196 protein-coding genes, 5 pseudogenes and 3 riboswitches (2 of these 204 running past the window's edge) are annotated in these 228,181 nt (G+C 65.2%); of the genes and pseudogenes, 107 read left to right on the top strand and 94 right to left on the bottom strand.

Annotated features, from left to right (window positions below; genetic code table 11):
• Window positions 1–3,243 carry the end of a non-ribosomal peptide synthetase gene (locus LOY42_RS10690; protein ID WP_309475688.1) on the top strand. The gene continues 6,429 nt to the left of window position 1, outside the view, so only the last 3,243 of its 9,672 coding nucleotides appear in the window; the start codon falls outside the window, past its left edge; its stop codon occupies window positions 3,241–3,243.
• 1 nt (window position 3,244) lies between these two features.
• Complete coding sequence (locus tag LOY42_RS10700; protein ID WP_258600558.1) at window positions 3,245–11,890, top strand: non-ribosomal peptide synthetase; 8,646 nt, start codon at window positions 3,245–3,247, stop codon at window positions 11,888–11,890.
• A gap of 54 nt (window positions 11,891–11,944) precedes the next feature.
• On the opposite strand, the gene LOY42_RS10705 is transcribed toward LOY42_RS10700, so the two are convergent.
• Window positions 11,945–12,178, bottom strand: coding sequence for a hypothetical protein (locus LOY42_RS10705; RefSeq protein WP_028689390.1), 234 nt, complete (start codon window positions 12,176–12,178; stop codon window positions 11,945–11,947).
• Between the two features lie 399 nt (window positions 12,179–12,577).
• The gene (locus LOY42_RS10710; protein ID WP_258600562.1) at window positions 12,578–13,357 is read right to left on the bottom strand and encodes an RHS repeat-associated core domain-containing protein; all 780 of its coding nucleotides are present in this window, start codon (window positions 13,355–13,357) and stop codon (window positions 12,578–12,580) included.
• Between the two features lie 105 nt (window positions 13,358–13,462).
• Here LOY42_RS10710 and LOY42_RS10715 point away from each other — a divergent pair, with 105 nt between their 5' ends.
• Both LOY42_RS10715 and LOY42_RS10720 read left to right on the top strand, forming a co-directional pair.
• The gene (locus tag LOY42_RS10715) at window positions 13,463–14,095 is read left to right on the top strand and encodes a LysE family translocator (RefSeq protein ID WP_046855231.1); all 633 of its coding nucleotides are present in this window, start codon (window positions 13,463–13,465) and stop codon (window positions 14,093–14,095) included.
• Window positions 14,096–14,182: 87 nt separating this feature from the next.
• Window positions 14,183–16,363: an ATP-binding protein gene (locus LOY42_RS10720; RefSeq protein ID WP_258600563.1), complete on the top strand. Its 2,181-nt coding sequence runs from the start codon at window positions 14,183–14,185 to the stop codon at window positions 16,361–16,363.
• Between the two features lie 46 nt (window positions 16,364–16,409).
• Here the strand turns inward: LOY42_RS10720 and LOY42_RS10725 are convergent, their stop codons facing one another.
• From LOY42_RS10725 to LOY42_RS10770, 10 genes are all read right to left on the bottom strand, one after another.
• Window positions 16,410–18,590 carry an ATP-binding protein gene (locus LOY42_RS10725; RefSeq protein ID WP_139671425.1) on the bottom strand — a complete coding sequence of 727 codons (2,181 nt, stop codon included), beginning with the start codon at window positions 18,588–18,590 and terminating at the stop codon, window positions 16,410–16,412.
• Window positions 18,591–18,671: 81 nt separating this feature from the next.
• Entirely contained in the window at window positions 18,672–19,235 is a 564-nt protein-coding gene (locus tag LOY42_RS10730; protein ID WP_198754273.1) for an NUDIX hydrolase, read from the bottom strand.
• A gap of 2 nt (window positions 19,236–19,237) precedes the next feature.
• On the bottom strand, window positions 19,238–19,990 hold the full coding sequence (locus LOY42_RS10735) for a GntR family transcriptional regulator (protein WP_139671419.1): 753 nt from the start codon (window positions 19,988–19,990) through the stop codon (window positions 19,238–19,240).
• Window positions 19,991–20,078: 88 nt separating this feature from the next.
• The gene (locus tag LOY42_RS10740) at window positions 20,079–20,468 is read right to left on the bottom strand and encodes a carboxymuconolactone decarboxylase family protein (RefSeq protein WP_111532457.1); all 390 of its coding nucleotides are present in this window, start codon (window positions 20,466–20,468) and stop codon (window positions 20,079–20,081) included.
• Between the two features lie 65 nt (window positions 20,469–20,533).
• Window positions 20,534–21,019, bottom strand: a complete 486-nt coding sequence (locus tag LOY42_RS10745) for a flavin reductase family protein (RefSeq protein ID WP_102682370.1) — start codon at window positions 21,017–21,019, stop codon at window positions 20,534–20,536.
• Between the two features lie 12 nt (window positions 21,020–21,031).
• Entirely contained in the window at window positions 21,032–22,513 is a 1,482-nt protein-coding gene (locus tag LOY42_RS10750) for an aldehyde dehydrogenase (protein WP_046855237.1), read from the bottom strand.
• Window positions 22,510–23,343: an alpha/beta fold hydrolase gene (locus tag LOY42_RS10755; protein WP_139671415.1), complete on the bottom strand. Its 834-nt coding sequence runs from the start codon at window positions 23,341–23,343 to the stop codon at window positions 22,510–22,512. The genes LOY42_RS10750 and LOY42_RS10755 overlap by 4 nt, the downstream gene beginning before the upstream one ends.
• A 68-nt stretch (window positions 23,344–23,411) precedes the next feature.
• Window positions 23,412–24,008 (bottom strand): amino acid synthesis family protein, encoded by a 597-nt coding sequence (locus LOY42_RS10760; RefSeq protein WP_023632164.1) that lies wholly within the window; start codon window positions 24,006–24,008, stop codon window positions 23,412–23,414.
• Window positions 24,009–24,293: 285 nt separating this feature from the next.
• Window positions 24,294–25,337, bottom strand: a complete 1,044-nt coding sequence (locus LOY42_RS10765; protein ID WP_139671412.1) for an LLM class flavin-dependent oxidoreductase — start codon at window positions 25,335–25,337, stop codon at window positions 24,294–24,296.
• A 74-nt stretch (window positions 25,338–25,411) separates the two neighbouring features.
• Window positions 25,412–25,897, bottom strand: a complete 486-nt coding sequence (locus LOY42_RS10770) for a flavin reductase family protein (RefSeq protein WP_023630914.1) — start codon at window positions 25,895–25,897, stop codon at window positions 25,412–25,414.
• A 317-nt stretch (window positions 25,898–26,214) separates the two neighbouring features.
• Here LOY42_RS10770 and LOY42_RS10775 point away from each other — a divergent pair, with 317 nt between their 5' ends.
• A complete protein-coding gene (locus LOY42_RS10775; protein WP_258600566.1) occupies window positions 26,215–27,618 on the top strand; it encodes a cytosine permease in 1,404 nt (467 codons plus the stop codon).
• Between the two features lie 11 nt (window positions 27,619–27,629).
• Here the strand turns inward: LOY42_RS10775 and LOY42_RS10780 are convergent, their stop codons facing one another.
• The 3 genes from LOY42_RS10780 to LOY42_RS10790 form a co-directional block, all read right to left on the bottom strand.
• Window positions 27,630–29,252 carry a methyl-accepting chemotaxis protein gene (locus tag LOY42_RS10780; RefSeq protein ID WP_258600568.1) on the bottom strand — a complete coding sequence of 541 codons (1,623 nt, stop codon included), beginning with the start codon at window positions 29,250–29,252 and terminating at the stop codon, window positions 27,630–27,632.
• 189 nt (window positions 29,253–29,441) lie between these two features.
• Complete coding sequence (locus LOY42_RS10785; RefSeq protein WP_139671400.1) at window positions 29,442–31,067, bottom strand: methyl-accepting chemotaxis protein; 1,626 nt, start codon at window positions 31,065–31,067, stop codon at window positions 29,442–29,444.
• Window positions 31,068–31,316: 249 nt separating this feature from the next.
• Window positions 31,317–32,519: an NAD(P)/FAD-dependent oxidoreductase gene (locus tag LOY42_RS10790; RefSeq protein ID WP_139670434.1), complete on the bottom strand. Its 1,203-nt coding sequence runs from the start codon at window positions 32,517–32,519 to the stop codon at window positions 31,317–31,319.
• 268 nt (window positions 32,520–32,787) lie between these two features.
• Here LOY42_RS10790 and LOY42_RS10795 point away from each other — a divergent pair, with 268 nt between their 5' ends.
• The 3 genes from LOY42_RS10795 to LOY42_RS10805 all read left to right on the top strand — a co-directional run bounded on the left by LOY42_RS10795 (window position 32,788) and on the right by LOY42_RS10805 (window position 34,919).
• The gene (locus LOY42_RS10795; protein ID WP_139670436.1) at window positions 32,788–33,330 is read left to right on the top strand and encodes an Rrf2 family transcriptional regulator; all 543 of its coding nucleotides are present in this window, start codon (window positions 32,788–32,790) and stop codon (window positions 33,328–33,330) included.
• Between the two features lie 215 nt (window positions 33,331–33,545).
• Window positions 33,546–34,451, top strand: a complete 906-nt coding sequence (locus LOY42_RS10800; protein ID WP_046855246.1) for a LysR family transcriptional regulator — start codon at window positions 33,546–33,548, stop codon at window positions 34,449–34,451.
• 207 nt (window positions 34,452–34,658) lie between these two features.
• Window positions 34,659–34,919, top strand: coding sequence for a DUF1652 domain-containing protein (locus tag LOY42_RS10805; protein WP_258600571.1), 261 nt, complete (start codon window positions 34,659–34,661; stop codon window positions 34,917–34,919).
• 2 nt (window positions 34,920–34,921) lie between these two features.
• Here the strand turns inward: LOY42_RS10805 and LOY42_RS10810 are convergent, their stop codons facing one another.
• Both LOY42_RS10810 and LOY42_RS10815 read right to left on the bottom strand, forming a co-directional pair.
• Window positions 34,922–35,209: a hypothetical protein gene (locus LOY42_RS10810; protein WP_102682381.1), complete on the bottom strand. Its 288-nt coding sequence runs from the start codon at window positions 35,207–35,209 to the stop codon at window positions 34,922–34,924.
• A gap of 191 nt (window positions 35,210–35,400) precedes the next feature.
• Window positions 35,401–35,760: a response regulator gene (locus LOY42_RS10815; RefSeq protein ID WP_139670439.1), complete on the bottom strand. Its 360-nt coding sequence runs from the start codon at window positions 35,758–35,760 to the stop codon at window positions 35,401–35,403.
• Between the two features lie 254 nt (window positions 35,761–36,014).
• Here LOY42_RS10815 and LOY42_RS10820 point away from each other — a divergent pair, with 254 nt between their 5' ends.
• Genes LOY42_RS10820 through LOY42_RS10840 form a run of 5 tightly spaced genes read left to right on the top strand, consistent with a single transcriptional unit; the run spans window position 36,015 to window position 42,525 of the window.
• The gene (locus LOY42_RS10820) at window positions 36,015–39,485 is read left to right on the top strand and encodes a response regulator (protein ID WP_258600574.1); all 3,471 of its coding nucleotides are present in this window, start codon (window positions 36,015–36,017) and stop codon (window positions 39,483–39,485) included.
• A 4-nt stretch (window positions 39,486–39,489) separates the two neighbouring features.
• Window positions 39,490–40,311 carry a protein-glutamate O-methyltransferase CheR gene (locus LOY42_RS10825; protein ID WP_111532454.1) on the top strand — a complete coding sequence of 274 codons (822 nt, stop codon included), beginning with the start codon at window positions 39,490–39,492 and terminating at the stop codon, window positions 40,309–40,311.
• Window positions 40,308–40,883 carry a chemotaxis protein CheB gene (locus LOY42_RS10830; RefSeq protein WP_139670441.1) on the top strand — a complete coding sequence of 192 codons (576 nt, stop codon included), beginning with the start codon at window positions 40,308–40,310 and terminating at the stop codon, window positions 40,881–40,883. Before LOY42_RS10825 ends, LOY42_RS10830 begins: the two co-directional genes overlap by 4 nt.
• Entirely contained in the window at window positions 40,877–42,103 is a 1,227-nt protein-coding gene (locus LOY42_RS10835; protein WP_258600577.1) for a hybrid sensor histidine kinase/response regulator, read from the top strand. Before LOY42_RS10830 ends, LOY42_RS10835 begins: the two co-directional genes overlap by 7 nt.
• Before the next feature lie 44 nt (window positions 42,104–42,147).
• The gene (locus LOY42_RS10840; protein ID WP_258600578.1) at window positions 42,148–42,525 is read left to right on the top strand and encodes a response regulator; all 378 of its coding nucleotides are present in this window, start codon (window positions 42,148–42,150) and stop codon (window positions 42,523–42,525) included.
• A gap of 133 nt (window positions 42,526–42,658) precedes the next feature.
• Here LOY42_RS10840 and LOY42_RS10845 read toward each other — a convergent pair whose 3' ends face one another.
• On the bottom strand, window positions 42,659–43,939 hold the full coding sequence (locus LOY42_RS10845; RefSeq protein WP_258600579.1) for an aminotransferase class V-fold PLP-dependent enzyme: 1,281 nt from the start codon (window positions 43,937–43,939) through the stop codon (window positions 42,659–42,661).
• Window positions 43,932–45,305, bottom strand: coding sequence for a pyoverdine-tailoring dipeptidase-like protein PvdM (pvdM, locus tag LOY42_RS10850; protein ID WP_046855255.1), 1,374 nt, complete (start codon window positions 45,303–45,305; stop codon window positions 43,932–43,934). The genes LOY42_RS10845 and pvdM overlap by 8 nt, the downstream gene beginning before the upstream one ends.
• Before the next feature lie 182 nt (window positions 45,306–45,487).
• Between pvdM and LOY42_RS10855 the strand changes: the two genes are divergently transcribed.
• Complete coding sequence (locus LOY42_RS10855) at window positions 45,488–45,910, top strand: hypothetical protein (RefSeq protein ID WP_258600588.1); 423 nt, start codon at window positions 45,488–45,490, stop codon at window positions 45,908–45,910.
• A gap of 51 nt (window positions 45,911–45,961) precedes the next feature.
• On the opposite strand, the gene pbpG is transcribed toward LOY42_RS10855, so the two are convergent.
• Window positions 45,962–46,885, bottom strand: coding sequence for a D-alanyl-D-alanine endopeptidase (pbpG, locus tag LOY42_RS10860; protein WP_046857753.1), 924 nt, complete (start codon window positions 46,883–46,885; stop codon window positions 45,962–45,964).
• A 287-nt stretch (window positions 46,886–47,172) separates the two neighbouring features.
• Here pbpG and LOY42_RS10865 point away from each other — a divergent pair, with 287 nt between their 5' ends.
• Complete coding sequence (locus LOY42_RS10865; protein ID WP_198754278.1) at window positions 47,173–47,469, top strand: hypothetical protein; 297 nt, start codon at window positions 47,173–47,175, stop codon at window positions 47,467–47,469.
• A 168-nt stretch (window positions 47,470–47,637) separates the two neighbouring features.
• On the opposite strand, the gene LOY42_RS26450 is transcribed toward LOY42_RS10865, so the two are convergent.
• Window positions 47,638–48,003, bottom strand: a complete 366-nt coding sequence (locus LOY42_RS26450; protein WP_305955888.1) for a DUF2388 domain-containing protein — start codon at window positions 48,001–48,003, stop codon at window positions 47,638–47,640.
• Window positions 48,004–48,120: 117 nt separating this feature from the next.
• Between LOY42_RS26450 and LOY42_RS10875 the strand changes: the two genes are divergently transcribed.
• Complete coding sequence (locus tag LOY42_RS10875) at window positions 48,121–48,561, top strand: N-acetyltransferase (RefSeq protein ID WP_110699658.1); 441 nt, start codon at window positions 48,121–48,123, stop codon at window positions 48,559–48,561.
• Here the strand turns inward: LOY42_RS10875 and LOY42_RS10880 are convergent.
• From LOY42_RS10880 to LOY42_RS10890, 3 genes are all read right to left on the bottom strand, one after another.
• Entirely contained in the window at window positions 48,558–49,373 is an 816-nt protein-coding gene (locus LOY42_RS10880; RefSeq protein ID WP_102682391.1) for a protein phosphatase 2C domain-containing protein, read from the bottom strand. The genes LOY42_RS10875 and LOY42_RS10880 overlap by 4 nt on opposite strands.
• A gap of 61 nt (window positions 49,374–49,434) precedes the next feature.
• Window positions 49,435–50,040 (bottom strand): hypothetical protein, encoded by a 606-nt coding sequence (locus LOY42_RS10885; protein WP_258600592.1) that lies wholly within the window; start codon window positions 50,038–50,040, stop codon window positions 49,435–49,437.
• A gap of 79 nt (window positions 50,041–50,119) precedes the next feature.
• Window positions 50,120–50,611, bottom strand: a complete 492-nt coding sequence (locus tag LOY42_RS10890; RefSeq protein ID WP_139670444.1) for a GNAT family N-acetyltransferase — start codon at window positions 50,609–50,611, stop codon at window positions 50,120–50,122.
• A gap of 196 nt (window positions 50,612–50,807) precedes the next feature.
• Between LOY42_RS10890 and LOY42_RS10895 the strand changes: the two genes are divergently transcribed.
• Together LOY42_RS10895 and LOY42_RS10900 are read left to right on the top strand one after the other, a co-directional pair.
• Entirely contained in the window at window positions 50,808–51,071 is a 264-nt protein-coding gene (locus tag LOY42_RS10895) for a glyoxalase/bleomycin resistance/extradiol dioxygenase family protein (RefSeq protein ID WP_258600594.1), read from the top strand.
• Between the two features lie 101 nt (window positions 51,072–51,172).
• Complete coding sequence (locus LOY42_RS10900) at window positions 51,173–51,652, top strand: VOC family protein (protein WP_139670445.1); 480 nt, start codon at window positions 51,173–51,175, stop codon at window positions 51,650–51,652.
• A gap of 13 nt (window positions 51,653–51,665) precedes the next feature.
• Here the strand turns inward: LOY42_RS10900 and LOY42_RS10905 are convergent, their stop codons facing one another.
• Both LOY42_RS10905 and argC read right to left on the bottom strand, forming a co-directional pair.
• A complete protein-coding gene (locus tag LOY42_RS10905; RefSeq protein WP_102682395.1) occupies window positions 51,666–52,352 on the bottom strand; it encodes a GNAT family N-acetyltransferase in 687 nt (228 codons plus the stop codon).
• A gap of 72 nt (window positions 52,353–52,424) precedes the next feature.
• Window positions 52,425–53,354: an N-acetyl-gamma-glutamyl-phosphate reductase gene (argC, locus tag LOY42_RS10910; protein ID WP_139670449.1), complete on the bottom strand. Its 930-nt coding sequence runs from the start codon at window positions 53,352–53,354 to the stop codon at window positions 52,425–52,427.
• 122 nt (window positions 53,355–53,476) lie between these two features.
• Here argC and LOY42_RS10915 point away from each other — a divergent pair, with 122 nt between their 5' ends.
• A complete protein-coding gene (locus tag LOY42_RS10915) occupies window positions 53,477–54,358 on the top strand; it encodes a LysR family transcriptional regulator (RefSeq protein WP_102682397.1) in 882 nt (293 codons plus the stop codon).
• Window positions 54,359–54,363: 5 nt separating this feature from the next.
• On the opposite strand, the gene LOY42_RS10920 is transcribed toward LOY42_RS10915, so the two are convergent.
• Entirely contained in the window at window positions 54,364–55,161 is a 798-nt protein-coding gene (locus LOY42_RS10920; RefSeq protein ID WP_139670451.1) for a helix-turn-helix transcriptional regulator, read from the bottom strand.
• Between the two features lie 313 nt (window positions 55,162–55,474).
• Here LOY42_RS10920 and LOY42_RS10925 point away from each other — a divergent pair, with 313 nt between their 5' ends.
• Window positions 55,475–56,839, top strand: a complete 1,365-nt coding sequence (locus LOY42_RS10925; protein WP_139670453.1) for an APC family permease — start codon at window positions 55,475–55,477, stop codon at window positions 56,837–56,839.
• Between the two features lie 17 nt (window positions 56,840–56,856).
• Window positions 56,857–57,966 (top strand): P1 family peptidase, encoded by a 1,110-nt coding sequence (locus tag LOY42_RS10930; protein ID WP_258600598.1) that lies wholly within the window; start codon window positions 56,857–56,859, stop codon window positions 57,964–57,966.
• An 84-nt stretch (window positions 57,967–58,050) separates the two neighbouring features.
• Here the strand turns inward: LOY42_RS10930 and LOY42_RS10935 are convergent, their stop codons facing one another.
• Window positions 58,051–59,379 carry an MFS transporter gene (locus LOY42_RS10935; protein ID WP_258600600.1) on the bottom strand — a complete coding sequence of 443 codons (1,329 nt, stop codon included), beginning with the start codon at window positions 59,377–59,379 and terminating at the stop codon, window positions 58,051–58,053.
• Between the two features lie 297 nt (window positions 59,380–59,676).
• On the opposite strand from LOY42_RS10935, the gene LOY42_RS10940 reads away from it, so the two are divergent.
• The 6 genes from LOY42_RS10940 (at window position 59,677) to LOY42_RS10965 (ending at window position 66,422) form a co-directional block, all read left to right on the top strand.
• Entirely contained in the window at window positions 59,677–60,774 is a 1,098-nt protein-coding gene (locus LOY42_RS10940; protein WP_139670461.1) for a sugar diacid recognition domain-containing protein, read from the top strand.
• Between the two features lie 111 nt (window positions 60,775–60,885).
• The gene (locus tag LOY42_RS10945) at window positions 60,886–62,025 is read left to right on the top strand and encodes a glycerate kinase (RefSeq protein WP_139670463.1); all 1,140 of its coding nucleotides are present in this window, start codon (window positions 60,886–60,888) and stop codon (window positions 62,023–62,025) included.
• A gap of 306 nt (window positions 62,026–62,331) precedes the next feature.
• Window positions 62,332–62,805 (top strand): MarR family winged helix-turn-helix transcriptional regulator, encoded by a 474-nt coding sequence (locus tag LOY42_RS10950; protein WP_038706300.1) that lies wholly within the window; start codon window positions 62,332–62,334, stop codon window positions 62,803–62,805.
• Window positions 62,806–62,835: 30 nt separating this feature from the next.
• Window positions 62,836–64,029 (top strand): HlyD family efflux transporter periplasmic adaptor subunit, encoded by a 1,194-nt coding sequence (locus LOY42_RS10955; protein WP_102682404.1) that lies wholly within the window; start codon window positions 62,836–62,838, stop codon window positions 64,027–64,029.
• Window positions 64,026–65,561 carry a DHA2 family efflux MFS transporter permease subunit gene (locus tag LOY42_RS10960; protein ID WP_102682405.1) on the top strand — a complete coding sequence of 512 codons (1,536 nt, stop codon included), beginning with the start codon at window positions 64,026–64,028 and terminating at the stop codon, window positions 65,559–65,561. Before LOY42_RS10955 ends, LOY42_RS10960 begins: the two co-directional genes overlap by 4 nt.
• 114 nt (window positions 65,562–65,675) lie before the next feature.
• Complete coding sequence (locus tag LOY42_RS10965) at window positions 65,676–66,422, top strand: SDR family oxidoreductase (protein ID WP_102682406.1); 747 nt, start codon at window positions 65,676–65,678, stop codon at window positions 66,420–66,422.
• Between the two features lie 6 nt (window positions 66,423–66,428).
• Here LOY42_RS10965 and LOY42_RS10970 read toward each other — a convergent pair whose 3' ends face one another.
• The 5 genes from LOY42_RS10970 to LOY42_RS10990 all read right to left on the bottom strand — a co-directional run bounded on the left by LOY42_RS10970 (window position 66,429) and on the right by LOY42_RS10990 (window position 73,050).
• Complete coding sequence (locus LOY42_RS10970; protein ID WP_139670465.1) at window positions 66,429–68,471, bottom strand: PAS domain-containing protein; 2,043 nt, start codon at window positions 68,469–68,471, stop codon at window positions 66,429–66,431.
• Window positions 68,472–68,532: 61 nt separating this feature from the next.
• Window positions 68,533–69,942, bottom strand: coding sequence for a GntR family transcriptional regulator MpaR (gene mapR / locus LOY42_RS10975; RefSeq protein ID WP_110699617.1), 1,410 nt, complete (start codon window positions 69,940–69,942; stop codon window positions 68,533–68,535).
• Between the two features lie 39 nt (window positions 69,943–69,981).
• Window positions 69,982–71,388 carry a cytochrome c oxidase accessory protein CcoG gene (gene ccoG / locus LOY42_RS10980; protein ID WP_139670467.1) on the bottom strand — a complete coding sequence of 469 codons (1,407 nt, stop codon included), beginning with the start codon at window positions 71,386–71,388 and terminating at the stop codon, window positions 69,982–69,984.
• 320 nt (window positions 71,389–71,708) lie between these two features.
• The gene (locus LOY42_RS10985) at window positions 71,709–72,464 is read right to left on the bottom strand and encodes a DUF4239 domain-containing protein (protein ID WP_139670469.1); all 756 of its coding nucleotides are present in this window, start codon (window positions 72,462–72,464) and stop codon (window positions 71,709–71,711) included.
• A gap of 181 nt (window positions 72,465–72,645) precedes the next feature.
• A complete protein-coding gene (locus LOY42_RS10990; protein ID WP_139670471.1) occupies window positions 72,646–73,050 on the bottom strand; it encodes a MerR family transcriptional regulator in 405 nt (134 codons plus the stop codon).
• Window positions 73,051–73,123: 73 nt separating this feature from the next.
• On the opposite strand from LOY42_RS10990, the gene LOY42_RS10995 reads away from it, so the two are divergent.
• Together LOY42_RS10995 and LOY42_RS11000 are read left to right on the top strand one after the other, a co-directional pair.
• Window positions 73,124–74,188, top strand: a complete 1,065-nt coding sequence (locus LOY42_RS10995; RefSeq protein WP_258600603.1) for an SDR family oxidoreductase — start codon at window positions 73,124–73,126, stop codon at window positions 74,186–74,188.
• Between the two features lie 248 nt (window positions 74,189–74,436).
• Window positions 74,437–74,979, top strand: a complete 543-nt coding sequence (locus LOY42_RS11000; RefSeq protein ID WP_139670474.1) for an AAA family ATPase — start codon at window positions 74,437–74,439, stop codon at window positions 74,977–74,979.
• A 189-nt stretch (window positions 74,980–75,168) separates the two neighbouring features.
• Here the strand turns inward: LOY42_RS11000 and LOY42_RS11005 are convergent.
• A pseudogene (locus LOY42_RS11005) lies at window positions 75,169–76,087 on the bottom strand (LysR family transcriptional regulator).
• Window positions 76,088–76,212: 125 nt separating this feature from the next.
• Between LOY42_RS11005 and LOY42_RS11010 the strand changes: the two are divergent.
• The 5 genes from LOY42_RS11010 (at window position 76,213) to LOY42_RS11030 (ending at window position 80,535) form a co-directional block, all read left to right on the top strand.
• Window positions 76,213–76,971, top strand: coding sequence for a 5-oxoprolinase subunit PxpA (locus LOY42_RS11010; protein WP_139670476.1), 759 nt, complete (start codon window positions 76,213–76,215; stop codon window positions 76,969–76,971).
• Between the two features lie 94 nt (window positions 76,972–77,065).
• Window positions 77,066–77,311, top strand: coding sequence for an acetyl-CoA carboxylase (locus tag LOY42_RS11015; protein ID WP_046855294.1), 246 nt, complete (start codon window positions 77,066–77,068; stop codon window positions 77,309–77,311).
• Window positions 77,312–77,321: 10 nt separating this feature from the next.
• Window positions 77,322–78,695 (top strand): acetyl-CoA carboxylase biotin carboxylase subunit, encoded by a 1,374-nt coding sequence (locus LOY42_RS11020; RefSeq protein ID WP_139670478.1) that lies wholly within the window; start codon window positions 77,322–77,324, stop codon window positions 78,693–78,695.
• Entirely contained in the window at window positions 78,692–79,564 is an 873-nt protein-coding gene (locus LOY42_RS11025; protein WP_139670480.1) for an allophanate hydrolase subunit 1, read from the top strand. The genes LOY42_RS11020 and LOY42_RS11025 overlap by 4 nt, the downstream gene beginning before the upstream one ends.
• Window positions 79,561–80,535: a biotin-dependent carboxyltransferase family protein gene (locus LOY42_RS11030; protein ID WP_139670482.1), complete on the top strand. Its 975-nt coding sequence runs from the start codon at window positions 79,561–79,563 to the stop codon at window positions 80,533–80,535. The genes LOY42_RS11025 and LOY42_RS11030 overlap by 4 nt, the downstream gene beginning before the upstream one ends.
• A gap of 98 nt (window positions 80,536–80,633) precedes the next feature.
• Here the strand turns inward: LOY42_RS11030 and LOY42_RS11035 are convergent, their stop codons facing one another.
• Together LOY42_RS11035 and LOY42_RS11040 are read right to left on the bottom strand one after the other, a co-directional pair.
• Window positions 80,634–81,191, bottom strand: coding sequence for a GNAT family N-acetyltransferase (locus tag LOY42_RS11035; protein WP_258600607.1), 558 nt, complete (start codon window positions 81,189–81,191; stop codon window positions 80,634–80,636).
• Window positions 81,192–81,383: 192 nt separating this feature from the next.
• Complete coding sequence (locus tag LOY42_RS11040; protein WP_012051932.1) at window positions 81,384–81,815, bottom strand: GFA family protein; 432 nt, start codon at window positions 81,813–81,815, stop codon at window positions 81,384–81,386.
• Window positions 81,816–81,856: 41 nt separating this feature from the next.
• On the opposite strand from LOY42_RS11040, the gene LOY42_RS11045 reads away from it, so the two are divergent.
• Complete coding sequence (locus LOY42_RS11045) at window positions 81,857–82,813, top strand: LysR family transcriptional regulator (protein WP_139670486.1); 957 nt, start codon at window positions 81,857–81,859, stop codon at window positions 82,811–82,813.
• 464 nt (window positions 82,814–83,277) lie between these two features.
• Here the strand turns inward: LOY42_RS11045 and LOY42_RS11050 are convergent, their stop codons facing one another.
• Window positions 83,278–84,192 carry a LysR family transcriptional regulator gene (locus tag LOY42_RS11050; protein ID WP_139670489.1) on the bottom strand — a complete coding sequence of 305 codons (915 nt, stop codon included), beginning with the start codon at window positions 84,190–84,192 and terminating at the stop codon, window positions 83,278–83,280.
• A gap of 141 nt (window positions 84,193–84,333) precedes the next feature.
• Here LOY42_RS11050 and LOY42_RS11055 point away from each other — a divergent pair, with 141 nt between their 5' ends.
• The 4 genes from LOY42_RS11055 (at window position 84,334) to LOY42_RS11070 (ending at window position 87,005) form a co-directional block, all read left to right on the top strand.
• Window positions 84,334–84,729: a RidA family protein gene (locus LOY42_RS11055; RefSeq protein ID WP_258600610.1), complete on the top strand. Its 396-nt coding sequence runs from the start codon at window positions 84,334–84,336 to the stop codon at window positions 84,727–84,729.
• Between the two features lie 472 nt (window positions 84,730–85,201).
• Window positions 85,202–85,459 carry a hypothetical protein gene (locus tag LOY42_RS11060; protein WP_139670490.1) on the top strand — a complete coding sequence of 86 codons (258 nt, stop codon included), beginning with the start codon at window positions 85,202–85,204 and terminating at the stop codon, window positions 85,457–85,459.
• A gap of 301 nt (window positions 85,460–85,760) precedes the next feature.
• Window positions 85,761–85,919: a DUF3077 domain-containing protein gene (locus LOY42_RS26455; protein ID WP_243431341.1), complete on the top strand. Its 159-nt coding sequence runs from the start codon at window positions 85,761–85,763 to the stop codon at window positions 85,917–85,919.
• A gap of 156 nt (window positions 85,920–86,075) precedes the next feature.
• The gene (locus tag LOY42_RS11070; protein WP_110702236.1) at window positions 86,076–87,005 is read left to right on the top strand and encodes an alpha/beta fold hydrolase; all 930 of its coding nucleotides are present in this window, start codon (window positions 86,076–86,078) and stop codon (window positions 87,003–87,005) included.
• Between the two features lie 402 nt (window positions 87,006–87,407).
• Here the strand turns inward: LOY42_RS11070 and LOY42_RS11075 are convergent, their stop codons facing one another.
• The 4 genes from LOY42_RS11075 to LOY42_RS11090 all read right to left on the bottom strand — a co-directional run bounded on the left by LOY42_RS11075 (window position 87,408) and on the right by LOY42_RS11090 (window position 92,112).
• Window positions 87,408–89,891 carry a TonB-dependent siderophore receptor gene (locus tag LOY42_RS11075; RefSeq protein ID WP_258600612.1) on the bottom strand — a complete coding sequence of 828 codons (2,484 nt, stop codon included), beginning with the start codon at window positions 89,889–89,891 and terminating at the stop codon, window positions 87,408–87,410.
• Window positions 89,892–90,001: 110 nt separating this feature from the next.
• On the bottom strand, window positions 90,002–90,937 hold the full coding sequence (locus tag LOY42_RS11080) for a FecR domain-containing protein (protein ID WP_139670494.1): 936 nt from the start codon (window positions 90,935–90,937) through the stop codon (window positions 90,002–90,004).
• Window positions 90,938–90,947: 10 nt separating this feature from the next.
• Window positions 90,948–91,448 carry a sigma-70 family RNA polymerase sigma factor gene (locus LOY42_RS11085; RefSeq protein ID WP_139670496.1) on the bottom strand — a complete coding sequence of 167 codons (501 nt, stop codon included), beginning with the start codon at window positions 91,446–91,448 and terminating at the stop codon, window positions 90,948–90,950.
• A 91-nt stretch (window positions 91,449–91,539) separates the two neighbouring features.
• Window positions 91,540–92,112 carry a LuxR C-terminal-related transcriptional regulator gene (locus tag LOY42_RS11090; RefSeq protein WP_046855313.1) on the bottom strand — a complete coding sequence of 191 codons (573 nt, stop codon included), beginning with the start codon at window positions 92,110–92,112 and terminating at the stop codon, window positions 91,540–91,542.
• A gap of 140 nt (window positions 92,113–92,252) precedes the next feature.
• On the opposite strand from LOY42_RS11090, the gene LOY42_RS11095 reads away from it, so the two are divergent.
• The 5 genes from LOY42_RS11095 (at window position 92,253) to LOY42_RS11115 (ending at window position 97,417) form a co-directional block, all read left to right on the top strand.
• The gene (locus LOY42_RS11095) at window positions 92,253–93,431 is read left to right on the top strand and encodes an acetyl-CoA acetyltransferase (protein ID WP_139670498.1); all 1,179 of its coding nucleotides are present in this window, start codon (window positions 92,253–92,255) and stop codon (window positions 93,429–93,431) included.
• 3 nt (window positions 93,432–93,434) lie between these two features.
• Window positions 93,435–94,976 (top strand): class I adenylate-forming enzyme family protein, encoded by a 1,542-nt coding sequence (locus tag LOY42_RS11100; protein ID WP_258600614.1) that lies wholly within the window; start codon window positions 93,435–93,437, stop codon window positions 94,974–94,976.
• 43 nt (window positions 94,977–95,019) lie between these two features.
• Window positions 95,020–96,357 carry an MFS transporter gene (locus LOY42_RS11105; protein WP_094012003.1) on the top strand — a complete coding sequence of 446 codons (1,338 nt, stop codon included), beginning with the start codon at window positions 95,020–95,022 and terminating at the stop codon, window positions 96,355–96,357.
• Between the two features lie 98 nt (window positions 96,358–96,455).
• On the top strand, window positions 96,456–97,091 hold the full coding sequence (locus tag LOY42_RS11110) for a LysE family translocator (protein ID WP_139670502.1): 636 nt from the start codon (window positions 96,456–96,458) through the stop codon (window positions 97,089–97,091).
• A 29-nt stretch (window positions 97,092–97,120) separates the two neighbouring features.
• On the top strand, window positions 97,121–97,417 hold the full coding sequence (locus LOY42_RS11115; protein WP_102682437.1) for a DUF3144 domain-containing protein: 297 nt from the start codon (window positions 97,121–97,123) through the stop codon (window positions 97,415–97,417).
• Between the two features lie 57 nt (window positions 97,418–97,474).
• Here LOY42_RS11115 and LOY42_RS11120 read toward each other — a convergent pair whose 3' ends face one another.
• A complete protein-coding gene (locus tag LOY42_RS11120) occupies window positions 97,475–98,263 on the bottom strand; it encodes a formate/nitrite transporter family protein (protein WP_139670504.1) in 789 nt (262 codons plus the stop codon).
• 311 nt (window positions 98,264–98,574) lie between these two features.
• Here LOY42_RS11120 and LOY42_RS11125 point away from each other — a divergent pair, with 311 nt between their 5' ends.
• The 3 genes from LOY42_RS11125 to LOY42_RS11135 all read left to right on the top strand — a co-directional run bounded on the left by LOY42_RS11125 (window position 98,575) and on the right by LOY42_RS11135 (window position 101,357).
• The gene (locus LOY42_RS11125) at window positions 98,575–99,456 is read left to right on the top strand and encodes a Dyp-type peroxidase (protein WP_408981077.1); all 882 of its coding nucleotides are present in this window, start codon (window positions 98,575–98,577) and stop codon (window positions 99,454–99,456) included.
• Between the two features lie 95 nt (window positions 99,457–99,551).
• Window positions 99,552–100,373, top strand: a complete 822-nt coding sequence (locus LOY42_RS11130) for a DNA-binding protein (protein WP_258600620.1) — start codon at window positions 99,552–99,554, stop codon at window positions 100,371–100,373.
• Between the two features lie 90 nt (window positions 100,374–100,463).
• Complete coding sequence (locus LOY42_RS11135) at window positions 100,464–101,357, top strand: sterol desaturase family protein (RefSeq protein ID WP_258600627.1); 894 nt, start codon at window positions 100,464–100,466, stop codon at window positions 101,355–101,357.
• On the opposite strand, the gene LOY42_RS11140 is transcribed toward LOY42_RS11135, so the two are convergent.
• Window positions 101,340–102,026, bottom strand: coding sequence for an AraC family transcriptional regulator (locus LOY42_RS11140; RefSeq protein WP_139670512.1), 687 nt, complete (start codon window positions 102,024–102,026; stop codon window positions 101,340–101,342). The genes LOY42_RS11135 and LOY42_RS11140 overlap by 18 nt on opposite strands.
• Window positions 102,027–102,231: 205 nt before the next feature.
• On the opposite strand from LOY42_RS11140, the gene LOY42_RS11145 reads away from it, so the two are divergent.
• Entirely contained in the window at window positions 102,232–103,911 is a 1,680-nt protein-coding gene (locus tag LOY42_RS11145) for an MFS transporter (protein WP_102682442.1), read from the top strand.
• 64 nt (window positions 103,912–103,975) lie between these two features.
• Here LOY42_RS11145 and LOY42_RS11150 read toward each other — a convergent pair whose 3' ends face one another.
• Window positions 103,976–104,545, bottom strand: coding sequence for a hypothetical protein (locus LOY42_RS11150; protein ID WP_139670514.1), 570 nt, complete (start codon window positions 104,543–104,545; stop codon window positions 103,976–103,978).
• Between the two features lie 147 nt (window positions 104,546–104,692).
• On the opposite strand from LOY42_RS11150, the gene LOY42_RS11155 reads away from it, so the two are divergent.
• The 7 genes from LOY42_RS11155 to LOY42_RS11185 are packed head-to-tail and all read left to right on the top strand — an operon-like array spanning window position 104,693 to window position 110,981.
• Window positions 104,693–105,370, top strand: a complete 678-nt coding sequence (locus LOY42_RS11155) for a thermostable hemolysin (protein WP_110702203.1) — start codon at window positions 104,693–104,695, stop codon at window positions 105,368–105,370.
• Window positions 105,360–106,826 carry an AMP-binding protein gene (locus LOY42_RS11160; RefSeq protein ID WP_139670516.1) on the top strand — a complete coding sequence of 489 codons (1,467 nt, stop codon included), beginning with the start codon at window positions 105,360–105,362 and terminating at the stop codon, window positions 106,824–106,826. Before LOY42_RS11155 ends, LOY42_RS11160 begins: the two co-directional genes overlap by 11 nt.
• 8 nt (window positions 106,827–106,834) lie before the next feature.
• Entirely contained in the window at window positions 106,835–107,515 is a 681-nt protein-coding gene (locus LOY42_RS11165; RefSeq protein ID WP_139670518.1) for a TenA family transcriptional regulator, read from the top strand.
• Window positions 107,502–108,308, top strand: a complete 807-nt coding sequence (locus tag LOY42_RS11170) for an SDR family oxidoreductase (protein ID WP_110702196.1) — start codon at window positions 107,502–107,504, stop codon at window positions 108,306–108,308. The genes LOY42_RS11165 and LOY42_RS11170 overlap by 14 nt, the downstream gene beginning before the upstream one ends.
• Window positions 108,305–108,946 carry a tetratricopeptide repeat protein gene (locus LOY42_RS11175; RefSeq protein ID WP_110702194.1) on the top strand — a complete coding sequence of 214 codons (642 nt, stop codon included), beginning with the start codon at window positions 108,305–108,307 and terminating at the stop codon, window positions 108,944–108,946. The genes LOY42_RS11170 and LOY42_RS11175 overlap by 4 nt, the downstream gene beginning before the upstream one ends.
• A gap of 2 nt (window positions 108,947–108,948) precedes the next feature.
• Window positions 108,949–109,611, top strand: a complete 663-nt coding sequence (locus tag LOY42_RS11180) for a response regulator (protein ID WP_110702192.1) — start codon at window positions 108,949–108,951, stop codon at window positions 109,609–109,611.
• Complete coding sequence (locus tag LOY42_RS11185) at window positions 109,608–110,981, top strand: sensor histidine kinase (RefSeq protein WP_258600631.1); 1,374 nt, start codon at window positions 109,608–109,610, stop codon at window positions 110,979–110,981. Before LOY42_RS11180 ends, LOY42_RS11185 begins: the two co-directional genes overlap by 4 nt.
• Here the strand turns inward: LOY42_RS11185 and LOY42_RS11190 are convergent, their stop codons facing one another.
• Window positions 110,982–111,368 (bottom strand): VOC family protein, encoded by a 387-nt coding sequence (locus tag LOY42_RS11190; RefSeq protein WP_110702188.1) that lies wholly within the window; start codon window positions 111,366–111,368, stop codon window positions 110,982–110,984.
• Between the two features lie 397 nt (window positions 111,369–111,765).
• Between LOY42_RS11190 and LOY42_RS26580 the strand changes: the two are divergent.
• Together LOY42_RS26580 and LOY42_RS26585 are read left to right on the top strand one after the other, a co-directional pair.
• Window positions 111,766–112,395, top strand: a pseudogene (locus LOY42_RS26580) (PAS domain-containing protein); the annotation flags it as partial.
• 165 nt (window positions 112,396–112,560) lie between these two features.
• Window positions 112,561–112,980 (top strand): annotated as a pseudogene (locus LOY42_RS26585) (methyl-accepting chemotaxis protein); the annotation flags it as partial.
• On the opposite strand, the gene LOY42_RS11205 reads toward LOY42_RS26585, so the two are convergent.
• The 7 genes from LOY42_RS11205 to LOY42_RS11235 form a co-directional block, all read right to left on the bottom strand.
• Window positions 112,955–116,212, bottom strand: coding sequence for a transporter substrate-binding domain-containing protein (locus LOY42_RS11205; protein ID WP_258600634.1), 3,258 nt, complete (start codon window positions 116,210–116,212; stop codon window positions 112,955–112,957). The pseudogene LOY42_RS26585 and the gene LOY42_RS11205 sit on opposite strands and share 26 nt — an antisense overlap.
• A gap of 3 nt (window positions 116,213–116,215) precedes the next feature.
• The gene (locus tag LOY42_RS11210; protein ID WP_102682447.1) at window positions 116,216–116,830 is read right to left on the bottom strand and encodes a response regulator transcription factor; all 615 of its coding nucleotides are present in this window, start codon (window positions 116,828–116,830) and stop codon (window positions 116,216–116,218) included.
• A 186-nt stretch (window positions 116,831–117,016) separates the two neighbouring features.
• A complete protein-coding gene (locus LOY42_RS11215) occupies window positions 117,017–117,259 on the bottom strand; it encodes a DUF1272 domain-containing protein (RefSeq protein ID WP_102682448.1) in 243 nt (80 codons plus the stop codon).
• A 64-nt stretch (window positions 117,260–117,323) separates the two neighbouring features.
• Window positions 117,324–118,076, bottom strand: coding sequence for a precorrin-4 C(11)-methyltransferase (cobM, locus tag LOY42_RS11220; protein ID WP_110702179.1), 753 nt, complete (start codon window positions 118,074–118,076; stop codon window positions 117,324–117,326).
• Window positions 118,077–118,104: 28 nt separating this feature from the next.
• Complete coding sequence (locus LOY42_RS11225; protein WP_139670528.1) at window positions 118,105–118,515, bottom strand: cobalamin biosynthesis protein; 411 nt, start codon at window positions 118,513–118,515, stop codon at window positions 118,105–118,107.
• Window positions 118,515–119,204, bottom strand: a complete 690-nt coding sequence (locus tag LOY42_RS11230; RefSeq protein WP_258600637.1) for a CbtA family protein — start codon at window positions 119,202–119,204, stop codon at window positions 118,515–118,517. The genes LOY42_RS11225 and LOY42_RS11230 overlap by 1 nt, the downstream gene beginning before the upstream one ends.
• 10 nt (window positions 119,205–119,214) lie before the next feature.
• Window positions 119,215–119,400 carry a CbtB-domain containing protein gene (locus tag LOY42_RS11235; protein ID WP_046855330.1) on the bottom strand — a complete coding sequence of 62 codons (186 nt, stop codon included), beginning with the start codon at window positions 119,398–119,400 and terminating at the stop codon, window positions 119,215–119,217.
• Between the two features lie 99 nt (window positions 119,401–119,499).
• Window positions 119,500–119,724: riboswitch (cobalamin riboswitch) on the bottom strand.
• 60 nt (window positions 119,725–119,784) lie between these two features.
• Window positions 119,785–119,984, top strand: a riboswitch (cobalamin riboswitch).
• A gap of 100 nt (window positions 119,985–120,084) precedes the next feature.
• Here LOY42_RS11235 and cobW point away from each other — a divergent pair.
• Genes cobW through LOY42_RS11255 form a run of 4 tightly spaced genes read left to right on the top strand, consistent with a single transcriptional unit; the run spans window position 120,085 to window position 126,586 of the window.
• A complete protein-coding gene (gene cobW, locus LOY42_RS11240) occupies window positions 120,085–121,152 on the top strand; it encodes a cobalamin biosynthesis protein CobW (protein ID WP_046855331.1) in 1,068 nt (355 codons plus the stop codon).
• 3 nt (window positions 121,153–121,155) lie between these two features.
• Window positions 121,156–124,917: a cobaltochelatase subunit CobN gene (cobN, locus tag LOY42_RS11245; protein WP_258600642.1), complete on the top strand. Its 3,762-nt coding sequence runs from the start codon at window positions 121,156–121,158 to the stop codon at window positions 124,915–124,917.
• 2 nt (window positions 124,918–124,919) lie between these two features.
• Window positions 124,920–125,918 carry an ATP-binding protein gene (locus LOY42_RS11250; protein ID WP_258600644.1) on the top strand — a complete coding sequence of 333 codons (999 nt, stop codon included), beginning with the start codon at window positions 124,920–124,922 and terminating at the stop codon, window positions 125,916–125,918.
• Window positions 125,919–125,971: 53 nt separating this feature from the next.
• Complete coding sequence (locus tag LOY42_RS11255) at window positions 125,972–126,586, top strand: VWA domain-containing protein (protein ID WP_256582571.1); 615 nt, start codon at window positions 125,972–125,974, stop codon at window positions 126,584–126,586.
• Window positions 126,587–126,690: 104 nt separating this feature from the next.
• Here LOY42_RS11255 and LOY42_RS11260 read toward each other — a convergent pair whose 3' ends face one another.
• The gene (locus LOY42_RS11260; RefSeq protein WP_028690802.1) at window positions 126,691–126,957 is read right to left on the bottom strand and encodes a hypothetical protein; all 267 of its coding nucleotides are present in this window, start codon (window positions 126,955–126,957) and stop codon (window positions 126,691–126,693) included.
• A gap of 333 nt (window positions 126,958–127,290) precedes the next feature.
• Here LOY42_RS11260 and LOY42_RS11265 point away from each other — a divergent pair, with 333 nt between their 5' ends.
• The gene (locus LOY42_RS11265) at window positions 127,291–128,616 is read left to right on the top strand and encodes a sigma-54 dependent transcriptional regulator (protein WP_198754223.1); all 1,326 of its coding nucleotides are present in this window, start codon (window positions 127,291–127,293) and stop codon (window positions 128,614–128,616) included.
• Between the two features lie 26 nt (window positions 128,617–128,642).
• Here LOY42_RS11265 and LOY42_RS11270 read toward each other — a convergent pair whose 3' ends face one another.
• From LOY42_RS11270 to LOY42_RS26595, 11 genes and pseudogenes are all read right to left on the bottom strand, one after another.
• Window positions 128,643–130,838 (bottom strand): LTA synthase family protein, encoded by a 2,196-nt coding sequence (locus LOY42_RS11270; RefSeq protein ID WP_258600646.1) that lies wholly within the window; start codon window positions 130,836–130,838, stop codon window positions 128,643–128,645.
• Window positions 130,839–130,964: 126 nt separating this feature from the next.
• Entirely contained in the window at window positions 130,965–132,245 is a 1,281-nt protein-coding gene (locus LOY42_RS11275) for a hypothetical protein (protein WP_110702165.1), read from the bottom strand.
• Window positions 132,246–132,291: 46 nt separating this feature from the next.
• Window positions 132,292–133,029, bottom strand: coding sequence for a hypothetical protein (locus LOY42_RS11280; protein WP_110702163.1), 738 nt, complete (start codon window positions 133,027–133,029; stop codon window positions 132,292–132,294).
• A gap of 33 nt (window positions 133,030–133,062) precedes the next feature.
• Window positions 133,063–133,743 (bottom strand): C39 family peptidase, encoded by a 681-nt coding sequence (locus LOY42_RS11285; RefSeq protein WP_094012022.1) that lies wholly within the window; start codon window positions 133,741–133,743, stop codon window positions 133,063–133,065.
• Window positions 133,744–133,805: 62 nt separating this feature from the next.
• Window positions 133,806–135,122, bottom strand: coding sequence for a heme utilization protein (locus LOY42_RS11290; RefSeq protein WP_110702161.1), 1,317 nt, complete (start codon window positions 135,120–135,122; stop codon window positions 133,806–133,808).
• 52 nt (window positions 135,123–135,174) lie between these two features.
• Window positions 135,175–135,747, bottom strand: a complete 573-nt coding sequence (locus tag LOY42_RS11295) for an adhesin (RefSeq protein ID WP_110702159.1) — start codon at window positions 135,745–135,747, stop codon at window positions 135,175–135,177.
• A 1-nt stretch (window position 135,748) separates the two neighbouring features.
• Window positions 135,749–136,189, bottom strand: coding sequence for a hypothetical protein (locus tag LOY42_RS11300; RefSeq protein WP_110702157.1), 441 nt, complete (start codon window positions 136,187–136,189; stop codon window positions 135,749–135,751).
• 298 nt (window positions 136,190–136,487) lie between these two features.
• A complete protein-coding gene (locus LOY42_RS11305) occupies window positions 136,488–137,039 on the bottom strand; it encodes an AAA family ATPase (protein WP_258600648.1) in 552 nt (183 codons plus the stop codon).
• A complete protein-coding gene (gene pnuC / locus LOY42_RS11310) occupies window positions 137,036–137,602 on the bottom strand; it encodes a nicotinamide riboside transporter PnuC (protein WP_102682457.1) in 567 nt (188 codons plus the stop codon). The genes LOY42_RS11305 and pnuC overlap by 4 nt, the downstream gene beginning before the upstream one ends.
• Window positions 137,603–137,700: 98 nt before the next feature.
• On the bottom strand, window positions 137,701–138,435 hold the full coding sequence (locus LOY42_RS26590; protein ID WP_371918114.1) for a methyl-accepting chemotaxis protein: 735 nt from the start codon (window positions 138,433–138,435) through the stop codon (window positions 137,701–137,703).
• 186 nt (window positions 138,436–138,621) lie between these two features.
• Window positions 138,622–139,335, bottom strand: a pseudogene (locus tag LOY42_RS26595) (cache domain-containing protein); the annotation flags it as partial.
• A 299-nt stretch (window positions 139,336–139,634) separates the two neighbouring features.
• On the opposite strand from LOY42_RS26595, the gene LOY42_RS11320 reads away from it, so the two are divergent.
• Window positions 139,635–140,465, top strand: a complete 831-nt coding sequence (locus LOY42_RS11320) for an undecaprenyl-diphosphate phosphatase (RefSeq protein ID WP_139670543.1) — start codon at window positions 139,635–139,637, stop codon at window positions 140,463–140,465.
• Entirely contained in the window at window positions 140,458–140,883 is a 426-nt protein-coding gene (locus LOY42_RS11325) for a DUF1294 domain-containing protein (protein WP_110702152.1), read from the top strand. The genes LOY42_RS11320 and LOY42_RS11325 overlap by 8 nt, the downstream gene beginning before the upstream one ends.
• A gap of 952 nt (window positions 140,884–141,835) precedes the next feature.
• On the opposite strand, the gene LOY42_RS11330 is transcribed toward LOY42_RS11325, so the two are convergent.
• Genes LOY42_RS11330 through LOY42_RS11345 form a run of 4 tightly spaced genes read right to left on the bottom strand, consistent with a single transcriptional unit; the run spans window position 141,836 to window position 147,406 of the window.
• On the bottom strand, window positions 141,836–143,281 hold the full coding sequence (locus tag LOY42_RS11330; RefSeq protein WP_139670693.1) for a curlin: 1,446 nt from the start codon (window positions 143,279–143,281) through the stop codon (window positions 141,836–141,838).
• 30 nt (window positions 143,282–143,311) lie between these two features.
• Window positions 143,312–143,782, bottom strand: coding sequence for a curlin (locus tag LOY42_RS11335; protein ID WP_139670691.1), 471 nt, complete (start codon window positions 143,780–143,782; stop codon window positions 143,312–143,314).
• 16 nt (window positions 143,783–143,798) lie between these two features.
• A complete protein-coding gene (locus tag LOY42_RS11340; RefSeq protein WP_258600649.1) occupies window positions 143,799–146,033 on the bottom strand; it encodes an Ig-like domain-containing protein in 2,235 nt (744 codons plus the stop codon).
• A 26-nt stretch (window positions 146,034–146,059) separates the two neighbouring features.
• On the bottom strand, window positions 146,060–147,406 hold the full coding sequence (locus tag LOY42_RS11345; RefSeq protein WP_139670687.1) for a hypothetical protein: 1,347 nt from the start codon (window positions 147,404–147,406) through the stop codon (window positions 146,060–146,062).
• A 290-nt stretch (window positions 147,407–147,696) separates the two neighbouring features.
• On the opposite strand from LOY42_RS11345, the gene LOY42_RS11350 reads away from it, so the two are divergent.
• From LOY42_RS11350 to LOY42_RS11365, 4 genes are read left to right on the top strand one after another with little or no spacing between them, the layout of a single operon-like run.
• Window positions 147,697–149,607, top strand: a complete 1,911-nt coding sequence (locus LOY42_RS11350) for a sigma-54-dependent Fis family transcriptional regulator (RefSeq protein WP_258600650.1) — start codon at window positions 147,697–147,699, stop codon at window positions 149,605–149,607.
• 3 nt (window positions 149,608–149,610) lie between these two features.
• On the top strand, window positions 149,611–151,338 hold the full coding sequence (locus tag LOY42_RS11355) for an ABC transporter ATP-binding protein (RefSeq protein WP_258600656.1): 1,728 nt from the start codon (window positions 149,611–149,613) through the stop codon (window positions 151,336–151,338).
• Window positions 151,328–152,005 (top strand): S8 family serine peptidase, encoded by a 678-nt coding sequence (locus tag LOY42_RS11360; protein WP_102684857.1) that lies wholly within the window; start codon window positions 151,328–151,330, stop codon window positions 152,003–152,005. Before LOY42_RS11355 ends, LOY42_RS11360 begins: the two co-directional genes overlap by 11 nt.
• Window positions 151,998–153,287 carry an NAD(P)/FAD-dependent oxidoreductase gene (locus LOY42_RS11365; protein ID WP_139670678.1) on the top strand — a complete coding sequence of 430 codons (1,290 nt, stop codon included), beginning with the start codon at window positions 151,998–152,000 and terminating at the stop codon, window positions 153,285–153,287. The genes LOY42_RS11360 and LOY42_RS11365 overlap by 8 nt, the downstream gene beginning before the upstream one ends.
• A 73-nt stretch (window positions 153,288–153,360) precedes the next feature.
• Here the strand turns inward: LOY42_RS11365 and LOY42_RS11370 are convergent, their stop codons facing one another.
• Both LOY42_RS11370 and LOY42_RS11375 read right to left on the bottom strand, forming a co-directional pair.
• The gene (locus LOY42_RS11370) at window positions 153,361–154,674 is read right to left on the bottom strand and encodes an alginate export family protein (protein WP_258600659.1); all 1,314 of its coding nucleotides are present in this window, start codon (window positions 154,672–154,674) and stop codon (window positions 153,361–153,363) included.
• 94 nt (window positions 154,675–154,768) lie between these two features.
• Window positions 154,769–156,262, bottom strand: coding sequence for an aldehyde dehydrogenase (locus tag LOY42_RS11375; protein WP_258600661.1), 1,494 nt, complete (start codon window positions 156,260–156,262; stop codon window positions 154,769–154,771).
• A 470-nt stretch (window positions 156,263–156,732) separates the two neighbouring features.
• Between LOY42_RS11375 and peaA the strand changes: the two genes are divergently transcribed.
• From peaA to LOY42_RS11400, 5 genes are all read left to right on the top strand, one after another.
• Window positions 156,733–158,298, top strand: coding sequence for a quinohemoprotein amine dehydrogenase subunit alpha (peaA, locus tag LOY42_RS11380; protein WP_139670672.1), 1,566 nt, complete (start codon window positions 156,733–156,735; stop codon window positions 158,296–158,298).
• A 36-nt stretch (window positions 158,299–158,334) separates the two neighbouring features.
• On the top strand, window positions 158,335–159,765 hold the full coding sequence (peaB, locus tag LOY42_RS11385; protein WP_139670670.1) for a quinohemoprotein amine dehydrogenase maturation protein: 1,431 nt from the start codon (window positions 158,335–158,337) through the stop codon (window positions 159,763–159,765).
• Between the two features lies 1 nt (window position 159,766).
• Complete coding sequence (gene qhpC, locus LOY42_RS11390; RefSeq protein WP_094012540.1) at window positions 159,767–160,090, top strand: quinohemoprotein amine dehydrogenase subunit gamma; 324 nt, start codon at window positions 159,767–159,769, stop codon at window positions 160,088–160,090.
• Window positions 160,091–160,109: 19 nt separating this feature from the next.
• Complete coding sequence (gene peaD, locus LOY42_RS11395; RefSeq protein ID WP_139670668.1) at window positions 160,110–161,231, top strand: quinohemoprotein amine dehydrogenase subunit beta; 1,122 nt, start codon at window positions 160,110–160,112, stop codon at window positions 161,229–161,231.
• A gap of 138 nt (window positions 161,232–161,369) precedes the next feature.
• Complete coding sequence (locus LOY42_RS11400; protein ID WP_258600671.1) at window positions 161,370–163,052, top strand: AMP-binding protein; 1,683 nt, start codon at window positions 161,370–161,372, stop codon at window positions 163,050–163,052.
• Between the two features lie 12 nt (window positions 163,053–163,064).
• Here the strand turns inward: LOY42_RS11400 and LOY42_RS11405 are convergent, their stop codons facing one another.
• The 3 genes from LOY42_RS11405 to LOY42_RS11415 all read right to left on the bottom strand — a co-directional run bounded on the left by LOY42_RS11405 (window position 163,065) and on the right by LOY42_RS11415 (window position 166,017).
• On the bottom strand, window positions 163,065–163,622 hold the full coding sequence (locus LOY42_RS11405) for a TetR/AcrR family transcriptional regulator (protein ID WP_110703995.1): 558 nt from the start codon (window positions 163,620–163,622) through the stop codon (window positions 163,065–163,067).
• A gap of 156 nt (window positions 163,623–163,778) precedes the next feature.
• Window positions 163,779–164,930 (bottom strand): acyl-CoA dehydrogenase family protein, encoded by a 1,152-nt coding sequence (locus tag LOY42_RS11410; protein ID WP_038706259.1) that lies wholly within the window; start codon window positions 164,928–164,930, stop codon window positions 163,779–163,781.
• A 16-nt stretch (window positions 164,931–164,946) separates the two neighbouring features.
• On the bottom strand, window positions 164,947–166,017 hold the full coding sequence (locus tag LOY42_RS11415) for an enoyl-CoA hydratase/isomerase family protein (RefSeq protein ID WP_258600673.1): 1,071 nt from the start codon (window positions 166,015–166,017) through the stop codon (window positions 164,947–164,949).
• Between the two features lie 313 nt (window positions 166,018–166,330).
• Here LOY42_RS11415 and LOY42_RS11420 point away from each other — a divergent pair, with 313 nt between their 5' ends.
• From LOY42_RS11420 to LOY42_RS11430, 3 genes are all read left to right on the top strand, one after another.
• Window positions 166,331–167,179: a helix-turn-helix transcriptional regulator gene (locus tag LOY42_RS11420; RefSeq protein ID WP_139670661.1), complete on the top strand. Its 849-nt coding sequence runs from the start codon at window positions 166,331–166,333 to the stop codon at window positions 167,177–167,179.
• Between the two features lie 67 nt (window positions 167,180–167,246).
• A complete protein-coding gene (locus LOY42_RS11425) occupies window positions 167,247–168,737 on the top strand; it encodes an aldehyde dehydrogenase (protein ID WP_139670659.1) in 1,491 nt (496 codons plus the stop codon).
• A gap of 22 nt (window positions 168,738–168,759) precedes the next feature.
• Window positions 168,760–170,151 carry an aspartate aminotransferase family protein gene (locus LOY42_RS11430; protein ID WP_258600676.1) on the top strand — a complete coding sequence of 464 codons (1,392 nt, stop codon included), beginning with the start codon at window positions 168,760–168,762 and terminating at the stop codon, window positions 170,149–170,151.
• A 167-nt stretch (window positions 170,152–170,318) separates the two neighbouring features.
• Here LOY42_RS11430 and LOY42_RS11435 read toward each other — a convergent pair whose 3' ends face one another.
• Window positions 170,319–170,525 (bottom strand): 4-oxalocrotonate tautomerase family protein, encoded by a 207-nt coding sequence (locus tag LOY42_RS11435; protein ID WP_258600678.1) that lies wholly within the window; start codon window positions 170,523–170,525, stop codon window positions 170,319–170,321.
• A 16-nt stretch (window positions 170,526–170,541) separates the two neighbouring features.
• The gene (locus LOY42_RS11440; RefSeq protein WP_139670656.1) at window positions 170,542–171,276 is read right to left on the bottom strand and encodes an SDR family NAD(P)-dependent oxidoreductase; all 735 of its coding nucleotides are present in this window, start codon (window positions 171,274–171,276) and stop codon (window positions 170,542–170,544) included.
• A 125-nt stretch (window positions 171,277–171,401) separates the two neighbouring features.
• Here LOY42_RS11440 and LOY42_RS11445 point away from each other — a divergent pair, with 125 nt between their 5' ends.
• From LOY42_RS11445 to LOY42_RS11455, 3 genes are all read left to right on the top strand, one after another.
• Entirely contained in the window at window positions 171,402–172,322 is a 921-nt protein-coding gene (locus tag LOY42_RS11445) for a LysR family transcriptional regulator (protein WP_258600680.1), read from the top strand.
• A 116-nt stretch (window positions 172,323–172,438) separates the two neighbouring features.
• Window positions 172,439–173,137, top strand: coding sequence for an MOSC domain-containing protein (locus LOY42_RS11450; protein WP_258600682.1), 699 nt, complete (start codon window positions 172,439–172,441; stop codon window positions 173,135–173,137).
• Window positions 173,138–173,178: 41 nt separating this feature from the next.
• Window positions 173,179–174,114 carry a 5'-nucleotidase gene (locus LOY42_RS11455; RefSeq protein WP_102684840.1) on the top strand — a complete coding sequence of 312 codons (936 nt, stop codon included), beginning with the start codon at window positions 173,179–173,181 and terminating at the stop codon, window positions 174,112–174,114.
• Between the two features lie 38 nt (window positions 174,115–174,152).
• Here the strand turns inward: LOY42_RS11455 and LOY42_RS11460 are convergent, their stop codons facing one another.
• Together LOY42_RS11460 and LOY42_RS11465 are read right to left on the bottom strand one after the other, a co-directional pair.
• Window positions 174,153–174,470 (bottom strand): DUF2388 domain-containing protein, encoded by a 318-nt coding sequence (locus tag LOY42_RS11460; RefSeq protein ID WP_102684839.1) that lies wholly within the window; start codon window positions 174,468–174,470, stop codon window positions 174,153–174,155.
• 66 nt (window positions 174,471–174,536) lie between these two features.
• On the bottom strand, window positions 174,537–175,304 hold the full coding sequence (locus LOY42_RS11465) for an RHS repeat-associated core domain-containing protein (RefSeq protein ID WP_258600685.1): 768 nt from the start codon (window positions 175,302–175,304) through the stop codon (window positions 174,537–174,539).
• Between the two features lie 291 nt (window positions 175,305–175,595).
• On the opposite strand from LOY42_RS11465, the gene LOY42_RS11470 reads away from it, so the two are divergent.
• Together LOY42_RS11470 and LOY42_RS11475 are read left to right on the top strand one after the other, a co-directional pair.
• The gene (locus tag LOY42_RS11470; protein WP_258600687.1) at window positions 175,596–176,222 is read left to right on the top strand and encodes a glutathione S-transferase family protein; all 627 of its coding nucleotides are present in this window, start codon (window positions 175,596–175,598) and stop codon (window positions 176,220–176,222) included.
• Window positions 176,223–176,367: 145 nt separating this feature from the next.
• On the top strand, window positions 176,368–177,174 hold the full coding sequence (locus tag LOY42_RS11475) for an RHS repeat-associated core domain-containing protein (RefSeq protein WP_258600689.1): 807 nt from the start codon (window positions 176,368–176,370) through the stop codon (window positions 177,172–177,174).
• 122 nt (window positions 177,175–177,296) lie between these two features.
• Here LOY42_RS11475 and mrdA read toward each other — a convergent pair whose 3' ends face one another.
• Window positions 177,297–179,186, bottom strand: a complete 1,890-nt coding sequence (gene mrdA, locus LOY42_RS11480; protein WP_258600691.1) for a penicillin-binding protein 2 — start codon at window positions 179,184–179,186, stop codon at window positions 177,297–177,299.
• A gap of 172 nt (window positions 179,187–179,358) precedes the next feature.
• Window positions 179,359–179,541 carry a hypothetical protein gene (locus LOY42_RS11485; protein WP_139670641.1) on the bottom strand — a complete coding sequence of 61 codons (183 nt, stop codon included), beginning with the start codon at window positions 179,539–179,541 and terminating at the stop codon, window positions 179,359–179,361.
• 203 nt (window positions 179,542–179,744) lie between these two features.
• Between LOY42_RS11485 and LOY42_RS11490 the strand changes: the two genes are divergently transcribed.
• The 8 genes from LOY42_RS11490 to LOY42_RS11525 all read left to right on the top strand — a co-directional run bounded on the left by LOY42_RS11490 (window position 179,745) and on the right by LOY42_RS11525 (window position 188,998).
• Complete coding sequence (locus tag LOY42_RS11490; protein ID WP_139670639.1) at window positions 179,745–180,767, top strand: LacI family DNA-binding transcriptional regulator; 1,023 nt, start codon at window positions 179,745–179,747, stop codon at window positions 180,765–180,767.
• Window positions 180,768–180,839: 72 nt separating this feature from the next.
• Entirely contained in the window at window positions 180,840–181,610 is a 771-nt protein-coding gene (locus tag LOY42_RS11495) for a sugar phosphate isomerase/epimerase (RefSeq protein ID WP_139670637.1), read from the top strand.
• Window positions 181,603–182,562, top strand: coding sequence for a sugar kinase (locus LOY42_RS11500; protein ID WP_258600694.1), 960 nt, complete (start codon window positions 181,603–181,605; stop codon window positions 182,560–182,562). Before LOY42_RS11495 ends, LOY42_RS11500 begins: the two co-directional genes overlap by 8 nt.
• A 57-nt stretch (window positions 182,563–182,619) precedes the next feature.
• Window positions 182,620–183,897 (top strand): MFS transporter, encoded by a 1,278-nt coding sequence (locus LOY42_RS11505; protein ID WP_139670633.1) that lies wholly within the window; start codon window positions 182,620–182,622, stop codon window positions 183,895–183,897.
• A gap of 10 nt (window positions 183,898–183,907) precedes the next feature.
• The gene (locus LOY42_RS11510) at window positions 183,908–184,894 is read left to right on the top strand and encodes a D-glycerate dehydrogenase (protein ID WP_139670631.1); all 987 of its coding nucleotides are present in this window, start codon (window positions 183,908–183,910) and stop codon (window positions 184,892–184,894) included.
• Window positions 184,895–185,132: 238 nt separating this feature from the next.
• A complete protein-coding gene (locus LOY42_RS11515) occupies window positions 185,133–185,879 on the top strand; it encodes a gluconate 2-dehydrogenase subunit 3 family protein (protein ID WP_139670629.1) in 747 nt (248 codons plus the stop codon).
• A gap of 12 nt (window positions 185,880–185,891) precedes the next feature.
• Window positions 185,892–187,667 (top strand): GMC family oxidoreductase, encoded by a 1,776-nt coding sequence (locus LOY42_RS11520; RefSeq protein WP_408981078.1) that lies wholly within the window; start codon window positions 185,892–185,894, stop codon window positions 187,665–187,667.
• Between the two features lie 11 nt (window positions 187,668–187,678).
• Window positions 187,679–188,998, top strand: a complete 1,320-nt coding sequence (locus LOY42_RS11525; protein ID WP_408981070.1) for a c-type cytochrome — start codon at window positions 187,679–187,681, stop codon at window positions 188,996–188,998.
• 186 nt (window positions 188,999–189,184) lie between these two features.
• Here LOY42_RS11525 and LOY42_RS11530 read toward each other — a convergent pair whose 3' ends face one another.
• The 3 genes from LOY42_RS11530 to LOY42_RS11540 all read right to left on the bottom strand — a co-directional run bounded on the left by LOY42_RS11530 (window position 189,185) and on the right by LOY42_RS11540 (window position 191,119).
• Window positions 189,185–189,514 (bottom strand): hypothetical protein, encoded by a 330-nt coding sequence (locus tag LOY42_RS11530; protein ID WP_102685238.1) that lies wholly within the window; start codon window positions 189,512–189,514, stop codon window positions 189,185–189,187.
• 74 nt (window positions 189,515–189,588) lie between these two features.
• Window positions 189,589–190,239 (bottom strand): DUF998 domain-containing protein, encoded by a 651-nt coding sequence (locus LOY42_RS11535; RefSeq protein WP_139670626.1) that lies wholly within the window; start codon window positions 190,237–190,239, stop codon window positions 189,589–189,591.
• Between the two features lie 64 nt (window positions 190,240–190,303).
• Complete coding sequence (locus LOY42_RS11540) at window positions 190,304–191,119, bottom strand: sulfite exporter TauE/SafE family protein (protein WP_111533254.1); 816 nt, start codon at window positions 191,117–191,119, stop codon at window positions 190,304–190,306.
• A 109-nt stretch (window positions 191,120–191,228) separates the two neighbouring features.
• Here LOY42_RS11540 and LOY42_RS11545 point away from each other — a divergent pair, with 109 nt between their 5' ends.
• The gene (locus LOY42_RS11545) at window positions 191,229–191,996 is read left to right on the top strand and encodes a helix-turn-helix domain-containing protein (protein WP_258600696.1); all 768 of its coding nucleotides are present in this window, start codon (window positions 191,229–191,231) and stop codon (window positions 191,994–191,996) included.
• A 79-nt stretch (window positions 191,997–192,075) separates the two neighbouring features.
• Window positions 192,076–192,825 carry a FadR/GntR family transcriptional regulator gene (locus LOY42_RS11550; RefSeq protein WP_102685234.1) on the top strand — a complete coding sequence of 250 codons (750 nt, stop codon included), beginning with the start codon at window positions 192,076–192,078 and terminating at the stop codon, window positions 192,823–192,825.
• 94 nt (window positions 192,826–192,919) lie between these two features.
• Here LOY42_RS11550 and LOY42_RS11555 read toward each other — a convergent pair whose 3' ends face one another.
• The 6 genes from LOY42_RS11555 to LOY42_RS11580 form a co-directional block, all read right to left on the bottom strand.
• Window positions 192,920–194,500 carry an aldehyde dehydrogenase (NADP(+)) gene (locus tag LOY42_RS11555; RefSeq protein WP_139670622.1) on the bottom strand — a complete coding sequence of 527 codons (1,581 nt, stop codon included), beginning with the start codon at window positions 194,498–194,500 and terminating at the stop codon, window positions 192,920–192,922.
• A 121-nt stretch (window positions 194,501–194,621) separates the two neighbouring features.
• Window positions 194,622–196,175, bottom strand: a complete 1,554-nt coding sequence (garD, locus tag LOY42_RS11560; protein WP_139670620.1) for a galactarate dehydratase — start codon at window positions 196,173–196,175, stop codon at window positions 194,622–194,624.
• Window positions 196,176–196,248: 73 nt separating this feature from the next.
• Window positions 196,249–197,598, bottom strand: a complete 1,350-nt coding sequence (locus LOY42_RS11565) for an MFS transporter (protein WP_102685231.1) — start codon at window positions 197,596–197,598, stop codon at window positions 196,249–196,251.
• 102 nt (window positions 197,599–197,700) lie between these two features.
• Window positions 197,701–198,612, bottom strand: a complete 912-nt coding sequence (gene kdgD, locus LOY42_RS11570) for a 5-dehydro-4-deoxyglucarate dehydratase (RefSeq protein ID WP_258600703.1) — start codon at window positions 198,610–198,612, stop codon at window positions 197,701–197,703.
• A 400-nt stretch (window positions 198,613–199,012) separates the two neighbouring features.
• Window positions 199,013–199,822 (bottom strand): gamma-glutamyl-gamma-aminobutyrate hydrolase family protein, encoded by an 810-nt coding sequence (locus LOY42_RS11575; RefSeq protein ID WP_046855389.1) that lies wholly within the window; start codon window positions 199,820–199,822, stop codon window positions 199,013–199,015.
• A gap of 417 nt (window positions 199,823–200,239) precedes the next feature.
• On the bottom strand, window positions 200,240–200,713 hold the full coding sequence (locus LOY42_RS11580) for a hypothetical protein (protein WP_258600704.1): 474 nt from the start codon (window positions 200,711–200,713) through the stop codon (window positions 200,240–200,242).
• Between the two features lie 1,327 nt (window positions 200,714–202,040).
• On the opposite strand from LOY42_RS11580, the pseudogene LOY42_RS26600 reads away from it, so the two are divergent.
• The 10 genes and pseudogenes from LOY42_RS26600 to LOY42_RS11630 all read left to right on the top strand — a co-directional run.
• Window positions 202,041–202,140 (top strand): annotated as a pseudogene (locus LOY42_RS26600) (transposase); the annotation flags it as partial.
• A gap of 280 nt (window positions 202,141–202,420) precedes the next feature.
• Window positions 202,421–203,971, top strand: a complete 1,551-nt coding sequence (locus LOY42_RS11590; protein WP_256659280.1) for a ShlB/FhaC/HecB family hemolysin secretion/activation protein — start codon at window positions 202,421–202,423, stop codon at window positions 203,969–203,971.
• Window positions 203,972–204,011: 40 nt separating this feature from the next.
• On the top strand, window positions 204,012–205,817 hold the full coding sequence (locus LOY42_RS11595; RefSeq protein WP_139670608.1) for a DUF2341 domain-containing protein: 1,806 nt from the start codon (window positions 204,012–204,014) through the stop codon (window positions 205,815–205,817).
• 10 nt (window positions 205,818–205,827) lie between these two features.
• Window positions 205,828–206,253, top strand: a complete 426-nt coding sequence (locus LOY42_RS11600; protein WP_046855393.1) for a biopolymer transporter ExbD — start codon at window positions 205,828–205,830, stop codon at window positions 206,251–206,253.
• Between the two features lie 8 nt (window positions 206,254–206,261).
• A complete protein-coding gene (locus tag LOY42_RS11605) occupies window positions 206,262–206,936 on the top strand; it encodes an energy transducer TonB (protein WP_046855394.1) in 675 nt (224 codons plus the stop codon).
• 38 nt (window positions 206,937–206,974) lie between these two features.
• Window positions 206,975–208,672 carry a putative porin gene (locus LOY42_RS11610; protein ID WP_139670606.1) on the top strand — a complete coding sequence of 566 codons (1,698 nt, stop codon included), beginning with the start codon at window positions 206,975–206,977 and terminating at the stop codon, window positions 208,670–208,672.
• A 15-nt stretch (window positions 208,673–208,687) separates the two neighbouring features.
• Complete coding sequence (locus tag LOY42_RS11615; RefSeq protein ID WP_139670605.1) at window positions 208,688–209,335, top strand: DNA repair protein; 648 nt, start codon at window positions 208,688–208,690, stop codon at window positions 209,333–209,335.
• A gap of 28 nt (window positions 209,336–209,363) precedes the next feature.
• Window positions 209,364–209,840 (top strand): YbjN domain-containing protein, encoded by a 477-nt coding sequence (locus LOY42_RS11620; protein WP_038706233.1) that lies wholly within the window; start codon window positions 209,364–209,366, stop codon window positions 209,838–209,840.
• A complete protein-coding gene (locus LOY42_RS11625; protein ID WP_139670601.1) occupies window positions 209,837–210,793 on the top strand; it encodes a peptidylprolyl isomerase in 957 nt (318 codons plus the stop codon). Before LOY42_RS11620 ends, LOY42_RS11625 begins: the two co-directional genes overlap by 4 nt.
• A 57-nt stretch (window positions 210,794–210,850) precedes the next feature.
• Window positions 210,851–211,813 carry a LysR family transcriptional regulator gene (locus LOY42_RS11630; protein ID WP_258600706.1) on the top strand — a complete coding sequence of 321 codons (963 nt, stop codon included), beginning with the start codon at window positions 210,851–210,853 and terminating at the stop codon, window positions 211,811–211,813.
• A 2-nt stretch (window positions 211,814–211,815) separates the two neighbouring features.
• Here the strand turns inward: LOY42_RS11630 and alkB are convergent, their stop codons facing one another.
• On the bottom strand, window positions 211,816–212,460 hold the full coding sequence (gene alkB, locus LOY42_RS11635; RefSeq protein ID WP_046855398.1) for a DNA oxidative demethylase AlkB: 645 nt from the start codon (window positions 212,458–212,460) through the stop codon (window positions 211,816–211,818).
• Between the two features lie 80 nt (window positions 212,461–212,540).
• Window positions 212,541–214,631 (bottom strand): TonB-dependent siderophore receptor, encoded by a 2,091-nt coding sequence (locus tag LOY42_RS11640; RefSeq protein ID WP_258600707.1) that lies wholly within the window; start codon window positions 214,629–214,631, stop codon window positions 212,541–212,543.
• A gap of 133 nt (window positions 214,632–214,764) precedes the next feature.
• On the opposite strand from LOY42_RS11640, the gene ykgO reads away from it, so the two are divergent.
• Window positions 214,765–214,911, top strand: a complete 147-nt coding sequence (gene ykgO / locus LOY42_RS11645; RefSeq protein WP_023632134.1) for a type B 50S ribosomal protein L36 — start codon at window positions 214,765–214,767, stop codon at window positions 214,909–214,911.
• A gap of 50 nt (window positions 214,912–214,961) precedes the next feature.
• On the opposite strand, the gene LOY42_RS11650 is transcribed toward ykgO, so the two are convergent.
• The 3 genes from LOY42_RS11650 to LOY42_RS11660 all read right to left on the bottom strand — a co-directional run bounded on the left by LOY42_RS11650 (window position 214,962) and on the right by LOY42_RS11660 (window position 219,033).
• Window positions 214,962–216,416, bottom strand: coding sequence for a PepSY domain-containing protein (locus LOY42_RS11650; protein WP_258601163.1), 1,455 nt, complete (start codon window positions 216,414–216,416; stop codon window positions 214,962–214,964).
• Between the two features lie 5 nt (window positions 216,417–216,421).
• Window positions 216,422–218,572, bottom strand: a complete 2,151-nt coding sequence (locus LOY42_RS11655; protein WP_258600708.1) for a TonB-dependent siderophore receptor — start codon at window positions 218,570–218,572, stop codon at window positions 216,422–216,424.
• A 71-nt stretch (window positions 218,573–218,643) separates the two neighbouring features.
• On the bottom strand, window positions 218,644–219,033 hold the full coding sequence (locus LOY42_RS11660) for a DUF2946 family protein (protein ID WP_102685002.1): 390 nt from the start codon (window positions 219,031–219,033) through the stop codon (window positions 218,644–218,646).
• Between the two features lie 142 nt (window positions 219,034–219,175).
• Window positions 219,176–219,554: riboswitch (cobalamin riboswitch) on the top strand.
• A gap of 89 nt (window positions 219,555–219,643) precedes the next feature.
• Here LOY42_RS11660 and LOY42_RS11665 point away from each other — a divergent pair.
• The 3 genes from LOY42_RS11665 to LOY42_RS11675 are packed head-to-tail and all read left to right on the top strand — an operon-like array spanning window position 219,644 to window position 223,255.
• On the top strand, window positions 219,644–221,599 hold the full coding sequence (locus LOY42_RS11665; protein WP_258600709.1) for a TonB-dependent siderophore receptor: 1,956 nt from the start codon (window positions 219,644–219,646) through the stop codon (window positions 221,597–221,599).
• 11 nt (window positions 221,600–221,610) lie between these two features.
• Window positions 221,611–222,339 carry a (2Fe-2S) ferredoxin domain-containing protein gene (locus LOY42_RS11670; protein ID WP_232968174.1) on the top strand — a complete coding sequence of 243 codons (729 nt, stop codon included), beginning with the start codon at window positions 221,611–221,613 and terminating at the stop codon, window positions 222,337–222,339.
• Window positions 222,332–223,255: an ABC transporter substrate-binding protein gene (locus LOY42_RS11675; RefSeq protein WP_258600710.1), complete on the top strand. Its 924-nt coding sequence runs from the start codon at window positions 222,332–222,334 to the stop codon at window positions 223,253–223,255. Before LOY42_RS11670 ends, LOY42_RS11675 begins: the two co-directional genes overlap by 8 nt.
• 82 nt (window positions 223,256–223,337) lie before the next feature.
• Here the strand turns inward: LOY42_RS11675 and LOY42_RS11680 are convergent, their stop codons facing one another.
• Entirely contained in the window at window positions 223,338–224,696 is a 1,359-nt protein-coding gene (locus tag LOY42_RS11680) for an 8-oxoguanine deaminase (protein WP_258600712.1), read from the bottom strand.
• Window positions 224,697–225,265: 569 nt separating this feature from the next.
• Between LOY42_RS11680 and LOY42_RS11685 the strand changes: the two genes are divergently transcribed.
• Together LOY42_RS11685 and LOY42_RS11690 are read left to right on the top strand one after the other, a co-directional pair.
• The gene (locus LOY42_RS11685) at window positions 225,266–228,142 is read left to right on the top strand and encodes an HD domain-containing phosphohydrolase (RefSeq protein ID WP_258600714.1); all 2,877 of its coding nucleotides are present in this window, start codon (window positions 225,266–225,268) and stop codon (window positions 228,140–228,142) included.
• Between the two features lie 32 nt (window positions 228,143–228,174).
• On the top strand, window positions 228,175–228,181 hold the beginning of the coding sequence (locus LOY42_RS11690; protein WP_258600716.1) for an MgtC/SapB family protein. 524 nt of this gene lie beyond the right edge of the window; the window shows 7 of its 531 coding nt (coding positions 1–7); it begins with the start codon at window positions 228,175–228,177; its stop codon lies beyond the right edge, outside the window.

Raw genomic sequence — 228,181 nt, forward strand, 5'->3', positions numbered from 1 at the left:
GCCATTACCGTGGCGGACCGCAACCAGCCGCTGGTGCTGTCGTACGCCCAGCAGCGCCAGTGGTTCCTCTGGCAACTGGAGCCAGATAGCGCCGCCTACCACATCCCTGCAGCCTTGCAACTGAAGGGGCGTCTGAACCCCGAAGCGTTGCGTCAGGCCTTCGAGAGCCTGATCGCTCGCCATGAGAGCCTGCGCACCACCTTCGACCAGCAAGGTGGCGAGGCGCAGCAGCGTATCCACGCGCCCGCGACATTCACCCTGGTCATGGAATCGCTGCAGGATACCTCGACCGAGGCGGTCCGCGAGCGCGTGGCTCGTGAGATCCAGCGCCCGTTCGACCTGACCCAGGGGCCGCTGCTGCGGGTGCGCCTGCTGCGCCTGGCCGAGGACGATCACGTGCTGGTGCTGACCCTGCATCACATCGTCGCCGATGGCTGGTCGATGCCGATCATGGTCGATGAAGTGGTCGACGCCTACCTGGCCTTGAGCCAGGGCCGGCAACCCGAACAGCCGGCCTTGCCGGTGCAGTACGCCGACTATGCCGTCTGGCAGCGCCAGTGGATGGAAGCCGGCGAGCAGGCCCGCCAGCTCGACTACTGGATGGCACAGCTGGGCGGCGAGCACTATGTGCTGCAACTGCCCACCGATCATCCACGGCCCACTGTGCAAAACCACGCCGGTCGCAGCCTCGCCATCGAGGTGCCGGCGCCGCTGGTTCAGGCTTTGAAGGCACAGGCGCGCCAGCAAGGGGTGACGCTGTTCATGCTGCTGCTGGCTTCGTTCCAGAGCTTGCTGCACCGCCAGACCGGGCAGGCCGACATCCGTGTCGGCGTGCCGATCGCCAACCGCACCCGGACCGAGACCGAGGGCTTGATCGGCTTCTTCGTCAACACCCAGGTGCTCAAGGCGCAGTTCGAGCTCCACACGACCTTCAGCGCGTTGCTGCAACAGGTCAAGCACGCCGCCTTGCAGGCCCAGGCGCACCAGGACCTGCCCTTCGAGCAACTGGTCGAAGCGCTGCAGCCGGAGCGCAGCCTGAGCCACAATCCGCTGTTCCAGGTGATGTTCAACCACCAGGCCCAGCGCCCGGACCAGGGGCGCGAACTGCCTGGGCTGAGCATCGAAGGCCTGAGCTGGGGCAACCCAACGGCGCACCTCGACCTGGCCCTGGATACTTTCGAAAGCGAACACGGCCTCGGTGCGACCCTGACCTACGTCAGCGACCTGTTCGAGCACGCCACCATCGAGCGCATGGCCGCGCACTGGCTCAACCTGTTGCAGGCAGTCAGCACCCAGCCTGCCCAGCGGATCGTCGAGCTGCCGCTGCTCGATCAGGCACAGCGTCAGGTCATCCTCGGGCAGTGGAGCCGACACGAGGTGGTCTACCCCGACTCGCGCACGGTGCAGCAACTGTTCGCCGACCAGGCCGCGCGTACCCCGCACGCCACGGCGCTGATCTGCGAAGGGCAGCAGCTCACCTACCAGGCCTTGGACCTGCGCGCCAACCAGCTGGCCCATCGCCTGCGCGAGGCGGGCATCGGCCCGGACGTGCGCGTGGGCATCGCCCTGCCGCGCAGCCTGGACATGGTGGTCGGCCTGCTGGGCGTGCTCAAGGCCGGCGGCGCCTACGTGCCGTTGGACCCCGACTACCCGCACGAGCGCCTGGCCTACATGATGGAGGACAGCGGCATCGCCCTGTTGCTCTGCCACAGCGCCCAGCTGCAAGACCTGGCCGTGGCACCGCAGGTACGCAGCCTATGTCTGGACAGCGAGCCGCTCGATGCCTGGCCGAGCCATGCGCTGCCGGCGCTGGGCGACCCCGACAACCTGGCGTACATCATGTACACCTCCGGTTCCACCGGGCGTCCCAAGGGCGTCGGCATCAGCGCCGCGGCGCTGAGCCGACATGCCCATGTCGCCCAGGGTTTCTGCGGCCTGTCGGCGGCCGACCGGGTGCTGCAGTTTTCCACCTTCAACTTCGACGCCTTCGTCGAGCAGCTGTACCCGGCGCTGATCTGCGGCGCCAGCGTGGTGCTGCGCGGCCCGACGCTGTGGGACAGCGAGACCTTCTACCGTGAAGTGGTGACCCAGGGCATCACCTTCGCCGACCTGCCGACCGCCTACTGGTACCTGCTGGCCAAGGACTTCGCGGCCAAGGGCCCGCGCGACTATGGTTCGCTGCGGCGCATCCACATGGGAGGCGAGGCCATGGCCGCCGATGGCGTGCTGGCCTGGCAACAGGCCGGGCTCGGCCATGTGCGCCTGCTCAACACCTACGGGCCGACCGAGGCCACCGTCAGCGTCATGAGCCACGACTGCAGCGCCTATGTCACCGGCGCGCAACCCCTGCCGGTGCAGATCCCGATCGGCAAGGCCCTGGGCGGGCGCTCGATCCACCTGGTGGACGCCGATGCCGACCTGGCCCTGCCGGGCGCCATCGGCGAGCTGCTGGTCGGTGGCGAGCTGCTCGCCCGCGGCTATCACAATCGTCCGGGGCTGACCGCCGAACGCTTCATCCCCGACCCGTTCGCGACAACGCCGGGCGGGCGCTTGTACCGCACCGGCGATCTGGCCCGTTATCGTGAGCACGGCGTGGTGGAGTACGCCGGGCGCATCGACCACCAGGTGAAGATCCGCGGCTTCCGCATCGAGCTGGGCGAGATCGAGGCGCGCCTGCGCGAGCACCCGGCGGTGCGCGAGGTGCTGGTGGTCGATATCGATGGCCCGGGCGGCAAGCAACTGGCCGCCTACCTGGTGCCCAACGCCATGCCCGAGGCCGAGGACGGCCTGCGCGCCGAGCTGAAGGCGCACCTGGGCGCCAGCCTGCCGGACTACATGGTGCCGATGTACCTGGTGTTGCTCGAGCGCATGCCGCTGCTGCCCAACGGCAAGCTCGACCGCAAGGCACTGCCGGCCCCCGATACCCGCCAGTCGCAGCCGGCCTACGTGGCCCCGGTCAGTGAGCTGGAACAACAGCTGGCGGCGCTGTGGGCCGAAGTGCTGCAGGTCGAGCGGGTGGGCCTGGGCGATGACTTCTTCGAGCTGGGCGGGCACTCGCTGCTGGCGGCCCAGCTGATTTCCAAGATCAACTCGGGCCTGGGCATCGACATCCCCCTGCGCCTGCTATTCGAGAAACCGCAATTGAATGATTTTGCCCAGGCCTGTGCCAGCACCGGCTTGTCGTTGAGCGAGGACGGCTTGTCCGATATCGAAAGAATGATGAATGAAATGGCGGGCGTCTGAGATGGACAAGAGCACAGCAGAACGTATCGCCAAGCGCTTTGTCGGCCTGGCCCTGGAGCAGCGTCGGCAGATCCTCGACAAGATGCGCGAGACCGGGCAGAGCTTCCGCTTGCTGCCCATCGCCGTGACCCGTCACGACAGCCCGCGCATCCCGCTGTCCTATGCCCAGCAGCGCATGCTGTTCCTCTGGCAGCTGGAGCCGCACAGCAGCTTCTACAACGTGCCGATGGCGGTGCGCCTGAGCGGTTCGCTGAACCAGCAGGCCTTGGCCCAGGCCCTGGAGGCGCTGGTGCGGCGCCATGAGAGCCTGCGCACGCGGTTCGTCTCCGAGCAGGGCGAGTTCCACCAGCAGGTCCTCGAACAACCGGGCGTTGGCCTGGAGGTGCGCGAGGTGCAGGCCGGGCCGGGCGAGGATATCGAGCAGTGCCTGCGTACTGCGGTGCGTGAGGCACTGGATGAACCCTTCGACCTGCTCGAAGGCCCGTTGCTGCGGGTCCGCCTGTTGCGCCTGGCACCGACCGAGCACGTGCTGACGGTGTGCATGCACCATATCGTCTCCGACGGCTGGTCGGGCGAGCTGATGGTGCAGGAGTTCGTGCACCTGTACGAAGCGCTGTCGCAAGGGCGTGACGCCAATCTGCCGCCCCTGGAGGTGCAATACGCCGACTATGCGATCTGGCAACGCGCGTGGCTTGAGGCCGGCGAGGGCGAGCGCCAGTTGCAGTACTGGAAGCAGCAGCTGGGCGATGAACACCCGGTGCTGGACCTGCCGCTGGACCACGAGCGCCCGGCGCACCCCAGCTACCGTGGCGCGACCCTGCGCAGCGATGTGCCGGCGGCGTTGTCGGCCAAGCTCAAAGCCCAGGCGCGCAGCCAGGGCCATACCGTGTTCATGCTGACCCTCGCGGCCTTGGCCGTGACCCTGTCGCGCTACAGCGGCCAGGCCGACATCCGCATCGGCGCGCCCAATGCCGGGCGCAACCGCAAGGAAGTCGAAGGCCTGATCGGCTTCTTCATCAACACCCAGGTGCTGCGGGTGCAGGTGGACGAGCGCCAGAGCGGCGCGGCGCTGCTGGAGCAGGTGAAACAGGTGGTCAGTGGCGCACAGTCGCACCAGGAACTGCCGTTCGAACACCTGGTCGACGCCCTGGCGCCGGAGCGCAACCTGGGCCATAACCCGCTGTTCCAGGTGAAGATCAACCAGAACATGGCCGACACCGAGGCCGGCGCCCAGGCCCGGCAGACGCTGGGTGAGCTGAGTGTCAGCGGTTTTTCGGTCGAGGGCAGCGATGCGCGCTTCGACCTGGCCTACGACTTCACCGAGACCCCCGACGGCCTGCAAGGCTACTTCACCTACAGCACCGACCTGTTCGAAGCCGCGACCATCGAGCGCATGGCCGCTTCGTTCCAGGCCGTGTTGCGTACGCTTGTCGAGCACCCCGACGCGGTGTTGCTCGATCACCCGGACGCCCAGGCTGAGCACGTCGAAACCGCTGCCCAAGGCTGGCCGCAGCAGGACTTCCTCGCCCTGTGGCGTCAGGGCCTGCAAGCCGGTGCCGGGCAGCCGGCATTGCGCGCGGGGGATCGTACGGTCACCTATGCCGAGCTGGAGCAGCAGGCCAACCGTTTCGCTCATTACCTCAAGGCGCAGGGTATCGCCCCGGGCATGACCGTGGCGCTGTGCCAGGAGCGCTCCATCGAGTGGGTGACCAGCCTGCTGGCGGTGCTCAAGCTGGGCGCGGTGTACCTGCCCCTGGACAGCCGCCAGCCGGCCGAGCGCCTGCAGCAGTTGCTGCAGGCCAGCGCCGCGCAGCTTTTGGTGCATGCCCAGGGCGACGTCCAGGCGGCGGGGCTGGGCGTGTGCCGCGCCGTGGCCTATGACGCTTTACTGTATGGCGACTGCGACGACCAGCCACCGGCGGTGCGTATCTTGCCGCAGCAGGCGGCCTACATCATCTACACCTCGGGTTCCACCGGGCAACCCAAGGGCGTGGTGGTCAGCCACGGGGCGCTGGCCAACTATCTGCAGGGCGTGTTGCAACGCCTGGACGTGCAGCCCGGTGCCAGCCTGGCGATGGTATCCACCGTGGCCGCCGACCTTGGCCATACCGTGCTGTTCGGCGCGCTGGCCTCGGGCCGGCTACTGCACCTGCTGGGCCACGACCAGGGCTTCGATCCGGATGCCTTCGCCAGCTACATGGCCGAGCACCGCGTCGATGTGCTGAAGATCGTGCCCAGCCACCTGCAAGGCCTGTTGCAGGCCGCGCAGCCGGAGCGGGTGTTGCCCGAGCAATTGCTGATCCTGGGTGGCGAGGCCAGTTCCTGGGCCTTGATCGAGCAGATCCGCCGCCTGAAGCCCGGCTGCCGGATCATCAACCACTACGGCCCGACCGAGACCACCGTGGGCATCCTTACCCACGAAGTCGGCGCGCGCCTGCCTGGCTGGCGCAGCGTGCCGGTGGGCCGGCCGCTGGACAACGGCCAGGCGCGGGTGCTGGACGCCTACCTCAATCCGCTGCCCGAGCGCGTGGCCGGCGAGCTGTACCTGGGCGGCCAGGGCCTGGCCCAGGGTTATGTCGACCAGCCGGGCCTTACCGCCGAGCGCTTTGTCCCCGATCCGTTCGGTAACAACGGCGAGCGGCTGTACCGTGCCGGTGACCGCGCGCGCCTGGACCAGGGCGTGCTGGAATACCTGGGCCGTGGCGACGACCAGGTGAAGATCCGCGGTTACCGGGTCGAGCCGGGCGAGGTCGGCCAGGTGCTGCAAGGCCTGCCCGGCGTGGCCGAAGCCGTGGTGCTGGCGCTACCCCTCGACAGCGACCCCGCGCGTCTGCAACTGGTGGCCTGGGCCGTGCCGGCGGCGGGTGTCGAGCTGCAGGCCGAGGCCCTGCGCCAGGCTTTGCTGGCGCGCCTGCCGGAGTATCTGGTGCCGGCGCAGGTGCTGCTGCTCGAGCGCCTGCCGCTGACCGCCAACGGCAAGCTGGACAAGCGTGCCCTGCCCAGACCGGGGGTGGTGGCCAAGCAGCGCTTTGTCGCGCCGGTGGGGGAAATCGAAGAGAAACTCGCCGCGATCTGGTGCGAGGTGCTCAAGCGTGAGCAAGTGGGCAGCACCGACAACTTCTTCGAACTGGGTGGCGACTCGATCCTCAGCCTGCAGATCATTGCCCGCGCCAAGCGCCAGGGCATCAAGCTCAGCCCCAAGCAGCTGTTCGAGAAGCAGACCATCGGCCAGTTGGCGGCGGTGGCCAAGCTGATCGAGAAGAAAGCGGCGGCCGAGGTGGTCGAGCAGGTCAGCGGCAGCCTGCTGCTGTCGCCGATCCAGGCGCGTTTCTTCGACACCGTGATTCCCCAGCGCCACCACTGGAACCAGGCGGTGCTGCTGACCCCGCGCCAGCCGTTGACGGCAGCCTTGCTGCAACCTGCGCTCAAACTGCTGCTGGAACAGCACGACGCCCTGCGCCTGCGTTTCAGCGAGGACCAGGGGCAGTGGCAAGGCCAGTTCTCGCCGGTCGACGCGCAGCAGTTGCTGTGGGTACATCAGCTGGACGATGCCGCACGCCTGCCGGAGCTGGCCGATGAGGCCCAGCGCAGCCTGGACCTGAAGAATGGCCCGCTGCTGCGCGTGGTACTGATTGACCTGCCCGAGGGGCAACAGCGCCTGCTGCTGGTGATCCACCATCTGGTGGTCGATGGCGTGTCCTGGCGTGTCCTGCTCGAAGACCTGCAGCTGGCCTGCCAGGCACTGCTGGCCGGCAAGGCGCCGGTGCTGCCGGCCAAGAGCAGCTCGCTCAAGGCCTGGGCCGAGCATCTGCGCGAGCATGCCCGCAGCCCCGCGCTGGTGGCCGAGCTGGCCTACTGGCAGGCGCAGTTGCAGGGTGTCAGCGACGTCCTGCCTGGGGCGAACCTGCAGGGTGGCCAGCAGCGCAAGCATGAAATATCGGTGCGCACCCACTTGAACGCCGAACTGACCCGGCAACTGTTGCAGGAGGCGCCGGCTGCCTACCGCACCCAGGTCAATGATTTGCTGCTGACGGCGCTGGCACGGGTTATCCGCCGCTGGACCGGTGAGGCGCATGCGCTGATCCGCCTGGAAGGTCACGGTCGCGAAGACCTGTTCGACGACCTCGACATCACCCGCACGGTCGGCTGGTTCAGCAGCCTGTACCCGGTGAAGCTGACCCCCGCCGATGACCTGGGCGCGTCGCTCATGGCGGTCAAGGAGCAACTGCGCGCCGTGCCGGCCAAGGGCATCGGCTACGGTGTACTACGTTACCTGGGTGACGCGCAGGCCCGCGAAACCCTCGGCGCCCTGGCCCAGGGCAGCATCGTGTTCAACTACCTGGGGCAGTTCGACGGCAGCTTCGACAGCGAGCAAGGGTTGTTCACCCCTGCGCCGGAAGGTGCGGGGCAGGGGCAAAGCCCGGAGGCGCCGCTGGGCAGCCTGCTCAGCATCGATGGCCAGGTCTACGCCGGTGAACTGGCGCTGGACTGGAGCTTCAGCAGCGCCGTGTTCGAACGTGGGCAGATCCAGCGCCTTGCCGACGAGTACGCCGAGGAACTGCGCCTGTTGATCGGGCACTGCACCACCCCAGGGGTGGCGGGGGTGACGCCTTCGGACTTCCCGCTGGCCAGCCTCGACCAGCGCCAGCTGGCGGCGCTGCCGGTGGCGGCGGGCAACATCGAAGACATCTACCCGCTGTCGCCGATGCAGCAGGGCATGTTGTTCCACAGCCTGTACCAGCAGGAGACGGGCAACTACATCAACCAGACTTGCGTCGAAGTGCAAGGTCTGGACGTACCGCGCTTCATCGCGGCCTTGCAGGCTACCGTGGACAACCACGAAGTGCTGCGCAGCAGTTTCTTCAGTGGCTACGACCAGTCCCTGCAAGTGGTGCAGCGCCAGGTGCGGCTGCCGCTGGTCGAGCTCGACTGGCGTGACCAGGCCGATCTGCCGAGGGCGTTGCAGGAATGGGCCGAGGCCGACCTGCGTGCCGGTTTCGACCTGGCCAGCGGTCCGCTGCTGCGCCTGGCGGTGATCCGCAGCGCCGAACAGCAGTACCAGCTGGTGCTGACCAACCACCATATCCTGCTCGATGGCTGGAGCAGCTCGCGCCTGTTCGGTGAGGTGCTGCAGCGTTACGCCGGTTTCACCCCGGCAGGCAAGAACAGCCGTTACCGCGACTATATCCAGTGGCTGCAACGCCAGGACCAGGCCGCCAGCGAGCGTTTCTGGCGCGAGCGCACGGCGGAACTGGACGAGCCCACGCGGCTGGCCCAGGCCTTCAGGTCCGAAGCCCAGGGCCACGGGCAGGCCGAGCATCAGATCAGCCTGGATGCACAGCGTACCCAGCGCCTGGGCGAGTTTGCCCGGGACCAGCGGATCACCCTCAACACCCTGGTCCAGGCCGCGTGGTTGTTGCTGTTGCAGCGCTACACCGGGCAGGCCTGCGTGACCTTCGGCGCCACCGTGGCCGGCCGCCCGGCCGAACTGCCGGGCGTCGAGGAGCAGTTGGGGCTGTTCATCAACACCTTGCCGGTGGTCGCCAGCCCGCGCCCGGAGCAGACCGTGGGCGACTGGGTACAGCACGTGCAAGGGTTGAACCTGGCCCTGCGCGAGCACGAGCACACGCCGCTCTACGAAATCCAGCGCTGGGCCGGCTGGAGCGGCGAGGCGCTGTTCGACAATATCCTGGTGTTCGAGAACTACCCGGTGTCGGAGGCGCTGCAGCAAGGCGCTCCCCAGGGATTGGTGTTCGGCGAGGTAGCCAGCCAGGAGCAGACCAACTATCCGCTGACGCTGGTGGCTCAGGTGGGCGAAAAACTGTCGGCCAGCTTCAAGTTCGACCGCGCCAGCTACGCCGAATCGGCTGTCGGGCAGATTGCGGTACACTTCGTCGAATTGTTAGAAGGGTTGGCGGACTCGTCGCAACGGGCTTTGGGTGAGCTGGTGCTGAGCACAGCGCCGCTACAAGTGATCGACAGCTATCCGAGCTCGGCCTGCGCCCATGCGTTGATTGAGCAGCAGGCGGTGCGTACGCCTGAAGCGATCGCCGTGACCTTCGCTGGGCAGACGCTGAGCTACGACCAGCTCAACCGCCGCGCCAACCGCCTGGCGCACAAGCTGCGCGCGCAGGGCGTGGGGCCGGATGTGCTGGTGGGCATCGCGGTGGAGCGCGGTTTCGAGATGATCGTCGGCCTGCTGGCGATCCTCAAGGCCGGTGGCGCCTATGTGCCGCTGGACCCGGAGTATCCGCAGGATCGCCTGAGCTACATGATGGAAGACAGCGGCATTCAGTTGCTGCTGACTCAAGGCCATTTGCTGGCCGATCTGCCCGTGCCGGCGCACGTGCGCAGCCTGAAGCTGGAAGATGATCTCACCGGCTACAGCGACGAAAACCCCGAGCACCTGACTCAGCCGGACAACCTGGCCTATGTGATCTACACCTCGGGCTCGACCGGCAAGCCGAAAGGCACCTTGCTGCCGCACCACAATCTGCTGCGCCTGTTCAAGGCCACCGATGCCTGGTTCGGCTTCGGCCCGCAGGATGTGTGGACGCTGTTCCACTCGTACGCCTTCGATTTCTCGGTGTGGGAGATCTTCGGTGCGCTGCTGCACGGTGGTCGTCTGGTGATCGTGCCGCGTGAGGTGACCCGTTCGCCGGAGGACTTCCACCAGTTGCTGGTGGAGCAGCGCGTGACGGTGCTGAACCAGACCCCGTCGGCATTCAAACCGCTGATGCGCGTGGCCTGTGACAGTGCATCCGACCTTGCGCTGCGCTATGTGATCTTCGGCGGCGAAGCGCTGGACGTAGCTGCACTGCAGCCATGGTTCGAGCGCTTCGGCGAGGACTGCGACAACCTGATCAACATGTACGGCATCACCGAGACCACGGTGCACGTGACCTACCGGCCGATCCGCTTCGCCGACACGCAACAGGCGGGCAGCCCGATCGGTGCAGCGATTCCGGACCTGTCGATGTACGTGCTGGACGCCGACTTCAACCCGGTGGCCAAGGGTTGCACGGGCGAGCTGCATGTCGGCCACGCCGGCCTGGCACGCGGTTACCACAACCGCGCCTCGCTGACCGCCGAACGTTTCGTGCCGGACCCGTTCTCCAGCGAAGGCGGGCGCCTGTACCGCACTGGTGACCTGGCGCGTTACCGCGAACAGGGCGTGATCGAGTACGTGGGCCGGATCGACCACCAGGTGAAGATCCGCGGCTTCCGTATCGAACTGGGCGAGATCGAAGCGCGTCTGCAAGAGCACGCCGCCGTGCGCGAAGTGCTGGTGCTGGATATCGACGGGGCAGGGGGCAAGCAACTGGCCGCCTACCTGATTGCTCAGGACGCGAATGCAGACCAGGCAACCCTGCGTGACACGCTGAGACAGCACCTGAAAGCCAACCTGCCGGACTACATGGTGCCGACGCACTTCCTGATCTTGGACCAGTGGCCATTGACCGCCAACGGCAAGCTGGACCGCAAGGCCCTGCCCAAGCCGGATGCCAGCCAGCTGCAACAGGGCTACGTGGCCCCGCGCACGGCGCTGGAACAGCAACTGGCGGCGATCTGGAGCGAAGTGCTGAAGGTCGAGCAGGTGGGCCTGCACGACAACTTCTTCGAACTCGGCGGCCACTCGTTGCTGGTGATCACCCTGGTGAACAAGGTGCGCGAAGCCTTCGCCATCAACATCAGCCTGCATGAGTTCATGCTGATGGCCAGCTTCGAGGAACTCGCCAACTTCATCGGTGGCGGCAAGGATCGCCTGAAATCGCCGGTGATCAACCTCAACGGCTGCCAGCGCCAGCGCCCGGCGCTGTTCTGCCTGCCGCCAGGTGGCGGCGGTGCCTACGCCTACTACCCGCTGGCCAGCCGCCTGGCCGATGAGCGCCCGGTGTATGGCCTGGTCAACCGCTGCTATGCCGAGCCGGGCTGGGTGGACGAATCCTGGGCGGCGATGGTCGGCTATTACGTCGAGCAGATCCGCCGTACCCAGGCCAGCGGCCCGTACCATCTGCTGGGTTGGTCCATGGGTGGCGCGCTGGCGCTGGAGGTGGCTCACGCCCTTGAGCAGGCCGGCCAGCAGGTCGGTTTCGTCGGCCTGGTCGACACCCTGCTGCCGCAGGAGGTATCCGGTCTCGACGCCGAGCCCGTCGAAGTGGTGCAGGTGGCGCGGGCGGACGAGAGCCTGCTGCGTGGCTTGCTGGCCTTTGCGCCGGGCGTCGGCGAGGCGCGGATCGCTGGCTTCATCGACGAGGCCGAGCGTCTGCCGGCCGAGGTCGACAGGACCGAGTGGGTCATCGAGCAGGTGGCCGCCGCGGGGAATGTCAGCGCCGAACGCCTGCGCAGCATCCACGAGGATGTGCACTTGCAGCGGGAGATCGTCGATGGTTTCGCCGTGCTCGACCGCAACGCCGAACTGAGCCAGGCATTCCGCCTGCGCCCGCTGGCGGTCCAGGTGGACTGCTGGTGGGCCAGTGAAAGCCGCAGCGCCGAGCGGGTACGCCTGGGCGAGGCGGGGCTGCTGGCCCAGGCTTCGGTCAATGGCCTGGCCAGTTCGACGGTGATCGCCGATGGGCATGAGGGTGTGATCAACGCCGTCGCGTTCATCGACGGGCTGTTGCAGCGGCTTGTCGACAAGGCGTAAGGGTTGCTGTTGCAGCAAGCCGGGACCGCGCTGTGGTCCCGGCACTGCTGCCCATCAAACCGTGCGCAAGCGCGCTTTCTCCACCTGTTGCATCTCCACCCCATCGAGCAATGCCTCGACCACCGCCTTGGCCGCATCCAGCCCATGATCATTGCCCAGCAACAGGTCATGGCAGGTGCCGGTCGCCAGTTCCATCGCCTTGAGATTGGTGGCGAACGCGCCCTTTAGCAGGGTGGACAGGTGCACCAGCGCATCTTCGAAGTCCACGCCTTCGCGCACGGCGAACAAGGAAGGGTGGCTGCATTCGCAGTTGCCGAAGCTGGAATGCGCCGTGGTGGCGCGGGACGGGGGATCAGGTAAGCCTTTTGTCATTGTGTCGCTCCTTGATTCAATGGAGCCGCCACAGATCGCTACCAAACGAAGTGGTGACGGCTGTACGCAGGTTGGTAGACCGGGAATCAAGGAAACCGGCGCGCACGAGTGCGCCCTACGCACAGCCGCCATAAAACGAAACAGCGGGCACAAAAAAGCGCCGACTCTATCGCAATGGGGGCGCTTGTGCGCCTTGATTGATCGCGGGCTACCAAACCCGGCTGCTGGACTTACAGCAGCGCGCAAAGGTTACCGGGGCAGGTCGGGGGTTTCAAGGATGGAAATGTAAGCAAGTGATAGATTTACTGACGTCGTTTAATCTGGCCAACTGGTATCTCGAAGTTGATCCATCTTTTGTGCAAGATAGTTTACGAGTGCTTCCTTGCCTTTGGAGTAGTCGTCGACATGTTCTCGCATAGCCGCTGCGTTTGCCGCAACAGGAGCGGCGCCATAGCTAAGGCTCGCATCGACTGCTCTTTGGCCCTGACGGATGACGTCTTCCAAGAGATCACGATCATCAAAAGTGATACCAAAATCAGGCAGAGTGAAACTGGCGCTGTTACCTGCGATGCGATCAGGATTGGGTAGGGTAAGGGCGGCGAACAGTGCGTTCTGCGTGGTGACCTCGCTGATGAGGTCCGAATGGCCTGGGTAGCGTAATTTAAGTGTGTCTATATCAGTGTGATGAACGGATCCGACACGCTCGACTTGAATTGCCTTGGGCAGGTCACTGAGCTGACCTAAGTCAACAGCGCGACGTTGGTGAACCTGTTTAAAGGTTCCTCGAGGATCGGCATGATTTATTGGGTCTGCGGAACAATATCCGTAGCTATTGATGCCCCCGTCAGCAAAAGGACTCAGTCTGTCCGGTGAGCAAAACCTCATCAGTACCGGGCTATAGGTGCGATATCCGTTGCCCAGCGGGTAGCAGCCTGTCCACGGGTCTCGAATCACGCCATTGAATCCCAGTTGTGAACCAGTTGCGTCGCGAGTTGGATCGTATCCATAGGCCGAATAGGCAAACTCACGGCTTGATCCTCGTAACACCGAGCGTGCCAGGTCGCTCGCCAACAAAGCGGTCGAGGATTTGCTCATGGGTGCGCGTACTGTTCAGACATGATCGTTCCACGTTAACGTGCGCCCCTGGCCAGTGAAACTGGCAAAAATGCCAGGTATGGCGCTACCCAAATAGGACTTGATATGCCCGAACCCTCCAACCTGTTGGCCTTCGCCCTGATCAGCCTGGGCATGGTGCTGACCCCCGGCCCCAACATGATCTACCTGATCTCCCGCTCCATCTGCCAGGGGCGCGGCGCCGGGCTGATCTCGCTGGCCGGAGTGGCCATGGGCTTTGTCTTCTACATGCTCTGCGCAGCGCTAGGGATCACCGCGCTGGTCATGGCCGTGCCGTTCGCCTACGACGCTCTGCGCATCGGCGGCGCGCTGTACCTGCTGTACCTGGCCTGGCAGGCGCTGCGCCCGGGCGGGCGCTCGCCGTTCCAGGTGCGCGAGCTGCCGGCGGACAGCCCCAGGCGGCTGTTCATGATGGGCTTTGTGACCAACCTGCTGAACCCCAAGATCGCGGTCATGTACCTGTCGCTGATGCCGCAGTTCATCGAGCCGGGCCATGGCAGCGTGTTGCTGCAGTCGCTGGTACTGGGCGGCACACAGATCGCCATCAGCGTCACGGTCAACGCGCTGATCGCGGTCATGGCGGGGTCGATCGCCGTGTTCCTGGCCGGTCGGCCGGTGTGGCAGCAAGTGCAACGCTGGCTGATGGGCACGGTGCTGGCCGCCCTGGCCGTGCGCATGCTGGCCGAAGGGCGCCGTTGATCACGTCCGGCGATCCGATGGAACGTTTTGCCACCGGGCGGTTTCCTACCCTCATAGGAAAGATCACGTGCCCGGGACTACCGAGACATGAAAGCTCGCCAGGAGAGCAAGAAGGCCAACCTGCAACCATTGCCGGCATTCATGGGCGGCGGTGGCGATGTCAGCTGCCTGTTGCAGGCGATGGACTGGCGGCACTCGCCGCTGGGTGCGCCGGACCAATGGTCGCCGGCATTGCAGGCGATGGTGGCCATGCTCCTGCCTGCCCAGGCGCAGATCGTGTTGTTCTGGGGCCCGCTATACATCGCGCTGTACAATGATGCGTATTGGCCGACCATCGGTGACAAGCATCCCGGCGCGCTGGGGCAACCCGCCAAGGCGCACTGGAGCGAGCTCTGGGACGACCTCGAGCCTTTGCTGCGCGGGGTGCGTGAAACCGGCGTGACATTCTCTGCCAGGGATCGGCCGTTCTACATCGTGCGCCACGGGCCGGGCGAAACGGCGTACTTCGATGTCTCCTATTCCGCGGTGCGTGAAGTTGACGGTTCCGTGGGGGGCGTGCTGTGCATTGTCACCGAAACCTCGGAGCGGGTGCATTTCCAGCAGCGCCAGGCATTTCTCCAGGAACTGCGCCAGGCCTTGCCCGGCCTGGGTCAGGCCGAGCGCATCGAAGCCCACGCGGTACGCCGCCTGGCCAAGGAATTGGGCGCGGCGCGGGTCTGCTTTGGTGAAGACTTGGGCGATGGACACCGTTATCGGGTCGCCCAGGAGTGCGCCGCGCAGGTGCCGCCGATCACCGGCCTCAACCAGTACGCGGCCTTGGACCCGGCACTGCGCGAGGCGCTGCTCGCCGGCCAGGTGGTGCAGCGCAATTATGAAGCCAACCATCTGGCCCCGGCGGGCTTCAAGGGCCTGTGCGCCACGCTGCATGCCCCGGTGCTGCGCGCCGAGCGCCTGGAGGCGATGCTCGCGGTGCATTTCCACACGCCCCATGCGTGGACCAGCAGCGAATGCCTGCTGGTCGAGGAGGCCGCCGGCCAGGTGTGGGCGGCGATCACCCATGCCCGTTCCGAGCGCGCCTTGCATGTGCTCAATGAACACCTCGAGGAGCGGGTGGCGAACATGCTGACCCATCGCGAAGCCTCGCTGGTGCAGCTGCACGAGGCACGCAAGATGGAGATGATCGGCCAGCTGACCGGTGGCATCGCCCATGACCTCAACAATATGCTCACGCCGATCATCGCCTCGCTGGAATTGCTGCGCCGCCACCCCCAGCCGGAACGGGCCGAACGCCTGATCGACGGCGGCCTGCAGGCGGCGGAGCGGGCGCGCAACCTGGTCGGGCGCCTGCTCAGCTTCGCCCGGCGCCAGACCCTAAAGCCGGTTACGGTGTCACTGGCAGTGCTGGTGGAGGACATGCACGAACTGATGGCGCGCTCCCTGGGGCCGACCATCGCGCTACAGGTCAATATCGACAAGGCTTTGCCAGGGGTTCTGGTGGACCCGCACCAGTTGGAGCTGGCCCTGCTGAACCTGGTGGTCAATGCCCGTGACGCAATGAGCGAAGGCGGCCAGCTGACCATCCGCGCTGGCGCCGAGGAAGCCGGAATGCCCAGGCCGCCTGGGTTGCAGGGCGGGCAGCAGCTATGGCTGCAGGTCAGCGACACTGGTTGTGGCATGAGTGAAGAGGTATTGGCGCATTGCGTCGAGCCATTCTACTCGACCAAAGGGGTGGGCCGGGGCACTGGCCTGGGCCTGCCGATGGTGCAGGGGCTGGCATTGCAGTCCGGTGGTGGCTTCGGTATTCATTCCCGGCCGGGCCAGGGGACCGAGGCGACCTTGTGGCTGCCGGCCAGTGAGAGCAGCGTGGCGGCGCGCATGACCGAGCCTGTCGAGGCGGTCAGTGCGCAACGGCCGACCCGGGTGTTGCTGGTGGATGACGAACCCCTGGTGCGCCAGGCAACGCTGATGCAGCTACAGGCGCTGGGGTATGAAGTAACGGAGGCTAGCGGGCCTGTCCAGGCCCTGGCGCTGCTGGAAAAGGGCCTGGTGCCCGACGTGTTGCTGACCGACCATGTGATGGCCGAGATGACCGGCGTGCGCTTCGCCCAGCAGGTGCGCGAGCAACTGGCCCAGCTGCCGGTGCTGATCATCACCGGCTACACCAACCTCACACCGCGTGAACTGCATGGGTTCGGCGTGTTGCGCAAGCCGTTCCGCCAGGATGAGCTGGGGCGCAGCCTGACACGCTTGCTGGCGGCGCGGGGGTGATTCGACTGGTCAGGGCGTTTTGCCAATCGCCTGCCCAACGCGCCGCTCACTGCCTTCCCAGCACGTCCCCCAGCATCCGGCACACCTGCTCGGCCGAATAGGGCTTGGCCAGGAAGGCGAAGCCCTGGTGGCCACCTTCGGCAATCGCCTCGCTGTAGCCGGAGGTCAGGATCACCGGCAGATGGGGTTGGCTGCGCCGCAGCTCCCTGGCCAGGGCCAGGCCGCCCATGCCAGGCATCACCACGTCGGAAAACACCGCGTCGAATCCGCCTTGTGTCGAAGCGATCTGCTTCAGCGCATCCTCTGCCGAGATCGCCCAACTGATTCGGTAGCCATGATCGCGCAGGATCTGCGCGGTAAAACTGCCGACATCGGGGTTGTCCTCGACCACCAGGATATGTCGGCGCTCGCCATTGGGCGCCAGCGTCGGCAAAGCGGTGCTGACTTCGGCATCGGCCTGGGCCACCTGGGGCAGGTACAGGGTGAAGGTGGTGCCCAGGCCTTCGCGGCTGCTGACCTGGACATCGCCCCCCGACTGTTTGACGAAGCCGAACACCTGCGACAAGCCGAGCCCGGTGCCCTGGCCGGCGGCCTTCGTGGTGAAGAACGGGTCGAAGATGCGCTCCAGCAGGTGCGGGGCAATGCCCACGCCGCTGTCGACCACCGAGATGGCAGCGAATGGCCCGGCCTGGGGGGCCTGGCCACGCAGCGCCGGCAGCTGCTGGTTGGCTTCCAGGCGCAGGCGCAAGGTGCCCGCGCCGGCCATGGCGTCGCGGCCGTTGATCATCAGGTTGATCACCGCGGTTTCCAGTTGGCCGAGGTCTGCGTGCACGTGGCAGGGCGTGTCGGGCAGTTCCAGGCTCACCTGGATGCGCGCGCCGGTGGCGGTATCGAGCATTTCGGCCATCGCCTCGAGCCTGGGGCCGGCGTCGAATACCTGTGGGCTGAGCGCCTGGCGGCGGGCGAAGGCGAGCAGTTGCCCGGTCAGCTTGGCGCCGCGGTCGACGGTGTCGGACACGGTCTTGAGATAGCGGCTGCGCCGGTTCTCGTCGAGGTCCGGGCGCTGCAGGAAGTGGATGGAGGAGCGGATGATGGTCAGCAGGTTGTTGAAGTCATGGGCCACGCCCCCCGTGAGCTGGCCGATGGCCTCGAGCTTCTGGGTCTGGCGCAGGACAGCCTCGGTATGCAGCAACTGGCTGGTGCGCTCTTCCACGCGTTGTTCGAGGGTGGTATTGAGGGCCTCCAGGGCGGTCAGTGCCTCGCGCACCTCGGCGTTGGCCTGGACCCGCTGGATATGCGCCCAGCAGCGTTCGGTCACTTCGCCGATCAAGGTCTGTTCGTAATCGGTCCAGGCCCTGGGCTGCTTGTCGTGGATGGCCATCAGCGCGGTCAGGCGGCCCTCCTTGATCAACGGCATGCAGATGGTCGCGGTGATGCCGATGGCCTGGAAGGTCGCCGACTCAGGTGCCGGCAACTGGCTGAGATTGTCATCGATCACCAGCGCCAGGCCTGCGCGCAGGCGGCTGACGGCCAGCGCGCCGAAGTCGGCCAGGCGGTACTGGCCGATCAGCCGTGGCGAGCCCGGTGCTACCCAGTCGCCGCAAATGGTGAAGCCGTCCTCGTCGGGCGCCATCACCGCATAGGCGCAGCTGGACAACTGCAGGTGCTCGCCAAGCAGGCGAGTGGTGGTGGCCATGATCCGTTCCGGATCGGTGGCATTGGCGGCAGCCCGGCCGAGGCTGTCGAGGAAGTTCAGACGGCGGTTGGCGACCACGCTCGCGGTGGTTTCGGTGACCGTGTCGAGCATGCCCACTACCTTGCCGTCGTGGTCGCGCACCGGGCTGTAACAGAAGGTGAAATAGGCGCGCTCCGGGCTGCCATGACGCTCGATCATCAGCGGGAAGTCCTCGATGTATACCGCCTCGCCGGCGAGCGCGCGCTGGGCCAGGTGGCGAATATTGCTCCAGGCTTCCTGCCAGACATCGCTGAAGGGCCGGCCCAGGGCGGTTGGCTTGCCGCCCAGGATCTCGCTGAAGGCGTCGTTGTGCAGGGTGATCAACGCATCGCCCCAGAGCACGGCCTGGGGAAAGCGCGAGGCCAGGCACAGGGAGACGCTGGTCTTGAGTACGTCGGGCCAGCTATCCAGCGGGCCGAGGGGCGTGGATGCCCAGTCGTGGTTGCGGATGCGCGCGGCCATCAGCCCGCCGCCGTCTAGCCATTTCGCCATGAACGTTGCTGGTCCTTTTGCGTGAGACCATCAGGGTGCACCGAGACGCGACGCTTGGCGAGGAATTTGTGTGCGCCATCGTCAGCGGATGAAGTGCACCTTGCCGGTATCGTCATTGCCCATGTAGATGCCGTACACGCCGGCCTGGCGCTCGAGGATGTAGCGCTCGAGGATCTGCCGGATCGCCGGGTAGTAGATTTCGTCCCAGGGGATCTGGTCCGGTTCGAAGAAACGATAGTCCAGGGTCTCGGGCCCGTATTCGCCGGTTTCCTCGGTGACCACGGCGCGGAAGATGATGTACACCTCGCTGATCCGCGGCACGCTGAAGATCGAGTAGGGCGAGACGATGTCGGCGCGCACGCCGCTCTCTTCCCATACCTCGCGCAGCGCCGCCTGTTCGGTGGTCTCGCCAGCTTCCATGAACCCGGCCGGCAGGGTCCAGGTGCCGGGGCGCGGCGGGATGGCGCGCTGGCACAGCAGGTACTTGCCGTCGCGCTCGATGATGCAGCCGGCGATGATCTTCGGGTTGATGTAGTGGATGTAGCCGCAACCGGCGCAGTGAAGACGTTCGTGGGTGTCGCCGTTGGGGACGCCCCGGGCCAGTTCCGTGGTGCAGTGCGGGCAGTAGCGCGGGGCGGTGGGCATGGTCAGCGGCCTATGCGAGGGTCCTTGAGGGGCAGGGGGGCGACGATATCGCGGACCTTGGCGTTGTCGTCCTGCTTCTGGCGCAGGTAGTCGAGGGCGACCTTGGCAGCGGCGCGTACATGGTCGACCGAGGCCTGGTGGGCGGCCTGGGGATCGCCGCCCTTGATCGCATCGACGATCTTTTCCATCTCGAGGTTGCTGGCGCCCCGGCGGTTTTCCTGGGACACCGAGGTGGCGCGCAGGTAGCTGATGCGCGCCTGCAGCTGGCGCAGCTGCTGGGCGGCGACCTGGTTGCCCGAGCCTTCGAGCAGCACGTCGTAGAAGCCTTGCACCGAGTCGAGCACCTGTTGCAGCTCACCGTCCTCCAGGGCCTCGCGGTTGACCTCCAGGGCGCGCTCCAGGGCACGGATGTCCTTGGCCTTGGCGTTGAGGGTGAACAGTTGCACGATAAGGCCTTCGAGCACGCAGCGCAGCTCATAGATGTCGCGGGCGTCCTCCAGTGTGATGATGGCCACCCGTGGCCCCTTGGCGTCGGCGAACTCCACCAGGCCTTCGGACTCCAGGTGACGCAAGGCCTCGCGCACCGAGGTGCGGCTGACGCCAAGGCGCTCGCAAAGGTCGCGTTCGACCAGGCGGTCGCCCGGCAGCAGGTGGAAGTTCATGATCGCGCCGCGCAGTTTGTCGAGCACGATTTCACGCAGGGTGACGGGGTTGCGGTTGACCTTGAAGCTGTCGTCGAGGGGCTGGCGTTTCATCAGGGGCGCTCTTAATGCGGCTGTTGCGCCAACATCGCGGAATGCCTCGAACCCGGGCATTCCTTGCGGTGGTTCACACAGCCCGCTGTTAACGGGTTGCCTGCGCGTCGGCTTCGGCGAACGCCTCGCGGGCCAGGCGGAAACTGTCCACCGCCGCAGGTACGCCGCAGTAAATGCCGACTTGAAGCAGGATCTCGCGAATCTGTTCGCGGCTCAGGCCATTACGCAAGGCGCCGCGGATGTGCAGCTTGAGTTCGTGGGGCCGGTTGAGCGCGGAAATCATTGCCAAGTTTATCATGCTGCGCTCTTTGAGCGACAAGCCTTCGCGGCCCCACACGTGGCCCCAGCAGTATTCGGTGACCAGCTCCTGGAGTGGCTGGGTGAAGGCGTCGGCGTTCTCGAGCGAGCGCTGGACGTATTCCTCGCCGAGCACCTGGGTGCGGATCTGCAGGCCTTTTTCGTACTTTTCGTTGTTCATGGCCAGGGTCCTGTGTGACTGAATGGAAAATGGGGGCTGGGGCCGCAAAGCGGCCCCAGCGGATCTCAGCCCAGCGGCGGCAGTGCGCCGAGCTTGCCCTTGTGGTACACCATGGGCGTTACCGGCTGCTCGGGCAGCACCAGGTTCTTCACCTGGCCAACGATGATCGCGTGGTCGCCGCCATCGTATTCGCGCCACAGTTCGCACTCGATGATCGCCGTGGCCTTGGTCAGCAGCGGGTTGCCCAGTTCGCTCAACTGCCAGTCGATGCCCTTGGCCTTGTCCTTGCCTTTGCCGGCGAAGGCATAGGCCTCGGCGGTCTGGTCGGCGGACAGCAGGTGGATGGCGAACCGCTTGCTGTCGCGCAGGATCGGGTAGGTGTCGGAGGCGTAGTTGGGGCAGAAAAGCACCAGTGCCGGCTCGATCGACAGCGCGCTGAACGCGCTGGCGGTGATGCCGACGATGCCGCCGTCGGCGTCCAGGGTGGTGACCACGGTGACGCCGGACGGGAACGAGCCCATCACGTCTTTGTAGATGCCGGGTTCGATCATGGTGGCGTTCTCCTAGCGCATCACGAAGGGGTCGGGCATGGGCGCGGTGGACAGGTTGATCCACACCGTCTTCAGCTCGGTATAGGCCAGCACCGAGTCGATGCCGCTCTCGCGGCCATAACCGCTGTTCTTGAAGCCGCCAATGGGGGCCATTGCCGAGACGGCGCGGTAGGTGTTGACCCAGATGATCCCCGAGCGCACGTCACGGGCCAGGCGATGGGCGCGGCCCAGGTCGCGGGTCCAGATACCGGCGGCCAGGCCGAACTGCGAGTCGTTGGCCATCGCCAGGGCCTGCTCCTCGGTCTTGAAGCGGATCACCGCGGCGACCGGGCCGAACACTTCTTCCTGCATGATGGTCATCGAGTTGCTGTCGCATTCGAACAGGGTCGGCTCGTAGAACCAGCCGTCACCTTCGACCTCTGCACGTTTGCCGCCCATGCGCAGGGTGGCGCCCTCGGCCTTGGCCGCGGCCACCAGGCCTTCGATCACCGCCAGTTGCTGGGCGGTGGCGATCGGGCCCATCTCGCTGCTGTCGTCTTGCGGGTTGCCGATGCGGATGCTTTTGGCGCGGGCGATCAGGCGTTCGACGAACTCGTCGAAGATCTCGTCCTGCACCAGCAGCCGCGAACCGGCCACGCAGCTTTGCCCGGAGGCGGCATAGATGCCGGCTACGGCGCCGTTGATGGCGCTGTCCAGGTCGGCGTCGGCGAAGATGATGTTCGGCGACTTGCCGCCCAGCTCAAGCGACAGCTTGGCGAAGTTCTCGGCGCTGCTGCGCACCACGTGGCGGGCAGTGGCGGCGCCGCCGGTGAAGGCGATCTTGCGCACCAGCGGGTGGCGGGTCAGCGCCGCGCCGGTGCTTGGGCCGTAACCTGTGACCACGTTGACCACGCCAGCCGGGAAGCCGGCTTCCAGGGCCAGGCGGGCCAGTTCGAGCAGGGTCGCCGAGGCGTGCTCCGAGGGCTTGAGCACGATGGTGTTGCCGGCGGCCAGGGCCGGGGCCAGCTTGATCGCGGTGAGGTACAGCGGGCTGTTCCACGGGATGATCCCGGCCACCACGCCGATCGGCTCGTGCACGGTGTAGGCAAACAGGTCCGGCTTGTCCAGCGGCAGGGTGCCGCCTTCGAGCTTGTCGGCCAGGCCTGCGGTGTAGTGGAAGAACTCCGGCAGGTAGCCGACCTGGCCGCGGGTTTCGCGGATCAGCTTGCCGTTGTCGCGGCTTTCCAGCTGGGCCAGGTGTTCCTTGTTCTCGGCAATCAGGTCGCCGAGGCGGCGCAGCAGCTTGCCTCGGGCGGTGGCGGTGAGGCCGCGCCAGGCCTTGCCTTCGAAGGCGCGCTGGGCGGCCTGCACGGCAAGCTCGACATCGGCTTCGCCGGCATCGGGCAGTTGCGCCCAGGCCTTGGCGGTGGCCGGGTCGAGGCTGTCGAAGGTCTTGCCGCTCTGGGCATCGCGCCATTGGCCGTCGATGCACATCTGGAAACGAACGAGGGTCATGCGACTATCCCCTTGGCGGATTCGGAGAGGGTGCGGGCCTGCCTGAGGAAGTCCAGCAGCATCTTGTTGACTTCGCGCGGTGCTTCCACCGGCATCATATGCCTTTGCTCGGCGAGGACCACGCTCTGCGCGCCGGGAATCCGTGCGGCGAGTTGGCGGGTCATGGCCGGAGTGGAACCGCTGTCGAGCTCGCCCGTGGCGATCAGCGTCGGCACCTGGATGTTGCCCAGGTCGGCTTCGCGGTACATGTCCTGGGTGGCGAACAGCGAATAGGTGGTGTGGTAGCCCTGCGGGTCGTTGCTCGCCAGGATCTGGCGGATGGCGGCGACCTGGGCCGGGTTGGCGGCCTTGTACTCGCGGCTGAACCAGCGCTCGAGCGCGGCGTCGACGTTGGCGTCGGGGCCCTGTTCAAAGGCTTGCGCGGCGCGTGCGATCACCCCGGCGCTCTGCTCGGGGGTGCGATTGAACACGCTGTTGAGTATCACCAGCGCGGCCAGGCGTTGCGGGTAGCTGAGCGCGAAGGCGCGGGCCACCAGGCCGCCCATGGAAAAGCCGATCACGCAGGCCTGGGTGACCTGCAGGTGGTCGAGCAGTTCGGCGAGCTGCTCGGCATAGCCCTCCAGCGGCGTATCGGCGCTGGGCACGCGGCTCTGGCCATGGCCGAGCATGTCGTAGGCGATGACGCGGTAGTCGTTGGCCAGGCCGACGATCTGCCCGCCCCACATTTCCTTGTTCAGGCCCACGCCGTGGATCAGTACCACGGGCTGGCCCTGGCCCAGGTCCAGGTAACTGGTCCCGGCCGGTGTACGTTCAGCGACAGGCTGAATCATGGAGGGCGCTCCTTGAAGGTCGGGCGCGGCGGGTATGCACGCCACGCCCAGGCCCGTCTTGGTTGTTGTTATTGAGCGTTGGCCTTTTCGGCAGCCAGTTCTTCCAGGTCGATGTAGCGGTTGCCGATGCGTGGGTGCAGGCGGCCACCGTCGGCGGCACCCAGCACCACGACGATCTCGTCGGCACGTGGAGCATCTTCGATCTGCATTTCCAGGGTGATGTAGTGCGAGCGCAGGCCTTCGTCGTCCTTCTGCATCATCGGGATCTGGATCGAGGTGCCGGGGCCGCCGCGTTTGTTGGTGAAGCTCAGGTAGCTCTTGGCCTGCACGGCTTCGCGGTAGTGGTTGCCGAAACGCAGGGTGTGGATTACGGCCGAGGCGTGCTCGATCTCGCCGTCGGCGCCGACCACGGCAGCTTTGCCGTAGGCCTCGATCTTGTCGGCTCCGCCGATGGCGGCGGTCAGGCGCTCGACCATCAGCGCGCCCAGCGCGGAGCAGTTGGCGCGGATTTCCGGCTTGAGGTCTTCGACGAAGCCGCGACCGGCCCATGGGTTCTTGATCACCACGGCCAGGCCGACCATGGTCACCGGCTTGTCGGTGGCCTTGCCGCCTTCGATGCGGGTTTCTTCGGAGTAGGTGACGATCTTGCGGATTTCGAAACTCATGGGGGCTCCTGGTTAGGGTTATCAGCTCTTGTTGTCTGATGGTATACCATAATATTTGATGTGCAAGAGTCGGCCGAAAATTTGTTTTCGTCAGGGGACGAAAGGACCGTTGCTACCTTGATTGCTGTACGTACTGGACTCATCGCGGGGCAAGCCCGCTCCCACGATGCATTCATGTCTGGGGTGGGCGGGCTTGCCCCGCGATGAGTAAAAAAGCCCGCCCACGCCGGCCACTGGGGCCAACGCGAGCGGGCTGGTTCCCGCAATCGATCAGGCAAAGGGAATTCAGGCGAAGGCCGGCACCACTTCCTTGATGAACAGCTCCAGCGACTTGCGTTTCTCGGCATGGGGCAGGCTGTTGTCGCACCAGAAGCTGAACTCGTCGACGCCGAGCGCCTGGTAGTACTTGATGCGCGCAATGATTTCTTCCGGTGTGCCGATCATGGTGTTCTTGCGAATGTTCTCCAGCGCGAACGCTGGCACCTCGGCGAACTTCGATTCCGGGCTTGGTTCGAGGAAGCCGTTGACCGGCACGGTCTTGTTGCCAAACCAGGCATCGAAGGTGCGGTAGAAGCGTGAGATGGCCTGGGCACCGACCTTCCAGCCGTCCGGCTCGGCCGGGCTGTGCACGTGGGTGTGGCGCAGCACCATCAGTTGTGGGCGCGGCACGTCCGGGTTGTTGTCCAGCGCGGCCTGGAACTTGTTCTTCAGGTCCAGCACTTCCTCGTCGCCCTTCATCAGCGGGGTGACCATGACGTTGCAGCCGTTGGCCACGGCGAAGTTGTGCGAGTCAGGGTCGCGGGCGGCGATCCACATCGGCGGCATGCCCGGCTGTACCGGCTTGGGCACGCTGGTGGAGGTGGGGAAGTTGTAGATCTCGCCTTCATGGGCATAGTCGCCTTGCCACAGCTGGCGCACCGCCGGGACCATCTCGCGCAGGGCCTTGCCGCCATCGGTGGCCGGCATGCCGCCGGCCATGCGGTCGAACTCGAACTGGTACGCGCCACGGGCCAGGCCCACTTCCATGCGACCATTGCTGATCACGTCGAGCAGGGCGCATTCGCCGGCGACGCGGATCGGGGTCCAGAAGGGCGCGATGATGGTGCCGGCGCCCAGGCGGATCTTCTCGGTGCGTGCGGCCAGGTAGGCCAGCAGCGGCATCGGGCTCGGCGAGATGGTGTACTCCATGGCGTGGTGTTCGCCGATCCACACGGTGCTGAAACCGCCGTCTTCGGCCATCAGGGTCAGTTCGGTGAGGTCTTCGAACAGCTGGCGGTGGCTGACCTGCTCATCCCAACGTTCCATGTGTACGAACAGCGAAAATTTCATGGGGCTTTTCCTCGGAGCTTTGTTGTTTTCGCCCGCCGTGGCAGGCGCTCTAAGTGGAATCAGTCGTCAGAGTCTCAGGCGAAGGCCGGCAGGCTGGCCATCTTGCCGCGGCAATAGACCATCGGGCGGGGCGCCTCCTGCGGGACGATCAGGTTGTGTACCTTGCCGACCATGATGGCGTGGTCGCCGCCCTCGTATTCACGCCACAGTTCGCATTCGATCACGGCGGTGGCGCCAGCCAGGATCGGGTTGCCCAGTTCGCTCAGGGTCCACTCGATGCCGACGGCCTTGTCCTTGCCTTTTTTCGCGAACGCATACGCCTCGGCCTGCTGTTCACCGGAGAGCAGGTGAATGGCGAAGCGCTTGTTCTTCATCAGTACAGGGTAGGAGTCGGAGCTGTAGTTGGGGCAGAACAGCACCAGTGGCGGGTCCATTGACAGTGAGGAGAAGGCGCTGGCGGTGAGGCCGACGATCGAGCCGTCGTCGTCCAGGGTGGTGATGACGGTCACGCCGGAGGGGAAGGAGCCCAGGACGTGCTTGTAGACGGTTGCGTCGATCATCTCGTGTACCTCTGAAAAGGCTGCGGTGGTCCGCGGTTTTTATCGTTGATGTGTCTGATGGTATACCGTAATACCTATATTGCAAGAGGAATTTTCCGTGCGCTGGAGTTCGCGATAAACGGCGCAAGCCCCCGTAATCAAGGGTCTTGGTGTAAACCTTCGGGCTGCAAGTCAGTGTATGGAGCGGATCAGTTGTGGTGAAAATGAGCGGCGCAGTGTTGTCAAACTCTTGGAATACCATAATATGGTCTTCAGCTGAGAGGCCGCCCCGAGCGGTTTCCATACAACGATAAAAACGACCTTTCGAGCTGAATCCTATGTCCCAACCGTCGTCGCAACACCATCTCGTCGAGCAACACACGGTCGATTACGTGCCACCGTCCGAGCGCCATGGGAAGGCGCGCGACCTTTTCACCCTGTGGTTCAGCACCAACATCGCGCCGCTGCCGATCGTCACCGGGGCCATGGTGGTCCAGGTGTTCCACCTGAACTTGCTGTGGGGGCTGCTGGCCATCGTGCTGGGGCATCTGCTGGGCGGGGTGGTGATCGCCCTGGCCTCGGCGCAGGGGCCGCAGTTGGGCATTCCGCAGATGGTGCAGAGCCGCGGCCAGTTCGGGCGCTATGGTGCGCTGCTGATCGTGTTCTTCACCGCATTGATCTACGTCGGTTTCTTCATTTCCAACATCGTCCTGGCCGGCAAGTCGATCCACGGCATCGCCCCTGGCGTGCCGATGCCCGGCGCCATCGTCATCGGCGCCCTGAGCGCCACCGCCATCGGGGTGATCGGCTACCGCTTCATCCATACGCTGAACCGCGTCGGCACCTGGGTGATGGGCTCGGCGTTGCTGGCGGGTTTCATCATGATGTTCGCCCAGGAGCTGCCGGGCGACTTCTTCAGCCGTGGCGCGTTCAACCTGTCCGGCTTCGTCGCCACGGTGTCGCTGGGCATCATCTGGCAAATCAGCTTCTCGCCCTATACCTCGGACTACTCGCGCTACCTGCCCCGTGAAGTCGGCATCGCCAAACCGTTCTGGGCCACCTACCTCGGGGCCACGCTGGGTACCATCCTGTGCTTCAGCTTCGGTGCGGTGGCGGTGCTGTGCGTGCCGGAAGGCACCGATGCCATGGTGGCGGTCAAGCAGGCCACCGGTTGGCTGGGACCGGTGCTGATGGTGCTGTTCCTGCTCAACATCATCAGCCACAACGCCCTCAACCTCTACGGTGCGGTGTTGTCGATCGTCACTGCGATCCAGACCTTCGCCGCCCACTGGACGCCGAGCATCAAGCTGCGGGTGCTGCTGGCGGGGGTGATCCTGGTGGGCTGCGGTCTGGTGGCGTTGAACGCCTCGGCGGACTTCATCGGCCAGTTCATCGGGCTGATCCTGGCGCTGTTGCTGGTGCTGGTGCCGTGGGCGTCGATCAACCTGGTGGATTTCTACCTGATCAAGCGCGGCGCATACGACATCGCCTCGATCTTCCGCGCCGACGGCGGCATTTACGGGCGTTTCAATCACCACGCGATCATCGCCTATGCCTGCGGCATCCTGGTGCAGCTGCCGTTCGCCAATACGTCGCTGTATGTCGGGCCGTACTCGAACATCGTCGAGGGGGCCGACCTGTCGTGGCTGTTCGGGCTGTTGGTGACAGTGCCGCTGTATTACTGCCTGGCGACGCGTGGCCAACTGCCCAAGGCTGCACGGGTGGTCGACGCCAGGCCGTAATAGCCAGTGGTTCAGACCTTGAACTGCGCCACCAGCCCGTTCAACGCCTGTGCCAATTGCGCCAGGTCCTGGGCCGACGCACGGGTCTGGTTGGCCCCGGCGGTTGTCTGCAGCGCGAGGTCACGGATGTTCAACAGGTTGTGATCGACTTCACGGGCTACCTGCACCTGTTGCTCGCAGGCGCTGGCGATCACCAGGTTGCGCTGGTTGATCGCGGCGATCGCCGTGGCAATCAGCGACAGGGCCTGGTCGGCCGACTGCGCTACCTTCAACGTGCCGCCGGCTCGATCCTGGCTGCTGCGCATGGCACCGACTGCACGTTCGGTGCCGGTCTGGATGCCCTCGATCATCTGCTCGATCTCCGCCGTGGACTGCTGGGTGCGATGGGCCAGTGCCCGCACTTCGTCGGCGACCACGGCAAAACCACGGCCGGCCTCACCGGCACGGGCGGCTTCGATGGCGGCGTTGAGGGCCAGCAGGTTGGTCTGGTCGGCAATCGCGCCAATCACCTCAAGCACATGGGTAATCTCGTTCGCGCGGCTGGCCAACTGCTCCATATCCCCGGAGGTGCCGGTGACATCGTCAACCAGGTGGCGGATCGAGGTGAGTGCCAGGTCGACCTGCGCGCGACCGTCGCGGGTGGTGTGGTCTGCCCCTTGCGAGGCATCGGCGGTACTTGCGGCATTGTTGGCCACCTCCTCGACGGCGGCGGTCATCTGGTTGACCGCGGTGGCGGCCTGGTCGATCTCGGTGTTCTGCTGGTGCAGGCTGCGGCTGGTGTCCTCGGTGACACTGTGCAGTTGCTCCGAGGCCAAGGCCAGTTGCTCGGAGGACGCGGCGATCCTGCGCAGGGTATCGCGCAGGTTGTGCTGCATGTCCGCCATGGCATGCAGCAGCAGAGCAGGCTCGTCGTGGCCTTTGATGATGATCGTGCGGGTCAGGTCGCCGCTGGCGATACGTTTGGCCACTTTTACCGCACCGGACAACGGGGCGACGATGCTGTGGGTGAAAAGGCTGGCGATCACGGCCAGCGCCAGGAGGATCAGCGTTACGGCTGTGCCGATCAAAGTGATGGCCTGGTCACCGACTTCGCTGCTGCGTAGCGAGGCCGCCTGTGCGGCCTTGTAGTTGTAGGTGACCAATGCCCCCATGGCTTCCACCATGCGTTCGGCGCGCTGCAGCAGTGGGCCGTTGATCTGGCGCCTGGCATCGCTGATGCGCCCGCTGCCGATGGCGGCGAACACCTGCCGTTGCTGCTCGGTGTACTGTTGGCGTGCGGCCAGCAAGGCATCGAACAGCCGACGGTCGTGTGCATCGTGGATGGTCTTCTCGTAGTCTTTGAGATCCTCCTGCACTGCTTGATCGATACGATCGAGCAAGGCAAGGCCGGTACGTTCGTCGCTGTCATGCTCCAAGGCGACGCGCAACGTCGCGGCGCGCTCCTGGGCGAGGGTGTCGGTGATTTCGTTGAGGGCGATCAGGGCGGGTAACCAGTTGGTACGGATCTCGTCCGTCGCCTCGTCCATGTGCTTTGCGACATACAGCGAGACGAACCCCAGTGTCAGTACCAGTGCCGCCAAAAGCGTGAACAGGCAAGTCGCCCGTTTGCCGATTTTAATGTTTCTCAACAGCATGGGTGTTCCTTGACGTATGAATGCTAACGTCAGGAGCATGGTCCGACGGTCGGGCACGAGGTAGTGGCAAGGTCCCGCGCGCTACAGCGGTTTTTCCTATTCGTCAGTACCGCAATGCAAGCCCGCTCCTACAGTAACGTTGCAGTAGCTCTGCAAAAGGGGCTTGCCCCTGAGGGTGCTGCCGGTACCTCAGACCTTGAACTGCGCCACCATCCCATTGAGCTCCACCGCCAGGCGTGACAGGTCCTGGGCCGCCGCGCTGGTCTGGTTGGCGCCCGCCGAGGTCTGCATCGCCAGGTCGCGGATGTTCACCAGGTTGCGGTCCACTTCCCGCGCGACCTGGGCTTGCTGCTCCGAGGCCGTGGCGATCACCAGGTTGCGCTGGTTGATGGTGGCGATTGCCTCGGCGATCAGCTCCAGGGCCTGGCCGGCCGATTGCGCCACTTCCAGGGTGCCGCCGGCGCGGCCCTGGCTGCTGTGCATGGCGTTGACCGCCCGTTCTGTGCCGGTCTGGATGCCGTCGATCATCTGCTCGATTTCCGCCGTGGACTGCTGCGTGCGGTGGGCCAGGGCGCGCACTTCGTCGGCGACCACGGCGAAACCGCGGCCCGCCTCGCCGGCACGGGCGGCCTCGATGGCGGCGTTGAGGGCCAGCAGGTTGGTCTGCCCGGCGATCGAGCCGATCACGTCGAGCACCTGGCTGATCTGGTTGGCGTGGCTGGCCAACTGCTCGATTTCTTCGGCGGTGCCGGTCACGTCATCGACCAGGTGCTGGATCGACACGAGCGCCTGGTTGACCTGGTCGCGACCATCGCGGGTGGTGCGGTCGGCGCCCTGGGAGGCATCGGCGGTGCTCACGGCGTTGCTGGCCACTTCTTCGACGGCGGCGGTCATCTGGTTGACCGCGGTGGCGGCCTGGTCGATCTCGGCACTTTGCTGGTGCAGGCCGCGGCTGGTGTCCTCGGTGACCGTGTGCAGTTCCTCGGAGGCCGAGGCCAACTGGTCGGAGGAGGCGGCGATCCGCCGCAAGGTGTCGCGCAGGCTGTGCTGCATGCGGCTCAGTGCGCGCAGCAGCAAGGCCGGCTCGTCGCGGCCGAGCACGGTTATCTCGCGGGTCAGGTCGCCGGTGGCGACGCGCTCGGCCACGGCGACGGCGTCGGCCAGCGGGACGATGATGCTGCGGGTGAGCAGGGTGGCGATGCCGACCAGCGCGAGCAGGATCACGGCGATGGCGGTGATGATCAGGGTAAAGGCTTCGTCGGACGCCGCGCTGCTGCGCTGCGAGGCCTGCTCGGCGCCCTGGGTGTTGTAGGCGATCAGCTCGGCGAGGGCCTTCATCATGCTATCGGCGTATTCGGCCAGCGGGCCGTTGACCAGGCGGCGGGCCTCATCCAGCTGGTCGTTGCCGGCGGCGTTGCGAATGGCTTTCTGCAGGCCGTGGTAACGCTCGCTCAGGCCAATGAAGGTATCGAACAGGGCGCGATCGTCGGCTTCGATGATGGTGTGCTCGTAGGCCTTGAGATCGCTTTCGAGTTGCTGGTTGACCTGGACGATCTTGTCCAGGGTGGCGTGGCGGGCGCTGCTGCTGTCCTCCAGGACACTGCGCAAGGTGAGGGCGCGGGCCCGGCCCAGGTTGCTGCTGACCTCGCCCAGGGCGAGTACCGCAGGCATCCAGGTGATGCGAATTTCGTCGGTGGCGCTGTCCATCCTGCGGGTTTCGTAGAGGGCGACCAGGCCCATGGCCAGGACCAGGATCCCGAGCAGGGTGAACATTCCTGCTGCCCGAATGCCGATCTTAACGTTCCGTAACTGCATGCGACGCTCCTTGACGGTGGCTGCAGGCGTCAAGAGCGCGGACGGACCGGGCTCGGCTGGTAGGGCTCTCGATGCACTGCGAAAGGGTTATATCCTCACGGTTCATGTTGTTTTTTCAGGATGATGACACAGTGCCACTATTTTTGACCAGTCGTTCAATCAAAGCTCGACTCCCCCGGTATGTCGTCACTTGCTGACCATTAGTATTCATTCCGTCGCAAAAAGGGCCGCAGAGCGGCCCTTTTATGATCATGCAACGATCGGGATTGATGGGTCGGCAGCCGCCAGTGCCTGGGCGCGATCCGCTGCCGGGGGATAGATCCACACCGTGTTGATCTGGCGCTTGAGATGCTTGCCGTCCTGGCCCTGCAGGTGCAGTTCGCGTTCCCAGCCTTCGCTGTAGGCCGCGCCCCATTCTCCCAGGTCCAGGCAGGTGACGTACTTGGGCTGGCGATAGATCACCGGCTCTACACCGAGCAGGTCGGCCATGGCGTTGTTGCCAGAATGGCGGCCCATGGGAATGGCGTGCTGGCAGGTCATCAGCGCGTGGTTGCCCTTGTCATCGACGGCGGCGCAGGCGACATCGCCGGTGGCGTAGATGTAGTCCTGGCCAACGACTTTCAGGTGACCGTCGACTTTCAGGCGGCCCAGGCTGTCACGCTCGCCTGCGATCTGGACGGTCAGCGGGCTGGCCTTGACCCCCACGGTCCAGATCACGGTCTTGCTGGCGATGTATTCGCCGTTGTCCAGGGTCACGCCTCCCGCATCCACCGCCACCACCGAGGTGCCCGTCAGCCATTGCACCCCGGCCTGCTCGCTGGCGCTGACGATGGCCGGGGTGATCCCGGCGCCGAGTGCGGCGCCGATGCTGGGACCACGGTCGATCAGCACCACACGGGCCTGGCCTGCGCCGAGGATGGCGCGCAGCCGGGATGGCAGCTCGGTGGCCGTTTCGATACCGGTGAAGCCACCGCCGCACACCACCACGGTGTTGCGCGCCGGGGAGGCGGGCAGGGTGGCCAAACTGTGCAGGTGCTGCTCCAGGCGAGTGGCCGACTCGATCTGGTCGACATCGAAGGTGTGCTCGGCCAGGCCTGGGACGGCAGGGCGGGCCACTTGGCTGCCGGCGGCGAGGATCAGGCGATCGTAGGCGAGCTGGTGCTGGCGGCCGTCGGTGTCGCGATAGCTGACCTGGCGGGCGTCGCTGTCGATGGTATCGGCGATGCCGTGGATGAACTCCACGCCCACCACGTCGAACAGCGCCTCCAATGGCGCCTGCAAGCTGTGCACGTCGGCTTCGTAGAAGCGTGGGCGAATCCGCAATTGCGGCTGCGGGGCCAGCACACTGATGCGCACGTCGCCGCGCTGGGCCTGGTCGAGCAGGCGGGCGGCGCTCAGGGCGCTCCAGACACCGGCAAAGCCGGCACCGATGATCAGGATACGAGAGGTCATGAAGGTGCTCCGCAAGGTAGGAAAGGGCTTCGACGAAGCATGTGCTGCTTGCCGAATAACTACGACTGTATTGGTCGTAGTTTAATCCGGCAAGTGTTTTTTACGCATCGGGTTGTTCGCCAACCGCCATGAAACGCGCAGATACCTTGTGTTTGCTGGCGTAAAGCGGGGTCTTGATCGGCCAGTCCGACGACGGGCGGCTACGCCCGGCTTTGCTTGCCAGCGCTGAAGGGCGTACTATTTGCGACAAAGTCAGTCGGAGATTCATATGTCCCTCTACAGTGCAGGCGTCGAGTACGGCATCCACTGCCTGCTGTTCCTGGTGGACGAGCGTGGCGACAGCCGCGAGTCCAGCGTGCGCGACCTGGCCGAGCTGCAGGGGGTGCCCCAGGAGTACCTGGCCAAGGTCTTTACCAAGCTCGCCCGGGCCGGGCTGGTGGCCGCGACCGAAGGCGTGCGCGGCGGGTTTCACCTGGCGCGGCCTTCCGACGAAATCACCGTGCTGGATATCGTCACGGCCATCGATGGGCCGAAGAAGCTCTTCGATTGCCGGGAGATCCGCGAGCGCTGCGCGGTGTTCGAGGGTTCGGCGCCGGGCTGGGCGACCGAGGGCACCTGTGCGATCCACGCGGTGATGCTGGGGGCGCAGAAACGCATGGAGGAGGCGCTGGCCCAGCAGACCATCCTCGACCTGGCGCGGCGGTTCGGGCGCAAGGCGCCGGCCGAGTTCGGGCAGAAGGTCAATGACTGGATGAGCGAGCGACGCGACGGGAAAGGCAGTGGTGGCGATATTCCGCTACAGGCGGTTTGACCCTGCATGGTTAGTGTGGTGTTTCACAAATAACGACCATAACTCGCGGCGCTTTTTATTGGTCGTATTTGCAAAACACCACACTAGGGCCGCCACGGAAAATGCTGCTCAACCCCCAGGTAAATCCTTGCCTGGGTGATCCGCCCGCGCGCCTCAAGGCGAGGTAAGCTGACAGGAAAATCCCGCGCGCCGCCCACGGCGCCAGAGAGGTCAGCGTGGCTTCCTACACCTTGCGCCAACTGAAGTACTTCGTCACCACCGTGGAGGCCGGCAGCGTCGCCGAGGCCTCGCGCCAGTTGTACATCGCCCAGCCTTCGATCTCCACGGCGATCAAGAGCCTGGAAGAGAGCTTCGGCGTGCAGCTGTTCATACGCCATCACGCCCAGGGCGTGTCACTGACGCCCAGCGGCAAGCGTTTCTACGCCAAGACCCGGTCCCTGTTGCAGATGGCCCACGAGTTCGAGCAGAACGCCCTGGCCGATAACGACACGGTGGCCGGGCAGATCGACATCGGCTGCTTCGAGACCGTGGCGCCGCTGTATTTGCCGCGGCTGATCGCAGGCTTTCGCGAGCGCTACCCAGGGGTGGACATCCGCCTGCGTGACGGCGAGCAACAGGACCTGATCCAGGGGCTGACGGCCGGTACCTTCGACCTGGCGTTTCTCTATGACCATGACCTGGACGGCACCATCGAGACCGAGCCGCTGATGCCGCCACAGAAACCCTATGTGCTGCTGCCGGAAAAGCACCGCTTCGCCGGCCAGGCCCAGGTGTCGTTGCGTGACCTGTGTCCCGAGCCGATGATCCTGCTCGACGTGGCGCCCAGTCGCACCTACTTCGTCAGCCTGTTCAACGAACTGGGGCTGACGCCGAACATCGTCTTCAGTTCGCCGTCGATCGAGATGGTCCGGGGCATGGTGGGGCAGGGCTTCGGTTTCTCGCTGCTGGTCACCCGGCCGCACTCGGAATTCACCTACGACGGGCAGCGCCTGGTGACGCTGGCGATTGCCGAGCCAGTGACGCTGTCGGGGTTGGCGGCGGCGCACCTCAAGCGTGTGCAACTGACCAAACCGGCGCAGTTGTTCGTGGAATTCTGCCGTGAGGAACTGGCAAGGATGTAGTGCTGACCGCCCGTCGCCTGCAGTGTGAAGACGACCGAACGTTGCCCGGCCAGCGGTTTCTTCCACTAAGGTGCTAGAGGCATTGAGGCGTTGTCATCACTGGGGCGAATGGACCTGCGCCTCTTCATGGGCAATCTCAATTGGCATCCTGCCCGTCGAGGGCGTACCACACCCAACAGGCCATCCAGTACAAGAGAGGGTCGTACCATGTCGTTGATTGGCGTTTCGATGCTTGAGATGCGGCAGATGATCGAACAGGCCTGCCTGCCCGACCGCTGCGAGGTGAGCTGTGCGGACGGCGAGCACCTCACCATTCGTCTGGGCCAGGGCTCGAGCCTGGACGATTGCCTTACCGTGACGGACGTGCCGATTGCCAGCCTCAATACCTGCCACGACCTGCTGGGCCTTGTGAGTCGGGTCAAGGCACAACGTGATGCCCCGCCGGGGGGCCGCAAGGCGATTGCCTGAGGTCATTGCAGCTCGAGCAGCAGATTGATGCCGCCGTCGCCGCATTTGACGTGTTCACGGACCACGCCCCGATAATTGCGCCCCTCCCAGGCGAAGGCGACGCTGTGCGCCTTCTCCACCTTGCCGGGTAGCGGTGGCTCGATATGCAGGCGCAGCGCGGGGCGGCCCTGCAGGCTGAGGGCGGCCAACTGGACCTGACACATGGCGCGCTGGGCCACTGGGCCGAACAGGGTATCGCGGACGAAATCCAGCTCCAGGCAAGCGCAAGGGGCACGACAGGGCATCTTCATGGTGGCTTTCCGACGAAAGAGGCATACCTCGAAGATTTGAAGCCTAAAGGCGCGAGACGTTCAAATTATTTCAGTTGGCCTTGGCATTGCACGGTTCCCGTGGGTGCCGGCTTGCCGGCGATGGGCCGCAAAGCGGCCACTCTATCCCTGACACAATGGCGTCGGTGCCTGGCGGGGCTAGCCTGGCCCCTTCAGCGGGTTAACGGTGCGCCGAGAATCTCCAGCACTTTGTCGCGCAACTGGTCGATGCTGAACGGCTTGCCGATCAGGTGCATGCCCGGGGGCACGTTGAAGCTCTCGGCGTAGCCACTGGCAAACAGCACCGGTAATGCCGGTCGGCTTTCCCGGGCCTTGGCCGCCAGTTCCTCGCCGCGCAGGTCGGGCAACCCCACGTCGGTCATCAACAGCGCCAGCGGTTGCCTGGGGTCCTCGATGATCTTCAGGGCCGCGGCAGCGCTGTCGGCCTCGATGGCGGCATAGCCCAGTTCGTCGAGCACTTCGACTATCAGCATGCGAACGATGTCGTCGTCTTCGACTACCAGAAGGTGCATTGTGTGGATCCTGTTTCGATGGATTGTCTCTACTCTGTGCGCAGGGCCATGGCAGAAGTTCCCAAGCTTAACGGCATGGACAAATAGATGGAACGATTGCCACAGACAGGCTTCAAATACTGGCTAAATGCCCTGCCAGTTCCGCGAAAGCTGGTTAGACTCGCTGTATTCGCGGTCGGTCTGGCGCAGGGCAACCCTTACACGATGTAGACGCCGGTCTGTTCAATGGATTTATTTCGCTCGGGCACTTTCACATGATTCAAGCAGCCTCGATGGACCAACGCAGTTTTCGCAAACTGCTGAGCCGCAACGTCGGCCTGCCCCTGGGAGTGGGGCTACTGGGCGCCGTTGCCTTTGTCGCGGTGATCTACTACCTGCTTTCGGCCATGCAGTGGGTCGAGCACACCGATCGGGTGATCGGCAATGCCAACGAGACGATCAAGCTGTCGATCGACATGGAAACCGGCATGCGCGGCTATCTGCTGACAGGCGAAGAGCGTTTCCTTGACCCCTATGAAGTGGCAAAGCCACGCATCTTCGGCAGCCTGGACAGCCTGCGGGGAATGGTGGCCGACAACCCTCAGCAAGTCGACCGCATCGACCGCATTGCGGCGCTGCAGCGCGAGTGGAACACCTTCGGCAACGAAGTCATCAGCCAGCGGCGCAGCCAGCAGGGTGATGTGGTGTCGTCGATTGGCCGTGGCCGCGGCAAGCGCCTGACCGACGAGATCCGCAAGGAGTTCGAGACCTTCATCAACACCGAGCAGCAACTGCGCACGACGCGCAACGAGACGGTCAGCACGGTCACCATGACCGCGATCTCGGCGTTCGTGCTGTTCATCGTAGCCCTGAGCGCGTTGCTCGCCTACCTGGGGCGGCGTGACCTGCTGGCCTTGTCATCGAGCTATGTCGAGAACCTGGAAGCCCAGCAACGCGCCGCCGAGCGCCTGGAACAACAGGCCTGGCTGCGCGCCGGGCAGACCCAGCTGGCCGAGCAGGTGCTGGGTCAACTGACGCTGCCAATGCTCGGCGACAATATCCTGCGCTTTTTCGCCGGCTACCTGGGCAGTGTGGTCGGTGCGCTGTATGTGCGCGATGAACATGGCCAGCTGGTGCGGGTCGCCACCTATGGTCTGGATGCCGAACAGCAGGGCAGCGAACCGCGCGTGGGCGATCATGCCGGCCTGCTGGGCGAGGCGGTGGCCCAGGCGCGGCTGTTGCGCCTGGACGAACTGCCGGAGGACTACTATCGCCTGAGCTCGGGCCTGGGCCGTGGCTTGCCGCGCAGCGGCGTGGTGGTGCCGTCGCAGGACGATGGGCGGGTCAACGGCGTGCTGGAGCTGGGATTCCTGCGTCCACTGCAAGAGCGCGACGTGGAATTGCTGCAGCGAGTCGCCGAAAACCTGGGCATCTCCATCGAAAGCGCCCGCTATCGCCAGCGCCTGCAGGAAGTGCTGGCCGAGACCCAGCAGCTCAACGAAGAACTGCAGGTGCAGCAGGAGGAGCTCAAGACCGCCAACGAGGAGCTCGAGGAGCAGTCGCGGGTGCTCAAGGAATCCCAGGCCCACCTGGAGACCCAGCAGGCCGAACTTGAGCAGACCAATGAGCAACTGGCCGAGCGCACCGAGGCCCTGGACCGCAAGAACAGCGAGCTGAACCAGGCCCAGGTCGAATTGCAGGCCCGCGCCGACGACCTGCAGCGCTCGAGCAAGTACAAGTCCGAGTTCCTTGCCAACATGTCCCATGAACTGCGCACGCCGCTCAACAGCTCGTTGATCCTGGCCAAGCTGCTGGCCGAGAACGCCGAAGGCAATCTCAGCGAGGAGCAGGTGAAATTCGCCGAGTCGATCTATTCGGCTGGCAACGACTTGCTCAACCTGATCAACGATATTCTCGACATCGCCAAGGTCGAGGCCGGCAAGCTGGAAGTGCGCGCCGAAAGCACCCCGCTGGAGCGCCTGGTCGAAGGCCTGCAGGGCATGTTCCGGCCGTTGGCGCAGGACAAGGGCCTGTCCTTCGCCGTGCAGCTGGAGCAGCCGTTGCCGGCGTCCCTGTTCACCGACCGTCAGCGCCTGGAACAGATTCTCAAGAACCTGCTGTCCAACGCCATCAAGTTCACCGAGCGCGGCCAGGTCAGCCTGCGCATCAGCCACCAGACGGGCCTGGGCATCGTCTTCGCGGTGCGCGACACCGGCATCGGCATTGCCGCCGACCAGCAGCAGGCGATCTTCGGCGCCTTCCACCAGGTCGATGGCACCAGCAACCGGCGCTATGGCGGCACGGGCCTGGGCTTGTCCATCTCCCGTGACCTGGCCCACCTGCTTGGCGGACAGATCAATGTCGACAGCAGCCCGGGGCAGGGCAGCGTGTTCAGCCTGATCCTGCCCGAGCACTTCGAGCCCTCCGCGCAGCAGGTCGAGGTGCACAGCCTTCGCCCGGCGGTCGACGAACTGCCGCCGCCACCGCCAGTGCCGACACCCGTGCGCAGCGAGCGTCCGACCCCGGCCTTTGCCGATGACCGCGAGAGGGCGCCGTTCGGCAACCGCTGCATCCTGGTGATCGAGGACGAGCCGAATTTCGCCCGCATTCTCTTCGACCTGGCCCACGAGCTGGGTTACAGCTGCCTGGTTGCCCATGCCGCCGACGAGGGCTTCGAGCTGGCCGCCCAGTACTTGCCCGACGCTATCCTGCTGGACATGCGCCTGCCTGACCATTCCGGGCTCACCGTGCTGCAGCGCCTGAAGGAGCAGGCTAGTACCCGGCACATTCCGGTGCATATCATTTCGGTCGAGGACCGGGTCGAGGCTGCCATGCACATGGGTGCGGTGGGCTACGCGGTCAAGCCCACCAGCCGCGAGGAACTCAAGGCAGTGTTCGGTCGTCTGGAGGCCAAGCTCACGCAGAAGCTCAAGCATATCCTGCTGGTGGAGGACGACGACCTGCAGCGCGAGAGCATCGCCCGCCTGATCGGCGACGACGATATCCAGATCACTGCCGTAGCCATGGCCCAGGACGCCCTGGCGCTGCTGCGCGAGAACATCTACGACTGCATGATCATCGACCTCAAGCTGCCCGACATGCTCGGCAATGAGCTGCTCAAGCGCATGACTGCCGAAGACATTCGCAGCTTCCCGCCGGTGATCGTCTACACCGGGCGCAACCTCACCCGCGAGGAGGAGGCCGACCTGCTCAAGTATTCGCGTTCGATCATCATCAAGGGCGCGCGTTCGCCCGAGCGCTTGCTCGACGAGGTGACGCTGTTCCTGCACAAGGTCGAGTCGCAGCTGTCCAACGAACGCCAGCGCATGCTCAAGACCGCCCGCAGCCGCGACAAGGTGTTCGAGGGGCGCAAGATCCTGCTGGTGGACGATGACGTGCGCAATATCTTCGCCCTGACCAGCGCCCTGGAACACAAGGGCGCCATCGTCGAGATCGGGCGCAACGGGCGTGAGGCCATAGAATGCCTGGAAGCCAACGACGACATCGACCTGGTGCTGATGGACGTGATGATGCCGGAAATGGACGGCTACGAGGCGACCCGGCTGATCCGCCAGCAACCGCGCTGGCGCAAGCTGCCGATCATCGCCGTGACCGCCAAGGCGATGAAGGACGACCAGCAGCGTTGCCTGCAGGCTGGGGCCAACGACTACCTGGCCAAACCGATCGAGCTGGACCGCCTGTTCTCGCTGATCCGGGTCTGGCTGCCGCAATTGGAGCGAATCTGAAATCTTGACCAGTGAACGCAATACAGATATCGAGATCCGGCTGCTGATCGAGGCGATCTACCTCAAGTACAGCTACGATTTTCGCGATTACTCCGGCGCCTCGATCAAGCGCCGGATCCTCCATGCCGTGCGCCAGTTCGACTGCCGCACGGTATCGTCGTTGCAGGAGCGGGTGCTGCACGACCCGGGCATGTTCCTCGAGCTGCTGCAGTACCTGACGATCCCGGTCAGCGAGATGTTCCGCGACCCCGGGCACTTCCTGGCACTGCGCAACGAAGTGGTGCCGCTGCTGCGCACCTGGCCGTCGCTGAAGATCTGGATCGCCGGTTGCAGCACCGGCGAGGAGGTGTACTCCATGGCCATCCTGCTGCGCGAGGAAGGCCTGCTCGAGCGCACCATCCTCTATGCCACCGACATCAATCCACACTCGTTGGAGCGGGCCAAGCAGGGCATCTACTCGATGCAGAGCATGCGTGAGTACGAAGAGAACTACCGCAAGGCCGGAGGCCGGCGCGACTTTTCCGAGTACTACACCAGCGCCTATGGCAACGCCATCATGGACGCCAGCCTGCGTGACAACGTGACCTTCGCCGATCACAGCCTGGCCACTGACAGCGTGTTCTCCGAGACGCAACTGGTGTCGTGCCGCAATGTGTTGATCTACTTCAACAAGGGCCTGCAGGACCGTGCCCTGGGGCTGTTCCACGAGTCGCTGTGCCACCGCGGTTTCCTGGTGCTGGGCAGCAAGGAGTCGGTGGACTTCTCGGCCTACGGCGAGCGTTTCGAGCCGTTGGTGCGGCCCGAGCGGATCTACCGCAAGACATGAACAGCGTGCGTGCGATTGTCATTGGCGCCTCGGCGGGTGGCGTGTCGGCACTGTTCAGCGTGCTCGGCGCGCTGCCCGACGATTTTGCCATCCCGGTGTTGTGCGTGCTGCACCTGCCCGATGATCGCCACAGCCAGCTGGCCGAGGTGCTGCAACGCCGCCTGCGCCGCCCGGTTCGCGAGGCCTTCGACAAGGCGCGGATAGAGCCGGGGCTGATCTATGTGGCGGGGCCGGGCTATCACCTGTCGGTGGAGCGTGATTGCACCTTGTCGTTGAGCCAGGAGGAACCGGTGCATTTCTCGCGACCGGCCATTGATTTTCTTTTCGAGTCGGCCGCCGACGCCTATGGCCCGGAGCTGCTCGGCGTATTGCTCACCGGGGCCAATGAAGACGGTGCCCGAGGGCTTTTGCACATCAGACAAAGCGGTGGCCGGACGGTCGTCCAGGACCCCCGCGAAGCACAGGTCGCGTTGATGCCGGAGGCCGCCCTGGCCCTGCACGACCCGGACCATATTCTTTCCCTGAGCGGTATCGGGCAGTTGCTCGCTACCCTGGAACCCAGCGCATGCTAAGCCACATCACCGCGAAACTGCTGATCGTCGACGACCTGCCGGAAAACCTGCTGGCTCTGGACGCCCTGCTCCACGGCGATGACCGCGAGGTGTACCAGGCCCAGTCCGCCGACGAGGCGTTGTCGCTCCTGCTCGAGCACGAGTTCGCCCTGGCCATTCTCGATGTGCAGATGCCGGGCATGAACGGTTTCGAGCTGGCCGAGCTGATGCGCGGCATGGAGAAGACCCGCAACATCCCCATCGTCTTCGTCAGCGCCGCCGGGCGCGAGATGAACTATGCCTTCAAGGGTTACGAGAGCGGGGCGGTGGATTTCTTGCACAAACCACTGGAAACCCTGGCGGTGAAGAGCAAGGTGTCGGTGTTTGTCGACCTGTTCCGTCAGCGCAAGGCGCTGGACCGTCAGTTGCAGGCCTTGGAGCAGGGCCGCCAGGAGCAGGAACTGTTGCTCAACCAGTTGCAGCTGGCCCGTGGCGAGCTGGAGCGGGCGGTGCGCATGCGCGACGACTTCATGTCGATCGTCTCCCATGAGGTGCGTACGCCACTCAACGGGCTGATCCTGGAAACCCAGTTGCGCCGCATGCACCTGTCCCGCGGCAACCTCGCGGCGTTCAGCGAGGACAAGCTCAAGGCCATGGTCGAGCGCGACGAGCGTCAGATCAACAGCCTGATCCGCCTGGTCGAGGACATGCTCGATGTCTCGCGGATTCGCACCGGCAAGCTGTCGATCCGGCCGCGCGCCTTCGACCTTGGCCAGCTGGTACGCGGGCTGGTGGAGAACTTCGCCGCCCAGGCCAGCGCGGTGGATACCGTCATCGAGCTGCAGCGTTGCGATGCCTTGCAGGGCGAGTGGGACGAATTCCGGATTGAACAGGTGGTGGCCAACCTGTTGTCCAACGCCTTGCGCTACGGCAATCGCAAGCCTGTGCAGGTGCGGGTGTTCGAAGAGGATGCCATGGCCTGCGTGCAGGTGCAGGACCAGGGTATCGGCATCGATGCGCAGAACCAGCAGCGGATCTTCCAGCAGTTCGAGCGTGTCGCCGCGCAGCAGGCCAGTGGCGGCCTGGGCCTGGGGCTGTACATTTCCGAGCAGATCATCCTCGCCCATGGCGGGCGGATCCAGGTCCACAGCCAGGTTGGAGCAGGGTCGACGTTCACCGTCCAGCTGCCGCTATCGGTGTTGCCGCACGCCTGTGACCAGACCCGGGCAACCTCTGCGTAAAGCTGCGGTCTGATAGCCAACCTATTGAATTCGAAGGCGTTGTCATGAGTGAAGATGCACAAGACGTGGTACTGGTGGTCGAGGACGAGTCGGCGATCCGCATGATCCTGCGCGATTACCTGGCAGGCGAGGGCTACCACGTGCTGGTGGCCGAGGATGGCGAGCAGGCGTTCGCGATCCTGGCCAGCAAGCCGCACCTGGACCTGATGGTCACCGATTTCCGCCTGCCGGGCGGGATTTCCGGGGTGGAGATCGCCGAGCCTGCCGTGAAACTGCGGCCTGACCTGAAGGTGATCTTCATCAGCGGCTACCCGGCGGAGATTCTCGAGTCCGGCAGCCCGATCGCGCGCAAGGCGCCGATCCTGGCCAAGCCGTTCGACCTGGATACCCTGCACGAGCAGATCCAGGCGTTGCTGCGCTAGCTGCGAGCACGTGGCCGGTTAAAGTGGGAGCGGGCTTGCCCCGCGATGGCGCGCATGCAGGATGGCACCGGCGGGGCCGGTGATCGCGGGGCAAGCCCGCTCCCACGCAGCCCTGTGGAGCCTGCGACGAGGCTTACCCGATCTGCGTACGCAGCAAAGCCATGGCCCGGTCAACCTGCTGTTCGTCGTTGAGCAGGCTCGGTGCGAAGCGGATCACCGGTCCTGCGTCGCGATCCACGGCATCGACCATGACCTTGTTGGCGTTCAGGTAGGCGGCGACGGCATCGGGATCGCGATCCTTGATGCGGAAGAAGGTGAAGCCTGCGGAGAACTCGCGGCTGGCCGGAGTTACCAGCTCCACGGCGCGGTGTTCGGCGAGCCGCGCTTTGAGGTAGTCGTTGAGCTGGTGGATACGCGCCTGGACATCGGCCTTGCCCAGCTCCAGGTGCAGCTTGAAGGCCTCGCCCAGCGCCCAGCGGTGCTCAAAGGCGTGGTACCCGCCCGGGGTCATGATGGTGCCAAAGTCCTCGTTGCGCGAAAAGGTGGCGAAGGTCGGTGTCAGGTGCTGCATCTTCTCGGACGCCGCGCAGATGATCCCGGTCCCGCGTGGGCCGAACATCCACTTGTGGGTGCCGGCGATGAAGTAGTCGCAGTTGAAGTCGGCGAAGCGGGCGTTTTCCACGCCGAAGCCATGCACGCCATCGACCACGTAGACAATGCGCTCGGCCTCGTCGCGGTTGCGGTTGTGCTGGCGCACCAGCTCGCCGATAGCGCCCACCGGCAGCTTGACGCCGCTGCCCGAATGCACCCAGGTCATGCCCAGCACCCGGGTTTCAGGGCGAATGCTGCGGTCGATCACGCTCAGCACCCGGTCGGTGGACACGTCGCCCGGTTTGTCGAACAGGCGCAGCTTGCGCACCTGGGTGCCATGCTGGCGCTGACGGAAGGCCAGGCAGTTGTGGGTCGAGTAGTGCTCGTGCTCGGTGGTCAGGATCTCCTGGTGCGACGCCACGTGCAGGCCGCCATAGATCATGCCCAGGCCCTCGGTGGTGCTGCCGGTAAGGGCGACCTGTCGGGGACGCACGTCCAGATAGCGGCCTGCCCACTCGCGGACCTCATCCTCGCGCTGCCATTCGTACTGGCTCTCCCAGTCCATGCACACCGCAGGGTTGTGGTCGAGGGTGGCGCGGTGGCGGTTGATCGCATCCTGTACCGGCCGCGGGTGGGCGGTGATCAGGAAGTTGGCGAAGTGCGCGACATCCGGCGCCAGGGGGAACAGTTGGCGCAACTGACGCCATTTGTCCGGGCCCTGCAATGACGCCGGGGTGGCGGTGGCGGCCAGGGCGCTTGGCAGCAACGGCAGGCTGGCCGCCAGGGCGGCGGCCTGCTTGAGGAAGGCGCGCCGATCAGTCATGGCGGGTTTCCTGGGCGGTATTGGCGAGCTGGGCCACGGGGTTGGCGGCTTTCTGCACCTGCCCCCAGACGCGCAGGAAGTTGCCTGCCCAGAGCTTGGCAATATCGGTTTCGGAATAGCCACGGGTCAGCAGTTCGGCGGTCACGTTGCGGATCTCGCCGACGTTCATGAAGCCAGTAACGCCGCCGCCATCGTTGAAGTCGGAGCTGATACCGACGTGGTCGATGCCCATCTTCTTCACGGCGTAGTCGATGGCGTCGACATACTCCTTGAGGCCGGCGCGAGGCTCCTCGTCGACGATGGCGTACAGGCTGCTGGCGTATTCGCCGAAGCGCGCCTCCGGCCAGATGGCGATGATCGGGTCGCCCGGCATCAGTGCGTTGGTCAGGCCTTGCAATGGCTGCAGGTCGAAGCGTGCGCGCAGGGCTTCGAGTTTTTCCAGGGTCGGCTTGCTCAGGGGCTTGAGGTAAGTGGTGAAGGCCACCACCTGAAGCACGCCGCCGCTGTCCTTGATCAGTTGCATTTCTTTGTCGGACAGGTTGCGCGGAATGTCCACCAGCGCCCGTGGTGCCGAATGCGAGGCCACGAACGGCGCGCGGCTCAGGCGGGCGACATCTTCCAGGGCCAGGGTGGACATCTGCGACACATCGATGATCACGCCCAGGTCGTTGAGCCGCTTGACCGCCTGCTCGCCCAGTGGCGAGAGGCCGCCGAAGGCGTCGGGGGTGTCGTTGAAGAATGGCAGTGGCCGTGAGGAATCGGCCCAGGCGTTGTTGCCGGTGTAGCTGAAGCCGAACATGCGCATGCCGCGCTTGGTCCACAGGTCGAGCTGTGACAGGTCGCTGCCCAGTGGGTAGGCGTTGAGCATGCTGATGAAGATGGCGAATTTGCCTTCGCCGTTCAGGCGTCGGAAGTCGTCCGGTGTGTAAGCGATGCCGACCTGGTTGGGGAAGTCGCGCACAATGCCGCTGATGATCTTGTAGCGCACTTCCTGCTGGTTGCGGGCCTCGTCGATGAAGCCAGGGGTGGGGCGGTGTGGCGCGTTCGGGCCGTTCCACAGCTCCGGCCAGCCGAAGACGGTCAGCGCCGCGCCGGACAGCCGGCCCTTGGCCGCCTTGGCCAGGTCGAACTGGCCACGGCCGTCCTTGTCTGCTTCGTAACCGGTGCTACCGTAGCCCAACGGCACGGTGACATGGCTGTCGAAGGAGAGCATGTGCTCATGCAGGTCGTTGGCCTGCTGCACGATTGCACGGGGGTAGCCGCCGTCCTGTTTCCAGAAGTAATAGCCGGCGGCTCCACCCAGGGCGGCCACCAGGGCCAGGGGCAGGCCGATGTACAAGGCTTTGCGGGAGCGGGTCTTGGTCATTGCCATCTCGTTGCAGGGCTGATCGGTTCCGGCCTGGCGGCGCGGTGGGCGCTAGGGCAGGGCTCGGGTATCAGGTGGACGAATGGCGGGCGGGTAAATTTATCGGTGGGCGAGCATCAAGTTTGCGCGCGTGGCGCCGATACTCCAGTCATTGAAAGGACCCACCGTGGAGGATTAAAGGAATGGTAGGTATCAACAACGTCAGCAGCGGCATCGCCACGCAACTGGTCAAAGGGCAGGCCAAAGAAGACGAGAAGTCGCCGGCTACTGTCGCGGTAGACCTCAAAGGCACCGGCGAATCAGGCAAGCCTGCCGGCGCAAAGAAGGCCGAGGATGACGAGGGTAGCGGCGAGCCGTCGTACATTCAGCAAATGCGCGAGATGATCAGGCAATTGCAGAAGCAGATGGCCGAAGAGCAGCGTCAGCTGGCGAAGATCGCCGCGCAGGAAATGGACGACACCACGAAAGCGACGATGATTCTCGCCAAGCAGTCGAGCATTGCCACCTTGAGCGGGCAAATACAGGCAGCGACCGCGAAGTTGCTTGATGCACTGACCAAGACCGGCGGCAACAGTGCCGGTGGCATGGTATCCACCCAGGCCTGAAAACCCCCGGTTTCATCCCACAACGCCCCGCTTGCGCGGGGCGTTGTCGTTTCAGTCCTGCGCCAGGCGCGCACGCTGTCTTTCGCTCTTGTATTGCATGGCCACCGCCGGCGCTGGCTTGGCACTGCCGGTTTCCAGCCACTGGCGCATGCGGCTGGCGTCGGCGAAGTGGGTGTACTTGCCGAAGGCGTCGAGGATCACCATGGCCACCGGCCGGTTGTCCATCTTCGTCAGCAGCACCAGGCAGTGCCCCGCCTCGTTGGTGAAGCCGGTCTTGGTCAGCTTGATGTCCCAGTTGCTCTTGTTCACCAGGTGATCGGTGTTACGGAAACCCAGGGTGTAATTGGGCTTGCGGAACGCCACGGTCTTTTCGCGGGTGACCGACAGCTCGCTGAGCATCGGGTACTTGCGCGAGGCCATCAACAGCTTGGCCAGGTCCTGGGCGGTGGAGACGTTCAAGGTCGACAGGCCGGTCGGCTCGACGTAGCGGGTGTGGCTCATGCCCAGGCTGCGGGCCTTGGCGTTCATCGCCTTGATAAACGCGCCGTAGCCACCGGGGTAGTGGTTGGCCAGTGAGTTGGCCGCACGGTTTTCCGACGACATCAGGGTGATCAGCAACGTCTCGCGACGGTTCAGCTCGCTGCCCAGCCGTACCCGGGAATACACGCCTTTCATCTCCGGGTTGTTGGCGATGGTCATGGTGAGCATCTCGTCCATGGGCAGCTTGGCGTCGAGCACGACCATCGCGGTCATCAACTTGGTGACCGAGGCGATGGGGCGCACGCGATCGGCGTGGCTGGAATACAGCTCCTTGTTGGTGTTGAGGTCGATCAACAGGGCGCTGCCGGACGCCAGGTGCAGTTTGCTCGGGTCACGCTGGACCTGGGCCGGGGGTTGTGCAGCAGCGGTCGACGGTAGGGTCGCGGTTCCTGTGAGCAACAGCAGCAGGCTGAGGATGGACAGGGAAGTTTTCACGTTGAGGCTCACTAAATGTTGGTATGTCGTTGGCTGTGCAAGGGTTTCCCCCAAAAAACCGTTGCATTCTGGAGTATGGCCGAACGGCTGTCGAATGCCTTATATCCAAAGGGCGTAACGTGAACGAAATTTAATCCGGTACCAATTCTGCACCAATGACTGCCGATTCCCCCTTGGCAAGCTCGGACAAGTCACTCGCTGAATTCATTGAAGTGGGGAAGACGCTGGCGGGCAGCGCCGATTTGAGCTATTGCTTCGATCTTGATCAACCACTCAAGGCGCGTGAGATGAAGCGATTACTGCTGTTGGCTTTGCTGGTAGCGTCAGGCGCGGCTCAGGCTGGTATTCCACTGCTGAACGCAACATGCCCTGGGAAAATTGAAGTCCACGCGGACGAGGGCGGCCCGATCTACATCAATGGCAAAGAGGGCAAACTGAAGAAGTTCAACGAGAACTACTTCGAAGCCAAAGCCAGCGGAGTGACCATTTCGCTATCGATCAACCCGGACGGCTCCCCGAGCGTCTCATACACCGGAAGGAACCGGGCCAACGGCATTTGCCAGGTGAAGGCGCAGGGCTCTTAGGCTCTGTATGAAAAGCCTTGATACTCGGTGATGCTGCGTTGAAAACAGCCTGGTGCGCCAGCCCGGTCGGAATGCTCATTTACAACCCGTAAAGTCGGCGCGACTCCGACCGTTCCTCGGCTGTTTTCGCCTTGCCTGACCTTCGTCTCAAGGCTTTTCATACAGAGCCTAGATCGAAGTTACGATCGCAAGAGCCAGCTGCTCATCAGACATATAAGGTTGGCTGTAGGCTGAATGGTAGTACCGGACAGCTTGCTCAAATTGAGCTCCCCGTATCTCGCCACCTGAACCGATAAACGCCAGTGCGTCGGCTTTTGCCGATTTCATATTGGTATTCCAGACCGTCAGCGCCGTGGTCCCCCCAACAATTATAAAGGGGAGTAGTGTCGTACCATACGTCGCACTTTCGAATGGATCACTCGTTTCGTGCGCCATTGTAGGAGCGCAAGCACAGGCCAATAAAATCATGCCTAGAGTTCTCAAGAGGTCCATCCCCAACTTGCTTCCTGCTGCCCGGTAGAAGGGCGCTACCATAGCAGGGAAACAGGTTTCTGGCGTTACGCTCTGTACGTAAAGCCTTGATGTAACGTCAAGCAAATTTAACCCGGCGCGCTTGGCGCCGCCCCTCCATGGTCAACCGGACGACCTGCCATGACACTCGGTATCGATTTCACCGACCAGGCGACCAGCCTGCATCACGATGCAATTCTAAAACCCTTGCGCGCATTCAACGATGGCGTGATCGGCTCGCCCGGCGCGGCCACTGTCGCCTGGACGCTACGCGATCCTGCCAACGATGAAATCGTCGGTGGCCTTTATGCCAGGCTCGGCGGGGGTTGGATGTTCGTCGAACTGCTGGTGGTGCCCGAGCGGATGCGCGGGCAGGGCTGTGGGCGTGAACTGATGGCCAGGGCCGAGGCTCTGGCAAGGGAGAAGGGCTGTGGCGGGATCTGGCTCGACACCTTCAGCTTCCAGGCGCCGGACTTTTACCGCAAGCTGGGGTTCGAAGTCTTTGGCGAGATTGCCGATTTCCCGCCTGGACATACCCGCTATTTTCTGCACAAGCGCCTGGCCTGGCTCGCGGGGACTTAACCAACCCGCAACCAGATCGCCGAGGCGTCGTCGCTCATCTTGAAGCGCGGATAGCGCAGGCAGGCCGCATCGTCGTGCTCGATGCCGCGCAACGTGCGCGCCAGGTCATCGAGGCCATGAGCCAGCAGGCGCTCGATGAAACCGGCCGGGTCGTAGGCCCGGTAGGTGTCGAACAGCGCCGCGAAACCGTCGCTCATCAACAGGATATCGTCGCCTCGGGCCACTGGAGCGCGACTGTAGAGCGTCCCTTCCCGGGACAACTGGGCATCGATGCCTAGCACGGCCCGGGGGCGTTCACGGGCTACCCGTCGGTCAGCCAGCACAGCTGGGGTGCGCACGCCATGGGCGCCGGTGCCGGGGCCAAGTGCCGTAGCCTCGGCACGCTCGGCCTCGCGGTCGGGCTCCGGGGTGAGGAAGTGAATTCCGCGCGCGCTGCGGTGCAGCACCACGCAGTCGGCCAGGTGCGCGCAGACCAGCTCTTCGCCTTCCAGCGCCACGGCGGCAAAGGCGGCACGTGGCAACTCCCAGGTGGCCACGGGCTCACGCTGGCGGTCTTGCAGATAGGCCTGGGCGATCGAGTCGAAGACTGACGCGCAGACCTGCCGCAGCGGCCCCGACGCCATGGCGAAGGCACGCTGGGCCGTGGCCGAGAGCCAGGCCGCGCCGCCGCGCTCACCCAGCAGGCCTGGGGCGCCGAGGTCGGTGGCGCCGTCGATCACCCAGGCATGACGGTCGGCACTGCCGAGGCGGTCGTCATTGGGCACATCGGTCTTGCCGGCCAGGCTCAGGGACTGGATCAGGTCGAAATGCATGGAGAACTCCGGATCGATGGGGTGCGACAACCTTGAACGCTGGGCCACCGAGCGTCAAATATCAGGGCGTGGGTGGGCGGTCCCAGCAGTCGCTGTCCAGGGCGCAGACGCCGTACTGCCGGTCCATCTGCGCCATGCGCTGCAGGTGGGCGTCGATGATGTCGCGGTTTACTTCGCTGTCGATGATGTAGCGGCTGTAACGATCGATCAGGCGGAGCTTCCAGTCCTCGCGAGTGGCTGCGTCCAATGTGTTGGGCGCGTTGGCCAGGCGTTGCAGAGTGAGGTCGTCGACGCGCTTGAGCTGATCGGTGAAGGTGGCGATGTAAAGGGCACGCTGCGCTTCCTTGTGGCGCAGGGTGTCGGCATCGAAAGCATCGAGGTTACGTTGCCATTGCGTCCAGTAGGCGTCCGGCAGCTGAAGGTCGCGCTTCTGGCGCAGCTTGGCGACGACCTGCGCATTGCTCTGGCGCGGTGCTGGTTGGCGGTTCTGGCTGGCCAGCGGATCCCGGGCGAGCGCCTGGGCGATCCAGGCATTGCGCGCCTCGCTGTCCGGCAGAACCGGGCCCAGTGGCGGGGCGTTGTCGGTGGTGGCGCGAGGCAGGCCATTGCAGCCTGTGAGTGACAGGAACAGCGACAGGATCAGCAGGGCCGGGAGGTTGTAACGCAACTTGAATCTTCCTTGAGTAACCGCACAATCAGGGCGGATGCACGAGAGGTATCGGCGCTTGCGCGGCTGACTTGAGCGCTCAACCGAGGTGCTTGGCCATTTCCGTGGTAGGCGCCCAGCCCATGCCGGCGTAGACCGGGCGGCCCACCTCGGTGGCATGCAGGACGGCAAAGCCCAGGCCGCGCCGGGTGAACTCTGCCTCGGCCAGACGCATCAGTTTCGACGCCAGCCCCCGGCGGCGATGGGAAGGTTCCACGTAGACATTGAGCACATAGCCGCGCTGGTCGTGACAGGGATGCGCCGGGTGCGGCGGCCAGTCGATCGACATCAGGCCGATGGCCGCCACCGGCTGCTCGTCATCCAGCAGCACGAACCCGTAGTAACGACCATCGGCCAGGCGTGGTTGCAGCCAGGGCCGGAAGTGTTCGGTCATGGTTTGCAGGTTTAGAGGGTCGCCACCGGCCTCCAGGAACATGGCCTCGCGTTGGGCGCAGACCATGGCCTGGTCGCCCGGCAGCAAGCGGCGCAGGACCAGCCCGGGAAAATCGCTGGTGGTGGGCAGTTCGTTCATGGCAGCTCCCTTGGTTACAGCCTTCGATCCTAGGCGTGGCGGACAATTGCCGTTAGACACAGATGGCGAGCAAACCCGGCATACAGCACCCTTGTTGCTGTCTGCGTTTATTTCAAAGTGTTCGCCACGAAGGCTTCTGCGCCTATGAAATCGAGCGCCGCCCGCGCGGCGCTCGATTTCATAGGCGCTGTAAGGGTTGCGGCGGGCACCTGGAGGCCTGCTCTTCACCGAGCAGGACCTGTGGCGGCAAGCGCCAGGTTGCGCCGGCACCTTCTACCTGGTGATCGAGGACGTCGAGGGTTACTACGCCAAAGTCCGTGAGCAGGCGGACATCGCCTGGCCATTGCAGGACACGGCCTATGGCTCGCGTGAATTCGGTGTGCGCGATTGCAACGGCTACTACCTGGCGTTCAGCCAGCGCCACGCTGACGCCGTGCAAGCCGCACGGGTCGCCTCCTGAGCCAGGGGAGCTGACTGGTCAGCCGTTGATCGCGCTTGCCCAGGGCAGGTGGATCCGGGGACTAGACTCGTGGGCAGTGAGACCCGCCCGGGAGAGCGCCCATGACCGCCAAGAACACCGTTTGCCTGTGGTACGACAACGACGCCGAGGACGCGGCGAACTTCTACGCCAGCACCTTTCCCGACAGCCGCGTGACCGCGGTGCACAAGGCGCCCGCCGACTACCCTTCGGGCAAGGCGGGCGACGTGATCACCGTCGAGTTCACCGTGATGGGCGTGCCCTGCATCGGCCTGAACGGCGGCAAGGCGTTCAGCCACAGCGAGGCGTTCTCGTTCCAGGTGGCGACCGACAGCCAGGAAGAGACCGACCGCTACTGGAACGCCATCGTCGGCAATGGTGGCAGTGAAAGTGTCTGTGGCTGGTGCAAGGACAAATGGGGCCTGTCCTGGCAGATCAGTCCACGGATACTCACCGAGGCCGTTGCCAGCGCCGATCGCGGCGTGGCGAAGCGGGCGTTCGAGGCGATGCTGCAGATGGGCAGGATCGATATCGCCGCCATCGAGAAAGCCATCAAGGGCTGAACCGAGGGGCGCCTCAGTGCACGCGCTTGCGTTCGCTGACGCATGCCCTCGCTTGCTCGGCCAGCGTATCCAACCGTGCGTCGCGCAGCCGTTCGGCCTCGACCATCGTCGCCTCGCCCTGCTGCTTGAGCAGGTAGGCATGGATCTGCCGCACCTCGACGGTCTGGTAGATCGGCGCGATGTCCAGTCGCCCGATCAGTGCGTCGCTGGCCTTGCCGGTACTGCTCATCAATACCTGCGGCCCGGCGCTGGCGACTACCTGCAGGCCCATGTTCTCGAACCACGGCACTTGCTGGGCAAAGGCGCTCAGCTCGACACAGGGATAGCGGCCACGCACGGCATCCAGCAGGCCACGGGCGATGCCTTGGCGGCGGTGGCTGGCGTCCACGGCGAGGTAGGCGAGGGCGCAGGCTTGCGGGTTGTCCTGGGCCGGCAGTACCAGGGCAAAGCCGAGCAACCGGTCCGGCGCGTCGGCATCCAGGGCGAGGGTCAGTTCGACCCGCAGGCCGCGGTTGCCGTCCAGGGCCATCAGGTACTGGTGCACCTCCAGGCCGACACCATATTGGTACAGCGGGTACAGCGGGTTGTCCGGGCTGATGGCGACGCTGCTGAGCTGACCGACATGGTCGATCACCAGTTGGCGGATCTGGTTCTGGAAGGATTCGGGCGGCACGCCGTCAAGGCGGCGGAGGATGAACATCGCGGGTGGAACTCCGGCAAGGTGTGAAACACCCGCCCCGGACGAGGCGGGTGTCCATTCTACCCGCAGATGCTAGCGCAGCCCAGCCAGCATCAGGTCGAGGTTCTGCACGGCGGCGCCCGACGCGCCCTTGCCCAGGTTGTCGAACACCGCGGTCAGCAGCACCTGGCCGTGCTCGGGGTTGGCGTACAGGGCCAGGCGCAGGTCATTGCTGTCGTTCAGCGCCTGCGGATCGAGCGCCGCGGCCGCGCCATGCTGGTGCAGGGACATGACCTGCACGTGCCGGGCACCCTGGTAGTGTTGTTCCAGGCAGGCTTGCAACTGCTCGGCGCTGACGCCGGGCAGCAGGCGCAACTGCAGGGGGATGCTCAGCACGATGCCCTGGCGGTAGTCGCCGTAGCCAGGGACGAACACCGGCCTTGCGCTGAGCCCGGCGTGTCGCTGGATCTCCGGCACATGCTTGTGGGCCAGTTCCAGGCCGTACAGCTGCAGCGTCGGCAGGTAATCATCGCTGCGCCGTTCATGGCGCTCGACGGCGGCACGGCCACCGCCGGAGTAGCCGGATATGGCATGGATGCTCAGCGGGTAGTCGGCGGGCAGCAGGCCGGCCTGGACCAGCGGATGCAGCAGGGCGATGGCGCCGGTGGGGTAGCAGCCGGGGTTGCTGACCCGGGTGGCCGTGGCGATGCGCTCGGACTGCTCGGCGTTCAGCTCCGGCAGGCCGTAGACCCAGCCTGGAGCTGTACGGTGCGCCGAGCTTGCGTCGATCACCCGCACCGCCGGGTTGCGCAGGGTGGCCACGGCCTCGCGGGCGGCTTCGTCGGGCAGGCAGAGCAGGGCGATGTCGGCGCTGTTGATAGCCTCGCTGCGACGGGCCGGGTCCTTGCGCTCGGCCTCGGGCAGGGTTAGCAGGCGCAAGTCATCGCGGCCTTGCAGGCGGGCATGGATCTGCAGGCCGGTGGTGCCTTGGTCGCCATCGATGAAGACGAGGGGTTGGTGCATGTCGATTATCCGGTGACGAGGGTGATGGCTAATCCTCGCCGCTCACTGGACGAAAGAAAATTTGAATATCATGATGGCCACGTTCAGTAATCCTGAATTGATAGCCGCTCCTGCGAGATCCCATGCGAGAAATCAGCCTCGACCGCCTGCGCACCCTGGTGGTGATCGCCGACTGCGCGTCCTTCGCGCAGGCTGCCCGCCAGCTCAACCTGGCGCCCCCGACCATCAGCCTGCATGTGGCCGAACTGGAGGCGCGCATCGGTGCCCCATTGCTCACCCGCACGCGCGGCCAGGTTCGCCCCACGACCGTCGGCGCGACGCTGCTGGCCCGCGCCCGGCGCCTGCTGGCCGATGCCGACCAGGCGCTGGACGAGGTGCGCCGCCAGGTCGAGGGCCTGACCGGCCGGGTGCGCCTCGGCGCCTCGACCGGCGCCATCGCCCACCTGTTGCCCCAGGCCCTGGAAACCCTGCGGGTGGACCACCCCGGGATCGACGTGCAGGTCCAGGTGCTGACCTCGCAGGCCTCCCTGGCGCGTCTGCGCGAAGGCACCCTGGACATCGGCCTGGTGGCGCTGCCGCAGGTGGCGGGCAAGGGCTTGAGGATCACGCCGTGGCGGCGCGATCCGATCATGGCCTACGTGCCCGCCGACTGGCAGCCGCCGGCGCGGGTCACCCCGGCTTGGCTGGCCGGTAGGGCGCTGATTCTCAACGACAGCACCACCCAGCTGTCGCGGGTCACCTCGGAGTGGTTCGCCACGGCGGGGCTGTACCCCGAGCCGCGAATCGAGCTGAACTACAACGATGCGATCAAGAGCCTGGTGGCCGCCGGGTACGGCGCCACCTTGCTGCCGCAGGAAGGTGAGGTGCGTCAGCCGCAGGCGCGCATTGCCCAACGGCCGCTGCGGCCAGGTTTGTGGCGCCAGCTGGGCATCGCCTGCCGCGAAGGTGAGGTGGAGCGGGCGACCGGGCATGTACTGGAGGCACTTGGGCGGTTGCGCCAGTGACATTTTCAAGGGTCCTGCGGATCGTGCCCCAACGATTGCAGAAACAATGAGAACAGCTCCGGTTGCGACGAGATGTCCAGCTTGGCGTAGAGGTGCCGGCGGTGCACCTTGATGGTCTCCGGTGAAATGGCCAGCCGCTCGGCCATGGCTTTCGATGAATAACCGCGCAGGATAAGCCGGGCGATCTCCAGCTCGCGCTCCGACAGCACCTTGGCACCGAACAGGCTCATGGCGTCGCGCACCTGGTGGGCCATGCCCGCCGCTGGCGCCGGGCGCAGGCTGTGCTGCTGCCAGTGCTGGGTCATCAGCGCGACCACCCACGGACATACCAGCGCCAGCAGGCCGTGGCTGGCGCTGTCGAACCGTTCGCGCCGGCCCAGCGACAGGGACAGGGCGCCGCTGTCGCCGAGCTGGACGATGAACTGCACCTCGTCCTCCAGGACATGGTCGTGGAAGTACTTGAGGTAGTACTCGCTCTGGCGGAACTGGTCCGGCGCCACTTCTTCCAGGCGATGCAGGCCATCGCCGATGCGCTCCTGGCAGGCCTGGTAGAACGGGTCGAGCTGATACAGGCCACTCAGGTACAGGGCCATGGCCTCGGGGTTGCCTTCACCCCGCGCGTCGAAAATTTCCAGTGCCCGGGGCAGCCCGGTACGGGGGTAGAACATCGCCAGGGCATTGTCGAATGCCAGCCATTGCTGCAGCAGCAGGATCAACTGGCGCCAGAAGCGCGGCTGGCCGATCTGCTCGACGGTGCGGGCAAGGCCCGCGTGGGCGCTGGCTTCGGTGAACAGGTGGTGCATGGGCCCCCGTGGCTTACGCCAGTTGCAGGTCAGGTATATCGCAGATTTCCCGATCGCAATGGGTGCGTGGGAGCGGGCTTGCCCCGCGATGGCGTCGGATCAGGCAACCCTGAGTCATCGCGGGGCAAGCCCGCTCCCACAAGTTTCGACCTGCGATTGCGCAGTCTCGGGAGGTTTCCCGCTCCCCGTCAAGGGGCGTACCCCCTAAGGGTAATTGGCCAAAGGCTTGTCCAGGCCTACAGTCCGGCTCAGGTCCAGCGGCCGCGCGACCGGTTTTCCCCTCACAACCAATAACAATCAGAGGAAAAACGCCATGAGCTCCAGCGAAGAGCCCGCAAGCGCGCTCAAGCAGCGCCTGGGTGTGTTCGACGTGGTCGCCATCACTGTTTCCGCGGTGACCCCGGCCAGTTCCGTGTTCGTCATTGCCCCGTTCGCCATCCAACAGGCCGGCAGTGGTGCGTTTCTGTCCTTCATCATGGCGGGTGCGCTGGCGTTGATGTTCGCCTGGTGCTACGCCGAACTGGGGCGCGCGCACAGCTCTGCCGGCGGCGAGTATGTGTACGCCAAGCGCGTGTTCGGCGGGCTGGCGGGCTATGCCACCTTTCTCACCGTGCTGGCCTCGATGCTGTTCATTCCGCCAGTGCTTGCAGGTGGCGCCGCCACCTACCTGAACAATGCCCTGGGCACGCGTTTCGACACCCAGACCGTGGCGCTGGTGATCGTCGTCTCCAGCTATGCGCTGGGTATTCTCAACATCCGCCTGAATGCCTGGATCACCGGGGTGTTCCTGTTCTGCGAGGTCGCCGCGCTGCTGGTGATCGTGATTCTGGGGTTCGGCAATGCCAGCCAACCGGCGGCGAGCCTGTTGCAGCCGCAGATGCTCGAGCAAGGGGTGCTGACGGCGGCACCCTGGGCACTGGTGCTGGGCGCGGTGGGCATGGCGCTGTTCGCCTTCAATGGCTATGGTGGCGCTGTGCTGCTGGCCGAAGACATGAAGGACCGTGGCCGCACTGTGCACCGGGCGGTGCTGTGGTCACTGGCGGTGGTGGTGGCGATCGAGGTGATCCCGCTGGCCGCGCTGCTGGTCGGCGCGCCGTCGCTGCAGGCGATGCTGGCCAGCGGCGATCCGATCGGCTACCTGCTGACCGCCCATGGCAACGAGACCCTGGCGCGGCTGGTCAGCGCGGGGATCTTCCTCTCGGTGTTCAACGCCATCGTGGCCATTGTCATCCAGGTCGGCCGGGTGGTGTACAGCAGCGGGCGCGACGCGATCTGGACGCCCACGCTCAACCGTGCCTTCACCCTGATCCATCCGCGCTGGGAGTCGCCGTGGCTGGCCACGCTGTTCCTCGCCGTGCCGTCGGCCTTGCTGAGCCTGTCCGGCAGCCTGGAGGAACTGACCTCGTTCACCGTGCTGCTGTTGCTGCTGATCTACCTGGTGGTGGCCGCATGCGCCCTGTGCAGTCGGGTACTGCGCCGCGACCGAGAGCATCCGTACCGTATGCCGCTGTGGCCGTTGCCGGCGCTGCTGGCGGTCAGCGGCGCCGGCTGGCTGCTGGTGACCCTGCTGCGCGAGGCGTCCCTGCGCGACCTGTTGATCATCCTCGGGCTGCTGGCCGTGTCGGTCACGCTGTACAGCACCCACGGCCGGCTCAGCCCGACCTTCCAGAAATTGTGAGCATCCAAGGAGTACACATGCGTGCGCGTCAACTGGGCATCACCCTCGGCCACGGCACCCCGGGCCCGTTCAATGCCATCACCGACGTACCAGGGGTGCGGGTCGGCCACAGCACCCTGATCGACGAACAACGCCCGGCGCCGATCCGCACCGGGGTGACGCTGATCGAGCCCCGCGCAGGCGCGGCCCGTCAGCAACCCTGTTTCGCCGGCTGCCACGTGCTCAACGGCAACGGCGACGCCACGGGCCTGGAGTGGATCCGCGAGGCCGGTTTGCTGACCACGCCGATCGCCATCACCAATACCCACAGCGTCGGCGTGGTGCGCGATGCGCTGATCGCCGCCGAACGCGAACGTCTGCCGGATGCCTCAGTGTACTGGTGCATGCCGGTGGTGATGGAAACCTACGATGGCCTGCTCAATGACATCTGGGGCCAGCACGTGACCCCGGCGCAGGTACGCCAGGCACAGGAAGCGGCCATCTCGGGGCCGGTGCAGGAAGGGCCGGTGGGCGGTGGCACGGGGATGATCTGCCACGAGTTCAAGGGCGGCATCGGCACCGCCTCGCGGCGCCTGGAGGACGGGCAGGGCGCCTGGACCGTAGGCGCCCTGGTCCAGGCCAACCATGGCCAGCGGCGCGAGTTGCGGGTGGATGGCTACCCGGTGGGGCGTCAGCTGGGGCATTTGCCGTCGCCTTTCGCCGAACCTGTGACCGGCACCCCGGGGATGGGCTCGATCGTGGTGGTGATTGCCACCGACGCGCCGCTGCTGCCACATCAGTGCCAGCGTCTGGCCCAGCGCGCGTCGATCGGCATCGCCCGTACTGGTGGCGGCACCGAGGACTCCAGCGGCGATATCTTCCTGGCGTTCTCCACCGGTAACCAAAATCTGCCGCCGGCGGACTATGCACGCAAGGGGCTGGAACAATGCACCGAGTTGCGCATGCTCAACAACGACCATATTTCGGCGTTGTTCATGGCGGCGGCGGAAGCGGTGGAGGAGGCGATCGTCAATGCCTTGCTGGCGGGACGCACGATGCAGGGCAAGGGAGGCGTGGTGGTGCCGGCGCTGGACGGGGATACCTTGCTGACGGCATTGCATGAAGCCGGTTGGAAACCTCGCGACTAGCGTGGTGGCCATCGCGGGGCAAGCCCGCTCCCACAAAGTGGACTGGCTTTGGGGGAGCGGGCTTGCCCCGCGATACGGTCAACTCTAGCGGGCGTCTGCCAACGCAGCGCTACCACCTCGCGAAACGCGCAAGGCCACCAGGCTACCGACCACGATCAACCCGGCCAGCGCATACAGCGCCGCATCGGTCGAGCCGGTCTGGTCCTTGATGAAGCCCACCAGGTAGGGGCTGAGGAAGCCGGCCATCTGTCCCACCGAGTTGATGATCGCCAGGCCCGCCACGGCGGTGCCGGCGGTGAGCAGCGCGGTCGGCATCGGCCAGAACATCGGCAGGCCGGTCAGCGCGCCCATGGTGGCGATGGACAGGCCGAGGATGGCGATGGTCGGGTGGGCGGCGAAGTTCACCGCGATCAACAGACCCAGCGCCCCCATCAGCATCGGTACCACGAGGTGCCAGCGGCGTTCGTTGCGCAGGTCCGCCGAGCGGCCGACGACAATCATGAACACACCGGCCAGCAGGTATGGGATGGCGCTGAGCCAGCCGATCAGCAGGGGGCTGTCGAAGCCCATGTTCTTGATGATCGACGGTAGCCAGAAGTTGATGGCATAGACACCGCTCTGGATGCAGAAGTAGACGAAACCGAAGGTCCAGATCAGCGGGTTGCCCAGCACCGACATCACGCTGTCGCCGCGGGTGGCCGGCTTGCCGGCGGCGTCGGCTTTCAGGTCCGCCTCGATCAGCTGGCGTTCGGCCGGGCTCAGCCAGCGGGCGCTCTGGTAGCCGTCGCTGAGCAGCACGATGGCCAGCGCGCCCAGCACGACGGTGGGCAAGCCCTGGATCAGGAACATCCACTGCCAGCCGGCCAGGCCGTGCTGGCCCGCGGCGAAGTGGTCGAGGATCCAGCCGGAGAACGGACCGCCCAGCAGCCCGGACACCGGGATCGCCGACATGAACAGGGCCATGATGCGGCCGCGCCGGTCCGCCGGGAACCAGCGCGAGAGGTACAGCACCACGCCCGGGAAGAAGCCCGCCTCGGCGGCGCCGGTCAACAGGCGCAGGGTGTAGAACTCGGTGGGGGTGGTGACGAACAGCAGGCAGGTGGACAGGCTGCCCCAGGCGATCATCATCAGCGCGATCCAGCGCCGCGGCCCGAAGCGGTTGAGCGCCAGGTTGCTGGGCAGGCCGCAGAGCACGTAGCCGATGAAGAAGATGCCGGCGCCGAGGCCGTACACGGTTTCGCTGAATTTCAGTGCGTCGAGCATCTGCAGCTTGGCGAAGCCGACGTTGACGCGGTCGAGGTAGTTGAACAGGTAGCAGATGAAAATGAACGGGATCAGCCGCAGGGTGATGCGCCGGTAGAGCGCGTTGCGGGTGATCTCGTTGCCTTGGTCAGGGGCGGGGCTGTGTGCCATGATCGGGTTCTCTGTTGTTATGGTTGTCACCGCGTCGCCTGTGCCGGCGCTCGCCTGGAAAAGTCTCGGGCAGTGTAGCGCGGCTGTCTTTGTGCTTTTGCACAGCTTCAGGCATGGGCTGCTGTGCCCCCGACCAAAGCCCAGGCCCCGCACGAAAGGTATCTGCACTCGCCCATACTGCGTTGAAACGGGGCTCGGAATGCTCATGTACTCCAGTACACTGCGCTTCCTCCCCCCCGTTTCGCCTTGTCTGGCCTTCGCGCAGACACATTTCGTACAGAGCCTGAGGATTCTTAAATGTTCGAGCTGGACCACGACCTGGCCCAGGACATCGTCGACCGGGCGATGGCCATCCTGCCGTGCAACGTCAACGTGATGGACAGCCAGGGGCTGATCCTGGGCAGTGGCGAGGCCGAGCGCATCAACACCCGCCACGAAGGCGCGCAGCTGGTGCTGGCCAATGGGCGCATCGTCGAGCTGGACGTGGAGGCGGCCAAGTGCCTCAAGGGCGTGCAGCCTGGCGTCAACCTGCCATTGATGCTCGATGGCCGGCTGATCGGCGTGCTCGGCCTCACCGGCGATCCTCAGCAACTTCGCACCTACGGCGAGCTGGTGCGCATGACCGCCGAGATGCTCCTGGCCCAGCGTCACCTACAGGTGGAGCAACAGTGGCGTCGCCAGCGCTGCGACGACCTGCTGGCGCTGTTGCTGGGCGGCAGCGGCGACTCGCCGCGGCTGGTCGATGAAGCCCGGCAACTGGGGCTCAAACCGAACCTGCCACGCATTGCCTGCCTGTTCGAGTTGCGTGGCGGCCCGCCTGCCGAGGCGCTCTCGGCCTGGCTGATGAGCCGCTACCCGGACAGCTGGTGTGTCAGCCCTGCGCGCCAGTCGCTGCTGTGGTGCCGGCCGGCCGGTGTGCCGCTGGACGAGCCGCGTCTGCTCGAACGCTTGCAGCGCCACGGCTGGGACGTCGAGCGCCTGGCCCTGGGCAGCCCGGCGCAGAGCCTGGAGCAACTGCGCCGCAGTTACCGGCGGGTGCGCGACTTGTTGGCCTACGGTCGTGAGGTGCTGCCCGACGAGCGCCTGCTGAGCCTGGCCCGCTATCGCCTGCCAGCGCTGCTGTGGCGGCATCGCAACGACGATGCGCTGGACGAGCTGCTCGAACCCTTGCAGCGCATTCGCGCCAAGGATGCCAGCGGGCAATTGCTGCTCACCTTGCGCGCCTGGTGCGCCCATGAGGGGCAGAGCCAGGCCTGCGCCGAGGCGCTGGGTATCCACCGCAACAGTTTGCGCTACCGGCTGGAGCGCATTGCCGAGGTGGGGGAGGTGGATCCGTTGCGCATGGAGGGGATGCTGAGCTTGTACCTGGGGTTGCAGCTGTTGCCGGCGGACTGACGGCTGGCAAAGGCATTCGCCCAAACAACCGCCCCTGGGTTTTGTGCATCCGACCGAGGCCAGTGCACCGCGCACCTGTCAGCATGCGCGGAACAGGACAGGAGAATCCCCATGAAAATCGTCATCGCCCCCGATTCGTTCAAGGACAGCCTCGACGCCGCCGGTGTCGCCCGCGCCATCGCCAGCGGGCTGGCCGAAGTGTGGCCGGCTTGCGAGCGCATCGAATGCCCGATGGCCGATGGCGGTGAAGGCACCATGGAGGCGATCGTCGCCGCCAGTCAGGGCGAGCTGCTCCGCCAGGTGGTGCGCGGCCCGCTGGGCGAGCCTGTCGAGGCCGCCTGGGGCTGGCTGGCCGAGAGCCGCACGGCGGTGATCGAGATGGCCCAGGCCAGTGGCATCCAGCTGGTGCCCAACGGACAGCGCGACGCTTGCCGCAGCAGCACCTGGGGCACCGGCGAGCTGATCGCCGCGGCGCTGGCGGCTGGCGCCTCGCGGATTGTCCTGGCCATCGGCGGCAGCGCCACCAATGACGGCGGCAGCGGCATGCTGCGTGCGTTGGGCCTGCGCCTGCTGGATGCCCGGGGCGAGCCGTTGGCCGAGGGTGGCCTTGCCCTGGCGCAGCTGGCGCGCATCGACGCCAGCGGCCTGGACCCACGTTTGGCGCGGGTGCAGGTGGATGTTGCCGCCGATGTCGACAATCCGCTGTGCGGCGCCAATGGCGCCTCGGCGATCTTCGGCCCGCAGAAGGGTGCCAACCCCGAGCAGGTGCAGGCCCTGGACCAGGCCCTGGCGCGGTTCGCCGATCATTGCGCGGACGTGCTCGGCAAGGATGTGCGTGATGAGCCAGGCAGTGGCGCGGCCGGAGGCATGGGCTTTGCGGCCAAGGCATTCATGGGCGCGCAGTTCCGCCCAGGGGTCGAGGTGGTCGCCGAGCTGGCCGGGCTCGATGCCCTGGTGCAGGGCGCGGATCTGGTGATTACCGGCGAAGGGCGTTTCGATGCCCAGACCCTGCGCGGCAAGACGCCCCTCGGGGTGGCGCGGGTGGCCAAGCGCCACGGCGTGCCGGTGGTGGTGCTGGCGGGCACGCTCGGTGCGGGCTACGAGCAACTGTATGGGCAGGGCATCGATGCGGCCTTCGCCCTGGCCAGCGGGCCGATGAGCCTGGAGCAGGCTTGTGCCGAGGCGGGGGCGTTGCTCAAGGCGCGGGCCGCGGATGTGGCGCGGTTGTGGCAGGTGGCGCGCCAGCACTGACGACGTCACAAGACAACCAGGCTCCATGAGGGTGATCCGGTCCCTGTAGGCGCAGCTGTCTTGGGTTGCTTGCAAGGGCCTCATCGCTGGCAAGCCAGCTCCCACAGGGACGGTGCTTGCCCGCCAAGCAGGTGCCACCCATCTCGATGCGCCGCCTCAGGCGGCGCTCCTTGCCTGTCCTCACGCAGCAAAGCGCTGACGCTTTCAGCCCCTCCCGATAAATATTTATTTAGCCTCCTAATCAAAGCTTTGACATTCACTGCCTAAGCAGTAATATTTTCACACAATTGCCCGAGCAGACCGCCGATGTCCCATTTCACCCCGGAAAACTTCCAGACCTGCGCCATCGGCATGCTGCTCGGCCGCGCCGCGCTGCTCAAGGACCGCATCCTCGACTGGCACCTCGAAGCCGACGGCGTCACGGCCGCCCAGTTCAAGGTGCTGATCATCGTCACCCAGTACCAGGTCGATACCCCGGCCGAACTGTGCCGCTACCTCGGTTTGGACAGCGGTTCGATGACCCGCATGCTCGACCGCCTCGAGCAGAAGGGCTTGATCCTGCGCAACCGCTGCCCCGACGACCGCCGCCAGGTGCGCCTGGCCCTCACCGCCGACGGTCAGCGCCTGGCCGACCGCCTGCCCCAGGTCGGCGCGGCGGCAATGAACGAACTGGTCGGCGTGCTGCAGCCCGAGGAGCTCAAGACCCTTGAGCAACTGCTCGCCAAAGTCCTGCTCAGCGCCGGCGACCCCCTGACGATCCGCCGTTTCGGCGACCGTTGATCCCAGTCACGCATTTTCCAAGGTATTGTCATGGCCACTCCCGCTGACACCTCCACCCCGGCACCCGCGCCTGACAACTCGGGCAAGCGCAAGGCCTGGCTGCTCGCCCTGTTGCTGATCCTGATCCTCGCCGGGGCCGGCACCTGGGCCTGGTACAGCCTGGTCGGGCGCTGGCACGAAAGCACCGACGATGCCTACGTCAATGGCAACGTCGTGGAAATCACCCCGCTGGTGACCGGCACCGTCACCAGCATCGGCGCCGACGATGGCGACCTGGTGCATGCCGGCCAGGTATTGCTGCGCTTCGACCCGGCCGACAGCGAGGTTGCCCTGCAGGCTGCCGAGGCCAAGCTGGCGCGTACCGTGCGCCAGGTGCGCGGGCTGTACAGCAATGTCGACTCGCTCAAGGCGCAGTTGCAGACCCGCCAGGCCGAGCTGCAGAAGGCCCAGCAGGACTACAACCGGCGCAAGGTGCTGGCCGACAGCGGTGCCATCGCCGCCGAGGAAGTCGCCCACTCCCGTGATGACCTGACCGTGGCCCAGGCCGCCGTCAACAGTGCCCGCCAGCAACTCAACACCAGCACCGCGCTGGTCGACGACACGGTGGTCTCGTCGCACCCGGAAGTGATGGCCGCCGCCGCCGACCTGCGCCAGGCCTACCTGGACCATGCCCGCACCACGCTGGTGGCGCCGGTCACCGGCTATGTCGCCAAGCGCACCGTACAACTGGGCCAGCGCCTGCAGCCGGGCACCGCGACCATGGCGGTGATCCCGCTGGACGAGGTGTGGGTCGACGCCAACTTCAAGGAAACCCAACTGCGCGACATGCGCATCGGCCAGCCGGTGGAAATCACCGCCGACCTGTACGGCAGCGAAGTGACCTACTCCGGCACCGTCGACAGCCTCGGCGCCGGTACCGGCAGCGCCTTTGCACTGTTGCCGGCGCAAAATGCCACCGGTAACTGGATCAAGATCGTCCAGCGGGTACCGGTACGCATCCATCTGGACCCTGAACAGCTGAAGACCCATCCGCTGCGCATCGGCCTGTCCACCGTCGCCGAAGTCGACCTGCACGACCAGAGTGGCCCGGCACTGGCCCAGCAACCGCCGCAGCAGGCCAGCTACACCACCGAGGTGTACGACCGCCAGCTGGTCGAGGCCGATGACCTGATCGCCCGGCTGATCCACGAAAACAGCGCCACCGGCAAGACGGCCCAGCGATGAGCCAGGCGGCCCCCGCGCAGTTCACCCCGCCGAGCCTGCTGTTGACCACGATCGGGCTGTCCCTGGCGACGTTCATGCAGGTGCTCGACACTACCATCGCCAACGTGGCGTTGCCGACCATTTCCGGCAACCTCGGGGTGAGCTCGGAGCAGGGCACCTGGGTGATCACCTCGTTCGCGGTGAGCAACGCCATCGCGCTGCCGCTGACCGGCTGGCTGAGCCGGCGTTTCGGCGAAGTGAAGCTGTTCATCTGGGCCACGCTGCTGTTCGTGCTGGCGTCGTTCCTGTGCGGTATCGCCCAGTCGATGCCCGAGCTGGTGTTCTTCCGGGTGCTGCAGGGGGTGGTGGCCGGCCCGCTGTACCCGATGACCCAGACTCTGCTGATTGCCGTGTATCCGCCGGCGAAACGGGGGATGGCCCTGGCGTTGCTAGCGATGGTCACGGTGGTCGCGCCGATTGCCGGGCCGATCCTTGGCGGCTGGATCACCGACAGCTATAGCTGGCCGTGGATCTTCTTCATCAACGTGCCGATCGGCCTGTTCGCCGCCGCCGTGGTGCGCCAGCAGATGCGCACGCGCCCGGTGGTCACCAGCCGCCAGCCGATGGACTACATCGGCCTGCTGACCCTGATCGTCGGTGTCGGCGCCTTGCAGGTGGTGCTGGACAAGGGCAACGACCTGGACTGGTTCGAGTCGTCGTTCATCGTCATCGGCACGCTGATCTCGGTGGTGTTCCTGGCGGTGTTCGTCATCTGGGAGCTGACCGACCGCCACCCGGTGGTCAACCTGCGCCTGTTCGTGCACCGCAACTTCCGTATTGGCACCCTGGTGCTGGTGGGCGGCTACGCGGGGTTCTTCGGCATCAATTTGATCCTGCCGCAATGGCTGCAGACCCAGATGGGCTACACCGCCACCTGGGCGGGCCTGGCGGTGGCGCCGATTGGCCTGTTGCCGGTGCTGATGTCTCCGTTCGTGGGCAAGTACGCGCACCGTTTCGACCTGCGCCTGCTGGCCGGCATCGCCTTCCTGGCGATCGGCGCCAGCTGCTACATGCGCGCCGGCTTCACCAACGAGGTGGACTTCCTGCACATCGCCCTGGTGCAGCTGTTCATGGGCATCGGCGTGGCGTTGTTCTTCATGCCGACCCTGAGCATCCTGCTGTCGGACCTGCCACCGCACCAGATCGCCGACGGTTCGGGGCTGGCGACGTTCCTGCGCACCCTGGGCGGCAGCTTCGCCGCGTCGCTGACCACCTGGATCTGGATACGCCGGGCCGACCAGCATCATGCCTACCTCAGCGAGCACATCAGCACCTTCGAGCCGGCCACCCGCCAGACCCTGGAACAACTGGGCGGTGCCAGCCCGCAGAACTACGCGAAGCTGGAGCAGATCCTCAACAGCCAGGCGTACATGATGTCGACGGTGGACTACTTCACCTTGCTGACCTGGGTATTCGCCGGGTTGATCCTGCTGGTGTGGCTGGCCAAGCCACCGTTCACGGCCAAGGCCGCGCCGGCGTCGGCGGGGCATTGAGAGCAACCTGCGGGGGCGGCCCGACAAGCCCCCTTTTGCGGTGGGGCCGCAGGTTTTCAAATGATGGCATTTCCCCTAATCTTGTAGGTCTTTTCCGGACTACTTGGCAGGCTCATGGACAAGGTCATCGTCATCACCGGCGCCAGCCGGGGCATCGGCGCCGCTACCGCGTTGCTGGCGGCGCAACAGGGTTACCGCATCTGCATCAACTACCACGCCGATGACCAGGCCGCCGAGGCGATGCTGGCGCAGGTCCGCGCGCTGGGCGCGGACGCCATCGCGGTGCGCGCCGACGCCAGCGTCGAGGATGAAGTGGTACGGCTGTTCCACTTCGTCGACCAGGAGCTCGGGCCGGTCACCGCGCTGGTCAACAACGCCGGGACCATCGGCCAGCAGAGCCGGGTCGAGGAAATGTCGGAGTTTCGCCTGCTCAAGGTGATGAAGACCAATGTGGTCGGGCCGATGCTGTGCGCCAAGCATGCCTTGCTGCGCATGGCCCGACGGCATGGCGGGCAGGGCGGGGCGATCGTCAATGTGTCGTCGGTGGCCGCGCGCCTGGGCTCGCCCAACGAATATGTCGACTACGCCGCGTCCAAGGGCGCGCTGGATACCTTCACTCTCGGCCTGGCCAAGGAGGTGGCGGGCGAGGGGGTACGGGTCAACGGCGTGCGCCCGGGGTACATTCACACCGGCTTCCATGCCCTGAGTGGCGATCCGGACCGGGTCGGCAAGCTCGAGCCCGGCCTGCCGATGGGGCGTGGCGGCAAGCCTGAGGAAGTGGCCGAGGCAATCATGTGGCTGCTGTCGGACAAGGCCTCCTATTCGACCGGCAGTTTCATTGACCTGGGCGGCGGGCGCTGACCGGGGTCATCCGGCGCTCAACAAATGGGCCACCGCGTCGGTAATGGCCGTCAGTTCGAACGGTTTGCGCAGTACCTGCGTACGTGGGGGCAGTTGCCCATCGGCGAGCGCCGCGCTTTCGTCATAACCGGTGATGAACAGCACCGGCAACGTCGGATGCAAGGCACGGCTCGCCTCAGCGACCTGGCGACCATTGAGGCTGCCAGGCAAGCCGATATCGCTGATCAACAATTGTGGAACCAGCCCCCCTTCGAGCATAGTCAGCGCCGCGGCACCGTCGCCTGCGCCATGCACTTCATGCCCGAGTTCCTCCAGCAGCTCACCGATCACCAGGCGCAGGGCAGCCTGGTCCTCGACCAGCAGGATGCGTGCCTGCCCGAGGTGCGCAAGCGGTGTGGCCTGCGGCAGCGCCTGCGGTGGCGCAGGCGCCTCATGGTGGTGTGGCAGGTAGAGTTCGACCCGCGTACCTTCGCCCACGGTCGAGCGGATCCGCAACTGGCCGCCGGACTGGCGTACGAAGCCGAAAGCCATCGATAGCCCCAGCCCGGTCCCTTGGCCGAGCGGCTTGGTGGTGAAGAACGGGTCGATTGCCCGTTCGATCACCTCCGGCGTCATGCCGCGACCATTGTCCTCGACATTGAGTTGCAGGTAGTCGCCTGCCGGGAGGTCGAGCGCTGCGGCGCTCGTTTCGTCCAGATGCCGGTTCTCGCAGCTGATCTCGATTCGTCCTCCATTGGGCAAGGCGTCGCGGGCATTGATGCACAGATTGAGCAGGGCGCTTTCCAGTTGCGGGGGATCGATGAAGGTCGGCCAGAGCTGCGGTGCGCAAGCGACACTGAGATCAATGGCCGGTCCCACGCTACGGCGGATCAGATCCTCCATGTCGAGGACCAGCGCGCCAACTGCGGTAGCCCGTGGCAACAAGGTCTGGCGTCGCGAGAACGCCAGCAGGCGATGCACCAGTGCCGCAGCCCGTCGTGCCGAATCGCTGGCGGTATCGAGCAAGGCAGGGATCTCTTCGTGGCGTGCCTGGCCCAGGCGTTGGCGCATCAGCTCCTGGGCGCCGAGTATGCCACCGAGCAAGTTGTTGAAGTCATGGGCGATCCCGCCGGTAAGCTGGCCGACGGCTTCCATCTTCTGCGCCTGACGCAAGGCCTCCTCGGCCTCGAGCAGGCGCTTCTGCTCGTTGGCCTGACGGCTGATGTCGTAGACGAACAGGTAGGCGCCGACAACACCGCCGTCGGCGTTGCGCAGGGGGTTGAAGCGCAGTTCGAAATGTCGCCGGTAGTTGCCGCGCCCATATTCGATCACTTCGATGAAGCTTTCGCCCGCCAGCGCCCGGTGCCAGAGCGCCACCGAGCGCTGGTACTCATCGGGGAAACCGTCCAGGCAATCGGCCAGGCGATCACCTGCCTTCAGCGTGCGCCCGAAAAGAAACTGGAAATCCTTGACCGCACGGGTATTCACAGCAAGAAAACGTAGCGAGGTGTCCACCACCTGGACGCGCGCCACGCTGTGCTCGACCAGTTCGGCGAACAGGCTGCGTTCGGCCAGGGCGTCAGCCACGCGTTGTTCGAGATGGTCGTTGAGCTGTTGCAGTGCGGTTTCCGCCCGACGTCGCTCGGTAACGTCCTGGAACAGCACCGCCACCTGATTGCGCTCGGCGGGCTCGATACGGAAGGTGGTTACCGCCAGGATCCTGCCGGTGGCCACCAGTTCCTGTTCGAACTGCAATGGTTGGCCAGTGCGCAATACCTGGCCGTAGCGGGCCACCCAGTCGTCGGCCTCGTCGGGCACCATCTCCCGCAGCTTCTGTCCGACTACATTGGGTATGCCGGCATGGCGGGCGTAGGCGGCGTTGGCGACGACATGGATGTAGTCGCTGAGCGGCCCATGGGGACCGTCGAAGAACTCGATGACGCAGAAGCCCTCGTCCATGGTGTCGAACAAGAAGCGATAAAGGCTGTTGTCGATGTCCTTGCGTTGGGCGAGCTGGCTTTCGAGTTCGGCATTGCGCTGGCGCAATGCCTGGATTTCACGTTCGGGCATGCAGGTGTCCGGAGTCCGGCGTTGGGCGTGAACCAACTGTATCCTGCATGCCCATCGGCGGCTAGAACGAACGCACGATCCGCCCGAGGGTCTCCATGGCCTGCTCCGCGCCATCGCCCCAAGGGCTGCCATAGTTCAGGCGGATGCAGTTGCCGAAGCGCCGGGTCGGCGAGAAGATCGGCCCAGGGGCGATGCTGATGCCCTGGGCCAACGCCATGTGGAACAGCTTCAGCGCGTCCATCTGTTCGGGCAGTTCCAGCCACAGGAAGTAGCCGCCGGAAGGCTGGCTGACCCGGGTCTGCGCCGGGAAGTGGCGGGCGATGGCGGCGAGCATGTTGGCCTGCTGGCCCTCCAGCGCGTAGCGCAGCTTGCGCAGGTGGCGATCGTAGCCGCCGTGCTGCAGGTAATCGGCGATCGCCGCCTGGGCCGGCATCGAGGCGCACAGCGAGGTCATCAGCTTGAGCCGCTCGATCTTCTGCGCGAAGCGCCCAGCGGCGACCCAGCCAATGCGATAGCCTGGGGCCAGGCTCTTGGCGAACGAGCCGCAATGCATCACCAGCCCTTCGGTGTCGAAGGCCTTGGCCGGCTTCGGCGCCTGCTGCGAGTAGTACAGCTCGGCGTAGACGTCATCCTCGATCAGCGGCACCTGGTGGCGGCGCAGCAGCTCGACCAGTTCCTGCTTCTTGGCCTCCGGCATGCTCGCGCCCACCGGGTTCTGGAAGTTGGTCATGCACCACACGGCCTTGACCGGGTGCTTGTCCAGGGTCTGGGCCAGCACGCCGAGGTCCATGCCCTCGCGCGGGTGCACCGGGATTTCCACCGCCTTGAGCTTGAGGCGCTCGAGCACCTGCAGGCAGGCATAGAAGGCCGGTGCCTCGATGGCCACCAGGTCACCGGGCTGGGTCACGGCCTGCAGGCACAGGTTCAAGGCTTCCAGCGCGCCGTTGGTGATCAGCAGCTCTTCCATCGGCAGCATCAGCCCGCCGACCATGTAGCGCAGGGCGATCTGCCGACGCAGTTGCGGGTTGCCCGGCGACAGGTCGGTGACCACCATGCGTGGGTCCATGGCCCGGCTGGCGCTGGCCAGCGAACGGGACAGGCGCTGCAGCGGGAACAGGCTCGGGCTGGGGAAGGCCGAGCCGAACGGCACGGTGTGCGGGTCCTTGATCGAGTCGAGGATCGAGAACACCAGGCCGCTCACATCCACATCGGTGGACTCGCTGGCCGGCGCCTGGGGTTGCGGCTCGCAGAACGGCCGCGGCGCGTGGGCGTTGACGAAGTAGCCAGAGCGCGGCCGCGCGCGGATCAGGCCGCGGCGCTCCAGCAGGTAGTAGGCCTGGAACACGGTGGACGGGCTGACCCCGTGGGTCTGGCTGGCGTAGCGCACCGAGGGCACCCGCTGGCCGGGGCCGAGCACCCCGGAGCGGATCAGTTCGGCAATGTCGTCGGCGAATCGTTCGTAGCGTTTCATTGTGTTTTTGGCAGGCAAGGTGAGTGTCAGTGTAAGGGGTCAGCGATTCATCGGCGCGACGAAACGGCTGTGCGCAGTGCTGCGGATCCCCGGCTGGTCGCTGTCCTGGATCTCGAAGGTCAGTTCCTGGGAACTGCTGGTCGGGCGATCGGCAAGCATCGCCACCGACACCGGCAGTTCGCTCATCTCGCCGGAGGCCAGGGTGAATTCGGTGCGGCCGTGCAGCTCGAAGCCGTCGGCGTCAACCAGGCGCAGACGATAGTGCTGGGGTTCCTGGGTCTTGTTGATGATCTTGAGCAGGTAGATGTTCTCGATCTGGCCCAAGGCGTTCTCGCGGAACAGGCCACGGTCCTTGATCACGTCCATCGATACCATCGGGCGCATCTGCAGGGCGACCACCAGGGCGCCGATCATCACCGTCAGCGCGGCGGCGTAGCCGAGCAGGCGAGGGCGCAGCCAGTGGGTCTTGCCGCCTTGCAGGTTGTGTTCGGACTTGTAGCCGATCAGGCCGCGCGCATAGCCCATCTTGTCCATCACCCCATCGCAGGCGTCGATGCAGGCGGCGCAGCCGATGCAGGCCATTTGCAGGCCTTCGCGGATATCGATGCCGGTGGGGCACACCTGCACACACAGGGTGCAGTCGATGCAGTCGCCCAGGCCCTGGCTGCGCGCGTCGCTGCCTTTCTTGCGCGGGCCACGGGCTTCACCGCGGCTGGGGTCGTAGGCCACTGCCAGGGTGTCCTTGTCGAACATCACGCTCTGGAACCGTGCATAGGGGCACATGTGCATGCACACCGCTTCGCGCAGCCAGCCGGCATTGAGATAGGTGGCGGCGGTGAAGAACAGCACCCAGAACAAGGCTACCCCACCCAGCTCGAAGGTGAACAGTTCGGCAGCCAGCGGGCGGATCGGCGTGAAGTAGCCGACGAAGGTCAGCCCGGTGAGCACGCCGATGGCCAGCCACAGGCCATGCTTGAGGCCGCGACGGGCGATCTTCTCCGCGCCCCACGGCGCGGCGGCCAGCTTGATGCGCTGGTTGCGGTCGCCCTCGGCGATCTTCTCGCACCACATGAACAGCCAGGTCCAGGTGCTTTGCGGGCAGCTGTAGCCGCACCACACGCGCCCGGCGAACACGGTGATGGCGAACAGGCCGAAGGCGCAGATGATCAGCAGCGCCGACAGCAGGATGAAGTCCTGCGGCCAGAAGGTCGCGCCGAAGATATGGAACTTGCTGTCGGCCAGGTCCCAGAGCACGGCCTGGCGGTCGCCCCATTGCAACCAGGCGGTGCCGAAGAACAGCACGAACAGCAACCCGGCGAAGGCGATCCGTAGGTTGCGGTAGAAGCCGGTGAAACTGCGTGTATGAATGCCACCGGCCACCTGGCTTTTGCTCTTGTGGGTGGTGGGGGCAATCTCGATGACTCGGAAGGGGATTCTGTCGCTCATGGTTCGTCGCTCATCAGGCCTCGATCAGGCCAGGGCACTATGGCCCTCGATCTGTTTTCAGCACAGGCCCAGGTATTGAGATAAAAACCATATCAGATGAGAGGTGAGTTTGTTGAGGCCTTGTATTTCGGTGCTTGGCGTACTGGATTGCAGATGCCTGCGGCTATCCACCGCACCTTTGTTTAGTGGTATTGGCCGCTTTGCGTCCCATCGCCGGGCTGGCTGAAAGAGAATCGCCGGATCGTATCGCGCTTCGACAGGCTCGCGAAAAGCTATGCCGCCACGAGGTCACCACCCAGAACGCAAGCGCCCCCGCTCCGTTAAAGCTGCATTACGGCGAGCGCCCTGCGCAGAGGCTCGTCGGATATCTGGATAGGGCCGTGAAATGGCACGTCCATGTCCAATACGAGGTACACGGAAGCCGAAATAAGCAATGAAGAAATGATGAACATCGCTATTACCATCGAATTATGGGGCGCGCGGTATCCAAAACTGGCGAAAATGAGCGTCAACCAAGCAGCAAGCATCCCGATAAGCGGGCCGGGAATTGCCCCCTCTGACTGCTCGACGATCCTCCAGCGTTGCTCGATGAGCGAATGATATTGCTGACGAATATCCTGCAGCATCGTTTCATGGTAACGGTCCGGCGGCTTAATAACGGCCAAAGATTTTCCTATGTCATCCAAGTATTTAGCTGCTTCGCTGTTACGATGTTGCAGCGCCTCGTCCCCCCGGTATGGCGTCGCGATAGCGTGCTCAAGATAGATGATCAGTCGGTTGCGAGTCTCCTGGGCCGAATCGCCATAGCCCCGCAGTGTCCGATCAAAAATGATCATGCTGGTTGCATACCCATGGAAGTTTGCATCAATGGACTCGAAGGTATTTTTGGCAGAATTGATCATCAAGCCAAAGACCAGTGATGTCATAACCACAAAAATGTTAGCTACCAGGCGAATTACTGTATTTGTGTCTTCATCCCTGTGGCGGGATGCCAGCTTTGGGTACCACAGCATCATGAGCAGCGAGGCGGCAACCAAGCACCCAAAAATGGCCAGTGCGATCCAGAGAGCGTTCATGCATCAGGGACCTGATCAATCTGAGTCAAGCCTTAAAAGATAGACCGTGACCGACCGCTATGATTGGAAAGCTGCTGGCCGTGGATGGCCGCTTCCGACCCAGGCAGCCATTCTGCATCGGCAGTAATCGGCCAGCAGGCCCACCAGGGTGCTGGGCCACGCTGAACGGTTGAGCCGGGAACTATTGCGTTGCGGCACGCCCAAGTACAGGAAGGTGAGGAATGGTCTGTCCGAGGGCAATGGCACTGGCTTCAAGCTTCACACGCTCTGCTTCCAGAAAAACATACGTGGCTTGCAAGGTGGTGATTTTCGTCTGAATTTCGGCCATCTTGCTGGCGACCAAGGCCGCGCCTTGCGCGCAATTGATCGTATTACCCCGCCTGGCAGCAAGAATGTCGCCAATCTCGGCGAGTGAAAAGCCCACGCCCTGGGCACTCTGAATGAAGGCCAGATCAACAACGGTCTGATCGCTGTAGCTGCGATAGTTGTTGGCCTGTCGATGGGCCACGATAAGCCCGAGTTGTTCGTAATAGCGCAATGCATGGCGGCCAATGCCACTGCGGCGCTCCAACTCTCCAATGTTCACAGTAAAAATTCCTTGACTGTAGAGCAGGCTCTACACCTTAGCCTGGGCCCATCATCCAAACAAGGATTCAGGCATGAGCGTGGAATGTTTCGTCACAGGCGGCAGTGGGTTTGTAGGTCAACATTTACTGGCCCATCTTACCGCGACAGGGCACAAGACCTGGGTGCTTATGCGCACCCCTGCAAACATCGAGCGCCTCAGGGAGCAGGTAGGCCGACTGGGCGGTAACCCTGCCTGTATCCATGCCGTTGAGGGCGATATCAGCAGAGAGGGGCTTGGGCTCAGCGAGGCAGACGAGCAGCGCGTGTCTTCGGCCTCTGTGGTCTTCCACCTCGCGGCGCAATTTTCCTGGGGGCTGACAATGGAGCGCGCCCGCGAAGTCAATGTGCAAGGGGCGCTGAGAGTCGCCAGGCTTGCGGCGAGCCAGCGCATCCGCTTGCTGATGGTGGGTGGCTTCATGCTGCAAAACCTTAGCCACCTTGCCAGTATCGGGGTTGACAATGAGTGCCCTGAAAACACGAACTGGCCCGCGGTCTACGGCCGTGCAGGTGGCTACGAAGGCAGCAAGCTCGAGTCCCATTTTGCGGTCATCCGTTACATGCAGGAAGCGGGCGCGGATTACACAATCGTTCATCCTGCTACGGTGTGTGGCCACAGCGAGAGTGGGCACATTCTGGAAGGACAACCTTTGGCCGAACTCATTCGAAACCTGGCACAAGGCCGGTTCAAAGCTGTTCCCGGTTCCACCAGGCACTGGTTGCCATTAGTCAGCGTCGATTACCTGGTGACAATGATGACTTGCGCGGCGTTCGACCCCTCGATGGCCAACCAGCAGGTCCTGGCACTCTATGAGCACACACCGAACTTGCAGGGGCTGCTAGGGCAGATAGCGAGAACGCTGAAGATCAAGGCACCCCGCCGCCATGTAGCGATAGGGTTGCTGAGATGGCTTTTGACAATTCCCGGACTGGCGGCCCGATTCGCGATCAGCGCCGAGTCATTGAATTTTATTCAGACGCAACGCTTTGATATGAGCCATAGCAGGCAATTGGAACTGAAGTATCGGTTGACACATCCCGACATGGCGCGAGCTTTGGAAAAGACAGTGCGCTACGTCAAAGATTACTTGCCCCATTGAAGCAACCACCTCAGACAAGGTGTGGCATGTATAAGATGGGAGGCTGGACCGTTGGACTTTGACGAGAAAATGTTCAGGCGCGCTTCGTGACGCTCCATGATCTGAATGCCCTGTTCAGTCATACCCCAGCAGCTTTCGCTAATCTTTGCGGCCGCTGAAAGCACGAGTGCGCTTGCAGTTGACCGAACCAGCCATTGCCGTACAATCGCGCCCCCAAAAATCAGCAGGCATGGCGAGAGGGAACTTCAATGCAACGGGTGATGATCGTTGGCCAGCCTGGGTCTGGGAAAAGTACCTTGGCGCGCAAGCTTGGCGAGCAGACAGGCTTGCCGGTCGTGCATATCGACACGATTCACTGGCAGCCAGGGTGGGTTGAGCGAAGCCCTGACGAGAAGACGCGTCTTTGCCGTGAGGTCGAGGCCCGTGAGCGCTGGATCTTCGAAGGCGGGCATTCGACCACCTGGAGCAACCGCCTGGCCCGCGCAGATATGTTGATATGGATCGATCGGTCGGCGGCGCTTCGCTTCTGGCGCGTGTTCTGCAGAACGACGCTCAACCGCGGTCGTTCACGGCCTGACTTGCCGGACGACTGCCCGGAACTGCTGGCCAACCTGCCGGAGTTCTTCAGGTTCATGTGGCGGACGAAAAACTCGGCCAGGGAGAAGATGAAGCAACTCGTGACAAGGGCACCGTCGGGTTGTCGCGTGGTCTGCCTGCGGTCCAATCGAGATACCGAAGTTTTTCTCGCGAGCCTGGGAACATTGCCTGATCAGGTGGCGCGAGGTCATTAGAGGCCCGTTCTCGTTTGCTTGGCGGCAGATGCCTTTGAGGCGTATTACAACGTTTTAACCTGCCCAAGGATGGCCCATGCATGGCGCTGACCAGCAAAATCACGATCTACAACCCTGAATGGCCGCAGCGGTACGAGGTGGGCAAAGTGGTTTTGCGGCCATTGATTCTGGATTGAAACCGATTTGCTTTCAGCGCCGCGCGGACAGTTGTTGCGGCGCCAGGAATGCGTCGTGGAAGTAATTGTGGAACGCGTGCATCGCCGGGCTGAATTCCCGCTCGCGATGCCAGGCCAGGCCGACGCTCATGGGGGTGACCTTGTCGGTGATGGTCACGGTTTCGATGCGTTTACCCTCCAGCGACCACGGACGGTGTACCAGGTCGGAGAGGATCGCCACGCCGCTGCCGTTGGCCACCATGCTGCGCACCGCTTCCACAGAGCTGGTGCGGATTCGCACGTTGGGCTGCTGTCGGGCATGTTCCCAGTAGCGCATGGCGCTTTGTTCGGCTTCGTCGACGGTAAGCAGGATGAAGGGCTCCTGTGTGACGTCGGCAAGGCTCACGGCCGAGTGTTCGCACAGCGGGTGATGGCTGGGCAGCCACAGCCGGCGCTCGGAATTGAACAAAGTTTTCGAGACGATGTCCGGGTGGGTCAGGTTCGAGGTCAGCACCACCGCCATGTCGAATTCGCCTTCCAGCAGGCCTTGCTCGATGGCCTGGCGCTCCCGTTCGTGCACTTCGATGGCCACGTCCGGGTGCCAGTGTTCCAGGCGTTGCAGATGGTGCGGCAGGAAGTAGCCGATCACCAGTGTAACTGGCCGCTACCCGCAACAGGCCGGTGGCGCGAACGTCCGGCAGCGGGCTGTTAAGGGCGTCGTCGACGCTGCGCAAGATCACGTAGGCCCGATTGAGAAAGTGCCGTCCGGCATCGGTCAGGCTCATGCCCTGGGCCGAGCGCTGGAACAGCAGCGTGCCGAGCATGCCCTCCAGCTCCTTGATCGCTGTGGTCACCGCCGACTGGGAAATATTCAAATGAATCGCAGCTTGGGAGATTTGCCCGATCTCGGCCGTGGCGACGAAATAGCGAACCTGGCGCAGGGTCAGTGACATGAACACTCCGCTTGATGAGGCATCTGATTTTCAGAAGATATCCCCTCTGATAATAGATCTTCCCAAGGGGGTGGCTGGAATTTAACGTGCTCTGCATGAAGTCACAAGGGTCAGGAGCAAGTGTCATGCAGGCAGTAGATTTCAATTCGGACATGGGCGAAGGCTTCGGTCCGTGGACTATCGGCGATGGAGTCGACAACGAACTGATGGGCTTCATCAGCTCGGCCAACATCGCCACCGGTTTCCATGCCGGCGATCCCGGCACCATGCGTCGCACCGTCGAGCAGGCCAAGCGCCTGGGCGTGGCCGTCGGTGCCCATCCGGGCTTTCGCGACCTGGTCGGTTTCGGCCGCCGTCACATCAATGCACCGGCCCAGGAGCTGGTGGACGACATGCTCTATCAGCTGGGCGCCCTGCGTGAACTCGCCCGGGTTCAAGGCGTGGCCCTGCAACACATCAAACCCCATGGCGCGCTGTACATGCACTTGGCCCGGGACGAAGAAACGGCGCGTTTGCTGGTGGAAAACCTGCAGCGCCTGGAGCCCGAGCTGCTGCTGTATTGCATGCCCGACTCGGCGATCTGGCGTATCGCCACGGAGCTGGGCCAACCGGTGATCCGCGAGTTCTACGCCGACCGCGAATACGACCTCAGCGGCTCAATTGTCTTCACCCGCAGTGTGCGTGCCTACGACCCTGCGCAAGTAGCTGCGCGGGTACTGCGTGCCTGCCAGGAAGGCGTGGTGCGCACGGTGGAGGGTGAAGACCTGGCGATCGAATTCGACTCCATTTGCTTGCACAGCGATACACCCGGTGCCCTGGCGCTGGTCGAGGCTACCCGTAATGCGCTCGATGGCGCGGGGATCCAGGTGCGCGCACCGCGATAACGCACCCGAAGACACCTGGCACGCAGACGCCAGGGCTTACTCGACACACAGATTTTTTGCCTGCCTTTCTACAACTATTCCAAGAGGAACAGACATGGCGCAGCACACAGTCATCACCCCGTTGCCGGGGACTTTCTACCGCAAAGCTACCCCGGACTCGCCGAACTACGTCGAGGCGGGTGCCCAGGTCAGCGCCGACACGGTGATCGGCCTGATCGAGGTCATGAAGCAGTTTTCCGAACTGACCGCGGGTACGGCAGGGCGTCTGGACGCGTTTCTGGTCGAAGACGGTGATCCGGTGGAGCCGGGTCAGGTCATCGCCACACTCGAAGATGCGTGAGGGCAAAACCATGACCCAAGGCATTCGTAAATTGCTGATCGCCAACCGCGGCGAGATTGCCGTGCGGATCATCCGCGCCGCGCAAGCGCTGGGTATTCCCACTGTGGCGGCGTGCAGCGAAGCAGACGTCGATTCCCAGGCCGCACGCATGGCCGACGAAGTGCACATCCTCGGCCCGGCCCGCGCCGACAAAAGCTACCTCAATGTCGAAGCGCTGCTCGGTGCCCTGAAGGCCACCGGCGCCAACGCGGTGCACCCAGGCTACGGCTTTCTCTCGGAGAACGCCGAATTTGCCGAAGCGGTGCAAGCCGCCGGGGCGATTTTCGTCGGCCCAAGCCCCGAGACCATCCGGCGCATGGGCGACAAGGCCGAAGCCCGGCGCACTGCGCAAGCGGCGGGTGTGCCGGTGGTGCCCGGCTCCCCGGATGAACTGTTCGATGTGGAGTCGGCGCTCAAAGCCGCCGAATCCGTCGGCTTCCCGCTGCTGATCAAGGCCTCGGCCGGTGGCGGCGGGCGTGGGATTCGCCTTGCGGAAAACCCGCAGCAACTGAGCGAAGAATTCCCCCGTTCCCAGCGCGAAGCCCAGGCCGCCTTCGGCAACGGCGCGGTGTATCTGGAGCGCTTCATCGGCAAGGCCCGGCATATCGAAGTGCAGGTGCTGGGCGATGGCAAGCATGCGGTGCACCTGTTCGAACGCGAGTGTTCGCTGCAACGCCGTCGCCAGAAGATCTTCGAAGAAGCGCCGTCGCCGGTCCTCGATGCGCAGCAGCGCGAGACCCTTTGCGCGAGTGCCGTGCGCCTGACCGAGGCCCTGGGCTATCAGGGCGCGGGCACCCTTGAGTATCTGTACGACGACGCCACCGGAGAGTTTTTCTTCATCGAGATGAACACGCGGATCCAGGTGGAACACCCGGTCAGCGAGCTGATCACCGGCATCGACCTGGTTCAGGCCATGTTGCGCATCGCCGGCGGCGAACCGCTGGGCCTCAAGCAAAGCGATATCCGGCTCAACGGCGCGGCCCTGCAAATGCGCCTGAACGCCGAAGACCCGGCGCGGGATTTCTTCCCAAGCCCGGGTCTTGTGCAAGCGCTGAACTGGCCGGAAGGCGAGGGCGTGCGCGTCGACAGCCATCTGTATGAAGGCTACCGGGTACCGCCATACTATGACTCGCTGCTGGCCAAGCTGATCGTCCATGGCAGCGATCGCGCCGAGGCCCTGGCCCGCGCGCGACTGGCCGTGGAGCAGACCACGCTCACGGGCATGGCCAGCACCTTGTCTCTGCACGGCGAGTTGCTGGAGCAACCCTGGCTGCACACCGCCGATTTCCACACCGGCACTTTGGAAACCTGGCTGGCCGAGCGCCGCAGCGGAGGTGCAGCATGAGCAGTCCGATTCGCTACAGCTTTGGCGCCGACGAGCATCTGTTTGCCGAAGTCAGCGACAGCATGTCCCTTGAAGCCTTCTTCAAGGGCATGGCCGTCACCCGTGCGGTGGAGCGCTTGGCCCTCGATGGCGTGCTCGACGTGTGCCTGGCCAACGCCTCGTTCCAGATCCGTTTCGACCCGGACCGCATCGCCCCGGCCGATCTGCTCGAAGCGGTGAAGGGCGCCGAAGCCGAGGCCGTGGCCGAGCGCACCCTGCACACCCGGATCATCGAAATCCCGGTGCTCTACAACGATCCGTGGACCCACGAAACCCTGATGCGCTTTCGCGACCGCCACCAGGACCCGAACGCCACGGACCTGGAGTACGCCGCGCGCATCAACGGCTTGGCCGACGTCGAGGCGTTCATCGCCGCCCACAGTGGCGCGCCGTGGTTCGTTTCGATGGTGGGCTTCGTGGCGGGCCTGCCGTTCATGTTCCAGATGGTCGAGCGCGAACGCCAGTTGCAGGTGCCCAAGTACCTGCGACCGCGTACCGACACGCCGAAATTGACCCTGGGCCATGGCGGCTGCTTCGGTTGCATCTACTCGGTGCGTGGCGCCGGTGGCTACCAGATGTTTGGCGTCACTCCGGCACCGATCTATGACCCGCAGCAGAACCTGGGGTACCTGAAGGAACACATGGTGTTCTTCCGTCCCGGCGACATCGTGCAGTTCAAGTCGATGGATCGCGATGCCTATGACCACGCCGTGGCCGAGGTCGAAGCCGGGCGCTTCGACCTGCGCATCCGTCCAGTGGCGTTCTCGCTCGATGCGTTCCTCGCCGACCCGATCGGCTATCCCAAGTCGCTGCAGGAGGTGCTGGCATGATCAAGGTACTCAAACCCGGTCTGGCCACCTCAGTGCAGGACCTCGGCCGCGAGGGCTACTACCATCTGGGTATCCCGCCTTCCGGGGCACTGGACCAGTACGCCCTGAGCGCGGCCAACCAGTTGGTGGGCAACCCGGCCAATTCGGCGGCGCTGGAGTGCACGTTACTGGGGCCGGAGCTGGAGTTTCAGCAGGATGCCCTGGTGGCGGTCTGTGGTGCGCAGATGACGCCGAAAGTCGATGGCGTGGACATGCACTTGGACACCGCCTTCGAAGTGAAGGCCGGACAAGTGCTGCGTTTCGATTTTCCCAAGGCTGGCGCGCGGGCTTATCTGGCGGTGGCCGGCGGTATCGATGTACCGGTGGTGCTCGGCAGTCGTTCCACCTACGCGCTGGGGGCGCTGGGTGGTTTTCAGGGGCGCAGGCTGGTGATTGGCGATGAACTGCCGATAGGCGCCGCCAGCGGCAAGGGGCGTGTCGGGGCGAGTCTGCCCATGGCGTTGCGACAGTCGCTGGGAGGGGAGGTCACCCTGCGGGTGGTGCCGGGGCTGTACTACGATCGCTTGACCCTGGCGGCGGCGGACAGCTTTTTCGCCGAAGCCTGGACCGTCGGCTCGGAGGCAGATCGCATCGGCTATCGCTTCAAGGGTGGCAGCCCGCTGAGCTTCCAGCCTCGCGAGCAGCCGTTCGGCGCCGGCTCCGATCCTTCGAACATCGTCGACAGCTGCTACCCGATCGGCTCTATTCAGGTGCCGGCAGGGCTCGAGCCCATCATTCTGCACCGCGATGCAGTGTCCGGTGGCGGCTACGCGATGATCGGCACGGTGATCAGCGCCGACCTCGATCTGGTCGGCCAGATGCAACCCAACCAGAAGGCCCGCTTCGTCGCGGTGACGCTGGAAGAGGCGCTGCAAGCCCGACGTTCCTACAAGAAAAAACTCAGCTGTTTGAGCAAGCTGTTCCCTTGCTGATCTGCCCGCCGCACTGCGCGGGTAAAGCCAAAAAGGCAAGCCAACGCCGCCCCTCGGGCGGGGGCGGCTGCCTGCGCTTCAACCGCTGACGAAAAGAACTAGCGACTGGCAGTCGACCTTTCTAACCAGTCAGCACGAGTCATCTCCCATACTTCGACATCCATCCGTCCAGATACAAAATCTCCTGCCCGCACGTCTACCAAGCGCATACCCTCATGTTCCGAGACCCTGCGAGATGCGTCGTTGGCAACAGCTTTGGGGACCTGCATGACCGGACGCGACAGTGTCTCGAACCAATAGGCATTGATGATCCGGCATGCCTCGCGCATGTAGCCCTTTCCCCACCACTGTGGGGCGAGCCAGAAGCCTCTGTTGTTTCCAGGCTGATCATACAAACTGATGCTACCCAGGGTGCAGCTGGCATCGTCGCGCATGCGGATCATCCAGTGCCATTCCCGACCTGCTGCCATGGCGGGCAGGGCGATATCTTGGACATAGACCAGCGCCCCGTCTTCTGGATACGGCCATGGGACACGACTGTCCAGGTAGCGAACCACCTCCCAGCAGGGGAACAGCTCCTGGATGATGGGCGAATCCTCTAACTGGAGGGGGGTGAGAACCAGCCGATCAGTGATAAGCGTCGGAAGACAGTCCATGACATTCGTTCCTGGGCATCCATGTGAGATTTTGATTATCTGTACCGGGCTGGTTTGTGTCGACCGCTTCTGGCCGTGATCTGCTCTCCGCCAGGGGCAGCTATAGGGCGAGAGCAGTTATCCGCGTCTGGCTGCTTTCGACCCATAGCTGCCCTCTTCGAGCGACATCTTCACTTATGGAAGAGCAAGCTCTTACCCTAATGCGGCGGCAAATGCTTCTGGCGTGGGGCTCTCCTGCCATTGTGCGATTGCTCCCGGCAGCACCAGCCATGGCTGCTTGCGCCGAGTCCAGATATGCGCAACCGGCTCGAAGCGCTCAGCCCCTTCCAGGATGCCGGCCCGTACCACTCGCATGCCGGGTGCTGCCGTCGTCTCGTTGAACAGCCGGGTATGACATGTACCGCAGGCATGTTGGGTAGACGTTTGACCTTGGTGTTCATGCTCAAAGATCGCCGTTTCGCCAGACACCTGAACAGCCGAAGCCGCGCTCAGCATGTGCAGACCAAACGCACTGCCGCTCCAGCGCTGGCAGTTCAAACAGTGGCAGGCATACAGCGGCGGCAATTGCCGCGCCACGATCTCAAGGGTGACTTGCCCACATCGGCACTGACCGGTGATTCTCATGCGTTAGTTCCTTACAATGACGCCCGGAAAAATGTGGGCGAATGATCGCTTTTCACGGGCTCGGGCAGAAGATCAAATTAGGAGCAACTGTTGGCCAAGAATGTATGAGCGGTATTGAATGGGAAAGCCAGCGTGTATTTCTCGCCGTGTTGCGCTCTGGTAGCCTGAGCGGCGCGGCGAAGCTGCTGGGTATCGCCCAGGCCACTGCGCGCCGGCGCCTCGACTGTCTTGAACACGCTCTCGGTGTGAGTCTGTTCACCCGCACACCTCAAGGACTGACGCCTACTGCCGGAGCGCAGCGCCTGATCGAACATGTGGAGGCCATGGATCTGGCCGCGCAAACCTTCAACCGCATGGCCAGCTCTGAAGCGTCGATGGATCACGGTACAGTCCGGCTGACCTGTGGCGAGTTGCTTGGCGTCGAAGTATTGCCCGACCTGCTGCGCCCTTTCCATTACGAACACGTCGGACTCAAACTTGAGCTGAGCATAAGCGATGCCCTTGAAGACATCGCCAGGCTGCAATCGGATATTGCGGTGCGGCTGATGCGGCCCAATGAAGCGGATATCACGGTGCGGCGTGTCGGCAGTTTGCAGATTGGCATCCATGCCAGTGCCGGGTGCCTGGAGCGCTACGGTAATCCAACCTCCCTGCTGTCGCTGCGCCAGCGACCGCTGATCGGGCCAGACAGACGCTCAGCGGATTTGCGTCGGTTTATCGACTCTGGTCTGTGCGATGCCGACCAGCATTTCGCCATTGCCTCTGATTCTCACCTTGCTCAGCTGGCCGCTCTGAGAGCGGGCTTAGGCTTCGGGCTCTGCCCGACGCAAATCGCAAAATCGCTCGGACTGGTACATGTGCTACCACACGATTTTGGCTTTGAGGTTGAGGTGTGGATCGCAATGCACAATGACCTGCGCAAAATTAACAGGATCGCTCAGGCGTTCGAGGTTCTTGGAGAGCAGTTACATCAGTATCTATGCTTAGCCGATCAGTGAGCAGCGTAGGTCGTGGCATCCACTGCTTTGTCTAAACGGCTGCAATGGGGCGATAGCTGCCCCTCGGGGCAGGCAGTGAGCCGCCTAAACGGAGCGTATTGTGAAGAACAGCAAAAAAACCGAATACTGCACGATCTGCGGATGCCTACTCGACAATCCGGAAGATCCACTATCCGGCAATACCGGCGGAGATTGCTGGGGATGCATAGGTGCTATCGAGGCGGAAATGGGGTGCGCAGAGTCGCTCGCCTACGTACGTATAGAATTCGAGGCAGGACTTCGGCCCGGCTGGATTGATCCATTCAAGCCCTAATTCGGAAGCTGCATTACGACCGCTTTGGGTCGGAAGCGGCCAGTCACGAAATGCCGCTAACGACTCATAGTTGGCCTCCAGCGCACTGTCAGAAAACGGGCAAAAGCGGGAATTCGGAGTGCCTGGTTCTGGAGCGGCCTTGCTCCTGTTTTCAGCCTCTCACCGGCGCATGCTCGACCATCAATTCGGTTATCCACTCGATAAACACCCGCACCTTGGCGCTGACATGGCGATTCGGCGGGAAGGCCAGGTACATCGGCATCGGCGACATGTGCCAGTCTTCGAACAGTGGCAGCAGTTCGCCGCTGATCAGGTGGGGTTTGGCCATGTACTGCGGCAGCCAGAGCATTCCGAGGCCAGCCAGGCCGGCGGCAAGGTACGCATTGCCGTCATCGACCGTCAGTTGCGGGCGCGCCTGGACCTCCAAGCGTTCATCACCACGGTGCATCGCGTAGGGCAAAGTTTTGCCTGTACGAAACCAGAGAAAGCCAACGGTTTTGTGCTGGCCTTCCTCCAGCTCAAGGGGGTGAACCGGCGTCCCGAAGCGCTGCAGATAACCGGGCGTGGCATAGATGCCGAGTTTCAGATCGCCCACATGCCTTGCCACCAAGGACTGGTCGGTGATGTCGCCGCCACGCACCACGCAGTCAACGTTTTCACCAATGATGTCGACGATGCGATCGCTCACGCCCACCGTCAGCTGGATTTCCGGATAACGTGCAAAGAACCCCGGCAAGGCGGGTATGAGCAGCATTCGCGCCAGCGGGCTGGGTACATCCACCCGCAGCCGACCGCGCGGCGCCATCGACGCGCTGGACAAGCTGGTCTCGGCGTCGTCCATGTCTGCCAGTAACCGGACGACGCGTTCGTAGTAGGCCGCGCCGTCGGCGGTGACATTGACCTTGCGTGTGGTGCGGTTGAGCAGGCGCACGCGCAGCCTTGCTTCCAGCTGCTGAATGAGCTGCGTCACGGTGGTCTTGCTCATGTGCAGGGTGGCGGCCGCCTTGGTGAAACTGCCGGTTTCCACCACCCGGGCAAACGCCTGCATTGCAACGAATCGGTCCATTCCACGCCTCGTTCGCACCTGGATTGTTTGGAGTATACAAACAGTCCTGGCCAGCGCTGCCCGTTTATCCAGGCAGGTGGCGTTTTTTATAGTGGCCTCACCGTAAACAGCGGGCCGCGATGGCCCAGAACGAGGTAGGCCATGTCCAGCAAACGTGATGTCGTTTTCCCGCCAGATCGCCATGCTTTGTACGAGTTGCACCGCTACTCGCCGGCGATTCGCTCCAATGGTTTTCTGTTCGTATCCGGTCAGGTCGGCAGCCGCAAGGATGGTTCGGCCGAGCCTGACCTCGCGGCGCAGGTTCGCCTGGCCTTTGCCAATCTAAACGCGATCCTGGCCGAGGCCGGTGGTAGTTTCGAGGATGTGGTTGATACGACCATCTTCATGGTCGACTCCGACTCGACATTCGAAACCATCTGGGAGGTGGCAGCCGAGTATTGGGGCGAGGCGCCTTATCCCACGGTGACCGCTATCGGCGTGACCTGGCTGTCCGGCTTCGATTTCGAGATCAAGGTGATCGCGAAACTGCCGCAATAGAGGCGGTGCAACTGCTGCTTCTGGATCATCTTGAAAAACTTCTGTACTGCGTGGGTCTCTCGAGTTGGGGTAGATGCAGGCTTTCTTCCGCAGACCTGGCTAACGGGGTAGGGGAGCACGTTCATAGTGCGTCCTACAGGCATGAATAAGATTTTCCCTATTTCGAGTAGTCCGTTTCCGAAGCATGCTTTACCCGCTTTTACGCCATCCAACCGAGGTCTAGTCTCGCTGGGTCGCTACAAAAAAGTAGCGACCGGGTCTGCAAGCCTGAGCGGGACAACTAGATCAGCACCACTCATTGCCATTGGTCTCAAGCCATTGGCCGTGCGTCATGGTGGCTGCGTACGGGTGGCCTTCGGGTCAGCCGGGCTTACTCTAGTTGCCCCGGTCTTGCAGGCCCGTACGTAGCCGCCACCCCTTCGCCTGCAAGCGATGGGGTGCGGTCCGATCAGCGCAACTAGAGATTTTCATCATGCTCAAGATCGTCCCGGATCCACCACCGTCCACCGAATCCCCCCACCTCCTTGAAGACACCCTGGTCCAGGCCACCGAGTACGTCATGTGCGCGCTGGCCATCGCCCATCAATCGTTCAATCACCAGCCGAAATCACCGGCCACCCTCGTGATGCTGACGATGATGCACGAGCTTGACGCCACCCGCACATTGCTGGAGTCGGCACTTGCCCAGCTCCACATGAGTACGCGACCGCCGTCATACACTTTGCACTGAAAGAGGCGCCACGGACTGGTGAGAGTGGGCGCCCGGATCGGTGAAACTGCTGATGCGATTCCCGTCATCACCTGGATTTGCCTCATCGCGGGACAAGCCCGCTCCCACGCATTTGATGCATAACCGGTCGGCACGCGACCGGGTCTTCGAGCCCGCTACATCAAAGACACCCGAGGATTTCGCAAATGGACAACGAAACCCCTGCAGACCACGGCCAGCTCGGCTGGACCGTCGGCACCTGCACCTGCCTGGAAGGCGCCACCAAAGGTACGCGGCTGTTCCGAACTGTGCGAACCACGCCATGGAGCAGGCCTCTGTGCTGCTCGACAGCGCCCGTCGGGCGTCTTTCATCGGCGTGATGGACAACGAACCGGTGCTGGTCTGGGCCTCGCATTACCTGAGCGATATGGCCAAGGCATTGATGGATGATGCGCATATGGGGATTTTGAAGAAGGTGTGAAACAGAGCCCGATGGGCTGGGGCGGGCAGCGCATCCCCCAGGCCGTGCTCGAATGTCCTCAACACCTCCTATCGTGGCGACAAGCCCGTATAGTGCCTCATCAGTCAAAGGAGTGGCCATGAAACAAACAGCACATCGCATAGGGAGGGGAATCCGATGCGTATTGCAATGATCCTCGCGACAATCGGGACCACCTTGTCGTTGATGTCGCCGTCGCTATCGGCGTCACCCAGCCAACCTCCGTCTCCGTCAACAGGGCGCGCTGACCAGCAGCGTATCTCGGTCCAGGTCGAAGGCGCGGGCAGGGATGTGATCCTGATTCCGGGGCTGGCATCGTCCCGCGAGGTATGGGCTGACCTTGCTACTCGGTTACGCGAGAACCACCGCCTTCACCTCGTGCAGCTTGCAGGCTTCGCCGGTTTGCCTGCGGTGTCCGATAGCGAAGGGAAAGTGGTCGCTCCAGTGGCCGAGGCCATTGCTGATTACATCCGCACCCAGCATATCGAGGCACCCGTGATCATCGGTCACTCGCTGGGGGGAGAGGTTGCACTCATGCTGGGGGCTCGCCATCCCGATCAGGTCGGTCGCTTGATGATCGTCGATGCGTTGCCGTTCTATACGTTGCTGATCGATCCTTCCGCCACCAGCGAAACCGCTACCGTGCAGGCTGCAGCGATGCGCAGTTCGCTGTTGGCAGCATCGCCGGAGCAGAACGAAGCGATGCAGAGTGCATCCATCGCCCGACTCGCCAAAACCGAGGCGGTAAGACCAGGGCTGATTTCTGCGGGGATCAGTTCTGATCGCAAGACTGTGGCCGACGCGGTGTATGAGTTAATGGTCACTGACTTGCGTCCTGAACTTGGTCGTATCAGTGCTCCGGTTGAGGTCGTGTATGCATACGATGCTTTTTACGGCGTACCTGCATCCAGCGTCGATGCAACGTTCCGTCGGGCCTATGCTTCGACACCTGATATCCATTTCACCCGGATCGATGACAGTTTTCATTTCGTCATGCTCGATCAACGGGAGCGGTTTGCCAGCGCCGTGGTGACCTTTCTCAAGCCGGGAGCAGAGCGCGGGCAATGAGTCGTTGGCGTGCTTGTGGGCAGCCTTCTCAAGGTGATCGAGTGAGGGCCTCCAGGTGTACGCCGCAACCCTTGCAGCGCCTATGAGATCGAGCGCCGCCCGCGCGGCGCATCGCTGGCAAGCCAGCTCCCACATTTATTTCTGGCCAGTTATGCCTGCGCCGCCGCGGCTGTACGCCTTGTGGGTACGACGCGGTTTCTGTGTGTGCACCACTGGCGTCCCACCTGTCTCAAGACATGCACCAAGGCGAACAGCGACAACTTCACAGGACAGACTGGCCCGAAACAGATGTGGGAGCTGGCTTGCCAGCGATGCGCCGCGCGGGCGGCGCTCGATCTCATAGGCGCAGAAGCCTTTGCGGCGAACACCTGGAAAGGCCCGGAGCTTACATCCCAGCACCCATCAGAAACTCCCCTTGAGCGTCAACATGAAGTTGCGCGGCTCGCCGTAGTGGTTGCCCCAGCCTGTCGCACCCACGGTGGCGTAATAGCGCTTGTCCAGCAGGTTGTTGCCGTTCAGCGCCAGGCTCCAGTGTTCGTCCAGGCGGTACTGCACGCGGCCGCTCCACAGCGTGTAGCCCGCTTGCTCGATGCTCAGGTTGCCCTGGCGGCGGAAGTTCTCGCTCTGGCTGGATACCCCGGCCCCCACGGTCCAGCGGTCAAGCGCGCCGGCGAGCTGGTAGTCGCCCCAGACCTTGAGCATGTGTCGCGGGATGAAGCTGGACGTGAAGTTGAGCTCGGTCGGGTCGGTCGGGTTGATGGTGTTCAGGTACTTGGTCTGGGTGTAGGTGTAGCCCGCCAGCAGTTGCAGGCGCTCGATGGGCGAGCCGCTGACCTCGGCCTCGAAGCCTTGGGCGCGCACTTTGCCGCTGTCGGTGTAGCAGTACTGGTCGCCCGAACCCTTGCAGGTGTCGACGAAGTCGGTTTCGGCGCGGTGCTCTTCAATGGTGCGGAACAGGTTGAAGGCGGTGTTGAGCGCACCGCCGAACAGTTCACCCTTGATGCCCAGCTCGTAGTTGGCGCCGGTCTTCGGTTGCAGGGCCTGGCCCTGGGCGTTCACCAGGTTGCTCTGCGGCTGGAAAATGTCCGCGTAGCTGGCGTAGGCAGACCACTCATCATTGAGGTCATAGAGCACTGCGGCGAAAGGTGTGACCTGGCCGTTTTCCTGGCTGCGGTTGTGCACCCAGTAGTCCCAGGCCTGGGTGTAGGAGTCGCTTTCGTTGCGGTACCAGCTAACCCGCGTGCCGAGCACCAGGGTCAGCGGCTCGGCCAGCTTCAGGCGCAGGGTGGCATAGGTGCCGTACTGGGTGGTGGTTGAGTCGGTGGGTTCGCTGCCGCCACGGCTGGGGTTGGCCAGAAACTCGTCCTTGGAGGGGTGTGGAAAGGCCGGTGACGGGTCGAAGGGGTTCTGGGTACCGTTGAGCGGCATCAGCGCGAAGTAATCGTGGGTCTTCTGGCGGCTGGCGTTGGCGCCGACGATCAACTCGTGCTCGAGACCGAATGCCTCGAACTTGCCGTCGACGTAGCTATCGAAGCCGTAGTCGTCCTGGTCGTAGTCGAAACGCCCGACATGGCGGCGGATACCGGCACTGCTGGCGCCGACCGGTACCGCGCCTTCGGAGTAGCCGTACTCGAGGTTCTGGTTGTTGTGGGTGTAGACCGAGGCGAAGTTGAGCGTCCAGTCGTCATTGAAGCGATGCTTGAGATCGGCGAAACCGGTGATGCGCTGGCTTTGCAGGTCGTTCCAGCTGGCACCCAGGCAGGTGGAGCGCGACAGCTTCAGGTCGCTGCCATTGGCATAGCGGGGCAGGCCGGTGTAGCAGGGCGAGGCATCGATGTCTTCATAGGCCAGGCCGACGCCCAGGGTGGTGTCAGGCGTCACGTCCCAGTCCAGGGCACCGTACAGCACCTGGTCCTGGCGCTTGGCATTGTCGTAGAAGTACTGGCGATCCTGCAGGGTGGCCACGGCGCGGCCGCGCACGGTACCCGATTCGTTCAGCGGGCCGCCAACGTCCACCTGGCCGCGATAGTTGTCCCAGGTGCCGGCGGACAGGGTCAGTGTGGTCTGGGCCTTGTCCTGTCCACGTTTGCGCACGAAGTTGACGCCGCCTGCCGATGAGCCGGAACCTTTCATCATGCCGGCCGCGCCCTTGAGGATCTCGACCCGGTCGTAGAAGGCCATGTCGCTGGAGAAGCTGTTGGCCTGGACATAGTTGCCGCCCACGTCCAGCGGCACACCGTCGTACTGGTACTGGCCGTCGAGGTTGAAACCGCGCGAGTAGAAGTACTTGCCGCCCATGGGCGAGTCGTAGACGGTGATGCCGGGGGTCTTGTCGAGCACCTGTTCCAGGGTGTTGAGGTTCTGGTCGTCGAGCATCTTGCGGGTCATGACCGTGACCGACTGCGGTGTCTCCTTGAGCGTATGCACGCCTTTGCCGATGGTCACCGCCCGCGCTGCATAGGACTGGGTGCCCTCGCTGGTGGCGTCGAGGCGGTTGGCGTCGATGGTCAACGGTCCCAGCTCGATCGCGGGGCCATTGTCAGCCGGGACCAGCACATAGCCGCCATTGCCCTGCCGCTGGGCTTGCAGCCCGCTGCTGCCGAGCAGGCGCAGCAGACCTTCCTCGACGCTGTAGCTGCCGTCGAGCCCGGGGGTGGAGAGATGGCGGGTCTGCTCGGTGTCGAACGAAATGGTCACCCCCGCCTGCACGCCGAACTGGCTGATGGCGTTGCCCAGGGGGCCGGCTGCGATGTGGTAGGCGGTCTGGCTGACGGCCAGGGCGTCGACCGGCGCGAACATCAGGCCAGGCGCGGTGGCGAGGGACAGGCCGAGGGTGAACCGGTGGATGGCGTGGCGCAGGCGGGTGCTGGGCTGGAGCAGGGGCATTGGGTGATCCTTGCGTGTCATGGCGGAAAGTCGCTGTCGTCGCGGCTTGTGTCATGGACGGACGAGAATCGAAATCAGCAAGATTGCGGAAAATTTTTTTTGCACCGGGCTCAGGCAGGTTCGACGTTGACCCAGTAACGGCTCAGGTAGCGCACCCTCACGGGCAGGGATTTCGGCAGGTTCGCCAAGGCGATATCGGTGTCATCGATGGCGAACGAGCCAGAAATGCGCATGCCTTGGACGGACGGCGCGCAACGCAGCACGCCGGGACGGTAGCGGCCCAGTTCGGCGATGAAATCGCCCAGGCGCCAGTCGTTCACGCTGAGCATGCCCTGCACCCAGGCCGCGGAATCGGCGGGCAGGGCTTGTGCGCGGCCGATCGCGTCGCGGTCAAAGCCGGCCTGTTGGCCGGCGTCCAGGCGCAACACCTGGTCGAGGTGGCGTTGCGGGCGTATCTCGACGGCGGACTGCAATACGCCGACCTGTGTCTGCTGCGCTGTTTGGCGCACGCTGAACTGCGTGCCCAGCGCACGCACGCTGCCGTTGTCGGTGTGCACGATGAACGGGCGGCGGGCGGCGTCGCTGGCGGTGCTGATCAGGATCTCGCCGCGGTACAACTGGATCGCCCGCACCTGGGCGTCGAAGCGCACGTCGAGGGCGGTGTCGACGTTCAGCTCCAGCTGCGAACCGTCGTCCAGGCGCAGCGAGCGCCGTTCACTGCTGCCGGTGCGCTGCTGGGCGAGCAGGGCGCGATAGGGCACCTGCTCGCTGGCCAACCAGGTACCGCCACCGACGGCCAGTAGCAGGCCCAGTACCTTGAGCACCTCGCGGCGCTGCGCCTGGGCCGCGCCCAGGCCTGACAGCGCAGCCTGGCGCGGCACCGTTGACCACTGGTGTTGGAGTTTCTCCACCCGCGACCAGGCTTCCGCATGCGCGGGGCTTGCGGCCAGCCAATCCCGCCAGGCCTGGGTCCGTGCTATGTCGGCATCACCGTCATTGAGTTGCACGTACCAGGTCGCGGCCGCCTCGAGGGTTTTCAGGTCCACTGGCCGGCCCTCAATTGTCGACCACCAGCAGGCAGCGGGTCATGGCCCGGATCAGGTGGTTCTTGACTGTGGTGATCGATACATCGAAGCGTTCGGCGACCGCCGCGTAGGTCAGCCCTTCCAGTTGCACCGCGAGGAAGATGTCACGGGTCCTGGGGCCCAGTTCATCGAGCAGTACATCGACCGCTACCAGCATTTCGATGATCGACAGGCGCGTCTCCGGCGACACTTCGACCGGCTCCGGGCGCAGGGCCAGGGCCTGCAGGTAGGCCTGCTCGATGGCGCGGCGCCTGACTTTGTCGATCAGCAGCGCGCGGGCAATGGCGCTGAGGTAGCTGCGCGCCTCGCGAATGGGGCCTTGGTTGCGGGCAGTCATCACCCGCAGGAAGGTGTCGTGGGCCAGGTCGGACGCATCGGCGGCATTGCCCAGGCGTGCGCGCAGCCAGCTTTTCAGCCAGCCGTTGTTTTCGCAGTACAACTGGTGAAGCGCCGAGCGGTCGAGCGTCGACATAGAGCGGGATCCAAGGTGTAAATGGTAATTGCTCGCATTGTCTCGGGGTGGCGGGGGGATTGCAAGGTCCGGCCGGCCTGTCGCATCCAGCTCAACTGATGAAAATTATCCTCGATACCAACTCCGCACTGTTCTTCGCCTGCAACTTCTTCATCAGCCGCGCCCGATGCACTTCCACCGTCCGATGCGATATCCCCAGCTGCCGCGCCACTTCCTTGCAGGTCAGCCCGTTCACGATATGCGATGAAATCTGCCGTTCACGCGGCGTCAGTTGCACCGCGGGTGCCGGCTGCCGGTCGAGCCGTTCGAAATGCCAGATCATCAGCTTGAACGGATCCTCTGCCGTTAGCGTAAAGCCCTGGGCCCGGGCCCAGAACACCTCGCCGTTGCGGTGCTGCATGAAACGCTCGTCCGAATAGAAGGCGCCCAGACCGTTGCGCAGCCAGTGCTCGCTGCGCTCGCCAATGCTCTGGTAGTCGGCCTGGGAAGGGTAGAGCAGCAGGGTCAGGTGCCCGCGCAGCTCCTCGCGGGTGTAGCCGAACAGCCGGGCAAAGGCCTCGTTGCAGTCGAGCATGCGCCGGTGGCCGGTGATCAGTTGCGGCGCGGGTGACACCTGGAACGCCAGGCGCTCGAGGTCCGGGGAGGCGTGGGTGGGTACGGTCATCAGGCTTCCTGCCTCGGTGCTTGGGGTCATGTCCCGTAAGCATCACTACTTACTCGTGTACGTAGTTGCCCCAACTAGCGTGGGATTCGGGTGCTGCCACATTGTATGCAATACCCGCTTCAAGGACAGAAGAAAACACCATGTTCCAAGATTCCATCGCCATCGTCGCCGCCGCGCACAGCCCTTTCGGTCGCCTGGATGGCCTGAACCTCGAGGACCTGATCGTCCAGGTCACCCGCGATGCCTTGCAGGATGCAGGTATCGACGCCGCCGAGATCGACGCGCTGTTTCTCGGCCACTTCAACTCGGGCCTGGTGGCCGACGGCTTCCCCGCCTCGCTGATGCTACAGGCCGACCCGCAACTGCGCTTCAAGCCCGCCACCCGCTGTGAGAACGCCTGCGCCTCGGGCTCGGCGGCGATCCAGGCCGGGATCAACGCGATCCGCAGCGGCGCCGCCGAGCTGGTGCTGGTGGTCGGTGCAGAGAAAATGACTGGCAACAGCACGGTCGAGGTCACCCGGGCGTTGGCCGGCGCCGGTTACCAGAACGCCTTGCAGGAGGCCGGCCTGAGTTTTGCCCAGCTGTTCGGCCAGGTTGCCCAGCAATACACCGAGCGTTACCACAGCCCACTGGCATCGATGGCGGCGATCGCGGTGAAGAACCACGCCAATGCCATGGCCAACCCGCTGGCGCAGATGCACCGGGTGATGGACTTCGAGCACTGCAACCAGGTGTCGCCGAGCAACCCGCTGATCGCGGCGCCCCTGCGCCTGACCGACTGCTCGCTGATCAGTGACGGTGCTGCGGCGATCATCCTGGCTTCGCCCGCCCGCGCCCGCTCGATGCGGCGCCAGGTGGCGATCCGCTCGATGGTCCAGGTCAATGACTTCCTGCCGTTGTCGCGCCGCGACATGCTGGCCTTCGAGGGGCCGCAGCGGGCCATCCACGGGGCGCTGCGCGAGGCGGGGGTGACCCTCAATGACCTGAGTTTCGCCGAGGTGCACGACTGCTTCACCATCGCCGAACTGCTGATCTACGAAGCCATGGGCCTGGCGCCGCGTGGCGAGGGGCACCGCGCCCTGGACGACGGCATCGTGCGCCAGGGTGGGCGCTTGCCGGTGAACCTGTCCGGCGGGCTCAAGGCCAAGGGTCATCCGGTGGGGGCCACCGGGGTGTCGATGCATGCCCTGGGCTTCGCCCAGCTGACCGGCAAGCCCATCGGCCTGGGCGTGCCCAATGCCGAGTTCGGCCTGCTGTTCAACATGGGCGGGATGGCGGTGGCCAACTACGCCAGCGTGCTGCAAGCCGTCAGGGTCTGAGCCATGAACATCGCCCATTGGTTGCAGGATGCGGCCCAGCGCTGGCCTGAGCGGCCGGCGTTGTTCGAGGGGACGCGGCAGATCGCCGACTACCGGATGTTTGCCACCCAGGTGCGGACACGGGCACTGGAGCTGCGTCACGTGCACGGCATCGAACCGGGCGAGCGGGTGGCGCTGTTGATGAAGAACAGCTGCGACTACCTGCAACTGCTCTACGCGATCTGGTGGTGCGGTGCGGTGGCGGTGCCGATCAACCACAAGCTGCACGCCCTGGAAGCCGCGTGGATCGCCGGCAATGCCGGGGCGCGGCTTATCTTCACCGACGAGGGCCAGCTGTTCGCCGACCTGGCATTGCCGAACGGCTGCCGCGAGCTGGCCGCGCCTGTCCAGCGCATGCCGGGGCTGTCGGCCGGCGATGAGCTGCAGGCGCCGTACCCACGCCAGGACTGTGACTTGGCCTGGCTGTTCTACACCTCCGGCACCACCGGGCGTTCCAAGGGCGTGATGCTGTCCCATGGCAACCTGGTGGCCATGTCGCTGTGCTACCCGCTGGACGTCGACCCGGTAGCCGCCGAAGACGCCGTGGTCTATGCCGCGCCGATGTCCCACGGCGCGGGGCTGTACAACTTAATCCACGTGCGTTGCGGCGCCCGGCACGTGGTGCCCCTGTCCCGGGGCTTCCAGGCGACGGAGCTGTTCACCCTGGCGCGATCGCTCGGGCAGGTCAGCCTGTTCGCCGCGCCGACCATGGTCAAGCGCATGGTCGAGCAGGCGCGCCAGCAAGGCTATGCCGGCGAAGGCATCAAGACCATCGTCTACGGCGGCGGCCCGATGTACCTGGCGGACCTGGTGGATGCCCTGGATACCTTCGGCCCGCGCCTGGTGCAGATCTACGGCCAGGGCGAATGCCCGATGACCATCAGCGCGTTGTCCCGCGAGGCCATCGCCGACCGTGACAACCCGGGCTGGCCAGCCATCGCCGCTTCCGTTGGCCGGGCCCAGGCCTGCGTGGAGGTGCGCGTGCTCGATGACGCGGGCCAAGCGACGGCGGCTGGCGAGGCAGGGGAGATCGTCGTGCGCGGCCCGGTGGTGATGCAGGGTTACTGGGAAAATCCCCAGGCCACCGCGGCGGCCCTGGTGGACGGCTGGCTGCACACCGGCGATATCGGCTTTCTCGACGGCCAGGGCTACCTGTCGCTGACCGACCGCAGCAAGGACGTGATCATTTCCGGGGGCAGCAACATCTATCCTCGCGAGGTCGAGGAAGTGCTGATCCAGCACCCCGAAGTGTTCGAGGCCTGCGTGGTGGGCGAAGTCGACGCCGAGTGGGGCGAGTCGGTGGTGGCCTTCGTTGTGCCGCGCACGGCAGGCAGCCTCGATGCGCGGACCCTCAATGAGTGGTTCCTGGCGCGTATGGCCTCGTTCAAGAAACCGAAGAAGTACCTGTTCTGCGCCGAGCTGCCGAAAAACAGCTATGGCAAGATTCTCAAGACCCAGTTGCGCCAATGGCTGCAGGACCCGGACGGGTCGTTCGGCAGCGCTTGAACCGCGACATTTCATGGAAAGCGACACGACAGGAGTTACCCGCATGGGCATGTCACCCGCCAACACCCAGCGCCAGCGGCGCCGGGCTTTCATCGGCGCCACCACCGGCCATCTGATCGAGTGGTACGACTACGGCGTCTACGGCTTCCTGGCCTTGTATATCGGCAAGGCCTTCTTTGTTTCCGACGACCCTACCAGCAGCTTGCTGGCGAGCTTCGCGGCCTTTGCCCTGAGCTTTTTCATCCGGCCCTTGGGCGGGCTGTTCTTCGGCCCGCTGGCGGACAAGATCGGCCGCCGCCGCACGCTGATCACGGTGCTGGTGATGATGGCCGGCTCCACCTTCCTGCTCGGCCTGCTGCCGACCTACGCCAGCATCGGCATCGCCGCGCCGGTGCTGCTGGTGCTGATCCGCTGTGTACAGGGCTTCTCCGCCGGGGGCGAGATTGGCACCATCACCAGCTTCATCTCCGAATACGCCGGGCCCGGCCGCCGAGGCTTCGCCACCTGCTGGCTGATGGTCACGGCGGTGCTCGGGTTGCTGTTGGGCGGCGCGGTGGCCAATGGCATGACCTGGGCCTTGGGCGCCGAGCTGATGCAGGACTGGGGCTGGCGGATCCCGTTCCTGATCGCCGGGCCCCTGGGTTTCATCTCGTTGTATATCCGCCTGAAGCTCGAAGACAGCCCGGAGTTCCTCGCCCTGGTGGAAGCCGGGCAGACCTCCAAGGCGCCGCTGCGCGAGGTGTGGCAGTGGAAGCGCTCGATTGCCCTGGTGTTTTTCATCATCACCTTGCACAGCTCGATCTTCTACCTGGTGCTGACCTTCGCCTCGACCTACATGTCCAACACGCTGAAGTTCGACAGCGGCACCACCTTGCTCTATGTGTTTGTCGCCAGCCTGTCGGCGGCGCTGGTGATGCCTTTCGGCGGCGCCTTCACCGACCGCTACGGGCGCAAGCCGTTCCTGATGGTGATTGGTACGTTGGCGACCCTGGCCATGTACTGGTTCTTCAAGACCGCGCCGGGCGCCACACCGGCCACTCTGTTCTGGCCGCTGATGGCGGTGGCGATCCTGTTCGGGCTGTATGCGTCGTCGACCTACGCGCTGATGAGCGAGCTGCTGCCGACGCGCATCCGCTCCACCGGCATCGCCATGGCCTACAACATCCCGGTGGCGGTGTTCGGCGGCAGCGCGCCGCTGATCTCCACCTGGCTGATCAAGGTGACCGGGGATATCACCGCGCCGTGGTACTTCTACGTGGGCACCGGCGTGGCGTCGCTGCTGGCGCTGGTGGTGCTGCGCCAGGAGGACTTCGTGGCCTGCAACCGTGCACCGACGCAAGAACGTCCGGTGGGGACGGTGCTGGCGGATTCTCAGGCTTGATGTAGCAGGGGGGCTATCAGGCGCAGCGCCAATTCCGGAGCGGGGCGGCATTCTGTTACAGTCGCCGCCTCATGTAATCGGCCCGAGGATGTACAAGGATGTCGCTGCACGATTGGTTCGGATTTGTCGTTGTCTCGATGGTGGTGACCTTGTCGCCAGGCCCGGGTGTCATCATGGCGTTGTCCAACTCGCTGTCGCACGGGCCGAGGCGGGCGATGCTCGGTTCGCTGGGCAATGCGCTCGGGCTGCTGGTGGTGTCCACCGCCACCAGTGCGGGCCTCGGGGTACTGCTGCAGACCTCGGCCAGTGCCTTCCTGCTGCTCAAGGTGGTGGGCGCGAGCTACCTGATCTACCTCGGCGTCAAGCAGTGGAAAAGCCGCAGCAGTGCCTTCGACCAGCTCGAGCAACCGGTCAAGGCCCTGGTCAGCAACCGCCGGCTGATGCTCAACGGCGTGACGGTGGCGTTGACCAACCCGAAAGCCATCCTGTTCTTTGCCGCCTTCCTGCCGCAGTTCATGGGCACGGGCAACGGCGCCGATAGTCAGCTCGGGCTGCTGGTCGGCACCTTCGCCCTGTGCTCGATCCTGGCCCATGCTTTCTATGTCCTCCTGGCCCAGGCCTTGAAGCGCAAGCTGGCGGCACCGAACCGCGCCCGCCTGATGAATCGCCTGTTCGGCGTGTCGTTCATGACGCTGGGGGCCAGCCTGTTCACCGTTCAGGCCAAGACCGCCTGAGCCCAACGTTTTCCGATAGGTAGATTTCCATGGCACAAGCCACCGACCAGGCCTTCTACGACCGCGCCGATGCGCATGTGGAACTGGCCAACCAGCAGATCGAAAAGCTCGAGGACCTCGGCAAGGTCAGCGCTTCGATGACCTTCGCCGCCAGCCGCTTCAATGCCTGGATGGCGGCCCGCAGTTTCAAGTCCGCGGCGGAGATGGCTGCGGCGCGCGAGGAGTTGCTGAAGTACTTCAGCGAGCAGTACCGGATGATGCTCGAAGACAACCTTGACGAGCATATCCAGCACTTCGACCGCTATGTGCTGGGCAAGGACAGCTGAGCTCGCACGCAACCAGGACATCGACGAAAAACACCCCACCGCTTCGGTGGGGTGGCATCAATGCAATGCGCCTTGTTCCTGCGCAGGCACGCCGAACGACACATAGTAGGCCAGGCCGACAAAGATCGCCCCACCCACGGCGTTGCCCAGGAACACCGCCGCCAGGTTCTCCGCCAACTGCCCCCAGCTCAGGTAGCCGGCGAAGATCGCCGCCGGGATCAGGAACATGTTGGCCACCACATGCTGGAAGCCGATGGCGACGAAGGCCATGATCGGGAACCAGATGCCGAGGATCTTGCCGCTCATCTCGCGGCTGGCGTAGGACAGCCACACCGCCAGGCATACCAGCCAGTTGCAGCCGATACCGGAGACGAACGCGTGCAGGAAGTCGGCGCTGACCTTGCTGGTGGCGCTGGCCAGGGTCTTGCCCAGATACGCGCCCTCGGTCAGCCCCAGCAGATGGCCGAAGCAGTAGGCGACGAACAGCGCGCCCAGCAGGTTGGCCAGGGTCACCAGGGTCCAGTTGCGCGCCACCGCCCGCAGGCGGATACGCCCGGCGAACATCGCCAGGGGCAGGCTCATCATGTTGCCGGTGAGCAGTTCGCCACCGGCCAGGATCACCAGGATCAGGCCGATGGGAAACACCGCGGCGCCGAGCAGTGTGCCGAACGAGGCCCACTGCGGGGGAATCATGGTGCTGACGTGGATCGCCAGCAGAAAGCCCAGGGAAATGAATGCGCCGGCCAGGAAGCCGAGAATCAAGGTGGCGCGGGTGGGCAGGTGGGCTTTGCGGGTGCCGGCTTCGATGACCAGCTCGGTGATCCGGGAGGGGGTATTCACAGACATTTCAACAACTCGAACGCAAGGATAACGGCGGTACCATTGGGCGGATCTGGTAACGATGGGACGAGGCCAGCGCGGTTCGGCTCGTGGTGGAGGGAACAGGCAACTTCGAAGCGGGCGGCACGTTATCTGAGGCAATTTGACGCGGTCAAATCGATAGGCTGGATGAGTTGATAGAGCGCATCTATGAGGTGCGGTTGTTCAGCCGCGCTGTGCTATACCACAAGCGATCAAACCCAGCGTGAGAGGAAGCCTTGGTGAATACAGTCGAGATCGAGCCGCAGGCTGTCGACAGCCCGATCACCCGTAGTGCGATGTTTCTGGTGGCCACGCTCAATCCGGGAGAGCAACCTGTGGCCGCTGTGCGGGCGCTGTGCGCCGACCTTGGCGGCCTGGTGCGTTCCGTGGGCAAGCGGGTGCCGGCCGGTAACTTGTCTTGCGTCATCGGCTTCGGCGCGGTGGCCTGGGCGGGTTTGTTCGGTGCGCCGCAACCGGCCGGCCTGCATGTCTTTCGGGAATGCGGCAGTGGTTCGCGCAAGGCGCTTGCCACACCGGGCGACATTCTTCTGCATATCCGCGCCGAGCACATGGACCTGTGTTTCGAGCTGGCGGCATTGCTGGTCAAGCGCCTGGCGGGGGCGGTGACGGTGGTCGATGAAGTGCAGGGGTTCCGCTATTTCGACATGCGCAGCATCATCGGCTTCGTCGATGGCACCGAGAACCCCGGTCCGCGGGATGTGGCGCGCTTCACCCTGGTAGGCGACGAGGACCCGGCGTTTGCCGGCGGCAGCTATGTGCTGGTGCAGAAGTACCTGCATGACATGGCCGGCTGGGAGGCGCTGTCGACCCAGGAGCAGGAGCGCATCATCGGACGCACCAAGCTGGCCGACATTGAGCTGGATGCCGCGAGCAAGCCCAGTTGCTCGCACAGTTCGCTGACCACCCTGGAAGAGGGTGGGCAAGAGATCAAGATCCTGCGCGACAACATGCCCTTCGGCCGCCCCGGGGCCGGGGAGTTCGGTACCTATTTCATCGGTTACGCACGGTCGCCCGCGCCGATCGAGCAGATGCTCGAGAACATGTTCGTCGGCAAGCCGCCGGGCAACTACGATCGTCTGCTGGACTACAGCCGCGCCGTTACCGGTGGGTTGTTCTTCGTGCCTCCGGTGGATTTCCTCGAGCAGGCCGCTGAATGACATTTCACCCGCACGCTTGAAACGAGGGGCAGGGCCGTGCAGTATTGCGCCGCATTACATGGTACATGCCATGGTACGCATAGGTGGAATGAGCAATGGCCCGCAATGGCATAGACAAGGCTTCCGTGCAGCAGGCACGGCAGGCGCTGATGGCCCGGGGTGAACACCCCAGTATCGATGCGGTACGTATCGAGCTGGGCAACACCGGCTCGAAGACCACTATCCACCGCTACCTCAAGGAACTCGACCGGCAGCCGCTGGAGTTGCTGGGTAGCCAGGGGGCCTTGAGCGAACCGTTGGCGCGATTGGTCGAGCAACTGGCCGCCCAGTTGCAGGAGGAAGGGCAGGGCCGGATCGCGGCCGCCGAGCAGGCGGCGCAGGCACGTTGTGCGGCAATGCAGGCCGAGCTGCAACTGACCCAGCGCGACCTGGCCGGCGCGCTGCGTCAGGTCGAGGCCCTGACCGCTGCGCTGCACGCCGAGACCCAACGGCTCACGGTTGCCCAGGCCAGCCTGCAGGCCGAGCAGTTGCGCAGTGCCAGCCTCAGTCAGTCGCAGGGTGAGTTGCAGACGCGCCTGGCCGACAAGGACGGGCAACTGCGCGCCAGTCTCGAGCAGCGCCAGCAAGATCAACGCCGCAACGAGACCCAGGTGCGCCAGCTGCAAGGCCAGTTGCAGACCTTGCAGCAGGGCGCCTTGGCGCGTCAGGACGAGCTGACGCGCCTGCACCGCGACAATGAGCGCCTGCTCGCCGAACATCGCCAGGCCACGGCCCATGGCACGCTGCTGGATGAGCAACTGCAGCAGCGTGACGCGCAGGTGCAGGGCTTGCGCGCCATCCTGGCCCAGGCTCAGGGCGCCAACGACGAGATGCGTCGACAGCTGGCAGCCCGAGCAGTGGACACATCGACCCTGTAGAACATCGCCGCGACAGATGCGCCGTTTGTTCAAGTGTCTCGCTCAGGCACCAGGCAACACTGGCGGCTCCAACCATGACTGGAGCCCTCCATGCGCATCTTCTATGCCCCGTGTTTCTTCTTCGGTTTCATCGCCACCGCCGTGTGGCTGATCAATCTTGGCGCCGACATTCTCTGGCTGCTGCCCTTGCTCGGCGTGGCGATCCTGCTGTCGTTCACCTGCGAAGCGCTGTGCCCCTACAAATCTGCCTGGAGCGAGGCGGCAGGCGAAGGCGGGCGTGATGGACTGCACGCACTGGTCAACGAAACACTCAATATCGCCAGCATCGCAGCCATCCCGCTGTTCGCCGGCTGGCTGCCCGCCACAAGCCTGTGGCCCAGCCACTGGCCCGTGCTGGGGCAACTGTTGCTGGCGCTGCCCCTGGCCGACCTGGGGATCACCCTGGTGCACTACGCCAGTCATCGCAGCGCATTGCTCTGGCGCCTGCACGCGGTGCATCACAGTGTGACTCGGCTGTACGGTTTCAATGGCTTGATGAAGCACCCGCTGCACCAGATGGCCGAGGGGTTGGGCGGCGTACTTCCGTTGCTGCTGCTGGGTTTGCCGCAGGACGTGGCGGCGTTGCTGGCGTTCTGCATAGCGGTCCAGCTGCTGTTGCAACACAGCAATGTCGACATGCGCATCGGCGTTCTGCGCCACCTTTTCGCCTGGGCCCCCGTGCACCGGCTGCACCACCTGAAGTACGGCACCCTGGGCGACGTCAACTTCGCGCTGTTCTTCCCCGTATGGGATCGCTTGCTCGGCACTGCCCTTCACCTGCCGGAGTATGGGTTGGCCGATGACGACATGGGCATCGGCGACCGTCCGGACTACCCGCAAACGTACCTTGCGCAACTGCGTGAGCCGTTCCGCCCAGTGGCCACGGCGCAACCACCGGCACCCTTGCCGAAAAGGCTGAGCCAGGCGCTACGCCAGCACGTCTGAGCGCAGATGGCGCAGGGCTTCGCTGGCGCGGATGCCGAATTGCTGGCGCAGGCTGCGGCTCAGGTGCGCCGAGTCGGCGAAGCCGGCGGCCATGGCCGCCTCGGTCAAGCTGGCGCCGGCCAGCGCCGCGCCCAGGGCCACGCGCAGGCGTTGCCACAGCACCATGCGCCGTATCGACAGCCCCAGGCGGCCACTGAACAGCCGCTCAAGCTGGCTGACCGACAGCGCCGCTGCCTGTGCCAGCTCGGTGGCCGGCAGGCGCTGCTCGTCTACCGCGCGAATTCGTGCCAGGGCCCGCGCCAGGCGCGGATCCAACGGACGGCGCGGTGCCTGGCGCAACGCCTGGGCCAGGCTGGTGATATCGCGGGGGGCTTGCCGGCAGACGTCGAGCAAGGTCTCCAGGGAAAACGCCAGGGGCTCGGCGAACAAGGTGATGCAGGCGGTGCCGGGCGCGAGAATGGCGTGGGGCTGCAACGAGGCGATGGCCAGCATGTCGCCGCGATGCTGTTCGCCATTGACCTGCAGGCACGCTTCGCCCTCAAGGGCAAGCAGTACCTGGTGGGCATAGTGGGCATGGACACCGGTGTGGCCCGCCGTGCCGAGCAGCAGGCCGTGGTCATCGGCCAGCCAGAGCCGACCTCGCCAGGCGCTGTGCTGTGGTTCGTTCATTGCGGGTTCCCTATCCGTTTCGGCGCTCGTTCACTCATGCGAGTGGATATCGTTCAAAGGCCGATTATGCTTGAAGTGACTTGCCGCGATTCGGGGCCGATGCCTCGTCGTGCTTCGCGCAGCCTGCAATGCCTTTTGGCCTGGATGCGTGCTTTGGCTACCTGATGGAGCACTCCGGTCTACCACAACCAGACGGAGGCGACCCATGGCGGTCCTTGACAGCGCATCCACGGGCAGTAGCGCGCCCCAACGTGGCATCACCCGGGAGGAGCGCAAGGTCATCTTCGCCTCTTCGCTGGGCACCGTGTTCGAATGGTACGACTTCTACCTGTACGGCTCGCTGGCGGCAATCATCGCCAAGCACTTTTTCGCCGGGGTCAACGAAACCACTTCGTTCATCTTTGCCTTGCTGGCTTTCGCCGCCGGCTTTGCCGTGCGGCCGTTCGGCGCCATCGTGTTCGGTCGCCTGGGCGACATGATCGGGCGCAAGCACACCTTCCTCATCACCATCGTGATCATGGGCGTGTCCACCGCGGTGGTCGGGTTGCTGCCCAGTTATGCAACAATCGGCGTGGCTGCACCGGTGATTCTGATCACCCTGCGGCTGTTGCAGGGGCTGGCGCTGGGGGGGGAATACGGCGGGGCCGCCACCTATGTGGCCGAGCACGCGCCCAAGGGCAAGCGCGGGTTCTTCACCGCGTGGATCCAGACCACCGCCACCCTCGGGCTGTTCCTGTCGCTGCTGGTGATCCTGGCCTGTCGTACGGCCATGGGCACCGAGGCGTTCGAGGACTGGGGCTGGCGGATACCATTCCTGCTGTCGATCCTGCTGCTGGCAATCTCGGTGTACATCCGCCTGCAACTCAACGAGTCGCCGGTGTTCATGAAGATGAAGGCCGAGGGCAAGGCGTCGAAGGCGCCGCTGACCGAATCGTTCGCCCGTTGGGACAACCTCAAGGTGGTGATCATGGCGCTACTCGGTGGCACCGCCGGCCAGGCGGTGGTGTGGTACACCGGGCAGTTCTACGCGCTGTTCTTCCTGCTGCAGACACTGAAGATCGACCCGCAGACCGCCAACCTGCTGATCGCAGGTTCCCTGCTGATCGGCACGCCGTTCTTCATCGTCTTCGGCAGCCTGTCCGACCGCATCGGGCGCAAGAAGATCATCATGGCCGGCTGCATCATTGCCGCGTTGACCTATTTCCCGATCTTCAAGGCGCTGACCGAGTACGGCAACCCGGATGTGTTCGTCGCCCAGGAGCAGAACCCGGTCGTGGTGGTGGCCGACCCCGGGCAGTGCGCCTTCCAGTTCGACCCGGTGGGCAAGGCCCGGTTCACCAGTTCCTGCGACATCGCCAAGAGCCTGCTGGCCAAGCGGGCGATCCCGTACGAGAACGAAAAGGCCGAGCCTGGCAGCGTGGCGCAGATCCGTATCGGCGAGCGGGTGATCCCGAGTTTCGAGGGGACCGGTCTGGCCGCGGCTGAACTGAAGACTCAGGCCGACGCTTTCACCGCCACGCTGACCGGCGCCCTGAAAGAGGCCGGTTATCCCGAGAAGGCGGACCCTGCGAAGATCCATTACCCGATGGTGTTGCTGCTGCTGACCATCCTGGTGATATACGTGACCATGGTCTATGGGCCGATCGCCGCCTGGCTGGTGGAGCTGTTCCCGGCGCGGATCCGCTACACCTCGATGTCGCTGCCGTATCACATCGGCAACGGCTGGTTCGGTGGTTTTCTGCCAACGGTGGCCTTCGCCATGGTGGCGGCGACCGGGGACATCTACTACGGGCTGTGGTATCCGATCGTCATTGCGGTGATGACCGCGGTGTTGGGCATCTTCTTCCTGCCTGAGACCAAGGACCGGGATATCCATCACACCTGAAGGATGAAGGTCCGCTCCTGCAGAAGTCGCCCGATTCACGCCCTCGCTGCAGGAGCGGCCCTGGTCAGTCGAAGTAACCGCGCAAGCTATACCGGTAGCCGACATCCACCTCCGAGGCCTGTGGGCGCGCATAGGCCTTTTTCATGACGAATTCGAACGCCGGTTCGTACAATCCGTCGCGCACCACGGCGCCCGCGAGCACTTCCACCGAGTACCAGCCGTTGTCCAGTTCGATGATCGGCCGCCCCGGCTCCTGGTAGCGCGCCAGCAGATCACCCAGGGTCTTGTTGGTGAAGTGCTGCAGGATGCGCCAGGTGAAGAGCATCACCGCGCCGTGTTCGACCCTTAGCACATGGCCCTGGCGACGATGCTTGAGGCGGCTGCCAGGCTCGAGCAGTGCCGGGGTGCGTTCGTCGAGGGTGAACAGGATGCGGTAGGGCAGGTTGTCGACGCCGGCCAGCGGCAGGATCACGCCTTGCTGCACCGCAAGGTCGCCACTGTCGCCGCGGGTGAAGGCGCGCGCCAGGTCGTCGGGCAGGTCTTGGTCTTCCTTGAACTGTTCGAGCAACTGGATATCGCCCAGCAGGAAATAGTCGACCAGGTCGTTGAGCACTTCGCTGAATTCGTAGCGCATGGGGTGTCCTTGGTTCTTGCTGCGCCGGGGGAAGTCAGCAATGTAGCAGCCCCAGCGAGGGGCGCCATCACTCGCGATAGCGACACTTCAGACTGGCTTCAGATTCGCCCTCGATACTGCCTCCACTGAAATGAGCGGGGGCCCGTCATGACCGAGCTGAATTGGAACACCCTGTTTCCCGTGGCCATTGGCTGCCATGCGCAACACCAGGCCCGACTTCTGCTGCATGGGCCGGGTACGCCAGGTCGACTCGAACTGGAGCGGTTCATTCACGCGCGCTTCGCCTGTGTGCATCACGCTGACGTGCATCATTACCTGCCCGAACTGCTGGGGCTGCATGATCGCCATGACCGGCTGATCGCCGCCGCCGGCTTACGCCTGGCCGGCAGTGCGCCGTTGTTCCTGGAGCGCTACCTCGATGTGCCGCTGGAAAGCGCCGTGGCGAACGTGGCGGCGGGGCCGGTCACCCGAGAGCAGCTGGTGGAAGTGGGCAACCTGGCGGCGCTCAGTGCCGGCAGCGCGCGGATCATGATCGTCGCGGTGACCTGGCTGCTGGCGGCACGCGGCCTGCAGTGGGTGGCATTCACTGGCGCGGCGACCTTGCTCAACAGTTTTCGCCGACTGGGGCTGGAGCCCACTGTCGTGGCGCAGGCGGCTGCCCACCGTCTGGGCGAGGAGTCCGGCAGTTGGGGCAGTTACTACGCACAGCAACCCCAGGTATTCGTCGGCAATATCGGGCTAGGCCACGCGGCACTGGCCCGTGCGGGCGTGTTCGAACGGCTGGGCCTGCCGGTGGCGAAGCAGGAGAGCGGTCATGCCGCATGACATCGAGGCGTTCTTCGAAACGCTGCAGGTCCATGCCCGCCACCGTGGCGAGCAACCGGCGCTGCTGGGCAGTGATGAACGTTTCAGCTATGCGCAGTTGCTGGGTGAGGTTCGCCAGCGGGTGCACTGGCTGCGCGAACAACCTGCCGGCACCTTCGCCCTGGCAGTGGATAACGGCCCGCAAGCCCTGCTGTGGGACCTTGCCGCGTTACTGGCCGAGCGCCCGATCCTGCTGCTGCCGGGCTTTTTCAGCGCGGCCCAGCGGCGCCACTGCCTGACGCAGGGTGGCGTGTCACTGGTGCTGGCCGACAGCGCGCTGGCCGATGAGCTGCAAGCCTGTGGTTTCACTCGCGGCACGCGGTTCTGGCACCGTGACCCGCTTGCGTCACCGCGACTGCCGCACGGCACCGCCAAGATCACCTACACCTCCGGTAGTACCGGTGCGCCCAAGGGCGTTTGCCTGGCAGCCGCGTCGATGCTGCAGGTCGCCCGCGAGCTGGAAACGGCCAGCCGTGAGGCGGCGCCGGGCAAGTACCTGGCCGTGCTGCCGCTGGCGGTGTTGCTGGAAAACCTGGGGGTGTACGCGGCGCTTCTGGCCGGCGCCGTGGTCATGCTCTATCCGCAGGCGCAACTGGGCATCCGCGGCGCCAGCCAGGTGGACTTCGCGCGTCTGCTCGGGGCGATCGCCCTGAGCGGCGCAGAGAGCCTGATCCTGGTCCCGCAGCTTTTGCTGGGGCTGGTCACGGCCATCGAGCGCGGGGTCATGCGTGTCGGTCCGTTGCGTTTTGTCGCCGTGGGCGGTGCCCGGGTGGCCGCCAGCCTGCTGGCGCGTGCTGCTGCGGTGGGCCTGCCGGTGTACGAAGGCTACGGCTTGTCCGAGTGCGCATCGGTAGTGTGCCTGAACCGCCCCGGGGCGCTGCGCCCGGGCAGTGCCGGCCGGCCGTTGCCCCATGTGCAGGTGCGCATTGCCGAGGACGGCGAGGTGCTGGTGGCCGGCTCGACCTTGCTCGGTTACCTCGGCGAGCCTGTGTTCGACGGCCAGTGGTGGCCGACCGGCGACCTCGGCCAGCTTGATCGCGACGGCTACCTGCACCTGGCCGGGCGCAAGAAGCACCAGTTCATCACCAGCTTCGGGCGTAACGTCAACCCTGAATGGGTCGAGGCCGAGCTGACCCAGGGAGGGGTCATCGCCCAGGCCTTCGTGCACGGCGAGGGCCTGCCGGGCAACCTGGCGTTGCTCTGGCCGCTGGACTCGCAGGCCAGCGACGAACAGATCGAGCGGGCGGTTCGCCAGTGCAACGATGGCCTGCCGGACTATGCCCGGGTACATGCCTGGCGACGCTTGTCTGAGCCGTTGAATGCCGAGGCGGGGACCCTCACGCCCAATGGCCGCCCACGCCGCGAGGCGATCCTGCTGCATTACCAGTCCCTGTTGTCCGTTCTTCAACAAGCATGAGGTTCGCCATGTCCTTTTTCGAAAACCTGCAAGCACAGACCGCCCGCGAGCGCGAAGCGCTGTTCGGTGTCCCGGTGATCCGCGATGCCCTGGGTGGGGTGGTGAGCGTGGAGGGTTATGTGGCCTTCCTGGCCCAGGCCTACCACCATGTGCGCCATACCGTTCCGTTGATGATGGCCTGTGGCGCCCGTCTGCCGTCGCGTCTGGAGTGGCTGCGTGGCGCCGTGTGTGAATACATTGACGAGGAGTACGGTCACGAACGCTGGATCCTCAACGACATCGCCGCCTGTGGCGGTGACCCGGACAAGGTCCGCGACGGTCGTCCTGCGTTGTCGATCGAGCTGATGGTCGCGTTCCTCTACGACCTGATCGCCCGGGGCAACCCGGTGGGGCTGTTCGGCATGGTCAATGTGCTCGAGGGTACCAGTATCGCCCTGGCCACCCAGGCCGCCGGCAGGATACAGGGTAGCCTGGGGCTCCCGGACGAAGCGTTCAGCTACCTCAATTCCCATGGCGCTCTCGACCAGGACCATATGGTGACCTACCGCAGCCTGATGGATCGCCTGGACGACAGTGGCGATCAGCAGGCGGTGATCCATGCCGCCAAGGTGGTGTACCGCCTGTACAGTGAAATGTTCCAGCACCTGCCACGGGCAGGCCAGAGCGAGGTGCGGCATGCGCTTGCCTGATTGCGTGGTGGTGCTGACCGGGGCCAGTGGCGGGATCGGCCTGGAACTGGCCGAGCAGCTATGTGTCGCCGGCGCACGGGTGCTGGCCGTGAGCCGGCACCTGGGCCAGCTGGCGCAGTTGATGAACCGTTTTCCGCAACAATTGCGTTGGCAAGCGGCCGACCTGCGCTGTGCCCAGAGTCGCCAGGACGTGCTGGCAGCCGCGCGGTCCATGGGGGGCGTCAACGTGCTGATCAATGCCGCCGGGATCAATCGCTTCGCCTTGCTCGACCAGCTTGACGAGGCGGCGCTCGACGAGCTGCTGGATATCAACCTCAAGGCCGCGCTGCAACTGACCCGTGCCTGCCTGCCACTGCTACGCGATCAGCCTAGGGCTCTGGTGGTCAATGTTGGCTCCACCTATGGCTCGATCGGCTACCCCGGCTATGCCGCCTACTGCGCCAGCAAGTTCGCCCTGCGCGGCTTTTCCGAAGCGCTGCGCCGCGAACTGGCCGACACCCCGGTGAATGTGCTGTACGCCGCGCCACGGGCAACGCGCACGGCGATGAACAGCAATGCCGCCACGGCGCTCAACCAGGCGCTGAAGGTGGGCGTGGACCAGCCGCGGGATGTGGCCCGCGCGGTGCTCGACGCGGTCCAGGCCGAGCGCAGCGAGCTGTACCTGGGCTGGCCGGAAAAACTCTTCGTGCGCTTGAACGGCATGCTGCCCGGGCTGGTTGATCGTGCCCTGCGCAAGCAACTGCCGCTGATTCGCCGCTTTAGCGCCCATCCGGGCAAGGAGTCAGGCAAATGAAACGTCTGCTATTGGCCAGTGTGCTGGCCTTTTCGCCCTTTGTCTGGGCCCTCGACCAGGCCGGCAACCAACGCCTGAGCGAGGTGCAACAGCGCTGGGCGCAGATTCAGTACCAACTGCCCGAAGGGCAGCGCGCCAAAGCCTTCGAGGCGCTGGCCGTGGACGCGGCGGGGTTTGTCCGTCAGTACCCGGGCTCGGCGGAGCCGTTGATCTGGGAGGGTATCGTCAACAGCAGCTGGGCCGGTGCCACCGGCGGGCTCGGCGCGCTGGGCAAAGTCAAGGCCGCCCGTGCCAGCCTGGAGAAGGCGCTGGCGCTGGACCCCAAGGCCCTGCAAGGGTCGGCCTACACCAGCCTGGGGGCGTTGTACGACCGGGTACCGGGCTGGCCCCTGGGGTTCGGCGACCAGGACAAGGCCGAAGCGATGCTGCGCCAGGCCCTGGCGATCAACCCCGATGGTATCGACAGCAACTACTTCTGGGCCGACCACCTGTACCGGCAGAACCGTTATGGTGAAGCCCGCACTGCCTTGGACAAGGCCCTGCGCGCCGCGCCGCGGCCAGGCCGCGCGCTGGCAGACCAGGGCCGGCGCGGGGAAATCGATGCTTTACTCAAGGCCATCGAAGACAAACAGGACTGAGCATGCGCCTGCTACTGGTTGAGGATGACGCCGCGTTGGGCGAGGGGATCTGCGATGGCCTGCGCCTGGAGGGCTACACCCTGGACTGGCTGCAGGATGGCCAGAGTGCGTTGCACGCGCTGAGCGTCGAGACCTTCGACGTGCTGGTGCTGGACCTGGGGTTGCCGCGCCTGGATGGCCTGGCGCTGTTGCGGTGCCTGCGCGCAGCGGAAAACGCCATGCCGGTGCTGATCCTCACCGCGCGCGATGGGCTGGAGGATCGTATCGCCGGGCTCGATGCCGGTGCCGACGATTACCTGGTAAAACCCTTCGACCTCAACGAACTCAAGGCCCGCCTGCGCGCTCTGCTACGGCGCAGCGCAGGGCGCGCCCGGGTGCTGATCGAGCATGCCGGCGTGAGCCTCGATCCGGCGACCCAGCAGGTGCGCTACAACGGTCAGCCGGTAGTACTCACGCCCAAGGAGTACCTGTTGCTGCACGAGCTGCTTGCCCAGCCGGGCAAGGTCTTTACCCGCGAGCGCCTGACCCAGTTGCTCTACGGCTGGGACGAGGAGCCTGAGAGCAACACCCTTGAAGTCAACATCTACCAGTTGCGCAAGAAGCTGTTCAACGGCTTGATCCGCACGGTCCGCGGTATCGGCTACCTGGTGGAGGGGCGCGCATGAGTTCGTTGCGCCAGCGCACGCTGTGGCGGGTCATGCTGTTGCTGCTGCTCGGCAGCGGTCTGTTGGCGCTGTACAACTACCACGACAGCCGGCATGAAATCACCGAAGTATACGATGCCCATCTGGCGCAGAACGCTCGCCTGCTGCAGGGGGTGATGAGCCTGCCGGTGCAGGAACAGAACCGTCAGGCGCTGTACCAGGCATTCGACGAGGCGCTGAGCAAGGCGGGGCGGCACCGGGTCGGCCACCCTTACGAAAGCAAACTGGCCTTCCAGGTGTGGGACGACCGCGCTACCTTGCTGGTGCGTACCCCCAGCGCGCCCGCATTCGCGGTGCCACCGAGCACGCCGGGGTTTTCCGACATGCTGGTGCAGGGCCAGCGATGGCGTGGTTTTGTGCTGCCGGTGGCGGAGAAGCACTGGCTGATCTGGGTGGGGGAACGCAACGATGTGCGCTACGACCTGATTGACAGGATCGTGCGTCACACCTTGATGCCGTTTCTGCTCGGCAGCCTGGCATTGGCGCTGCTGGTCTGGGTGGCCATCGGCTGGGGGCTGCAGCCGTTGCAGAACATGGCCCAGGTGATCCGTGGCCGTCACGCCGAGTCCCTGGACCCCCTGCAGCTGGTGCCGTTGCCCAAAGAGCTCGAACCAATGCAGGCGGCGATCAATCGGCTGCTGGCGCAGATCGAGCAATTGCTGCGCCGAGAACACCGTTTCATTGCCGATGCCGCCCACGAGATGCGCACGCCGCTGGCGATCCTGCGCCTGCACGCGCAGAACGCCCAGGCCGCCACCGGCGAGGCGGAGCGCAACAAGGCCCTGGGTTATCTGATCGGCGGTGTCGACCGCCTGACCCGGGTGGTCAACCAGCTGCTGACCCTGGCCCGCCTGGAACCCCGCCTGGCGCAGCGCAACTGGACTGAAGTCGACCTCGCTGTGTTGGTCACCGAGACCCTGGCGGAGCTGACCCCGTGGATCCTCGAACGTGGTCAGGAACCCTCCCTGGAGATCGCCGAAGGGGTTGACTACCGGTTGTACAGCGATGCCGGCGCACTGGGCATTGCCCTGCAGAACCTGGTGACCAACGCGGTGGATCATTCGCCCTCTGGGGGGCGGGTGCGGGTGGGCCTACACCGCGAGCAACAGGCATTGGTGCTGGAAGTGCAGGACGAAGGCCCTGGTATCGAGCCGGCCGACCTGGAGCGGGTATTCGAGCGTTTCTACAGCAAGGACGCGCCCAATGGCGCCGGTCTGGGATTGTCGATCGTGAGCACCGTCATCAAGCGCCTGGACGGTAGCGTGCAATTGCACAATGCCTCGCCGCGGGGATTGTGCGCCACCCTGCGGTTGCCGGCGGCGCAGGCCTGATCAGTGACGCTGGGCGATCTGGATCAGGTTGCCGCAGGTGTCATCGAAGACCGCCACGGTGACCGGGCCCATGTCGGTGGGTGGCTGGGTGAATTGCACGTTCGCCTTGCACAGGCGCTCGTATTCGGCATGGATATCGCGCACCCCGAACGAGGTGGCAGGGATGCCGTCCTGCTTGAGCGCCGCCTTGTAGGCCTTCGCCGCAGGATGGGCATCGGGCTCGAGCAGCAACTCGACGCCATTGGGATCATTGGGGGAGGTGAGGGTGAGCCAGCGGTACTTGCCCATGGGGATGTCGTGCCTGGGCTCGAAGCCCAGGACATGATGGTAGAAGGCATGGGCCTTGGCCTGGTCGTCGACGAGGATGCTGGTGACTACGATCTTCATCAGACTAGCTCCGTTGATTCCTCTCTCTAGCAAAGCACATCCCTGGCCATCTGTTGTTCAGGATGTATTCAAACAGTGCGTTTGAAGATGGGGCGGTGAAATCGAGAGTTCCTGTTCGTTCTAGACGCAGTGCAATTGTCATTGGGTGTTTGTATCGATGCATCTCCGCAAAACCGAATGACCAGCGGACAGACGGCGCAAATGCCTAATGCGAAAGTGATATCAGATCGCTTGCATGGCTTCAGCGCCGATCTATGCTCAGGACATTCCGTGAGCACAGGAGGCCCGGTCCATGTTCGAGTACCATCGCAAGTCCGACTTGATCGAGATTCAGCGCAGCCGGCAGGCCTTGGCGGGCATGGAGGCGAAGCTGGCAGCGATCAGCCGTTCCATGGCGATGATCGAGTTCGCGCCGGATGGCACGATCCTCGAGGCGAACGAGAACTTCTGCAAGACCATGGGCTACAGCGCCGACGAGATCCGCGGCAAGCACCATCGGCTGTTCTGCGACCCGGCCTACGCCAAGAGCGCCGAGTACCAGCAGCTCTGGCGCGAACTTGGCGAGGGCAAGGCCATCAGCGGTACGTTCGAGCGCCTGGACAAGGCGGGCCGCGAGGTGTGGCTGGAGGCCAGCTACATGCCGGTGATCGATGAACGCCAGCAGGTGACCAGCGTGATCAAGGTGGCCTCCGACATCACCCGCCACGTGATCGAGGAGCACGAGAGCGAAAGCCTGCTCAAGGCAATCGGCCGTTCCATGGCAGTGATCGAGTTCACCCCGGCCGGCCGCGTGATCAAGGCCAACCAGAATTTCCTCGATACCATGGGCTATCGCCTTGAGGAGGTGGTGGGGCGCCATCACGGGCTGTTCTGCCTGCCGCACGAGCGCGAGTCGGCCCAGTACCGCGACTTCTGGGCCTCGCTCAACCGCGGCGAGTACCACTCCCATCGCTTTGAACGGGTCAACAAGCAAGGCCAGACCGTGTACCTCGAGGCGTCCTACAACCCCATCTTCGACAACAAGGGCCGCCTGTACAAAGTGGTGAAGTTCGCCAGCGACATCACCCGCCAGGTCAGCACCCAGCAGACTGCCGCCGGCGCTGCCCATGCCAGCTCGGTGCAGACCGACGCCTGCGCGCGCAAGGGGACACAGGTGGTGCAGCAGGCGGTCGAGGTGATCGAGCAGATCTCTTGCGAACTCAACGACGCCGCCCGCACCATCGACGCGGTGAGCAAACAGTCCGAGGTGATCGGGCAGATCGTCCTGACCATCCGCGGCATCGCCGACCAGACCAACCTGCTGGCGCTCAATGCCGCCATCGAGGCGGCCCGGGCCGGCGAGCATGGCCGTGGCTTCGCCGTGGTCGCCGATGAGGTGCGCAACCTGGCGGCGCGCACCAGCAAGGCGACCCTGGAGATCGTCGAAGTGGTGCGGCAGAACCATGACCTGTCGTTGACCGCCGTGGCCAGCATGCAGTCAAGTCTGACCCGTACTGGCCTGGGTGTGGAACTGGCCAACGAGGCCGGTACGGTGATCATGGAGATCCAGCAGGGTTCGCGGCACGTGGTGGACGCCATCAGCCAGATCAATTCGACCCTTCAATTGCACTGAGGCTCTGGCGCAGTTCGAGCTCCAGGGTGTGCAGGCTCGACCGTAACTGGGCGAGCCGTTGCTCAACCGGCTGCCCCAGGGCTATGGCCTGCTCCAGCGCTTCGCAATCCTGCCTCACGCCCCTGACCTTGAGCATCCGCGCACCGCCCTTGACTCGATGGACTACCGGGGCGAGGGCTTCGGCTGGCGGGTTGGCGCCCAGTGCATGCAATGCCTGGAGGTCTTCGGCACTGCTTTGTGCCAGTTGCTCCAGCAGGCGCTTGACCAGCCGATCGTCGTCCTGGGTGAGGTGACGCAGTTGCGCCAGGTCGAAGCCGCTGGCGCGGGGCGCCTCTGCGGCCCGCGGCAGGCAGGCCTTGAGTGCCTGCAGGCCGATCGGTTTGAACAGGCATTCATCCATGCCGTTGTCCAGGCAGCGCTGGCGTTCCTCGGCCTGGGCATTGGCCGTCACGCCGATGATTCGAACCGCGGGCAGGTTTTCTTCGCGCTCCCGTGCACGAATCTGGCGGGCCAACTCATGGCCGTCCATCACCGGCATGCTGCAGTCGGTGATGACCACATCGAAATGGCCGTCCAGCCAGAGCGACAGCGCGGCCATGCCCTGGTCGGCGAGGGTCACCTGGTGACCCAGCGAGCGCAGTTGCTTGTCGAGCAGCAACAGGTTGGCGGGGTAGTCATCCACGACCAGGACTTGCAGCGGGCCAGCACCGGCTTCGATCAAGGCCTTGCCGGCAGGCTCGGTGGCAGGAGGCTCGGCGCCTGGCAGGCGCAGATGCACTTCGACCTGGGTGCCCAGGCCCTCGATGCTGTTCAGGTGCAGCTCGCCCCCCATCAGCTCGCACAGCTCGCGGCTGATCACCAGGCCCAGGCCCGCCCCCTGGCGTGCCTGCCGGCCATCGACCTGGGAAAAACTGGTGAACAGACGTGCCTGATCGCTACTGCTGATCCCCACGCCGCTGTCCTTGATTTGCAGCCTGACCTCAAGCAGGCCGGTATCAATCGGGGCGACAGCCAGCGACACGTCGATCCGGCCGTGGTCAGTGAACTTGATCGCGTTGCTCAGCAGGTTTGACAGCACCTGCTTGAAACGCAGCGGATCGACCAGCAGCCAAGTGGGCGAGGCGGGCAGCAGCGCACCCAGCGCAAGCCCTTTGAGGCGTGCGTTGCCTTCGAAAACCCGCAGGGTCGCACTGATCAGCTCGACCAGATCGCAAGCTACCGGTTGCAGCGTCATGTGGCCGGACTCGATGCGAGAGATGTCGAGCACATCGCCAATCAGGTCGAGCAGGCCAATCGCCGAGCCGTGGGCCGCCTCCAGCGCCTGGCTGTCGCTATGGCCGTGCTGGCTGTCCTCCAGTGCCATCTCGAGCAGGCCGATGACTGCGTTCATCGGTGTGCGGATTTCGTGGCTCATGACTGCCAGGAAGGTGCTTTTCGCCCGGCTGGCCTGCTCGGCATCGTCCTTGGCCTGGCGCAACTGTTCGAGCAATCCGCGGCTGAGTGCCAGTTGTTCCTGCAGGGCGCGTTGGGCCTCGCTACGCTGGTGGATCAGCTTGCGCAGGTAGGTGTTCCAGAACGCCACGCCGGCCAGCAGCAGGGCGGCCAGCACCAGTACTTGCAGCGCCAGGGTGCGGTAGTTGCGCCAGGGGCTGTCGCTGACTGCGGTGTTGGTTCGCCATCGATTGACCCGTTGCTCCAGCTCGTCGGGTGGGATGCTCAGCAAGGCCTTGTCGAGGATCGCCTGCAATTGCGGCTGCGCGGGGCCTGCGGCGAAGGTCGCCAGGGCCGGCTCGTCACCGTGCAGGCCGGCAATGCGCAGGCGGTGCTTGAACACCTGGTTGATGAAATAGCTGGCATTGATGTGCGAGCCAAGGGCGACATCGGCATCGCCGTTGGCCACGGCCTCCATCAGCTGCAGGGGGTTCTCCACCTCGACGGTCCGCAGGTCGCCGTACTGCCGTTCGAGGCCTTCGCGCAAGGGCGATCCCCTCAGCAAGGCCACCCGTAGTCCTCGCAGCGGTTGCTGCGGATCGAGGGGCGCTGCATCCTGGCGGACCACCAGAACCCGCGGGCTGATCATGTAGGGGCGGGTGTAGCGCAGGCGTTGGGCGCGGTGCTCGCCGTAACCGATGGCGCCGATCATGTCCGCCTTGCCCTGGGCGACCTGCTCGATCATGTCCTCGAACGACTCCGACTCGACCACCTTGAAACGCAGGCCGGTGCTCAGGCCGATACGCTCCAGCAGGTTCAGGGCGATACCCCGTGGTTGCTGCTGGGCGTCGGTGAAGCTCAGGGGCGCCAGGGTGGTGTTGATCATCACCGTGATCTGCCGGTGTTGCGCGATCCAGTCGCGCTCCTCCTGGGTCAGGGCATCGAGGCGACGGTCAAGCAGCAGGCTGGTGCCGCCGCCAGCCCAGCGGCGCAGGATGTTCAGCCGTTCGCTGTCGGCGATGCGCCCCAGGGCCAGGTCGACCAGTTGCAGCAGGCGCTGGTTGTCCTGGGTCAGGGCAAAGGCGAAGCTGCTGGCCGGGGCCTTGACGAAATGATCGACCTTGACCGTTTCCTGGAAACCTTTGGCAATTGCATAGTCGGTACTGATGGCGTCACCCAGGTAGGCGTCGGCCTCACCTAGGGCCACGGCGGCGACCCCTGCGAGGGTCGAGCGATAGAGGTTCAGCTGGACGCCGGGATAGAGGCGTCGCACCGCCTGCATGGGCAGGTAATGATCCACCATGGCCAGGCGCAGGCCGGCCAGGTCGTCACCGTCGCGCAGGGGCTGGTCCTTGCGCGATACGATGACTGGCAGGTCATCGGCATAGGGCAGGCTGAGAGCCAGTTGTGCATCGTTGGCCTCGAAAGCGTTGGAACTGCCCAGCAGATCGATTTCGCCAGCGCGCAGCGCATCCAGGGCCTGCTCGCGGCTTGGATAGCGACGCACTTTGACCGGCACGCCCAACTGCTCGCTGATCAGGCCGGCGTAGTCCGCGCTCAGGCCCTCGTAGTCGGACTGGCTGTTGTTGATGTCGAAGGGGGGATAGTCGGGGCGCGAGCTGCCCAGCACCAGGCCTCCGCGCTCAGCAAGCCACTGTCGGTCGGTTGCCGCCAGCGTCAAGGGAGGCGCCGCGCTCAGGGCGCGGGCCAGCAGGTGGCGAGTTTCGCTGTGCGGCTCACCCTGTACGGGCAAAGACGTCAGCGTGGCCAGCAGCAGGCACAGCAGGGCGCCCTTGATCATGATTCAGGCCACGTTGTTGCGTTTGGCCAGGTCGACCATTTCCACCAGTGACTCGACCTTGAGCTTTTCCATGATCCGGCCGCGGTAGGTGCTGATGGTCTTGGCGCTGAGGTTCATCTGCTCGCCGATCAGTTTGTTGCTCTGGCCGGCGCTGAGCCGGCGCAGCACTTCCATTTCACGGTTGGAAAGCAGTGCCAGGCGCTCGGTCTCGCTTTCCAGGGTATTGCTGTTGACCGCCATCTGCGGAAAGGTCGAGTAACCCTTGACCAGGGCTTTGAGGGCGAAGACCAGGGCATCGAGGTCCTCGTCCTTGTTGACGAAGGCTGAGATGCCGGCGTCCATGCAGCGGCGCACGTAGAGGTCGGCGGGCTGGCCGGTCAGGGCCATGATCCGTGGGGGCGGGTCGATCAGCTTGAGGCGCTTGATCACTTCCATGCCGTCGAGGTCCGGCAGGCCGATGTCGAGGATAACCACATCGGCCCTGGTCTGCTCGGCCAGGCGGGCAGCCTCTTTGCCTTTGCCGGTTTCACCCACGACGGTAAAGCGTTCGCGTTCAAGCAGCATGCGTACGGCGAGTCGCACAATGTGGTGGTCATCGACCAACAGCACGGATGTCATTCAGGTCACTCCTGTCAAAGTGCAGCCCGCTTCCTGCGTTGCATTTCAGGCGCGGGCCGCGGACTTGCTGGGCAGCGCGCACCTTACGGACATTCAGGACCCTTGGTAATAGGCGAGTATAGGTGTGTTGAAAATCCCGCACCAAGCTGTAGAAAATTCCTACAAACAAGGTTTGGGTACAAGCGCTCAGCCGCAGGGGGCGTGCGGCTTGAGCACTCGCTGGGTGGAGGCGGGGTTGTTGCCCAGTACCTTGCCCACACGAGTGGGGCGCATCACCAGTTGGCCGCCGCAGTTCGGGCAGCGGTCATGGAAATGCCGCTCGTTACAGGCACGACAGAAGGTGCACTCGAACGAACAGATCAGCGCATCCGGACTTTCGGGAGGGAGGTCGGTGTCACAGCATTCGCAGTTGGGGCGCAGGTCGAGCATGGGCAGGGTTTCCATCCAGTTGGAAGGCCCAGTGTGCGCCGCCCACGCTCACTCGGCAATCGCTTCACGGGCCGGGGCGGTAGAGATGGGCGTGACCGGCGCGGTACAGGGCCGAGTCGGCGAACGGGGCATCGCCCAGGACATGACCGACGAGGATCAGCGCGGTACGCCGGAAGCCCTTGGCTGCCAGGCGCTCGACGATGTCCGCCAGGGTGCCCTTGACCCAATCCTGGTCTGGCCAGGTGGCACGATGGACCACGGCAATGGGGCAGTCGGCGCCATAGTGGGGCAGCAGTTGCTCGACGATACGCGGCAGGTGGCGTACACCCAGGTGGATGGCCAGGGTGCTGCCATGGCGGGCCAGATCGGCCAGCTGTTCACCGGCCGGCATCGGCGAGTTGTCGCCGTAGCGGGTGAGGATCACCGTCTGCGCCACGTCCGGCAGTGTCAGCTCGCAACCCAGCAGCGCGGCGCTGGCGGCAGTGGCGGTGACTCCGGGGATGATCTGGTAATCGATGCCCGACTCACGCAGGTGGCGGATCTGTTCGCCGATGGCGCCGTACAGGCTAGGGTCGCCGCTGTGCACGCGAGCCACGTCCTGGCCGTTGGCATGGGCCTGGCGCATGGCCTCGATGATCTGCTCCAGGTGCAGCTCGGCGCTGTTGATGACGGTGTGCGCCTGATGCCCCTCGAGCACTGCAGCTGGAACCAGCGAGCCTGCGTAGATGATTACCGGGCACTGACGGACAAGGCGCTGGCCCTTGACCGTGATCAGCTCGGGATCGCCGGGGCCGGCACCGATGAAATAGACCGTCATGGAGGTTCCTTGCAGGTAAAGAGGCGGATTATCCGCCGATGGCCAGGGCCAGGGTAGCGCCGCCGAGCCCTTGCCTTGGCACATGCAGGCGCGGCGCAACGCCGGTGCGGCCGGCCAGGGCCAGGGCTGCGCTTTCGGCGACGCCCCAGCAGCCAGTCTGGGCGTACACCGTTGTCGAGCGCTGACTGAGCAGCGCTTCGAAGGTCGACAAGTGGCTGCTGTCGAAGCAGATGAACGGCAGCCCGAGCCGCTCGGCCAGTGCCAGCAGGCCGGGCTCGCGCGCCTTGGGTTCGATGCTGGCGATTGCCTTCAGCGCCGACAGGGGCAGGGCGTGGTTGGTCAGGGTCTGGCGCAGCAGCACCGCGAGCGTTTCGACCGGACAGCCACGGCGGCAACCAAAGCCGGCATACAACGCCGGCTGGGGAACAAGGTCGCGCATCAGTGCTGGCTGGAGCGGCGGAACAACCAGGCGCTGAGCAGGCCCAGGGCCAACCAGAACGCGGCGTTGGTCAGCCACGAAGCGATCTTGAACTGGGTCTCCAGCGCCTCGGGGGCCAGGCTTTCATGAACCGCTGGCTGTGGCGCGCCGATCAGGTGCGGGATCACCAGCAGGGCGACGCCGAGCACCTTGAACAGCCAGTGCTGGGCGAACACCAGCAACGCCAGGCCGGCGGCGGTGGCGGCGGCGGTGCCGATCCACCAGGTCTGGCGCTGGCCGAGGTCGGCGGCGGCGGTGCCAGGCAGTTCCGGTGGCAGGCCCAGGGTCGGCGCCAGGCAGAACACGGCGAAGCCCGCCAGGCCCCACAGTGCGCCGGTGGCCACGCGGCCCGGGGCGCGCAGGCTGTACAGCGCGGCGAGGATCAGGGCGAAGCCGACGGCGACCACGAGGTTGCCGCCCGTGGTGGACAGGATACGTTGCCAGCCATCTTCGGGTGCCCAGGCCTCGGCGCTGTGCTCATGGGGCGCGGCGGCCTCGCCATGTTCATGATGTTCGGCGGCGGGGGGGGCGGTTTCATAGGTTTCCGCCTGGAGAATCAGCGGGGCGACCCAGAAGCTTTGCAGCAGGGTCAGCAGCAGGGCGGCGAGCAGGCCGCTGAAACCCGCGGTACGGGCGATGCGCGTGATCATGCGGGTGTACTCAGTGGCAAGGGAAGGCGGCGCTGTGGCGGGTGTCGTGGGCGGCGTTGTGCACCGCCTCGATGTGCGAGAAACCGGCGAAGTACACCAGGCACAGGCCCAGCAGGCTGGCGCCGACCGCGACGATCAGGCGCTGGCTGAGACTGACGGGGGTGGCGATACTGGGTTTGGCGTGGGTGATGGGCATGACGCGTTCCTCTGCTGCTTTTGTTGTGGCAACGGGCAGGCGCGACGCCCCCGGGCACGGCTGGCCCAGGTGATACGACAGCGCCCGCCCACCGCGGGGTGTTCTGCAAGCATGTCAGGCCGGTCTCCGGGCTGGCGAGGTGGAGCGGGGCTCCATCGATCAAGCGCCACCTTCCCATGCCGCACGATGGGCACAGTGGTCTGGACGCTTCTCTCGCTTACCGTTGCGGGGGCAGCACCGGCCTTGTCGCCCTCTTCAAGGAGGCGCGACGCACCGGTTTCCCGTTTCACCCCCGTTGGGGGCACCTGAACGCAATGCGCTAGCAAATCACGGGGCCGGGCCTGCGTCAATCGCCGCGGCGGTTGACCGCCAGGCAGGCACTGCGTAGCCTTGCCGGTTCGAGGTTCCCGGGCGCTGGCCCGGGCTAAGACGGGAACGCGGTACAAGCCGCGGCTGCCCCCGCAACTGTAGGCACTGATGACGGATCGGCACAGCCACTGCGCACGCGCGGGAAGGCGCCATCCCACTGGCTTTGACGGCCGGCGGTGCAAGCCAGGAGACCTGCCTCGCAACGTTTTCGACTTTCAACCGGGCGGGGTGATCCGGTGGCGAACCCGCCAGGCCGACACGGGCCGTGGCTGTCGTCCTGCATGCCCGCGCCATTGCTGCCAAGGGCATCGCGACATGAAAACACTGGCCAAGCTTCCCGTCACCATCGTTACCGGCTTCCTCGGCTCGGGCAAGACCACCTTGCTGCGCCATATGCTCGACAACGCCCAGGGCCGCCGCATCGCGGTGATCGTCAACGAGTTCGGCGAGCTTGGCATCGATGGCGAGATCCTCAAGCAGTGCAGCATCGGCTGCTCCGAGGAAGAGGCCAACGGCCGCGTCTACGAGCTGGCCAATGGCTGCCTGTGCTGCACCGTGCAGGAGGAGTTCTTCCCGGTGATGCGCGAGCTGGTGGCGCGCCGCGGCGACCTCGACCATATCCTTATCGAAACCAGCGGCCTGGCCTTGCCCAAGCCGCTGGTACAGGCCTTCCAGTGGCCGGAAATCCGCAACGCCTGCACGGTCGACGCGGTGATCACCGTGGTCGACAGCCCGGCCGTGGCCGCCGGCACCTTTGCCGCCTACCCGGACCAGGTCGACGCCCAGCGCAAGCTCGACCCTAATCTCGACCATGAGTCGCCGCTGCACGAACTGTTCGCCGACCAACTGGCCAGCGCCGACCTGGTGGTACTGAACAAGGCCGACCTGATCGATGCCGAGGGCCTGGCCAAGGTCCGTGCCGAAGTGGCCGAGGAACTGCCGCCGGCGGTCAAGGTGATCGAGGCAAGCAGTGGTCGTCTGCCGCTGGAGGTGCTGCTGGGCGTGGGCGCCGAGTCCGAGGCGCATATCGACGGCCGCCGCACCCACCACGACAGCCATCACGACGGCGATGACCATGACGACCATGACCACGACGCCTTCGACTCGATCTCCATCGACCTGCCCGAGGCTGACGAAAGCCTGTTGCTCGATGCCTTGACGCAACTGGTCACCGAGTTCGGCATCCTGCGCGCCAAGGGTTTCGCCGCCATTCCCGGCAAGCCGATGCGCCTGCTGATCCAGGGCGTGGGCACCCGTTTCGACAAGCATTTCGACCGTGCATGGCGCAGCGAGGAGCCACGGATCACCCGCCTGGTGCTGATCGGCCAGGACCTGGACGCGACCCAGCTGGAAGCGCGCCTGCGCCAGGCCCTGGGCGCCTGACCCATGCACCTGCTGCGGACCCAGCCCGGCGGCTTTGTGCCGGACGACAGCATCGCCGACCTCGGCCAGACCCCCGCCGAACTGGTGATCCTCTGCAGCGGTGATTCACACCTGGCGCTGCTTGCCGAAACCGCCGAGCAGTTGCCGGCGGATTTCCCCAGCGTGCGCCTGGCCAACCCGATGCAGGTGCAGAACCATGCCTCGGTCGACCTGTATGTCGACGAGGTGCTGCGCCATGCCAAGGTGATCCTGGTGTCGCTGCATGGCGGTGTCGGTTACTGGCGCTATGGTGTCGAACAACTGGTCGAGTTGGCGGCCCGTGGCGTACAGCTGATCCTGGTACCCGGCGACGACCGTCCCGACCCGGAGCTGACCGGACTGGGCACGGTGGGCGGTGAACAGGCCGAGCGCCTCTGGCATTTCCTGCGCCAGGGTGGCAAGGCCAATGCACTGAACCTGTTCAACTGCCTGGCCAGCCAGTGGCTGGGGCGCGCCTACCCCTGGGCCGAGCCGCAGCCCTTGCCGCGCACGGTGGTCTATCACCCGGCCAAGGCCACCGCACGGCTCGAGGACTGGTACACCGAATGGCATCCGGAGTACCCGGTGGCACCGCTGCTGTTCTACCGCTCCCACCTGCAGGCAGCCAACACCGCGTTCATCGATGTGTTCTGCCAGCGCCTGCAGGCTTGCGGCTTGAATCCGTTACCGATCGCGGTGGCCAGCCTCAAGGAACGCGGCTGCCTGGACCTGGTCGAGGCCTGGCTCGACGAAGTGCAGGCCGAGGTGGTGATCAACACCACCGGCTTTGCCCTGTCCAGCCCCGAACAGCCCAATCTGCGCCCATTGCGCCGCGATGTGCCGGTGTTGCAGGCGATCTGCGCCCAGGACAACCAGCCCGGCTGGGAGCAGAGCGAGCAGGGCCTCGGCGCCCGCGACCTGGCAATGCACATCGCCTTGCCCGAGCTGGACGGGCGCATCATCACCCGGCCGGTGAGCTTCAAGGACCTGGCTTGGCGCAGTGAGCGCAGCCAGTCCGACGTGGTCTGCTACCGCGCCCACCCCGAACGCATGGATTTCGTCGCCGAGCTGGCGCGACGCTGGGTGACACTGGCGCGCCTGGACAACCAGGAGAAGCGTGTGGCCCTGGTGCTGGCCAACTACCCGACCCGCGACGGGCGCATCGGCAATGGTGTCGGCCTCGACACCCCAGGCGCCGCGTTGAATATCCTCAAGGCCCTGCAGGCGCAGGGTTATCCGGTAGCCGGCCTGCCCGACAGCGGCACCGAGTTGATCCACCAGTTGCTCGGCGGTGTCACCAACGACCTCGATCACCTTGACCAGCGCCCCTGTGCCCAGAGCCTGGCCCTGGCCGACTACCACAGCGCCTTCGCCGCGTTGCCCGAGGCCAACCAGCGCGCCGTGCTGGAGCGCTGGGGGCCGCCCGAGCAGGACCCGATGTTCCGCAGCGGGCGCATGATGGTCGCCGGCTTGCGCTACGGCCTGACCTTCGTCGGCATCCAGCCGGCGCGGGGCTACCAGGTGGACCACAGCGCCGTGTACCACGACCCGGACCTGGTGCCGCCGCACGGCTACCTGGCGTTCCACTTCTGGTTGCGCAACGGCTACGCCGCCGATGCGCTGATCCATGTCGGCAAGCACGGCAATCTGGAATGGCTGCCAGGCAAGGGCGTGGGGCTGTCCGCCGAATGCTGGCCGGACGCGTTGCTCGGGCCGCTGCCCAACATCTATCCGTTCATTGTCAATGACCCAGGCGAGGGCGCCCAGGCCAAGCGCCGTACCCAGGCGGTAATCATCGACCACCTGATGCCGCCATTGACCCGCGCCGAGACCTACGGCCCGCTGCGCCACCTTGAGCAGCTGGCCGACGAGTACTACGAAGCGCAGCTGCTCGATCCACGTCGCGCCAATGAGTTGCAGCGCGACATCCTCGCACTGGTCAAGGCCAACCACATCGACCGTGAACTGCAGCTTGAAGGGCAGCTGGAGGATGCTGCGGTGTGGTTGCCGCGCCTGGATACCTACCTGTGCGACCTCAAGGAGTCGCAGATCCGCGATGGCCTGCATGTGTTCGGTCAGTCGCCCCAGGGGCGCCTGCGCAGCGACACGCTGCTGGCCCTGGCGCGGGTGGCGCGGGGAGATGGCAAGGGCGGTAACGCCAGCCTGATTCGCGTGCTGGCCAAGGCCTTGGCGTTGGGCTTCGATCCGTTGGACTGCGACCTGGGACAGCCCTGGGATGGGCCGCGCCCGGGCCTGCTGCTGCAAGTCGACAGCAGCGCATGGCGTACCTGTGGTGATACCCGTGAGCGCCTGGAGTGGCTGGCGCTGACATTGATCGAGCAGGCATTGCAAGGGGCTGCGGCGTTGCCGGATGAAGACGGCTGGGCACCGGTACGCGAGGTGTTGCAGGCGCTGGTCGAACAGATCGCACCGGACCTGGACGCCTGTGGCGCCGCCGAGATCGACGGCCTGCTGGCCGCGCTGGCCGGGCGTTTCGTCCCGGCCGGGCCCAGTGGCGCGCCCAGCCGTGGCCGCCTGGACGTGTTGCCCACCGGGCGCAACTTCTACACCGTCGATGTGCGCAACCTGCCGACCACCACGGCCTGGCGCCTGGGGTTCGCCTCGGCCAACCTGATCCTCGAGCGCCACCTGCAGGACCACGGCGACCACTTGCGTCAGCTGGGTCTGTCGGTGTGGGGCACGGCGACCATGCGCACCGGTGGCGACGACATCGCCCAGGCCCTGGCGCTGATGGGCGTGCGTCCGGTGTGGGCCACCGGCAGCCAGCGGGTTGACGACTTCGAGATCCTGCCATTGAGCCTGCTAGACCGGCCGCGGGTGGATGTGACGCTGCGGGTGTCGGGTTTCTTCCGTGACGCCTTCGGCAACCTGATCCGCCTGTTCGACGCCGCGGTGCAGGCAGTGGCCGCGCTGGACGAGCCGGACGACCTGAACCCCCTGGCCGCCCGGGTGCGCGCCGAGCGTGAAGCGTTGCTCGGCGCCGGCATGGCGCTGGAGCAGGCGGCGCGGCAGGCCGGCTGGCGGGTGTTCGGAGCCAAGCCGGGGGCTTACGGAGCGGGCGTGCAGAACGCCATCGACGGGCGCCTGTGGCACAGCCGCGACGACCTGGCCGAGGTCTACCTCAACCATGGTGGCTACGCCTACGGCGCCAGCGACGAGGGCACGCCGGCCCGCGCCGCATTCGCCCAGCGCCTGGCGCAGGTACAGGCGGTGCTGCAGAACCAGGACAACCACGAGCACGACCTGCTCGACTCCAACGACTACTACCAGTTCCAGGGCGGCATGCTGGCGGCCGCCGAAACCCTGGCCGGCACCTCGCGGGCCAGTTACCACGGCGATCACAGCCAGGCCGACCGGCCGCGGGTGCGGACCCTGAAGGAAGAACTCAACCGAGTGATCCGTGCCCGCGCGCTCAATCCGAAATGGATCGACGGCGCCAAGCGTCATGGCTATAAAGGTGCATTCGAGCTGGCGGCGACGGTCGACAACCTGTTTGCCTTCGACGCCACCACCCACCTGATCGACGACCATCATTACCAGGGCCTGGCCGACGCCTATGTGCTCGACCCGGCCACCCGTGATTTCATGCGCGAGCACAACCCCGAAGCCCTGCGCGACCTTACCGAGCGCTTGCTGGAAGCCCAGCAGCGCGGATTGTGGCAGGAGCCGGGCGACTATCGCGAGAGCCTCGAGCAGCAGTTGCTCGCCGGCGAGGAAGACAGCTGAACATGAGCGAACCCGTACAATTTCCCCTGGCCGCCGTGGTCGGCGCCGACGACCTCAAGCTGGCCCTGTGCCTGACCGCGATCGACCCGAAAATCGGTGGCGTACTGATCGAAGGCCCTCGGGGCATGGCCAAGAGCACCCTGGCACGGGGCCTGGCCGACCTGCTGGGCGGCGGGCCGTTCGTGACCCTGCCACTGGGGGCGACCGAAGAGCGTCTGGTCGGCACCCTCGACCTCGATGCCGCTTTGAGCCAGGGCCAGGCGCGGTTCTCGCCGGGTGTGCTGGCCCATGCCGACGGTGGCGTACTGTACGTCGATGAAGTGAATCTGCTACCCGATCCCTTGGTGGACCTGCTGCTGGATGTAGCTGCCAGCGGGACCAATCGCATCGAGCGCGATGGCATCTCCCATCGGCACGCCGCCCGGTTCGTGCTGATCGGTACCATGAACCCGGAGGAGGGCGAGCTGCGGCCGCAACTGCTCGACCGGTTTGGCCTGAACGTGGCCTTGGAGGGCCTGCCCGCGCCCGAAGCACGGCAGCAGATCATTCGCCGTCGGCTGGCCTTCGACAACGACCCACAGGCGTTCTGTGCCCAGTGGGCGCCCCAGCAGACCGCGCTGCGCCAGCGTTGCCAGGCCGCGCGCGAGCAATTGGCATCGATCCCCTTGGACGACCAGGCCTTGGCCTGGATCACCGAGCGCTGCTTTGCCGCCGGGGTGGACGGCATGCGCGCCGACCTGGTCTGGCTGCGGGCGGCACGGGCCCACGCCGCCTGGCGTGGCAGTACGGTGATAGAGGAAGCGGATGTGGAGGCGGTTGCCGAGTTTGCCTTGCGCCATCGCCGTCGCGCCCACGCACCGCAAGCGCAGGCTGCCACGGCGGGCGAGCCTCCTCGGCCGCCGCAAACGCAAGGCGGGCAGGGCGCCTGGGGCGCGTTGCCGCCCCAGGCGGTGGCGACGGGCGTACGCCGCGAGGTACCGAACTGGGCAAAAAAGCCCTGAGCATCCGCTTGCGCCATGCCCAGGCGGCGGATGCCAGACCCCGTGCCGGCAATTTGACAGGTAGCACCCGGGGCCGCCCGCGTGCGGCCGAGACTGGCCGCATCGCCTGGCTGGCGACCTTGCTCAAGGGGCGGCCGCGCCTGCGCCGTGAGCTGTGCTGGCAACAACGTCAGGCCCAGGCGCCGGAGCTCTGGCTGGTGATCGTGGATGCATCGGCTTCCACCCGCCGCAACCAGGCACTGTCCCAGGCCAAGGGCCTGCTGGCCGGATTGTTCGATGAGGCCTATCGGCAACGGGCCCGCCTGGCCTTGCTCACGGCCAGTGGCGACAAGCCGCAATGGCAACGGCATGGCCTGAAGGCCTCGGCGGCGTTGCAGCCCTGGTTGCAGGCGCTGGGGGCTGGCGGCGGTACGCCGTTGCCGGCGGCGCTGGAGGAGGCGCGCCACTGGCTGCTGGCGCGGAGCAAGCGCCTGCCCCTGGAGACCCAGCGTTGCCTGGTGCTGACCGATGGTCGCCTGCAGCAGGAAGCACAGTTGCAGCCGTTACCGTGCAACACGTTGCTGGTGGATATGGAAATGGCGGCGGTGCGTGTGGGTCGTGCACGACAAATTGCCGAACAACTACATGCCGAATATCGGCATATCGAGCAGTTCAGCGTGGTCAGTTAAGCAGGTAGCTGCGACAGGATGTCGCAATTGAAAAAGTTATCCCCGTATTCGGGGAAAGTTACCAAAGTGCGTGGCGGCCACGCACTTTGTAACAGGCAGTCTTGTTACTTTGGCATCGACCAAGGTTGCAGGTCGTAACCTTTGCCGGACAGTTCGGCGCGCACTTCCTCGATCAAACTGGCCCATTGCGCAGGGTCGGAATAGACGCGCGAGGACACTTGCTTGCTGCCGATACGGGTGCTGGTCCGGTCGATCACTGCCAGGCTCAGCTCACCGGTACCGTTGGGTGCATCCCAGGCTACGCACTGGAAGGGTTCGAAGGCGTGGTCGGCGATCAGCAGTGCTTCGTTGACACGGAGCGGGGCATTCATGGTTCGGTCTCTCTCATGGTCCCAAACAGCGAAATATTGTTCCGCGGTGTTATTCCTGAACACTCTACAGCGCGGGGTTATTTGTACTGATGCTCCAGATCAGGGTTCAAGTCACAAGGTTTTGAAATTTTTTATTGACGATTCATTCGTCCGTGCTTGTCGCTCCCGCCTCAGACGCGCAAGGGTTGAGATAATTCCCGAGTGTGCCGTGCACACGGCTGGCGGGCTGACCAACGGTAGTGGGGAGCGTCAAGTTCATTGCTACTGTTAATTCGGGCGTCGCAACTGTCTGTTTATAGGTAAAAAACCAATAACTGGCGCCAAGGAAAGGTCATGCTTGAACCTGCATCCCACCGCCGCCTGCTGATCGTCGACCCCTGCGACGATTGCCACCGCCTGTTGCCGGGCTTGCGCAGTGTCGGCTGGGATGTCCGAAGTTGCACGCTCGAGGCGGCGCTGGAGCAACCCTGCGATGTTGGCCTGGTGCGCTTGCAAGCCTCGCACCTGCTGCACCCCGAAGCGCTCAAGGACCTGATCAAGCGCAGCAATACCGAGTGGATCGCCGTGCTCAGCGCCGAGGAACTGCGCCTGCAGAATGTCGGAGATTTCGTCTGCGAGTGGTTTTTTGACTTCCATACGTTGCCGTTCGATGTCTCCCGGGTGCAGGTCACCCTGGGCCGTGCCTTTGGCATGGCACGCCTGCGCGGCAAGGGCGCGGTGCGGGTCGATGAGCCCGAACACGAACTGCTGGGCGAAAGCCGGCCGATCCGCGAGTTGCGCAAGTTGCTCGGCAAGCTGGCGCCGACCGAGTCGCCAGTGCTGATCCGTGGCGAAAGCGGAACCGGCAAGGAACTGGTGGCGCGCACCCTGCACCGGCAATCACAACGCTGGGACAAACCGTTCATTGCCATCAATTGCGGGGCCATACCGGAACACCTGATCCAGTCCGAGCTGTTTGGCCATGAAAAGGGTGCCTTCACCGGGGCCCACCAGCGCAAGGTGGGGCGCATCGAAGCGGCCAATGGTGGCACCCTGTTTCTCGACGAGATCGGTGACCTGCCTTTGGAGCTACAGGCCAACCTGCTGCGCTTTCTTCAGGAAAAACACATCGAACGGGTGGGCGGCAATCAACCCATCGCCGTCGACGTCAGGGTTCTGGCGGCGACCCATGTGGACCTGGAAAAGGCCATCGCCTTGGCGCGGTTTCGCGAAGACCTGTACTACCGCCTGAATGTGCTGCAAGTGGTGACCGCGCCACTGCGTGACCGGCATGGCGACCTGTCGATGCTGGCCAGCCATTTCTCGCAGTTCTACAGCGCCGAGACGGGCAGGCGGCCACGTTCGTTCAGCGACGGTGCCTTGGCGGCCATGGGCCGGCACGAGTGGCCGGGCAATGTGCGCGAGTTGGCCAACCGGGTTCGGCGTGGCCTGGTGCTGGCCGAAGGCCGGCAGATCGAGGCCCAGGACCTGGGGCTGCAGGACCTGCAGGAACAGGACCAGCCGCTGGGCACGCTGGAGGACTACAAGCACCGCGCCGAGCGGCAGGCGTTGTGCGATGTGCTGAACCGGCACAGCGACAACCTGAGTATCGCGGCCAAGGTGCTGGGTGTGTCGCGGCCGACGTTTTACCGGTTGTTGCACAAGCACCAGATTCGTTGAGCAACCACGCTCCCGATTGCGGGGCCTCAGCTCGACTGGGCAAGATGCCCGTCCGCCAGTTCCTCCATCGTCTCCGGCTCGTCGGGCAGCTCGGTGATCACGCTGAAGTCGCTGACCTCCACCTCGCCGCCCCCATACCCCAACAGGTGGAAGGAAAATGCCTTGCGCACGGTGGGGTTGTCGAAGTCGAACTGCATTTCCAGCGGCTCGTCGGCCGTTACCCGCATTTCCTCGGGCAAGCCAAGCTGTACGTCCTGCTCAAGCTCCTTGGCCTTGAGCCGGATGTAGGCGGCATGGCGTGGGTCCAGCGCCCGCACCTTGAGACGTACCCGGGTGCGGGTGCCTTCGGGCATCTCCAGGTATTGCGCGCCGATCAGGTTGTCGGCCCAGTCATCCTTGATGCGCTCAGCCAGGGCAATGGGTGAGGGACCGCCGAACTGGTAGCGCAGGTTGAGCGGAGTCTGCAGCAACGACTGGTCGAGGCTGGCGGCCAGCAGGCCTATCTGCCGCCCGAGGCTGTCGTCCCCACGGCCGACGAATTTGGCCTGGTCGGCAATGAAACCGGGGCTTGCATAGCGTCGGCAGCGTTGCTGGAAATCGCACTCGCTGAGGGTGCCCTGGCCGTCGTGGTAGCGCAGCATGCCATTGGTGTAGGAAATCATCTCGCGGCCACTGTCGTAGTCGCGGTACAGCGAGCGGCCGGCCAAGGCCGCAGGGATTGGCAGGGCAAAGTAGTCGAGCAGCGAGGTGCTCAGGTCGACGTGGCCGTAGGTGCCCTGCTTGAGCCTGGGCAGTTGGGCCTGCTCCGGTGCGAGCGTGAGGTTGAAGCCCCAGGCCGAGGCCAGGCGCACGCCATCGATGCCGTGGGATTCGTCGGAGGTGACGATCACCAGGGTGTCTTCCAGTACGCCCTGGCGCTCGAGACCGTCGAGGAAGCTGCCAAGGGCATCGTCGAGGTAGGCCACCGCAGCCTGCTTGGGCGTATCGAAGCGTTGCAGATAGGCCTCCGGCGCCGAATAGGGCTGGTGGGTGCCGACCGTGAGCAGGGTGAGCATCCAGGGTTTTGGTTGCTTGCGCAGCTCGCCGACGTAGTCGAGCGCACCTTCGAAGAACGCGCGATCATCCTTGCCCCAGGGGAATTCCAGGTAGTTGTCGTTGGCGAACCACTCCAGCCCATGCACCGTGTCGAAGCCGATGTGGGGCATGATCCGGTCCTTGGCCATGAAACGCAGCCCGGCGCCTTGCAGGTAATGGGTGGCGAAGCCGGCCTCGCGCAGCTGGGCCGGCAGACAGGCCTGGTTGCGTTGCTGCTGGGTCAGCAGCTCGACCCCCTTGGGCGTGCCGTTGGCCAGCTTGTCGTAGTCACCGCAGAGCATCGCGTACAGGCCGCGAATGGTCTGGTGTGTGTGCAATACATAGTCGGGGGTGTTCATGCCGCGCTCGGCCCACTGGCTGAGACGGGGCATCAGGTCCTGCTGGTAGTGGCTGCCCAGTGCCTCGCGGTTGGGGCGCAGGTAAGCGCCGGGGATGCCCTCGACGGTGATGATCAGCAGGTTGCGTGCCTTGCCCGCTGCGTCGAGCAGCTTGACGCCATTGAGGTCGGACTGGGTAAGGCCGGCGCTGGACAGCGCCGTGACTGCCGGCACCCGGCCCATACGGCTCAAGGCCTGATGCTGCACCTTGCCCACTGCCGTCGACAGCGCCTGGTGGGTGAGGCCGTACTGGCGCCATTGGTCGGCGTCCGAGGGGGACAGTTGCTGGCCGCCCCAGTGCAGGCCGAACAGCGCCAGGGGCACGGCCCAGAGTCGTCGTGGCAATGACGCGCTGGCGGGCGATCGCCATACGCTCGCCAGCCAGGCGCCAAGGCCGGCGACCAGCAGGGCGGGGAGCCAGGCATGGGCCAGTCCGCCGCCGGTGGAGTTCTCCATGAACTGCGGGTCGATCAGGTAGCTCAGGTCGTCGACCGTGGGCAGCCTGCCGACGGCGCTGACCAGCTCGGCGGATGCCACCCACAGGCCGACCCAGGCCAACAGCAGCGGCAGGGCCAGCCACCAGGGACGTCGCAGCAGGAGCAGGACCAACAGGCTGCCGATGGCGAGGTCGGACAGATAGCCAAAGGGGTTGGACCAGCCCAGCAGGGCGCGCGCGGTCAGGGGTATCACCAGCACCAGGATTGCCAGGGCGGCAAGGCGGGCGCGAGGGTGACCGAGCAGGTTGTTCACGAAACTTTCCTTAATGCCATTAAACCGTCACAAAATTGTGCAGGATGATAACAGGCTGGTGCCGGGAAAGTCGGATGCTACAAAACCGGTAACCAAATGCCGGGCCCGTGCGCGGGCCCGGTGCGGTCAGAAGTAGTAGGGGAATTTCAGGCTGAACGAGAAGTCCGGCGAGTCTTCGGTCAAACCGATGGAGAGGTTGGGGACGATGGTCAGGTTGTCGGTGGCGGCGAACGTCAGGCCGACGTTGAAGTTTGCCGCGTTGTAGTCGCTGTTGGTGATCGACTGCCAGTCGCCGCCATCGCGTTTGATCTTGCTTTTGCTGGCGAACTGGTCGGTGACCGAGAACGACATGCTCATCCGCTCGTTCAGGGCGAAGGCGATACCCCCGCCGATCTGCCAGGAATCTCCGAGTTTCACGTCGCCTGGTACCTTGCTGTTGACTTCCGGGCTGATGTCGCTGAACGAGTCCTGCATGTTGTAGGTGTAGGACAGGCTGGCGAAGAGAACGGCCGGGTCGAACGTCTTGACCAGCGAAATCCCCGGTGTGATCGACCAGACACCATTGCCGGTGGGCAGGCTTTCAGGCACCGCCAGGTTGTCGTTGGCCGTATCCCTGATGAGCTTGATACCGTAAGGGTCCTTGCCGGTGGGGGCCTTGACCCGCAGAGTCGCGACCGCGTCGGGCCAGTTTTCCGACTCGTCGAGGAACTTGTAGGCGACCCCCACGTTGATGTCGCCGATGGCGGGGTCTCGGGTTACCGTGGCATCGGAGGCGGTGGAGCCCACACCGCTTACGCCGCCGGAAGAATAGGTCGACTCCCGGTAGACGATCGGCACGTTGATGTCGAACTGCCAGCGCTGGTCCAGGTTGTAGCGGGCTGTCAGGTCCAGTGTCCAGTTATCGGCCTTGATGCGGTCGAGGTTGATGTTGCCAAGGAAGATCGAGTCCAGGGCGAGGAAACCGTTGAGGGTCAGGGCGCGGGTGTCGTAGTGGGTATAGGTCACGCCGGTCTCGACGCTGAACTTGCCGCCGCCGAAGAAGCCGCTGGCTTCGTCATACAGGTTGGAAACACTTTGCGCAGGCTCGGAGTCGTCCTTTAGCGATTGACCATAGGAGCTGCCTGCATTGCCAGGGGTGCCTGACGCAACCGTCTGGGCGCCTTTGGCCGGTTCCGAGGGGGACCTTGTCAGGCGCCTGGGCGGCGGCGCCGCCGGGGTCTCTTCTACTTGCCGCACGCGCTGTTCGAGCACCATCAGCGCGTTCTGTTGGGCTTCGTAGCGTTGCTTGAGCTCCCGCAGCTCCTGCTTCAGTGCCTCGACCTGAGGGTCCGGAGCTGCGTAGAGCAATGTCGCGGGTGCCAAGGTACTCAGACAGACTACAGCTCTGAACGTCAACGATCGGTGCATGGGTTAGCCGTCCCTTCAGACTACATACGATGAGAGTCAGCGTAGATCAGTATCCGAGAGCGCGAAGGCCTTTGAGCTGGTCAAGATTGCCGTTCAGCGCGGCGTCAGGCACGTTGTCGCGCAGCACGACGTTGAGGGCCGTCAGGTTGCTGACCTGGTTGCCATTGCCGAGCAATGTCGCGTTCTGCATCAACCCGCCCTGGGCGATGCGTTGCAGGGCACTGCCCTGGTTGTTGTTGGCCACCACGTCGAGCTGCACGCCGGTGCCGCTGGCCGATACGCTCAGCGAGCCGGCGCCGTTGCTGCCAACCAGTGTGGAGCCTGCTGCCAGTACCTGGCCCTGCTGTGGCGTATCGGGTGCCTGGTTGGCCTTGGTGACGTTGATATCGACGTTGTTGTAAGCGGTATTGTTGTCGCCGGCGGCGCGCACTACCTGGGTGACACCGTCGGTCGTGTTCAGGCCCGCGCCGCCCGTGACGCTGCCGGCGCCTTGCGCGTTGGCAGCGCCGGAGCCTTTCTTGTCGATCATCGACACGTAGAATTGCGGTTTGATGGTCGATTGCTGGACCTGCATCGAGGTCTTGGCGCCGATGACATCGCCACTGGCGTTTTGCCAGGTGCTGGTCATGACCACGCCGAAACTGATGATCCGCCCCGGCATTACATAGCGCCCGCGCAGGTTCGCCAGCTCCTGGTCTTTCAGTTCAATGGGCTTGAACGTTTCTGCCTGGAGGGGCAGGGCGGCTGCCAGACAGATCAGGGTGAGCCATGCTGGAGTCTTCATGAGATGCTCCCGGAGCGTCGTGCTTGATTGTCATTAGAAGAAGTCGCTGCGGATGAAGCCGAAGTCCATCAGGTCAGCGTCCTTGACCGGGGTAAAGTTGTTGATCCGGCCCTTGGCGCTCAGCGGCAGAGGAGGGTCGAGCAAGGCATTGGTCTTGTCGTAACCCTGGCCGATCACGGCGAAGATGATGCCGTTCCAGCCCTTGAGGAAGTCCTCGACCTTGTAGCGCTTGTGGCCCAGGACCGGATCGCCGATATAGACCCAGCCCTTGTCGACCCGTTGCATGACCACGAAGTGCTTGTAGCCACGGATGTCCATCAGCACCACCACGGGTATACGCACGCTGTTCAGGGTTTCGGCAGCGACCCGGTAGCCGCGGGCACGCATGCCCAGGCTTTCCACGTAGCGTTTCATGTCGAGCATGGAGAAGCCCTGCACCCGTACCAGGTCCTGGTCGGCGTGAGCCAGCATGCCTTCGATGATGTGTTGTTCGTCCACGTCCAGCCAGTAGGCCTGGCGCAGGATGGTTGCCAGCGCCGCGGCGCCGCAACTGAAATCGGTCTTCTGTTGCACCAGGTCGGCGAACTTGCGCTCACGGATGCTCTGGATGGGCTTGTAGATCACCGCGCCCCCCGGCAAAACCGAAAGCGGCATCTGCGCCGCTTCGCTGTAGCTTGCCATGCACAGCAAAAACGCCAAGGCGATCATCCGCATGGTCTTGCCCCCTGGTCCTGTTGAAGAAAGGCCCCCCGAAGGGGGCCTTACGGTTACAGCGCTCAGAACGAGGTGTTGGAGATGGCCAGCGAGTTGCTCTGCTGGTTGCCCACACCGGCTGCGACGTTGACGCCGAGGTTGCCGCTGCCACCGTTCACCGAACCACTGAGGGTTGCGGTGTTGGTCACAGGGTTAGCCCAACCGGTAGGGGTCAGCACCTGGAACGACACGGTGTTGCTCAGGTCGTACGAGCTGGACTCGCTGAAGCTCTTCGAGCCGGACTTGGCAAATTCGGAAGCTTTGCTGCCCGATTTTTCGTACGAAGAGTCGTAGGCCTTTTCGAACGAAGAGTCGTAAGCCTTCTCGAACGAGGAGCTGGAGGACTTCTCGTGCGATTTGTCATACGAAGCGTCGATCGAAGCGTTCAGCGATGCATCGAACGAGTCGGTGCGGCTGCGCTCGTGGCGGCCGAAGTCCTGTGTCTGGGTCACACTGCCGCTTGCCGAGGCATCCAGCGAAGCGTTCAGAGAACCGCTAGCCGAAGCACTCGATTCGTGGCTGCGCGAACCGCTGGCGTCGGAGCTCTTCGAGCCACTGGCGTTCCAGCTGTTGGCTCCGGCCGCCTCCCAGCTCGAAGACGAGCTGCCTTCCTTGCTGTAGCTGGAGTCCTTGTCGTACGAGGCACTACCACTTTTCGTGGTGGTGAAGGTCAGCGTATCGACCCGGTAGGTGCGGTCGGCGCTGTTGTTCACTACCAGGCCTGGGCCATTCTGGTCGGCAGAGGCGGTGGCGGTGGCATTACCCAGTGGCGCATTGGAGTTGGCAATGGCCATGGTGTTTTTCTGCTGGTTCAGGTCGCCACCGGCAATGTTGATGCCCATGTTGCCGCTGCCGTTGTTGCCCGAGCCGCTCATGATGCCGGAGTTGGTGGTGCCGTAATTGTTGACCTTGTTGTTGTTGCTGTACTGGCGTACGTCGGCGGTGGCCGAGGCGGAGCCGAACACGAAGCTGTTGTCCAGGCTCGAGTCGGCGCCGGCGTTGGCGATGGCGGCGGCGTTGTCCTGCTGGTTGCCGGCGCCGGCCGCGACGTTGACACCCACGTTGCCGCTGGTGCCGGAGGCCGAGCTGCTCATTTCGGCTTCGTTCACGGTGCCTTCATTGTTGATGCGGTTGTTGGTGCTGCTTTGCTTGTCCCAGGCATTGGCGGTTGCATATACCGGGATCTTGGTAGGAGGAGGGGTGTGATGACCGTTGTTGTGGCCATTGTTATGGCCATTGTTGTGGCCGCCACGTGGATCGTTCTGCCCAGCTTGTACAGCCACAGCCATGATCGCAGCAATTGCGAAAACCAGAGGCTTGAGTGCCATCGAGGGTTTCATGGTGGTTCTCCGTACTTTGTTTTAGGTTAAGTGTTGTTGTTACCTGTTTGGGTCAATCTGCGACCCGGATGCTCAGGGTGTTGGCCGTTCGGTTTCCCACCCCTGCACTCTGATTCAACTGCACCACGCCACGGCTACCGGTGAATGCCTGGTCGCTGGTGCTGACCTGGCGATGGCCGGGTGTCTGGGCAGTTGAGTCCGAGCTGTTGATCAGCGCCACGTTCTGTTGCAGAAGGACGCTGTCGTCGATGCTTTGCGGTTGGGCACTGACGCTGATGCGCAGTGCGTTGGCTTGCTGGTTGCTGGCGCCGGCGCTCTGGTTCACGCCCAGTACGCCGTTGCCGTGGCTGAAGGCGTCGCCCTGGATGCTGGACCGAGCATCTATCGAGGGGTCGACAGGCGTGCGCAAGCGTTGGCGGATCTGGGTGCTGGCGTTGGCGTCATGGCCGATGGCGATAGCCCGGGCGTTGACCTGCTGTTGTTGGTCCCCGGCCGCCTGGTTGACGCCCAGGTTGCCTTGGTACTGTGCGCCTGAACTGTCGATGGTGGCGTTGTTGATCACGGGGGATTGGGCAAAGGCCGGTGCACTGCATAACGTGGCCAGGATCAGCAGCGTATGCTTCATGTCACTGACCCCCGCTGAGGATCTTCAGGGCGCCCAGACCTTGCTGGACGTTCGAATTGACCATGTTGGCAATGCCATTGCCAGAGCCTGAGGCTCGCCCACCGGCAATGTTCGGCAGTTGCGTCTGGGTGCCGATGTTGGCCCCGATGTTGTTGGTCTGTTGGGTGATCAGCGTATTGATGCCTGCGCCGCTGCTGATACTGGCGAAGTCGCCGTCGCTCAGTTCGTTGGTCTGCTTGAGTATGTGCGCGGACGGGTTGGTGTTGACGGTGACAGGGTTGGGGTCGGGCACAAGCGGGGCACGGGTGGCGATGCGCGGTTGCACATCACGGGTAATGATGACGAGCCCGTTATCGGCCTGGGCTGGCAGACTGAAGCTGGAACCCAGTGCGCATCCGATCAGCAGGAGACGACAGACGTTGCCTTTATCAAGTTTCCCCACGATGGCAATTCCTTCTTCGGCGTGTTGGGCCTGGGCCGCGTTGCCAGAAGGAGAGCAGAAGCTGTGCCGGTTTTTGTTATTGCTTTCGAATCAGTCAGTTGTGGGGCTGGAGCTGGTGCGTCAATGGATTGGTGTATCAGTGCTGAGACAGAGAGTCGTCCCATGAGCCGTCGGGCCCATTGAAGTCGGGCGCTGACGGGTTTTCGTCGAGGGTGTTTCACGGGCGTGACACTACCCCCGGATCTGGCGCAATGCGCGCAAATCCGGGGGGCATGGCCCCACAGGGTGTATCAGCGGCTTAACATTCGGTGGGGCAGGTGGGGGACTTGCCGTCCAGCAGGCGCTGTACAACGCTCAACACCGTGGCGCTGCGTTGCGACCAGTCGCCGTCAATCACCTGCACGTTCTGCCGGTGGCGTTGCAACCAGGCCAGGCTGTCGTTGAAGAACACCTGGCGCTCTTCCAGCCGTGGCTGACAGCGCAGCCCGTCCCCGACCCATTCGACGCCCTCGGGGCGCAGCAGCAGGTGCAGGTCGTAATGGCGCGCCTGAATGGCCTGTTCCAGCCACTCAGGGCAATCACCGAACAGTGCCCGGCTCCACAGGATATTGCTCAGCAGGTGGGTGTCGAGGATCAGCAATTCCGGTGCCTGCGCCCGGCCCTGGTCTTCCCAGGCGAGTTGGCCACGGGCGATGGTGGGGATATCGGCGTAGCAGGTATCGCGCTGCTCGCGCTCCATGAAATGGCGGACATACTCTCCGACCAGCACGCCACCGAAATGCGCCTGGATCTCGCCGCTCAGCCAGCTCTTGCCACTGGACTCCGGGCCGCACAGCACCAGGACCTTCATGCGCTGGCCAGCGCCGGGTCGCGGCGCCACTCCAGCCAGCCGCGCACGGCGATCAGGGTGAACAGGGCATACAGCGCGGCGGTGAGGTAGAGGCCCTTGTAGAGGAACAGGCCGACGAAGACCACATCCACCACCACCCATAGCGCCCAGCACTGCAGGCGCTTCTGTGCCATCCACAGCTGGGCCACCAGGCTGAAACCGGTGAGTGCTGCGTCCAGCCAGGGCTGGGCAGCGTCCGTCCAGTGGGCCATGGCGGCGCCCAGCAGCAGGCTGGCCAGCAGGCCGATCGCCAGGCCCTTGAACATCGTCATCGGTGCCAGGCTGGTTACCTGGCGGGCGTCCTCGACCCGGTCCGGCCGGGTCCATTGCCACCAGCCGTACAGTTGCAGCACGGCGTAGACCAGTTGCAGGAGCATGTCCGAGTACAGCTTGACCTCGTAGAAGATCCAGCTGTACAGCACCACCATCACCAGCCCGATCGGCCAGCACCAGGGGTTCTGCTTGACGGTGAGCCAGACGGCGATGACGCCGAGCGCGGCGGCGAAGAGTTCGAGGCCGGACATCGGCGATCCTTGGGCGGAGAGAGGCCGCGATGCTAACCGCTTCGTGCGCCACGCTTCAAGCGGTGGGCAGCATCCGGGCTGCCCGTTGCCAGGCCCTGCTAGACCTTGAACTGACGCAGCAACTGCTCCAGCTCCTCGCTCAAGCGGCCAAGCGCCGCGCCAGCGTCGCTGGACTGGCGGGCGGCCTCGGCGGTCTGTTGCGACAAGTCGGCGGTTTCGGTGACGTTGCGGTTGATTTCCTCGACCACATGCGACTGCTGCAGGGTGGCGCTGGCGATCGAGGCATTCAGCGCCCCCAGGTTGCCCAGCGCATGGTTGATGGCGTCCAGGCTGCTGCCAGCCTCGCGGGCCTGCTCGACGGTCTGGCGCGAGGCTTCGCTGCTGGTATCGATGGCCCGCACCGCGGCTTCGGACTGCCCCTGCAGGTGCTCGATCATGGTCTGGATCTCGGCGGTCGACTGGGCGGAGCGCTGGGCCAGCAGGCGCACCTCGTCGGCGACCACGGCGAAGCCGCGCCCCTGCTCACCGGCGCGGGCGGCCTCGATGGCGGCGTTGAGGGCAAGCAGGTTGGTCTGCTCGGCGATCGAGCGGATGACCTCGAGCACGCCGCCGATCTTCGTGCTGTGGCTGGCCAGTTCGCGGATCACCTGTACCGCCTGGTCGATGGTCGCCGAAAGCCGGTCGATCTGCTGCAGGCTACCGTGGATCGCCTGCTGGCCGTGGCCGACCTGGGCCTGGGCATTGCGCATTTCGCTGGAGGCCTGCTCGGCGTGCTTGGCCACGTCGTGCACCGCGTAGGTGACTTCGTTGACGGCGGTGGCGACCTGGTCCATCTGCAATGATTGCTGGGCGCTACGGGCCTGGGCGGAGCCTGCGTTGTCACCCACATGGCCGGCCGACTCGGCCAGGGCATGGGCCGCCCCCTGCAATTGACCGATCACGCCCTGCAACTTGCCATTGAAGCGGTTGAAGTGCTCACCCAGCTGGGTGATCTCGTCGTGGCCATGGGTGTCCAGGCGCCGGGTCAGGTCGCTTTCGCCGCTGGCGATGTTGCCCATGGCCTGCACGGCCTCCTGCAGTGGCCGGGCGATGCTGCGGGCGATCAGCATCACCAGCAGGGCCATCAGCAGGGCGATGCCCAGGCCCAGCAGCGAGGCGTCGCGCAACTGCCTGGCGAACTCGGCCTGCACGTCGTCGATGTAGACCCCCGAACCGATGATCCAGCCCCAGGGCTTGAACAGCTGTATATACGAGGTTTTCGCCACCGGCTCACTGGCGCCGGGCTTGGGCCAGCGATAGTCGACTGGCCCCGCGCCCTGGCTGCGGGCCAGGGCGACCATCTCGTTGAAGACGGCGAAACCGTCGGGGTCACGGATGGCGGAGAGGTCCTGGCCATCGAGCTTTGGGTTGGCCGGGTGCATGACCATCTTCGGTTGCAGGTCGTTGATCCAGAAATAGTCGTTCTGGTCATAGCGCAGCCCGCGCACCACTTGCAGGGCCTGCTGCTGTGCGGCCTCGCGGGTCAGTGTGCCGGCAGCCTCCAGGCCTTGGTAATGGGCCAGCACGCCGGCGGCGGTCTGTACCACGTGGCGGGTCTTCTCGGCCTTGGCCTGGTACAGGTCGCCATGGAGCTGGCGCAGCATCAGCAGGCCCAGCACCAGCAGCATGGCCACGGCCACCAGCAGGATCAGCCACAGGCGGCGGCTGATCGACATCGACCTCAGGGTCTTCATGATGCGTTACTCCAGTCTTTTTCTTTTTATCCAGGGCATCCAAGCATGCTTTGTCGCGGGCCCCCACTCGACCAACGGCTAATGCGTCGTTCTTGACATCCTCAGTTGCAGGTAACGCAAGCCTTGAAACATAGGCTCTGCTAGGATTTCGGCCGCGCCAGATGAAACCTTTAGGCGGCTGGGCATTTCAGCTGGCTTTGGTAGCGCTTGCGCTGTAAAAAGCACGCGCCGCGTGCGGTCTCAATTGTGTCAATCAAAACAAGCGGCCTGCCACGTGCAGCGTCGCATTTGGGGGAAAGATGGATTTGTGGAGTGCCTTGCAGGCGATCATCCTGGGCGTGGTCGAGGGGCTGACGGAGTTCCTGCCCATTTCGAGCACCGGGCACCAGATCATCGTCGCCGACCTGATCAACTTCGGTGGCGAACGCGCCATGGCGTTCAACATCATCATCCAGCTGGGTGCCATCCTGGCGGTGGTGTGGGAGTTCCGGCGCAAGATCTTCGACGTGGTACTGGGCTTGCCCACGCAGGTGCCGGCGCGACGCTTCACCGCCAACCTGCTGATCGCCTTCATTCCCGCGGTGATCCTGGGCGTGTTGTTCGCCGACCTGATCCATGAGTACCTGTTCAACCCTATTACCGTTGCCGCCGCGCTGGTGGTAGGTGGGGTGATCATGCTGTGGGCCGAGCGTCGCCAGCACCGGGTGGAGGTCGACCATGTCGACGACATGCGCTGGACTCACGCGCTGAAGATCGGCCTGGTGCAGTGCCTGGCGATGATTCCGGGCACCTCGCGCTCGGGATCGACCATTATCGGTGGCTTGCTGTTCGGCCTCTCGCGCAAGGCGGCGACCGAGTTTTCGTTCTTCCTGGCCATGCCCACCATGGTCGGCGCGGCGGTGTATTCGGGGTACAAGTACCGTGATCTGTTCCAGCCGGGCGATTTGCCGGTGTTCGCCATCGGTTTCGTGGTGTCGTTCATCTTTGCCATGATTGCCGTACGCGGGCTGCTCAAATTTATCGCCAATCACAGCTATGCGGTGTTTGCCTGGTATCGCATCGCCTTTGGCCTGCTGATCCTGGCGACCTGGGAGTTTGGCTGGGTCGATTGGTCGACGGCGCATGGTTGAGAGGGCTCGTACGCAGCGTGCGCCCCGACGCGAGGAAGGCGTGCGCAATGCGCGCCTGAAGGGGCTGGTACTTGCGGTGCTGTGCCTGTTGCCGGTGCTCGGCGGCCTGCGGATGGGGCTGAGTGGCGGGAGTTGGTTGCCGTTGGCGATGTATCCGGTGGTGAGTCTGGTCAGCCTGTTGTTGTACTGGCAGGACAAGCAGCAGGCGCGGACTCAGGCCTGGCGTACGCCGGAAAAGGTGCTGCATGCCAGCGAGCTGCTGGGGGGCTGGCCGGGGGCTTTGCTGGCGCAACAGGTGTTTCGGCACAAGACTCGGAAGGTTTCCTATCAGGTTGTGTGCTGGGGGATTGTTCTGGTGCATCAGGTGTTCTGGGTTGATTATTTGTTTTTGGCGGGGCGGTGGGGTGCTTTGATCTGAGGGTTGTAGTTGTAGTTGTAGTTGTAGTTGTAGTTGTGGTTATGGTTTTGAAAGTTGTATGCGCATTCATTTGCGATGTCGACGCTTACTCACCTTTCCGCCCTTACGGCGGGTCCCTTTTTGAAGGATCAAAAAGGAACCAAAAAATCCTCGCTCCATTCATCCGGCCCTCCGCTTCGCTCCGGGTTCCCTCACTCCGGCCTTGCTCCCGGGAGGACCGCGCTGAACGCCCCATCCTGGGGCGCAGCGCTTGACGGGCATCCATGCCCGTCACCTCCCTCCGCAAGACCTGCGTTCGGCCTCCTGAAGTCGCGAAGTTACGGGCGGCGCCTGCACTAACGCAGCTAGTCGCTAGTTGCCATCGAGGGAACTCTAGATCAACATCGCGGGGCAAGCCCGCTCCCACCATAGTTTGACTACGTGATTCAATGTGGGAGCGGGCCTGTCCCGCGATGGCGTAATGAAGAACAACATAACAGCCACTAACAAAACCAACATATCTGCTCTTGATCTGCTCTTGATCTGCTCTTGATCTGCTCTTGATCTGCTCTTGATCTTGCTTCTAAGCGCGCGGTAGTTCAGGCGACACAAATTGCGACTTCAGGAGGCCGAGTGGAGTTCTTGCGTAGTGGGGCGACGGCCATGGATGGCCGTCGAGCGCTGCGCCCCAGGATGGGGCGTACAGCGCGGTACCCACGGGAGCAAGAACGGAGCGAGGGAACCCCGTAGCGAAGCGTAGGGGCCGTATGAACGGAGCCGAACGGTTTTGCCTACTTTTGTCAAGACAAAAGTAGGTCGCCGTAAAGGCGAAAGGGTGACTAAATGTCGACATCTTCTACGAATGCGCCCACAAAAAACAAAACAATCGCCCCGAACCCGAACCCAACCCAAGGAAAAAAAGGAACCGCAGCGCCAGGGGAGAACCAACGCCACGGTCCAAGGGGAAACCCCGTCACTGCTGGGTAACAGTCGCCATATTGGCATTCCCGAACTGCGTAACAGTGGCCGTCTGACTAGCCCCACTCTGGTCGACAAACGCCTGGTTCCCATTACCCCCCTGGGTCACGTAGGCGAGGTTGACCCCATCGGTCTGCTTGATGGTCGCCTCGTTGCCATTGCCATACAGCTGATAGGTGTAGCTCTGGTTGCCACTGCCCGACTGCTCGAGGGTGATGCTGCCGCCATTGCCCGCGGCCAGGCCCTCGGCGTAGTTGGCGGTGCCGCGCTGGTCGGCGATTAGCAGGTTGTCGCTGCCGTTCTGCTCGAAGTACAGCTCGTTGTTGCTGTCGGCCTGGCGGGTCTCCATCTGGTTGCGGTTGCCATCCTGATTCAGCCGGGCGATCTGGCTGTTGCCTTCCTGGGTGAGGTTGACCCCGTTGCCATTGCCCGCCTGGTTGATCTGCGCCTGCTGACCGACACCGAATTGCCCGCCAGACTTCTCGCCCTTCCAGTTGCTGGCCATGATCTTGTTGGCGTTGCCCACCGTGCTGATGGTCAGGCTGTGGTTGTCGCCGGTCTGGTAGGTGAAGTGCAGGTTGTTGTTGCCCGTCTGGGAAATGCTGGTCACCGCCTGGTTGGTCTCGAACTGGTCCGACCAGCTGGCGTTGCCACGGCCGGTCTGGCTGAGACCTGCGCTGTTGGCCTGGCCGAAACTCTGATCGATGTAGCCTTCGTTGCTCTGGCCGTTCTGGTAGACATTGGCTTGGCTGGCGGCCTGGTTGTCCTGCCACACCTCCACCGAGTTGCCCGTGCCGTACTGGTTGATGCCGATGGTGCCGCCCAGGCCGTCGCGCTGGTCACCGTAGGCCCAGTTCTGCCGGCCTTCCTGGTAGATGGCGATATCGCCGTCCTGGTGGGTCATGTGCTCGGCGGCGGCCTGGTTGTCGCTGCCACCCTGCATGATCACGCTTTTGTTGTTGCTGCCGCCGAACAGCTGCTCCACCGTGGCGTCGTTGCCATGGCCGGACTGCAAGGTGGTGGCCTGGCTGCCGTACTGGGTGTCCTGCCAGATGACCGAACGGTTGCCGCTGCCTTGCTGGACCTGCAGGGCCTCGTTGTTCTCGCCCACCGACTGGCTGGCGAAGGCGTCGTTGAGGCTGCCGCCGGACTGCTGGGTGATCTGGCTGCCGTTCTCGAACAATTGCTCGGCGTAGCCGGCGTTGAACGAGCCGGTGGCGTTTTGCTGGATATGGCTGGTGCTGCTGTCCTGCAGCGCCATGTGATTGTGGTCGTGGCCAGCCTGGTTCTGCGTGGCCGAGGCGAACGGCGCCTGGGTCTGCTTGACCTCGGCGATGTTCTGGTTGCCCTGTTGGGACTGGGTCGAAGTGCTGTCGTCGGCCATGGCCTGGCCGGCAAGGGCCAGGACGATGGCAGCGCTCAGAGGGGCGAGCTTGTGCATGGTATTGCCTCCAGATCTGTCGATGAGGGCCTAGCGGTACTGGGTGATGTGGACCTGCTGGCCGTTGCCGGCCTGGGTCACGGCGCTGTTGAGCCCCGTGCCGCGCTGGTCGATGGTGGCGCTGTTGTGGTTGCCGATCTGCTCGATGGCGGCGCTGTTGCCGCTGCCACTCTGGCGGATCGTCGCGTCGTTACCCTGGCCCTGCTGGCTGATCGCGGCCGTCAGGTCGCTGCCTTCCTGCAGGATGTAAGCCTCCTGCGCGCCCCCGGCCTGGACGATCCGGCCGAGCAGGGCCTGGCCGTTCTGGTCGAGGGCGGCACGGTTGCCCGTGCCCAGTTGCTCGATCACCGCGACCTGGCCGGCGCCGGTTGGCAGCAGGCGCAGCACCAGTGGCTCGCCCAGGTCGCTGCCGGCGGCGAGGTCGGCGTTGTCCATCAGGTCGTCGGCTAGAGCCTGGCCGGTAAGGGCCAGGCACAGCAGCAGCGGGTACAGGGCGTTCATGGCATCCTCCCGGGGGTTACTGCACCACCACGTTGACCGTGCGCGTGCTGCCCTGGCTGCTGGTCACCGTGGCGGTCGGCGCGGCGGTGGGCACCAGCGTCGTGCTGTTGCTCACCGACAGGCGCCAGCGGCCGGTGACCGGCACGGTGGTGGTGCCCAGGGTCTGCACGCCGCTGGTGGTGGTCACCCGCACCGTGATGGTGTTACCGGTGGTCACCGAGGACGTTCCGCTGATGTCCCAGTTGAAGCGGTTGTTGGAGCGCGCCGTGACTGTCGCCGCGGTGACCGCGAAGGTCTCCTGGGCCGGTCGTGGCGATACTTGTACCGTGACCGTGCCGGGCGTCGAGGTGGCGCCGATCGCGTCACGGGCGACGTAGGTGAAGCTGGTGGTGAACGCCGCGGTGACCGTGGCCGGTGGCGTGTAGGTGATCACGTTGCCGTCGGTGCTCACCGTGCCGCGCCCGGCCGGGGTCGGCTGGGTGACGCTGGCGATGGTCAGTGGCAGGTTGCCTTCCGGGTCGGTGTCGTTGGCCAGGGCGTTGATGGTCAGTGGCACGCCGAGGGTGGCGGCGCTATCGGCCACTGCGGTTGGTGGACGGTTCGGCGCGACGTTGACGGTCACGGTGGTGACCGGCGACTTCAGGCCCTTGGCGTCTTGCGCGCGGTAGCTGAAGGTCGCCACCAGCGGCGAGGTGGCCCCGGCCGGTGGGGTGTAGGTCACTGCCGTGGTGCCGTTCATCACCACGCCGCCCAGGCCGGTGCCCGGCTGGGTGAGGTCGGTGATGCTCAGCGGCACGTTGCCGTCCGGGTCGCTGTCGTTGGCCAGCAGGGTGAGGGTGATCGGTATGCCGACACTGGTGCTACCGCTGTCGGCCTGGGCCACGGGGGCTTGGTTCTCGGCCTGCACCGGGGCGCTGCCGACCACCACCACCGGTTCCACGTCGACACCGCCATGTGCCGACTTGACCGTGATGCTGGCAGGCGGCTGGGCCAGGTCGTTGACCGTGAGGCTTTGCTGGACACCGGACTTGGACATCCGTCCGAAGCCCTGGACCAGCAAATCCGGCACCACGACTTCGTCGCTGGACCGGGCCTCGATAAGCAACCGCTTGGCACTCCAGTCATAGCGTGCCGTACCCACCTTGACCACATCGCTGAGCTTGCTCGACAGCGATGTCGGGCGCGTGGTGCCGGCCGGGCTGCTGGCGGTGACCACCACCACCGACGGTGGCACTGCCTGGCTCAGTTGCTGGTTGAAGAACAACCCGTTGTTGTCGGCGAGCATGCTGAACTGGCAGGGCGAAGGCGGCGAGCCGACCAGCGCCAGGCCGTTGCGCAGGCAAAGGCTGGCGCTGTTCGGCGCCTTGGCGAAGACTTCGACGCGGGTGCCCGCGGCGTTGCGCTGGTAGGTGGCGCGTTCCAGCGTCGCCGGGGTCTGCTGGCGCTGGTCGAGGACTTTGCCGGAGACGGTGAAGACGTTGGTCTGGATGGTGCCCGCCGGGCCCTGGATGCGCACGAAGTTGGTGTTGTTCGGGCTGCCGGTCACTGCCTCGGTAATGTTCGGGTCGCCGACGAAGGTCTCGGTGGCGCCGGTGTCCGGGTTGACCTCGGTGTAGGGGCCGCCGACACCGCGCAGGAACGGGCCGAGGTTGCCGTTCAGGGCACCGCTGAAGTTGCCGGGAGCACCGATGCCGATGTCGCGGGTGATGTTGATCGCCCGGCGGCCCGCCGTGGTCACGTTGACCGTTTCGACCCCATAGGGGTGGGTGATGGTGTAGGTGCCGGTGCTCGGCACCGAGGCGCGGATGCGGATGCGGGCGAAGCTCTGCTGGTCGCCATTGACCGGATTCTCGGCGGCGAAGGCTGCCTCAAGGCCGGCAACGTAGACCTCCAGCTCGTAGCCACTGTTGCCTACCTGGGGGATCTCGGTCTCGGCCAGGAACCAGAACATCTCCGGTGGCCAGTTGTCCGGGAACACCAGCGGCAGGGCATCGTCATAGACCCCGGGCTCGGGCAGCAGGGTGCACATGTAGGCCGGAGCGCCAGGGCCGCCCGGTGACCGGGTGCTGGTGGCGCGCGACTGGCACAGCTCCAGGGCGAGGTTGTTGGCGTCCTTGTACCACATGGGGTAACCCCCGGTGGCGAAGGTGTAGGGGCCGGGATCGACCTCCGACAGCGCGGCCCAGGCCGCGCTGCTGAGGGTGAGGGTGAAACCGGCGGCGCAGAGTGCGCGACGCGACCAAGTATTCATGCTGCCTCCTTGAAGGCGTGTCCTGTTCATGGCACCAGCACCACGTCTTCGCTGTCGCTGCCGCCATGGGCGCTGGTGACCTGCACCGTCGCTGGCGGGATCGGCGAGAGCCCGGTGGTCAGGGTCTTGACCGCGCCGTTGCCGCTCAGGCTGCCGATCAACGCACCGTTGCCGGTGCGGGCGGTGAGGGCCGGCGGGCTGGTCTCGTCGCTGCTGCTGGCCACCAGGGTCAGCTGGCCACTGCCCAGGCTGTATTCGGCGCGGCTGATGGTCACCAGGTCGGTCAGCGGCATCGGTGCGCTGGTCGGGGTGCTGGTGGCGATGGCCAGGCTGTTGTCGGCGGTCACCTGCAAGGTCAGCGGCAGGGTCGGATTGAGCGGCGATTGGGCGTACCAGGCACCGGTGCCATTGGCCTCGCCGAGGGCCAGGGTGGGGGTCTGGCTGGTCAGGGTGACCGTGGCGGGCGCCGGCGGGGCCATGACGAATACATCCTGCTGGGCGCGCAGGTCGCCATTCACGGTGTGCCGCGAATAGGTGCTGCGCAGCGGGATCAGCGGCGTTGGGCGGTTGACCGTGGACAGCTTGCCGGAGATGGCGAACAGCTCGGTACGCAGGTCGATACCGTTGGGCCCTTCGATGCGCACGAAGTTGGTGTTGAACGGGCTGCCGGTGACCGGCTCCTCCAGGTTCGGGTCGCCGATGAAGCGTTCGCTGGCACCGGTGCCTGGGTTGGTTTCGGTATAGGGGCCGTTGACGCTGCGCAGGAACGGCCCGATGTCGCCCCTGAGCGCGCCGCTGTAGTCGCCTGGCGAGCCGATGCCGATGTCGCGGGTCATGTTGATCGCCCGGCGCCCGCCGGCCGCCACCTCGAACACATCGACACCGTAAGGGTGAGTGATGGTGTAGGTACCGGCCACCGGCACATCGACGCGGATGCGTACCCGGGCGAAGCTGACCTGGTCGCCATCCACCGGCTCCTCGGCGCTGAAGGCGGCCTCGATCGCCGATACATAGGTCAGATCGATGCCGCGGGCGGCATCGACGATGGCGGCGTCGGCGGTGAACCAGAACGCTTCGTCGGGGAAGTTGCTGGGGAAGACGATCGGCTGGGTGTCGTCGAACACGCCGGGTGTGGGCAGCAGCGTACACATGTACGAGGGCGCGCCGGGAGCACCGGCGACCCTGGAGCTCACCGCCTTGGTCAGGCACAGGTCGAGCACCCGGCCATGGCTGTCCTGGTACCAGGCGGGGAACTTACCGGTGGGCAGGGTATACGGGCCGGTATCGACCGCATACAGCGCAGCCTGGGCCGGAAGCTGGAGCAGGCCGGCGAAGATCGCCACGGCCAGCGGGTGGGGTGTCGGTCGGTGCATGAGTTGCTTCCTCCTGCAAACGGGCCCATGGGTTGGGGCGTCTGGGGAGGGATCGGCAACTGTTGTGCCAGGTTTTGCAGAGGGGCGTCCAGGGCCTTTGCGACGAGGGTTTCAGCGTCCCGACAACGGTCTGGCGAGGTATCCATGGTGGGCGGGTGGCCCCAGCATTGGGGAATGGGGTGAGGCTCGGTCTCTGTCGTAGCTGATGACTGCCAACCAATTCTGACGCACACTGCCGAAAAATCCGATGCCCGTTGCCCCGCCTCAGCGGGGCACACCAGGAGCACGCAATGGCGCGACAACTTCCAACAACAACCGCCAACGACCCCCTGCAGCAATCCCGTCTGGTCCGTCTGAAGCTTGCCAGCGAAGGCGAACTGCCCTGTGGCATGCTGCGCGATGAGATCGACGCCTCCTGGCGGCGCAGCCTCGGCCATGGCCTGGACTGTCTGCAGGGCGAGCAGGTCGGCCTGGGTATTCGCCACGGCCTGGACCTGGACACGCTGCTGGAACACAACCGCCTGCTGATCGACGCGGCCACCCCTGAGCTGGACTACCTGATCAAACGCCAGGGCAAGAGCGGCATCGTCATCCTCGGTGATTCCCAGGCCAACGTGCTGACGATTGACGGCCAGAAGCATGTGCTCGAGCGCGAGGGCCTGCGCGACCTGCACCCTGGCAGTTGCTGGAGCGAGGCCCTGCGCGGCACCAATGCCATCGGCACGGCGGTGGTCGAGGGCCAGCCGACCCTGATCAACTGCGGCGAGCATTACCTGGATCGGCTCAGCCCGTTCTCCTGCACCTCGGTGCCGCTGCGTGATCCGCGTGGCGACGTGATAGGCGTGCTCGACGTGACCCGTGAAGGCGTCATGGCCCAGCCCCAGGACAGCCTTTCCACGTTGCTGCTCGCCGCCGGCAATATCGAGAGCCGGCTGTTCGGGCTCTACCATCCCGAGCATCTGGTTCTGGCCTTCCATAGCCGCCCGCAATACCTGGCCAGCGCCTGGCAGGGCCTGCTGGCGCTGAGCCTGGAAGGCGAGGTGATGGCGGCCAACGACAATGCCTGCCAGTTGTTGCAGATGCCACGCCAGGCGCTGCTCGGGCGACGCTGCGGTGGCCTGCTCGGCGAGCGTTCGCCGGCGTTTATCGCGCGCCTGTGGCAGGGCGGCGTCAGCAGCGTGCAGACGGCAGCGGGCGAGTTCTTTTTCCGGGCGCTGCAACTGCCGCGGCATGGTCGCGTCAGTGGCCCGTCCGCGATCGCCAAACCAGCACCGCCGAAGACCCAGGCACTGGAAGCGCTGGCCGGTGGCGATGCCCGTCTGGCGCGTGCCTTGCGCATGGCCCGCCAGGGCTTGGCAAACGGGTTGCCGGTCCTGCTGCTGGGTGAAACCGGCACTGGCAAGGAGGTGGTTGCCCGTGCCCTGCACCAGGCCGGTCCGCGTGCCGACAAGCCATTCGTGGCGGTCAACTGCGCGGCGATTCCCGAGGGGCTGATCGAGTCCGAGCTGTTCGGCTACCGCGACGGCGCCTTCACCGGCTCGCGCCGGGGCGGCATGGTCGGGCGGCTGATGCAGGCCCATGGCGGCACGCTGTTCCTCGACGAGATCGGTGACATGCCGCTGGCCCTGCAGGCGCGCCTGCTGCGTGTGCTGCAGGAGCGCCGCGTGGCGCCCCTTGGCGCCGGCGACGAGCAGGACATCGACGTGGCGCTGATCTGCGCCACCCATCGCGACCTCAAGCGCCGGGTTGCCGACCAGCACTTCCGCGAAGACCTCTACTACCGGGTCAACGGCGTGTCCCTGCGTCTGCCGGCACTGCGCGAGCGCGACGACCTGGCAACGATCATCCAAGGTTTGCTGGACAAGTCCGGAGCCGGCAGTGTGAGCCTCGACCCAGCGCTGGCGGCGCTGCTGGAGAACTTCGACTGGCCGGGCAACATCCGCCAGCTGGAAATGGTGGTGCGCACCGCCCTGGCAATGCGCGAGGAGGGCGAGCAGGTGCTGACCCTCGACCACCTCACCGACTGCCTGCTCGATGAACTGGCCAGCGGCGCGGCGCCGTCCGGCAGCCTGCGCGACAACGAACTGGAACTGATCCGCGCTGCCCTGGCCCGGCACCAGGGCAATGTCTCGGCCGCGGCCGAGGCCCTGGGTATCAGCCGGGCGACGCTGTATCGCAAGCTCAAGCAGTTGCGTGGTTGAGCCATGGGCGGACTGTTTTCCCGATTGATCGAATCCAGCGACCCGCAGTTGATGCGCCAGGCCCTGGCCTGGCTCTACGGCTTCGTGCGCCCGCAGCGTGGCGCCATCGGCGTGCTCCTGGGGCTGTCCCTGGGCGCCTCGCTGCTGGCCCTGGCGCAACCCTGGCTGGTCAAGACCTTGATCGACGAAGGCCTGCTGGCCAAGGATTACCAGACCCTCTGGCACATGGCGGCGATCATGATCGTCGCCGGCCTGCTCGGCACGCTGCTGGCCGGGGTCAACCGCTACCTGCACACGCGCCTGTCCGGGCGCATCCTGTTCGCCCTGCGCGACGACTTGTACCGACACCTGCAACAACTTTCGCCGACCTTCTACGGGCGCCGGCGCACCGGTGACATCCTGTCGCGGCTCGATGGCGATGTCGCCGAGATCCAGCGCTTTGCCGTGGACTCGTTGTTCTCGGCGGTATCGGCGCTGATCGGCCTGGTCGGTGCGGTGGCCTTGATGCTGATGCTGTCCTGGCAGCTGTCGCTGCTGCTGGTGTTGCTGATCCCGCTCGAAGTGCTGTGGCTGCGCTGGATGCGACGCAAGGTCGAGCGCGAAGTGCGCAGCCTGCGCGAACGCTCGGCGGACGTGTCGTCGTTCCTGGTCGAGACACTGCCGGCGATGAAGTTCATCCAGGCCGCCGGCCAGCAGCGGCGTGAGGCCGAGCGCCTCGATCAGTTGGGGCAGGGCTACATGGGGCAGCTGCTCAGGGTGCAGGTCACCGAGTTCTTTACCCAGGCGGTGCCCGGCACGCTGACTTCCTGGTGCCGGGCCTGCGCATTCCTGGTCGGCGGCTGGTGGGTGATCCAGGGCACCTGGCAACTGGGTGCGCTGATCGCCTTTTCCACCTACATGGGCATGGCCGTCGGTCCGGTGCAGAGCCTGCTGGGCCTGTACGTGGCGGTGCAGCGGATGGCCGTGAGCCTGGGGCGGGTGATGGAGCTCAAGCGGGAGGCGCTCGCGGTGCGCGAGGCGGACGATCCCCGGCCCATGCCACAAGGGGCCGGGGAGCTGCGACTGGACGGGGTATCTTTCGCCCACGACGGGCGCCAGGGTGGGGTGCTGGACCAGGTGCAGGCCTGTCTGCCCGGCGGCGCCAAGATCGCCATCAGCGGCGCTTCCGGCGTCGGCAAGTCGACCCTGATCGACCTGCTGCAGCGCTTCTACGACCCGGATGACGGGCGCGTCCTGCTCGACGGCGTCGACCTGCGCGAGCTCGACCTGCAGGCCCTGCGGCGGCGCATCGCCGTGGTCAGCCAGGACATCGTGCTGTTTCGCGGTACCCTGGCGCAGAACCTGGCCTACAGCACGCCCCAGGCCAGCCGTGAGGAGATCGAGCAGGTGGTGCGGCTGACCCGCCTGGACAGCCTGGTGCAGAGCCTGCCGCTGGGGCTCGATGGTCTGCTGGGCGAACGCGGCCAGCAGTTGTCCGGTGGCCAGAAACAACGTATCGCCATCGCCCGGGCGCTGCTCCAGCAACCGGCGATCCTGGTGCTGGACGAGGCCACCTCGGCGGTGGACGAAGCCACCGAGCGTGAAGTGATTGCCGCCATCGACCAGCTGTTCGCCGGGCGTACGCGGATCCTGATCAGCCATCGTGCCTCGACCCTCGCCGATGCCGACCTGCACCTGGAACTGCGTGACGGGCAATTGCGCAGCAAGGAGCCCGCCGACCATGGCCGCTGACCTGTGCATTGGCGTGATCGACAGTGGCTGCTCGGCGCAGCAGGCGGATAGCGTGCTCGGCGCGCGGCGCTTCTGGCTTGAGGATGGCGTGCTGTGCGAGGGCGAGCCGCTGCCGGATGCCCTGGGCCACGGCAGCGCGGTGCTGGCGCGGCTGCGGGCCGAGTCCGGCGGCCAACCGGTGCTGCTGGCCCAGGTGTTCGCCGGGCAGGGCAGCACCAGCGCCTTGCAGGTGGCCGCTGGCCTGTTGTGGCTGGTGGAGGCGGGCGCGACTGTGGTCAACCTGAGCCTGGGCCTGCGCCAGGATCGCCCGGTGCTGCGCCTGGCCTGCGCCGAGGCCGTGGCCGCTGGCGTGCTGCTGTGCGCCTCCAGTCCGGCGCGGGGCGAGCCGGTGTATCCGGCCAGTTATCCCGGGGTCATTCGCGTAACTGGCGATGCTCGCTGCGCCGCTGGGCAATGGTCGTGGCTGGGCACTCCCCAGGCCGACTTCGGCGCGGCGGTTGGCGCCGCTGGGTTGGCCGGGGCCAGTCTGGCCTGTGCCGCGTTCACTGGGCGGGTGGCGGCCCTGCTGGGCGAGGAGCCCGGCATGACGCGGCAGGCACTGTTGCACTGGCTGGAGCGGCACGCGGCGTTCGTCGGCCCTGAGCGCAAGGAGTCGACCGATGCCTGAACCGAGCATCCTGGTACTCGGTGCCGGACCTGCGGGGGCGACTACTGCCCTGGGGCTGCGGCGGATGGGCTACCCCGTCACCGTGGTGTCCGACTGGCGCCGTTTCGCCGCGGTGGAAGGTGTTTCGCAACGTGTGCTGGAGGGCTTGCGCCATGCGGGCCTGGGCGCTGCCCTGGCCGAGGCGACCACGCCGGCCACGCGGCAGGTGCACTGGAACGGTGAGCGGCTGCAACCGAACCAGGAGTGGCTGCTGGATCGCCAGCGCTTCGACCAGGCACTGCGTGATGACTTGAATCGTGCCGGTGTCGAGCTCGTCGAAGGGCGTGTGCGCGAAGTGGAGCAGGGGCAGGGGTATCGTGTCCAGTTGGACGACGGGCGTACCTTGCACGGTGTTTTCCTGGTCGAGGCCCGTGGTCGTCAGGCCCCGTTGAGCGAAGGTCGCCTGCGCGGGCCGGAGACGGTCAGCCTGCTCAACCTCTGGCAGGCCGAGCCCGGCACTCCGGCCTCGGCAGTAGAGAGCCTGGACGACGGCTGGGCCTGGATGGCGCGGCTGGCCGATGGCCGCTGCTACTGGCAGGTGACGCTGGACGTGACGGCGGCGCGGCTGCCGGGCAAGACGGCGTTGCCCGAATACTGTGCCGGGCGCCGCCGTGGCTCGGCGCTGGTGGCGCAACTGTTCGGCGAGCAGGCCTTCGCCCCTGCCCAGGTGCATGCACGCAGCAGCACAGCGATTCTTGTCGGCAACTGCGCGGGCCGTGATTGGCTACGGGTTGGCGATGCGGCGATGGCGGTTGATCCGTTGTCGGGCAATGGCATCTTCCAGTCCTTGTCCTCGGCGCTGCAGGCGCCCGTGGTGATCAATACCCTGCTGCAACGGCCCGGGCAGGCAGCCGTGGCGCAGCGCTTCCATCAAACGCGGATCGAACAGCTGTTCCTGCGTTTCGCCCGGATCGGGCGCGACTTCTACGCCCAGGAAGCGCAGCGTGGCGAACAGCCGTTCTGGGCCCGGCGCCGGTGCTGGCCAGATGCGCAGCCGCTGCACGCGGCGGCAAACTGGCAGGCGGTGCGGGTGGAGCGCCGCCCGGTGCTGCGCGAGGGTTGGGTGGAGGAGGCCGAAGTAGTGGTGACGGCTGATCAGCCGCTGGGGGTGTGGCACCTGCAAGGTATCGAGCTGGCGCCGGTGGTACGCGGGGTGCAGGCCGGCATCGGCCTGGAGCGCCTGGTGACACAGACGCACCAGCCGATGATTGCGCGTTGGTTGCGCGAACAGGGTTTTTGCTGAGGACTCATCGCGGGGCAAGCCCGCTCCCACCGGTGCTGCATCAGCCAGCAAACCCCGCGATAGGGCCGCTGGCTTAGAAGAATGTCCCCACCACCAGTTGCAGGTAGGCCCCGCTATCCCGGCCACCCAACTGCACGCCGCCATCCTGCGCGCTGCGCTGCGGGGTGTAGAACCCCACCAGCGGGCTGATCAGCCAATGCTCGTTGACCATCCACTCCACATACAGGTACACCTCGCGCCCACCCAGGTTGCCCTGGTCGGTGCTGAGCGGGTCGAAGTCGAAGTACAGCGCGCCCACGGTCAGCCCCTCCCGTGGCGTGGCCTTGAGCGCCACATGGTGCACCTGGGTATTGCTGTTGAATGGCCCGGCGTAGTTGGCCGCCACCTCGCCCTGGAACCAGGTGCCATAGCCCCGGCTCAGGCCATAGAACAGCGGGTCGAAGTGCTCCGAGAAGCGGCTGTAGCGGTAGGTGGCGGTGGGCGACCAGGGCAGCCCGGAGAAGGTCCAGTTGCCCTCCAGGTACCAGGCGTTCTCGCGCCCGTCGGTGCGGTCCTGGGTGACATACTCGGCGGCCAGTTCGAGGTCTTTCACTCCCAGGTTGCCACGCCCGCGCAGGCTCACCGTGTCCATGCCGTCGCGGTGTTCCAGGCCAAGGATCTCGGCGTAGCGGCGGTCGACATCCAGGCCACGGATCCAGCTCAGGCCCACGGTGCCCGCGTCGGCGACATGCTCGAGGTTGGCCACCGCCATGGAGGTGTCGGCCTGGAACGGGTTGTCGGACTTGAGCCACATCAGGTCGCCACGCCAGCCCTGCTTGCCGCCCAGACGTAACACGGCGGTGCGGTCGAACGCCTTGCGCGCCGCCAGGTAGTAGGCGCCGCCACGGTCGAAATCGGCGCCCAGGTCGACGTTGCCGGCATTGACCGGGTCGCCCTGGATCAGGAAACCGTCGCCGAGGGTGATGACCTGGCGCCCGCCGGAGAGATCGATGCCGTCTTCGCCAAGCGCCGGAAACAGGGTGCCCGAGCGCCATCCAAGGTAAGCGTCCTCGACGCCGGTGCGACGTTCGTCACCGAGGGTGAAACCCGCGGCGTCGCCATCGCCCCAGGTGGCCGAACTGAGCAGGCTGAAGGCGCCGTAAAGCGTGCCGTTGCTGGCCAGCGCCTGGCTGGCGCTCAGGCCGTACTTGACGTAGCCCTCGCGCCAGTTGCTGCTGCCGGCCTGGCGGTTGCCGAACTGGTCGAAGCTTTCGTCGCTGTGGAATACGCCGAACAGCGCTTCGAGGTTGGCGTCCAGTGTGGTGCCGGCGTGGTTGTAGAGTTCGTGGGCCTGGGTGAAGGGAGAGGCCAGCAGCAGGGCCAACGTGCAGGCGAGCTTGTGCGTCATGGTGTGCTCCATGTTTTTGTTGTTTTCTGGCTTTTTCATTGACTGACCGGACCTTATCGCCGGCTTTCCGGCGATAAGGTCAGCACCGGTGAAATCAGAACTTGATCAGCACCGACTTCAGCTCGGTGTAGTGCTCGATTGCCGCCGCGCCCATCTCGCGGCCGACGCCGGAGAGCTTGTAGCCGCCGAACGGCAGCGCCGGGTCCAGCGCGCTGTGACAGTTCACCCACACCGACCCGGACTTGATCCGCGGGATCATCCGGTGCACCGCGGCCAGGTCGTTGGACCAGATGCTCGCGCCCAGCCCGTAGGGGTTGTCATTGGCCAGGCCCACCACCTCGTCGAGGTCGTCGAATGGCATGGCCACCAGCACCGGGCCGAAGATTTCCTCCTGCACCAGGCGGTGGCGCTGGTCGACATCGACGATCACCGTCGGCTTGACGAAGTAGCCCGGGCCGAAGCCTTCGCCGCCGCAGGCGATGGTCGCGCCCAACTCGCGACCCAGGTCGATGTAGCCGGTGACCCGCTCCTGCTGCCGGGCCGAGATCAGCGGGCCCATCTGTACGCTAGGGTCCAGGCCGTTGCCCAGTTTCATGGCATTGGCGATGCCGGCGATATCGGCCACCACGTTGTCGAAGTGCTTGCGGTGCACATACAGCCGGGAGCCGGCGCAGCACACCTGGCCCTGGTTGAAGAAGATCGCCGTGGCGGCTCCGGCGGCGGCCGCCTGCAGGTTGGCGTCGGGCAGGACGATGGTCGGCGACTTGCCGCCCAGTTCGAGGGTGACGCGGGTCATGTTGTCCATGGCCGCCTTGCCGATCAGCTTGCCGACTTCGGTGGAGCCGGTGAAGGTCAGCTTGTTTACGCCCGGGTGGCGGCTCAGCGCGGCACCGGCGTTCAGCCCGGTGCCGGTGATCACGTTGAACACGCCGTCCGGGTAGCCGGCCTCGCTTACCAGTTCGGCGAGCTTGAGCGCGGTCAGCGGGGTTTCATCGGCAGGCTTGAGCACCACCGTGCAGCCGGTGGCCAGTGCCGGGCCGAGCTTCCAGCAGGCCAGCAGCAGCGGGAAATTCCAGGCGACGATGGCGCCGACCACGCCCACCGCCTCGCGGCGCACGAACGCGTGGAAGTCGTCATTGGGCATCAGCGGCAGCGACGGCTCGACCGTGCTGCCTTCGAGCTTGGTCGCCCAACCGGCCATGTAGCGCAGGAAGTCGATGGCCAGTTGCACGTCCATCACTTGGGCCACGGCGGCACTCTTGCCGTTGTTCAGGCATTCCAGCTCGGCCAGCTCCTGGGCATCGCGCTGCATCAGGTCGGCCAGGCGCCACAGCAGGTTCTGCCGCTCACGCGGACGCATCCGGCTCCAGGCCGAGTGTTCGAACGCCTGGCGGGCGGCCTGCACGGCGCGGTCCACATCCTGTGCCTCGGCCGCGGGCACCTCGGCGAGGACCTCGCCACTGGCCGGGTTGCGCAAGGTCATGGTGCGGCCGCTGGCGGCGTCCTGCCAGTCGGCGCCAATGCGCATCTTCAGCGGGTGTGCGAGGAAGGCACGGGTGGCGGGCAGGATCGGCAGGTCGGAATGCATGGGGCGGTGCCTCTTGTCATGGTTGTGACCAGGGCAGGGCAATGGGCGTGCCAAGCCGGGCAACGCGTTCACAGCCCTTGATACATGTGGTTTTCGCGTTACATGGCATGCAGTCAGGGAGGCTTGAGCTGTTGCACATTGAGACTGAGTGAGACGGAGATGAAACGGACCGCTGTGCGGGCCAATCGCCGGCAAGCCGGCTCCCACAGGTACGGCGTTGGACTCGAAGGTGGCTAGATCCCTGTGGGAGCTGGCCTGCGCAGCAGGCCCTGTGTCTCAAGGTGAAACACCCCGTCGCGAAATGGCACGTTCGGTCACAGCCTGCGCTGCTGGGGTTTGCCCCGGCTCTGCGCTCAAATCGTTGATGCAAAACATATTTGCCGCAACTGGCACACTTCCTGTATCGCTACTGTCAGATGCACACCGCAGCGTGCGAATAACGATAAGAACGATACCGTGGAGGTCTGACCTTGAAGACAACTCGACTCCGGCGGCAGGCGGGCACACTGGCGCTGGTCGCCACCGCACTGCTGTCCGCCCAGGCCATGGCGGCCGAGCAGGGCCCGAGCCTGTTGCAGAACAAGTGCATGGGGTGCCATATCCCCGAAGGCAACGACAGCTACAGCCGCATCAGCCACCAGCGCAAGACCCCCGAGGGCTGGCTGATGAGCATCGCCCGCATGCAGGTGATGCATGGCTTGCAGATCAGCGACGACGACCGCCGCACCCTGGTCAAGTACCTGGCCGACAAGCAGGGCCTGGCGCCCAGCGAGACCGACGGTGTGCGCTACGCCATGGAACGCCGGCTCAATACCGTCGAACACTTCGATGACCAGCTCAGCCAGATGTGCGGCCGCTGCCACTCCGGCGCCCGTGTCGCCCTGCAACGGCGCCCGGCCAAGGAGTGGGAGCACCTGGTCAACTTCCACCTCGGCCAATGGCCGTCCCTCGAATACCAGGCCCAGGCCCGCGACCGCGACTGGCTGGACATCGCCCTCAAGCAGATGGTGCCCGACCTGGCCAAGCGCTTCCCCCTCGACAACCCGGCCTGGGCCGAGTGGCTCAAGGCCCGGCCCGAGTCCAAGGTCCTGTCCGGACAGTGGGCGTTCAGCGGCCATATGCTGGCCAAGGGTGACGTGCGTGGGGTGATGACGGTCAGCGCCGAGCAGGGCGATACCTTCAAGGTCGAGGTCAAGGGCGCCTACGCCGACGGCACGCCGTTCAACGGCAGCGGTTCGGCGATCCTCTACAACGGCTATGAATGGCGCGGCAACGTCAAGGTGGGCGAGGCCAACCTCCGCCAGGTGTTCGCCGCCATCGGCGGGCAGATGAAGGGCCGCATGTTCGAGGCCGAGCACGACGAGCGCGGCCTGGACTTCAGTGCGGCGAAGGCCGGGCAGGGGCGCCTGCTGGCGGTGCAGCCGGCGTTCATCAAGGCTGGCAGCGACAGCGAGATCACCCTGGTGGGCAGCGACCTGTCCGGCAAGCCCGAGCTGGGCGCGGGCGTCGAAGTGATCGAAGTGCTGGAGTCGACGCCGACGCTGATCCGGGTCAAGGCCCGCGCCGCCAAGGATGCCGCCGCCGGCCCCCGCGAGGTGGCGGTGGGCGCGCTCAAGGGCGTGCAACTGGCGGTGTACGACAAGGTCGATGAGGTCAAGGTGGTGCCGGCGTTCTCCATTGCCCGCATCGGCGAGAACGGCGCCTCGGTGCCCAAGGTGCAAGGTCGCTTCGAGGCTGAAGCCTGGGGCAAGGACGCCAGTGGCCAGCCGCTGCGCATCGGCTACCTGCCAGCCACCTGGAAAGTCGAGCCGTTCAACGAACGGGCGGTCGAGGACGAGGACGTCAGGTTCGCCGGGCAGATGCAGGCCGACGGCGTGTTCGTGCCGGGCGGGGCAGGGCCCAACCCCGAGCGCAAGATGATGACCAACAACGCCGGCAACCTGAAGGTGATCGCCACCCTCGCCGACGGTGGCCAGCAGGGTGAGGGCCACATGATCGTCACCGTGCAGCGCTGGAACAATCCGCCGCTGCCATAGGCATCAACCTGACCAATTGCTTATCGGGAGGTCGCCATGGGCGCACTACTGAACCTGGTCGAACGCAACCTGCACGAAGTGCAGGTCGATGCCGACCGCATGCTGTTCCATATCCCCAGCAGTTCGCTGTTCGCCACCGACGCGGTGACCGGCGGCATCATCGACACCCTGCGCCGCCAGGGCTGTTCCGCCGAGGAGCTGCTGCAGCAGCTCGGCCAGCAGTTCGACGGGCAGGACATCGAGGAAACCCTGCGCGAGCTGATCGCCCTGGAAGTGGTCAGCGACGGCTCGCCGCTGACCCCTGAAATCGCCCTGAAACAGGTCGAGCGCACCGCGCTGAACACCGTGGTGCTCAACGTCAACACCGGCTGCAACCTCAGCTGCACCTACTGCTACAAGGAGGACCTCGACAAGCCCTCCGCGGGCAAGAAGATGAACAGCGCCACCGCCGAAGCCTCGGTGGAGATGCTGCTCAAGGAGTCGCCGAACGAGGAGCGCTACAGCGTGGTGTTCTTCGGCGGCGAGCCGCTGTCCAACCGGGCGTTGATCGAGCACATGGTGGCGTACTGCGAGCGACGCTTCTCCGAGGCGGGCAAGCAGGTCGAGTTCATCATGACCACCAATGCCACGCTGCTCACCGAAGAGATCGTCGACTGGCTCGATGCCCACCGCTTCGGCCTGTCGATCAGCATCGATGGGCCCAAGACCGTGCACGACCGCAACCGCATCACCGTGGGCGGGCAGGGCACCTACGACGTGGTGCGGCGCAAGGCCGACATGCTGCTGTCGCGCTACCGCAGCCGGCCGGTGGGGGCGCGGGTGACGCTGACCCGTGGCATCACCGATATCGAGACTATCTGGAACCACCTGTTCAACGAGATGGGCTTCGCCGAGGTGGGGTTCGCCCCGGTGACCTCCGGTGACATGGCCGACTTCAACCTCACCGGCGACGAGCTGGTGCAGGTGTTCGCCAACATGAAGGCCCTCGGCCGGCGTTACCTGGAGGCGGCGCTGGCGCACCGCAACATCGGCTTCTCCAACCTGCACCAGCTGATCACCGACATTCACGAAGGCCACAAGAAGGCCCTGCCATGCGGTGCCGGGCTGAAGATGCTGGCGGTGGACCACGAGGGCGAGCTGAACCTGTGCCACCGCTTCACCGGCTCCAGCCTGCCGACCTTCGGCAATGTGCACCAGGGCGTGAAGCAGGCGCAGCTCAACGATTTTCTCTCGCAGCGCCTGGACCGCAGCGGCACCGGCTGCGACAGCTGCCGCATCCGCAACCTGTGTTCCGGCGGTTGCTACCACGAAAGCTACGCCCGCTACGGCGACCCGCAGCATCCGACCTACCACTATTGCGAGCTGATGCGTGACTGGGTCGACTTCGGCATCGAGGTCTACAGCCGCATCATGGCCGTTAACCCGGCCTTCATCGATCGCTACATCACTCCCCGGAAGGCGCACTGACATGAAGCACCTCAAACCGCTGAACAACAAGGCGCGCATTCTCGAGCAGGCGGCCGCCGAAGACCGCGTCGAGGACGTGCTGGCGATGAGCGCCGTGGCCGGCTGCACCGCCACCACCGACCCGGGCTGGGAAGTGGACGCCTTCGGTGGCGTCAGCTCGCTGTGCCAGCCGATGGAGGCCGACCTGTACGGCTGCTCCGACCCTTGCTGGTGGCCAGCCCAGGTGCCGGACATGATGAGCACCTACCAGGACTGGAACGCCCAGGCAACCAACTCCGCCGAAGACTGGCGCAACCTCGGCACCGTATTCCCGAAAGACAAATAGAACGACAAGGGGAAACCGCATGAAACCTGGACTCTGCGCGCAACTCGCGCTCACCGTCGCCGCCACGGCCTGCGCCTGGGCGGCCCAGGCCGACGACGCAGGCAAGGCCCTGAAGGCCGGCCATGAATACCTGATCGCCACCAACTACCCGAACAACCTGCACGTGGTCGAGGTGGCCAGCGACACGCTGTACAAGACCTGCCGCATGCCCGACTCGTTCGGCCCCGGCACGGCGATGATGGCGCCGGACAACCGCACCGCCTACGTGCTCAACAATCACTTCGCCGATATCTATGGCATCGACCTGGACAGCTGCAAGACCACCTTCCACGCCAACCTGTCCAGCGTGCCGGGCGAGGTCGGCAAGGCCATGTACTCCTTCGCCATCAGCCCCGACGGCAAGGAGGTGTACGCCACGGTCAACCCCAGCCAACGCCTGAACGACCACTATGTGGTCAAGCCGCCGCGCCTGGAAGTGTTCCGCACCGGCGACGGCCTGGATGCCAAGCCTGTGCGCACCTTCCCGATGCCGCGCCAGGTGTACCTGATGCGCGCCGCCGACGACGGCAGTCTCTATGTGGCCGGGCCGGACATCTACAAGCTGGACGTCAACACCGGCAAATACACCGTCGCACTGCCACTGCGCAGCTGGAACCGCCCGGGCTACAGCGCGCCGGACGTGCTGTACTTCTGGCCGCACCAGAGTTCTTTGCACGAGTTCTCGATGCTCTACACCATCGCCAGGTTCAAGGACGCCAAGCAGGACCCGGCCAGCGCCGAGCCGCTTTACGGCTACCTGAGCATCGACCTGAAGACCGGCAAGGCCCATACCCAGGAGTTCGCCGAGCTGACCGAGCTGTACTTCACCGGCCTGCGCTCGCCGAAGGACCCGAACCAGATGTACGGCGTGCTCAATCGCCTGGCCCGCTACGACATCGCGCAGAAGAAGCTGGTCAAGGCCGCCAACCTGGACCATACCTACTACTGCGTGACCTTCGACAAGGCCGGCGACAAGCTCTACCTGGGCGGGACGTTCAACGACCTGGCGGTGTTCGACCCCAATACGCTGGAGAAGGTGGGAAACATCAAACTGCCCGGTGGCGACATGTCGACCACCACGCCGCAGGTGTTCATTCGGTAGAGCGGTGTTGGCCCTATCGCCGGCAAGCCGGCTCCCACAGGTAAGGTGCTGCCCTCGGGCCTGCAGCGATCTCTGTGGGAGCCGGCTTGCCGGCGATAGGGCCGGATCAATCCCTACAAGAACAACAAGAGACACCCCATGACCCAGCCCAGCCACACCGTAGGCAGCAACGCCATTCCCTTGCTCAACTTGTGCATCGGCGACGCCTTCGACGCCACCGTCGCCCGCTTCCCCGACCGCGAGGCCCTGATCGTCCGCCATCAGCAGTTGCGCTACACCTGGCGGCAACTGGCCGATGCGGTCAACCAGCAGGCCCGCGCTCTGATGGCCCTGGGCGTGCAGGTCGGCGACCGCTTAGGGATCTGGGCACCCAACTGCGCCGAATGGTGCATCACCCAGTTCGCCAGCGCCAAGATCGGCGCGATCCTGGTCAACATCAACCCGGCCTACCGCACCAGCGAACTGGAATACGCCCTGGGCCAGTCGGCCTGCCAGTGGGTGATCTGCGCCGACGCCTTCAAGACCTCCGACTACCACGCGATGCTGCTGGACCTGGTGCCCGAGCTCGGCGCCTGCCGAGCGGGCGAGCTACAAAGCGCGCGCCTGCCCGCGTTGCGCGGGGTCATCAGCCTGGCGGCCACGCCACCTGGTGGCTTCCTGGCCTGGTCGGCGTTGCAGGCCCGTGCCGGTGAAACCGCCCCCGGGCAACTGGCCGCGCGCCAGGCCAGCCTGCACCGGCACGCGCCGATCAACATCCAGTACACCTCCGGCACTACCGGGTTTCCCAAGGGCGCGACCCTCAGCCACCACAACATCCTCAACAACGGCTACATGGTCGGCGAAAGCCTCGGATTGACCGAGCACGACCGGCTGGTGGTGCCGGTGCCGCTGTACCACTGCTTTGGCATGGTCATGGCCAACCTCGGCTGCATGACCCACGGCAGCACCCTGATCTACCCCAATGACGCCTTCGATCCGCTGCTCACCCTGCAGGCCGTGGCCGAAGAACGCGCCACCGCCCTGTACGGCGTGCCGACCATGTTCATCGCCGAGCTCGATCACCCGCGTCGCCATGAGTTCGACCTGTCCAGCCTGCGCACCGGGATCATGGCTGGCGCCACCTGCCCGATCGAGGTGATGCGCCGGGTAATCGACGAGATGCACATGGGCGAGGTGCAGATCGCCTACGGCATGACCGAGACCAGCCCGGTGTCGTTGCAGACCGGCGCCGCCGACGACCTGGAGCGCCGGGTGACCAGCGTCGGCCGCACCCAGCCGTGGCTGCAGAGCAAGGTGATCGATAGCGCAGGCACTACCCTGGCACGCGGCGAGATCGGCGAGCTGTGCACCCGCGGCTACAGCGTGATGCTCGGCTACTGGGACAACCCCAAGGCCACCGCCGAGAGCATCGACGCCGAGGGCTGGATGCACACCGGCGACCTGGCGGTGATGGATGAACAGGGATACGTGCGCATCGTCGGGCGCAGCAAGGACATGATCATCCGCGGTGGCGAGAACATCTATCCGCGGGAGCTGGAGGAGTTCTTCTTCACCCACCCGGCGGTGGCCGACGTGCAGGTGATCGGCATCCCCTGCAGCCGCTATGGCGAGGAGATCGTCGCCTGGATTCGCCTGCATCAGGGGCAGACCCTGGGCGAGGAAGAACTGCGTGAATGGGCGCGGGCGCGCATCGCGCATTTCAAGGTGCCGCGCCATTTCCGCTTCGTCGATGAATTCCCGATGACGGTGACCGGCAAGGTGCAGAAGTTCAGGATGCGCGAGATCAGCATCGAGGCGCTGGCGGGCGGGCAAGGGCGGTAGCCGCCCTCAGCTTCAGGCCTGGGCCCGCGCGCCGTTGAGAAACAACTGTTCCACGGTCTGCGCGGTGTTGGCGCTGGCCGCGCGGCCACGGCGTTCGGCATCGACCATGCCGTAGATCATGGTCATGAACATTTCGGTGAACACCGCCGCGCTGATGTCGATGCGCAGCACGCCCAGTTGCTGGGCGCGCAGGAAGAACGCGTCCATGGCCTGGGTGTAGGCCTGCCAGCGCAGATCCTCGGCGTTGTTGAGCAAGGTGTCGGGGCGGTACTGGAACATCAGGAACACCAGCATTTCGCGGTGCTTGAGGTGCTCGGCGATCAGGTGGCGAATGCCGACCAAGGGTTCGGTGCGCTCCAGATCGGCTTCCTGGATGACCTGGTTGAGCACGTGCTCGCCGTGGTCCTCGAGCAGGTTCACCAGATTCTCGCGGGTACCGCAGAAGCGGTGCAGGGTGGCCTTGCTGACCCCGGCGGTTTCCGCCAGCTCTTTCAGGGTGGCGCGGGGATGAACGACAATGGCATGGGCCAGCGCCTTGAGCAGGCGTTCTTCTTGGAGGGATCTGCGCATAAGGACCTCAGTCGGGGTTCGGCTGTCGGGCAGGCGAAAAGAGACGAAAGATCCAATATTGTATCATATGAGACGAATAAATCTCATGGTTTGAACAATTCATCGCGGGTCAAGGCTGCTCCACCGTGGGAGCAGCCTTGACCCGCGATGGGAACGTCAGATCGGATAATGCTTCAGCTCACGGGCGATCAGCATCCGCTGGATCTCGCTGGAGCCCTCGTAGATCTGGGTGATCCGAGCATCCCGATAGTACTTCTCCACCGGATAGTCTTCCAGGTAGCCGTAGCCGCCATGCACCTGGATCGCCATCGAGCAGACCCGCTCGGCCATCTCGGAGGCAAACAGCTTGGCCTGGGAGGCCTCCGACAGGCAAGGCTTGCCCGCGCTGCGCAGACGCGCGGCGTGCAGGATCAGCAGGCGGCTGGCGTTGATCTGCACCTGCATGTCGGCCAGCAGGTTGGCGATGCTCTGGTGCTCGTTGATCGGCTTGCCGAACTGGATGCGCTCGCGGGAGTAGGTCAGTGCCGCCTCGAAGGCCGCGCGGGCGATGCCCAGGGCCTGGGCGGCGATACCGATGCGCCCGCCTTCGAGGTTGGACAGGGCAATGGCCAGGCCCTTGCCGCGCTCGCCGAGCAGGTTGGCGGCCGGGATGCGGCAGTTGTCCAGGGTCACCGCGCAGGTGTCGGAGGCGCGGATGCCCATCTTGTGTTCGCTGCGGTCGACCTTGAACCCAGGGTTGTCGGTGGGCACCAGGAACGCCGAGAGGCCTTTCTTGCCCAGCTCCGGGTCGGTCACGGCGAAGACGATGGCCAGCTTGGCGCGGCGGGCATTGCTGACGAACTGCTTGGCGCCATTGATCACCCACTGGCCATCGACCAGTTCGGCGCGGGTGCGCAGGTTGTGGGCCTCGGAGCCGGCCTGGGGCTCGGTCAGGCAGAAGCAGCCGATCACCTCGCCGCTGGCAAGTGGCGGCAGCCAGGCCTGCTGTTGTTCAGGCGTGCCGTAGGCCAGCAACGGGCCACAGCCCACCGAGTTGTGGATGCTCATCAGCGCCCCGATGGCGCCGTCGCCGGCGGCGATCTCCTCGACCGCCAGGGCATAGGCGACGTAGTCGGTGTAGCTGCCGCCGAAGTCTTCCGGCACCACCATGCCGAGCAGGCCCAGCTCGCCCATCTTGCGTACCACGTCGTCATCGATCCAGGCGGCCTTCTCCCAGGCCTGGGCATGGGGGGCGATCTCGCCGCGGGCGAAGTCGCGCGCCATGTCGCGGATCATGATCTGTTCTTCGCTCAGTTCCAGGTCTTGCATCTGTGTACTCCCGGGCTCACAGGCCTTCGAAGAATTGGTCGACGCGCTGCGCGGTGAGTTCGCCCAGGGTCGGCGGGTTCCAGCGCGGCTGCTTGTCCTTGTCGATGATCAGGGCGCGCACGCCCTCGATGATGTCGCCGTACTCGAACCACTGGCGGTCGATGTGCAGTTCCATGGCGAAACAGTCTTCCAGGCTCAGGTGGCGGCCACGGCGCAGCAGCTCCAGGGTCACGGCCATGGCCAGCGGCGAGCGGGTTTCCAGCAGGGCGGCAGTCTCCAGCGCCCACGGGTGGCTGTCGCCGATGGTCACGGCGCGCAGCTGTTCGATGATGCTGGGCAGGTCGGGCAGGGCGAAGAAGTGGTCGATCACCGGGCGCAGGCGCGCCAGCGGGGCGTCCTCGAGCACCTGGGTGCCGAGCTTGGCCAGCAGGCCCTGCAGGTCCTTGAGCGGGTGCTCGCCGAACACCAGGCGGTCCAGGCCTTCATCCAGCGCGGCCAGCCTGGTGCTGTCCAGATACCAGTCGGCGAGGCCGCAGTACAGGGCGTCGGCGGCCTTGACCTGGGTACCGCTGACGCCCAGGTAGATGCCCAGCTCGCCGGGCACGCGGGACAGGAAGTAGCTGCCGCCGACGTCCGGGAAGTAGCCGATACCCACCTCGGGCATCCCTAGGCGGCTGCGCTCGGTGACGATGCGCAGGTCGCAGCCCTGGGCCAGGCCCATGCCGCCGCCGAGGGTGAAGCCATCCATCAATACCAGCACCGGCTTGCGGTAGCGGTGCAGGCACAGGTCCAGGGCATATTCCTCGACGAAGAAATCCTCGTGCAGCTTTTCGCCGGCCTTGAAGCTGTCGTGCAGCGAGCGGATGTCGCCGCCGGCGCAGAAACCCTTGGGCCCCTCGCCACGCAGCATCACGGCCTGCACCTGCGGGTCCTGCGCCCATTGGTCGAGGTGGTGCTGCAGGCTGCGCACCATGTCCAGGGTCAGGGCGTTGAGGCCGGCTGGGCGGTTGAGGGTGAGGTGGCCAATGTGGTTGCGGACCTCGGCCAGTACCTGATCCGTTGCCGAGGGTTGAGCGTGCGCGGTCATCGCGGTCTCCCTGCTTTGTTATTGATTTTCCAAGTGAAGTCCTGGAGTGCGCGAGCGGATCGGTCGATCCTGTCATGCAAATTTACCTTGCACAATTGGCAAATCTGCAGGGCTGCCCTGCATTTTTGTCGTCACGCGCGCTCTTGGCCGAGGCATCCACTGTAGCAACTACCGGTTACCTGTAGGAGCTTGCCCCGCGATGGCGTCGCTACAGGCGGAACGATGGTCGCCTCTCACCCCGAAGGGTGATAGCCGCCCCGTCCCCCCCATGAAACAATCCCGTCCAGCACTCACCCTGGCGGGGAAGATAATAATGAGCAATGCCCAGCTGAATTCGCCCGACTGGTATGCGCAGATGGCCCGCGTGGTCGACGCCATCGGCACCCCAGGCTTCGTCGAGGCACTGTTCGCCGCGCTCAACCAACTGGCAGCGTGCCAGGCCATCACCGTGTTCCTCTACCCGCGCAAGGGCCTGCCGTCGGCGCTGTTCGCCAAGGACGACGAGGGACCCTGGCTGCCCGAGGGCAACGTGCAGAAGTACCTCGAAGGCTACTACCTGCTGTGCCCGTTCTACCGCGCCTGTATGGACGGCGTGCCCGCCGGTTGCTATCGCCTGAGCGATGTCGCCCCCGACCACTTCAAGCGCAGCGAGTACTACACCTCGTTCTACCAGCACGCGCACCTGGAGGACGAACTCAACTACCTGGTGCCGCTGGACGCCCAGCTGACCATCGCCGTGGCCCTGGGCAGCACCCGGCGCCTGGGCAGTCGCCAGGTGGCCGAGCTCAAGTGCGTCGCCGCCTGGGTGGCGGCGGTGGTGCGCCGGCACTGGGGGCAACTGGATGCCGAGGCCCTGGGCGGGCGCTTCGAAAGCGCGCTGGGGCGGCAGATCAACGCCGCGCTGAACAACTTCGGCTCGTCCTTGCTCACCGAGCGTGAGTGCCATGTCGCCCAGTACCTGCTGCGCGGCCATTCCACGCGTTCGCTGGCCGAGCGCCTGGGCATCAGCGAAGACACGGTCAAGACCCACCGCAAGAACCTCTACGCCAAGCTCGATATCGCCACCCAGGCCGAGCTGTTCTCGCTGTTCATCGCCTCGCTGGCCCAGGCCCAGGAAGGCTTGAGCAAGGACCCGCTGGAAAGCTACCTGCGACGGCGCTGACCCACCGCTTCACCTCATCCAGACAACGACAATCACCGGCCCGGGTGTGGCCGGAGGGGAGACCTGCGTGCATACGAAAAGCGATTGGCTGCAGCGCGCCGCGCGGCAAAGCTTCATCACCACCGCATTGATTGACGGGCGCCCGGTGGCGGCCCGCGACGGCGCCACCTTCGCCGCCATCAACCCGGCGACCGAGCAGTGCCTGGCCCAGGTCGCCGCCTGTGCCGACAGCGAGATCGACCAGGCGGTGAGCGCCGCCCGCCGCGCCTTCGAGCACGGTCCCTGGGCACGCATGGCGCCGGCCGAGCGCAAGCGCGTACTGCTGCGCCTGGCCGAGCTGATGTTGGCCCACCGCGAGGAACTGGCGCTGCTCGACTCGCTGAACATGGGCAAGCCGGTGATGGATGCCTACAGCATCGATGTGCCCGGCGCGGCCCAGGTGTTCGCCTGGTATGGCGAGGCGCTGGATAAGCTCTATGACCAGGTCGCCCCGACCGCCGCCAGCGCCGTGGCGATGATCAGCCGCGAGGCGTTGGGCGTGGTCGGCGCGGTGGTGCCGTGGAACTTCCCGCTGGACATGGCCGCCTGGAAGGTCGCCCCGGCGCTCGCCGCAGGCAACAGCGTGGTGCTCAAGCCCGCCGAGCAGTCGCCATTCTCGGCTCTGCGCCTGGCCGAGCTGGCCCTGGAGGCCGGGTTGCCGGAGGGCGTGCTCAACGTGGTACCGGGCCTGGGCGAAACCGCTGGCCGTGCCCTGGGCCTGCACCCGGACGTGGATTGCCTGGTGTTCACCGGCTCTACCCAGGTGGGCAAGTACTTCATGCAGTATTCGGCGCAGTCGAACCTCAAGCAGGTGTGGCTCGAATGCGGCGGCAAGAGCCCGAACCTGGTGTTCGACGATTGCCGCGACCTCGACCTGGCGGCGCAAAAGGCCGCGTTCGGCATCTTCTTCAACCAGGGCGAGGTGTGCTCGGCCAATTCGCGGCTGTACGTGCAGCGCTCGATCCACGACGAGTTCGTTGAGCGTCTGCTGCGCCAGGCCCGTGAATGGCTGCCGGGCGACCCGCTGGACCCGGCCAGCCGTGCCGGCGCCATCGTCGATGCCACGCAGACCGCGCGTATCGAAGCCGCCATCGGCCAGGCCCGGGAGCAGGGCGCACGACTGCGCTGCGGCGGTGAGCGCCTGAGCGTGAACGGCTCGCGCAACTTCATCACGCCAACGATCTTCACCGACGTGCGCCAGGACATGGCCCTGGCCCGTGACGAGATCTTCGGCCCGGTGCTGGCGGTCAGCACCTTCGACGACGAGGAGCAGGCCATCGCCCTGGCCAACGACAGCGTTTATGGGCTGGCCGCGTCGGTGTGGAGCGACGATCTCAACCGTGCCCACCGCGTGGCCCGACGGCTCAGGGCCGGCACGGTGTCGGTCAACACCGTCGACGCCCTGGATGTGACCGTGCCGTTCGGTGGTGGGCGCCAGTCCGGTTTCGGTCGCGACCTCTCGCTGCATTCGTTCGACAAGTACACCCAGCTCAAGACCACCTGGATCCAGCTGCGCTGATATTCACCCGAGGAGAACAACAATGAACGCACCCATCACCCCGGCGACCGGCAAACGCGATACCCGCGACTACCAGGCTGGCGACGCCGCCCACCACATTCACGCCTTCCTCGACCAGAAGGCGCTCAACGCCGAGGGACCGCGGGTCATCACCCGCGGCGAGGGCCTGTACCTGTGGGACAACGACGGTCGCCGCTACCTGGACGGCATGTCCGGCCTGTGGTGCACCCAGCTCGGTTATGGCCGCAAGGACCTGACTGCCGCCGCCGCCGCGCAGATGGACCAGCTGGCCTACTACAACATGTTTTTCCACACCACCCACCCGGCGGTGATCGAGCTGTCCGAGCTGCTGTTCAGCCTGCTGCCCGGCCACTACAGCCACGCCATCTACACCAACTCCGGCTCCGAGGCCAACGAGGTGCTGATCCGCACCGTGCGCCGTTACTGGCAGGTGGTCGGCCAGCCGCGCAAGAAGATCATGATCGGCCGCTGGAACGGCTACCACGGCTCGACCCTGGCGGCCACGGCGTTGGGTGGCATGAAGTTCATGCACGAAATGGGCGGGTTGATCCCGGATGTGGCGCATATCGACGAACCGTACTGGTTCGCCGCGGGTGGCGAGCTGACCCCGGCGGAATTCGGCCGCCGTTGCGCCCAGCAACTGGAGGAGAAGATCCTCGAACTGGGCGCCGAGAACGTTGCGGGCTTCATCGCCGAGCCGTTCCAGGGCGCCGGCGGCATGATCTTCCCGCCCGAGAGCTACTGGCCCGAGATCCAGCGCATCTGCCGCCAGTACGACGTGCTGCTGTGCGCCGACGAGGTGATTGGTGGTTTCGGCCGCACCGGCGAATGGTGCGCCCACCAGCACTTCGGCTTCGAGCCGGATACGCTGTCCATCGCCAAGGGCCTGACCAGCGGCTACGTGCCCATGGGCGGCCTGGTGTTGAGCAAGCGTATTGCCGAGGCGTTGGTGGAGCGGGGCGGGGTATTCGCCCACGGCCTGACCTATTCCGGCCACCCGGTGGCGGCGGCGGTAGCCATCGCCAACCTCAAGGCCTTGCGCGACGAGGGTATCGTGCGCCGGGTCAAGGACGACACCGGCCCGTACCTGCAGCGCATCCTGCGCGAGGTGTTCGCCGATCACCCGTTGATCGGTGAAGTACAGGGCACCGGGCTGGTGGCAGCCTTGCAGTTCGCCGAGGACAAGGCCACGCGCAAGCGCTTCGCCAACGAGAACGACCTGGCCTGGCAGTGCCGCACCTTTGGTTTCGAGGAAGGGGTGATCATCCGCTCGACCCTGGGGCGGATGATCATGGCGCCGGCCCTGGTGGCCAGCCGTGGCGAGCTGGACGAACTGGTGGAGAAGACGCGTATCGCGGTGGACCGTGTGGCACGATCGGTGGGCCGAGGCTGAAACCCGGGGCGCGCAGGCGCCCCTTCGCCGGCAAGCCGGCTCCCACAGGGTCCGCGCAATTCGTGAGTTCCGCGCTGTACCTGTGGGAGCCGGCTTGCCGGCGAGGGGTTGCGTAGCAGCCCCAGTGACGCGAACTGACAGACATTACCCTTTCGCCCGTGATGGTTTCAGCGCCGCTCGCGCTGGCGCAGCGCCGTCACCGTCTCACCCGCGACCCCCCAGTTGTCGGTGGGCACCTCCTCGATGACCACGAAAGTGCTTGCCGGTGGCTTGTTCAGCACCTGTTCCAGCAAACGCGTGGTGCCTTCGATCAGCTGGCGTTTGTGTTCGGCCGTGACGCCTTCTTCGGTGATGCGGATATGGACATAAGGCATGTGCGTGGCTCCCGTTTCAGTGCCAGGTGCCGGCGGTGCTGCCACCGTCGACGGGCAGCACGGCGCCGCTGACGAAGCGCGCGTCGGTCAGGTACAGCACGGCGTTCACCACGTCCTCGGGCTGGCCGGTGCGTCCACTCGGCGACAGTGCGCCGAGGCCTTCGGTGCTGCCGTTGTGCAGCGGGGTGTCGATGATCCCCGGGGCCACGGCGTTGACCTGCACGCCGCTGGCAGCCAGTTCCAGCGCCAGGCCCTTGACCGCCTGGTTCAGCCCGCCCTTGACCAGCACCGGCAATAGTGCCGGCACACGGGTGTCCGGTTGCAGCGCCACCGAAGCGGTGATCGCGACGATATGCCCGTGCCCTTGGGCCTTCATCACCCGGGCGGCGGCCTGGGCGGGGTAGAAGAAGCCCTTGAGGTTGGTGCCGACCAGCGCGTCGACATCGGCCTCGGTGTAGTCGGTCACAGGTTTCGGGATGAAGATGCCGGCGTTGTTGACCAGGATGTCGACCTGGCCAAAAGCTTTCTGGGCGGCGGCGAACAACCGCTCTGCAGTGGCTTTCTCGGCGATGTCGCCGGCCACGCCGATAAAGCCACGCGGGTTGCCCAGGCGGGCGGCGGCCTGGTCCAGACGAGCCTGGGTGCGGGCGTTGCCGACCACGTTGTCGCCACGTTCGAGGAAGGCCTGGGCCAGGGCGAAGCCCAGGCCGCTGGAGGCGCCGGTGATGATGACGGTTCTTGCGGTGCTCATGGGGGAAATCTCCGGTGGGTCGAGCCAGTGCTCGGGTGTGCAGCCACTCTAGGCTGTAACGCCGACTTGAAAAATGAGGCGTGTGGCATTTCAATCGATACATCATGTAATCAATCGAGCCACCCATGACCCGCCACTTCGATGATCTGCAACTGGGCAGCCTGGAGCTGTTCTGCCTTGCCGCCGATGCCCGCAGCTTTACCGAAGCCGCGACCCTCGCCAGTGTCACCCCCGCGGCGGTGAGCCGTTCGGTGGCGCGCCTGGAGGAACGCCTGGGCGTGCGCCTGTTCGTGCGCACCACCCGGCAGATGCGCCTGAGCGAGGCCGGCCAGGCCTACTACCAGCATTGCCGCCAGGCGCTGGGCCAACTGGTCGAGGCCGAGCGCCAGGTCACCGGTGGTCAGCTCGAGCCTGCGGGCTGCCTGCGTATCAGCGCGCCGACGCCTTACGCCCATCACCGCCTGTTGCCGCTGCTGCCGCGTTTTCGCCAACGCTATCCGCGGGTGCAGGTGGACGTGCACGTGAGCAACCGCAACGTCGATTTCGCCGAAGAGCATTTCGACCTGGCGATTCGCGGACGCGCACCGGCCGACTCGCGGCTGGTGGCCCGGCGCCTGGAGGATGCCGAGCTGGTGGTGGTCGCCACCCCGGGCTACCTGGCCCAGGCCGGTGTGCCACAGACCCTTGAGGACTTGGCCGGGCACCAGTGCATCCAGTTCGAACTGCCCAGCAATGGCCGGCGTCCTCCCTGGAGTTTTCGTCGCGAGGGGCAATGGGTCGAACTGGAAACCCAGGGCGCCTTGACCTGCCTGGGCGATTTTCTCGCCACCACCACCCTGGTGCGTCATGGCGGCGGGCTGATGCAGGCCTACCGCTTCACCGTGCAGGACGCCCTGGACAGCGGCGAGCTGGTGGAGGTGCTGGCCGGGCATGGCGGCACGTCGCGGCCGTTCATGCTGGTCTATCCCCAGGCCCGCCACATGCCGCTGAAGGTCCGCGTGTTCATCGACTTCCTGGTGGCCGAGGTGGGTCTGCCGTTGGGCTGAAGCCCTGTGGCGCCGACCTTGGCGGACTATGCTCTGAGCAGCTCCGGCAATCGGCCGGTTGGGCCTCTCGCGGGCTCTGGTGTAAGCTCTCCCGGACTTCACCACGAGACCGCCGCATGACCTCGCCCAGCCCGCGCCTGGACAGCCTGCTCACCGGCAGCGCCCGGCCATTCACCCGCCCAGGTTCCCTCAGCGCCATCGACAAGCAACCCCGCCAAGGCCCCTTGCGGGTGACCTTGCTCGGTATCGCCGGTGACGAACAGGGCGATCTGCGCGTGCACGGCGGCGTCGAGAAGGCCATCCACCACTATCCCCGCGATCACTACCCCGACTGGGTCGCGGAACTCGGCGAACACCCCTTGCTGACCCGGCCGGGTGCCTTCGGCGAGAACTTCAGCAGCAGCGGCTGGCGCGAGGCCGATGTGTGCCTGGGCGACCGTATCCGCGTCGGCACGGCATTGCTGGAGATCTCCCAGGGGCGCATGCCGTGCTGGAAGCTCAACGACCGTTTCGACGTGGAGCAGATGGCGCTGCGGGTGCAGCAGAGCGGACGCACCGGCTGGTACTACCGGGTGCTGGAGGAGGGCGAGGTACAGGCGGGCGATGCCCTGCAACTGGTCGAGCGGCCCTATGGCCAGTGGTCGGTGGCGCGGCTTTCGGCGGTGCTGTTCGACAAGCAACTGGAGCCCGGCCTGTTGCGCGAGTGCCTGGAACTGCCGCTGGTGCCGAACTGGCGTCGCACTCTGGAAAAGCGCCTGGAGCAACGCCAGGTCGAGGACTGGACTTCGCGCCTGCACGGCCGCAGCGACAGCTGAACGGCATCGCGCAGAACATCTACCCACACAAGGAATGCCCCATGGCCTTCGAACTGGATGATCGCCTGGTCATCGGTGTCGCTTCCAGCGCCGTGTTCGACCTGAGCGAGTCGGACGCCGTGTTCCGCCGCGACGGCGAGGCGCAATACCGCAAGTACCAGGAGCAGCACCTGGATGAGCCGCTGGGCAAGGGCATTGCCTATCCCTTCATCAAGCGCCTGCTGGCGCTCAATGACCTGCGCGGCGACCCCGAGGACCCGTTGGTGGAGGTGGTATTGCTGTCGCAGAACGACCCGGACACCGGCATGCGGGTGATGAAGACCATTGGTCACTACGGCTTGAACATGACCCGGGCGATCTTCACCCAAGGCCGCTCGCCGTATGAGTACATCCCGGCGTTGAACATCGCGCTGTTCCTGTCCGCCGACAAGCAGCACGTGGACGCCGCGATCAAGGCTGGTTACCCGGCGGGGCAGGTGCTGGATTCGAAGTTCGACGACGATGAAAGCGACGATAACCTGCGCATCGCCTTCGACTTCGACGGTGTGCTGGCCGGCGATGAGTCGGAAGCGGTGATGCAGTCGGGCGGCCTGGGCAGCTTCCACGCCCATGAAGTGATCAATGTCACCCAGCCGCACAACCCCGGCCCGCTCAAGGAGTTCTTCGTGCGCATTGCCCGCATCCAGGCGGCCGAGGAGCAGCACAAGCTGGCCAATCCCACTTACGAGAACCGCCTGCGGGTGTCAATCGTCACGGCGCGCAACGCACCTTCACACGAGCGGGCGCTCAATACCCTGAAAAGCTGGGGGGTAATGGCCAATGATGCGTTCTTCCTGGGTGGTATCGAGAAGCGCAGGGTATTGCAGGTGCTAAAGCCGCATATCTTCTTCGATGACCAGTCCGGGCACCTTAAGAGCACCAGCACGGTGGTGCCGTCGGTGCATATCCCGTTCGGTGTGACCAACCGCCCGGGCTGACCGGCGCCGCGCAAGCGGCGCCAGGTCGCCCTGGTCCGTCAGTGATCCGCCAGCCTGTCATCCTGTGACAGCAGCGCCTGGGCCAGCTCTTCGTCACTGGCCTGCAGCCCCGGATTGGCCTGGCGCACCTCGGCCAGCGCCGCTTCCAGATAGGCCCCGCGAATGGCACCGCCACTGGCGACGAAGGCCGACAGCTCGTCGCGGGCCGGGATGATCCGTTTGTCATCCTTGAAGGTCGAGTACAGCGAGGCGGAGACCCCCGCCGAGGTGGCGACGTCCCCAGCATCGACGCGGGCCAGGGCGGCACCGGCAGGGAGCAGGAGCAGCAGCGAGGGAACGAGCAGTAAGTGGCGCATGGCGAGTCCTCCGGAAAGGTGATGCCCAAGGGTGTTACTGCATGTTCATAAGAGCGGTGGCGGGTGTCAGGAGTTCCTTGAGTTGTGTTGTCCCTCCTGAAGAACCCATATGTTGCTTGACTTATAATCGGTACTGATAGCGATGCGGCCGCGTTGGATGACATTCGGCAACACTTGAACGCCGCGCACGCGCGCTTCTGTGTAGGCGCGTTCGCTTGATGCATTCCCGCTATCGCCATCGCTATCGTAGTCCGAACTCCAGTCCGAATCCGAATCCGCTGTGGTGCCATGAGTGCGTATAACCTTCGGCGAGTTCGAAGTGTCATGGGTACCTGATTGCTGACCTGGCTGAACACGTTGGCGGGAGCCTGCGGTTGAGTACGAAGCATCGGGAACGGAAGTAGTGGCCGTTGTTCGTGAAAAATCTGCAGGAGCGCCCTTGGGCTTGCGGGTGGCGGAAACACTCGATCCTTGGGCACTGCTCTTGTTCATCCGCAGCATATGTCCTGACGGGTCAATGTGGTTAACCGGATCGCCCGCGCAATAGGCGTAAGCATTGATCCCTCCCTCAGCGAAAGGGCTCAGGCTGTCCACGGAAAAAAAACGCATCAGAATGGGGCTGTACACTCGATAGCCTTTGCCCAGCACGTAGCCCTCAAAGGGCTCATGTACCTGTGCGGTGAAGCGTAGCGCACGACCGTTGAAAGGAGTATGGCCGAAGGCTGTATAGCAAAATGCCGTTCCATCATGTGTGTTCTGATGCCTCACGATGGAACCTTGAGTGTCGATGGCCAGGATCGCTGAGTACTGCGTTAGTCGTCGGTAGATTTCCATGGCTGTGCTGTCCGAAGGGTAATGCGGTGACATTGAGCGAGTTTCTGTTCTCCGACAACTGGCAAAATTGATAGTAATCCCAAGCCCTATTCGCAAACGCCGCTGGCCGTCTGCACATTCAGGGCGAGATGTTCATCCTGCACCATGACCGCAAGGGCGGTGAAGCGTATGTGCTGATGCGTTCGAACTGATCAGTTGCCAGCGTGAGCTCAGTTTGCCCACATTGACCTCGGCCTTTGCCCATGATTTGCTCGCTGTCCTGCAGCCTGCCAATCAAAGGAACCGGATGCCATGGCCGAATACACGCTCCACTGCTTTGCCGAGTCGGGAAACGCCTACAAGGTAGCGCTGATGCTGGAACTCACCGGCCAGGACTGGGCGCCGGTGTTCGTCGACTTCTTCCATGGCCAGACCCGTGGGCAAGACTGGCGTGACGCGGTCAACGAGCAAGGGGAGGTGCCGGTGCTGGAGCATGCCGGCGAGACGCTTACACAATCGGCGCTGATCCTCGACTACCTCGCCGAGCGCAGCGGCCAGTTCGGCCCGCGTGATGATCACGAGAAGCGCGAGATCTGGCGCTGGATGCTGTTCGACAACCACAAGTTCACCAGCTACTACGCGGCGTTGCGCTTCATCTACTGCCTGAAGCAAATTGGCGAGTCGGACATCACCCGTTTTTTGCGCGAGCGGGCCAGGGCGGCCTACCAGATCGTCGATGCGCACCTGGCGAACACGCCGTTCATGGTGGGTGGACGGCTGACCATCGCCGATCTTTCGCTGGCGGGCTATGTGTACATGCCCGAGGATACCGGCCTGGCGGTTGCCGAGTTCGGGCATATCGAAGCCTGGAAGCAGCGAATCCAGGACATGCCAGGGTGGAAACACCCCTATGACCTGATGCCGAAAGCCGCTGGTTGAGGCAACGCCAGACCAGCAGATACAGGCTTGCCTTGCGATAGGGCACACGGCATGCAGGTTGGCAGGCCTGGCATTTTTGTCAGTTGCGGGCTAATGAAAGTTGCCTGCACAGTCATGCAGACAGGAACCTTGTTCAGGAGTGTGCATGTCAGTATCAACTGTTAGTAGCTCGAAAATGGCCTTGCTGGCCACCGACCGGCACGGTTCGGTGCTGCACCTGCATGCATTGCCGGTTATTCCCCAAATGCCCTATACCGCTTTTGGTTATCGGCTGCCTGCCATTGGGCTGTCCTCGGTAATGGGTTTCAATGGTCAGTTGCAGGAGCAGACGCTACTGGGGTATTTACTCGGAAATGGCTATCGGCTGTACAGCCCAGTGTTAATGAGGTTTATGTCGCCCGATAGTTTAAGTCCTTTTCGCGCAGGTGGTTGCAATGCATATGCTTACTGTGGCAATGATCCCGTGAATACTATTGATCCGTCAGGTCACAGGCGGCTACAGGCAAAAAAGGCAATGTTGATAGATACTCGGAAATCCACCTCGCGATCTATTGAGGGCGAAGATTTTTCCCCACGTAATCAGGAAGCTTGGGATAAGCCCGGAAATACGGCGAATTTTTCTCTTGGGCCAAAACGGGATACTACCGCTATCGAAAGAAGTAAGCTGTTGGTGTATGTAGTTTCTGGCGAAGAATTTTATGTAAGAGGAGTTGATCTCAAAGAATTTGACACGATTGTACGGGAAGTCTCGGCGCGCGGTAAGGCTACATACCGGCCCGCTAGCGAAGCTGAGGTGAAGAATTATAATGAGCCGTTCGATAGGCTTGGCGATATCTTTGAGGCTGGTGAGAATCAATATCGTGATGCCTTTGATGTTGATAATGAGTTGGTCAGTCTTGTTCCGGGTAGTGCAAGAATTCGAACAGGTAAAAATTATCGTCCCCGAAAGTGAATCAAAAAGTAATGAGAATTACGCTCGTGAGAAGTGGCCTGTTTCAATAAGCCTATATTTGCAGCTTTGGTGTCGTACAATTGAGGGTGCACTTTCTGAACGCGGCGGCCTGGGCTTTACAGTCACAAGGTATGCGCAACCGTCTTGGCCAACCTCACATATTGCGCCTTCAAATGCCCCTGCTCATCCAGCAGATACGCATCCATCACCTCCCGGACCACCGGCCCCGCCACGCGCCCACCGGCTTCACCATTCTCGATCATCACCGCCACTACCAGCGCCGGGTGATCGGCCGGGGCAAAGCCGACGAACAGGGCATTGTCGCGGTGGCGCTCGAGGGTCTTGTCGCGGTTATAGCGCTCACCCTGCTTGATCGCCACCACCTGCGCGGTGCCGCTCTTGCCGGCGATGCGGTACTGGGCGCCGGCGGCGGATGCGCGGGCGATGCCGCGCGGGTCGTGCATGACCATCTGCATGCCTTGGCTGACCTGGTCCCAGGCATGCTTGTCGTGCAGCACGATATCCGCCATCGGATGCGGGTCGACCGGCGCCTGGCCACCGATGGTCAGGGCCAGGTGCGGGCGGTGCCACACGCCCTTGCTGGCCAGCAGGCTGGTGGCCTGGGCCAGTTGCAGCGGGGTCACCTGCATGTAGCCCTGGCCAATGCCGAGAATCAGCGTTTCGCCGGGGAACCAGGCCTGGCGCCGGGTGGCGCGCTTCCACGCCTGCGACGGCATCAGCCCCGGCGCTTCCTCGAACATGTCAAGCGAGACCTTCTGGCCGAGGCCGAACTCGGCCATGTAGTCGTGCAGGCGGTCGATGCCCAGCTTGTGCGCCAGGTCGTAGAAGTAGGTGTCGTTGGAGCGCATGATCGCGCTGTACAGGTCCACCCAGCCATCGCCCGTGCGGTTCCAGTTGCGGTACTTGTGCTCGTAGTTGGGCAACTCGTAGTAGCCAGGGTCGAACACCCGGCTGCCGGGGGTGATCACGCCGCTGTCGAGGCCGGCGATGGCCACCTCGGGCTTGACCGTCGAACCTGGGGCGTACAGCCCGCGCAGCACCCGGTTGAACAGCGGCCGGTCGATGGAGTCGCGCAGGGCAGCGTATTGCTTGAAGCTGATGCCCTTGACGAACAGGTTGGGGTCGAACGCCGGGTTGCTGACCATCGCCAGCACGTCGCCGTTGGCCGGGTCGAGCACCACCACCGCGCCGCGCCGATCGCCCAGGGCCTTCTCGGCGGCTTGCTGCAGGTGGGCGTCGAGGCTCAGCACGATGTCCTTGCCCGGCACCGGGTTGTGATGATTGAGCACGCGCATCACCCGGCCCTGGGCGTTGGTCTCGACTTCCTCGTAGCCCACCTGGCCGTGCAGCTGGTCCTCGTAGAAACGCTCGATGCCGGTCTTGCCGATCGACTGGGTGCCACGGTAGGCGGTGCTGTCGAGGCTCTTGGCTTCCTTCTCGTTGATGCGTCCGACGTAGCCGACCGAATGGGCGAAGTGTTCGGCCAAGGGGTACTCGCGAATGAATTGCGGCTCTACCTCCAGCCCCGGCAGGCGGAACTGGTTGACCGCGATCAGGGCGATCTGCTCCTCGCTCAGGCCGACCAGCAGGGTCACCGGCTCGAACGGCTTGCGGCCGCGGCGCAGGTCCTTGTCGAACTGCTGGCGGTCGTCATCGGACAGTCCCAGGACTTGCGCCAGGTTGTCGAGCACCTTCTTCGAATCGCCGGCCCGCTCGCGGGTCATGGTCAGGTTGAAGCTGGGCTTGTTGTCGGCCAGCACCACGCCGTTGCGATCATAGATCAGGCCGCGTTCGGGCGGGATCGGCAGCACGTGCACGCGGTTGTTTTCCGACACCGCCGACTGCTGGTCGTGCTGCAACACCTGCAGCACGTAGAGCCGACCTACCAGCACCGCCACCAGGCCGAGCACCAGCAGGGCGCAGGCCAGCAGCCGGCGGTTGACCAGGTGCTTTTCCTTTTCGTGGTCCTTGAGAGGAATCGGTTGCGGCATGAGCACAGGAGAGCGGCGGGTGGGGCGGCGATGCTACGCGGGCAGGCGGTGGGGCTCAAGACGAGAGCGCCGCCCTGCGCAGCCCAGGCATGGGCCTGGCCCGCAGGCAAGGGTGCTGCGGCGATCATGAAGTTTCCTTCATGTGAGCTGCGGGAAACACCTGACGCCACAACTAGGCAATGAATTCAGTTTCTCCGGTGACCTCAGCACCTTCACCTTCACCTTCATCCTGGCGAACGCTGAGCACCACGGCACCTGCGCACAAGCCCAGCAGCCCGACGCTGGCCACCACGATATCCCCCATTCCCATGCCGGCGAGCATTAGCACCAGGTTGATACGAAACAGAGCGGTCATGGCGATCTCCAGGGCAGGGCGAGCGAAGTCCGAAGTATCACCATACCGCTCTGAAGGCCGAGGTACAGGGCAGGAGGGAGGGTTTGGCAGTGTATGCGCCTGCTTTGGCACAAAGCCCGCCACTTGACGGCATGGGCCATCCCTGATTTCATTGAAACCGGTTTCATCAACCCTGCACAAACACCTACAAGAAGGGCTCAGGGGTGGATAAAGACGCAGTTCCCGTCCGCGGGCGGGTCACTATCAGCGAGGTCGCGAAGGCGGCCGGCGTCTCCAAGGCAACCGTCTCGCGCTATATGGGCGAGGATCGGCAACTGCTCGCCGAGGCTACCGCGCAGCGGATCGAAGCCGTCGTCGAGCGCCTGGGCTATCGCCCCAACCGCATGGCCAGTGCCCTCAAGCGCGGCCGCACCGGGCTGATCGGCATGCTCCTGGCGGATATCCGCAACCCCTATTCCGTGGCAGTGATGCACGCTGTCGAGACGGCCTGTCGGCAGCACGGCTACAGCCTGGTGGTGTGCAACACCGACTGTGACGACGCCCAGGAGCGCAGCCAGCTGCAGGCCCTGCAGTCGTATAACGTCGACGGCCTGATCGTGAACACCCTGGGCCACCGCGCCGGGGAACTGGCCAGCCTGGCCCGCGACCTGCCCATGGTGCTGGTCGACCGGCAACTGGCGGGGCTGCCGGTCGATCTGGTGGGCCTGGACAACAGCGACGCCGTCGAGCAGGCGCTGGATCACCTTGAACACAACGGTTATCGCGACATCCTCGCCGTCACCGAGCCACTCGATGGCACCAGCTCGCGGCAGGAGCGCGTGGATGCCTTCCAGGCCTCCATCGCCCGGCGTCGTGGGTTGCGCGGGCAGGTGCTGGAGGTGGGGGCGGGCCTCGCCGAGCAGCTGGGCGCGTTCATCGCCGGGGCAGAGCACGGCCCGCAGGCGCTGTTCAGTTGCAACGGAGTCGCCACCCTGGAGCTGGTGCGGGTGCTGCACGCCAGGGGCGGGCCGCTGTTCCAGGACCTGGGCCTGCTGGCGCTGGACGACCTGGACTGGTACCCGCTGGTGGGCGACGGCATCAGCGCATTGGCGCAACCCACCGGGCGCATCGGCGCTGCGGCGTTCCAGTGCCTGCTGGAGCGCTTGCAAGGCAGCCCTCTGCCTGCCCGGCGCCTGGATTTGCGCGCGCAGCTCATTGCGCGGGGCTCTACCCGATCACACCACTGACGGCGTCCCGGACGCCGTTGTTGCCGGGAAAAAATGAAACCGGTTTCATCTACAAGAACAAGGACTACCACGATGCGCACGCACACTGTCTCCATCAGCTTGTCGAGTTTCGGTGCCGATGCCGTAAGGCGGTTCGGTCAGGCCAGTTACCTGCCGTTGCTCGCCGCGGCCGGGGCGCGGCGGGTGGAGTGGCGCGAGGAGCTGTTCGACGCCGCGCCTGATGCCGCTACCTTGGCCAACCTGGCCGCCGAGCATGGCCTGCAGAGTCTCTACTCCACGCCACTGGAACTGTGGCGCGAGGACGGCAGCCTGGAGCCCGCGATTGCCCAGCGCCTGCAGTTGGCGGGTGAGATCGGTGCGGTGGCGCTCAAGGTGTCGCTGGGTCATTTCCAGGCTGGCTGCGATTTGCAGGCGCTGGCGCCACTGTTGCAGCACAAGACGGCGCTGTACGTGGAAAACGACCAGACGCCCTACGGCGGGCGGCTGCAGACCTTGGTGAAGTTTTTTCGCGAGGCCCAGGTCCAGGGCGTGGCGCCGGGCATGACCTTCGACATCGGCAACTGGTACTGGCACGACGAGTCGCCGCTGCTGGCCGCGCAATTGCTGGGGCATTGGGTGCGCTACGTGCACTGCAAGGCGGTGGCGCGCCGCGCCGACGGGCGCCTTGTGGCCGTGGTGCCCGAGGACCTCGACCTGGCCCAGTGGCGCGAATTGATGACGCATTTCGCCCCGGGCCTGCCGCGTGCCATCGAGTACCCCCTGGCCGGCGAGGACCTGCTGGCACTGACGGCGCGCCAGGTCGCGCAACTGGCCGAGCTGGAAGGGCAGGTGTGCCATGGCTGAGCATGACGTGCTGTGCTTCGGTGAAACCATGGCCATGTTCGTGGCGGCGCAGCCGGGCGACCTGGCCCAGGTCGAGGGCTTCGGCAAACGCATCGCCGGTGCCGACAGCAACGTGGCCATCGGCTTGTCACGCCTGGGCCTGCGGGTGCAATGGCTGAGCCGGGTCGGCGACGACTCGCTCGGTGCCTTCGTGCTCGACAGCCTGCGCCGCGAAGGCCTGGACTGTTGCAGTGTCGAGATCGATGCCGGGCACCCCACGGGGTTCCAGCTCAAGGAGCGCTGCGACGATGGCAGCGATCCGAAAGTCGAGTATTTCCGCCGTGATTCGGCGGCCAGTCGGCTGTCGCCCGCGCTGCTGCGGCCGGCGTTGTTGCAGGCCAGGCACCTGCATGCCACGGGCATTCCGGCGGCGCTTTCAGGCAGTTGCCGCGAACTGTGTCACCAGTTGCTGGACGGCATGCGAGCCAATGGCCGCAGCATCTCCTTCGACCCCAACCTGCGTCCCTCGCTGTGGCCCGACCGCCAGACCATGGTGCGCGAGGTCAACGCCCTGGCGGCCAAGGCCGACTGGGTGCTGCCAGGGCTGGAGGAGGGGCGCCTGCTCACCGGTCGGCAGTCGCCGCAGGCCATCGCCGAGTTCTACCTAGAGCAGGGCGCGCAATACGTGGCCATCAAGCTGGGGGCCGAAGGCGCCTACTGGCGCGATGCCCAGGGTGCCCATGGCGTGGTGCCCGGCCAGCCGGTCGCCCGGGTAGTGGACACCGTGGGTGCGGGCGATGCCTTCGCCGTCGGGGTGATCAGCGCCTTGCTCGAAGGCTTGCCGCTGCGCCGCGCCGTGGCACGCGGCAACTGGTGCGGCAGCCGCGCGGTGCAGAGCCGCGGCGACATGGAAGGGCTGCCGCAACGTCATGAACTGGACCACCACGAAAGCCCTGTGCGCGAAGCACGCTGAAGCGCCGGCCTGTGCGCAACCTGATGTGACAAGAACAACAAGACCAGGAGAACACCCATGCAGATCGATCGACTCGCACCCAGACGCTGGTGGTACATCATGCCCATCGTCTTCATTACCTACAGCCTGGCCTACCTCGACCGGGCCAACTACGGCTTCGCCGCGGCCTCGGGCATGGCCGACGACCTGAGGATCACCCCGGCGCTGTCGTCGCTGCTCGGCGCGCTGTTCTTCCTTGGCTACTTCTTCTTCCAGGTGCCGGGCGCCCTGTACGCGCAGAAGCGCAGCGTGAAGAAGCTGATCTTCGCCAGCCTGATCCTCTGGGGCGGGCTGGCCACGCTGACCGGGATCGTCCACGACGTCTATTGGCTGATCGCCATCCGCTTTCTCCTGGGCGTGGTCGAGGCGGCGGTGATGCCGGCCATGCTCATCTATCTGTGTCACTGGTTCACCCGCGCCGAGCGCTCGCGGGCCAACACCTTCCTGATCCTCGGCAACCCGGTGACCATCCTGTGGATGTCGGTGGTCTCGGGCTACCTGGTGCAGCAGTTCGACTGGCGCTGGATGTTCATCATCGAAGGCGCGCCGGCCATTCTCTGGGCGTTCATCTGGTGGCGCCTGGTCGATGACCGACCGGAGCAGGCCAAGTGGCTCGATGCCCGGGAGAAGGCCGCGCTGCGCGAAGCGCTGGAGGCCGAGCAGCAGGGCATCAAGCCGGTGAAGAACTATGCCGAGGCATTCCGTTCGCCCACGGTGATCATCCTGTCGCTGCAGTACTTCTGCTGGAGCATCGGTGTGTACGGCTTCGTCCTCTGGCTACCGTCGATCCTCAAACAGGCCGCCGCGCTGGACATCGTCACCGCCGGCTGGCTGTCGGCGGTGCCCTACCTGGGGGCGGTGCTGGCCATGCTCGGGGTGTCGTGGGCCTCGGACCGCCTGCAGAAGCGCAAGCGCTTCGTCTGGCCGCCGCTGCTGATCGCCGCGCTGGCGTTCTACGGCTCCTATGCCCTGGGCACCGAGCACTTCTGGTGGTCATACGCCTTGCTGGTGATCGCCGGGGCCTGCATGTACGCGCCCTACGGGCCGTTTTTCGCGATCGTTCCCGAACTGTTGCCGGCCAACGTCGCCGGGGGCGCCATGGCGCTGATCAACAGCATGGGCGCGCTGGGCTCGTTCTCGGGCTCGTATCTGGTCGGCTACCTCAATGGTGTCACCGGCGGCCCCGGCGCCTCGTACCTGTTCATGTGCGGTGCACTGCTGCTGGCCGTGGCCCTGACCGCCGTCCTCAACCCCTTGCAACAGGCGCGCCGGCACAACCTGGCGCCGAGCCGATAGGAGCCTCAGCATGAAAAAGCGCATCGTCGCCTACAAACGCCTCTCCGATGAACTGATGGCGCGCCTGCACGCGCAGGCCGAGGTGACCCTGGTGGAAGCGCCGGCCGCCGATGGCCTGGCGCGCTTGCGCGCGGCGCTGCCGGGCGCCCATGGCCTGCTGGGCGCCAGCCTGCGCCTGGACCGCGCGCTGCTCGACCTGGCGCCGCAGCTGGAGGTGATCTCCAGCGTGTCGGTGGGCGTGGACAACTACGATATCGAGGCGCTGGATCAGCGCGGGGTGCTGCTGACCAACACCCCCGACGTGCTCACCGAAACCACCGCCGACACCGGTTTCGCGCTGATCCTGGCCTGTGCCCGGCGCGTGGTCGAGCTCGATGGCTGGATTCGCGCCGGCCACTGGCGGGCCGGGATCGGGCCGGCGCAGTTCGGCTGCGACGTGCAGGGCAAGACCTTGGGCATCGTCGGCATGGGCCGTATCGGCGAGGCCCTGGCCCGGCGCGCGCATGCCGGTTTCGGCATGCGCGTGCTGTACCACACCCGCAGCCCGCGGCCCGAGGTGGAGGCGCGGTACGGCGCTGGCTATCGCAGCCTTGACGCGTTGCTGGCCGAGTCCGATTTCATCTGCCTGTGCCTGCCGCTGACCGGCGCTACGCAAAACCTGATCGGCGCGCGCGAGCTGGCCCTGATGAAACCCTCGGCGATCCTGGTGAACATTTCCCGCGGCCGCGTGCTCGACGAGGCGGCACTGTTGCAGGCGCTGGCCGAGCGGCGCATTCGTGGCGCCGGGTTGGACGTGTTCGTGCAGGAGCCGCTGGCGGCGGATTCGCCGCTGCTGCAACTGGACAACCTGGTGGTCACCCCGCATATCGGCTCGGCCACGCTGGAGACCCGCGAAGCCATGGCCCGCTGCGCAGTGGACAACCTGCTGGCCGCGCTGGCCGGCGAGCGGCCGACGAATCTGGTCAACCCGAGGGCGTGGGAGTTGCGTATGCGTTGAACCTGGCAAGCGTTTCGTTTGCCTGATAACAACAGCTCTTGTGTGATTTCGAGGAGTGGGGCCGCTGCGCGACCCTTTCGCCGGCAAGCCGGCTCCCACACTGACCGTGCTGCCCTAAAGCCAAGCGCCGTCCCTGTGGGAGCCGGCTTGCCGGCGAAAGGGCTGCGCAGCAGCCCCGGCCCCACCCACCAAAGGAGCGACGATTCCCGTATGACCTGATCAACAGAGAGACATCCTCATGTCCAAGGACCAACCCGCCTCCGTGCAACCGGCGCGCCGGGCGTTCCTGCGCCAATCCCTGACCCTGATCCCGGTGGCGACCCTCGCCAGCACGGGACTGGGCGGTGCAGTGCTCGCCGACAGCGCCACCCCGGCAGCCGCCGAACCGGCCCGGCCGGTTACCGCGCGCGCCTACCAGCCGACCTTCTTCACCCAGGAGGAGTGGGCCTTCGTCAGCGCCGCCGTGGCCGTGCTCATCCCCACTGATGCCCTGGGCGCGGGCGCGGCCGATGCCGGCGTACCCGAGTTCATCGACCGCCAGCTCAACACCCGCTACGGCAGTGGCGGGCTGTGGTACATGCAGGGGCCATTCCACCCCGACGCCCCCAGCGAGCTGGGCTACCAGCTCAAGCTCAACCCCCAGGAGATCTACCGGCTGGGCATCGCCGAGACCGACGCCTGGTGCAAGGCGCAGTTCGGCAAGGTGTTCGCCCAGCTCGGTCTTGCGCACCAGCAGCAGGTACTGGAAGCCCTGGACGGCGGCACGGCGACATTTGCCTCTTTGCCGGCGGCCAGCTTCTTCAACATGCTCTGGCTCAACACCCGCGAAGGCTTTTTCAGCGACCCGCTGCACGGCGGCAACCAGGGGTTGGTGGGCTGGAAGCTGGTGGGCTTCCCCGGCGCCCGCGCCGATTTCATGGACTGGGTGGAGCGCGACGAGCGTTATCCGTTCCCGCCGGTCTCCATCAGCGGCGAGCGGGGTTGAAGCATGAGCCAGATGAAAAAAGTCGATGTGGTCATCGTCGGGTTCGGCTGGGCCGGGGCAATCATGGCCAAGGAGCTGACAGAGGCCGGCCTGCAGGTGGTTGCCCTGGAGCGAGGCCCGGCCCGGGACACCTACCCGGACGGCGTCTACCCGCAGACCATGGACGAGCTGACCTACAACTCGCGCAAGAAGCTGTTCATGGACATCTCCCGCGAGACCGTGACCCTGCGCCACAGCATCAACGACGTGGCCGTGCCGTATCGCCAGTTCGGCGCCTTCCTGCCCGGCACCGGCACGGGTGGGGCGGGGCTGCACTGGTCCGGCGTGCATTTTCGCGTCGACCCGGTTGAGCTGCGCCTGCGCAGCCACTATGAGGAGCGCTACGGCAAGGCCTTCATCCCCGAAGGCATGACCATCCAGGACTTCGGCGTGAGCTACGAAGAGCTGGAGCCATACTTCGATTTCGCCGAGAAAGTGTTCGGCACCTCCGGCACGGCCTGGTCGATCAAGGGCCAGGTGGTGGGCCGCGACAAGGGCGGCAACCCGTTCGCCGCCGACCGTTCCAGCGACTTCCCGCTGGTGGCGCAGAAGAGCACCGTGTCGGCGCAACTGTTCGAGAAGGCCGCCCGTGAAGTCGGTTATCACCCCTACAACCTGCCGTCGGCCAACACCTCCGGGCCGTACACCAACCCCTACGGCGCGCAGATGGGGCCGTGCAACTTCTGCGGTTATTGCAGCGGCTATGCCTGCTACATGTACTCCAAGGCCTCGCCCAACGTGAACATCCTGCCGGCCCTGCGCCAGGTGCCCAACTTCGAGTTGCGCAACAACGCCCATGTGCTGCGGGTCAACCTGACCCAGGACAAACACCTGGCCACCGGCGTGACCTATGTCGACAGCCAGGGGCGCGAGGTCGAGCAAGCGGCCGACCTGGTGATCCTCGGTGCCTTCCAGTACAACAATGTGCGCCTGATGCTGCTCTCGGGCATCGGCAAGCCTTACGATCCGGTCAGCAACCAGGGGGTGGTGGGGCGCAATTTTGCCTACCAGAACATCTCGACCGTGACCGCGTTCTTCGACCGCGACAGCCACCACACCAACCCCTTCATCGGTGCCGGCGGCAACGGTGTGGCGGTGGACGATTTCAACGCCGACAACTTCGACCATGGCCCCCACGGTTTCGTCGGCGGCTCGCCGTTCTGGGTCAACCAGGCGGGCGCCAAGCCGATCTCCGGCACCAAGGTGCCGCCGGGCACGCCGAAATGGGGCAGTGCCTGGAAGGCCGCGGTGGCCGACAGCTACCGGCACATGCTGTCGATGGACGCCCACGGCGCGCACCAGTCCTATCGCGACAACTACCTCGACCTGGACCCGGTGTACAAGGACGCCTACGGCCAGCCGTTGCTGCGCATGACCTTCGACTGGAAGGACAACGACGTGAAGATGAACCGCTTCATGGTCGAGCGCATGGGCAAGATCGCCGAGGCCATGGGGCCCAAGGCGATCAGCGCGGGGAAAAAGGCCTTCGGCCAGCACTTCGATGCCTCCACCTACCAGACCACCCACCTCAATGGCGGCGCAATCATGGGCACCGACCCGAAGACCAGCGCGCTCAATCGCTACCTGCAATGCTGGGACGTGCACAACGTGTTCGTACCTGGCGCCTCGGCCTTCCCCCAGGGCCTGGGCTACAACCCCACCGGGCTGGTGGCGGCGTTGACCTACTGGTCGGCGCGGGCGATCCGCGAACGCTACCTGAAGAACCCCGGCCCACTGGTGCAGGCATGAGGAGGCCGGTCATGAAACTCAAGACACTGTTCATCGCCATGCTCGGCCTGGGTGCGAGCACCTTGCTGCATGCCGCCGACGGCGTCGATCCAGCCTTGGTCAAGCAGGGCGAGTACCTGGCCCGAGCCGGCGACTGCGTGGCCTGCCACACCGCCAAGGGCGGCAAGCCCTTCGCCGGCGGGCTGCCGATGGAGACGCCGATCGGCACCCTGTATTCGACCAACATCACCCCGGACGTCAGCGGCATCGGCCAGTACCGCTACGAAGACTTCGAGCGCGCCGTGCGCCAGGGCATCGGAAAGGATGGCAGTACGCTGTATCCGGCCATGCCGTACCCGTCCTATGCCCGGGTCAGCGATCAGGACATGCAGGCGCTGTATGCCTACTTCATGCACGGCGTGCAGCCGGTGGCGCAGCAGAACAAGGCCAGCGACATCCCTTGGCCATTGAGCATGCGCTGGCCGCTGGCGTTCTGGCGTGGGTTGTTCGCGCCCGAGGTCAAGCCGTTCGAAGCCGCAGGGCGTGATCCGGTGGTGGCGCGGGGTGCCTACCTGGTCGAAGGGCTGGGCCATTGCGGCGCCTGTCATACGCCACGGGCGATCACCCTGCAGGAAAAGGCATTGGATACCACTGATGGCGACGCTTTCCTGGCCGGCAGCGCACCGCTCGAGGGCTGGATCGCCAAGAGCCTGCGCGGCGACCACAAGGACGGCCTGGGCAGTTGGAACGAGGCGCAGATCGTCGCCTTCCTCAAGACCGGCCGCAACGAGCGCACGGCGGTGTTCGGCGGCATGAGCGACGTGGTCGAGCACAGCATGCAGTACATGAGCGATGCCGACCTGACGGCCATTGCTCGCTACCTGAAGACCTTGCCACCGACCAACCCGGACGACCAGCCGTTCCAGGCGGACCCCAGCGTGGCCCGGGCGCTGTGGCAAGGCGATGACGGCAAGAAGGGCGCGGCGTTGTACGTGGACAACTGCGGGGCTTGCCACCGTACCGACGGCCAGGGCTATGCCCGGGTGTTCCCGGCGCTGGCAGGCAATCCGGTGGTGCAGGGGCAGGATGCCACCTCGCTGATCCACATCGTGCTGGAAGGCGCGACCCTCCCGGCCACGGCGAGCGCGCCGTCGACGTTCAGCATGCCCGGCTTCGCCTGGCGGCTGTCGGACCAGCAGGTGGCCGATGTGGTCAACTTCATTCGCAGCAGCTGGGGCAACCAGGCCGCGGCGGTGACCGCGGGGCAGGTGGCGGCGCTGCGCAAGGCGGCACCGCTGCCGCTCAAGGCGCAGACACTGATCGGCGATACCACGGGGATTGCGGAGCCTTGATCGACAGGCCTGATTGACAGGGAGGTGTTGTGGGAGGGGGCTTGTCCCGCGATGGCAGCTTGGCCAGATCGTTGGGCAAGCCCGCTCCCTCGGCTGCCGATTACGCCGCCGAATACCTCGAAACCACTTCAATATATGCTAATAAATTACATTTCATATAGCTAATAACCATTTGAATTATATGAACTATTTTTTAGCAACTGCATGCTGGGCACATTGCTCGTAGTACGTCTGCTTGATCGCCGCCGGCTTAAGCCGCGAGCGGCTGTTGTACGTCTGCTCGGTGATCCCGAACGCCGTCATGCGCATCCATGGCTTGGCGAACTTGCGTACCTGCAGCTTCTTGCGCGTGGCATACAGGGTCACCCCGGAAAGCTTGGCCTGCTGGGCCTCGGCGGCGATTTGCGCGCCCCAGCCGCATACCTGGCGATCGTTCTGGCTCAGGGCCCGGGCCTGTGCGCCGAAGGCGGTTGTGGCCAGCAGGCAGCCAGCCACGGTTGCTAGAATTACGCGCATGTTGCTGTCCTAAGCATCTGAAGGAAAACAAAGTTTGCCCGCGCTTTCGACGCCTGGGGGCCAGCAGTTTGCCGTCAGGCGATGGCCATTTGCAGTCCATCGCGGGAACGCCAGCGCAACGATTGCAGGGCCAGGGCGGCAACCCACAACACGCTGATGCCGTAGTTGAGGCGCTGGTACAGGCCGAACAGTTCACCGCCTTGCGCGGCTTTGGCCATCAGCACCACGGTGATTATCGCCAGCACCGAGCACAGCAGCGACCACCTTCCCAGCCACGGGGAGCCTGCCACGCGTTTGCCCAGCCAGATCCACAGCACGCTGGCCAGGGTCAGCGAGAGGAACATCAGCAGGCCGCTGAGATTGTGCATCTGTTGCGAGAACGACGGCTCCAGCGGCGCGCAGCCCTGGTCGCAGGGGAACCAGCCGGTACCCAGGCTGCCGACAGCGTGCAGCAGCACCAGCCCCGCGCTCAACCGAGCCAGCCCCGAGTACCGCCAACGCCGCGCCAGGCCCCAGGCGAACAGGCTGAAAAGCAATGCCAGGGGGAAGTTGTTGACCCAGGGCGAGAAGCCATGGGTCGGCGCGCCGACCGCGCCGAGCTGGCTCATGGCCTGTTGCAGATGGTCGTAGCCGGGATAGTCCAGGGCGGTCAGGCCAACGCCCGCCAGCAGCCAGAGCGGGATGAGCAGGCCAGTGGCGAGCAGCAGGCGATCAAACGTCTTCATGCGGTTTCCTTCCTTGGAGAGAGCAGGTCGCAGCCTACAGCGCGGGCATGTCCGATGGCCAGGCTCAATCGCCAACGAGCAGCATCACCAACAGTACGCAGGCCAGCAGCGCCAGGTAGGCCCGGGCATGCACGTGGTCGGGGATGCGCCCCAGCAAGGGGGCGGCCAGGTGCATGCCCAACCAGGCGCCAGCTGTCATCACCAGCGCGGCGCGCAGGTCGATCAGCCCGAGCAGGCCGGCGTCCAGGTCAGACTGACTGCTCGGCACCAGGGCATAGACCAGCGTGGCCGCCAGGGCCATGGGCAGCGACAGCGGATTGGCCATGGCGGTGGCGGTGCGCATGCTGGCGCCGCGGCGGCGCATCAGCGGCACGGTCATCACGCTGCCACCCACGCCGAGCAGCGCCGCCAGCGCGCCGATGGGCAGGCCGGCCAGGGTCGCGCTGGCATGGCTCATCGCAGCCCGGGCCTGCCCGCCTGTGCGGACAAAGCCCGGGCGCAGCCAGGCATCGAGCAGGCTGAGCAGCAGGTAGGCGATGAACAGCCCGCGCAGCCAGGCGCTGGTCACGTACAGGGCGGCCCAGGCGCCGAGCAGGGCCCCGACGGCTATGGCTGGAGCCAGGGGCCGCACCAGGTCCCAGCGCAGGCTGCCGGCGCGGTGGTGGCGCCAGGTGGCCAGGGCGCTGCTGAAGATCATCACCGTGGCCGAGGTGGCCACGGCGATCTGCATGGCATGCTCCGCCACGGCGGTGCCGGCGCCGTGGCTGGTGAGCAGCAGGGCATAGAGCAGCGGCACGGCGAAGAACCCGCCGCCGAAGCCGAACAGCAAGGTGGTGACGCCGGCACACAGACCGAACAGGCCAAGCAGGGGGTAGAGCATGGGAACAGCCTCAGGGCCAGGACAGGGGCTCCCAGCGTAGGCGCCTGCCCCTTGGCCAGCTTGCGCCAGTTGGCCAATAATCATCGCGTTACGGCCAGAGCCTGCTGTCATGCGCAATGTTCCCCTGTCCCAGATCGATGCCACCCCCCGCGCGGTACTGGCCATCGCCACCGATTACCCGCCCGACACCCTGTTGCCCAGGCATGTCCATCGCCGGGCGCAATTTCTGTATGGGATGAGCGGGCTGATGGAGGTGCTGACCGACGATGGCGCCTGGGTCATTCCACCCGGCAGCGGCGTGTGGATTCCTCCCGGCAAGCCGCACCAGGTGCGCATGCGCGGCGTGAGTACCCGCAGCCTGTACATCGAGCCGACAGCGCTGCCCCGCCCGAGCCGGCTATGCGAGGCATTGCGGGTCGAGCCGCTGCTGCACCAGCTGTTGCTGGCCAGCGCCGAGGTGCCGGCCCTGCATGACGAGGCGGGGCGCGACGGCCTGCTGCTGGGGCTGCTGCTGCACGAGCTGGGCCAGGCCGAGCGCCTGCCGCTGTTCGCGCCGATGCCGACGGAGCCACGTTTGGCGGCCCTGTGCCAGGCGTTCCTGGCGCAGCCGTTGATCCATGCCCGCGCCGAGGCCTGGGCGCGTCAACTCAACTGCAGCCCGCGCACCTTCAGCCGGCGTTTTCGCGAGCAGACCGGGCTGTCGTTCGGCCAATGGCGCCAGCAGGCCTGCCTGATGGCGGCGGTGACACGCCTGGCGGCGGGCGAGGCGGTGACGGCCATCGCCCTGGACCTGGGCTACGAGAGCCCCAGCGCATTTTCCAGCCTGTACCGCAAGGTCATGGGCCACACGCCCTCGACGGCGCGGCAGGGCGCATGAAAACCCGCCCGGACGTATGTGATCGTACAACTGCTTGCGCTATCATCCCGCCTGTCTTCCACAACCAGACAGACAGGGCATGACAGAGCAGCAGGTACAGGCACGGACCCGGCGCAAGCCACGCAGTCTGGCCCAGGAACTGGTCACGGTGCTGACCGAGCGCATTCGCAGCGGCCAGCTCAAGCGCGGCGACAAGCTGCCCACCGAATCGCAGATCATGGCCGAGGAAGGGGTCAGCCGCACCGTGGTGCGCGAGGCGATCTCGCGGCTGCAGGCCGCGGGCCAGGTCGAGACCCGCCACGGTATCGGCACCTTTGTGCTGGACGCCCCAAGCACCGGGGGTTTTCGTATCGACCCGGCGACCATCGTCACCCTGCGCGAGGTGCTGGCGGTGCTGGAGTTGCGCATTGCCCTGGAGATCGAGTCGGCGGGCCTCGCGGCCGAGCGTCGCAGCGACGAGCAACTGGCCGGCATGCGCGCCGCGCTGGACGAGCTCAACGAGGGCGCGGCCCATGCCTCCGATGCGGTGTCGGCGGACTTCCAGTTCCACCTGCGCATCGCCCAGGCCAGCGGCAATCACTACTTCGCCGACATCATCAATCACCTGGGCACCAGCATCATCCCGCGTACCCGGCTCAACTCGGCGCGCCTGGCCCATGACGACCAGGCGCATTACATGAGCCGGTTGATGCACGAGCACGAAGCGATCTACGAGGCTATCGCCCGACGCGACAGCGAAGGCGCCAAGATGGCCATGCGCATGCACCTGAGCAACAGCCGCGAACGCTTGCGCCAGGCCCATGAAGAGGCCGAGGCGCAGCGGGGCTGACTTCCGAGGTGGTCAAAAGCGTGGGAGCGGGCTTGCCCCGCGATGCCGGTATCAGGTCCGCTCCCACATCGTTTCCAATCGCGTTTCCAGATAATCAGACTGCCCCTTCGCTCCACTGTCCATTCACCAGCCGCCGCAGCCCCAACGGGTTGCCATCGCGCAACGCCTCCGGCAGCAAAGCCTGCGGGTAGTTCTGGTAGCACACCGGCCGCAGGAAGCGATCGATCGCCAGCGTTCCCACCGAAGTGCCACGGGCATCCGAGGTCGCCGGGTAAGGCCCGCCATGGACCATGGCGTCGCACACCTCGACCCCGGTCGGGTAGCCATTGACCAGGATGCGCCCGACCTTCTCTTCGAGCAGCGGCACCAGCCAGGCAAAGGCCTCGAGGTCGTCCGGCTCGCCGATCAACGTGGCGGTGAGCTGGCCGCGCAGGCCGAGCAGGGCGGCGCGTAACTGCGCCTCGTCGGCAACCTCCACGGCCACCGTGGCCGGGCCGAACACCTCCTCCTGCAGCAGCGGGTCAGCCTCTGCCAGCAGGCGGGCATCGGCCTTGAACAGCTGGGCGCGGGCCTGATCGCCTTGCTGCGGCTGGCCCGCCAGATGCTGGATGCCGGCGTGGGCCTGCAGATGCTCCAGGCCGCCGACATAACTGCGCAGGCCGCCGGCATTGAGCAACGTCTGCCCGGCCTGCTGATCCAGGTGTCGGCCCAACTCGCCCAGCAGTTGGCTGAAGCCTGGGGACTGCAAGCCGATCACCATCCCGGGATTGGTGCAAAACTGGCCGGCGCCCAGGCACACCGAGCCTGCCAGTTCGCGGGCGATGGCCTCGCCGCGCTTGGCCAGGGCGCCGGGCAGGACGATCACCGGGTTGATGCTGGACATTTCGGCGAACACCGGAATCGGTTGCGGCCGCTCGGCGGCCATGCGGCACAGCGCGTCGCCGCCCTTCAGCGAGCCGGTGAAGCCGACGGCCTGGATGGCCGGGTGCTTGACCAGCCATTCGCCGACACCACAGCCGAACACCATGTTGAACACGCCCTTGGGCATGCCGGTGCGGTCGGCGGCGCGCAGGATGGCGCAGGCCACCAGGTCGGCGGTGGCCATATGGCCGCTGTGGGCCTTGAACACCACCGGGCAGCCTGCAGCAAGGGCCGCGGCGGTGTCGCCACCGGCGGTTGAGAAGGCCAACGGGAAGTTGCTGGCACCGAACACCGCCACCGGGCCGACCCCGATGCGCATCTGGCGAATGTCCACCCGTGGCAGCGGCTGACGCTCGGGCAGCGCCAGGTCGATGCGCGCACCGAGGTAGTCGCCGCGACGCAGCACCTGGGCGAACAGGCGCATCTGGCCGCTGGTGCGGCCGCGCTCGCCCTGGATGCGCGCGGCGGGCAGGGCGGTTTCACGGCAGACGATGGCGACGAAGTGGTCGTCGAGTTCGTCCAGTTCGGCGGCGATGGCTTCGAGGAACTCGGCGCGGCGGGCCGGGGGCAGTTGGCGAAACGCGCTGAAGGCGTCGGCGGCGGCGCGGGCGGCACGGTCGACTTCGCCCTCGGTGGCCTGGACGAAGCTGTAGGGCAGGGCTTCGCCGCTGGTGGCGTCGAGGCTGTGCAGGCGTTGCGGGCCAAGGGCGCTGCGCTGGCCGGCGATGAAGTTGTGGCCGAGGATTTCGGGCATGGAATGCTCCTGTAGATGAATGGCTGGGTTCAGGGCCTGGGCGAGTGCTACGCACTCGTTTCGCCGGCAAGCCGGCTCCCACAGGGGGCGTGTTGTCGGCGAAGGGCCCAGGCACGCTTCGTCAGGTGATGGGGGCCGGATTGAACAGGGTGATGTCGTTGTGCAGCTGGTGCTGTTCGGCCCAGGTCTGCCTGCGGCCGCTGGCTACGTCCAGGTAGTAATGGAACAGCTCCCAGCCCAGCTCCTCGATGCTCGCCCGGCCGCTGGCGATGCGCCCGGCGTCGATGTCGATGAGGTCCGGCCAGCGCTGGGCCAGCTCGCTGCGGGTGCACACCTTGACCACCGGCGCCATGGCCAGGCCATAGGGCGTGCCGCGACCAGTGGTGAACACATGCAGGTTCATCCCGGCCGCCAGCTGCAAGGTGCCGCAGACGAAGTCGCTGGCCGGGGTGGCGCAGAAGATCAGGCCCTTGCGCGTTACCCGCTCGCCGGGCCCGAGCACACCCTGGATCGCGCCGCTGCCGGACTTGACGATCGAGCCCAGGGCTTTTTCGACGATATTGGACAAGCCGCCTTTCTTGTTGCCCGGCGTGGTGTTGGCGCTGCGATCGGCGGCGCCCTGCTGCAGGTAGCGGTCGTACCAGTCCATTTCGCGCACCAATGCTTCGGCGACCTCCGGCGTTTCGGCGCGGGAGGTGAGCATGTAGATGGCGTCGCGCACCTCGGTGACTTCCGAGAACAGCACCGTCGCGCCGGCGCGCACCAGCAGGTCGGCGGCATAGCCCAGCGCCGGGTTGGCGGTGATGCCGGAGAAGGCGTCGCTGCCGCCGCACTGCATGCCGAGGATCAGTTCGCTGGCCGGCACGCTCTCGCGGCGGCGCTGGTCGAGCTTTTTCAGGCGGGTCTCGGCCAGGGCCATGATCTGCTCGATCATCTCGCCGAAGCCCAGCGTCGCATCCTGCAGGCGGTATAGCCACGGCTCGCTGAGGTCCACAGACGGATCGCCGTCGTGCATCACCTGGCCGGCCTGGAGCTTTTCGCAGCCCAGGCTGATGACCAGCGCCTCGCCGCCAAGATTGGGGTTGCGCGCCAGGTTGCGCACGGTGCGGATCGGGATGTAGGCGTCGCGGGCGTTGATCGCCACGCCGCAGCCGTAGCTGTGGGTGAGGGCGACCACATCGTCGACATTGGGGTAGCGGGGCAGCAGTTCGGCGCGGATACGCTTGACCGCGTGGTCGAGCACGCCGGTCACGCACTGCACTGTGGTGGTGATGCCGAGGATATTGCGGGTGCCGACGCTGCCGTCGGCGTTGCGGTAGCCCTCGAAGGTGAAGCCGTCGAGTGGCGGCAGGGCGGCGGGCACGGCGTCGCAGCGTGGCAGGCTGGCAAGCTCGGGCGCGGCCGGCATCGCCAGTTGATCTTCCTTGACCCAACTGCCCTGGCGCAGGTCGGCCAGGGCATGGCCGATGACCTGGCCATAGCGGCGCACCGCCTCGCCCTTGCGGATGTCCACGGTGGCAACCTTGTGGCTCTGCGGCACGCCCTCGACCAGGGTCAGGCCATCGGCAAAGCGCGCGCCTTCGCCCAGGCCGCCGTCGTTGACCACCACCACGACGTTGTCGTCGGGGTGCAGGCGCACGTAGCGGGGCGACTCGGAATGTTCGATCAACTGCATGGTCAGGCCCTTCTTGTCTTGTCTCTCAGGCGTGGTGCTGTCGCCAGCGCCGTTGGGCGCCGACGTGTCCGGCTTACTGGCGGGCCAGTTCGGCGTCGGGCGCAGGTTCGCGCTTGGGCGGCTCCTTGAGCTCGATGCGCTTGATCGGGCCGACGATCACCAGGTAGCTGAACACTGCCACCAGGGCGTTGGCGCCCACATACACCAGGGCCCATTTGAACGAACCGGTGGCGCTGATGATGTAGCCGATGACGATCGGCGTGGTGATCGAGGCGATGTTGCCGAAGGTGTTGAACAGCCCGCCCGACAGGCCGGCGATCTGCTTGGGCGAGGTGTCGGCGACCACCGCCCAGCCCAGGGCGCCGATGCCCTTGCCGAAGAACGCCAGGGTCATGAAGCCGACCACCATCCACTCGGCCTCGACGTAGTTGCAGAACACCATGGTGGTCGACAGCAGCAGGCCGCAGACGATCGGCAGCTTGCGCGAGAAGGTCAACGAGTTGCCGCGGCGCAGCAGCCAGTCCGACAGCACCCCGCCCAGCACCCCGCCGATGAAGCCGCATACCGCTGGCAACGAAGCGATGAAGCCGGCCTTGAGGATGGTCATGCCGCGCTCCTGCACCAGGTACACCGGGAACCAGGTGAGGAAGAAGTAGGTGATGGCGTTGATGCAGTACTGGCCGAGGTAGACGCCCAGCAGCATGCGGCTGGTCAGCAGCTGCTTGATGTAGCCCCATTTCGGGCCGTCGCCGCCGCGTTTCTGGTCCATGTCCACCAGGCCGCCGTTCTGTTCGATGTGCTCGAGCTCACTGCTGCTGATGCGTGGGTGCTGGCGCGGGTTGTAGAGGGTCTTCATCCACACCGCCGAGAACACGATACCCAGTACGCCCATGACCACGAACACATGTTCCCAGCCGAAGGTGAAGACGATCCAGCCCATGATCGGGGCGAACAGCGCGGTGGCGAAGTACTGCGCCGAGTTGAAGATCGCCGAGGCGGTGCCGCGCTCCTGGGTGGGGAACCAGGCCGCGACGATCCGTGCGTTGCCGGGGAACGACGGCGCTTCGGCGAAGCCCACCAGGAAGCGCAGGGTGAACAGCGTGACCACCGCCCAGGCTACCGGCAGCCCGCCGACGAAGCCCTGCAGCAGGGTGAACAGCGACCAGGTGAAGATGCTGAAGGCGTAGACGTTCTTCGAGCCGAAGCGGTCGAGCAGCCAGCCGCCGGGGATCTGCCCGGCCACATAGGCCCAGCCGAAGGCGGAGAAGATGTAGCCGAGGGTGACCGCGTCGATGCCCAGGTCTTTCTGCAGGCTGGAGCCGGCGATGGCGATGGTTGCGCGGTCGGCGTAGTTGATGGTGGTCACCAGGAACAGCATCAACAGGATCAGGTAGCGTACATGCGTCTTTTGCGTCGCTTGCATGCTGGTTACTCCCACTCGTTATTTTTATACGGGGATTGGTTGTAGGCCGGAGCGGGGCGTCCCTGCTCCGGCGGCGGCTTTGGCAGGCCGCGAGGTGCTCGCTTATTGCGGGCCCATCTTGTCCATCAGCGCGGCGAGCATCTCGTACTCCTGCGCGGTGAGGTCGGTCAGCGGCGTGCGCACGGGGCCCGCGTCATAACCGGCGAGCTTCGCCCCGGCCTTGACGATGCTCACGGCGTAACCGGCCTTGCGGTTGCGGATGTCCAGGTACGGCAGGAAGAAGTCGTCGATCAGCTTGGCCACGGTGGCGTGATCGTCGAGGGCGATGGCGTGGTAGAAGTCCATCGCGGTCTTGGGCACGAAGTTGAACACCGCCGACGAATACACCGGCACGCCGAGCGCCTTGTACGCCGCAGCATACACCTCGGCGGTAGGCAGGCCACCCAGGTAGCTGAAACGATCGCCCAGGCGGCGACGAATCGACACCATCAGCTCGATGTCGCCCAGGCCGTCCTTGTAGCCGATCAGGTTCGGGCAGCGCTCGGCCAGGCGTTCCAGCAGGTCGGCGTTCAGCCGGCAGACGTTGCGGTTGTAGACCACCACGCCGATGCTAACTGCCTTGCACACCGCCTCGACATGGGCGGCGACGCCGTCCTGGCTGGCTTCGGTGAGGTAGTGGGGCAGCAGCAGCAGGCCCTTGGCGCCCAGGCGTTCAGCCTCTTTGGCGTATTCGATGGCCTGGCGGGTCGAGCCGCCGACGCCAGCGAGGATCGGTACCGAGGTGGCGCAGGTGTCGACGGCAGTCTTGATCACCTGGCTGTACTCGCTGGCGGCCAGGGAGAAGAACTCGCCGGTGCCACCGGCGGCGAACAGCGCGCTGGCGCCATACGGGGCGAGCCATTCCAGGCGTTTGACATAGCCTGCGGGGTTGAAGTCGCCGGCCGCGTCGAAGTCGGTGACGGGGAACGACAGCAGGCCGTGGGAGAGGATGGATTGCAGTTCTTGTGGAGTCATTGTTGTAGGCATCCTGTGGCGCTTGGAGGGGGGGAGGTACCAAGGTGAGAGGTAAGTTATCGTACAACTTGTTCTGTGGCTAGCCCTGTCCATGGATTTTCTGAGGGGTAGTGATCAGATCTGGCCTCAGCGCGTGGCCAGTCCCCGCCTATAGTCATGACGTTACAGCTCTGCCGGGCTGCGGGAGGGGGCTTGCGCTGCGATAGGGGCGGTAGAACGACACGAGATCTTATGGGTCATCGTATCTCTGTCAGGGAGAGAGGAAAAAAGATCGCGGAGACAGGCACAAGCCCGCCGCCCGCTTCCACGGGAGGTGTTCTGGGACCAGCAGAGGGTGACCGTGGGAAACGGGGGCGACCTTGCGCCGCCCCGCGATCAAAGCTAACGAAGCTTCAGAGGGTCAAGCGGCCTGGTTGCGCTTGACCTGGGACTTGCGGACCTGGGCGCGGCAGGCGTCGCCGAAGGCCTGGAACATCTTGATCGAATCGGGGTTCTTCGCCGCCTGCCACTCCGGGTGCCACTGCACCGCGAACAGGAAGGGCGAGATGCTCGGGGCGTGGATCGCCTCGACCAGGCCATCCTCGGCATGGGCGATCGGCTCGATGCCGGCACCCAGGTTGCGCAGGCCCTGGCCGTGCAGCGAGTTGACGCGAATTTCGTCGCTGCCCAGGGTGTCGCGCAGCCAACTGCCCGGCTTGATCTTGACGCCGTGCACCTGGGCGTACTGGACCTCGACCGGATCTTCCGGGTTTTCCCGGTGGTCGTTGAAGCCTGGCTCGGCGTAGACCTTCTGGTAGATGTCGCCACCGAGGGCCACGTTGATTTCCTGCATGCCGCGGCAGATGCCGAAGATCGGCAGACCACGCTTGATCGCCGCCTTGACCAGCGGGATATCGAACAGGTCGCGGTCCTTGTCCTGGCCCTTGCCGGGCGTCTGGTTGTCCTGGCCGTAGAGGGCCGGGTCGATGTTGCTGCCGGCACCGGTCAGGTACACGCCGTCGGCCATGTCCAGGTAGGTCTCGAGGTCTTCGACGCCGCAGCAGGTGGGCACCAGGACCGGGACACAACCGGAGAACTCGACCAGCGGGGAAATATATTTGTGGGTCATGACCTGATAGTCATGGCCTTTGCGCTCTTGGCTGCCCATGGTCATCAGGACGACGGGTTTGCGCAGGGAAGGTTGCTTGTTGCCAATGTTGCTGTTGGACATATGTCACCTTGAGACAGGTCATGCCTGTCGTTGTTGTGCAGGCGCACGGCCGGGGCCTTGAGTGCTGCCTGAAGCCCCGAGCACTGCCGGCTCGCCCTGCAGGCGATGTCGGTCGGGGCCTGACTCATAGCTTGCCAGAGCCGTTCGATATGTCAAACGAGTGACGAAGCCTCAAGCCGCCATTTTCCGGGGGCTGTAGGCCGTCGGAGCCTTGAGTGACAAGGGTTTGGCACAAGCTAGGTCAATAATATTTAACGACGCAGTCGGCTCTTTGCACCAATGCAATGTCATGCAGACATGCTCCGCAAGATCATTCTGCCCAGCCCAGCCCAGCCCAGCCCAGCCCAGCCCAGCCCAGCGCTTGCCCTTGCTCTTGCTTCTAAGCGCGCGATAGTCCAGGCGACACAAATTGCGACTTCAGGAGGCCGAACGGAGGGCTTGCGCAGGGAGGTGACGGGCATGGATGCCCGTCAAGCGCCGATCAGGCCATGGATGGCCCGTCGGCGCGTCCTCCCGGAGCGAGCCCGGAGTGAGGGGACCCCGGAGCGAAGCGTAGGGGCCGTATGAACGGAGCCGAACGGTTTTGCCTCCTTTTCCCAAGAGAAAAGGAGGTCGCCGTAAAGGCGAAAAGGTGAGTATGCGTCGACATGGCGAATGAATGCGCATATAACTTTTAAAACACACGCTGTGTAAGTCAAAGTCGAAGTCAAAGTCAAAGTCGAAGTCAAAGTCAAAGTCGAAGTCGAAGTCAAAGTCAAAGTCAAAGTCGAAGTCGAAGTCAAAGTCAAAGTCGAAGTCGAAGTCAAAGTCAAAGTCAAAGTCGAAGTCGAAGTCAAAGTCAAAGTCAAAGTCAAAGTCAAAGTCAAAGTCAAAGTCAAAGTCAATCGGCATCGGTTTTTATAGTTTTAAGCGCATTCATTTGCGATGTCGACGCACAGTCACCTTTCCGCCCTTACGGCGGCTTACTTTGGTCGTAACTCGCCGTCCGCGGCCAAAGTAAGCAAAGCCGTGGCGCTCCATTCATCCGGCCCTCCGCTTCGCTCCGGGTCCCCTCACTCCGGCCTTGCTCCCGGGAGGACCGCGCTGAACGCCCCATCCTGGGGCGCAGCGCTTGACGGGCATCCATGCCCGTCACCTCCCTGCGCAAGACCTGCGTTCGGCCTCCTGAAGTCGCGAAGTTACGGGCGGCGCCTGCACTAACGCAGCTAATCGCTAGTTGCCATCGTGGGAACTCTAGATCAACATCGCGGGGCAAGCCCGCTCCCGCCATAGTTTGACTACGTGATTCAACGTGGGAGCGGGCTTGCACCGCGATAGCGTAATGAAGAACAACATAACAGCCACTAACAAACAAAAAACTCTGCTCTTGATCTGCTCTTGATCTGCTCTTGATCTGCTCTTGATCTTGCTTCTAAGTGCGCGATAGTTCAGGCGCCACCGATTGCGACTTCAGGAGGCCGAGTGGAGTTCTTGCGTAGTGGGGCGACGGCCATGGATGGCCGTCGAGCGCTGCGCCCCAGGATGGGGCGTACAGCGCGGTACCCACGGGAGCAAGAACGGAGCGAGGGAACCCCGGAGCGAAGCGCAGGGGCCGTATGAATGGAGCCGAACGGTTTTGCCTACTTTTGTCAAGACAAAAGTAGGTCGCCGTAAAGGCGAAATGGTGACTAAATGTCGACATCTTCTACGAATGCGCCCAAAAAAACAAAACAATCACTTCCGACCCCGACCCCGACCCCGACCCCGACCCCGACCCCGACCCCGACCCCGACCCCCTCGAAACCACCCCCTCTGATGAACCTTTCATGACAAAACTTCGGTAGCAATCCGCCACCCCCGTCAAAGCCATGGACACCAACAAGGCACCTGGCCATCAGGCCGATGAAGCCTTGAGAACCGGCCTGGGAGCGGGGCAATGGGCACTATGGAACGCTACACGAAAGTGGGAATGCAGGAGCTCGATCAGCGTCTGGCCAAGATCGTCGAGGCCGCCCGCAAGCAGCCCGTCTCGGTCTACCGCTACGGCGCCCCCTGGGTATGGATCGTCTCCCAGGACGACTGGCAGGCCGCCCTGCGCGAGGTGGCCAGCTGCGTGCCGCCCGGCCATTCGCTGGCGCTGCTCAAGCCGCGCATAGAGGCATTGCTGGACGCGCACCAGCCCGCGCTGGCGCTGCTGGCCGAACAGCAGGGCATGATCATCGCCCCGCGCACGCTGATGCATGTGCTGCTCCTGCAGCTGCTGTATTCGGTGCCCAGCGAAAAGCAGCTCTACGAACAGCTCAACTACAACCTGCTGTTCCGCTGGTTCACCGGCCTGGAGCTGAAATCGCGGGTGTGGAACTTCAGCCTGTTCAGCCATGACCTCGGCGTGCTGCTGGGCAGCGCCATGGCCGTTTCGCTGCTGCAGCGCATGGTCGACGAAGTGCTCGGCGCAAGCCTGCAGGCCATGCCCGAGTTCAGCCTCAACCTGGCCCTGTTGCACAGCTGGCTGGCCCGCCACCAAGGCCAGGCCGCACCCAGCGACAACCACTAGAAAACCAACGAATTCCTGGCGCTCAAGGGGGCGGTGTGGAGCATTTTTTCTTCAAGCGATGCGGCATGGGCGCAGGGGCGCTGCTGTGCCTGTTGGCGGTCGAGGTGACCGCGGACGAGGCGCAGCGCCGGGTCGAGATCAACGAGTACGTGGTGCGCGGCAACACCGTGCTCGACGCCCAGGCCATCGAAGAGGCGGTCTATCCCTACCTGGGGCCGGACAAGACCCTGGCCGACCTTGAAGGCGCCCGTGAGGCGTTGCAGAAAAGCTATCAGGCCCAAGGCTACCAGTCGGTGTTCGTCGAGCTGCCCGAGCAGAAGGTCGAAGGCGGCGTGGTCTACCTGCAGGTGAGCGAAACCAAGGTCGGCCGCGTGCGGGTGGTGGGCGCCAAGCATTACTCGCCGCTGGAGATCCGTGAACAGGTGCCGGCGTTGGAGGAGGGCAAGGTCCCCGATTTCGCCCAGGTACAGAACGAGCTGGCCACGCTCAATCGTGCCCCGGGGCGGCAGGTCATGCCACTGGTGCGCGAAGGCCAGCGCCCGGGCACCATGGACGTCGACCTGCAGGTCGAGGACAAGCAACCCTGGAACCTGAGCCTGGGCCTGAACAACGACCACAGCGCCGATACCGAGAAGCTGCGCAGTGTCGTCAGCCTGGGCTACAACAACCTCTGGCAGGCCGGCCACAGCGTCTCGCTGACCTGGTTCACCGCGCCCCAGGACCGTGACAACGCCGAGGTCTGGTCCGGGTCCTACGCCGCGCCGCTGAACGAGCGCTGGACCGTGCAGTTCTCCGGCTACCACTCCGACAGCAACGTCGCCACGGTGGGCGGTACCAATGTGTTGGGCAAGGGCCATTCCTACGGCGTTTCGGCGATCTATAACCTGCCGGGCGTCGGCGCCTGGGCCAACGCACTGTCGATCGGCGTGGACTTCAAGGACTTCGACGAACAGGTCGGCCTGGGCGGCAGCAGCGACAAGGTCCCGCTCAAGTACGCCCCGATCACCCTGGGCTATACCGGCTACCGCTTCACCGAACAGGACCAGCTGAGCCTCGGCCTGAGCCTGGTGGCCGGGACGCGCAGCCTGCTGGGCTATGGCAGCGACGATTCCGAGTTCGATTACAAGCGCTACCGCGCCGACTCCAGCTTCGCCGCGCTCAAGGGCGACGGCAGCTACACCTTCGACTTCGCCGGCGCCTGGCAGAGCGCCTCCAAGCTGGCCTTCCAGCTGGCCTCGGGGCCGTTGGTGTCGAACGAACAGTTTGCCGCCGGTGGCGCCACCTCGGTGCGCGGCTATCTCGCCGCCGAACGCACCGGGGACGACGGCCTGCTGTTCTCCCAGGAACTGCGCACCCCCTCCATTGGCCGCTACGTCGGCAGCTACATCAGCGACTGGCGCTTCTACCTGTTCGCCGAGGGTGCCCAGTTGCGCCTGCAGGACGCACTGCCCGAGCAGGACGACAGCTACAGCCTGGCCAGCGTCGGCGTCGGCACCCGCGCCACGCTCAACGACTGGTTGTCCGGCAGCCTCGACTGGGCCTTGCCGCTCAAGGACGGCCCCAACACCGACAAGAACGCTTCCCGCGTGCACTTCAGCGTGCAGGCGACTTTTTGAACGATTGACCTACTGACCGGCATCGGCCTGGAGACCTCTCATGCAACGCCTGATATTGACCTTGCTGCTGTGCCTGGGCTTCGCCCTGCCGGGCAGCGCCAGCGCCTGGTGGCAGGACGACTGGATGTACCGCAAGCAGATCGCCGTGGACACCACGCCCCAGGGCGCCGGCCTGACCCAGGCGCTGGGCCGCACCGCGCTGCTGGTGCGTCTGCACACCGGCAACTTCAGCTTCGACGGCGTCAGCGAAACCGGCGCGGACATCCGCTTCGTCGCTGCCGACGACAAGACCGTGCTCAACCACCATGTCGAGCAGTTCGATCCACTGATGGGCATGGCGCTGATCTGGGTCGACGTGCCGCGTATCGAGCCTGGCCAGCGCCAGGACCTGTGGATGTACTACGGCAACCCCAAGGCCCAGGCACCCGCCGGCCAGCCGAGCTTCGACGCCGACTACACCGCGCTCTACCACTTCGACGGTGCCACCGCCCGTGACGCCAGTCCTTACGGTAACCAGCTGCAAGGACCAACGGTCAGTGTCGATGGTGTGATTGGCCGGGCCATCCAGCTCGGGGGACAAGCCTTGCAACTGCCCGCCAGCGCCTCGCTGCAACTGCCGGCGGGTGCGGCGTTCAGCTTCAGCACCTGGCTGCGCCAGGACCAGGCGGTGGGTGAGCAACTGCTGCTGGCGCGCCGCGAGGCCGGCCACAGCCTGCTGCTCGGCCTGGCCGAAGGCGTGCCCTTCATCGAGGTGGACGGCCAGCGTGCCGCCGCCAATCAGGCGCTCGGAGCCGGCCAATGGCAGCATCTGGCGCTGGTGGGCGAGGGCGGCAACCTCACGCTGCTGCTCGAAGGCCAGCCGGTCGCGCGACTGTCCGCGAGCCTGGCGGCCTTCAGCGGCGCCATCGGCATCGGTGGCGACCTGCCAGCGGCCGAGGGCGAGGCCGCCGGCCACTACGCGACCTTTGTCGGCGCCCTGGACGAGCTGCGTGTTTCCCGCGTCGCCCGCAGCCAGGCCAGCCTGCAGGCCGACGTGCTGGCCCAGGGTGCCGAGTCGCGCCTGGTGGTCTATGGCGTTGACGAAGAACAATCCGGCTTCGGCTTCGGCGGCCTGGGCTTCCTGCTCAAGGCGGTGCCGGTGGACGCCTGGGTAATCATCGCTGTCCTGGTGCTGATGATGGTGCAGTCGTGGGTGATCATGCTGCGCAAGCAGCGCACGCTCAACCGCGTCACCGCCGCCAATACGCGCTTTCGCGAGCGTTTCGCCACGGTCGGCACGCGCCTCGAACAGTTCGCCGACGATCGCGAACTGCATGACCGACTGACCGACTCCTCGCTGTGGCGCCTGTACCTGGTGGCGGTGCAGGAAATCCGCACCCGCCGCGCCCAGGGCGCCGACACCAGTGAAGTGTCCGCGGCCACCATCGAAGCCATCCGCTGCTCCATGGACGGCGTGCGCACCCGCGAGAACCAGGCGCTGTCGTCGAAACTGTCGACCCTGTCCAACGCCATTGCCGGCGGCCCCTACATCGGCCTGCTGGGCACGGTGCTGGGGATCATGGTGGTGTTCCTCGGCACCGCCATGGCCGGCGACGTCAACATCAACGCCATCGCCCCGGGCATGGCCGCGGCGCTGCTGGCCACCGCCATGGGCCTGTTCGTCGCCATCCCCGCGCTGTTCGGCTACAACCGCCTGACCACGCGCAACCGCGAAGTCAGCGCCGACATGCGGGTGTTCGTCGACGAGTTCATCACCCGCCTGGCCGAGCTGCACGGCGAGGGCCAGGCCGGTGAAGCGGCGCTGCGTCCGGCCGGGCGCAGCGTCAACCCGTCGATCCCGGCGTGAGGAGGCAGCCATGGCATCCGTGAACAACGCCCAAGACGACGACGCCGACGCCGCGGTCGACAGCATCAACATCACCCCGCTGGTGGATGTGCTGATGGTGGTGCTGGTGATGTTCATCCTCACCGCCACCGCGCAGGTCTCCGGGATCCAGGTGCAACTGCCCAAGGCCAGCGCCACGGTGTCGCTGGCCCAGCCCAAGACCAAGGCGATCTCGATCAACGATGCCGGCCAGGTGTTCCTCGACGCCTACCCGGTGACGCTGCAGGAGCTGGAGGACCGCCTGCGCAGCGAAAAGGCACGCAGCCCGGATTTCCCGTTGATCGTGCGCGGTGACGCGGGCGTGCAGTACCAGAAGGTGGTCGAGGTGCTCGACCTGCTGCGCCGTCTCGAACTGGCCCAGGTCGGGCTGGTCACCGGCAAGCCGAACCAGGGGTGAGGGCAGGCATGGAACCTAAAGCCAACTTCCGCCGCCTGCTGACCTGGGCCGTGCTCGCCGTCGCTGGCGCGGGCCTGGCCTGGCTGCTGTGGCAGTGGGCCAACGACATGGCCGGGGTGCGCCGCGAGGCGCCCAAGGTGCCGGCGATCATCCCGCTGCCGCCGCCTCCACCGCCGCCCCCGCCCGAGCCGCCCAAGGAGCCTGAACCGCCGGTCGAGGAAAAGATCGTCGAGCCGCAGCCGGTGCCCGAGGCCGAGGAGGTCAAGCCCGCCGAGGACGCGCCGGACCCGGCCCAGGACCTGGCCGACCCCATGCAGATGGACGGCGACGCCCAAGCGGGCGGCGACAGCTTCAACGTCGGTGCCGGCAAAGGCGGCGGCATGGCCGGTGGCGGCGGTGGCGGCCTGGGCAGCGGCACCTATAGCCAGTACCTGGCCTATGCCTTCCAGCGCCTGCTGCGCGACAACCCCGAGCTGCGCAACCTGGTGTTCAACCTGCAGGCCGAAATCTGGCTCAGCGCCGCCGGCGAGATCACCCGGGTCGAGCTGCTGCGCGGCAGCGGCGAGCCCGAGGTCGATGCCCAGGTGCTCGCCGCCCTGCGCGGCGCCCGCGCCCTCGACCAGCGCCCGCCGGCCAACCTGACCTTGCCGGTGAAGATCGCCCTGCAGGGGCGCCGGCCATGAACAACGAAGCACGACTGACCCACAGGAGCTGCAAACCCATGAAGTGCCCAGTCAACCGATTGACCCTGGCGCTCGGCCTGCTGGCCGCCGCCACCGCGGTCGGTCCGGCCGTCGCCCACGCCGCGCCGTCGGAGAACGCGACCGTCAACCTGATCCGCCTGCTGGTGGAACAGGGCGTGCTCAAGCAGGACAAGGCCGACGCGCTGATCGCCCAGGCCGAGCGCGAGGCCCAGCAGGCGCAGGCTGTCAGCGCCGCGCCGATCGTCGCCCAGGCCCCCGCGGCCAACGGCGAAGTGCGCGTGCAGTATGTGCCGGCCATCGTCCGCCAGCAGATCCGCGATGAGATCAAGGCCGAGGTGATGAACACCGCCAAGCAGGAAAACTGGGCCGCGCCGAACACTTTCCCCGACTGGGCCTCGCGCATCAGCTTCGACGGCGACCTGCGCCTGCGCTACGAGTCGCGCGGCTACGCCGATGGCAACAGCAACGAGATCGTCGACTTCGCCAAGCTCAATGACAAGGGCCCGTACGATGTCAACGCCAACAGCGGCTCGAACCTGCCGCCGCTGCTTAACACCCGCGAGGACCGCGACAGCCTCCTGCGCCTGCGCGCGCGCTTCGGCCTCAAGGCCCAGCTGGCGGACAACTGGGTGGCCGGCATCCGCGTCGCCACCGGCTCCAACAACAACCCGGTGTCGACCACCCAGAACCTCGGTGGCGGCTTCGGCAAGAAGGACATCTGGCTCGACCAGGGCTATGTCACCTGGACGCCCAGCGAGCGACTGACGTTGACCGGCGGGCGCATCGCCAATCCGTTCATGTCCACCGACGTCCTCTATTCCCACGACCTCAACTTCGATGGCGTGGCGGCGATCTTCGACCAGCCGCTGAACCGCGACCTCAGCCTGTTCGGCACCGTCGGCGCGTTCCCTGTGCAGTACAGCGACGACAGCGCCAGCAGCAACGGCCTGGACAAGGAGGACAGCGACAACAAGTGGCTGTACGGCGCGCAGCTGGGCGCGAAATGGGCGCTCAACGACCATCACCGCCTCAAGGGCGCGATGGCCTACTACCGCTTCGACGACATCGCCGGCGAGCGCTCCAGCCCCTGCGCGCCCTGGGATGGCCAGCCGGCCTGCGACAGCGACGAAACCCGCCCGACCTTCATGCAGAAGGGCAACACGGTGTTCCTGCTGCGCGACATCACGCCCAATCCGGCCAACCCGGCGGCCACGCCGCAGCCGCAGTTCGTCGGCATCGCCTCGGAGTTCGAACTGCTCGACCTGAACCTGGTGTGGGATGCCGACCTGCCTCATGACTTCAAGCTGCGCAGCCAGGCCAACTACATCCACAACCTGGCCTACGACGAGGGCGACATGCGCAAGCGTTCGGCCGGCCAGTTGGCCAACAACATCGACGAGAACGGCAACATCAAGAGCGGCGGCGACGCCTGGATGTTGCAGTTCACCCTGGGCAACGCCCTGGACATGCGCAAGGCCGGCGACTGGAACCTGTTCGCCGGTTACAAGCGCATCGAGCCTGACGCGCTGCCGGACGGGTTCAACGACTCGAGCTTCCACCTCGGCGGCACCAACGCCAAGGGCTATTTCCTCGGTGGCAACTACGGCCTGGCCGACAACGTCTACGCTACAGCCCGTTGGTTGAGTAGCGAGGCAGTCTACGGCGCGCCGTTTGACATCGATGTGCTACAACTTGAAGTCAACACGCGGTTCTAGGGAAGGAGCACGGGCATGAACAAGGGAGTCTATCGCCATCGTTGCGCCTGGTTGATGCTGGCGCTGGGCGCAAGCCTGGCCGCCTCGGCGTCGGCCGAAACCCTCGAAGAGCGCCTGCGCACCCAGCTGCGCAGCACCACGCAACAGCTGCAGGCCCTGCAGAGCGAGCAGGCCCAGGCCAGCGCCGCCCGCCAGGCGGCGGAACAGCAACGCGACGCGGCCCTGGGCCAGGTGCGCGAGCTGACCGCGCAACTGGCCAAGGCGCGCGGCCAGAGCGAACAGCTCGCCGGCCAGCAGCAGGCCGTGCACAGCCAGGCCCAGGCGCTGGTGGCCAGCAGCAACGAACAACTGCACAAGTACAAGCAGGCCTATGACGAACTGCTGGGCATGGCGCGCGCCAAGGAAAGCGAGCGTGCCGGCCTGCAGGCACAACTGGCCGAACGCGATGGCCAGGTGCAGCAGTGCCAGGCGCGCAACCAGCAGATGTACGGGGTGGCCAAGGAGATGCTGGCCGCCTTTGAGAAGGTCGATATCGCCGATGTGATGAAGATGCGCCAGCCCTTTGCTGGCTCGGCCCGGGTCCGCTTCGAGGAACTGGCCCAGGCCTATGGCGACAGACTCTACGAAAGCCAGTTCGACGCCCCCACGGGCGTGACCCAGTGACGTTTTCTCAACGCAAGGAAGTAAGCACATGACCGAAGTCACCCTGATCGAAACCGTTAGCGCCGACTCCCTGACCAAGCTGCTGCAGGATGCCGGCTGCCGGGTCAATCGCACCGAGCAGAATGCCGTGGTGCAGTTGCTCAGCGCCAGCCAGGGCGTGGGTTACGCCGTACGTTTCGGCAACCGGGCGCTGAACCAGGAAGGCGAGTTCCTCGATTTTACCTTCAGTTGCGCGCTGCGTATCCAGGGCGAGCTGCCCGCGGGCCTGGCCGAGCGCTGGAACGCCACCCGGCGTTTCGCCCGCCTGTCGGTACAGGGCGAGTTCCTGGTAATGGAGAAGGACGTGGTGGTTGCCGACGGCGTCAGCGAGAAGCACCTGCTTGGCAGCCTGTTGCTGTGGGATCGCCTGCTGCAGGAGTTCATCGTCTACCTGCGTGACTACAGCCGCAATGTCGCCGAAACGGCGCCCGAGCAGGTGGCCAGCGATGCGGTGAGCGCTTCGTGACGGCGCGAACCCTGTGGGCCGGCGCTGGCGCGCTGGCCGTTGTCGCGGTGGCAGTCGCCCTGGCCTTGCGCCCGGGCGACGAGCCGGTGGCAGCGGCGCGCCCGGCTTCGCCCGCCACCCTGGTGGCCACCGACAACGGCCCGGTGCTGGCGCGCCTTGGCGAGCAACAGGTGGGCAGCGGCGAGCTCAAGGCGCTGTTCGCCCAGTTGCCCGAAGAGTCCCGCGCCAGCCTGCGCGGCGACCGGCCGGCACTGGAGGCCTGGATCCGCGCCCGCTTGGCGGAAAAGGCCCTGTACCAACAGGCCGAGGCCCAAGGCTGGCTGCAGCGTCCGGAGATCCAGGTGCAGACCCGCGCGGCCACCGAGCAGATCGTCTTGCGCGACTATCTCGACTCGGTGAGCAAGGTACCCGACGACTACCCCACCGAAGCTGAGCTCAAGCAGGCCTACGAGGCAGGCAAGGCTGGTTTGCAACTGCCGGCACGCTATCGCCTGAGCCAGATCTTCCTGCGGGTGGAAAACCCCAAGGATGACGAGGCCGTGCGCAAGCAGGCCCAGGCCCTTGCCAAGCAGGCCCAGGCCGCGGATGCGGACTTTGGCGCATTGGCCCGCGAGCATTCGCAGGATGCCGGCACCGCCGCCAACGGCGGGGATACCGGCCTGCAGGCCTTGGCGCAACTGTTGCCGGAGGTGCGCGGGGTGGTGCCGAAACTCAAGGTGGGCAGCGTCAGCGAACCGGTGCAGAGCGCGGCGGGCTATCACATCATCAAGCTGGTGGAGCAACAACCGCCCCGGGCGGCGACCTTCGACGAGGTGGCCCCGCGTCTGCGCCAGGTGCTGCGCGCCCAGCGCCAGGAGCAGGTGGCCAAGGCCTATGTGGAGGGCATGTTCGACACTGCCACCCTCAGCATCGACGGCGCGGCGCTCAACCAGGTGCTGGAAAGCAGCCGCTAGTCGCCAACAACCATGGAAGAAGCGGGCCTGCCCAGGCGAGCCCGCAGGAGGCGAGGGATGCCTATCGATCTGTCCCGGGGGCGAGCCCCGGATACCAGCGTGCCCGTCGTTCGCCCCCAGGTGCCGCTGGCCCTGGACGAACAGACCCTGAACTGTTTTCTGGTCACCGCGCGCTGCGGTTGTTTCATGCAGGCGGCGCGGCGGCTCAACCTGAAGCCTGTGGCCCTGCGCAAGCGCCTGGCGGCGCTGGAGGCGCGCCTGGGCTACAGCCTGTTCGTCAACCGCAACAACAACCCGGTGCTCAGCCAGCAGGGCGAGCGCCTGCAGCAGGTGCTCCAGGCCCGCGAACCGGTGGTGCCAGCGCCGCGGGAAGCCAGCGCCAGTGTGCGCCTGGCCGTGGCCGAACCACTGCTGCAGGACCTGCTGGGCCGCAACCTGATCAACTTCGTGCGCCAGCATGCCGGCATGCGCCTGGAGGTGGCCACGCTCGATGGCCGCCAGGTACCCGAGCAGGCCGCGGATGTGGCGTTATGGCTGGGCGACCTTGACCAGGGCGCCCGCAGCGGCTGTTTTGCCGACACCACCGCCGAAGCCCTGGCCACCCTCGAATACCTGCCGCATATCGCCAAGCGCTATGCCCGCGAGGTCAACCGCCCGACCAGCCTGGCGCACCTGCAGGACTACATGCTGGTGCAATGGCAAGGCGAGGTCGGCGTGCAGGCGTTGACGCCCTGGCAGACGCTGTTGAGCACCCGCTCGGCCGGCGTGACGCAGATCCAGGACTACGAGATGTACTGCCAGCTGATCAAGTGCAGCGCCAGTGTCGGTTTGCTGCCGCACTACGCGGCGCATCTGGATCGTGGCCTGCTGGCCTTGCCGGGGTTGTTCCGCGAGCCGATGCGCCGGCGCGTGTGGCTGGCGGTCGATGAGCGTACCGAAGCCGATCCGTTGGTGCAGGTGATGGTCGGGGCGATCCGGGCCGCGTTCGAGGAACGCCGGGAATGGTTTGCCGGTCGTTAGGGTCAGCCGGCCTTGCGCAGTGTCAGGTTGATCCGCCGTTCGCCCATGCGCGGATGAACGCCAGGCTTTATCGGCAGCACGCCATGAAAGCGCAGGCGGTCCTCGCCGCCCCACACCAGCACGTCGCCGTGGTTCAGCGGGATGCGCCGGGTACGGTCCGAGCGCTGCAGTCCGCCGAACAGGAACACTGCGGGCAGGCCCAGCGAGATCGAGACGATCGGATGGGCGTAGTCCTGCTCGTCGCGGTCCTGATGCAGGCTCAGGCGGGTACCCGGCAGGTAGTGGTTGATCAGGCAGGCATCCGCCACGAAACCGTCGAAACCGGCCTGGGCGGCGGCGCGCGAGGCCAGCTCGACCAGCACCCGGGGCAGGGCAGGCCAGGGTTTGCCACTGACCGGGTCGGTGGCGGAGTAACGGTAGCCGCTTGCGTCGCTGACCCAACCCAGCGCGCCGCAATTGCTCAGCGCCACGGCCATGCGCAGGCCGCCGGGGGTCTGCATGTGGCGAAACGGCGCCGCGCGCAGCACCGGGCGCAAGGCATCGAGCAGGGGCTCGAGCTCCGCCAGGGCGAAACCTGGCAGCAGCGTGGTGTGCGCGGCCAGCTGCTGGGGGTGTGCGTCGAACAGATCGAGATCGGACTGGATCATGCCAGTGGCTGCTTGGGTGGTGTCCGCACAGTGTATCGCGATGCCCCGGTGCGTGGGGCATCGCGAGCCACTGCGCGGCCTCAGAGGCTGAGCGTCAGGCTGACACTGACATTGCGCGGCTCGCCCGGCAGCACCCATGAACTGTTGTAGGAGCGCTCGTAGTACTTGCGATCGAACAGGTTGTTGAGGTTCAGGCCCACAGTGACCTGCTCGCTGGCCTTGTAGTGCGCCAGCAGGTCGACCGTGCTGTACGAGGGTAGGGTGAAGGCGCTGCCGGCCTGACCGGAGCGCTCGCCGACATAGTTGAACGCCGCGCCCAGGTCCGAACCGCGCAGGGCGCCATTCTGGAACTCATACACGCCCATCACGCTGCCGCTGTTACGGGCAATGCCCAGCAGGTCGCTGCCCTTGGGCAGGCTGGCATCGCCCTTGGTGACCTCGGCATCGATGTAGGCATAGGCGCCGATCACCCGCACCGCCTCGCTGAGCTGGCCGCTGAACTGCAGGTCCAGGCCCTGGCTGCGCGCCTTGCCGGCCGCGATGCTCTCGCCCAGGGCATCGGTGGTGATGACGTTCTCCTTGTCGATATGGAACAGCGCCACCGTGGCGCCCAGGCGGCTGTCGAACAGGTCGAGCTTCAGGCCGGTCTCGTAGCCGATGCCTTTCTCGGGCTTGTACACCTGCCCTTGGGTGCCGATGGTGTTGGGCTTGAACGACGTCGATGCGTTGGCAAACACGCCGACCTGCGGCGTCAGCTGGTACAGCAGGCCGACGCGGGGCGTGGCGACATCCTTGGCCTGGCTGTTGCTGATACCGCTGCTGCGGTTCTGCGAGGTCTGCTCGATGCGCTCCAGGCGTACCCCGACCAGCCCGCGCAGGCGCTCGCTGAAGGCGATCTGGTCCTGCAGGTTGAGGGCATGGCTTTCGGTGCGTTCGAAGAAGTCATTGGCGCGGGTGAGGGCCGGCTTGGGCTTGCCGTACACCGGGTTGCGGATGTCCAGGCCATAGCTGGCCAGGGTCGCGCTCTGCGGGTACTTCTGGCTGTTGCGGTAGTTCTCGTATTCCAGGCCGATCAGGCTCTGGTGCTGCCAGCCGAGCAGCTCGAACTGCCCGTGCAGCTCGGCTTGGGTGATGTTGTCGTTCCACTCGAAGTCGCGCTCGCGGTAGAAGCGCGTGAGCGTGTTGCCGACCAGGGCCTGGGGCTCGGAGCTGTTGCCCTTCAGTGTGCCCTGGGTGTAGTGGTTGGCCAGGCGCAGTTTCCAGTTGTCGTCGAGGAAGTGCTCCAGGGCCAGGTCGACGGTCTGGTTGTCGTTGCGGATCTTGCCGTCGTTGGGCTCGCCCATGAACGCCGAGCGCTGCACCGAGCCCATCTGGCCATTGACCGCCGGAATGCCGCGGTCGAACACTGATTCGGTGCGGGAAAACTCGGTGTCCAGCAGCAGGCGGGTGTCGGGCGACAGTTGCCAGCTCAGCGACGGGCTGACGATCCGTCGCTCGCTGTTGACGTGATCGCGGAAGCTGCCGTTGTCCTCCACCGCCAGGTTGACCCGGCCCAGCAGGTTGCCTTGGCTGTCCAGCGGCGCGTTGGCGTCCAGCGTGCCGCGGTAACGGTCCCAGCTGCCGGCGCTCAGGTTCACGGTGCTGAACGTCTCGGCCTGGGGCCGCTTGCTGACGATGTTGACCAGCCCGCCGGGGTCGCCGCGGCCATAGAGGCTCGCGGCCGGGCCCTTGAGCACCTCGATGCGCTCGATGCCGGAGGTGTCGGGCGCGCTGTAGCTGCCGCGGTTGACGGCGAAGCCGTTCTTGTACAGCTCCCCTGTGGTGAAGCCGCGCACGCTGTAGTTGAGAAAGGTCAGGCCACCGAAGTTGTTCTGCCGCGACACGCCGCCGGCAAAGTCCAGGGCGCGGTCGATGCGGGTGGTGTTGAGGTCCTTGAGTACCTGGGCCGGCACCACTTCGATGCTCTGCGGGGTGTCGCGGATATCGGTGTCGGTGCGCGTGGCGGTGGCCGAGCGGGTGGCCCGATAACCCTGGACCGGGCCGTCGGCGCGTTCTTCGAGGTAGGCGTCGGTGATCGAGGTTTCGTCCAGCACCAGGGGTTGGGCCGCAGCGAGCGGTTGACCGAACAGGCCCAGGGTCAGGCTGGCCAGAAGGGGAGCGCGAGGGTTCAAGGGGGATCTCCGTTAAATATGTAATAACATTACATTATCGTTCCAGTCATCGCCAGAAGAAGGTGTGACAGGGCGGTTGCGCGATGAGAATGATTTGCGTTAATGTTATGTTATTACGTATCCGGAGGTTTTCATGCAAGTACTGTCCTCACTCAAGCAGGCCAAGCGCCGTCATCGTGACTGCCAGGTGGTCAAGCGCCGTGGTCGGATCTATGTGATCTGCAAGTCCAATCCGCGGTTCAAGGCCAGGCAGGGCGGGGTAAAGAAAAAGCGCGGGTAGCCGGTCAATGGCAGTCAGGCGAAAGGGGCTGCTCAGCAGCCCCAATGACGCTATCGAAGCGTCCTGCGCAGGCGTCGCCAGCCCAGTACCACACCACTGAGGGCTATCACCAGGCCGCCGCTACTCAGGCTGATGATCAACCCTTCGCGCAACAGCGGCCGCGCCAGCAGCGGTTGCCAATCCCAGCTGTGCAACAGGTTGAACAACCAGCGCCCGGCACGTTGCGCCCGGTCGTGGCTGGCCACCAGCGTGCCGCTGGCAGGGTCCAGGTAGGCCCAGGTGTCCGCCGCGTCGGCGAAGCGCAGGCGCAGCACGGGCAGTGGACGCGCCTGGGAACCGTACATGCTCTGCGGCTCGCGGGCGAAGTAGTGGAAGTCGTAGGCGCTCTGCCAGTCATCCGCCACCGTCACCCCCGGAGCCATCGCTTGCGCGGCCGCCCGCAGCCTTTCCCGGCTGAAGGTACGCGCCGGCGGGGCGTGTGCTTCAAGGATGCGGCTGTCGCCGTCGGCGCTGCGGGCCACTGCATAGGTGACGTCGGCCAGGCGTTGCCATTGCAACTCCACTGCGGCGAACCCGGTTTCGTCGCGCAAGCGGGCCAGTGCTGTGGCAATCGGCAGTTGCAGGTCGGTGGCACGCAGCGGCGCTTGTTGCAAGGCGATCTGCGAGCGGCTGTCGGTCACGCCCCAGGGGCGCATCGACATCAACCCGCTGAACACCCACAGCACCAGCACCCCACCGAACAGCAGCCCGCCGATGTGGTGCCAGCGCAACCAGCCCCCGGGGTAGGGACTGCACGACCCACTGCGGTAGCGTTTGCGCAGCCGCAGGCGCAGGATGCCCACCGCGATGCCCATGAGCGCCATCAGCGTGCCGAGCAGTGAAAGGCCGATCACCAGGGTGCGCCAGCCATTGTCGAAGCCCAGGCCGCCACGCAACGGATAGAGCCAGTGCAACCAGGCACCGACCCAATTCCAGGCGCGCTCGCGGCCGCTCGCATCGCGCACCACCTCGCCGGTGCGTCCGGACAGGTACAGCCAGGTGCCGGCCGCATCGTCCACTTGCACCCGGTGCAAGGGGCGATCGCTGTCCAGGGCCCGGGAGTGGGTCCACATGTCCTCGTCCAGCGTGCCTTGGTAAGCCAATGCCGCGCTGCCGGCGTACTGCCGGGCATTGGCCAGGGCCCAGGCCGCGTCGGCGTTGGCCAGGGGCTCGCCGTTGGCTGCATCGAGGGTGACGCGGCGACCGTCCGCCAGCTCCAGCAAATAGTACGGTTGCCCGCCCAGGCTGGTCAGGCGCAACGCCTTCAACGGCTGCTCAGCCCATTGCGCCGGCAACTCGGCGCAGCATCCCGCCGGCAAGGCCGGCAGGTGGGTCAGGTGCTCGGCCGTGGTCAGCTTGGGGTAGCCGACATACAGCATGACCACTCCGGAGACGAACCACAGCGCCATGAACAGGCAGGCGACGATGCCCAGCCAGCGATGCCACAGGTACAGCTGGCGTTTCAGGCCCATCAGTAGCGCCACTGCACAGCGACTTCCAGGCTGCGCGGCTCACCCAGGTAGTACTGGGTGTTGGTCTGGTGGATGAAGCGGGCGTAGACCTCGTCGGTGAGGTTGCGCAGGCGGGCGCTGAGTTGCACGTGCTGGTCCAGGTCGTGGGTCATCGACAGTCCGTAGACGGTGTACGAAGGCACCCACTGGGTGTTGGCGGTGTTGGCGTAGACCGCCGAGACGTAGCGGGCGTCGGCGCCGACCTGCCAGCCCGGCGCCAGGTCGTAGGTCAGCCAGAGGTTGGCCACCCGGTCGGGGATGTTCACCGGGTTCTTGCCCTTGCGCGAGTACACCACGCCGCCGATGTTCTCGTTGAACTCGTCGTATTCGGCGTTGACCCAGCTGAAGTTGCCCGCCGCCAGCAGTTTGGGCGTGACCTTGAACGACGCCGCCAGCTCGATGCCGGTGGAGGTTTGCTGGCCGGCCTGCTCGGTGGTGTTGGGCACGGTCGAGGAGGGCACCGAGATGTTCTTGCGCACGATGCGGTAGGCCGCCGCGGTGGCCGAGCCGCGCCCGTCGAGGAAGTCGAACTTGCTGCCCACTTCAACCTGCCTGCCGGTGCTCAGGTCGAAGTCGCCGACCTGGCTGAGCGAGGCGCCGGTGAGCGAGCCCCCTGGCGGCTCGGCCGAGGTGCTGTACTGGGTGTAAAGGCTGACATTGGAGGTCAGGTCGTAGACCAGCCCCAGGCGCCCGGTGAAGGCATCCCAGCGCCGATTCAGCTTGGCCCGGGTCACGTGGTCGACCACGTCGAAGTCGATATGGTCGTAGCGCAGCGCGGTGACCAGCGACAGCTGGTCGGTCAGGCGGGTACGGTTTTCGACGAAGCCCGCAGTGGTGTCGGTGGTGGTGCTGCGCCCCTTGGCGCGTGGAGCGTCCATGCCAGGGATGTCGAGGAAGTGGTCGGGCTGGAAACCGTTGGGATCGATGCTGTCGAACGCGCCCTTGGACAACGGGTAGGCGGTCTGCTGGTTGCGGTTGTAGTCCATACCGAACGCCCAGTCGCTGGCCAGGCCGAACAGCTGGCCCTGGTGGGTCAGCTCGACGCGGTTGCCGTTGACCTCCTGGTCGTGGCGCTGGCGGTAGCCGCCGGAGCGGGCGATGGCGGTGTTGCCGGGGTTGTAGCGGTACACCTCGAGGTTGCGGTAATCGCGCTGGCCGTTGTAGTGGTAGAAGGTGTTGCGCAACTGGTTGCTGTCGTCGATGCGGTAGTCGGTGATCGAGCGCAGCCAGCGGGTGCGCTGCTCGTAGCGGCCGTCCTCGACGTTGTAGTTGTCGAAACGGTGATGCTTGTCGATGTGCAGGGTGCCGCTGGCCGGTTGCAGCACCGGCGCGCCCCAGTAGGGGCTGTCTTCCTTCTCTTCGAGGTACTCGATGGCCAGGGTGTGCGACAGCTGGTCGTTGATGTCGCTGAGCAGCGAGAAGGCCAGGTTGCCTGCCCCGTTCTCCTGGCGGTCGATGTAACCGTTGGTGCTGGTGCGGCTGTAGTCGAGCCGCGCGTAGTGGCGTGGGCCGTCACCGCTGTTGAGCGCCTTGTTGAAGCCGACCGAGGTTTCCATCGTGTCGTAGCGCCCGTAGCTGACGCGGCCCTCGAAGGTGTCCTCGTCGCGGTTGGCCAGTTTGGTGATCATGTTCAGGCTGCCGCCCACGGCGCCGCTGCCGTTGAGGAACGACGACGGCCCGCCGAGCAGTTCGACACGGTCGTAGATCCATGCCCCGACCGGGCGCCCGGCGGCGCCGTACTGCAGGTTGATGCCGTTGAACAACTGGCTGACCTGGGCACCGTTGAAACCACGGTACGACACGTAGCCGCCCCAGCCGGGCGGTGCCGAGGCGTTGACCCCGGGCAGGGCGTTGGCGGCGTCCTGGAAGTTGCGCGCGCCGATGCGTTCCATGGTCTTGCGGTCGGCGACGCTGACCGAGGCCGGGTTTTCGCGGGCGCTGAGGTTGAGCCGCGAGCCGCTTTCGATAGGCCGGTCGAGGTCCAGGGTGGTGGCTTCTTTGGGGGCGGCGGTGGCCGTGACGTTGCTGGCGGGCAGGGTCAGGGTGTCATCCTGCGCCCAGGCGCAGGTTGCGCTGCCAACGAGCAGCGCCAAAGTGGTCATGCGGAACATGCAAGGCTTCCTGGCTGAAATCGGTGGGCGCACGCCCGCTGCCGATCAGGCGGCACTCGGGCGTGGCGATGTCAGAACGCGAGAAGCGAGGCGGGGGAGGCGCGGGGATTGACCAGGGGCCAGCGCTGCTTGGGCAGGGTCGGCGCGGGTTGTCTGGGTAAGGGTTTGCTCGACTCCCCGGCGAGCAGGGCCAGCAGGCCGAAGAACACCGCCAGCAGGGTGGCGCTGAACAGGCTGGCGATCACGCAGTCGCCGCCGGCGGGCAGCACCGGGTCGGTGACGTCCTGGTCGCCCTTGAACACGCCGCTGCTGTCGGCCGCGCACCAGGCGGCGTCATCCAGGCCGGCCAGGCGCAAGCCTGCCATCTGTCCATGGCCCATGGCGCACAGCAACGAGCCGAACAGGATGCTGAAATACAGCACCCAGGCGACTTGCGATCGTGTGTGGCGGGCCAGCTTCATCGGCAAAGCTCGAAGGGAATGGGAATGGTTTAGGCGTGCGGATTCTACAACTTTTGACACATCTGACTAGAGTGTTCCGGCGATAAAAAACATTCGAAACGATTCGCTCGCCTCGCTTGACGCCCATTGGCCCCAGGTGTTCAGATGCCGACCGATTTCAGGTGCCCCATGCCGTCGCGCACGGGGTGAAACGGGAAACCGGTACGCGCTTCGCGCCAGTCCGGTGCTGCCCCCGCAACGGTATGCAAGTGATGCCTTCGACAGACCACTGTGGCCAATGCGTCATGGGAAGGTGAAGACATCTAGGCTTTGCACGGAAAGTGCCTGCGCAACGATCATGCTGCGTTGAAAACAGGCTGGTGCGCCAGCCCGGTCGGAATGCTCATTGACAACCAGTCAAGTCGGGCGCGACCCCGGCCGTTCCTCGCCTGTTTTCGCCTTGCCTGATCGCCGCTCGGCGACTTTCCGTACAAACCCTTGTCTTGCGAGCCCGGAGACCGGCCTGGAATGTTGTAGGCAAACTCCTGCGGTGGGCGGGCATGGGCCGGTATTGGCGTGTGCGCGATCCGTGCTCCTGCGTGCTTCTGCGAAAGTCACTTTCGAGAAGAGCATGATTGCTGTGATTCACTCCCGACGTCGTTTCCCCAAGGCCCGGACTTTGTTCCTGGCCTGCCTGGCCAGCCCCCTGGCACTGGCCGAAAACACCCCCCTGATCCTCGACCAGCAGATCGTCGCCGCGCCGTCGGTGGAGTCGACCACGGTCGCCGCCATGGCCCAGTACGGCAGCAAGGTCGAGATCGTCAGCCGCGAGCAGATCGAGCGCGCCGGCCCCGGCGCCGACATCACCCGGGTGATGCAGATGTTCATCCCCGGCTTCTACGTCGCGCCGAAGAACGGCCCGTTCGACTACGGCACCTACTCGCTGCTCGGCGGGCGCAACGACGACACCCTGATCCTGCTCGACGGTGTACGCCTGAACAACCGCCTGTACGGCGGCCTGTACCTGGACACCCTGCCGGCCAACGCGGTGGAGCGTATCGAGGTGCTCAAGGGCGGCCAGAGCCTGTTGTTCGGCACCCAGGCCGTGGCGGGGGTGATCAATATCGTCACCCGCAGCCCGCAACGCCGTCAGGCTTCAGGTGAGGTCAACCTGGGCCTGGACAGCTTCGCCGGCAGCAGCAAGGACGCCCGCGTCGAGCGGATCTTCAGCAATGGCTTCGGCGACCTGGGCCTGCTGGCCTATGTCAGCCACAACGTCTCCGACGGTTACCAGCCGTTTCGCAACCGCGACTACAGCGGCAACGTCAGCGACAAGAAACGCGGCTACGAGGTGACCACCTTCGGCGGCAAGGCGATCCAGGCCTTTGGCGACGATGCGCGGCTGGAGCTGTTCTACCAGTACACCGACGCCAACCTCGATTTCGCCCGACCGGTGAACAGTTACAAGACCACCAATGACCGCGTGCAGCAGATCGCCACGGCCACCTTCGAACAGCGCATCAGCGAGCGCCTGAGCTACTTCGTCAAGGGCCACGTCAACGACTGGGACACCCGCTACACCCGCATCAACAACCGCGCCGACGGCTCCCGCGATGTGGTCAACCACAACGACTACTGGGGCTTCACCGATTGGGGCGTGCAGGCGGAGGGCAAGGCCGAACTCGACGGTGGCCACGTGCTGGTGTTCGGTTCCGACAACCAGTGGTTCAAGGGCCAGGACGACGTGCTGGTGATCGATGACAACGAGGCCCAGGCCAATGCGTTGTACGCCCAACTGCGGCCCAGGATCGAGACCTTGCCCAACTGGCACCCGAGCCTCGGCCTGCGCCACGAGGCCATGAGCGGCGGCGACAGCGCCACCGTCGGCATGCTCACCTCGCTGTACGACCTGAACGACAACTGGCAACTGCGCGGCCAGTATGGCAGCGCCTACAAGCTGCCCAATGCCGAGCAGTTGTTCGTCAACGAGCCTGGTGACGAGATCGGCAACCGTGACCTCAAGCCCGAGAAGAGCCGCAATGCCGAGCTTGGCCTGGACTACCACGGCCTGCTGCTGGAGCGTGAATTCAGCGCCAGCGTCACCGTGTTCCGCCGCAAGATCACCGACTTGATCACCCTGGACGGCAGCCAGTGGGTCAACGGCCAGGGGCAGGTACAGATGCGTGGCTTCGAGGCCGATGCGCGTATCCAGCTCGACGACCAATGGAGCCTGCAGGCCGACATGACCCGCAACCTCACCGAGACGCGCACCGGGGCAACGATCAACGACGTGCCGAGTTTCTTCGCCCGTTCGCGGCTCGGTTACGAATCGGCGGATCGCAGGTGGGGGGCCGGGGGCGCCATTCGCTACATCCGCGACGTGGTCAGCTCCAAAGGCGTCGACTACGGCCATTACTCGGTGGTCGACGCCGATGCTTATCGCTACCTGGACGGCGCCCGCCAGCACCGGCTGAGCCTGCTGGTGGAGAACCTGTTCGACCGCGACTATGTCACCAGTCGGGCGAGTAACGTTGACAATCTCGGGCGGCCGTTCACCAGCGAACTGCGCTACACCTACACCTTCTGAGGGGCGTGAGCATGGACTACCAGCGCGTGTTGTTCGTCGGCCCCGGCCTGGGTGGCGGCTCGGCGGCGGAAGCTTTTGGCGCCGAGATTCGTGACCTGCGTGGCCACGAGGCGGGCCGGGATATCGTCGACACCCTGGAGGGGTTCGACGGGCTCTGGGCGGTGGTCCGCGAGGCCCTCGACCAGGGCGTGGAACGCCTGCTGGTGGTGGACCTGGAACCCACCTCGGACAGCGCCTACCTTGACTGGCTGCGCGATGAGCTGGGGCGCCTGGCGCAAGGTCGGGCCGGCGTCTGGGTCACGGCCCAGGCCCTGGGGCGGCGCGGCCTGGATGCGCGAGTGGCCTGTGCCAGCATCGGCGAACCTGTGCGCCACCTGGCGTGCGACCAGGTCAACGCGGTGGCCAGCGACCCGGACTGGTCACGGGTGCCCGAGCATGCCCGCCAGGTGTTCCTCTGCACCGGCCCCCGCTGCGTGCGGCGCGGCGCCTTGCCGCTATGGAAACGCCTGCGCCGGCTGCTGCTGGAGCGTGCCCTGATCGAGACTCCGGGCGGCGTGCTGCTGACCCGCACCGGTTGCCAGTTTCCCTGCAACCTGGGGCCAGTGTTGACGGTGCATCCGGACGGCTGCTGGTATCGGGTGCGTGATGATCGGGAGGTGGAGGAATTGGTGGAAACGCATCTGCAGGGAGGAAGGATCGCCGAAGGACTGTTGATCAAGGGAAGGGCGTGCGATGCGTAAAGCCTGGCTACTGTCCCTCGCCTTGTGCTGTGGCGCACCAGCCCTGGCCGACAGCTATCGCAACTGCGGGCAGGACTGGCAACGGCCCGCTGCGGCGCCTGCGCGTATCGTCGCCCTCAACCAGCACGCGGCCGACCTGCTGCTCGCCCTCGGCGCGGGTCCGTCGATGGTCGGGGTGGCCTACCTGGACGACAACGGCGCCGCCTACAAGCAGGGCCGCTACCAAGGTGTGCCAGTGATTGCCCGGGAGTATCCGGCCAGCGAAGTGTTGTACGCGCAAAGGCCGGATCTGGTGGTCGGCGGATTCGCCACGGCATTTGGCGATGGGATCACCTCGCGCAGCAGATTGGCCGGCAACGGGATTGCCACCTACCTGCTCGAGTCGGCCTGTAACGGCCACTCGCTGGACTACTACGGCCATGTCCGGCGTGACCTGACGGTGTTCGGCGAGCTGTTGGGCAGACAGGCGAGGGCGCAGGCGTTGATCGAGGCGATGGAGAACGACCTGGCGCAGGCCAGGGCGATCGCACCCAGCGGCAAGCCACTGTCGGTGTTCTACCTCGACAGCGAGGTGCGGGGGCTGGACAGCGAAGGCGGGCGCGGGTTCGTCACGCCGTTGCTGGCCGCCGCCGGGGCGCGCAATGTGCTTGCCGGAATCGACCAGTACCGCGTGACGATCAACCGCGAGGCGCTGCTGAGCAGCGACCCCGACGTGATCCTGCTGGCCGACGCCCTGTGGTCGCCGGCCAGCCGCAAGCGTCAGTTGCTGACCCGCGACCCGGTGCTTTCGAGCCTGCGGGCGGTGCGCGAGAACCGCATGATCGATATCCCGTTCACCCAGCTGATGCCTACGCCGGCTAGCGGGCGGGTGGCCCTGGAACTGGCACGGCGGCTCAAGGAAATGGCTGTTCCATAGCAGGTCAGCCCTGATCACGGGGGCAAGTCGCATCGGCGCACCGCCGCTCCCACGCCAAACGGTGTGATTGGAAAGGGCTGTGCTACTCGCCGAGGACCAGCTGCCGCGCCAGCTGGTTGTGACGCTCCAGTACCCGCGGCAAGTCAACGGTGGCGATGCGCCCGTCCTGAACCACCACATGTCCGTTGATCACACTGGTGTCGACGTGGGTCGGGGTGCAGAACACCAGCGCCGCCAGCGGGTCGTGGAGGGCGCCGGCATAGGCCACATGGCCAAGGTCGAAGGCGACGAAGTCGGCGACCATGCCCGGTGCCAGGGCACCGATATCGTCACGGTTGAGCACCTTGGCACCACCCAGGGTGGCGATTTCCAGCGCTTCGCGGGCGGTCATCGCATCCGGGCCGAAGCCGACCCGTTGCAGCAGCAAGGCCTGGCGTACCTCGCCGATCATGCTGGCGCCGTCGTTGGATGCCGAACCATCTACCCCCAGCCCCACCGGCACGCCGTGGTCGCGCATCTTGCGGATCGGCGCTATCCCTGAGGCCAGGCGCATGTTCGAGCACGGGCAGTGGGCGACCCCGGTGCCGGTGCGGGCGAACAGCTCGATGCCGTGCTGGTCGAGCTGCACGCAGTGGGCGTGCCAGACATCGTGGCCGACCCAACCCAGGTCCTCGGCGTACTCGGCCGGGGTCATGCCGAACTTCTCGCGGCTGTAGGCGATGTCGTTGACGTTCTCGGCCAGGTGGGTATGCAGCGACACGCCGTACTCCCGGGCCAGGACCGCTGCTTCGCGCATCAGGTCGCGGCTGACAGAGAACGGCGAGCAGGGCGCCACCACCACGCGCCGCATCGAGCCATGGCTGGTGTCGTGGTAGTCCTCGATCAGACGCTGGGATTCCTTGAGGATGTCGCTTTCCTTTTCCACCACCGAGTCCGGCGGCAGGCCGCCCTGGCTGCGGCCGACGCTCATGCTGCCGCGAGCGGCGTGGAAGCGCATGCCGATTTCCTCGGCGGCGTGGATGCTGTCGTCGAGTTTGCAGCCGTTGGGGTAGATGTACAGGTGGTCGCTGGAGGTGGTGCAGCCCGAGAGGATCAGTTCGGCCATGGCCGTCTGGGTCGAGACCGCGATCATCTCCGGGGTCAGTCGCGCCCAGATCGGATAGAGGTTGGTCAGCCAGTTGAACAGCTCGCCGTCCTGGGCCGCCGGCACCACGCGGGTAAGGCTCTGGTACATGTGGTGGTGGGTGTTGACCAGGCCCGGGATGACCACCTTGCCGGTCATGTCGAGGATCACGTCGGCGTTTTGCGGCAGCGTTTCGCTGGGGCCGACCTGGCGGATCACGTTGTCTTCGATGTACAGGCCACCGCGTTTGATTTCACGGCGTTCGCCGTCCATGGTCACCAGCAGTTCGGCGTTCTTGACCAGTAGGGTCTTGGGCATGTGTGTCCCCTCCCGTTTGGGATGTGTTTTCTGATTGTAGAGAGGCGCCTGGTGCATGGGCCGGGCGCACCAGGGCCGTCAGGCGACGCGGCGTGGCCGGGCGTCGATGACAGGGGCGAACGGTTCACCGCGCACGTGCGAAGGCTGCGCCATGGCGGGCGCATCGGGCAGGTGGGCAGACGGTGACAAGGCGAATGCGGCAAGCGGCATTCGGGAAGGATGCCCGGTGAAGGCGGGCGGTAGTGGATGTCGCATGGCTTGAGCCTGTCGCAATACGCAACGGCGATGACCGTTGTCGTAGGCGCGAGGCAGTGTAAACAGAATTCGCTTGTTTTGTATACGATGGATTGTTTCATCTAACCGCGCCCTGCAATCGCTCCGGAAAAGTGCATGCAGTCTTGCATGGCATCATGCCACTATCTGGCTGTCTCGCGGCCAGCGGATATCTCGGGCCGGCACGTTCGCATGGGCTGATTACACTGTGGAAATCGCCACACGGGAGTAACTGGGATGGGCTGCGCGTTGATGAGGCAGATGGCTGGACGGGTGTCCGCTCGAAGTAGACGGCCATGAACAACCGTGGCCGGAGCATTTCCCTGCAGTGGCTGGTGGCATTGGCCATCATGCTTGGCATGCTGGCACTGGGCGCGGCCCTGGCCTGGCAAGGCTACCTGGGCGTGCGCCAGGCCCTGGTGGCCGCCGCCGGCGATGCCGCCCAGCAGGTCGGCCGAACTATCGACGAGCGCGCCCGGCGCCTGGTCGACCCGGTGCAGAGCAGCATTCGCCTGCTGGCCGTCAGCCCGGCGTCGGGTACGTTGGCCGAGCGCCTCGAGCAATTGCCGCAACTGGTCGAGAGCCTGCGTGCCAACCGCATGCTCAGCGCCGCCTACGTCGGTTACCCCAATGGTGAATTCCTGCTGGTCCGCCGCTTGCGCGACCCGCAGCTGTTGCAGCGTTTCGCGGCACCGGCGGACACGGCGTTCCTGGTGCAGACCGTCACCCAGGGCGCCGATGGCGCGATGCAGGGCGAGTGGCGCTTCTATGACTCGCTACTGACCCTGTTGCAGCGCCAGAGCAAGCCCGACTACCAATACGATCCACGCCAACGGCCCTGGTTCATCGAAGCCAGCGCGCAGCCCGAGACCGTACTCACTCGTCCCTACGTATTCTTTACCACCCGCGAGATCGGCCTGACCATGGCCCAGCGCAGCGCCGAGGGCACGGCGGTGATCGGCATGGATGTCTCGGTCAATGACCTGGCCAGCGAGAGCCGCGACCTGCGCATCACCGCCGGCACCGAGATCGCCGTGGTCGACGATCAGGGCAACGTAGTGGCCTACCCGGAACTGCAACGGGTTGTCGTGCGCGAGGGTGAGAGCGTGCGCCTGTCGCGCATCGGCGAGCTGGGCATCGGCAGCCTTGCGCATATCTACGCCGACATGCCCCAGGGCGCGAGCCCGCAGCCGTACCAGGTCGAGGGGCAGACCTGGTACGGCATGCGCCTGCCGCTTACCTCCATAGCCGGGCAGGACCTGCAGGTGCTGATCGCCGTGCCGGCCCACGAACTGCTGGCCGGGGCGCGCAAGGTGCTGTTCGAGCAATTGCTCTGGGCCGTAGCCGTGGCAGCTGTGTTGTTGTTGCTTGGCGGGCTGCTGGGCCGACGCATCGGCCGTCCGTTGCGCCGGCTGACCGAGCAGGTGCAGGGCCTGGCCAGTTTCGATTTCAGCCGAGAGGTGGGCGTTGTCTCGCGGGTCTGCGAAGTGCGTGAGCTGAGCCGGGTGCTGAGCCGTATGTCCGGCACCATCCGCAACTTTCAAGCGATCACCCTTACGTTGAGCCGCGAGACTCAACTCGAAAGCATGCTCGACGGCGTGCTCAATCACCTGGTGGCGGCAGCGGGCGTCAGTGCCGGTGCGGTGTATCTGTACGACGACAACAGCCGGTTGCGCCTGGCCGCCGCCAGTCGCGGCCATGACTACCCCGAGGAACTGACGCTACCTGAAGGCGAGCGGCAGGACCTGGCCAGCGCGGTGACCCAAGCCCTCGCATGGCAAGGGCGCAGCCTGGCGGTGGTGCTCAATGACCGCGGCCAGGCGCTGCTCGGCATCCTGGTGCTGCAACTCGCCGATGCGAACGCGGCCGTGGGCCAACCGTTCCAGCGCTTTGTCGAGGAACTGTCCGGTGCAGCCGCCGTGGCCATCGAGACCCGTCAGCTGGTCGAGGCCCAGCAACGCCTGCTGGACGCCATGATCAAGTTGCTGGCCGACGCCATCGACGCCAAGAGCCCCTATACCGGCGGCCATTGCGAACGGGTGCCGCAACTGGCGCAGATGCTCCTGGACCAGGCCGTGCAGGCTGACAGCGGCCCCTATGCCGACTTCAGCATGAGCGAGGCCGAGCGCTACGAATTCCGCGTGGCCGCCTGGCTGCACGACTGCGGCAAGATCACCAGCCCCGAATACGTGGTGGACAAGGCGACCAAGCTCGAGACCTTGTACAACCGCATCCACGAGGTGCGCATGCGCTTCGAGGTGCTCTGGCGCGATGCCGAGGTCGCCTACTGGCAAGGTGTGGTCAACGGCGATGATGAAGCGGCGCTGCGGCGCACGCTGGAGGCATGCCGGGCAACCTTGCAGGAGGACTTCGCCTTCGTCGCCAACGCCAACATCGGTGGCGAGTTCATGCAGGAGGCCGACATCGAGCGCCTGCACACTATCGGCCAGCGCCGCTGGCGGCGGCACTTCGACAACCGCCTGGGCATCTCCCGCGACGAGGCAGCGCGGTTCACCGACACCTCGGCGGCAACCTTGCCAGTGGACGAGCCCCTGCTTGCCGACCGCGATGAGCACCGGGTGCCCTGGGGCGCTCGTACGCCGCCGGTGGCCAAGGACGACCCGCGCAACCACTGGGGTTTCGACATGCGCCTGCCGGCCCATGCCAGCAACCACGGCGAGCTGTACAACCTGTCGATCCGCCGCGGCACGCTCAACGACGAAGAGCGCTTCAAGATCAACGAGCACATCGTGCAGACCATCATCATGCTCAGCGCGCTGCCGTTCCCGCGCCAGCTCAGGCGCGTGCCGTCAATCGCCGGCAACCATCACGAGAAGCTGGACGGCAGCGGCTACCCGCGCAGGCTTGGCCAGGAGGCGCTGAGCATCCCCGAGCGGGTGATGGCGATCGCCGACATCTTTGAGGCACTGACCGCGGCGGACCGGCCCTACAAGGCGCCGAAGACCCTGTCCGAGTCGGTGAAGATCCTGGTGTTCATGGCGCGGGACAAGCATGTCGACGGGCAGTTGCTGCGCTTGTTCCTGAGTAGCGGGGTGTACCGGCAATATGCCGAGCGCTTCCTGCGCCCCGAGCAGATCGACGAACTGGACGTGGCGTACTGGCTGGAGCAGTTGCAGGGTTTCACGCCTGAGCAATCCACCTACACTCCTTGAGACCTGTTCGGCGGGATCTCTGGAGACATCCGATGGAAG

This window comes from Pseudomonas sp. B21-023 (assembly GCF_024749165.1).
Classification (GTDB): Bacteria; Pseudomonadota; Gammaproteobacteria; order Pseudomonadales; family Pseudomonadaceae; genus Aquipseudomonas.

Bases quoted from the DNA above. Each gene is read 5' to 3' on its own strand.
- LOY42_RS10700 (WP_258600558.1), top strand. From the start codon at position 3,245: ATGGACAAGAGCACAGCAGAACGTATCGCCAAGCGCTTTGTCGGCCTG.
- LOY42_RS10710 (WP_258600562.1), bottom strand. From the start codon at position 13,357: ATGAGCAAATCCTCGACCGCTTTGTTGGCGAGCGACCTGGCACGCTCG.
- LOY42_RS10715 (WP_046855231.1), top strand. From the start codon at position 13,463: ATGCCCGAACCCTCCAACCTGTTGGCCTTCGCCCTGATCAGCCTGGGC.
- LOY42_RS10720 (WP_258600563.1), top strand. From the start codon at position 14,183: ATGAAAGCTCGCCAGGAGAGCAAGAAGGCCAACCTGCAACCATTGCCG.
- LOY42_RS10725 (WP_139671425.1), bottom strand. From the start codon at position 18,590: ATGGCGAAATGGCTAGACGGCGGCGGGCTGATGGCCGCGCGCATCCGC.
- LOY42_RS10730 (WP_198754273.1), bottom strand. From the start codon at position 19,235: ATGCCCACCGCCCCGCGCTACTGCCCGCACTGCACCACGGAACTGGCC.
- LOY42_RS10735 (WP_139671419.1), bottom strand. From the start codon at position 19,990: ATGAAACGCCAGCCCCTCGACGACAGCTTCAAGGTCAACCGCAACCCC.
- LOY42_RS10740 (WP_111532457.1), bottom strand. From the start codon at position 20,468: ATGAACAACGAAAAGTACGAAAAAGGCCTGCAGATCCGCACCCAGGTG.
- LOY42_RS10745 (WP_102682370.1), bottom strand. From the start codon at position 21,019: ATGATCGAACCCGGCATCTACAAAGACGTGATGGGCTCGTTCCCGTCC.
- LOY42_RS10750 (WP_046855237.1), bottom strand. From the start codon at position 22,513: ATGACCCTCGTTCGTTTCCAGATGTGCATCGACGGCCAATGGCGCGAT.
- LOY42_RS10755 (WP_139671415.1), bottom strand. From the start codon at position 23,343: ATGATTCAGCCTGTCGCTGAACGTACACCGGCCGGGACCAGTTACCTG.
- LOY42_RS10760 (WP_023632164.1), bottom strand. From the start codon at position 24,008: ATGAGTTTCGAAATCCGCAAGATCGTCACCTACTCCGAAGAAACCCGC.
- LOY42_RS10765 (WP_139671412.1), bottom strand. From the start codon at position 25,337: ATGAAATTTTCGCTGTTCGTACACATGGAACGTTGGGATGAGCAGGTC.
- LOY42_RS10770 (WP_023630914.1), bottom strand. From the start codon at position 25,897: ATGATCGACGCAACCGTCTACAAGCACGTCCTGGGCTCCTTCCCCTCC.
- LOY42_RS10775 (WP_258600566.1), top strand. From the start codon at position 26,215: ATGTCCCAACCGTCGTCGCAACACCATCTCGTCGAGCAACACACGGTC.
- LOY42_RS10780 (WP_258600568.1), bottom strand. From the start codon at position 29,252: ATGCTGTTGAGAAACATTAAAATCGGCAAACGGGCGACTTGCCTGTTC.
- LOY42_RS10785 (WP_139671400.1), bottom strand. From the start codon at position 31,067: ATGCAGTTACGGAACGTTAAGATCGGCATTCGGGCAGCAGGAATGTTC.
- LOY42_RS10790 (WP_139670434.1), bottom strand. From the start codon at position 32,519: ATGACCTCTCGTATCCTGATCATCGGTGCCGGCTTTGCCGGTGTCTGG.
- LOY42_RS10795 (WP_139670436.1), top strand. From the start codon at position 32,788: ATGTCCCTCTACAGTGCAGGCGTCGAGTACGGCATCCACTGCCTGCTG.
- LOY42_RS10805 (WP_258600571.1), top strand. From the start codon at position 34,659: ATGTCGTTGATTGGCGTTTCGATGCTTGAGATGCGGCAGATGATCGAA.
- LOY42_RS10810 (WP_102682381.1), bottom strand. From the start codon at position 35,209: ATGAAGATGCCCTGTCGTGCCCCTTGCGCTTGCCTGGAGCTGGATTTC.
- LOY42_RS10815 (WP_139670439.1), bottom strand. From the start codon at position 35,760: ATGCACCTTCTGGTAGTCGAAGACGACGACATCGTTCGCATGCTGATA.
- LOY42_RS10820 (WP_258600574.1), top strand. From the start codon at position 36,015: ATGATTCAAGCAGCCTCGATGGACCAACGCAGTTTTCGCAAACTGCTG.
- LOY42_RS10830 (WP_139670441.1), top strand. From the start codon at position 40,308: ATGAACAGCGTGCGTGCGATTGTCATTGGCGCCTCGGCGGGTGGCGTG.
- LOY42_RS10835 (WP_258600577.1), top strand. From the start codon at position 40,877: ATGCTAAGCCACATCACCGCGAAACTGCTGATCGTCGACGACCTGCCG.
- LOY42_RS10840 (WP_258600578.1), top strand. From the start codon at position 42,148: ATGAGTGAAGATGCACAAGACGTGGTACTGGTGGTCGAGGACGAGTCG.
- LOY42_RS10845 (WP_258600579.1), bottom strand. From the start codon at position 43,939: ATGACTGATCGGCGCGCCTTCCTCAAGCAGGCCGCCGCCCTGGCGGCC.
- pvdM (WP_046855255.1), bottom strand. From the start codon at position 45,305: ATGACCAAGACCCGCTCCCGCAAAGCCTTGTACATCGGCCTGCCCCTG.
- LOY42_RS10855 (WP_258600588.1), top strand. From the start codon at position 45,488: ATGGTAGGTATCAACAACGTCAGCAGCGGCATCGCCACGCAACTGGTC.
- LOY42_RS10865 (WP_198754278.1), top strand. From the start codon at position 47,173: ATGAAGCGATTACTGCTGTTGGCTTTGCTGGTAGCGTCAGGCGCGGCT.
- LOY42_RS26450 (WP_305955888.1), bottom strand. From the start codon at position 48,003: ATGGTAGCGCCCTTCTACCGGGCAGCAGGAAGCAAGTTGGGGATGGAC.
- LOY42_RS10875 (WP_110699658.1), top strand. From the start codon at position 48,121: ATGACACTCGGTATCGATTTCACCGACCAGGCGACCAGCCTGCATCAC.
- LOY42_RS10880 (WP_102682391.1), bottom strand. From the start codon at position 49,373: ATGCATTTCGACCTGATCCAGTCCCTGAGCCTGGCCGGCAAGACCGAT.
- LOY42_RS10890 (WP_139670444.1), bottom strand. From the start codon at position 50,611: ATGAACGAACTGCCCACCACCAGCGATTTTCCCGGGCTGGTCCTGCGC.
- LOY42_RS10900 (WP_139670445.1), top strand. From the start codon at position 51,173: ATGACCGCCAAGAACACCGTTTGCCTGTGGTACGACAACGACGCCGAG.
- LOY42_RS10905 (WP_102682395.1), bottom strand. From the start codon at position 52,352: ATGTTCATCCTCCGCCGCCTTGACGGCGTGCCGCCCGAATCCTTCCAG.
- argC (WP_139670449.1), bottom strand. From the start codon at position 53,354: ATGCACCAACCCCTCGTCTTCATCGATGGCGACCAAGGCACCACCGGC.
- LOY42_RS10915 (WP_102682397.1), top strand. From the start codon at position 53,477: ATGCGAGAAATCAGCCTCGACCGCCTGCGCACCCTGGTGGTGATCGCC.
- LOY42_RS10920 (WP_139670451.1), bottom strand. From the start codon at position 55,161: ATGCACCACCTGTTCACCGAAGCCAGCGCCCACGCGGGCCTTGCCCGC.
- LOY42_RS10925 (WP_139670453.1), top strand. From the start codon at position 55,475: ATGAGCTCCAGCGAAGAGCCCGCAAGCGCGCTCAAGCAGCGCCTGGGT.
- LOY42_RS10930 (WP_258600598.1), top strand. From the start codon at position 56,857: ATGCGTGCGCGTCAACTGGGCATCACCCTCGGCCACGGCACCCCGGGC.
- LOY42_RS10935 (WP_258600600.1), bottom strand. From the start codon at position 59,379: ATGGCACACAGCCCCGCCCCTGACCAAGGCAACGAGATCACCCGCAAC.
- LOY42_RS10940 (WP_139670461.1), top strand. From the start codon at position 59,677: ATGTTCGAGCTGGACCACGACCTGGCCCAGGACATCGTCGACCGGGCG.
- LOY42_RS10945 (WP_139670463.1), top strand. From the start codon at position 60,886: ATGAAAATCGTCATCGCCCCCGATTCGTTCAAGGACAGCCTCGACGCC.
- LOY42_RS10950 (WP_038706300.1), top strand. From the start codon at position 62,332: ATGTCCCATTTCACCCCGGAAAACTTCCAGACCTGCGCCATCGGCATG.
- LOY42_RS10955 (WP_102682404.1), top strand. From the start codon at position 62,836: ATGGCCACTCCCGCTGACACCTCCACCCCGGCACCCGCGCCTGACAAC.
- LOY42_RS10960 (WP_102682405.1), top strand. From the start codon at position 64,026: ATGAGCCAGGCGGCCCCCGCGCAGTTCACCCCGCCGAGCCTGCTGTTG.
- LOY42_RS10965 (WP_102682406.1), top strand. From the start codon at position 65,676: ATGGACAAGGTCATCGTCATCACCGGCGCCAGCCGGGGCATCGGCGCC.
- LOY42_RS10970 (WP_139670465.1), bottom strand. From the start codon at position 68,471: ATGCCCGAACGTGAAATCCAGGCATTGCGCCAGCGCAATGCCGAACTC.
- mapR (WP_110699617.1), bottom strand. From the start codon at position 69,942: ATGAAACGCTACGAACGATTCGCCGACGACATTGCCGAACTGATCCGC.
- ccoG (WP_139670467.1), bottom strand. From the start codon at position 71,388: ATGAGCGACAGAATCCCCTTCCGAGTCATCGAGATTGCCCCCACCACC.
- LOY42_RS10985 (WP_139670469.1), bottom strand. From the start codon at position 72,464: ATGAACGCTCTCTGGATCGCACTGGCCATTTTTGGGTGCTTGGTTGCC.
- LOY42_RS10995 (WP_258600603.1), top strand. From the start codon at position 73,124: ATGAGCGTGGAATGTTTCGTCACAGGCGGCAGTGGGTTTGTAGGTCAA.
- LOY42_RS11000 (WP_139670474.1), top strand. From the start codon at position 74,437: ATGCAACGGGTGATGATCGTTGGCCAGCCTGGGTCTGGGAAAAGTACC.
- LOY42_RS11010 (WP_139670476.1), top strand. From the start codon at position 76,213: ATGCAGGCAGTAGATTTCAATTCGGACATGGGCGAAGGCTTCGGTCCG.
- LOY42_RS11015 (WP_046855294.1), top strand. From the start codon at position 77,066: ATGGCGCAGCACACAGTCATCACCCCGTTGCCGGGGACTTTCTACCGC.
- LOY42_RS11020 (WP_139670478.1), top strand. From the start codon at position 77,322: ATGACCCAAGGCATTCGTAAATTGCTGATCGCCAACCGCGGCGAGATT.
- LOY42_RS11025 (WP_139670480.1), top strand. From the start codon at position 78,692: ATGAGCAGTCCGATTCGCTACAGCTTTGGCGCCGACGAGCATCTGTTT.
- LOY42_RS11030 (WP_139670482.1), top strand. From the start codon at position 79,561: ATGATCAAGGTACTCAAACCCGGTCTGGCCACCTCAGTGCAGGACCTC.
- LOY42_RS11035 (WP_258600607.1), bottom strand. From the start codon at position 81,191: ATGGACTGTCTTCCGACGCTTATCACTGATCGGCTGGTTCTCACCCCC.
- LOY42_RS11040 (WP_012051932.1), bottom strand. From the start codon at position 81,815: ATGAGAATCACCGGTCAGTGCCGATGTGGGCAAGTCACCCTTGAGATC.
- LOY42_RS11045 (WP_139670486.1), top strand. From the start codon at position 81,857: ATGATCGCTTTTCACGGGCTCGGGCAGAAGATCAAATTAGGAGCAACT.
- LOY42_RS11050 (WP_139670489.1), bottom strand. From the start codon at position 84,192: ATGGACCGATTCGTTGCAATGCAGGCGTTTGCCCGGGTGGTGGAAACC.
- LOY42_RS11055 (WP_258600610.1), top strand. From the start codon at position 84,334: ATGTCCAGCAAACGTGATGTCGTTTTCCCGCCAGATCGCCATGCTTTG.
- LOY42_RS11060 (WP_139670490.1), top strand. From the start codon at position 85,202: ATGCTCAAGATCGTCCCGGATCCACCACCGTCCACCGAATCCCCCCAC.
- LOY42_RS26455 (WP_243431341.1), top strand. From the start codon at position 85,761: ATGGAGCAGGCCTCTGTGCTGCTCGACAGCGCCCGTCGGGCGTCTTTC.
- LOY42_RS11070 (WP_110702236.1), top strand. From the start codon at position 86,076: ATGCGTATTGCAATGATCCTCGCGACAATCGGGACCACCTTGTCGTTG.
- LOY42_RS11075 (WP_258600612.1), bottom strand. From the start codon at position 89,891: ATGCCCCTGCTCCAGCCCAGCACCCGCCTGCGCCACGCCATCCACCGG.
- LOY42_RS11085 (WP_139670496.1), bottom strand. From the start codon at position 91,448: ATGTCGACGCTCGACCGCTCGGCGCTTCACCAGTTGTACTGCGAAAAC.
- LOY42_RS11090 (WP_046855313.1), bottom strand. From the start codon at position 92,112: ATGACCGTACCCACCCACGCCTCCCCGGACCTCGAGCGCCTGGCGTTC.
- LOY42_RS11095 (WP_139670498.1), top strand. From the start codon at position 92,253: ATGTTCCAAGATTCCATCGCCATCGTCGCCGCCGCGCACAGCCCTTTC.
- LOY42_RS11100 (WP_258600614.1), top strand. From the start codon at position 93,435: ATGAACATCGCCCATTGGTTGCAGGATGCGGCCCAGCGCTGGCCTGAG.
- LOY42_RS11105 (WP_094012003.1), top strand. From the start codon at position 95,020: ATGGGCATGTCACCCGCCAACACCCAGCGCCAGCGGCGCCGGGCTTTC.
- LOY42_RS11110 (WP_139670502.1), top strand. From the start codon at position 96,456: ATGTCGCTGCACGATTGGTTCGGATTTGTCGTTGTCTCGATGGTGGTG.
- LOY42_RS11115 (WP_102682437.1), top strand. From the start codon at position 97,121: ATGGCACAAGCCACCGACCAGGCCTTCTACGACCGCGCCGATGCGCAT.
- LOY42_RS11120 (WP_139670504.1), bottom strand. From the start codon at position 98,263: ATGTCTGTGAATACCCCCTCCCGGATCACCGAGCTGGTCATCGAAGCC.
- LOY42_RS11125 (WP_408981077.1), top strand. From the start codon at position 98,575: ATGTTTCTGGTGGCCACGCTCAATCCGGGAGAGCAACCTGTGGCCGCT.
- LOY42_RS11130 (WP_258600620.1), top strand. From the start codon at position 99,552: ATGGCCCGCAATGGCATAGACAAGGCTTCCGTGCAGCAGGCACGGCAG.
- LOY42_RS11135 (WP_258600627.1), top strand. From the start codon at position 100,464: ATGCGCATCTTCTATGCCCCGTGTTTCTTCTTCGGTTTCATCGCCACC.
- LOY42_RS11140 (WP_139670512.1), bottom strand. From the start codon at position 102,026: ATGAACGAACCACAGCACAGCGCCTGGCGAGGTCGGCTCTGGCTGGCC.
- LOY42_RS11145 (WP_102682442.1), top strand. From the start codon at position 102,232: ATGGCGGTCCTTGACAGCGCATCCACGGGCAGTAGCGCGCCCCAACGT.
- LOY42_RS11150 (WP_139670514.1), bottom strand. From the start codon at position 104,545: ATGCGCTACGAATTCAGCGAAGTGCTCAACGACCTGGTCGACTATTTC.
- LOY42_RS11155 (WP_110702203.1), top strand. From the start codon at position 104,693: ATGACCGAGCTGAATTGGAACACCCTGTTTCCCGTGGCCATTGGCTGC.
- LOY42_RS11160 (WP_139670516.1), top strand. From the start codon at position 105,360: ATGCCGCATGACATCGAGGCGTTCTTCGAAACGCTGCAGGTCCATGCC.
- LOY42_RS11165 (WP_139670518.1), top strand. From the start codon at position 106,835: ATGTCCTTTTTCGAAAACCTGCAAGCACAGACCGCCCGCGAGCGCGAA.
- LOY42_RS11170 (WP_110702196.1), top strand. From the start codon at position 107,502: ATGCGCTTGCCTGATTGCGTGGTGGTGCTGACCGGGGCCAGTGGCGGG.
- LOY42_RS11175 (WP_110702194.1), top strand. From the start codon at position 108,305: ATGAAACGTCTGCTATTGGCCAGTGTGCTGGCCTTTTCGCCCTTTGTC.
- LOY42_RS11180 (WP_110702192.1), top strand. From the start codon at position 108,949: ATGCGCCTGCTACTGGTTGAGGATGACGCCGCGTTGGGCGAGGGGATC.
- LOY42_RS11185 (WP_258600631.1), top strand. From the start codon at position 109,608: ATGAGTTCGTTGCGCCAGCGCACGCTGTGGCGGGTCATGCTGTTGCTG.
- LOY42_RS11190 (WP_110702188.1), bottom strand. From the start codon at position 111,368: ATGAAGATCGTAGTCACCAGCATCCTCGTCGACGACCAGGCCAAGGCC.
- LOY42_RS11205 (WP_258600634.1), bottom strand. From the start codon at position 116,212: ATGATCAAGGGCGCCCTGCTGTGCCTGCTGCTGGCCACGCTGACGTCT.
- LOY42_RS11210 (WP_102682447.1), bottom strand. From the start codon at position 116,830: ATGACATCCGTGCTGTTGGTCGATGACCACCACATTGTGCGACTCGCC.
- LOY42_RS11215 (WP_102682448.1), bottom strand. From the start codon at position 117,259: ATGCTCGACCTGCGCCCCAACTGCGAATGCTGTGACACCGACCTCCCT.
- cobM (WP_110702179.1), bottom strand. From the start codon at position 118,076: ATGACGGTCTATTTCATCGGTGCCGGCCCCGGCGATCCCGAGCTGATC.
- LOY42_RS11225 (WP_139670528.1), bottom strand. From the start codon at position 118,515: ATGCGCGACCTTGTTCCCCAGCCGGCGTTGTATGCCGGCTTTGGTTGC.
- LOY42_RS11230 (WP_258600637.1), bottom strand. From the start codon at position 119,204: ATGATCACGCGCATCGCCCGTACCGCGGGTTTCAGCGGCCTGCTCGCC.
- LOY42_RS11235 (WP_046855330.1), bottom strand. From the start codon at position 119,400: ATGCCCATCACCCACGCCAAACCCAGTATCGCCACCCCCGTCAGTCTC.
- cobW (WP_046855331.1), top strand. From the start codon at position 120,085: ATGAAAACACTGGCCAAGCTTCCCGTCACCATCGTTACCGGCTTCCTC.
- cobN (WP_258600642.1), top strand. From the start codon at position 121,156: ATGCACCTGCTGCGGACCCAGCCCGGCGGCTTTGTGCCGGACGACAGC.
- LOY42_RS11250 (WP_258600644.1), top strand. From the start codon at position 124,920: ATGAGCGAACCCGTACAATTTCCCCTGGCCGCCGTGGTCGGCGCCGAC.
- LOY42_RS11260 (WP_028690802.1), bottom strand. From the start codon at position 126,957: ATGAATGCCCCGCTCCGTGTCAACGAAGCACTGCTGATCGCCGACCAC.
- LOY42_RS11265 (WP_198754223.1), top strand. From the start codon at position 127,291: ATGCTTGAACCTGCATCCCACCGCCGCCTGCTGATCGTCGACCCCTGC.
- LOY42_RS11275 (WP_110702165.1), bottom strand. From the start codon at position 132,245: ATGCACCGATCGTTGACGTTCAGAGCTGTAGTCTGTCTGAGTACCTTG.
- LOY42_RS11280 (WP_110702163.1), bottom strand. From the start codon at position 133,029: ATGAAGACTCCAGCATGGCTCACCCTGATCTGTCTGGCAGCCGCCCTG.
- LOY42_RS11285 (WP_094012022.1), bottom strand. From the start codon at position 133,743: ATGCGGATGATCGCCTTGGCGTTTTTGCTGTGCATGGCAAGCTACAGC.
- LOY42_RS11290 (WP_110702161.1), bottom strand. From the start codon at position 135,122: ATGAAACCCTCGATGGCACTCAAGCCTCTGGTTTTCGCAATTGCTGCG.
- LOY42_RS11295 (WP_110702159.1), bottom strand. From the start codon at position 135,747: ATGAAGCATACGCTGCTGATCCTGGCCACGTTATGCAGTGCACCGGCC.
- LOY42_RS11305 (WP_258600648.1), bottom strand. From the start codon at position 137,039: ATGAAGGTCCTGGTGCTGTGCGGCCCGGAGTCCAGTGGCAAGAGCTGG.
- pnuC (WP_102682457.1), bottom strand. From the start codon at position 137,602: ATGTCCGGCCTCGAACTCTTCGCCGCCGCGCTCGGCGTCATCGCCGTC.
- LOY42_RS26590 (WP_371918114.1), bottom strand. From the start codon at position 138,435: ATGGACCAGGTCGCCACCGCCGTCAACGAAGTCACCTACGCGGTGCAC.
- LOY42_RS11320 (WP_139670543.1), top strand. From the start codon at position 139,635: ATGGATTTGTGGAGTGCCTTGCAGGCGATCATCCTGGGCGTGGTCGAG.
- LOY42_RS11325 (WP_110702152.1), top strand. From the start codon at position 140,458: ATGGTTGAGAGGGCTCGTACGCAGCGTGCGCCCCGACGCGAGGAAGGC.
- LOY42_RS11330 (WP_139670693.1), bottom strand. From the start codon at position 143,281: ATGCACAAGCTCGCCCCTCTGAGCGCTGCCATCGTCCTGGCCCTTGCC.
- LOY42_RS11335 (WP_139670691.1), bottom strand. From the start codon at position 143,782: ATGAACGCCCTGTACCCGCTGCTGCTGTGCCTGGCCCTTACCGGCCAG.
- LOY42_RS11340 (WP_258600649.1), bottom strand. From the start codon at position 146,033: ATGAATACTTGGTCGCGTCGCGCACTCTGCGCCGCCGGTTTCACCCTC.
- LOY42_RS11345 (WP_139670687.1), bottom strand. From the start codon at position 147,406: ATGCACCGACCGACACCCCACCCGCTGGCCGTGGCGATCTTCGCCGGC.
- LOY42_RS11350 (WP_258600650.1), top strand. From the start codon at position 147,697: ATGGCGCGACAACTTCCAACAACAACCGCCAACGACCCCCTGCAGCAA.
- LOY42_RS11355 (WP_258600656.1), top strand. From the start codon at position 149,611: ATGGGCGGACTGTTTTCCCGATTGATCGAATCCAGCGACCCGCAGTTG.
- LOY42_RS11360 (WP_102684857.1), top strand. From the start codon at position 151,328: ATGGCCGCTGACCTGTGCATTGGCGTGATCGACAGTGGCTGCTCGGCG.
- LOY42_RS11365 (WP_139670678.1), top strand. From the start codon at position 151,998: ATGCCTGAACCGAGCATCCTGGTACTCGGTGCCGGACCTGCGGGGGCG.
- LOY42_RS11370 (WP_258600659.1), bottom strand. From the start codon at position 154,674: ATGACGCACAAGCTCGCCTGCACGTTGGCCCTGCTGCTGGCCTCTCCC.
- LOY42_RS11375 (WP_258600661.1), bottom strand. From the start codon at position 156,262: ATGCATTCCGACCTGCCGATCCTGCCCGCCACCCGTGCCTTCCTCGCA.
- peaB (WP_139670670.1), top strand. From the start codon at position 158,335: ATGGGCGCACTACTGAACCTGGTCGAACGCAACCTGCACGAAGTGCAG.
- qhpC (WP_094012540.1), top strand. From the start codon at position 159,767: ATGAAGCACCTCAAACCGCTGAACAACAAGGCGCGCATTCTCGAGCAG.
- peaD (WP_139670668.1), top strand. From the start codon at position 160,110: ATGAAACCTGGACTCTGCGCGCAACTCGCGCTCACCGTCGCCGCCACG.
- LOY42_RS11400 (WP_258600671.1), top strand. From the start codon at position 161,370: ATGACCCAGCCCAGCCACACCGTAGGCAGCAACGCCATTCCCTTGCTC.
- LOY42_RS11405 (WP_110703995.1), bottom strand. From the start codon at position 163,622: ATGCGCAGATCCCTCCAAGAAGAACGCCTGCTCAAGGCGCTGGCCCAT.
- LOY42_RS11410 (WP_038706259.1), bottom strand. From the start codon at position 164,930: ATGCAAGACCTGGAACTGAGCGAAGAACAGATCATGATCCGCGACATG.
- LOY42_RS11415 (WP_258600673.1), bottom strand. From the start codon at position 166,017: ATGACCGCGCACGCTCAACCCTCGGCAACGGATCAGGTACTGGCCGAG.
- LOY42_RS11420 (WP_139670661.1), top strand. From the start codon at position 166,331: ATGAGCAATGCCCAGCTGAATTCGCCCGACTGGTATGCGCAGATGGCC.
- LOY42_RS11430 (WP_258600676.1), top strand. From the start codon at position 168,760: ATGAACGCACCCATCACCCCGGCGACCGGCAAACGCGATACCCGCGAC.
- LOY42_RS11435 (WP_258600678.1), bottom strand. From the start codon at position 170,525: ATGCCTTATGTCCATATCCGCATCACCGAAGAAGGCGTCACGGCCGAA.
- LOY42_RS11440 (WP_139670656.1), bottom strand. From the start codon at position 171,276: ATGAGCACCGCAAGAACCGTCATCATCACCGGCGCCTCCAGCGGCCTG.
- LOY42_RS11445 (WP_258600680.1), top strand. From the start codon at position 171,402: ATGACCCGCCACTTCGATGATCTGCAACTGGGCAGCCTGGAGCTGTTC.
- LOY42_RS11450 (WP_258600682.1), top strand. From the start codon at position 172,439: ATGACCTCGCCCAGCCCGCGCCTGGACAGCCTGCTCACCGGCAGCGCC.
- LOY42_RS11455 (WP_102684840.1), top strand. From the start codon at position 173,179: ATGGCCTTCGAACTGGATGATCGCCTGGTCATCGGTGTCGCTTCCAGC.
- LOY42_RS11460 (WP_102684839.1), bottom strand. From the start codon at position 174,470: ATGCGCCACTTACTGCTCGTTCCCTCGCTGCTGCTCCTGCTCCCTGCC.
- LOY42_RS11465 (WP_258600685.1), bottom strand. From the start codon at position 175,304: ATGGAAATCTACCGACGACTAACGCAGTACTCAGCGATCCTGGCCATC.
- LOY42_RS11470 (WP_258600687.1), top strand. From the start codon at position 175,596: ATGGCCGAATACACGCTCCACTGCTTTGCCGAGTCGGGAAACGCCTAC.
- LOY42_RS11475 (WP_258600689.1), top strand. From the start codon at position 176,368: ATGTCAGTATCAACTGTTAGTAGCTCGAAAATGGCCTTGCTGGCCACC.
- mrdA (WP_258600691.1), bottom strand. From the start codon at position 179,186: ATGCCGCAACCGATTCCTCTCAAGGACCACGAAAAGGAAAAGCACCTG.
- LOY42_RS11485 (WP_139670641.1), bottom strand. From the start codon at position 179,541: ATGACCGCTCTGTTTCGTATCAACCTGGTGCTAATGCTCGCCGGCATG.
- LOY42_RS11495 (WP_139670637.1), top strand. From the start codon at position 180,840: ATGCGCACGCACACTGTCTCCATCAGCTTGTCGAGTTTCGGTGCCGAT.
- LOY42_RS11500 (WP_258600694.1), top strand. From the start codon at position 181,603: ATGGCTGAGCATGACGTGCTGTGCTTCGGTGAAACCATGGCCATGTTC.
- LOY42_RS11505 (WP_139670633.1), top strand. From the start codon at position 182,620: ATGCAGATCGATCGACTCGCACCCAGACGCTGGTGGTACATCATGCCC.
- LOY42_RS11510 (WP_139670631.1), top strand. From the start codon at position 183,908: ATGAAAAAGCGCATCGTCGCCTACAAACGCCTCTCCGATGAACTGATG.
- LOY42_RS11515 (WP_139670629.1), top strand. From the start codon at position 185,133: ATGTCCAAGGACCAACCCGCCTCCGTGCAACCGGCGCGCCGGGCGTTC.
- LOY42_RS11520 (WP_408981078.1), top strand. From the start codon at position 185,892: ATGAAAAAAGTCGATGTGGTCATCGTCGGGTTCGGCTGGGCCGGGGCA.
- LOY42_RS11525 (WP_408981070.1), top strand. From the start codon at position 187,679: ATGAAACTCAAGACACTGTTCATCGCCATGCTCGGCCTGGGTGCGAGC.
- LOY42_RS11530 (WP_102685238.1), bottom strand. From the start codon at position 189,514: ATGCGCGTAATTCTAGCAACCGTGGCTGGCTGCCTGCTGGCCACAACC.
- LOY42_RS11535 (WP_139670626.1), bottom strand. From the start codon at position 190,239: ATGAAGACGTTTGATCGCCTGCTGCTCGCCACTGGCCTGCTCATCCCG.
- LOY42_RS11540 (WP_111533254.1), bottom strand. From the start codon at position 191,119: ATGCTCTACCCCCTGCTTGGCCTGTTCGGTCTGTGTGCCGGCGTCACC.
- LOY42_RS11545 (WP_258600696.1), top strand. From the start codon at position 191,229: ATGCGCAATGTTCCCCTGTCCCAGATCGATGCCACCCCCCGCGCGGTA.
- LOY42_RS11550 (WP_102685234.1), top strand. From the start codon at position 192,076: ATGACAGAGCAGCAGGTACAGGCACGGACCCGGCGCAAGCCACGCAGT.
- LOY42_RS11555 (WP_139670622.1), bottom strand. From the start codon at position 194,500: ATGCCCGAAATCCTCGGCCACAACTTCATCGCCGGCCAGCGCAGCGCC.
- garD (WP_139670620.1), bottom strand. From the start codon at position 196,175: ATGCAGTTGATCGAACATTCCGAGTCGCCCCGCTACGTGCGCCTGCAC.
- LOY42_RS11565 (WP_102685231.1), bottom strand. From the start codon at position 197,598: ATGCAAGCGACGCAAAAGACGCATGTACGCTACCTGATCCTGTTGATG.
- kdgD (WP_258600703.1), bottom strand. From the start codon at position 198,612: ATGACTCCACAAGAACTGCAATCCATCCTCTCCCACGGCCTGCTGTCG.
- LOY42_RS11575 (WP_046855389.1), bottom strand. From the start codon at position 199,822: ATGTCCAACAGCAACATTGGCAACAAGCAACCTTCCCTGCGCAAACCC.
- LOY42_RS11580 (WP_258600704.1), bottom strand. From the start codon at position 200,713: ATGCCGATTGACTTTGACTTTGACTTTGACTTTGACTTTGACTTTGAC.
- LOY42_RS11590 (WP_256659280.1), top strand. From the start codon at position 202,421: ATGGGCGCAGGGGCGCTGCTGTGCCTGTTGGCGGTCGAGGTGACCGCG.
- LOY42_RS11595 (WP_139670608.1), top strand. From the start codon at position 204,012: ATGCAACGCCTGATATTGACCTTGCTGCTGTGCCTGGGCTTCGCCCTG.
- LOY42_RS11600 (WP_046855393.1), top strand. From the start codon at position 205,828: ATGGCATCCGTGAACAACGCCCAAGACGACGACGCCGACGCCGCGGTC.
- LOY42_RS11605 (WP_046855394.1), top strand. From the start codon at position 206,262: ATGGAACCTAAAGCCAACTTCCGCCGCCTGCTGACCTGGGCCGTGCTC.
- LOY42_RS11610 (WP_139670606.1), top strand. From the start codon at position 206,975: ATGAAGTGCCCAGTCAACCGATTGACCCTGGCGCTCGGCCTGCTGGCC.
- LOY42_RS11615 (WP_139670605.1), top strand. From the start codon at position 208,688: ATGAACAAGGGAGTCTATCGCCATCGTTGCGCCTGGTTGATGCTGGCG.
- LOY42_RS11620 (WP_038706233.1), top strand. From the start codon at position 209,364: ATGACCGAAGTCACCCTGATCGAAACCGTTAGCGCCGACTCCCTGACC.
- LOY42_RS11630 (WP_258600706.1), top strand. From the start codon at position 210,851: ATGCCTATCGATCTGTCCCGGGGGCGAGCCCCGGATACCAGCGTGCCC.
- alkB (WP_046855398.1), bottom strand. From the start codon at position 212,460: ATGATCCAGTCCGATCTCGATCTGTTCGACGCACACCCCCAGCAGCTG.
- ykgO (WP_023632134.1), top strand. From the start codon at position 214,765: ATGCAAGTACTGTCCTCACTCAAGCAGGCCAAGCGCCGTCATCGTGAC.
- LOY42_RS11655 (WP_258600708.1), bottom strand. From the start codon at position 218,572: ATGTTCCGCATGACCACTTTGGCGCTGCTCGTTGGCAGCGCAACCTGC.
- LOY42_RS11660 (WP_102685002.1), bottom strand. From the start codon at position 219,033: ATGAAGCTGGCCCGCCACACACGATCGCAAGTCGCCTGGGTGCTGTAT.
- LOY42_RS11665 (WP_258600709.1), top strand. From the start codon at position 219,644: ATGATTGCTGTGATTCACTCCCGACGTCGTTTCCCCAAGGCCCGGACT.
- LOY42_RS11670 (WP_232968174.1), top strand. From the start codon at position 221,611: ATGGACTACCAGCGCGTGTTGTTCGTCGGCCCCGGCCTGGGTGGCGGC.
- LOY42_RS11675 (WP_258600710.1), top strand. From the start codon at position 222,332: ATGCGTAAAGCCTGGCTACTGTCCCTCGCCTTGTGCTGTGGCGCACCA.
- LOY42_RS11680 (WP_258600712.1), bottom strand. From the start codon at position 224,696: ATGCCCAAGACCCTACTGGTCAAGAACGCCGAACTGCTGGTGACCATG.
- LOY42_RS11685 (WP_258600714.1), top strand. From the start codon at position 225,266: ATGAACAACCGTGGCCGGAGCATTTCCCTGCAGTGGCTGGTGGCATTG.